The 226,678-nt window shown below is 71.1% G+C and carries 197 protein-coding genes, 1 tRNA gene, 1 rRNA gene, 6 pseudogenes and 1 riboswitch; of the genes and pseudogenes, 105 read left to right on the forward strand and 100 right to left on the reverse strand.

The window, feature by feature from the left end; translation table 11 throughout:
• Together rrf and ACZ7LS_RS24480 are read left to right on the forward strand one after the other, a co-directional pair.
• A 5S ribosomal RNA gene (rrf, locus tag ACZ7LS_RS24475) occupies positions 1–92 on the forward strand; the annotation flags it as partial.
• 124 nt (positions 93–216) lie between these two features.
• Complete coding sequence (locus ACZ7LS_RS24480) at positions 217–783, forward strand: GNAT family N-acetyltransferase (RefSeq protein ID WP_385136816.1); 567 nt, start codon at positions 217–219, stop codon at positions 781–783.
• 32 nt (positions 784–815) lie between these two features.
• Here ACZ7LS_RS24480 and ACZ7LS_RS24485 read toward each other — a convergent pair whose 3' ends face one another.
• Entirely contained in the window at positions 816–1,427 is a 612-nt protein-coding gene (locus ACZ7LS_RS24485; protein WP_382881852.1) for an NADPH-dependent FMN reductase, read from the reverse strand.
• 144 nt (positions 1,428–1,571) lie between these two features.
• Between ACZ7LS_RS24485 and ACZ7LS_RS24490 the strand changes: the two genes are divergently transcribed.
• The gene (locus ACZ7LS_RS24490; protein WP_385136818.1) at positions 1,572–2,210 is read left to right on the forward strand and encodes a TetR/AcrR family transcriptional regulator; all 639 of its coding nucleotides are present in this window, start codon (positions 1,572–1,574) and stop codon (positions 2,208–2,210) included.
• Between the two features lie 108 nt (positions 2,211–2,318).
• Here ACZ7LS_RS24490 and ACZ7LS_RS24495 read toward each other — a convergent pair whose 3' ends face one another.
• The 6 genes from ACZ7LS_RS24495 to ACZ7LS_RS24520 form a co-directional block, all read right to left on the reverse strand.
• Positions 2,319–4,028: a type IV secretory system conjugative DNA transfer family protein gene (locus tag ACZ7LS_RS24495; RefSeq protein WP_385136819.1), complete on the reverse strand. Its 1,710-nt coding sequence runs from the start codon at positions 4,026–4,028 to the stop codon at positions 2,319–2,321.
• A gap of 2 nt (positions 4,029–4,030) precedes the next feature.
• Positions 4,031–5,479, reverse strand: coding sequence for an ATP-binding protein (locus ACZ7LS_RS24500; protein WP_382523733.1), 1,449 nt, complete (start codon positions 5,477–5,479; stop codon positions 4,031–4,033).
• 187 nt (positions 5,480–5,666) lie between these two features.
• A complete protein-coding gene (locus ACZ7LS_RS24505; protein WP_382523735.1) occupies positions 5,667–7,220 on the reverse strand; it encodes an SCO6880 family protein in 1,554 nt (517 codons plus the stop codon).
• A complete protein-coding gene (locus ACZ7LS_RS24510) occupies positions 7,217–8,581 on the reverse strand; it encodes a hypothetical protein (RefSeq protein WP_385136821.1) in 1,365 nt (454 codons plus the stop codon). The genes ACZ7LS_RS24505 and ACZ7LS_RS24510 overlap by 4 nt, the downstream gene beginning before the upstream one ends.
• Complete coding sequence (locus tag ACZ7LS_RS24515; protein WP_382872275.1) at positions 8,571–9,425, reverse strand: hypothetical protein; 855 nt, start codon at positions 9,423–9,425, stop codon at positions 8,571–8,573. Before ACZ7LS_RS24515 ends, ACZ7LS_RS24510 begins: the two co-directional genes overlap by 11 nt.
• A 287-nt stretch (positions 9,426–9,712) precedes the next feature.
• On the reverse strand, positions 9,713–10,021 hold the full coding sequence (locus tag ACZ7LS_RS24520; protein WP_030353484.1) for a hypothetical protein: 309 nt from the start codon (positions 10,019–10,021) through the stop codon (positions 9,713–9,715).
• Between the two features lie 664 nt (positions 10,022–10,685).
• Between ACZ7LS_RS24520 and ACZ7LS_RS24525 the strand changes: the two genes are divergently transcribed.
• The 5 genes from ACZ7LS_RS24525 (at position 10,686) to ACZ7LS_RS24545 (ending at position 15,613) form a co-directional block, all read left to right on the forward strand.
• A complete protein-coding gene (locus ACZ7LS_RS24525; protein WP_382667165.1) occupies positions 10,686–10,991 on the forward strand; it encodes a hypothetical protein in 306 nt (101 codons plus the stop codon).
• A gap of 38 nt (positions 10,992–11,029) precedes the next feature.
• The gene (locus tag ACZ7LS_RS24530; protein WP_385136823.1) at positions 11,030–12,907 is read left to right on the forward strand and encodes an alpha/beta hydrolase; all 1,878 of its coding nucleotides are present in this window, start codon (positions 11,030–11,032) and stop codon (positions 12,905–12,907) included.
• A 104-nt stretch (positions 12,908–13,011) separates the two neighbouring features.
• The gene (locus ACZ7LS_RS24535; protein WP_385136825.1) at positions 13,012–13,491 is read left to right on the forward strand and encodes a hypothetical protein; all 480 of its coding nucleotides are present in this window, start codon (positions 13,012–13,014) and stop codon (positions 13,489–13,491) included.
• Positions 13,492–13,553: 62 nt separating this feature from the next.
• Positions 13,554–14,582, forward strand: a complete 1,029-nt coding sequence (locus ACZ7LS_RS24540) for a C40 family peptidase (protein ID WP_382523749.1) — start codon at positions 13,554–13,556, stop codon at positions 14,580–14,582.
• Between the two features lie 296 nt (positions 14,583–14,878).
• Positions 14,879–15,613: a phosphatase PAP2 family protein gene (locus ACZ7LS_RS24545; RefSeq protein WP_382523752.1), complete on the forward strand. Its 735-nt coding sequence runs from the start codon at positions 14,879–14,881 to the stop codon at positions 15,611–15,613.
• A gap of 111 nt (positions 15,614–15,724) precedes the next feature.
• On the opposite strand, the gene ACZ7LS_RS24550 is transcribed toward ACZ7LS_RS24545, so the two are convergent.
• The 3 genes from ACZ7LS_RS24550 to ACZ7LS_RS24560 all read right to left on the reverse strand — a co-directional run bounded on the left by ACZ7LS_RS24550 (position 15,725) and on the right by ACZ7LS_RS24560 (position 19,349).
• Positions 15,725–16,363, reverse strand: coding sequence for a sortase domain-containing protein (locus ACZ7LS_RS24550; protein WP_382523755.1), 639 nt, complete (start codon positions 16,361–16,363; stop codon positions 15,725–15,727).
• A 128-nt stretch (positions 16,364–16,491) separates the two neighbouring features.
• Entirely contained in the window at positions 16,492–17,520 is a 1,029-nt protein-coding gene (locus ACZ7LS_RS24555) for a COG4315 family predicted lipoprotein (RefSeq protein ID WP_385136828.1), read from the reverse strand.
• A 236-nt stretch (positions 17,521–17,756) separates the two neighbouring features.
• Positions 17,757–19,349, reverse strand: a complete 1,593-nt coding sequence (locus tag ACZ7LS_RS24560; protein ID WP_385136830.1) for an FAD-binding oxidoreductase — start codon at positions 19,347–19,349, stop codon at positions 17,757–17,759.
• 410 nt (positions 19,350–19,759) lie between these two features.
• On the opposite strand from ACZ7LS_RS24560, the gene ACZ7LS_RS24565 reads away from it, so the two are divergent.
• Positions 19,760–20,587 carry an SCO4651 family lipoprotein gene (locus ACZ7LS_RS24565; RefSeq protein ID WP_382523763.1) on the forward strand — a complete coding sequence of 276 codons (828 nt, stop codon included), beginning with the start codon at positions 19,760–19,762 and terminating at the stop codon, positions 20,585–20,587.
• Positions 20,588–20,774: 187 nt separating this feature from the next.
• Positions 20,775–20,999 carry a hypothetical protein gene (locus tag ACZ7LS_RS24570; protein WP_249954244.1) on the forward strand — a complete coding sequence of 75 codons (225 nt, stop codon included), beginning with the start codon at positions 20,775–20,777 and terminating at the stop codon, positions 20,997–20,999.
• Between the two features lie 135 nt (positions 21,000–21,134).
• On the opposite strand, the gene ACZ7LS_RS24575 is transcribed toward ACZ7LS_RS24570, so the two are convergent.
• A complete protein-coding gene (locus tag ACZ7LS_RS24575; RefSeq protein WP_382523766.1) occupies positions 21,135–21,500 on the reverse strand; it encodes a metal-sensitive transcriptional regulator in 366 nt (121 codons plus the stop codon).
• 269 nt (positions 21,501–21,769) lie between these two features.
• Between ACZ7LS_RS24575 and ACZ7LS_RS24580 the strand changes: the two genes are divergently transcribed.
• Together ACZ7LS_RS24580 and ACZ7LS_RS24585 are read left to right on the forward strand one after the other, a co-directional pair.
• Positions 21,770–22,390: a DUF47 domain-containing protein gene (locus ACZ7LS_RS24580; RefSeq protein ID WP_030353473.1), complete on the forward strand. Its 621-nt coding sequence runs from the start codon at positions 21,770–21,772 to the stop codon at positions 22,388–22,390.
• A 5-nt stretch (positions 22,391–22,395) separates the two neighbouring features.
• On the forward strand, positions 22,396–23,394 hold the full coding sequence (locus ACZ7LS_RS24585; protein WP_129767945.1) for an inorganic phosphate transporter: 999 nt from the start codon (positions 22,396–22,398) through the stop codon (positions 23,392–23,394).
• Between the two features lie 99 nt (positions 23,395–23,493).
• On the opposite strand, the gene pstB is transcribed toward ACZ7LS_RS24585, so the two are convergent.
• The 4 genes from pstB to pstS form a co-directional block, all read right to left on the reverse strand.
• The gene (pstB, locus tag ACZ7LS_RS24590) at positions 23,494–24,270 is read right to left on the reverse strand and encodes a phosphate ABC transporter ATP-binding protein PstB (RefSeq protein WP_382523771.1); all 777 of its coding nucleotides are present in this window, start codon (positions 24,268–24,270) and stop codon (positions 23,494–23,496) included.
• A gap of 53 nt (positions 24,271–24,323) precedes the next feature.
• Positions 24,324–25,403 (reverse strand): phosphate ABC transporter permease PstA, encoded by a 1,080-nt coding sequence (pstA, locus tag ACZ7LS_RS24595; protein WP_382523774.1) that lies wholly within the window; start codon positions 25,401–25,403, stop codon positions 24,324–24,326.
• Positions 25,400–26,404 (reverse strand): phosphate ABC transporter permease subunit PstC, encoded by a 1,005-nt coding sequence (gene pstC / locus ACZ7LS_RS24600; RefSeq protein ID WP_382523777.1) that lies wholly within the window; start codon positions 26,402–26,404, stop codon positions 25,400–25,402. Before pstC ends, pstA begins: the two co-directional genes overlap by 4 nt.
• Before the next feature lie 121 nt (positions 26,405–26,525).
• A complete protein-coding gene (gene pstS, locus ACZ7LS_RS24605) occupies positions 26,526–27,653 on the reverse strand; it encodes a phosphate ABC transporter substrate-binding protein PstS (RefSeq protein WP_385136832.1) in 1,128 nt (375 codons plus the stop codon).
• Between the two features lie 619 nt (positions 27,654–28,272).
• On the opposite strand from pstS, the gene ACZ7LS_RS24610 reads away from it, so the two are divergent.
• The 3 genes and pseudogenes from ACZ7LS_RS24610 to ACZ7LS_RS24620 all read left to right on the forward strand — a co-directional run bounded on the left by ACZ7LS_RS24610 (position 28,273) and on the right by ACZ7LS_RS24620 (position 30,311).
• Entirely contained in the window at positions 28,273–29,001 is a 729-nt protein-coding gene (locus ACZ7LS_RS24610; RefSeq protein WP_385136834.1) for a dienelactone hydrolase family protein, read from the forward strand.
• A 313-nt stretch (positions 29,002–29,314) separates the two neighbouring features.
• Positions 29,315–29,725: pseudogene (locus ACZ7LS_RS24615) on the forward strand (DUF6879 family protein); the annotation flags it as partial.
• Between the two features lie 172 nt (positions 29,726–29,897).
• A complete protein-coding gene (locus ACZ7LS_RS24620) occupies positions 29,898–30,311 on the forward strand; it encodes a hypothetical protein (RefSeq protein WP_385136836.1) in 414 nt (137 codons plus the stop codon).
• Positions 30,312–30,367: 56 nt separating this feature from the next.
• Here ACZ7LS_RS24620 and ACZ7LS_RS24625 read toward each other — a convergent pair whose 3' ends face one another.
• From ACZ7LS_RS24625 to mshD, 7 genes are all read right to left on the reverse strand, one after another.
• Positions 30,368–30,772 (reverse strand): NUDIX hydrolase, encoded by a 405-nt coding sequence (locus tag ACZ7LS_RS24625; protein ID WP_382524085.1) that lies wholly within the window; start codon positions 30,770–30,772, stop codon positions 30,368–30,370.
• A 140-nt stretch (positions 30,773–30,912) separates the two neighbouring features.
• Entirely contained in the window at positions 30,913–31,986 is a 1,074-nt protein-coding gene (locus ACZ7LS_RS24630) for a CHAD domain-containing protein (protein ID WP_382667141.1), read from the reverse strand.
• Positions 31,973–34,201 (reverse strand): RNA degradosome polyphosphate kinase, encoded by a 2,229-nt coding sequence (locus ACZ7LS_RS24635; protein ID WP_382523790.1) that lies wholly within the window; start codon positions 34,199–34,201, stop codon positions 31,973–31,975. The genes ACZ7LS_RS24630 and ACZ7LS_RS24635 overlap by 14 nt, the downstream gene beginning before the upstream one ends.
• Positions 34,202–34,559: 358 nt before the next feature.
• Complete coding sequence (locus tag ACZ7LS_RS24640; RefSeq protein WP_382523793.1) at positions 34,560–35,525, reverse strand: ABC transporter permease; 966 nt, start codon at positions 35,523–35,525, stop codon at positions 34,560–34,562.
• The gene (locus ACZ7LS_RS24645) at positions 35,522–36,487 is read right to left on the reverse strand and encodes an ABC transporter ATP-binding protein (RefSeq protein ID WP_385136838.1); all 966 of its coding nucleotides are present in this window, start codon (positions 36,485–36,487) and stop codon (positions 35,522–35,524) included. Before ACZ7LS_RS24645 ends, ACZ7LS_RS24640 begins: the two co-directional genes overlap by 4 nt.
• The gene (locus ACZ7LS_RS24650; RefSeq protein WP_382874942.1) at positions 36,484–36,945 is read right to left on the reverse strand and encodes a GntR family transcriptional regulator; all 462 of its coding nucleotides are present in this window, start codon (positions 36,943–36,945) and stop codon (positions 36,484–36,486) included. The genes ACZ7LS_RS24645 and ACZ7LS_RS24650 overlap by 4 nt, the downstream gene beginning before the upstream one ends.
• Before the next feature lie 97 nt (positions 36,946–37,042).
• A complete protein-coding gene (mshD, locus tag ACZ7LS_RS24655; RefSeq protein ID WP_385136839.1) occupies positions 37,043–37,963 on the reverse strand; it encodes a mycothiol synthase in 921 nt (306 codons plus the stop codon).
• A gap of 323 nt (positions 37,964–38,286) precedes the next feature.
• On the opposite strand from mshD, the gene ACZ7LS_RS24660 reads away from it, so the two are divergent.
• On the forward strand, positions 38,287–40,116 hold the full coding sequence (locus ACZ7LS_RS24660) for a bifunctional metallophosphatase/5'-nucleotidase (protein ID WP_382523804.1): 1,830 nt from the start codon (positions 38,287–38,289) through the stop codon (positions 40,114–40,116).
• A gap of 1,780 nt (positions 40,117–41,896) precedes the next feature.
• On the opposite strand, the gene ACZ7LS_RS24665 is transcribed toward ACZ7LS_RS24660, so the two are convergent.
• On the reverse strand, positions 41,897–42,583 hold the full coding sequence (locus ACZ7LS_RS24665; protein ID WP_385135261.1) for a TetR/AcrR family transcriptional regulator: 687 nt from the start codon (positions 42,581–42,583) through the stop codon (positions 41,897–41,899).
• Between the two features lie 103 nt (positions 42,584–42,686).
• Here ACZ7LS_RS24665 and ACZ7LS_RS24670 point away from each other — a divergent pair, with 103 nt between their 5' ends.
• Positions 42,687–43,532 carry an oxidoreductase gene (locus ACZ7LS_RS24670; protein WP_382523809.1) on the forward strand — a complete coding sequence of 282 codons (846 nt, stop codon included), beginning with the start codon at positions 42,687–42,689 and terminating at the stop codon, positions 43,530–43,532.
• Between the two features lie 187 nt (positions 43,533–43,719).
• Here ACZ7LS_RS24670 and ACZ7LS_RS24675 read toward each other — a convergent pair whose 3' ends face one another.
• Complete coding sequence (locus ACZ7LS_RS24675; RefSeq protein WP_382667105.1) at positions 43,720–44,421, reverse strand: hypothetical protein; 702 nt, start codon at positions 44,419–44,421, stop codon at positions 43,720–43,722.
• 279 nt (positions 44,422–44,700) lie between these two features.
• Here ACZ7LS_RS24675 and ACZ7LS_RS24680 point away from each other — a divergent pair, with 279 nt between their 5' ends.
• Positions 44,701–45,600: a phosphatidylinositol-specific phospholipase C gene (locus ACZ7LS_RS24680; RefSeq protein WP_385135313.1), complete on the forward strand. Its 900-nt coding sequence runs from the start codon at positions 44,701–44,703 to the stop codon at positions 45,598–45,600.
• A gap of 67 nt (positions 45,601–45,667) precedes the next feature.
• On the opposite strand, the gene ACZ7LS_RS24685 is transcribed toward ACZ7LS_RS24680, so the two are convergent.
• From ACZ7LS_RS24685 to ACZ7LS_RS24695, 3 genes and pseudogenes are all read right to left on the reverse strand, one after another.
• Positions 45,668–47,104 carry a sensor histidine kinase gene (locus tag ACZ7LS_RS24685; protein ID WP_385135264.1) on the reverse strand — a complete coding sequence of 479 codons (1,437 nt, stop codon included), beginning with the start codon at positions 47,102–47,104 and terminating at the stop codon, positions 45,668–45,670.
• 161 nt (positions 47,105–47,265) lie between these two features.
• A pseudogene (locus tag ACZ7LS_RS24690) lies at positions 47,266–47,985 on the reverse strand (response regulator transcription factor); the annotation flags it as partial.
• 133 nt (positions 47,986–48,118) lie between these two features.
• Positions 48,119–49,171 carry a S1C family serine protease gene (locus tag ACZ7LS_RS24695; RefSeq protein WP_385135266.1) on the reverse strand — a complete coding sequence of 351 codons (1,053 nt, stop codon included), beginning with the start codon at positions 49,169–49,171 and terminating at the stop codon, positions 48,119–48,121.
• Positions 49,172–49,560: 389 nt separating this feature from the next.
• Between ACZ7LS_RS24695 and ACZ7LS_RS24700 the strand changes: the two genes are divergently transcribed.
• Together ACZ7LS_RS24700 and ACZ7LS_RS24705 are read left to right on the forward strand one after the other, a co-directional pair.
• Positions 49,561–50,103, forward strand: coding sequence for a GntR family transcriptional regulator (locus ACZ7LS_RS24700; protein ID WP_385135315.1), 543 nt, complete (start codon positions 49,561–49,563; stop codon positions 50,101–50,103).
• Entirely contained in the window at positions 50,100–50,894 is a 795-nt protein-coding gene (locus ACZ7LS_RS24705) for a GntR family transcriptional regulator (RefSeq protein WP_385135267.1), read from the forward strand. Before ACZ7LS_RS24700 ends, ACZ7LS_RS24705 begins: the two co-directional genes overlap by 4 nt.
• Before the next feature lie 36 nt (positions 50,895–50,930).
• Here ACZ7LS_RS24705 and ACZ7LS_RS24710 read toward each other — a convergent pair whose 3' ends face one another.
• Positions 50,931–51,953, reverse strand: a complete 1,023-nt coding sequence (locus tag ACZ7LS_RS24710) for a LacI family DNA-binding transcriptional regulator (RefSeq protein ID WP_382523827.1) — start codon at positions 51,951–51,953, stop codon at positions 50,931–50,933.
• 23 nt (positions 51,954–51,976) lie between these two features.
• Positions 51,977–52,858 carry a response regulator transcription factor gene (locus ACZ7LS_RS24715; RefSeq protein WP_385135269.1) on the reverse strand — a complete coding sequence of 294 codons (882 nt, stop codon included), beginning with the start codon at positions 52,856–52,858 and terminating at the stop codon, positions 51,977–51,979.
• 259 nt (positions 52,859–53,117) lie between these two features.
• Here ACZ7LS_RS24715 and ACZ7LS_RS24720 point away from each other — a divergent pair.
• From ACZ7LS_RS24720 to ACZ7LS_RS24750, 7 genes and pseudogenes are all read left to right on the forward strand, one after another.
• Positions 53,118–53,951 (forward strand): annotated as a pseudogene (locus ACZ7LS_RS24720) (alpha/beta hydrolase); the annotation flags it as partial.
• 45 nt (positions 53,952–53,996) lie between these two features.
• Positions 53,997–54,251, forward strand: a complete 255-nt coding sequence (locus tag ACZ7LS_RS24725; protein ID WP_165840681.1) for a MoaD/ThiS family protein — start codon at positions 53,997–53,999, stop codon at positions 54,249–54,251.
• Between the two features lie 10 nt (positions 54,252–54,261).
• On the forward strand, positions 54,262–55,719 hold the full coding sequence (locus ACZ7LS_RS24730) for a hypothetical protein (RefSeq protein ID WP_385135271.1): 1,458 nt from the start codon (positions 54,262–54,264) through the stop codon (positions 55,717–55,719).
• 213 nt (positions 55,720–55,932) lie between these two features.
• A complete protein-coding gene (locus ACZ7LS_RS24735) occupies positions 55,933–56,682 on the forward strand; it encodes an LmeA family phospholipid-binding protein (RefSeq protein WP_382667086.1) in 750 nt (249 codons plus the stop codon).
• A 572-nt stretch (positions 56,683–57,254) separates the two neighbouring features.
• Positions 57,255–58,094, forward strand: a complete 840-nt coding sequence (locus ACZ7LS_RS24740) for a sulfurtransferase (RefSeq protein ID WP_129767972.1) — start codon at positions 57,255–57,257, stop codon at positions 58,092–58,094.
• Positions 58,095–58,123: 29 nt separating this feature from the next.
• On the forward strand, positions 58,124–58,411 hold the full coding sequence (locus ACZ7LS_RS24745; protein WP_093594878.1) for a DUF1416 domain-containing protein: 288 nt from the start codon (positions 58,124–58,126) through the stop codon (positions 58,409–58,411).
• A 126-nt stretch (positions 58,412–58,537) separates the two neighbouring features.
• Positions 58,538–58,921 carry a DUF3099 domain-containing protein gene (locus ACZ7LS_RS24750; protein WP_382523839.1) on the forward strand — a complete coding sequence of 128 codons (384 nt, stop codon included), beginning with the start codon at positions 58,538–58,540 and terminating at the stop codon, positions 58,919–58,921.
• On the opposite strand, the gene ACZ7LS_RS24755 is transcribed toward ACZ7LS_RS24750, so the two are convergent.
• Positions 58,915–59,283 (reverse strand): DsrE family protein, encoded by a 369-nt coding sequence (locus ACZ7LS_RS24755; protein ID WP_030353446.1) that lies wholly within the window; start codon positions 59,281–59,283, stop codon positions 58,915–58,917. The genes ACZ7LS_RS24750 and ACZ7LS_RS24755 overlap by 7 nt on opposite strands.
• Positions 59,284–59,624: 341 nt before the next feature.
• Between ACZ7LS_RS24755 and ACZ7LS_RS24760 the strand changes: the two genes are divergently transcribed.
• From ACZ7LS_RS24760 to ygfZ, 3 genes are all read left to right on the forward strand, one after another.
• Entirely contained in the window at positions 59,625–60,197 is a 573-nt protein-coding gene (locus ACZ7LS_RS24760; RefSeq protein WP_382523859.1) for a heme-binding beta-barrel domain-containing protein, read from the forward strand.
• Between the two features lie 80 nt (positions 60,198–60,277).
• Positions 60,278–60,715 (forward strand): Fur family transcriptional regulator, encoded by a 438-nt coding sequence (locus tag ACZ7LS_RS24765; protein ID WP_382523861.1) that lies wholly within the window; start codon positions 60,278–60,280, stop codon positions 60,713–60,715.
• A gap of 10 nt (positions 60,716–60,725) precedes the next feature.
• Positions 60,726–61,691, forward strand: coding sequence for a CAF17-like 4Fe-4S cluster assembly/insertion protein YgfZ (ygfZ, locus tag ACZ7LS_RS24770; protein ID WP_382667079.1), 966 nt, complete (start codon positions 60,726–60,728; stop codon positions 61,689–61,691).
• Positions 61,692–61,830: 139 nt separating this feature from the next.
• On the opposite strand, the gene dtd is transcribed toward ygfZ, so the two are convergent.
• Positions 61,831–62,268, reverse strand: coding sequence for a D-aminoacyl-tRNA deacylase (dtd, locus tag ACZ7LS_RS24775; RefSeq protein ID WP_129767978.1), 438 nt, complete (start codon positions 62,266–62,268; stop codon positions 61,831–61,833).
• A gap of 167 nt (positions 62,269–62,435) precedes the next feature.
• Here dtd and ACZ7LS_RS24780 point away from each other — a divergent pair, with 167 nt between their 5' ends.
• The 3 genes from ACZ7LS_RS24780 (at position 62,436) to ACZ7LS_RS24790 (ending at position 65,567) form a co-directional block, all read left to right on the forward strand.
• Positions 62,436–63,113 (forward strand): RsiG family protein, encoded by a 678-nt coding sequence (locus tag ACZ7LS_RS24780; RefSeq protein WP_382523867.1) that lies wholly within the window; start codon positions 62,436–62,438, stop codon positions 63,111–63,113.
• Between the two features lie 166 nt (positions 63,114–63,279).
• Positions 63,280–64,254 carry an asparaginase gene (locus ACZ7LS_RS24785; protein WP_385135275.1) on the forward strand — a complete coding sequence of 325 codons (975 nt, stop codon included), beginning with the start codon at positions 63,280–63,282 and terminating at the stop codon, positions 64,252–64,254.
• A gap of 71 nt (positions 64,255–64,325) precedes the next feature.
• Positions 64,326–65,567: a GNAT family N-acetyltransferase gene (locus tag ACZ7LS_RS24790; RefSeq protein WP_385135277.1), complete on the forward strand. Its 1,242-nt coding sequence runs from the start codon at positions 64,326–64,328 to the stop codon at positions 65,565–65,567.
• Positions 65,568–65,725: 158 nt separating this feature from the next.
• Here ACZ7LS_RS24790 and ACZ7LS_RS24795 read toward each other — a convergent pair whose 3' ends face one another.
• On the reverse strand, positions 65,726–65,917 hold the full coding sequence (locus ACZ7LS_RS24795) for a hypothetical protein (RefSeq protein ID WP_382523876.1): 192 nt from the start codon (positions 65,915–65,917) through the stop codon (positions 65,726–65,728).
• Positions 65,918–66,130: 213 nt separating this feature from the next.
• On the opposite strand from ACZ7LS_RS24795, the gene ACZ7LS_RS24800 reads away from it, so the two are divergent.
• The 3 genes from ACZ7LS_RS24800 to ACZ7LS_RS24810 all read left to right on the forward strand — a co-directional run bounded on the left by ACZ7LS_RS24800 (position 66,131) and on the right by ACZ7LS_RS24810 (position 69,439).
• A complete protein-coding gene (locus ACZ7LS_RS24800; RefSeq protein ID WP_382523878.1) occupies positions 66,131–67,075 on the forward strand; it encodes a winged helix-turn-helix domain-containing protein in 945 nt (314 codons plus the stop codon).
• Positions 67,076–67,172: 97 nt separating this feature from the next.
• The gene (locus ACZ7LS_RS24805; RefSeq protein WP_385135279.1) at positions 67,173–68,015 is read left to right on the forward strand and encodes an HAD family hydrolase; all 843 of its coding nucleotides are present in this window, start codon (positions 67,173–67,175) and stop codon (positions 68,013–68,015) included.
• Positions 68,016–68,200: 185 nt separating this feature from the next.
• The gene (locus tag ACZ7LS_RS24810; protein ID WP_385341624.1) at positions 68,201–69,439 is read left to right on the forward strand and encodes a phosphotransferase; all 1,239 of its coding nucleotides are present in this window, start codon (positions 68,201–68,203) and stop codon (positions 69,437–69,439) included.
• On the opposite strand, the gene ACZ7LS_RS24815 is transcribed toward ACZ7LS_RS24810, so the two are convergent.
• Positions 69,420–70,187, reverse strand: coding sequence for an ABC transporter permease (locus ACZ7LS_RS24815; protein WP_385135282.1), 768 nt, complete (start codon positions 70,185–70,187; stop codon positions 69,420–69,422). The two genes, ACZ7LS_RS24810 and ACZ7LS_RS24815, sit on opposite strands and share 20 nt — an antisense overlap.
• Positions 70,180–71,196, reverse strand: coding sequence for an ATP-binding cassette domain-containing protein (locus ACZ7LS_RS24820; RefSeq protein ID WP_385135317.1), 1,017 nt, complete (start codon positions 71,194–71,196; stop codon positions 70,180–70,182). Before ACZ7LS_RS24820 ends, ACZ7LS_RS24815 begins: the two co-directional genes overlap by 8 nt.
• A 120-nt stretch (positions 71,197–71,316) precedes the next feature.
• On the opposite strand from ACZ7LS_RS24820, the gene ACZ7LS_RS24825 reads away from it, so the two are divergent.
• Positions 71,317–72,111 (forward strand): TetR/AcrR family transcriptional regulator, encoded by a 795-nt coding sequence (locus ACZ7LS_RS24825; protein WP_382523890.1) that lies wholly within the window; start codon positions 71,317–71,319, stop codon positions 72,109–72,111.
• A 122-nt stretch (positions 72,112–72,233) separates the two neighbouring features.
• On the opposite strand, the gene ACZ7LS_RS24830 is transcribed toward ACZ7LS_RS24825, so the two are convergent.
• Complete coding sequence (locus tag ACZ7LS_RS24830; RefSeq protein ID WP_382523893.1) at positions 72,234–72,827, reverse strand: TetR/AcrR family transcriptional regulator; 594 nt, start codon at positions 72,825–72,827, stop codon at positions 72,234–72,236.
• Positions 72,828–72,969: 142 nt separating this feature from the next.
• Between ACZ7LS_RS24830 and ACZ7LS_RS24835 the strand changes: the two genes are divergently transcribed.
• The 4 genes from ACZ7LS_RS24835 (at position 72,970) to ACZ7LS_RS24850 (ending at position 77,370) form a co-directional block, all read left to right on the forward strand.
• Positions 72,970–74,421: an amidase gene (locus ACZ7LS_RS24835; RefSeq protein WP_385135284.1), complete on the forward strand. Its 1,452-nt coding sequence runs from the start codon at positions 72,970–72,972 to the stop codon at positions 74,419–74,421.
• Between the two features lie 117 nt (positions 74,422–74,538).
• Entirely contained in the window at positions 74,539–75,123 is a 585-nt protein-coding gene (locus tag ACZ7LS_RS24840; protein WP_385135285.1) for a TetR/AcrR family transcriptional regulator, read from the forward strand.
• A gap of 77 nt (positions 75,124–75,200) precedes the next feature.
• Positions 75,201–76,586: an MFS transporter gene (locus ACZ7LS_RS24845; RefSeq protein WP_385135286.1), complete on the forward strand. Its 1,386-nt coding sequence runs from the start codon at positions 75,201–75,203 to the stop codon at positions 76,584–76,586.
• Positions 76,587–76,611: 25 nt separating this feature from the next.
• A complete protein-coding gene (locus ACZ7LS_RS24850; RefSeq protein ID WP_382523903.1) occupies positions 76,612–77,370 on the forward strand; it encodes an SDR family NAD(P)-dependent oxidoreductase in 759 nt (252 codons plus the stop codon).
• A gap of 83 nt (positions 77,371–77,453) precedes the next feature.
• Here the strand turns inward: ACZ7LS_RS24850 and ACZ7LS_RS24855 are convergent, their stop codons facing one another.
• From ACZ7LS_RS24855 to ACZ7LS_RS24865, 3 genes are all read right to left on the reverse strand, one after another.
• Positions 77,454–77,837 carry a peptidase inhibitor family I36 protein gene (locus ACZ7LS_RS24855; RefSeq protein ID WP_382523906.1) on the reverse strand — a complete coding sequence of 128 codons (384 nt, stop codon included), beginning with the start codon at positions 77,835–77,837 and terminating at the stop codon, positions 77,454–77,456.
• A gap of 305 nt (positions 77,838–78,142) precedes the next feature.
• Positions 78,143–79,021: a sigma-70 family RNA polymerase sigma factor gene (locus ACZ7LS_RS24860; protein WP_385135288.1), complete on the reverse strand. Its 879-nt coding sequence runs from the start codon at positions 79,019–79,021 to the stop codon at positions 78,143–78,145.
• Between the two features lie 157 nt (positions 79,022–79,178).
• The gene (locus tag ACZ7LS_RS24865) at positions 79,179–80,444 is read right to left on the reverse strand and encodes an MFS transporter (RefSeq protein WP_385135290.1); all 1,266 of its coding nucleotides are present in this window, start codon (positions 80,442–80,444) and stop codon (positions 79,179–79,181) included.
• A 76-nt stretch (positions 80,445–80,520) separates the two neighbouring features.
• Here ACZ7LS_RS24865 and ACZ7LS_RS24870 point away from each other — a divergent pair, with 76 nt between their 5' ends.
• Entirely contained in the window at positions 80,521–80,925 is a 405-nt protein-coding gene (locus ACZ7LS_RS24870; RefSeq protein ID WP_382523914.1) for a MerR family transcriptional regulator, read from the forward strand.
• Between the two features lie 34 nt (positions 80,926–80,959).
• On the opposite strand, the gene ACZ7LS_RS24875 is transcribed toward ACZ7LS_RS24870, so the two are convergent.
• Positions 80,960–82,111: an alkene reductase gene (locus ACZ7LS_RS24875; protein ID WP_382667047.1), complete on the reverse strand. Its 1,152-nt coding sequence runs from the start codon at positions 82,109–82,111 to the stop codon at positions 80,960–80,962.
• 76 nt (positions 82,112–82,187) lie between these two features.
• On the opposite strand from ACZ7LS_RS24875, the gene ACZ7LS_RS24880 reads away from it, so the two are divergent.
• Both ACZ7LS_RS24880 and ACZ7LS_RS24885 read left to right on the forward strand, forming a co-directional pair.
• Positions 82,188–83,162, forward strand: a complete 975-nt coding sequence (locus tag ACZ7LS_RS24880) for a sigma-70 family RNA polymerase sigma factor (RefSeq protein ID WP_385135291.1) — start codon at positions 82,188–82,190, stop codon at positions 83,160–83,162.
• Between the two features lie 151 nt (positions 83,163–83,313).
• A complete protein-coding gene (locus ACZ7LS_RS24885) occupies positions 83,314–84,159 on the forward strand; it encodes a class I SAM-dependent methyltransferase (RefSeq protein WP_382872754.1) in 846 nt (281 codons plus the stop codon).
• An 82-nt stretch (positions 84,160–84,241) separates the two neighbouring features.
• Here ACZ7LS_RS24885 and ACZ7LS_RS24890 read toward each other — a convergent pair whose 3' ends face one another.
• Positions 84,242–85,006 carry a TetR/AcrR family transcriptional regulator gene (locus ACZ7LS_RS24890; RefSeq protein ID WP_385135293.1) on the reverse strand — a complete coding sequence of 255 codons (765 nt, stop codon included), beginning with the start codon at positions 85,004–85,006 and terminating at the stop codon, positions 84,242–84,244.
• Between the two features lie 97 nt (positions 85,007–85,103).
• Positions 85,104–86,585 (reverse strand): putative glycoside hydrolase, encoded by a 1,482-nt coding sequence (locus ACZ7LS_RS24895; RefSeq protein ID WP_382969993.1) that lies wholly within the window; start codon positions 86,583–86,585, stop codon positions 85,104–85,106.
• A 354-nt stretch (positions 86,586–86,939) separates the two neighbouring features.
• On the opposite strand from ACZ7LS_RS24895, the gene ACZ7LS_RS24900 reads away from it, so the two are divergent.
• The gene (locus tag ACZ7LS_RS24900; protein ID WP_382523932.1) at positions 86,940–87,947 is read left to right on the forward strand and encodes a polysaccharide deacetylase family protein; all 1,008 of its coding nucleotides are present in this window, start codon (positions 86,940–86,942) and stop codon (positions 87,945–87,947) included.
• Positions 87,948–87,965: 18 nt separating this feature from the next.
• Here ACZ7LS_RS24900 and ACZ7LS_RS24905 read toward each other — a convergent pair whose 3' ends face one another.
• Positions 87,966–88,427, reverse strand: coding sequence for a VOC family protein (locus ACZ7LS_RS24905; RefSeq protein ID WP_382523935.1), 462 nt, complete (start codon positions 88,425–88,427; stop codon positions 87,966–87,968).
• A gap of 175 nt (positions 88,428–88,602) precedes the next feature.
• On the opposite strand from ACZ7LS_RS24905, the gene ACZ7LS_RS24910 reads away from it, so the two are divergent.
• Positions 88,603–89,619 carry a helix-turn-helix transcriptional regulator gene (locus tag ACZ7LS_RS24910; RefSeq protein WP_385135295.1) on the forward strand — a complete coding sequence of 339 codons (1,017 nt, stop codon included), beginning with the start codon at positions 88,603–88,605 and terminating at the stop codon, positions 89,617–89,619.
• Between the two features lie 172 nt (positions 89,620–89,791).
• On the opposite strand, the gene ACZ7LS_RS24915 is transcribed toward ACZ7LS_RS24910, so the two are convergent.
• Entirely contained in the window at positions 89,792–90,394 is a 603-nt protein-coding gene (locus ACZ7LS_RS24915) for a response regulator transcription factor (protein ID WP_382523940.1), read from the reverse strand.
• Positions 90,391–91,557 carry a sensor histidine kinase gene (locus ACZ7LS_RS24920; RefSeq protein ID WP_385135298.1) on the reverse strand — a complete coding sequence of 389 codons (1,167 nt, stop codon included), beginning with the start codon at positions 91,555–91,557 and terminating at the stop codon, positions 90,391–90,393. Before ACZ7LS_RS24920 ends, ACZ7LS_RS24915 begins: the two co-directional genes overlap by 4 nt.
• Positions 91,558–91,836: 279 nt before the next feature.
• Here ACZ7LS_RS24920 and ACZ7LS_RS24925 point away from each other — a divergent pair, with 279 nt between their 5' ends.
• Positions 91,837–92,721 carry an ABC transporter ATP-binding protein gene (locus tag ACZ7LS_RS24925; RefSeq protein WP_385135300.1) on the forward strand — a complete coding sequence of 295 codons (885 nt, stop codon included), beginning with the start codon at positions 91,837–91,839 and terminating at the stop codon, positions 92,719–92,721.
• A gap of 45 nt (positions 92,722–92,766) precedes the next feature.
• On the forward strand, positions 92,767–93,486 hold the full coding sequence (locus tag ACZ7LS_RS24930) for an ABC transporter permease (protein ID WP_382523950.1): 720 nt from the start codon (positions 92,767–92,769) through the stop codon (positions 93,484–93,486).
• Positions 93,487–93,524: 38 nt separating this feature from the next.
• On the opposite strand, the gene ACZ7LS_RS24935 is transcribed toward ACZ7LS_RS24930, so the two are convergent.
• The gene (locus ACZ7LS_RS24935) at positions 93,525–94,418 is read right to left on the reverse strand and encodes an NADP-dependent oxidoreductase (protein WP_385135301.1); all 894 of its coding nucleotides are present in this window, start codon (positions 94,416–94,418) and stop codon (positions 93,525–93,527) included.
• A gap of 70 nt (positions 94,419–94,488) precedes the next feature.
• Here ACZ7LS_RS24935 and ACZ7LS_RS24940 point away from each other — a divergent pair, with 70 nt between their 5' ends.
• The 5 genes from ACZ7LS_RS24940 to ACZ7LS_RS24960 all read left to right on the forward strand — a co-directional run bounded on the left by ACZ7LS_RS24940 (position 94,489) and on the right by ACZ7LS_RS24960 (position 97,364).
• The gene (locus tag ACZ7LS_RS24940) at positions 94,489–95,094 is read left to right on the forward strand and encodes a TetR/AcrR family transcriptional regulator (RefSeq protein ID WP_382523952.1); all 606 of its coding nucleotides are present in this window, start codon (positions 94,489–94,491) and stop codon (positions 95,092–95,094) included.
• A gap of 223 nt (positions 95,095–95,317) precedes the next feature.
• Entirely contained in the window at positions 95,318–95,452 is a 135-nt protein-coding gene (locus ACZ7LS_RS24945; RefSeq protein WP_383253071.1) for a hypothetical protein, read from the forward strand.
• Between the two features lie 253 nt (positions 95,453–95,705).
• Positions 95,706–96,227, forward strand: a complete 522-nt coding sequence (locus tag ACZ7LS_RS24950; RefSeq protein WP_382523957.1) for a helix-turn-helix domain-containing protein — start codon at positions 95,706–95,708, stop codon at positions 96,225–96,227.
• Positions 96,228–96,245: 18 nt separating this feature from the next.
• Positions 96,246–96,902 carry a hypothetical protein gene (locus ACZ7LS_RS24955; RefSeq protein WP_385135304.1) on the forward strand — a complete coding sequence of 219 codons (657 nt, stop codon included), beginning with the start codon at positions 96,246–96,248 and terminating at the stop codon, positions 96,900–96,902.
• A gap of 126 nt (positions 96,903–97,028) precedes the next feature.
• Positions 97,029–97,364: a DUF2516 family protein gene (locus tag ACZ7LS_RS24960; RefSeq protein WP_129767151.1), complete on the forward strand. Its 336-nt coding sequence runs from the start codon at positions 97,029–97,031 to the stop codon at positions 97,362–97,364.
• A 105-nt stretch (positions 97,365–97,469) separates the two neighbouring features.
• Here ACZ7LS_RS24960 and ACZ7LS_RS24965 read toward each other — a convergent pair whose 3' ends face one another.
• The 3 genes from ACZ7LS_RS24965 to ACZ7LS_RS24975 all read right to left on the reverse strand — a co-directional run bounded on the left by ACZ7LS_RS24965 (position 97,470) and on the right by ACZ7LS_RS24975 (position 101,178).
• Complete coding sequence (locus ACZ7LS_RS24965) at positions 97,470–98,744, reverse strand: PP2C family protein-serine/threonine phosphatase (RefSeq protein ID WP_382667009.1); 1,275 nt, start codon at positions 98,742–98,744, stop codon at positions 97,470–97,472.
• Positions 98,745–99,041: 297 nt separating this feature from the next.
• Positions 99,042–100,181 (reverse strand): C40 family peptidase, encoded by a 1,140-nt coding sequence (locus ACZ7LS_RS24970; protein ID WP_382667006.1) that lies wholly within the window; start codon positions 100,179–100,181, stop codon positions 99,042–99,044.
• Positions 100,182–100,359: 178 nt separating this feature from the next.
• Complete coding sequence (locus tag ACZ7LS_RS24975) at positions 100,360–101,178, reverse strand: class I SAM-dependent methyltransferase (protein ID WP_382523966.1); 819 nt, start codon at positions 101,176–101,178, stop codon at positions 100,360–100,362.
• Between the two features lie 187 nt (positions 101,179–101,365).
• Between ACZ7LS_RS24975 and mshA the strand changes: the two genes are divergently transcribed.
• From mshA to ACZ7LS_RS24990, 3 genes are all read left to right on the forward strand, one after another.
• Complete coding sequence (gene mshA, locus ACZ7LS_RS24980) at positions 101,366–102,709, forward strand: D-inositol-3-phosphate glycosyltransferase (RefSeq protein ID WP_382523969.1); 1,344 nt, start codon at positions 101,366–101,368, stop codon at positions 102,707–102,709.
• Between the two features lie 111 nt (positions 102,710–102,820).
• Positions 102,821–103,360 carry a type III secretion system chaperone family protein gene (locus ACZ7LS_RS24985; RefSeq protein WP_385135307.1) on the forward strand — a complete coding sequence of 180 codons (540 nt, stop codon included), beginning with the start codon at positions 102,821–102,823 and terminating at the stop codon, positions 103,358–103,360.
• A gap of 244 nt (positions 103,361–103,604) precedes the next feature.
• On the forward strand, positions 103,605–105,299 hold the full coding sequence (locus ACZ7LS_RS24990; protein ID WP_385135308.1) for a glycosyl hydrolase family 28-related protein: 1,695 nt from the start codon (positions 103,605–103,607) through the stop codon (positions 105,297–105,299).
• A gap of 25 nt (positions 105,300–105,324) precedes the next feature.
• On the opposite strand, the gene ACZ7LS_RS24995 is transcribed toward ACZ7LS_RS24990, so the two are convergent.
• Entirely contained in the window at positions 105,325–105,837 is a 513-nt protein-coding gene (locus tag ACZ7LS_RS24995; protein WP_382666992.1) for a GNAT family N-acetyltransferase, read from the reverse strand.
• Between the two features lie 130 nt (positions 105,838–105,967).
• The gene (locus tag ACZ7LS_RS25000; RefSeq protein ID WP_382523980.1) at positions 105,968–107,461 is read right to left on the reverse strand and encodes an MDR family MFS transporter; all 1,494 of its coding nucleotides are present in this window, start codon (positions 107,459–107,461) and stop codon (positions 105,968–105,970) included.
• A gap of 155 nt (positions 107,462–107,616) precedes the next feature.
• On the opposite strand from ACZ7LS_RS25000, the gene ACZ7LS_RS25005 reads away from it, so the two are divergent.
• Positions 107,617–108,378: a phosphoglyceromutase gene (locus ACZ7LS_RS25005; protein ID WP_030353391.1), complete on the forward strand. Its 762-nt coding sequence runs from the start codon at positions 107,617–107,619 to the stop codon at positions 108,376–108,378.
• A gap of 482 nt (positions 108,379–108,860) precedes the next feature.
• Here the strand turns inward: ACZ7LS_RS25005 and phoU are convergent, their stop codons facing one another.
• Entirely contained in the window at positions 108,861–109,541 is a 681-nt protein-coding gene (gene phoU, locus ACZ7LS_RS25010; protein ID WP_030353390.1) for a phosphate signaling complex protein PhoU, read from the reverse strand.
• A 206-nt stretch (positions 109,542–109,747) separates the two neighbouring features.
• On the opposite strand from phoU, the gene phoR reads away from it, so the two are divergent.
• Both phoR and phoP read left to right on the forward strand, forming a co-directional pair.
• On the forward strand, positions 109,748–111,010 hold the full coding sequence (phoR, locus tag ACZ7LS_RS25015) for a two-component system sensor histidine kinase PhoR (RefSeq protein ID WP_382523982.1): 1,263 nt from the start codon (positions 109,748–109,750) through the stop codon (positions 111,008–111,010).
• Between the two features lie 5 nt (positions 111,011–111,015).
• Positions 111,016–111,687, forward strand: a complete 672-nt coding sequence (gene phoP / locus ACZ7LS_RS25020; protein WP_023540733.1) for a two-component system response regulator PhoP — start codon at positions 111,016–111,018, stop codon at positions 111,685–111,687.
• Positions 111,688–111,882: 195 nt separating this feature from the next.
• Here the strand turns inward: phoP and ACZ7LS_RS25025 are convergent, their stop codons facing one another.
• Positions 111,883–112,578: a copper chaperone PCu(A)C domain-containing protein gene (locus ACZ7LS_RS25025; RefSeq protein WP_382523986.1), complete on the reverse strand. Its 696-nt coding sequence runs from the start codon at positions 112,576–112,578 to the stop codon at positions 111,883–111,885.
• 679 nt (positions 112,579–113,257) lie between these two features.
• Here ACZ7LS_RS25025 and ACZ7LS_RS25030 point away from each other — a divergent pair.
• The 7 genes from ACZ7LS_RS25030 (at position 113,258) to ACZ7LS_RS25060 (ending at position 120,489) form a co-directional block, all read left to right on the forward strand.
• Positions 113,258–113,740, forward strand: coding sequence for a CarD family transcriptional regulator (locus ACZ7LS_RS25030; RefSeq protein WP_003953493.1), 483 nt, complete (start codon positions 113,258–113,260; stop codon positions 113,738–113,740).
• 310 nt (positions 113,741–114,050) lie between these two features.
• Positions 114,051–114,797: a 2-C-methyl-D-erythritol 4-phosphate cytidylyltransferase gene (gene ispD / locus ACZ7LS_RS25035; protein ID WP_382523989.1), complete on the forward strand. Its 747-nt coding sequence runs from the start codon at positions 114,051–114,053 to the stop codon at positions 114,795–114,797.
• Entirely contained in the window at positions 114,787–115,296 is a 510-nt protein-coding gene (gene ispF, locus ACZ7LS_RS25040) for a 2-C-methyl-D-erythritol 2,4-cyclodiphosphate synthase (protein ID WP_382523992.1), read from the forward strand. Before ispD ends, ispF begins: the two co-directional genes overlap by 11 nt.
• 155 nt (positions 115,297–115,451) lie before the next feature.
• Positions 115,452–115,856, forward strand: a complete 405-nt coding sequence (locus tag ACZ7LS_RS25045; RefSeq protein ID WP_382523994.1) for a PPOX class F420-dependent oxidoreductase — start codon at positions 115,452–115,454, stop codon at positions 115,854–115,856.
• A 183-nt stretch (positions 115,857–116,039) separates the two neighbouring features.
• The gene (cysS, locus tag ACZ7LS_RS25050) at positions 116,040–117,440 is read left to right on the forward strand and encodes a cysteine--tRNA ligase (protein WP_382523997.1); all 1,401 of its coding nucleotides are present in this window, start codon (positions 116,040–116,042) and stop codon (positions 117,438–117,440) included.
• Positions 117,441–117,591: 151 nt separating this feature from the next.
• The gene (gene rlmB / locus ACZ7LS_RS25055; protein ID WP_382523998.1) at positions 117,592–118,542 is read left to right on the forward strand and encodes a 23S rRNA (guanosine(2251)-2'-O)-methyltransferase RlmB; all 951 of its coding nucleotides are present in this window, start codon (positions 117,592–117,594) and stop codon (positions 118,540–118,542) included.
• Between the two features lie 138 nt (positions 118,543–118,680).
• Entirely contained in the window at positions 118,681–120,489 is a 1,809-nt protein-coding gene (locus tag ACZ7LS_RS25060; protein ID WP_382666979.1) for a DoxX family protein, read from the forward strand.
• Positions 120,490–120,680: 191 nt separating this feature from the next.
• On the opposite strand, the gene ACZ7LS_RS25065 is transcribed toward ACZ7LS_RS25060, so the two are convergent.
• The 3 genes from ACZ7LS_RS25065 to ACZ7LS_RS25075 form a co-directional block, all read right to left on the reverse strand.
• Positions 120,681–121,487, reverse strand: coding sequence for a nucleotidyltransferase family protein (locus ACZ7LS_RS25065; RefSeq protein WP_385135010.1), 807 nt, complete (start codon positions 121,485–121,487; stop codon positions 120,681–120,683).
• A 38-nt stretch (positions 121,488–121,525) separates the two neighbouring features.
• Positions 121,526–121,948, reverse strand: coding sequence for a hypothetical protein (locus ACZ7LS_RS25070; protein WP_382524005.1), 423 nt, complete (start codon positions 121,946–121,948; stop codon positions 121,526–121,528).
• A 266-nt stretch (positions 121,949–122,214) separates the two neighbouring features.
• A complete protein-coding gene (locus ACZ7LS_RS25075) occupies positions 122,215–123,339 on the reverse strand; it encodes an ABC transporter ATP-binding protein (protein WP_382524007.1) in 1,125 nt (374 codons plus the stop codon).
• Positions 123,340–123,543: 204 nt separating this feature from the next.
• Between ACZ7LS_RS25075 and ACZ7LS_RS25080 the strand changes: the two genes are divergently transcribed.
• Both ACZ7LS_RS25080 and ACZ7LS_RS25085 read left to right on the forward strand, forming a co-directional pair.
• Positions 123,544–123,617: transfer RNA gene (locus ACZ7LS_RS25080), tRNA-Thr, on the forward strand.
• 139 nt (positions 123,618–123,756) lie between these two features.
• Entirely contained in the window at positions 123,757–124,386 is a 630-nt protein-coding gene (locus tag ACZ7LS_RS25085; protein WP_382524009.1) for a hypothetical protein, read from the forward strand.
• A 79-nt stretch (positions 124,387–124,465) separates the two neighbouring features.
• On the opposite strand, the gene ACZ7LS_RS25090 is transcribed toward ACZ7LS_RS25085, so the two are convergent.
• From ACZ7LS_RS25090 to ACZ7LS_RS25125, 8 genes are all read right to left on the reverse strand, one after another.
• Positions 124,466–125,728: an MFS transporter gene (locus tag ACZ7LS_RS25090; protein WP_382524011.1), complete on the reverse strand. Its 1,263-nt coding sequence runs from the start codon at positions 125,726–125,728 to the stop codon at positions 124,466–124,468.
• Between the two features lie 46 nt (positions 125,729–125,774).
• Positions 125,775–126,584 carry a pyrroline-5-carboxylate reductase family protein gene (locus ACZ7LS_RS25095; RefSeq protein ID WP_385135012.1) on the reverse strand — a complete coding sequence of 270 codons (810 nt, stop codon included), beginning with the start codon at positions 126,582–126,584 and terminating at the stop codon, positions 125,775–125,777.
• Positions 126,581–127,741, reverse strand: a complete 1,161-nt coding sequence (locus tag ACZ7LS_RS25100; protein WP_382524015.1) for a pyridoxal phosphate-dependent aminotransferase — start codon at positions 127,739–127,741, stop codon at positions 126,581–126,583. The genes ACZ7LS_RS25095 and ACZ7LS_RS25100 overlap by 4 nt, the downstream gene beginning before the upstream one ends.
• Positions 127,742–127,805: 64 nt before the next feature.
• Complete coding sequence (locus ACZ7LS_RS25105; protein ID WP_385135014.1) at positions 127,806–129,098, reverse strand: glutamate-5-semialdehyde dehydrogenase; 1,293 nt, start codon at positions 129,096–129,098, stop codon at positions 127,806–127,808.
• A gap of 1 nt (position 129,099) precedes the next feature.
• Entirely contained in the window at positions 129,100–130,179 is a 1,080-nt protein-coding gene (gene proB, locus ACZ7LS_RS25110) for a glutamate 5-kinase (RefSeq protein WP_385135016.1), read from the reverse strand.
• 63 nt (positions 130,180–130,242) lie between these two features.
• On the reverse strand, positions 130,243–145,473 hold the full coding sequence (locus ACZ7LS_RS25115) for a non-ribosomal peptide synthetase (RefSeq protein ID WP_385135061.1): 15,231 nt from the start codon (positions 145,471–145,473) through the stop codon (positions 130,243–130,245).
• Positions 145,474–145,531: 58 nt separating this feature from the next.
• A complete protein-coding gene (locus ACZ7LS_RS25120; RefSeq protein WP_382524021.1) occupies positions 145,532–145,747 on the reverse strand; it encodes an MbtH family protein in 216 nt (71 codons plus the stop codon).
• Between the two features lie 53 nt (positions 145,748–145,800).
• Entirely contained in the window at positions 145,801–146,838 is a 1,038-nt protein-coding gene (locus tag ACZ7LS_RS25125; protein ID WP_382524023.1) for a methyltransferase, read from the reverse strand.
• A gap of 203 nt (positions 146,839–147,041) precedes the next feature.
• Between ACZ7LS_RS25125 and ACZ7LS_RS25130 the strand changes: the two genes are divergently transcribed.
• Positions 147,042–148,202 carry a glycine amidinotransferase gene (locus tag ACZ7LS_RS25130; protein WP_382666897.1) on the forward strand — a complete coding sequence of 387 codons (1,161 nt, stop codon included), beginning with the start codon at positions 147,042–147,044 and terminating at the stop codon, positions 148,200–148,202.
• A gap of 13 nt (positions 148,203–148,215) precedes the next feature.
• On the opposite strand, the gene dpgD is transcribed toward ACZ7LS_RS25130, so the two are convergent.
• Positions 148,216–149,019, reverse strand: a complete 804-nt coding sequence (dpgD, locus tag ACZ7LS_RS25135) for an enoyl-CoA-hydratase DpgD (RefSeq protein ID WP_385135018.1) — start codon at positions 149,017–149,019, stop codon at positions 148,216–148,218.
• A gap of 45 nt (positions 149,020–149,064) precedes the next feature.
• On the opposite strand from dpgD, the gene dpgA reads away from it, so the two are divergent.
• Genes dpgA through ACZ7LS_RS25175 form a run of 8 tightly spaced genes read left to right on the forward strand, consistent with a single transcriptional unit; the run spans position 149,065 to position 157,207 of the window.
• Positions 149,065–150,186: a 3,5-dihydroxyphenylacetyl-CoA synthase DpgA gene (dpgA, locus tag ACZ7LS_RS25140; RefSeq protein ID WP_382524091.1), complete on the forward strand. Its 1,122-nt coding sequence runs from the start codon at positions 149,065–149,067 to the stop codon at positions 150,184–150,186.
• Between the two features lie 20 nt (positions 150,187–150,206).
• A complete protein-coding gene (gene dpgB / locus ACZ7LS_RS25145; protein WP_382524029.1) occupies positions 150,207–150,896 on the forward strand; it encodes an enoyl-CoA-hydratase DpgB in 690 nt (229 codons plus the stop codon).
• Positions 150,893–152,290 carry a (3,5-dihydroxyphenyl)acetyl-CoA 1,2-dioxygenase DpgC gene (gene dpgC, locus ACZ7LS_RS25150; RefSeq protein ID WP_385135020.1) on the forward strand — a complete coding sequence of 466 codons (1,398 nt, stop codon included), beginning with the start codon at positions 150,893–150,895 and terminating at the stop codon, positions 152,288–152,290. The genes dpgB and dpgC overlap by 4 nt, the downstream gene beginning before the upstream one ends.
• A 6-nt stretch (positions 152,291–152,296) precedes the next feature.
• Positions 152,297–153,607: an aminotransferase-like domain-containing protein gene (locus ACZ7LS_RS25155; RefSeq protein WP_385135022.1), complete on the forward strand. Its 1,311-nt coding sequence runs from the start codon at positions 152,297–152,299 to the stop codon at positions 153,605–153,607.
• Complete coding sequence (locus ACZ7LS_RS25160; RefSeq protein ID WP_382524035.1) at positions 153,604–154,788, forward strand: cytochrome P450; 1,185 nt, start codon at positions 153,604–153,606, stop codon at positions 154,786–154,788. Before ACZ7LS_RS25155 ends, ACZ7LS_RS25160 begins: the two co-directional genes overlap by 4 nt.
• 11 nt (positions 154,789–154,799) lie before the next feature.
• Positions 154,800–155,009 (forward strand): ferredoxin, encoded by a 210-nt coding sequence (locus ACZ7LS_RS25165; RefSeq protein ID WP_382524037.1) that lies wholly within the window; start codon positions 154,800–154,802, stop codon positions 155,007–155,009.
• Between the two features lie 35 nt (positions 155,010–155,044).
• Positions 155,045–156,184, forward strand: a complete 1,140-nt coding sequence (locus tag ACZ7LS_RS25170; RefSeq protein ID WP_382524039.1) for a glycine amidinotransferase — start codon at positions 155,045–155,047, stop codon at positions 156,182–156,184.
• Between the two features lie 42 nt (positions 156,185–156,226).
• Positions 156,227–157,207: a TauD/TfdA family dioxygenase gene (locus ACZ7LS_RS25175; RefSeq protein ID WP_382524041.1), complete on the forward strand. Its 981-nt coding sequence runs from the start codon at positions 156,227–156,229 to the stop codon at positions 157,205–157,207.
• 39 nt (positions 157,208–157,246) lie between these two features.
• On the opposite strand, the gene ACZ7LS_RS25180 is transcribed toward ACZ7LS_RS25175, so the two are convergent.
• A complete protein-coding gene (locus tag ACZ7LS_RS25180) occupies positions 157,247–158,485 on the reverse strand; it encodes a helix-turn-helix domain-containing protein (protein WP_385135024.1) in 1,239 nt (412 codons plus the stop codon).
• Between the two features lie 567 nt (positions 158,486–159,052).
• Here ACZ7LS_RS25180 and ACZ7LS_RS25185 point away from each other — a divergent pair.
• From ACZ7LS_RS25185 to ACZ7LS_RS25195, 3 genes are all read left to right on the forward strand, one after another.
• Positions 159,053–160,399 (forward strand): MFS transporter, encoded by a 1,347-nt coding sequence (locus tag ACZ7LS_RS25185; RefSeq protein WP_382871949.1) that lies wholly within the window; start codon positions 159,053–159,055, stop codon positions 160,397–160,399.
• A gap of 276 nt (positions 160,400–160,675) precedes the next feature.
• Complete coding sequence (locus ACZ7LS_RS25190; RefSeq protein ID WP_385135025.1) at positions 160,676–161,884, forward strand: LuxE/PaaK family acyltransferase; 1,209 nt, start codon at positions 160,676–160,678, stop codon at positions 161,882–161,884.
• The gene (locus ACZ7LS_RS25195) at positions 161,881–163,272 is read left to right on the forward strand and encodes an acyl-CoA reductase (RefSeq protein WP_385135027.1); all 1,392 of its coding nucleotides are present in this window, start codon (positions 161,881–161,883) and stop codon (positions 163,270–163,272) included. The genes ACZ7LS_RS25190 and ACZ7LS_RS25195 overlap by 4 nt, the downstream gene beginning before the upstream one ends.
• Before the next feature lie 28 nt (positions 163,273–163,300).
• Here the strand turns inward: ACZ7LS_RS25195 and ACZ7LS_RS25200 are convergent, their stop codons facing one another.
• Both ACZ7LS_RS25200 and ACZ7LS_RS25205 read right to left on the reverse strand, forming a co-directional pair.
• Positions 163,301–164,746, reverse strand: a complete 1,446-nt coding sequence (locus ACZ7LS_RS25200; protein ID WP_382524051.1) for an NAD(P)/FAD-dependent oxidoreductase — start codon at positions 164,744–164,746, stop codon at positions 163,301–163,303.
• On the reverse strand, positions 164,743–165,489 hold the full coding sequence (locus ACZ7LS_RS25205) for a rhomboid-like protein (RefSeq protein WP_382524053.1): 747 nt from the start codon (positions 165,487–165,489) through the stop codon (positions 164,743–164,745). Before ACZ7LS_RS25205 ends, ACZ7LS_RS25200 begins: the two co-directional genes overlap by 4 nt.
• Between ACZ7LS_RS25205 and ACZ7LS_RS25210 the strand changes: the two genes are divergently transcribed.
• Both ACZ7LS_RS25210 and ACZ7LS_RS25215 read left to right on the forward strand, forming a co-directional pair.
• On the forward strand, positions 165,488–166,414 hold the full coding sequence (locus ACZ7LS_RS25210; RefSeq protein ID WP_382871961.1) for an aminoglycoside phosphotransferase family protein: 927 nt from the start codon (positions 165,488–165,490) through the stop codon (positions 166,412–166,414). The genes ACZ7LS_RS25205 and ACZ7LS_RS25210 overlap by 2 nt on opposite strands.
• A 70-nt stretch (positions 166,415–166,484) precedes the next feature.
• Positions 166,485–166,967 (forward strand): GNAT family N-acetyltransferase, encoded by a 483-nt coding sequence (locus ACZ7LS_RS25215; RefSeq protein WP_382524055.1) that lies wholly within the window; start codon positions 166,485–166,487, stop codon positions 166,965–166,967.
• A 70-nt stretch (positions 166,968–167,037) separates the two neighbouring features.
• Here the strand turns inward: ACZ7LS_RS25215 and ACZ7LS_RS25220 are convergent, their stop codons facing one another.
• From ACZ7LS_RS25220 to ACZ7LS_RS25230, 3 genes are all read right to left on the reverse strand, one after another.
• A complete protein-coding gene (locus ACZ7LS_RS25220) occupies positions 167,038–168,633 on the reverse strand; it encodes an MFS transporter (RefSeq protein WP_385135030.1) in 1,596 nt (531 codons plus the stop codon).
• Positions 168,634–168,875: 242 nt separating this feature from the next.
• Positions 168,876–169,886 (reverse strand): zinc-binding dehydrogenase, encoded by a 1,011-nt coding sequence (locus ACZ7LS_RS25225; RefSeq protein ID WP_382877213.1) that lies wholly within the window; start codon positions 169,884–169,886, stop codon positions 168,876–168,878.
• A 167-nt stretch (positions 169,887–170,053) separates the two neighbouring features.
• Complete coding sequence (locus ACZ7LS_RS25230; protein WP_385135032.1) at positions 170,054–171,241, reverse strand: FAD-dependent oxidoreductase; 1,188 nt, start codon at positions 171,239–171,241, stop codon at positions 170,054–170,056.
• Positions 171,242–171,342: 101 nt separating this feature from the next.
• Here ACZ7LS_RS25230 and ACZ7LS_RS25235 point away from each other — a divergent pair, with 101 nt between their 5' ends.
• Positions 171,343–172,023: a pentapeptide repeat-containing protein gene (locus ACZ7LS_RS25235; protein WP_385135034.1), complete on the forward strand. Its 681-nt coding sequence runs from the start codon at positions 171,343–171,345 to the stop codon at positions 172,021–172,023.
• Between the two features lie 307 nt (positions 172,024–172,330).
• Here the strand turns inward: ACZ7LS_RS25235 and ACZ7LS_RS25240 are convergent, their stop codons facing one another.
• Positions 172,331–172,828, reverse strand: coding sequence for a hypothetical protein (locus tag ACZ7LS_RS25240; RefSeq protein WP_129767122.1), 498 nt, complete (start codon positions 172,826–172,828; stop codon positions 172,331–172,333).
• A 440-nt stretch (positions 172,829–173,268) separates the two neighbouring features.
• Between ACZ7LS_RS25240 and ACZ7LS_RS25245 the strand changes: the two genes are divergently transcribed.
• A complete protein-coding gene (locus ACZ7LS_RS25245) occupies positions 173,269–174,573 on the forward strand; it encodes a M1 family metallopeptidase (RefSeq protein WP_382666849.1) in 1,305 nt (434 codons plus the stop codon).
• Between the two features lie 1,478 nt (positions 174,574–176,051).
• Here ACZ7LS_RS25245 and ACZ7LS_RS25250 read toward each other — a convergent pair.
• Positions 176,052–176,627 (reverse strand): TerD family protein, encoded by a 576-nt coding sequence (locus ACZ7LS_RS25250; RefSeq protein WP_365977698.1) that lies wholly within the window; start codon positions 176,625–176,627, stop codon positions 176,052–176,054.
• A gap of 177 nt (positions 176,628–176,804) precedes the next feature.
• Between ACZ7LS_RS25250 and arfB the strand changes: the two genes are divergently transcribed.
• Positions 176,805–177,236 (forward strand): alternative ribosome rescue aminoacyl-tRNA hydrolase ArfB, encoded by a 432-nt coding sequence (gene arfB, locus ACZ7LS_RS25255; protein WP_129767119.1) that lies wholly within the window; start codon positions 176,805–176,807, stop codon positions 177,234–177,236.
• 39 nt (positions 177,237–177,275) lie between these two features.
• On the opposite strand, the pseudogene ACZ7LS_RS25260 reads toward arfB, so the two are convergent.
• Both ACZ7LS_RS25260 and ACZ7LS_RS25265 read right to left on the reverse strand, forming a co-directional pair.
• Positions 177,276–177,657, reverse strand: a pseudogene (locus ACZ7LS_RS25260) (hypothetical protein).
• A gap of 10 nt (positions 177,658–177,667) precedes the next feature.
• Positions 177,668–178,243, reverse strand: coding sequence for a flavin reductase family protein (locus tag ACZ7LS_RS25265; RefSeq protein ID WP_382530419.1), 576 nt, complete (start codon positions 178,241–178,243; stop codon positions 177,668–177,670).
• Between the two features lie 455 nt (positions 178,244–178,698).
• Here ACZ7LS_RS25265 and cdgB point away from each other — a divergent pair, with 455 nt between their 5' ends.
• The gene (gene cdgB / locus ACZ7LS_RS25270) at positions 178,699–180,420 is read left to right on the forward strand and encodes a diguanylate cyclase CdgB (RefSeq protein WP_385135037.1); all 1,722 of its coding nucleotides are present in this window, start codon (positions 178,699–178,701) and stop codon (positions 180,418–180,420) included.
• Between the two features lie 221 nt (positions 180,421–180,641).
• Entirely contained in the window at positions 180,642–181,682 is a 1,041-nt protein-coding gene (locus ACZ7LS_RS25275) for a CBM35 domain-containing protein (protein WP_382877326.1), read from the forward strand.
• Positions 181,683–181,685: 3 nt separating this feature from the next.
• On the opposite strand, the gene ACZ7LS_RS25280 is transcribed toward ACZ7LS_RS25275, so the two are convergent.
• The 4 genes from ACZ7LS_RS25280 to ACZ7LS_RS25295 form a co-directional block, all read right to left on the reverse strand.
• A complete protein-coding gene (locus ACZ7LS_RS25280) occupies positions 181,686–182,546 on the reverse strand; it encodes a class II fructose-bisphosphate aldolase (RefSeq protein WP_385135039.1) in 861 nt (286 codons plus the stop codon).
• 87 nt (positions 182,547–182,633) lie between these two features.
• Positions 182,634–183,578 (reverse strand): 1-phosphofructokinase family hexose kinase, encoded by a 945-nt coding sequence (locus tag ACZ7LS_RS25285; protein ID WP_382969963.1) that lies wholly within the window; start codon positions 183,576–183,578, stop codon positions 182,634–182,636.
• A 166-nt stretch (positions 183,579–183,744) separates the two neighbouring features.
• Positions 183,745–184,929 (reverse strand): N-acetylglucosamine-6-phosphate deacetylase, encoded by a 1,185-nt coding sequence (gene nagA, locus ACZ7LS_RS25290; protein ID WP_382530409.1) that lies wholly within the window; start codon positions 184,927–184,929, stop codon positions 183,745–183,747.
• Positions 184,929–185,957, reverse strand: a complete 1,029-nt coding sequence (locus tag ACZ7LS_RS25295; RefSeq protein ID WP_385135041.1) for an ROK family protein — start codon at positions 185,955–185,957, stop codon at positions 184,929–184,931. The genes nagA and ACZ7LS_RS25295 overlap by 1 nt, the downstream gene beginning before the upstream one ends.
• Before the next feature lie 237 nt (positions 185,958–186,194).
• On the opposite strand from ACZ7LS_RS25295, the gene ACZ7LS_RS25300 reads away from it, so the two are divergent.
• The 3 genes from ACZ7LS_RS25300 to otsB all read left to right on the forward strand — a co-directional run bounded on the left by ACZ7LS_RS25300 (position 186,195) and on the right by otsB (position 188,746).
• A complete protein-coding gene (locus ACZ7LS_RS25300; protein ID WP_469449389.1) occupies positions 186,195–187,466 on the forward strand; it encodes an extracellular solute-binding protein in 1,272 nt (423 codons plus the stop codon).
• A gap of 11 nt (positions 187,467–187,477) precedes the next feature.
• Positions 187,478–187,828 (forward strand): DUF3263 domain-containing protein, encoded by a 351-nt coding sequence (locus ACZ7LS_RS25305; protein WP_382969959.1) that lies wholly within the window; start codon positions 187,478–187,480, stop codon positions 187,826–187,828.
• A gap of 75 nt (positions 187,829–187,903) precedes the next feature.
• Complete coding sequence (otsB, locus tag ACZ7LS_RS25310) at positions 187,904–188,746, forward strand: trehalose-phosphatase (RefSeq protein WP_382530403.1); 843 nt, start codon at positions 187,904–187,906, stop codon at positions 188,744–188,746.
• A 127-nt stretch (positions 188,747–188,873) separates the two neighbouring features.
• Here otsB and ACZ7LS_RS25315 read toward each other — a convergent pair whose 3' ends face one another.
• From ACZ7LS_RS25315 to ACZ7LS_RS25325, 3 genes are all read right to left on the reverse strand, one after another.
• Positions 188,874–190,304, reverse strand: coding sequence for an alpha,alpha-trehalose-phosphate synthase (UDP-forming) (locus tag ACZ7LS_RS25315; RefSeq protein ID WP_382530401.1), 1,431 nt, complete (start codon positions 190,302–190,304; stop codon positions 188,874–188,876).
• Between the two features lie 127 nt (positions 190,305–190,431).
• Positions 190,432–190,611 carry a hypothetical protein gene (locus ACZ7LS_RS25320; protein ID WP_382530400.1) on the reverse strand — a complete coding sequence of 60 codons (180 nt, stop codon included), beginning with the start codon at positions 190,609–190,611 and terminating at the stop codon, positions 190,432–190,434.
• A gap of 38 nt (positions 190,612–190,649) precedes the next feature.
• Positions 190,650–191,762: a glucosyl-3-phosphoglycerate synthase gene (locus ACZ7LS_RS25325; protein WP_385135063.1), complete on the reverse strand. Its 1,113-nt coding sequence runs from the start codon at positions 191,760–191,762 to the stop codon at positions 190,650–190,652.
• Between the two features lie 168 nt (positions 191,763–191,930).
• A riboswitch (SAM riboswitch) is annotated at positions 191,931–192,060 on the forward strand.
• Between the two features lie 17 nt (positions 192,061–192,077).
• On the opposite strand from ACZ7LS_RS25325, the gene thrC reads away from it, so the two are divergent.
• The 4 genes from thrC to groL all read left to right on the forward strand — a co-directional run bounded on the left by thrC (position 192,078) and on the right by groL (position 196,281).
• Positions 192,078–193,379 (forward strand): threonine synthase, encoded by a 1,302-nt coding sequence (gene thrC, locus ACZ7LS_RS25330; RefSeq protein WP_382666819.1) that lies wholly within the window; start codon positions 192,078–192,080, stop codon positions 193,377–193,379.
• Between the two features lie 52 nt (positions 193,380–193,431).
• Positions 193,432–193,707 carry a ubiquitin-like small modifier protein 1 gene (locus tag ACZ7LS_RS25335; protein WP_129767106.1) on the forward strand — a complete coding sequence of 92 codons (276 nt, stop codon included), beginning with the start codon at positions 193,432–193,434 and terminating at the stop codon, positions 193,705–193,707.
• A gap of 381 nt (positions 193,708–194,088) precedes the next feature.
• Positions 194,089–194,292 (forward strand): cold-shock protein, encoded by a 204-nt coding sequence (locus tag ACZ7LS_RS25340; protein WP_005315736.1) that lies wholly within the window; start codon positions 194,089–194,091, stop codon positions 194,290–194,292.
• A gap of 363 nt (positions 194,293–194,655) precedes the next feature.
• Positions 194,656–196,281: a chaperonin GroEL gene (gene groL / locus ACZ7LS_RS25345; RefSeq protein ID WP_129767105.1), complete on the forward strand. Its 1,626-nt coding sequence runs from the start codon at positions 194,656–194,658 to the stop codon at positions 196,279–196,281.
• 94 nt (positions 196,282–196,375) lie between these two features.
• Here groL and ACZ7LS_RS25350 read toward each other — a convergent pair whose 3' ends face one another.
• Positions 196,376–196,975 (reverse strand): Uma2 family endonuclease, encoded by a 600-nt coding sequence (locus ACZ7LS_RS25350; RefSeq protein ID WP_382667203.1) that lies wholly within the window; start codon positions 196,973–196,975, stop codon positions 196,376–196,378.
• A gap of 646 nt (positions 196,976–197,621) precedes the next feature.
• Here ACZ7LS_RS25350 and ACZ7LS_RS25355 point away from each other — a divergent pair.
• The 4 genes from ACZ7LS_RS25355 to ACZ7LS_RS25370 all read left to right on the forward strand — a co-directional run bounded on the left by ACZ7LS_RS25355 (position 197,622) and on the right by ACZ7LS_RS25370 (position 200,810).
• Positions 197,622–198,056, forward strand: a complete 435-nt coding sequence (locus ACZ7LS_RS25355; RefSeq protein WP_385135044.1) for a hypothetical protein — start codon at positions 197,622–197,624, stop codon at positions 198,054–198,056.
• A gap of 75 nt (positions 198,057–198,131) precedes the next feature.
• Complete coding sequence (locus ACZ7LS_RS25360) at positions 198,132–198,746, forward strand: RNA polymerase sigma factor (RefSeq protein ID WP_382666811.1); 615 nt, start codon at positions 198,132–198,134, stop codon at positions 198,744–198,746.
• Entirely contained in the window at positions 198,743–199,192 is a 450-nt protein-coding gene (locus ACZ7LS_RS25365; RefSeq protein WP_385135045.1) for a hypothetical protein, read from the forward strand. Before ACZ7LS_RS25360 ends, ACZ7LS_RS25365 begins: the two co-directional genes overlap by 4 nt.
• Positions 199,193–199,433: 241 nt before the next feature.
• Positions 199,434–200,810, forward strand: coding sequence for an FG-GAP repeat protein (locus ACZ7LS_RS25370; RefSeq protein ID WP_385135047.1), 1,377 nt, complete (start codon positions 199,434–199,436; stop codon positions 200,808–200,810).
• Here the strand turns inward: ACZ7LS_RS25370 and ACZ7LS_RS25375 are convergent.
• The 6 genes and pseudogenes from ACZ7LS_RS25375 to ACZ7LS_RS25400 form a co-directional block, all read right to left on the reverse strand.
• On the reverse strand, positions 200,792–201,640 hold the full coding sequence (locus ACZ7LS_RS25375) for a hypothetical protein (RefSeq protein WP_385135048.1): 849 nt from the start codon (positions 201,638–201,640) through the stop codon (positions 200,792–200,794). The genes ACZ7LS_RS25370 and ACZ7LS_RS25375 overlap by 19 nt on opposite strands.
• A gap of 10 nt (positions 201,641–201,650) precedes the next feature.
• A complete protein-coding gene (locus tag ACZ7LS_RS25380) occupies positions 201,651–202,016 on the reverse strand; it encodes an iron chaperone (RefSeq protein WP_382666800.1) in 366 nt (121 codons plus the stop codon).
• 37 nt (positions 202,017–202,053) lie between these two features.
• Positions 202,054–202,746 carry an alpha/beta fold hydrolase gene (locus ACZ7LS_RS25385; protein WP_385135050.1) on the reverse strand — a complete coding sequence of 231 codons (693 nt, stop codon included), beginning with the start codon at positions 202,744–202,746 and terminating at the stop codon, positions 202,054–202,056.
• 53 nt (positions 202,747–202,799) lie between these two features.
• Positions 202,800–203,057: a DUF397 domain-containing protein gene (locus ACZ7LS_RS25390; RefSeq protein ID WP_385135065.1), complete on the reverse strand. Its 258-nt coding sequence runs from the start codon at positions 203,055–203,057 to the stop codon at positions 202,800–202,802.
• Positions 203,040–203,258 (reverse strand): annotated as a pseudogene (locus ACZ7LS_RS25395) (DUF397 domain-containing protein); the annotation flags it as partial. The pseudogene ACZ7LS_RS25395 and the gene ACZ7LS_RS25390, both read right to left, overlap by 18 nt.
• A gap of 80 nt (positions 203,259–203,338) precedes the next feature.
• Positions 203,339–203,710, reverse strand: a pseudogene (locus ACZ7LS_RS25400) (helix-turn-helix domain-containing protein); the annotation flags it as partial.
• Positions 203,711–203,820: 110 nt separating this feature from the next.
• Here ACZ7LS_RS25400 and ACZ7LS_RS25405 point away from each other — a divergent pair.
• Entirely contained in the window at positions 203,821–204,237 is a 417-nt protein-coding gene (locus tag ACZ7LS_RS25405; protein WP_385135052.1) for an amidase, read from the forward strand.
• A 22-nt stretch (positions 204,238–204,259) separates the two neighbouring features.
• Here ACZ7LS_RS25405 and ACZ7LS_RS25410 read toward each other — a convergent pair whose 3' ends face one another.
• Entirely contained in the window at positions 204,260–204,727 is a 468-nt protein-coding gene (locus ACZ7LS_RS25410) for a hypothetical protein (RefSeq protein WP_382530379.1), read from the reverse strand.
• The gene (locus ACZ7LS_RS25415; RefSeq protein WP_469449398.1) at positions 204,724–205,620 is read right to left on the reverse strand and encodes a nitroreductase; all 897 of its coding nucleotides are present in this window, start codon (positions 205,618–205,620) and stop codon (positions 204,724–204,726) included. Before ACZ7LS_RS25415 ends, ACZ7LS_RS25410 begins: the two co-directional genes overlap by 4 nt.
• A 102-nt stretch (positions 205,621–205,722) precedes the next feature.
• Between ACZ7LS_RS25415 and ACZ7LS_RS25420 the strand changes: the two genes are divergently transcribed.
• On the forward strand, positions 205,723–206,343 hold the full coding sequence (locus ACZ7LS_RS25420) for a TetR/AcrR family transcriptional regulator (RefSeq protein ID WP_382530377.1): 621 nt from the start codon (positions 205,723–205,725) through the stop codon (positions 206,341–206,343).
• A gap of 9 nt (positions 206,344–206,352) precedes the next feature.
• Positions 206,353–207,303: a GlxA family transcriptional regulator gene (locus ACZ7LS_RS25425; RefSeq protein ID WP_385135054.1), complete on the forward strand. Its 951-nt coding sequence runs from the start codon at positions 206,353–206,355 to the stop codon at positions 207,301–207,303.
• Here ACZ7LS_RS25425 and ACZ7LS_RS25430 read toward each other — a convergent pair.
• The 3 genes from ACZ7LS_RS25430 to ACZ7LS_RS25440 form a co-directional block, all read right to left on the reverse strand.
• On the reverse strand, positions 207,220–208,812 hold the full coding sequence (locus ACZ7LS_RS25430) for a PTS transporter subunit EIIC (protein ID WP_385135055.1): 1,593 nt from the start codon (positions 208,810–208,812) through the stop codon (positions 207,220–207,222). The two genes, ACZ7LS_RS25425 and ACZ7LS_RS25430, sit on opposite strands and share 84 nt — an antisense overlap.
• A gap of 13 nt (positions 208,813–208,825) precedes the next feature.
• Entirely contained in the window at positions 208,826–209,758 is a 933-nt protein-coding gene (gene murQ / locus ACZ7LS_RS25435) for an N-acetylmuramic acid 6-phosphate etherase (protein ID WP_382530372.1), read from the reverse strand.
• A 101-nt stretch (positions 209,759–209,859) separates the two neighbouring features.
• Positions 209,860–210,780 (reverse strand): MurR/RpiR family transcriptional regulator, encoded by a 921-nt coding sequence (locus ACZ7LS_RS25440; RefSeq protein WP_385135057.1) that lies wholly within the window; start codon positions 210,778–210,780, stop codon positions 209,860–209,862.
• A 63-nt stretch (positions 210,781–210,843) separates the two neighbouring features.
• On the opposite strand from ACZ7LS_RS25440, the gene ACZ7LS_RS25445 reads away from it, so the two are divergent.
• Together ACZ7LS_RS25445 and ACZ7LS_RS25450 are read left to right on the forward strand one after the other, a co-directional pair.
• A complete protein-coding gene (locus ACZ7LS_RS25445; RefSeq protein WP_385135059.1) occupies positions 210,844–211,278 on the forward strand; it encodes a hypothetical protein in 435 nt (144 codons plus the stop codon).
• On the forward strand, positions 211,275–211,544 hold the full coding sequence (locus tag ACZ7LS_RS25450) for a DUF4031 domain-containing protein (RefSeq protein ID WP_382530366.1): 270 nt from the start codon (positions 211,275–211,277) through the stop codon (positions 211,542–211,544). Before ACZ7LS_RS25445 ends, ACZ7LS_RS25450 begins: the two co-directional genes overlap by 4 nt.
• A gap of 133 nt (positions 211,545–211,677) precedes the next feature.
• On the opposite strand, the gene ACZ7LS_RS25455 is transcribed toward ACZ7LS_RS25450, so the two are convergent.
• From ACZ7LS_RS25455 to ACZ7LS_RS25480, 6 genes are all read right to left on the reverse strand, one after another.
• Positions 211,678–212,604 carry a trypsin-like serine peptidase gene (locus ACZ7LS_RS25455; RefSeq protein ID WP_382527380.1) on the reverse strand — a complete coding sequence of 309 codons (927 nt, stop codon included), beginning with the start codon at positions 212,602–212,604 and terminating at the stop codon, positions 211,678–211,680.
• A 215-nt stretch (positions 212,605–212,819) separates the two neighbouring features.
• Complete coding sequence (locus ACZ7LS_RS25460) at positions 212,820–217,532, reverse strand: wHTH domain-containing protein (protein ID WP_385136376.1); 4,713 nt, start codon at positions 217,530–217,532, stop codon at positions 212,820–212,822.
• Positions 217,533–217,537: 5 nt separating this feature from the next.
• Positions 217,538–217,885 (reverse strand): Pepco domain-containing protein, encoded by a 348-nt coding sequence (locus ACZ7LS_RS25465; protein WP_382527374.1) that lies wholly within the window; start codon positions 217,883–217,885, stop codon positions 217,538–217,540.
• A 162-nt stretch (positions 217,886–218,047) separates the two neighbouring features.
• Positions 218,048–219,283, reverse strand: coding sequence for a Cmx/CmrA family chloramphenicol efflux MFS transporter (locus tag ACZ7LS_RS25470; RefSeq protein ID WP_382527402.1), 1,236 nt, complete (start codon positions 219,281–219,283; stop codon positions 218,048–218,050).
• A gap of 88 nt (positions 219,284–219,371) precedes the next feature.
• On the reverse strand, positions 219,372–220,040 hold the full coding sequence (locus ACZ7LS_RS25475) for an HD domain-containing protein (protein WP_382527371.1): 669 nt from the start codon (positions 220,038–220,040) through the stop codon (positions 219,372–219,374).
• Positions 220,041–220,111: 71 nt separating this feature from the next.
• Complete coding sequence (locus ACZ7LS_RS25480) at positions 220,112–222,397, reverse strand: heavy metal translocating P-type ATPase (RefSeq protein ID WP_385136380.1); 2,286 nt, start codon at positions 222,395–222,397, stop codon at positions 220,112–220,114.
• A gap of 221 nt (positions 222,398–222,618) precedes the next feature.
• Here ACZ7LS_RS25480 and ACZ7LS_RS25485 point away from each other — a divergent pair, with 221 nt between their 5' ends.
• A complete protein-coding gene (locus tag ACZ7LS_RS25485; protein WP_382527365.1) occupies positions 222,619–223,323 on the forward strand; it encodes a copper homeostasis protein CutC in 705 nt (234 codons plus the stop codon).
• Positions 223,324–223,852: 529 nt separating this feature from the next.
• Here the strand turns inward: ACZ7LS_RS25485 and ACZ7LS_RS25490 are convergent.
• The gene (locus tag ACZ7LS_RS25490; protein WP_385136382.1) at positions 223,853–224,626 is read right to left on the reverse strand and encodes a VanZ family protein; all 774 of its coding nucleotides are present in this window, start codon (positions 224,624–224,626) and stop codon (positions 223,853–223,855) included.
• A gap of 218 nt (positions 224,627–224,844) precedes the next feature.
• Here ACZ7LS_RS25490 and ACZ7LS_RS25495 point away from each other — a divergent pair, with 218 nt between their 5' ends.
• On the forward strand, positions 224,845–226,488 hold the full coding sequence (locus ACZ7LS_RS25495) for a DNA repair helicase XPB (RefSeq protein WP_382527359.1): 1,644 nt from the start codon (positions 224,845–224,847) through the stop codon (positions 226,486–226,488).
• Positions 226,489–226,678 lie beyond the last annotated feature (190 nt).

Genomic DNA, 226,678 nt, shown 5'->3' on the forward strand with positions numbered 1-226,678 from the left:
CGCCCGGTTACATTCCGAACCCGGAAGCTAAGCCTCACAGCGCCGATGGTACTGCAGGGGGGACCCTGTGGGAGAGTAGGACGCCGCCGAACAATTTTTAGGGGAATGCCCCGCGCCTTTCGGCGCGGGGCATTTCTGCGTTCTACGGAAGTTTCGTGGGGTGCCACGGGTGATATCTCGTTGCGTGAGAGGGCGCGTGGCGCGGAGGATCGGTGGATGAACCATGTGATTCGTGCCGTACGGCCCGACGAATGGGCCAAGGCCAAGGACATCCGTCTCGCCGCGCTCCAGGACCCCGCCGCGCCGGTCGCTTTCCTGGAGACGTACGAGGGAGCCCTCGCACAGCCCGATTCCTTCTGGCAGGCGCGGGTGGCCGGGGCAGCGCCAGGCCATGGGGGCAGGACGGTGCAGTTCATCGCAGAGGCGCCGGACGGGACATGGTCGGGCACGGTGACGCTACTGATCGAGGAGGCCGGCAGCACGGTCTTCATGGGGGCCACGTCCGAGCGGGCGCAGGGGCATCTCGTCGGGGTGTTCGTACGCCCCGAGCAGCGCGGTATCGGACTGCTCGGGGCGCTGGTCGATGCCACGCTCGACTGGGCCTGGTCGCTGGAGGAGCCGTGGCTCGCGCGGGTCCGGCTCCATGTCCACGAGGGCAATCCGCGGGCGCGGGCCGCCTACCGCAAGCTGGGATTCGTACCGACCGGCGTTTCCCTGCCGCTGGAGGGCAGTCCTTCCGTCACCGCCGGGAACGAACTGGAGCTGGCGATCGACCGCCCCTGAGGCTGCTCCTCCTGGAGAGGGCGGGTGCGTCGTCAAGCGCTGTACGGGTGCTCCGTCCGCGCCGTTCGCAGAGCGCGGGCCCACCAGTCGAGTTGGTCGAGCATCGCCTTGGCTGCGCCGGCCGCGCCCTCCGGGTCATGGGCCATGCCGTCAGGGGCGAAGACATCGCTCGTGACCTTGTGGAAGCTGACGGTCTCGCGCACGGTCGTGCTGTGCAGCTCGGCGAAGACAAGCCGCAGTTGTTCGACGCTGCGCAGCCCGCCACCCACGCCCCCGTACGAGACGAAGCCGACCGGCTTGGCCCGCCACTCCTTGCGGTGGAGGTCGATGAAGTGCTTCAGGACCGCCGGGAAGCTGTGGTTGTACTCGGGTGTCACGACGACGAACGCGTCGGCCGCGCCGAGGCGGGCGGACAGTTCGGCCAGGGCCGGGGTGGGTTCCGTACCCCAGTTGGGGTGGACGGCGGGGAGTTCGGTGTCGGCGAGGTCGATGAGGTCGACCTCGGTGCTGCCGTGGCCGGCGGCCAGGGTGGTGAACCAATGGCCGACGGTAGGGCCGAGACGGCCCTCGCGGGTGCTGCCGATGATGACGACGAGCCGTATCGGGTCGGCCGGCTGGATGGACATGGTGGACAGAGTGGACATGGCGTTGCTCCTCAACGGGCGCTGTGGTCGAGGCAGGGCGACCGAAGGTAAAGTACAACGTGTATGGCAAACACTGCAACGATCGTTGTAACTTCTGAGGAGGGCGTACCCACCGTGGCGAGCGGAGATCGAGAGCGGAAGCCGGTGGTAAAGCCGCCGCGCAAGGGGCTGTTGGAGAAGCGGCAGGCCATCGAGCGTGGCGCGCGTACGGTCTTCGGGCGCGAGGGGTACACGCGGGCGAGCGTCGACGCGATCGCCGCCGAGGCGGGTGTCTCCACGCGCACCATCTACAACCACTTCACCGACAAGGAAGAGCTCTTCCGCGCGGTCTTCCTGGAGAGCGCCGCTTCCGTGACGGCCGCCTCCACGGACCTCTTCGAGCGGCACTTCCGGCACTTCGGGAGATCCGCCGACATCGAGGCGGACCTGCTGGCCCTCGGGCGCGAATGGGTCTGCCAGAACTCCAAGCACCCCGAACACTTCGCGCTCGTACGCCAGATCATCACCGAGGGGCCGCGGATGCCGGCCGATGTGATCGAGGAGTGGCAGCGCGTCGGGCCGCGGGCGGTACGCGCCGATCTCGCGGATCGGCTGCGCGTGCTCGCCGCTCAGGGGGTGTTCGACATCGACGACGCCGATGCCGCGGCACGACATCTGAGCCTGCTCATCGGCGGCATCACGTTGGAGTCGTTCTTCGGCGCCGTGCGGCTGGGCGCGGCCGAGGTGGAGACGTTCGTGGCGAGCGGGGTGTGGGCTTTCCTGAAGGTGTACGGGCCTTCCTGAGCGTGTGCGGGGGCCGGTGGAGGCCCCACGGCGTCCTGTGTGCCTCTGTGCGGTCCTGCGCCGTGCCTGCGCCGTGCCTGTGTGCGGGCCGGTGGGCTTTCCGTACCCTCAGGCGCTGTTGGCGCTGTCGGGAACCGGCAGCTCACAGCGCGGCCAGCGGTCCAGGCCCTGCTGCCGCGACCGGAGCAGGGCCAGAGTCGGCAGCCCGCGGTCATGGCCGGTGGAGAGCAGCTCCGGAAGCTGGGGCAGCGGGGCCACGGCGGCGACATCGTCCAGGACACAGGTCATTGGTGGGTCGAGCCGACCGTCAGATGACCGTGCGGCCATGCGGCGGCCGTGCTCGACCACGTTCGAGGCGAGTGCGGTGAGCAGAGGCATCGCACCCGGGCGGGAGCGCGGATCTTCGATCGGCTCGCCCACCACATACAGAGTGCCCCCCTCGTTCACAAAAGAATCCAGCGCGAGGGAATCGGTTCGGTTCGGTGTGCAGGAGTCGCGGATATGGATCGAGGAGAGCGACGACAGCGCACGGGCCGTCAACTGCTGGGAGACCTCGCGGCGTTCGGGATGCGCGGTGAGCGCGGACTCCAGCAGACCCGCGAGACCGGAGGCGGCCTTGGGGTGGGTACGGAGGATCCGCACGGCCTCATGGGCGCTCCCGCCCTGCGCCCAGCGGTGCACCTGTTTGAACGGCCTCGACTCCACCGCGGCGGCGTGCAGCCAGCAGCGCAGGAGCGTCTCCGCCGTGTCTGCCATGGCGGCGTCGAGCAGGGCGTGCGGGCGTACGGGGGAGAGCAGCGCGGTGGCGCGGGCGGCGGCGGTGGTGGCGTCGTCGCATCCCGCGGTGGGGGACCAATGGAGCCGGGCCGGGGTGTCGCAGAGATGGCCGGGGTCGTAGACGAGGACGGGGCCGAGCTTGGCCCGCGCGTCCTTGGTCTCGGCCCACACGGTCGGGTCGGAGGTGATGACGAGGGCGGGGCCCGCGGCCTCCAGGACGGCCTGGACGGCGGCCGGGCGGCGGGTGAGAGGGGCGCCGTATCGCACGCGAGGGGCCGGCACGGCAGCGGCGTGTGCGGGAGCGGGCGGGGCGATGGGCGTGGGTGCCGGCGTAGGTGCCGGCGTGGGTGTCGGTGCGGGGGTGGGCACGGCGGTTTCTACGGGGGCAGGTGCCGCGGCGGCGGTCGGTGCCTGAGCCTGAGCCTGCGCCGGAACCGGTACGTGCGCAGGTGCAGGTGCAGGTGCAGGTGCAGGCGCTGGTGACGGCTGGGGAACTGCGGGTGCGGCTGTCGTCGCGGCGTCCGGCGGGTACGGGTCCTTGCTCAGCGCCGGTGTCCGGCTCGGTGCCTGGCTCTGTGCCTGGCTCTGTGCCTGGTTCGGCGCCGGGGGCGGCGTCGGTACGGTCGCCCGTCGGCGCGCTCGCACCATGCGGTAGCGGGCCATCACGCCCAGCACGAACACCGTGAGCACGACCAGCACCATCATCTGACTGATCAGCAGGCCCCAGAACAGGCCGTACCCGGACAGTTCGCCGGGCGGGGTGTCCGGCCAGGCGCCCGCGATGTCGTGTGGCGCCTGGGCGAGTTGACGTATCGCCAGCGGCGTACGCGTAAAGGTCACCCCCTGGGGCCAGGCGCCGTGGGTGAACAGACCCGCGAGTCCGGTCGCCGTCCAGGTCAGCAGCGCCAGCCCGAGCAGGAAACCGAGCAGGCCCACCAGCAGTCCGTCGGGGATCCCGCCCCGGGCGCCGCCCTGGTAGTGCTGACCGCCCTGGTAGTGCTGGCCGTCGTGGTGGCGCTGGCCGTCGTGGTGGCGCGGCATGGTCACGCCACCGTCGACTCGGAGGACTCGTTCAACCGCCGTTGCCTCTCCAGGAGGGCCGCCCGCTGTTCCGCCTCCCACTCCGCGGCCCGCATGTCGTCCGGCAGTCTGCCTTCCAGTTCCAGGGCGTCAGCGGCGTCCGATTCCTGGGAGTTCTCGGTCATGGCCCGGTCGGTGAAGACCAGGGGCCGTTCCGCTTCCGTCACCAGATGCTTGACGACCTGGACGTTGCCGTTGACGTCCCAGACCGCGATACCGGGGGTGAGGGTCGGAATGATCTCCACCGCCCACCGGGGCAGGCCCAGCACCCGGCCCGTCGCTCTCGCCTCGTCCGCCTTCTGGGCGTAGATCGTCCGGGTCGACGCCATCTTGAGGATGGCCGCGGCCTCCCGGGCCGCCGCGCCGTCGACCACGTCGGAGAGATGGTGGACCACCGCCACGAACGACAGACCGAGCCGTCGGCCGAACTTCAGCAGCCGCTGGAAGAGCTGGGCGACGAACGGGGAGTTGATGATGTGCCAGGCCTCTTCGACCAGGAAGATGCGCTTCCTGCGGTCGGGGCGGATCCAGGTGTGCTCCAGCCAGACGCCCACGATCGCCATCAGGATCGGCATCGCGATCGAGTTGCGGTCGATGTGCGAGAGGTCGAAGACGATCAGCGGGGCGTCCAGATCGATCCCGACGGTCGTCGGTCCGTCGAACATGCCTCGCAGGTCGCCGTCGACCAGCCGGTCGAGGACCAGCGCGACGTCCAGGCCCCAGGCCCGTACGTCGTCCAGGTCGACGTTCATGGCCTCGGCCGACTCGGGCTCCGGGTGGCGCAGTTGCTCGACGATGTCCATCAGCACGGGCTGGCGGTTGGTGATCGTCTCGTTCACATAGGCGTGCGCGACCTTGAGCGCGAAGCCGGAGCGCTCGTCCAGGCCGTGGCCCATGGCGACTTCGATGATCGTACGGAGCAGGGCGAGCTGCCCGGTGGTGGTGATCGCCGGGTCGAGGGGGTTGAGCCGGATGCCGTCGTCCAGGGCCGCCATCGCGTCGAGCCGGATGGGGGTTATACCCAGCTCCTGGGCGATGAGGTTCCACTCGCCCGCGCCGTCCTCGCCCTGGGCGTCCAGGACGACGACCTGGCGGTCGCGGAAGCGCAGTTGGCGCAGGACGTACGTCTTCTCCAGCGCCGACTTGCCGTTGCCGGACTCGCCGAGGACGAGCCAGTGCGGGGCGGGGAGCTGCTGCCCGTACAGCTGGAAGGGGTCGTAGATGTATCCCTTGCCGCTGTAGACCTCGCGGCCGATGATCACGCCGGAGTCACCGAGGCCGGGGGCGGCGGTGGGCAGATAGACGGCCTGGGCCTGGCCCGTTGACGTACGGACGGGCAGCCGGGTCGTCTCCACCTTCCCGAAGAGGAAGCTGGTGAAGGCATCCGTGAGGACGGACAGCGGATCGCGCACCACAGGCCCCTTTCGGCTCGTCGGCTATCGGCGGTATCGGTTGTCGGCGGTATCGGTATCGGTATCGGTATCGGTGTCAGAGTCGGTGATCGTGATCGTGATCGTGATGGTGATCTTGACGGTGACGGTGACGGTGACGGTGAACGTGACGGTGACGGTATCGCTCGGTCGGTGGCGTTGAGCCGGGCTAACGGCGGATGCCGGTCGCGAACGGCAGGGTGTTCACAAAAGCGCGGTGGTGCTCGCGGTCGCACCATTCCAGTTTCAGATACGACTTGCCGGCGGACGCCCTGATCGTCCGCTTGTCCCTGGCCAGGGCCTCGGGCGACCTGGACGACACTGTGATGTACCCGACGAGGTTGACCCCCGCCGCGCCGCTGGCGAGATCTTCACCCCGCTGGTCCAGCCGGCCGTGCGCGGCGATGTCGCGCGGGTCGACGGTGCGGTTCATCTTCGCGGCGCGGCTCGCCTCCGCGTCGTCGTTCGTCTTCTCCGTCAGCATCCGCTCGATGGCGATCTCGGTCGGTTCGAGGTCCATGGTGACCGAGACCGTACGGATCACATCGGGGGTGTGGACGAGCAGCGGGGCCAGGAAGTTCACGCCGACCGGGGTCATCGGCCACTCCTTGACCCAGGCGGTGGAGTGGCACCAGGGCGCGCGGGTGGACGACTCGCGCGTCTTGGCCTGGAGGTACGTCGGCTCCATCGCGTCCAGCTCGGCGGGCCAGGCGTTTCGTTTCGTCATGGCCTGGATGTGGTCGATGGGGTGGTCGGGGTCGTACATCGAGTGCACGAGGGAGGACAGCCGGCCCTGGCCGAGCGGCTGGCGTACGCGGATGTCCGCCTCGGCGAGCCGGGCGCAGATGTCGGTCAGCTCACGGGCCATGACGACGGCGAGGCCCGCGTCCCGGTCGAGCTTCTTCGTACCGCCGGCCTGGCGGGCGGCGCGGGCCATGGCCTGGCCCTCGGCGGCCAGTTCGCGGGTGTAGTGCATGCACGCGACGAGATACGCGCGGTGCTGCTCGCTGGAGGTGGAGACCATCGACTGGAGCTGGTCGTACGAATCCCGGAGCCAGCCGGGGGAGGAGGAGTCGCCGCGCTGGGCCACGTCCTTCTCGTGCGCGTCGGGGTCGGCGGGCAGCGTACGGGCGAGCATCTGGAGCCGGGTGACGAAGCCGTCGCCGTTGGCGACATGCTTGAGGAGCGTGCCGAAGCGGTCGACGAGGGCCTCCTGGTCCTCGCTGTCGCGCAGCCCGACGCCGGGGCCCTCGATCTCGATGGCGGCGGTGACGGTCCGGCGGTCGGCGTGCAGCAGGACGGCGATCTCGTCCGGGCCGAAGGGCGCCGCCAGCCAGTTGATACGGCCGATGCCGGGGGGCGGGCCGACCTCGACCTCGCGGCCGTCCAGGCTCGTACCGGCTTCCATGGCGGCGGAGCGGTAGGCCGTGCCGCGGCGCAGGCTGCGCTTGTAGCTGCGGTTGATCTCGAACCACTTGTAGAACGTGCGGTGCTTGTACGGCACGTACACGGCGGCGAGCGCGAGGAGCGGGAACCCCGTCAGCGTCGCGATCCGTACGGACAGGACGGGGACCAGCAGGCCGCACATCATGCCGACGAAGGCCCCGGCGATGATCAGGGCGATCTCGCCGGTCTCGCGGTTCTTGCCGACGATCGCGTTCGGCCTGGCACGGCCGATGAGATACGTACGACGGGGCGCGATCGGTGGTGACTGGGTCGTCAACGCCCTCTACCTCCTGTGCTGTTGTTGCCGTTACCGGTGCCGCGTGAGCCGTGCGGGGTGCCGCTGGTCGGGCCGCCTCCGCCGCGGGGCGGGGGCGCGGGGGACGGGACGGCCCCGCCGCCACCGCCGCCGGACGAGGAGCCGCGCGAACTGTGCGCGGCGACGCCGCCGGAGATGCCGCTGGAGGGACGGCCGCCTCCGCCGCCGCCTCCGCTTCCGTCGCCCTGCTGGTGGCTGCGGCTGCTGTGGGTCTTGATGCCCTGCGAGACGAGAGCGGCGGGGGAGCTGATGAGGGCGGCGGCCTGGGAGCCGTCCGTGGCCTGCTTCCGGTTGGAACGGGAAGAGGCGATCTCGTCGCCGAAGCCGGGCACGAAGCGGTAGATCATCGCGGAGGCGAAGATCGCCAGCAGGATGATGGCGAGACCGGACACGACGGCGGAGACCGCGTCGGGTCCGCTGTCGGCGGAGAGCGCCCCGGCGAGACCGAGGACGATCACGATGACGGGCTTGACCATGATGACGGCGATCATGATCCCGGCCCAGCGGCGGACATGCCCCCACATGTTCTTGTCGACGAGCCCGGCGTAGACGACGGTGCCGAGGAGCGCCCCCACGTACAGGAGCGCTGCCCTGATCACCAGCTCCAGCCAGAGCACACCGGCGGCGAGGATCGACACGAGCGAGACGACGATCAGCATGATCGGGCCGCCGCCGATGTCGTCGCCCTTCTTGAGGGCCTCGGCGAAGCCGCCGAAGAAGACGTCGGTCTGGCCGCCGGTGGAACTGGAGACGACCTGGGTGACGCCGTCGGTCGCGGAGACGATCGTGAAGAGGATGAGCGGGGTGAAGGCGGAGGCCAGGACCGTCAGCCAGAGGAAGCCGATGGCCTCGGAGATCGCGGTGGCGAGGGGCACGCCGCGGATGGCGCGCTTGGCGACGGCGAGGAGCCAGAGGACGAGGGTGAGGACGGTGGAGGCGGCGAAGACGACGGCGTACTGGCGGAGGAAGGACGGGTTGGTGAAGTCGACGTTGGCGGTCTCTTTGACGGCGTCGCTGAGCTTCCCGACGATCCAGGCGGCGGCGTCGGCGCAGCCGCGGGCGAGGGAGGAGAGGGGGTCGAGGGCGCCGGCTGGGTCGGAGGTGCCACTGCGCGGGGCGCCGGCTGCCCTCTCGCCGTCTTCGCAGTAGTCCTTGGCCAGCCCGACGATGAGGTCGCACGGGTTGTCGCTGGAGCTGGGCGACGGGGCGGGGGAAGGGGTCGGCGCGGCGGACGCGCGTGTGGCGAGAGCGACGAGGAGCGTGAACGCACCGGCCACGGACGCTGCGAGCGAGGAAGCGCTGAGACGGCGGCTACCGGGCATAGGTGAAGCCTCCATATCCCTGAACGGCCTTGGCGATCTCGTCGGCGCTGGAGGCTCTGTTGTCGCCGTTGACCGGTGTGGGACCTTCGGTCTGGCTGGAGGAGGTGATCTTCCAGTCACCGTCGATCCACTTGAGCTTCTCTGTGATCGTGAACCAGGTTTGGGTCACGGGCTTGGTCGAGCCCTCGCCGGCGAGCCCCACGAGCCCGGTGGACCACACTTCGACGGTCGCTGCGGCTGAACTCACCTCAGTGACCTTGGTACCGACCGGCATGGACCTTGATACGAAGGTGAGACCCGCGGGTGTGGAGCCGTCCTCATTGAGGCCGATGTTCGCGAGGAAGGCAGCTGAGTAGGCTCTGTCGAGATCGCTCAGAAGACCCTCGGCCGTGGCGGGGTCGTGCGTGGCGCGGATGATGTCCTGCCGGGAGGCAGCGTGGAACATGCCGTCGGAACCGAGCGCCACCGCGTAGTTCGCCGCCGCGCTCGCCGCCCCCTGCTCGTTCCGCGCGAAACCCGAGGGGATCTCCCCGTTCTTCCCCGTCACCGGCTCCACCCCCGTCGCCGTCGTCGGGTCCGCGCCCGGTCCGGCCGCGCCCTTGCCGCCGGCGGAGGTACCACCCCCGCCGTCGCGGTTCGCGAACGCGATAGCGGCGATGAGCAGGACCACGACGCCCACCACGGTGATGAGCGAGCGCGAGCTGCGCGCCGGGCGGCGTGGGCCGCCGTACATGTCGCCGCTTCTGCCGTCGGGCAGGCGGGTACGGGTCTGGCCCGTACCGCCGAAGCCGTCGTCCGTACGGCCCGAGTCGCCGCCGTAGCCGTGCTCGTCGCCGAAGCTCATGCCGCGTGCGCCCCCTCAGACGTTTGCGGTTCCGCGGTGCCCGCGGTGTCCGCGTAGTACGACGGTAGCCGTGCTGGTTCCCGCGCGGGCGCGGTGTGGTGACTCGACATCAGGGAGACGCAACCTCAGCCGGTGGGTGCGACGGACGGGTGGTGTTGAGGGTGAACCCGGGCACGCCCGGTGCGGACCGGCGGGACGGGAGAGAAGAGGGAGAGACGAGGGAGGGACGAGGGCGAAGGGAGAGAAGGGACAGGGCGGACGGAGGGCTGGGGAGAGGTGGACGCGGGTCAGACGGCCATCCCGTACACGATCGTGAAGAGTGTGCCCAGTGAGCCGATGATGAAGACGCCGGTGAGTCCGGCGACGATCAGGCCCTTGCCCTGTTCAGCGCTGAACGTGTCCCGTAGCGCTGTCGCTCCGATCCGCTGCTTGGCCGCGCCCCAGATCGCGATGCCGAGGCAGAGCAGGATGGCCACCGCCATCACGACCTCGATCATGATCCGGGCCTCGTTCCCAAGTGTCCCGAAAGGGCCCCAGTTCGGGGCGATGCCACCGATGATGGTGGTGATGTCGCCCTTTTCGGCCGCCAGGTACATGTAACTCACCGCCCCTGTTGGGTCGTTCACGCCCGAGCCCCCATGGCACGGGTCACGCTCTATCTTCGCTGATGGAACCGCCCTCGTAAGCCGCTTGGCGGCTCTCTTTACCCGATCCCCGCACATATGACCGACGACGGTGCCCCGATCAGTCACGGATCGGGTATGCGAAGACGCGTATGGTTACTCTGTGTATCACGGAGCGTGACTCCGGGCAATGACTGTCGTTGTTACACCCTTGTGGTTCACGGCACGTCCGGGACGCCTCGAACCGCTGGGCCCGGACTCGGTCCGGCTCCCGCTCCTCGCCCACCGTACGAGTGAACTTGGCGCCGCCGCCGCGCTGTCCGGCCGGCCGCCGGATGCCCTGGGCCGCAGGCGTCCGCGCCGTACGTACCCCTCGTACGCCCTGTGGAGCCGCGCTCCCGTGCGGGATCCCTTTGTGTCCGGCTTTGGGAAAGTGCCGTCGAGATCCCGGGCTGAGGAACGGACAGGGGTGTGCGGCATGACGGGACATGAGGAGTTCGGGGAGTTCTCGGAGAGATCGACGTATTCGGACAGCTGGCAGCGGCTGATCGATATGACCGGGGGCGTCCCGGCTCCGCGCGTTGGCGGCGGTGGCAGTGGCGGAGATGGCGGTGGCGGAGATGGCGATCGTCCGGGCTTGAGGCACAGCGGAGGGCCCTGGATCCGGGCGGCGGGGGCCGCCGAGGCGCTGCGTACGCACATGGGCCCGGTGCGAGCCGAGTTCGCCGCCGCGCACGAGGGGCTGGCCGCCGGTACGGAGGGCCTGGGCGTCGCGGCGGTGCTGCGCACGGTGCGCGGGTCGTGGGAGCGGCGCATCGAGGCGGCGATGGGGGAGTGCGGGAGCCTGGCGGGGCAGCTGCGCGCGGTCGCGAGGGACTTGGGTGAGACCGACGAGGTGATCGCCGCGACCTTGGCGAAGGCGGCCGGTGGTGGTGGACGGTGAGCGGGGGCGTTGAGGGGGCCGGGGGCGGGGCCGGGGCCGTGGGTGGGTTGCTGACCTGGAGTCAGTTGGGCGAGGTGAGGTGCTCGGCGCTGGAGGGGGCCGCCGACGGCTGGGGTACGGCGAGCAACCGGGCGGACGCGGCACGCGACCGGATCGACAAACAGCTCGTCGCGAGTCTCGCCGCCACGCAGGAGGGCGAGGCGGCGGACGCGGCGGTGGCACGGCTGCGCGGACTGAGCCACAACTTCCAGTTCGTCTACACCGAGTGCGGACTGGTCCGTACGACCCTGAACAGCCTGGCCGCCGAGCTGAGGGCGCCTCAGCGGAGGCTGCGGGAGGCGCTGGAGGACGCGCGTGGTCTGAAGTTCACGGTCCATGAGGACGGTTCGGTGAGCTATCCGGCGGCGGGCGAGAACACGCTGACGAAGGAGAAGCTCCCGGGAGGGACGGCCGCCGGCAGCGCGGCACCGCCGCTGCTGGCCCCGCCGCAGGCACTGAGGAGCCCGAACCCCCATGCGGCGAGGGCCCAGGAGATCGCCGACGCCATCGCGCGAGCGGTCGCCGAGGCGAGAGAGATCGACGCGCGGTACGCACGCGCACTGCGGAAGCTGACGGCGCCCGACGGTCTGCGCGTGACCGACGCCATGTGGGCGGACGTGAGCGGTGACGCGACCGCGGTACGCGGGCTGGCGGACGAGTACCTGCGGGAGGCCATCCCGGCGGACAGGTCCCCCGCGGAGCGGAGGGCGTGGTGGGACGGGCTGACGCGGGAGCGGCGCGAGGAGTACCTGGCGGTTTTCCCGGCGGAGATCGGGAACTTGGACGGGATCCCGGCGGAGGTGCGGGACGCGGCCAACAGGGACAACCTGCGGTTGTTGATCGGGCGGTTGGAAGGATTGGAAGGGGCCGAGGGGCGGGGCGGTGACGACGAGCGGGTGCGGACGCGGTTGGCGGGGCTGAGAGCGATCGACGAGCAGTTACGGGCCGGGGGAAATCCGCCGATGTATCTGCTGGGGATCGGGGACGAGGGGAATGGGCGGGCCATTGTCTCGTACGGGAATCCGGATACGGCGCGGAATGTTTCGGCGTATGTGCCGGGGCTGGGGACGGCGTTGGACGAGGATTTCGTGAAGAACGACATGAAGAGGGCGCGGGATACGGCGATCGGGGCGCAGGAATATGACCGTTCGAGTGCCTCGATCGTTTGGCTCGGGTACGACGCCCCTCAGTTGTCCGCCGCGGACATCATCGGAAATACGGATGTGATGTTCGCTGATCAGGCACAGGTCGGGGCGGTCGCGTACAACGAGTTCATGTCGGGCATCTCGGCGACGAACGAGAACGATGATCCGCATGTGACGGCGGTCGGCCACTCCTACGGATCGCTCACGGTCGGCCAGGCGGCGCAGCGGCCGGGGGGTGTGCCGGGGGCGGACGACATCATTCTGCTCGGCAGTCCGGGGACCGGCGCGAAGTCCGCGGATGAGTTGGGTGTGGGCAGAGAGCATGTGTATGTGGGCGCGGCGGAGAACGATCCCGTGACGTTGACTCCGGCGAGGAGCGAGGTGCGTGGCATGGCAACCGGAGCCGTCAGCGGGGCCGTGGTGGGGAGCGCTGTGGCCGGCCCGGTCGGGGCAGTTGTCGGTGGCTTGGGCGGAGGAGCAGCCGGCTACATCGCGCAAGATGCGCAGACACGCGACGGAGAGGTCTGGTTCGGAACGGATCCGGCACACAGGGACTTCGGCGCTCAGCGCTTCAAGGTCGGTGAGGGCCCCGCTCCTGTTGTGGGTGGCGAAGGGCTCACGCCCGCACACTCGAATTACTTCAGCCCGAAGAAGGACCCGGTGTCGGCTGACAACATCGCGAAAATTGTTTCTGGTAAGTCCAGGGGGATCCAAGTCGAGGAATGGAGATGAGCAGAGTTTTGCGAAACGCGCTGGGGGTTGCTGCCGCGTGTCTGCTGCTGGCTTCTTGTGGCGTTTTCGGGAGTTCTCCCACGGAGCGGGAAGGCGGGCTAGGTATGAATATGCGGGAAGCTGCCGAACGGGCGGATTCCATCCTTGACGGAACATTCGTGGCCATCAGGCCCGAAGTTCGCTGGACTCACGGAGAGACCACGGTCGGAAGTTGCGATCTTTCGCGTCGTCGCGCCGTGATGACCATTATTTCCGAGCAGAGGCGCGGTGGATTCCTGGGGGTGGTTGAGCGCTTCTGGCAGAAGAGCGGGTACGCGATCACCTCCGTGAACAGCAGTCAGGAGTTCCCCGCTATTTATGCCAAGTCTCCCGACGGCTTTGGGCTTCGGCTGAGCATCGCCGGAAAGGGGCAGGCGTTCTTCGAGGTCGCCACCCCCTGCGTGCAGGAGTCCCCCGTCGCTGCCCCCGCCTCGCGGCCCAACGGCCCCGATTACTCAGGCGGTCCCATCCCACGTCCTGACGTCCACGACGAATTCTGGTCATCCAACGCGCCTCTTCCGACGTCCTCGTCGTCCGCCTCCTGATCCGTCCCCTCCGCGCCTACACTGGCCCACGACAGTGGCCCTGACGCGGAGGGTGTGTGACGGTGCGTAAGACATGGCTCCTCGTGGCCGCTGTCGGGGGGCTGGGGTTGAGTTTTGTCGCTCTCCTCGTCGTTGGGACCTACTCCGCCGCCGCCGGGCTCGTCGGGGGCGTGGGTGGGGGCGGGCGGGCTGTGGGGTTGGCGAAGGGGGCCGTGCCCGCCGCCTATCAGCCGCTTGTGCAGCAGTGGGGCAATCTCTGTCCCGCCATCAACCCCGCGCTGCTCGCCGCGCAGTTGTACCAGGAGAGCGGCTGGAATCCCAGCGCCCAGAGTCCCGCCAACGCCAAGGGCATCGGGCAGTTCATCCCCGGTACCTGGGAGGCCCATGGGATCGACGGGAACAAGGACGGGAAGCGGGACATCTGGGATCCGCGTGACGCGATTCCCTCGGCCGCCTCGTACGACTGCGAACTGGCCGGATACGTCAAGGACGTGCCCGGTGACAAGACCAGCAACATGCTCGCGGCGTACAACGCAGGGGCGTACGCCGTCATCAAGTACGGCGGTGTGCCGCCGTACCGGGAGACGCAGAACTACGTCAAGATCATCCGGACTCTGGAGAAGAGCTTCGCCAGGCCCATCGGGCGGGTCGAGCCCTCGAAGCAGGCCGCCGCGGCCATCTACTTCGCTCAGCAGAAGCTGGGCACGCCCTACCTCTGGGGTGGGAACGGGACCCCCGAGCAGGGTGGCCGGTTCGACTGTTCCGGGCTGACGCAGGCCGCGTACCGGACCGTGGGGATCGAGCTGCCGCGAGTGGCCAATGATCAGTACAACGCCGGCGAGCATCCCTCGCGGGACGAGCTGCTCCCCGGTGACCTCGTGTTCTTCTCGGACGATCTCACCAATTCGCGGGCGATCCGGCATGTGGGGCTGTACGTGGGCGGCGGCTACATGATCAACGCGCCGTATACGGGCGCCGTCATCCGGTTCGACAAGATCGACACCCCCGACTACTTCGGGGCCACCCGCGTCACCGAGGACGGCGCGAAATCGCTGCCCACCGACCTGCCCCCGAGCCGGCCGGCCGCCTGACTCCGGCCGGCCGACCGGCTCCGGAGGGCCGGTGGGACGGCGGGTCCGACAGCGGCCGTGGCCGGAACTCTCCGTCCGGTCGCCGCCCTGAGCTGCGACTATGTGTCACTCTTCGATAACGTCATGGTGATCGTTCGGTGGAGAGAGGAACGTACGCGGCGCGCAGGCCGTTCCCTGGACGACAGCCGCGGTACTGATCACGCGGCATGTTCCGTACTGACCACGGGGGTTGGTAGAGGCGTCGCGCACGAAGGTGTGGCGCGGCAGGGCGACAAGTAGGCAAGGGGCCGCGGCAGATGGCTGGACTCGTACTGGATGGGTCGAACCCCGACGTCAGCCTGCTCTACGACATCAACGGACTCGCCAAGGACGCCCCGACGTGGTTCGACCGCGTGATGGAGTTCGTCGGTGAGTACGGGATCATGTTCGGGCTCGTGCTCATCGGGCTCTGGGGCTGGTGGAGCGTGCGTCGGCGCGGGTCCGCGGAGGATTCGGTCACGGCCGTCGCCGGGCTGGTCTGGGCGCCGCTCGCCGCCGGGATCGCGCTGTTGATCAATATCCCGATCCGGGGCTTCGTCGAACGGCCGCGACCGTTCCTGGACCACAAGGGCCTGGAGGTCCTGGTGGCGGGGAAGACGGACTACTCGTTCGTCAGCGACCACTCCACGATGGCGATGGCCCTCGCCGTCGGTATCTTCATCGCCCACCGCAAGCTCGGGCTCGTCGCGATCGGCCTGGCCCTCTTCGCGGGCTTCTCCCGTGTCTATATGGGGGTCCACTACCCGACCGATGTCATCGGCGGCTTCGCCCTCGGTACGGCGGTCGCGCTGCTGCTCACCCCGCTCGCCCTCGCCCTGCTCACCCCGCTGGTGTCGGCGATCTCCCGGTCGCCGCGCGTCGGGTGGTTCGTACGGGCGCGGGCCGCCCGCGACGCGGATCTCGCCGCCGCCACGGGCGCCGGGGCCGTCGGCGGGACGCGGTCGCTCGGTATCCCCGAGCCGCGCCCCGACGACAACAACCTCGCGGCCTGAGCCGGTCATGAGCCCTCGGCCGCTCAGCCGCCCGGCCGCTCAGTCGCCCGGCCGCTCAGCCGCCCGGCTACTCAGCGGCTCAGCCGATTCATGTCATATACCGGACGTGGCCTAGAAGTCGGCCACCGCGCTGACCACCACGTTCGAGTCCCAGTGGCCATTGGCGTCGATGACTCCCCCGCAGGTGATCAGCCGTAGCTCCGGGGTCGGCACCGGACCGTAGACCCGTTCCGTGGGGAACCGTTTCGTACGGTACGTATCGACAGCCGTCACCCGGAACGTCAGCCGCCGCCCGTCGCCCAGCTCCGTCTCGATCGCGTCGCCGGGGCGCAGTCGGCCCAGCTTCGCGAAGACGGCGTTCTTGATGTTGTCGCGTCCGTTGCGGACCGGGACGGACCCGGGGTTCGCCGGGGCGTCCCGGTGGCCGATCAGGACCGCCGGGCCGCGTTCTCCGGGGCGCGGTCCCAGTGCGAACCAGCCGACCTTCATCGCGTTCCGGAAGCCCGGTGCGTCCAGCGTGCCCTCGTCGTCGAGTGCCAGCGGCAGGACCTCCGCCCGCACCCCGAGCGCCGGGATGCGCAGTCGTACGGGGGCCGACGGCGGGTCCGTGACCTGGACGGTACGCGGTTCGCGAAGGGCCGGTGTCCGTGGCGCGGGCCGGAGCGGGAACACATGCAGCAGGACGGCGGCCGTCGCGCACAGGGCCGCTATGACGAAGAGGACCTTGATCGTCCTGGCCGGCCGCTTCACCGGTCCGGTCGGCCCGTTCGGTCCGTTCGGTCCGTTCAGTCCGTTCAGTCCGTTCAGTCCGTTCGGACCGGCCGGCCGGCCGGTGCCGCCGTCGCTGCTGGATATGCCCGCCCGGCCCGCCGTGCCGGTCAGTGCTGTCCCCCCGTCGAACGGCGCTGGAACCGGCGCACCACGAGGACCGTGCCGGCCGAGGCCGCGGCGGTGGCACCGATGGCGAGGGAGAGTTCGGCCGCGCCGTAGCTGCCCGACGGGTTGGCGGCGGTCGGGTGGTCCGCGCCTCCGCGCGCCGCGCCGGACGGCGTGATCGTCAGCCCCCCGACCGAGGGGGTGGTGGAGGTGCCGGTGGTCGTACGGGGGACCGCCGGGGCGGCCGTACGAGCCGGGGTCACGCGGGCGGCGGGCGTGGGCACCCTGGTCGCCGGTGCTGCCGGCGCCTTCGTAGCGGCTCGCGTAGGCGCTTTTGTCGCCGCCCGTGTCGCCGCCCTTGTGGGCGCCTTCGTGGGCGCTTTCGTGGGTGTCCTCGGCGCCGCTCTCGTGGGCGCTTTCGTGGGTGCCCTGGTGGCGGCACGTGTCGGAGCACGTGTGGGGGTGCGTGGGGGAGTGGGGGCCGCTCTGGTGCGCGTCGGCGTCGCCGGGGGCTTCGCCCTGGACGTGGACGACGTCGTCCCCGACACCGCCGGGTCCGGGTCCGGATCGGGGCCCGCACTCAGCGGCAGCACCATCGCGCTGCCGTTCGGGGAGACGAGCGTGAAGCCGTCCACGTGCTGCCCGCGCGGCAGGTGCGGCTTGTCCTTCGAGTAGTAGTAGAGCGGGTGCGTGTTGTAGATGACCTGTGGCTGATCGCTGTTCTCCGCGTTCAGCACGGTCTGCGCGGTGTCGTTGGTGACACCCCGTCCCTTCGTCGGATAGCCGGTCGCGGCCGGCCAGACGTCGGCGCACTCGCCCGTGCAGTCCGGGTTGTCCGGTTCATCAGCCGTCCGCATATAGAGCGGATTGCCGATTTTGTCCGCGATCACCCGGCCGACTGCGGTGTTGATGAGGGTCAGCTGACCCGGTTCGGTGGGCCTGTCCACAGCTGTGGCGGCGCCGCCGCCGAGCGCGAGAAGGAGAACGGTGGCCGCGGCCAGCGCGGCTATCCGGGATCCGTGTCCGTGCATGGGTCCGTGCATGGGTACGCCCTTGCGAGTCGGGATGAGCCCCCCGCTTGCCGGCCCCCCGCCTGCTAGATACAGGCCATCGTCAACTGGCCCTCACGGCCACCTCGGTGAGCCGTACGGGCTACGAGCGGCAGCCGATGACCCCGGGCAGCAAGGACCCCGGGCAGCAAGAACCCGGGCAGCAAGAACCCGGGGCCGCAAGGATCCGGGGCCGCAAGGATCCGGGGCCCCAAGGCTCACAGCGCCTGCGGGAAATCGAAGAGGCGGTCGGGGTCGTACCGCGTCTTCAGCCGGGCCAGCCGGTCCGCGGCCGCGCCGTAGTACGACGCACGCCAGTCGGTCAGCATCGGGTCGGTGTAGTTCTGGTACGCCGCGCCCGAGGCGTGCCGGCGCATCGCTCCATGAGTGTTTTTCAGCCAGGCGCGCTGGGCGGATCCGGAGGTGCCCGGCTCCCACCCCGCGATGTACTGCGCCAGCACCCGCGAACCCCGGTGGACGAAGGCCGTCGCGAGCGGGTCCACCCGGTTGACGGCGCCGCCGAGCGCGGTGAGGGTGAGGGAGCCGCTGCCGCCCCCGGACGCCGGGAGCCGGGTGAAGCTCTCGGAGGCGGAGATGAGGGCGCCCCGGCCGGCGGGGGAGAGCGGGCGGACGTAGAAGTCGGAGGCGGCGGAGTAGGTCTCGCGCCGGAGCGCGCCCTGTTCGCCGCGGCCGGGGGTCGTACCGGGCAGCCGGCACTGCTCCTCCGTGAGGCCGGCACAGCCCGCGTAGATCAGCATCGCCTCCTGGTAGTCGCGCTGCCGCACGGAGATGAACCGCGCCGGGCCGGGGCCGCCCGGTCCGTCGGCGAGCCGGTCGAGCGCGTTCTTCAGCTCGTCCTCGCCACCGAGGGAGAAGGCGGAGAGGGACAGGGTCGGGTCGACGCCGCCAGGACCGGCGTTGAGATGAAGTGCGGACCAGATCTCGTCCGGCTGGTCGGGGCCCCACTCCTGCCAGGCGCCGAGCAGTGCGTCGGCCTTCGACCACGGCCAGCTCGCGGAGGCGGCGACGGCCGGGGGCGCCGGGTGCGTACGGAAGCGCAGCTCGGTGACGACCCCGAAGTTGCCGTTGCCCGCGCCGCGCAGCGCCCAGAACAGGTCCGTGTGCTGCTCGGAGTCCGCGGTCAGCCGTGTGCCGTCGGCCGTGATGAGGGTCGCGGAGGCGAGGCTGTCGCAGGTGAGGCCGTAGGCGCGGGCGACCACGCCGTGTCCGCCGCCGAGGGTGAGCCCGGCGATGCCGACGGTGGGACAGGAACCGGCGGGGATCGTACGGCCGGCGTCCGCGAGGGCCCGGTGGACATCGGCGAGCCGGGCTCCGGCTCCGACCGTGCCGTCCGTGGCCGCGCCCCGCAGCGAGTCGAGCCGTGTCACATCGATGACGAGCCGGCCGTTGCCGCTGGACCAGCCCGCGTACGAGTGGCCGCCGCCGCGGATGGAGACGGGCGTGCCGTGGGTCCTGGCGAAGGCGAGGCACTCCGTGATGTCGTCCTCGCCCCGGGCGTAGGCGATGGCCGCGGGCCTCAGGGTGTCGAAGCGGGTGTTGTAGAGCTGCCGGGCGGTCTCGTACGCGGCGTCGTCCGGCCGTACGAGATCACCGTCGAGCCCCCGCGCCAGCGCGTCCCAACTCGGGGCACCACCGGGGGGTGTTCTCGCGGGGCTCTTGGCGGGCGTGCTGGTCGTACGGCCGCCCGCGCCGTGCTTGCCGTCCGGGACGCCGTCGCCGGTGCACGCGGTCGCCGTGGCGGCGGTGACCAGGAGACCGGCCGCCGCGGTGAGCAGTGAGCGTCGTTCCATCCGCCTCAGCTCTTCGCCGTCCGGGCCGGTGGCTGGGCCGTCGCGTGGGCCGCGTGGGCCGCGTGCGTCGCGGCGTCGGTACGGGCGAGGTCGCGCGATCTGCGGGCATGGCCCGACCAGCCGCAGGCGCAGCGGGCCGTGCAGAAGGAGCCACGCTCGACGGTCGTGGTCTCGTGGTGCGCCGGGACGGAACGGGAAGAGGCTCCGGGGGATCTGGACGAAGAGGGAGAAGAGGGGGGCTTCGAGGCGGCGGTGGGGGGATCAGAGGTGTCTTGCTCGCACACATCTCCACGGTACCGGGGCGTAGGCGTCCCGTGACCGGCCCGGCGTGACGAGGAACGCCGGGCGTCGTTATCCGGAGCGGGTGGGCTTCGGACAAGCGGCGGTCAGGCGTTGGGGGTTGGCAGGCGATGGTGGTGCAGCAGCACAGACGCAGGGGCGTGGCGTTCGCCGTCGTGACCATGGCGGGGGTCGTGGCCACGACCGCCGGCTGCTCCGGGACTGGTGGAGCCGTGGCCGACGACCGGCCCGGCAGTGATCCCGCGGCCGTGCTGAGGGCGGCCGACGCGCTGCTCGCGTCGGGCAGTTCGAAGGCCAGTACGTCCATGGAGATGGCGGCCGGCGGGACGCGCGTGACCATCCGCGGCGAGGGCGGCTATGACTTCGGGGAGCGCATGGGGCGGCTCCGGGTCGTCCTGCCCAAGGAGCCCGCGGGCGCGAGCGAGCACCGGCCGATCACCGAACTGCTCTCGCCCGGCGCGCTGTACATGAAGAACCGCGGCGCCGGAGTGCCCGCCGACAAGTGGGTCAGGGTCGACTCGACCACGCTGGAGGACGGGAATCTGGTCACGGGCGGGGCCACGGATCCGCTGACCGCGGCCGAACTGCTGCGTGCCGCCAGGAATGTGACCTTTGTCGGCGAGCAGGATCTCGCCGGCACCCGCGTCTGGCACTACAAGGGCGTCACCGACATCGGGCGGGCCGCGAAGGCCGCGTCGCCGTACGCGCGCGGGGCGCTGGGCGCGGCGGCGAAGGGGTTCGGCGAGGACGCGGTGCCGTTCGACGCGTATCTGGACGAGGCCGGGCGGCTGCGCAAGGTCAGGCACCGGTTCAGCTATGTCAACCAGGGGCGTACGGTCGCGGTCGCCTCGACGACGCTGCTGTACGCGTTCGGGGAGCGGGTCGCCGTCACACTGCCCCCGCAGGACGACATCTTCGCCGGAGAGATCAAGTCCTGAGCCGAGCCGCGCCGCGCCGCGGGGTGTGATGCTCGGTGTGTGGAACGCGAAGACCTCATGGCGCGATCGGCAAGATCAAATCAAGCCGTAACCACAGAGGACCAAGGCGGAAATGGTCCGGACGTGCCATGCGCGGTGTGTATCACGCTCCCTACGCTAGGAAGTCGACACCGGCAGGAAGAGGTGAATGCACGTGGCTCTGTTGCGCACGCCGAACGTCCAGGACCACGTGGCCCTCGCCGAGATCGAGTGGTGCGGGGAGTTGATGATCGCGGCGTCGGCCGCGGACGGGGAACGGCTCAGCCCGGACCGTATCGACGAGGTGCTGAACGTGAGGGCGGAACGGCCCGCCGCCCCTCGCCATCCAGGGGCGTCACGGGGGCCCAGGCGAAGAGACTCCTGCGGGGAGTGACCGCCGGGGCCGCCCCGGTGGTCATGGGGCGGCCGGCGGGTTGGCGGGTTGGCGGTCGGCGTCGCGAACGTCATGTGCGTCACGTACGTCAGGTACGTCACGTCCGTCTGACGTGTCGGGTGCGTCACAGGCGCGTCAGGTGCGGAGCAGCCGGGCGATCGCTTTCGTCGCCTCCTCCACCTTCGCGTCGATCTCCTCGCCGCCCTTGACCGCGGCGTCGGCCACGCAGTGGCGCAGGTGCTCTTCGAGGAGCTGGAGCGCGAAGGACTGGAGCGCCTTCGTCGAGGCGGAGACCTGGGTCAGTATGTCGATGCAGTAGACGTCCTCGTCGACCAGCCGCTGGAGGCCGCGGATCTGGCCCTCGATCCGGCGCAGCCGCTTGAGGTGTTCGTCCTTCTGCTTGTGGTAGCCGTGCACCCCGCGGTCGTGATCGGTGGTGACGGCGGCGGTGGTGACGGCGTCGGCGGTGCCCGTCACGCCGGCCGCCTCAGTGGTCGTCATCGCGTCCTCCCGTTGTGCTGTCAGCTGATACCGATGGATGCCGGTGGATGCCGGTGGATGGTGATGATGGTGGTGCTGTGATGGTGCTGTCCGAAAAGGGGTGTATACCCTACCTGGGTATATGTTACCCGTCTCTGGGGCCCGGGGCAGGGGCCTGTGCTTTCCGCCTTGCCGGCATGAGTGACACTGGGAACTTGCCGGTTAGCCGTGGCCGGATGTTGCGCCTAGCATCACCCCTGACCGAATCCCATGTAACCCGAGGACCCCACGTGCGATTTCGTCTGACCCCCAGGGAGACGAGCTTCTATGACATGTTCGCCGCGTCCGCGGACAACATCGTCACGGGCTCCAAGCTCCTGATGGAACTCCTCGGGGCGGATTCCTCCGCCCGGGCCGAGATCGCGGAGCGGATGAGGGCAGCGGAGCACGCGGGCGATGACGCCACTCACGCGATCTTCCATCAGCTCAACTCCTCCTTCATCACGCCGTTCGACCGTGAGGACATCTACAGCCTCGCGTCCCAGCTCGACGACATCATGGACTTCATGGAGGAGGCCGTCGATCTCGTCGTCCTCTACAACATCGAAGAGCTTCCCAAGGGTGTCGAGCAGCAGATCGAGGTGCTCGCCCGCGCCGCCGAGCTGACCGCCGAGGCCATGCCGCATCTGCGGACGATGAACAACCTCACCGAGTACTGGATCGAGGTCAACCGGCTGGAGAACCAGGCGGACCAGATCCACCGCAAGCTGCTGGCCCATCTCTTCAACGGCAAGTACGACGCCATGGAGGTGCTCAAGCTCAAGCAGGTCGTCGACGTGCTCGAAGAGGCCGCCGACGCGTTCGAGCACGTCGCGAACACGGTGGAGACCATCGCGGTCAAGGAGTCCTGAACCACGTGGACACCTTCGCGCTGATCGTGACCGTCGCCGTCGCGCTCGGTTTCACCTACACCAACGGCTTTCACGACTCCGCCAACGCCATCGCCACCTCGGTCTCGACCCGGGCACTGACCCCGCGTGCGGCGCTGGCGATGGCCGCGGTGATGAACCTCGCGGGCGCGTTCCTCGGCCAGGGGGTCGCCAAGACCGTCAGCGAGGGCCTGATCGCCACGCCGCACGGATCGCGGGGGATGGGCATCCTCTTCGCCGCGCTGGTCGGCGCGATCGTCTGGAACCTGGTCACCTGGTACTTCGGGCTTCCGTCCTCGTCCTCCCACGCGCTGTTCGGCGGCATGGTGGGCGCGGCGCTGGCCGGCGGGACCGATGTCATCTGGGGCGGGGTGCTGGAGAAGATCGTCATCCCGATGTTCGTCTCCCCGGTGGTCGGCCTGGTCGTCGGATATCTGGTGATGGTCGCGATCATGTGGCTGTTCCGCAGGACCAACCCGCACAAGGCCAAGCGCGGTTTCCGGATAGCCCAGACCGTCTCGGCGGCGGGTATGGCGCTCGGGCACGGTCTGCAGGACGCGCAGAAGACGATGGGCATTGTGGTGATGGCGCTGGTCATCGCCGATGTGGAGGACTCCGGAGACGCCATCCCGGTCTGGGTGAAGATCGTCTGCGCGCTGATGCTGTCGCTCGGTACGTACGCGGGCGGCTGGCGCATCATGCGGACGCTCGGCCGGAAGATCATCGAGCTGGACCCGCCGCAGGGGTTCGCGGCGGAGACGACCGGCGCGTCCATCATGTTCGGCTCGGCGTTCCTGTTCCACGCGCCGATCTCCACGACGCATGTCATCACCTCGGCGATCATGGGCGCGGGGGCGACGAAGCGGGTCAACGCGGTCCGCTGGGGGGTCGCCAAGAACATCATCCTCGGCTGGTTCATCACGATGCCGGCGGCGGCACTCGTCGCGGCGGTGAGCTTCTGGCTGGTGAACCTCGCCTTCGGCTGAGTCACCCGTACAAAGAAGTGGGCCCGCCCCCCTGGGAGAGGGGGCGGGCCCTTCGCCGTGCGGTGGCACCGCCATGCAGCACCGCAGGACGGCTGCCGCCTATCCGAAGCGTCCGGAGATGTAGTCCTCCGTCGCCTGTACGGACGGATTGGCGAAGATCCGCTCGGTCTCGTCTATCTCGATGAGCTTGCCGGGCTGGCCGACGGCGGCCAGGTTGAAGAACGCCGTACGGTCCGACACACGCGCCGCCTGCTGCATGTTGTGCGTCACGATGACGATCGTGAAGCGCTCCTTCAGCTCCCCGATCAGGTCCTCGATGGCGAGGGTGGAGATCGGGTCGAGGGCGGAGCAGGGCTCGTCCATCAGCAGGACGTCCGGCTCGACCGCGATCGCGCGGGCGATGCACAGCCGCTGCTGCTGGCCGCCGGAGAGGCCGGAACCGGGCTTGTTCAGGCGGTCCTTGACCTCGTTCCAGAGGTTGGCGCCCTTGAGGGACTTCTCCACGACCTCGGCAAGCTCGTTCTTGCGGACCTTGCCGTTCAGCCGCAGGCCCGCCGCGACGTTGTCGAAGATCGACATCGTCGGGAACGGGTTCGGACGCTGGAAGACCATGCCGACGGTACGGCGCACCGCGACCGGGTCGACGTTCGGTCCGTACAGGTTCTCGTCGTCCAGCAGGACCTTGCCCTCGACCCGGCCGCCGGGGGTGACCTCGTGCATGCGGTTGAGGGTGCGCAGGAAGGTGGACTTGCCGCAGCCGGACGGGCCGATGAAGGCCGTCACGGAGCGGGGCTCCACGGTCATCGAGATGTCGTCGATGGCCCGGTGGGAGCCGTAGTAGGCGGTCAGACCGCTGACGTCGATTCGCTTGGCCATGTCAATCACTGCTTCTTTCGTGGCCCCGCGCGGCGGAGCCGGATATCGAGGCCTCAGCGGCCGGTCTTCGGGGCCTTCCAGCGGGCGATGCCGCGCGCCACCAGGTTGAGGATCATGACGAACGCGATCAGCACCAGGGCCGCTGCCCAGGCACGGTCGATCGAGGCCACCTCGCCGGCCTTGTACTGCTCGTAGATGTAGAAGGGCAGCGAGGACTGCGCACCCTCGAAGGGGTTCGGGTTGATCAGCTGGCTGCCGAAGACGAGGAGGATGATCGGCGCGGTCTCACCGGCGATACGCGCGATCGCGAGCATCACACCGGTGGTGATACCGCCGATCGCGGTCGGCAGGACGACCTTGAGGATCGTGCGCCACTTCGGTACGCCGAGGGCGAGCGACGCCTCGCGCAGCTCGTTCGGTACGAGCTTGAGCATCTCCTCGGTGGAGCGGACCACGACCGGGATCATCAGGATCGCCAGCGCGAGCGCGCCCAGCAGACCGGACGGCTCGATCTTGAACATCAGCACGATCGACAGGATGAAGAGACCCGCGACGATGGACGGGATGCCGGTCATGACGTCCACGAAGAACGTGACGGCCTTGGCCAGCGCGCCCTTGCCGTACTCGACCAGATACACGGCGGTCAGCAGGCCGATCGGCGCCGAGATGACGGTGGCGATACCGACCTGCTCCAGCGTGCCGAGGAGCGCGTGGTAGACACCGCCGCCCACCTCGGCGCTGGGCACACCGGCCATGGAGTGCGACAGGAAGTACCCGTCGAGGATCTCGATGCCGCGGCTGATCGTCGTCCAGAGCAGCGAGAACAGCGGGATGACGGCGAGGACGAAGCAGACCCAGACGATGCTGGTGGCGAGCCGGTCCCTGGCCTGGCGCTGGTTCTCGACGGCCGTCGTGGCGACGTACGAGATGACGACGAAGGCGACGACCGCGATCAGGCCCCACTGGACCTTGCTGTCGAGACCGGCGGCGGCGCCGATGCCCGCGCCCACGAGGACGCCGAGGAGGGCGAAGCCGGCCGGTGCCCAGCGGGGGAGGCTGCGCTGGCTGAGGCTGCCAGGGCCGCCCGGGGGCGGCACCTGGGTCGGTGCGTCCTTGACAGCTGCGTGGCTCATGCGTTGGCCCCCGAGTACTCCTTGCGGCGCGCGATGATCAGACGGGCCGCGCCGTTCACCAGCAGGGTGAGGACGAAGAGGACCAGACCGGACGCGATCAGGGCGTCGCGCCCGAATTCATCGGCCTCGTCGAACTTCGCCGCGATGTTCTGGGCGAACGTGCCGCCGCCCGGGTCGAGCAGATGGAGCGAGATCAGATAGTTCGGCGAGAGGACCGTGGCGACGGCCATCGTCTCGCCGAGCGCGCGGCCGAGTCCCAGCATCGACGCGGAGATGACACCGGAGCGTCCGAACGGCAGGACCGAGAGCCGGATGACCTCCCAGCGGGTCGCGCCCAGGGCGAGCGCCGCCTCCTCGTTCATGCGCGGGACCTGGAGGAAGACCTCCCGGCTGACGCTGGTCACGATCGGCAGGATCATGATCGCCAGCAGGATGCCGACGGTGAGCATGTTGCGGGCCACGCCGGGCTGCGTCTGGTCGAAGATGTACGTCCAGGCGAAGTACTGGTCGAGCCAGGAGTTGAGGCCGCCGAGGTACGGCACGAGGACGAGGGCGCCCCAGATGCCGTAGATGATGCTCGGCACGGCGGCCAGCAGGTCCACGACGTAGGCGAGGGGCGCGGCCACCTTGCGCGGCGCGTAGTGCGAGATGAACAGCGCGATGCCGACAGCGATCGGAACCGCGATGACCATCGCGATGATCGAGCTGACGACCGTGCCGAAGAGCAGGACCGCGATGCCGAAGACCGGCGGGGACGCGGAGGGGTTCCAGTCGAACGTGGTGAGGAAGTTGCCCTCGTCCTTGGAGATGGCGATGGAGGCGCGGTAGGCGAGGAACCCCGCGATCGACGCCATGATGACGAGCAGCAGAATGCCCGAGCCTCTGGAGAGGCCCGAGAAGATCTTGTCGCCCGCACGCCCGGTGGAGGTGGTCGCCGACGGCGGGCCGGCACGCGGGGGCCGCGGGGGTGGTGGGGTGTCTATCGATGTGGTGGAAGCCATGGTCTTTCCGGTCTGTGTGGGGGAGGGCTGGCTCCCCTGGCGGCGGTGCACCGGATGAGGTGGCGGCCGCCGGTCCTGAGGGATCCCGCTGGACCGGCGGCCGTTACCTGTCGCTCTGTGGTTAGGAGAGGGAGTCGACCGTCTCGCGGACCTTGGCGTTGATCTCGGCGGGGATCGGCGCGTAGCCGGCCTCGGAGAGCAGCGCCTGACCGTCGGCGCCGGCCGTGTAGGTCAGGAAGGACTTGACCGTGGCCAGGGTCTCGGGCTTGTTGCCCTTGTCGCAGGCGATCTCGTACGTCACCAGGACGATCGGGTAGGCGCCGTCGGCCTTGGTGGTGTAGTCGAGGTCCAGGGCCAGGTCCTTGCCGGTGCCCTTGATCTTGGCGGCGGCGATGGCCTTGGAGGCGTTCTCGGAGGTCGCCTCGACCGGGGCGCTGGCGCCCGTGTCGATCTTGACCGTCGAGATCTGCTGCGAGGTGGCGTAGGAGAGCTCGAAGTAACCGATCGCGCCGTCGACCTGCTTCACCTGGGTGGCGACACCGGAGGAGCCGGAAGCCGCCTGGCCGCCGGGGGCGGGCCACTTCTTCTCGGCCTCGTACTTCCAGTCGGACGCGGCCGTGGCGCCCAGGTACTTGCCGAGGTTCTGCGTGGTGCCGGAGTCCTCGGAGCGGTGGAAGGCCTGGATCGGCTTCTTGGGGAGCTTGGCGTCGGGGTTGAGCGCCTTGATCGCCGCGTCGTCCCAGCTCTTGATCTTGCTGTCGAAGATCTTGGCGAGCGTGGGGGCGTCGAGGACGAGGCTGTCCACGCCCTCCAGGCGGTAACCGATCGCGATCGGTCCGCCGACCATCGGCAGATTGATGCCCTGGCCGCCGGTGCAGATCTTCTTCGAGTCGGCGACCTCTTCGGGCTTCAGCGCCGAGTCGGAGCCGGCGAAGCCGACCGTGCCCTGGTTGAAGGCGACGATGCCCTCGCCGGACGACGAGGACTTGTAGTTGACCTCCACGCCGGTGCAGGTGGCCATGTAGTTCTTGATCCAGAGGTCCATGGCGTTCTTCTGCGCGCTGGAACCGGACGCCAGCAGCTGGCCCTTGGCGTCCTTGCACACCGCGCTCGTGGCGGCGGAGGACTTCGTCGCCGTGCCCTCGGGGGCGTTGTCGTCCGAACCGCACGCCGTGAGAACCAGGGCGCCGGAGACGGCGAGGGCACCGAGCGCGGTGGCGCGCAGCCCGTTCTTGCGCTGAAGCTTCACTTCGGGTGTTTCCTTCCAGGAGCCGCCGGTCTGAGCCTTTGTACGGCGGCGTGCGTCGGGGTGGCCGGTGCGGCGCTATGACCGTCACCGTGTAAGGCCGAAATTAGGCAGATCAGGTGAAGCCGCCAACGGGGGCGAGTGAACGGAAGGTGAACCTCGCGGGGCGGTGTGGTTTTGGCGCGCGTGGCGTACACCCGGCCGGGTGTACAGAGGGCGCACTCGCGATCACGAAAGCGCCACATGTTGAGCGGCGGGGCGCCGCGTTGGGCGCGCTACGTGGCCTCGTGTCGGGTACGGACCGATATGCCGCGTATGACTGCTACGTCGTGTTCGATGTTCAGGAGGAACGGCAGCGCCGGCGCGAAGCCGCGACGCGACCCCGAGCGGCTCCGTGTGCAGCTCCGTGTGGTGTCGCCGTGGCATCCGGCCTGGAGACTCCGGGAAAACCCGTTGGGGACGAGCGCGGCCACTGCTACATTCCCGGAGGCCGTGCGAGAGACCGAGGAGGTGGTACCCGTGAACGCAGTATCGACATGGGTGCTCCCCTCCGGGGTCACGGTCGGGCGATAGGCGGGTCGTCCGGGAGCGCCGTTCCAGCGCACTCCCGAAAGGCACGACCATGCGTTTCATTTCCGAGCGGCGCCTCGACGACGACGTCCTCGAACGTGAATTCACCCTCGGCGAGATCCCCGGCATCCTGTGGACACCCGCGTCGGCACCGGCGCCGCTGATCCTGCTCGGCCACCCTCCCCTCGGGCTGCGCACGATGTACCCCCGACTGGTGTCCCGGGCCCGGCAGTGTGCGGCGGAGGGCTTCGCGACGGCCACCATCGAGCTCCCCGGAAGCGGCGACCGGCCCCGTTGGCCCGCCGTCGAGCAGGCCCGCGCCGACCTGCGCCGGGCGATGGAGGCAGGCGAGCCGGTCAGCGACGAGATCGTCGACGCCCTCATCCTCCCGCTGGTCGACAAGGCGGTCCCGGAGTGGCAGGCCGCCCTGGACGCCCTCCTTCCGCTGCCCGGGATCGGCGGCCAGGCCGGGTACTCGGGGGGAGTGATCTCCATCGGCATCCGGCTGGCGGTGGTCGAGCCCCGCGTCTCGGCCGCCGTTCTGTTCGCCGGGAGTTTCGTGCCTCGCGCCGTGTTCGAGGAGGCCCGGCAGGTCACCATCCCCCTGCACGTCCTGCTGCAGTGGGACGACGAGGGGAACGACCGGCAGGCGGCCCTGGACCTGTTCGACGCCTTCGGCTCCAAGGAGAAGTCCCTGCACGCCAATATGGGCGGGCACACCGGTGTCCCGAGTTTCGCGGGGGACACCGCGGCCCAGTTCTTCACCCGGCATCTGAAGTGAGGCCGGGCCGCCGGACCGGCAGCGGACGGTAGCTGATGCGGGCCGGCACAGCCGCTCATCAAGGACAGGCCCCGGCCCTTCGCGGCTCTCCGCACCGTGGGCCCCTGCTGAACTCCTGGCAGGGGCCCGTGCTGCCTCGCGGGCGGCGCGTTCAGGGGCGCGTCCACCAGCGGCCGGTCGCGGGGCTGTGTCGGCCGGTCGCGGGCCGCCGACCGGTGAATCTGTGCAAGTTCATGCAAGTTCCTGTCTCCTCAGGTGATTTCGCCGCAAGCTGAGGTACAGACATCGTTGGCCGCGAAGCCGGAGGCCGTCATGGCTCTGCACATGCTCCGCCGACAGCGACCCGGATCAGCGTCCCTGGATGGAGCTGATGCGTGAGATCACCGGCCGCGGAGTAGCGGTTCGCCGGGCTCGGATCGTCTCCGAGCCGATCAGCGACTACATCCGGTTCGAGCACCACCTGACGGCTGGCAACGCCGCCGGCGGCGAGCAGGTCCGTTGGCTTCCGCGCCGTCAGGCGTCGGATCTGGCACTCCCCGGCAACGACTTCTGGCTGTTTGACGACAGCTTGGTCGTATTTCTCCATTTCACTGGGGAAGGGGAGCTGTCCCCGGAAGGGGACGAGGAGCGCACGACTGATCCCGCCGTCGCACAGCTCTGCTCGGCGGCCTTCGAGGCGGTGTGGCAACGGGCAGTGCCGCACGAGGAGTACAGGCCGTCCTGAGCCACAAGTGAAACAGGCGCACTTCTCCTGTGGCCCCGTCGTCGCCGTCGTCGAGCGTCCAGCAAGCCAAGGAAGCCCTCGGATCGCGCCTCCGTGAGATGCGGAAGGACTCCGGCATGACGGCAGGCGCTTTGGCGGCGGCTGCGGGTGGCGCCCGCCCGTGGAAGCGCCGATGAGGGAGTTCAGCGAATCCTGGCGGGTGTGGCGCGAGAACTACATCCCGGACTGGGAGGCCGCCGGCCCGGACGCCGAGTTCGATCTCCACGCAGGGCAATCGCCGCTGTTGCCGAGGGGCTGGGTCCACAATCCGTACGTGGCGGACACTGGCGAGGACAGCGTCCGCCTGACATTCGCCATCCGGGAGCGCACCCCGGTGTGGCTGGCCGAGAAGCTGATCGCGGGTGCGATAGAGGAGCCTGCGTTCCGTCGGATCATTCTGCCCGGCGAAATCAGCGGTGCGGCGCTGGCCGAGCGCGTGCACGAGACGCGCGACGCGCTCGTGCGGTTCCTCGCGGCCTTGGACGTGGCCGAACTCGCCCTGCTCGTAAGGCAGGCCGCCGTGACTGAGCTGGAGTACACGACGTGATCCGCGGGACCCCGACGCCTGGGCCCGTGACCCAGCCCGCTTTCTGCCGGCAGGCGCTACGTCGCGGGTGGCGCGTTCAGGAGCGCGTCCACCAGCAGTCGGTCGCGGGGCTGGGTCAGCCGGTCGCGGGCCGCCGGTGGGGACAGCCACGCTATGCGGTCGACCTCGTCGTTCGGGACGAACGTGCCGTCCGTCGCCTCGGCCGCCCAGTACGTGACCTCTTTGGGGCGGCCCTGTGCCAGATAGCGCACGGTGCCGAGCCGGGTGCCCGGCACGCAGTGGTGGCCCGTCTCCTCCAGGACCTCGCGCAGGGCCCCGGCCAGCGGGTCCTCCGCGCGCTTGAGCTTGCCCTTGGGGTGGGACCAGTCGTCGTACTTGGGCCGGTGCACCAGACAGATCTCCGTGCCGCCGCCCCCGTACGGCGAGCGGCGCCAGAGCACGCACCCGCCCGCGCGGACGATGCCCTGCCCGCGCCCCTCGGGCCCCGGCGATTCCGCTGGTCCCGAGTGCCCCGAGTGCCCCGAGTGCCCCGAGTGCCCCGAGTACCCCGAGTATCCCGGGTGCCCCGTGGGCCGCTCCGGCTCCGCGCCCGGCGTCGCGGTCACCGTGCCACCGCCGCCTTCTGCCAGACCTGCTGGAACGCGAAGCGCGCCGCCTCCACCTCGTGGCGCTGGTCCGCGTGCAGCACGCCCAGGGCGTACGCCGTCGTCGGCGCGATCCGCGGGGTGCGGGCCGCGTTGGCCGCCGCTGCCGCCGCCTCGGCCGCGTCGCGGTGCCGGTCCAGCGCCTGGCCCGCGCCGAGCAGCACCGGGTCGGGGGCGCCGCCCGGACACCAGACCTCCTGGGCGTACCGGTGCAGCCGCAACAGCTGCCGTACGTGATGCCAGGGGGCGTCCTGCGCCTCGCCCTCCGAGGACGTCGCCAGGCCGTGGACCAGCGCGTCCGCGTTGTACGGATGGGCGGCCCGCGCCAGCGGCAGCGCGGCGACGGCGTCCAGCAGCTGCCGTTCGGTGGCCTCGCCGGGACCGGCGAGCACCTCGACGGCCGGCGCGCCCGCGAGCGGTGCCAGCGGTACTTCCGAGGCCAGTACGGCCACCGCGTCCGCCACCGCGTGGAAGCGGGACGAGCCGAGCGCCTGGAGCGCGGCCGAGTGCGAGCGTGTCCGGGCGAGGGTCAGCTGCCGTTCCAGCAGCGCGCCCGCGCGGGACGCGCCGACGGTGAGCGTCCCGGGCCGCGGCCCGCCGGGCTCCGCCCCCGCACGCGCGCCGGGTGCCGGACCGAGCGCCGTGGCCGGTACGGCGACGGGCACGGGCGCCGCGCCCGAGAGCCTGGCCAGCGCCCCCACCAGCCGGTGCAGCCGCGCCGTACAGGCGTGCTCCTGCGCGAGCGTGCCGGACAGCCAGCCCAGTTCCGTACGGAGCTGGTCGGCCCAGCCGGGGTCGAGCAGTGGCCGGAACGTATGCAGGCCGCCCCCGATCCTGCGGGCCGCGCCGCGCAGTGCCAGGGCGGCCGACTCCGCCGCCGCCGTGTCCGCGCCGCTCTCCCCGTACAGCCGCAGGCCGCGCAGGAAGTCAGCGGCGTGGGAGTGCAGGTAGCCGGCCAGGACCTCGCCCGCGGTCAGCCCGCCGGGGCCGGACGAGGTAAGCCGGTCGGTGTCCACTTCATGGTGCTGCACGCCGGCGCCTCCGGGCGTCTATGAGCATTTCCTGGATGTTCCGTAGCGGCTGGCCGTCGGCGTCCGTCGAGTGCCGGGTCCAGTTGCCGTCCGGGCCGAGGTGCCAGGAGGACGTGGTGTCGGACATCCCGGTCTCCATCAGCCGGGTTATCGAGGCGCGGTGGGCCGGGTCGGTGATCCGGACCAGGGCTTCGATACGTCGGTCGAGATTGCGGTGCATCATGTCGGCGCTGCCCATCCAGACCTCGGGTTCCCCGCCGTTGCCGAAGGCGAAGATCCGGGAGTGCTCCAGGAAGCGGCCCAGGATCGAGCGGACCCGTATGTTCTCGGAGAGGCCGGCGACCCCGGGGCGTACGGCGCAGATCCCGCGGACCCAGATGTCCACCGGCACCCCGGCCTGCGAGGCCCGGTAGCAGGCGTCGATGACCGCTTCGTCGACCATCGAGTTGACCTTGATACGGACGGAGGCGGGACGGCCGGCCTGGTGGTGCGCGACTTCCTTGTTGATCCGGGAGACGAGCCCGTCGCGCAGGGACTTCGGGGCGACCAGCAGCCGCCGGTAGGTCTCCCGGCGCGAGTAGCCGGACAGCCGGTTGAACAGGTCGGACAGATCCGCGCCGACCTGCGGGTCCGCGGTGAGCAGGCCGAGGTCCTCGTACAGCCGGGCCGTCTTCGGGTGGTAGTTGCCGGTGCCGACGTGGCTGTAGCGACGCAGGGACTCGCCCTCCTGCCGTACGACCAGCGAGAGCTTGCAGTGCGTCTTCAGCCCGACCAGGCCGTAGACCACATGGCAGCCGGCCTCTTCCAGCTTGCGCGCCCACTTGATGTTGGCCTGCTCGTCGAAGCGGGCCTTGATCTCGACGAGGACGAGGACCTGCTTGCCCGACTCGGCGGCGTCTATCAGCGCGTCCACGATCGGGGAGTCGCCGGACGTCCGGTACAGCGTCTGCTTGATGGCCAGCACGTCCGGGTCGGCCGCAGCCTGCTCCAGGAACGCCTGGACGGAGGTCGAGAACGAGTCGTACGGGTGGTGCAGCAGCACATCGCGGTTGCGCAGCGCCCCGAAGATGTCGGGCGCGGACGCGGACTCCACCTCGGCGAGCTGCCGGTTCGTACCCGCGATGAACTTCGGGAACTTCAGCTCGGGCCGGTCGAGCGACGAGATCCCGAAGAGCGCGGTGAGATCCAGCGGCCCCGGCAGCGGATAGACCTCCGCGTCGGTCACCTTCAGCTCGCGCACCAGCCGGTCGAGGACCTCGGGAGCGATGTCCTCCTCGACCTCCAGCCGGACGGGCGGGCCGAAGCGGCGCCGCATGAGCTCCTTCTCCAGCGCCTTGAGGAGGTTCTCGGCGTCGTCCTCCTCCACCTCCAGGTCCTCGTTGCGCGTGACCCGGAACATGTGGTGCGCCAGCACCTCCATCCCCGGGAACAGCTCTTCGAGGTGGGCGGCGATCACGTCCTCCAGCGGCACGTACCGCGAGGGGGACGCCTCCAGGAAGCGCGAGAGCAGCGGCGGCACCTTGACCCGCGCGAAGTGACGGTGGCCGCTCACCGGGTTGCGTACGGTCACGGCCAGGTTGAGCGAGAGGCCGGAGATGTACGGGAACGGGTGCGCCGGATCCACGGCGAGGGGGGTGAGGACCGGGAAGATCTGCTGGCGGAAGAGCGTGAAGAGGCGCGCCTGCTCCTTCTCGGTCAGCTCGGGCCAGCGGATGATGTGGATGCCTTCGTCGGCCAGGGCCGGGGCGACGTCCTGCTGGTAGCAGGCGGCGTGCCGGGCCATGAGCTCGCGTGAGCGGGTCCAGATCAGATCCAGCACCTCGCGCGGCTGGAGGCCGGACGCGGAGCGGGTGGCGACACCGGTCGCGATGCGGCGCTTCAGACCGGCCACCCTGACCATGAAGAACTCGTCCAGGTTGGACGCGAAGATGGCGAGGAAATTAGCCCGTTCGAGGAGCGGCGTGGTGGGGTCCTCGGCCAGCTCCAGGACCCGTTCGTTGAAGGCGAGCCAGCTGCGCTCGCGGTCGAGGAACCTGCCCTGCGGCAGATCGGTGCCGTCCGGGCCGCTCTCCTCCTCGTACGCGTCCAGGTCGGCGTCGAGATCGGGTTCGAGGTCGGAGCTGGTGGCGGCCACGGTGTGGGGCCGGTGGGCGGCTATGAATCCGACGGACGGCTGGGGATGCTGGACCGGTACCTCGGCGGGCTGCTGGTTCATGTCCCTATTGTTCCGCGCTGAGGGCACGACGGGCGCGTCGGAGAGAGCGGGGGCGAGGTGGATCCTGCCGTTGGTCCTGCCGTTAGGCGTGGGGGGCACAGCGGGCTGCATTCACAGAGACTCGCAAGAGCGTCTGAATGGCCGGTAACGGCGACATGACGTGAAGGGAAGCGGGGTGGGGCTCCCCGGGGGCGGTGTACCGCCTCCGGGGAGCCCCACCGTAGCCGTGGGTGAGCCGGTGGCCACGGGTGGGGGCCGTAACCGGCGCCCGGCCCTCAGCCCCGGCGCCCGGCCCTCAGCCCCGGCGCCGGGCCCTCAGCTCCGGCGCCCGGCCGCCGGTTCCGTCTCCCGCCCGGCGTCAGGCGTGGCTGCGGCGCAGCACCCGGAAGGCCGCGAAGACGACCACGGCGGCCACGACCAGCACGATCCCGGTCTCCATGAGCTGGAGCGGCCAGAAATGGGAGGCGGGGTGGTAGTCGGTGAAGTGCTTACTGCCTTCGTGCAGGCTCTGGCACGGGGACGACGACCAGCCCGTCGTCACGCATTCCTCACGGGTCATCCGCGCGCCCGAGGCCAGGATGACGCCGTCCTGGAGCGTCCAGGCCAGGTCGGGGAGGCGCCCGTCGCCCGTGACGGTCTCGATGGGCCACAGATACGGGCGCACATACGTGATCATGGCGATCATGGCCCCGCCCACGGCGAGCGCGGTGGCAGACATCGCCAGGACCGTACGGCGCACCAGCAGCCCGGCGAGCGCGCCGAGCGCGATGCCGAGGAGGCCGTACGCGACGGGCAGCGGGCCGATCCCGGCGAAGCCGAGCCTGTCGTACCAGTAGACGGTGTACACGCCCTCGGGCCCCTGGAACCTGGACCAGCGGTAGAGGATCACCAGCGCCGTACCGCCGACGACCGTCCACACCACGGGAGCCGCCAGCTTCGCCACGAGCCAGCGGGCGGGGGAGACGGACTGGGTCCAGGCGAGCTTGTACGTCCCGGACTCCAGCTCCCTGCCGATCACCGGACCCGCGACGAAGGCGCCGACTATCCCGGGGAGCGCGAACAGCAGGGCGCCCGTGTTGCTGAGCCACTGGTGGAACGCGTACTGGGTGTCGAAGAAGCCCCGTACGGTGTCCCCGCAGTCGGCCGTGGTGACCTGGATGGAACAGCCCGTTCCGGCGAAATCACCCACCGCGCTCGTCGCGAGGTACCGCTGGTAGAGCAGGATCACGGCGGTCAGTACGAGGAGGGCGGTCCCCGCCCACAGCACGCGGCGGTGCTGGCGTACGGCGACCCAGACCGGGCCGCGCAGGGTCGGCGCGCTCATGCCGCCACCGCCGTACGGCCGAGCTCGCCGTTGCCGTTTCCGTCGCCGTCGCCGTGGGGCGGTTCGGCGCTCGGGGTGAGCAGGACGGGCGCGTCCGGGGAGCGCAGATGTGCCAACAGCAGCTCCTCCAGGGAGGGTTCGGTGATCTGCCAGCTGCTGTCCAGCGGTCCGTCCGGCCGGATCAGCGCCGTACGTCCGCGCCCCGCCGTACGGGACTCGACGACCGTGTGCGGCGCCAGGTCGTCCAGATCCCGTGCCGCTCCGCTCACCAGCAGGTGCGCGGTGAGGATGTCCTCCACCTCGCCCCCGAGCCGCACCCGGCCGCCGTCCACCAGCAGCAGATAGTCGCAGGCGTCGGCCAGTTCCGTGAGGATGTGCGAGGAGATCACGACGGTGGTGCCGTGTTCCTCCGCGGTGGCCATCAGAGCGCCCATCAGCTGATGGCGCGCCAGCGGGTCGAGATCCGCCATCGGCTCGTCCAGCAGCAGCAGCGCGGGGCGTTTGCCGAGCGCGAGGGCGAGCGCGACGCGAGTGCGCTGGCCGCCGGAGAGCGAACGGACCCGCAGGCCGTGATCGAGCGCGCCCACCTGCCCGCCGCCCTCGATGATCCGCTCGGCCGCCGCCGCGTCCCAGCGCTCCGGGTTCAGCTCGCGGCCCATGCGCAGCGTCTCGCCGACCGTCAGCTGCGGGTACAGCGGCTTGTCCTGGGCGACGTACGCGAGGTGCGCGCGGGCGTCGGACGGTGCCGCGCCCAGGACTCGTACGTTCCCCTCGGTGGGGGCGAGCAGCCCGGCCGCGTGGGCGAGCAGCGTCGATTTGCCGGCGCCGTTGGGGCCGACGAGGGCGCAGACGCGCCCTGCGGGTACGCGGAAGGAGCAGCCGCGCAGCGCCCAGTGCTCGCGTCGTCCCACCCCCGCGAAGCGTTTGCCGAGGCCGGTCGCCTCGATCGCCGCGACAGTCATGCGTGGTCCCCCTTGATGCGCTCGGTGCGTGTGATGTCTTCGGTGCCGTTGGTGCCGTTGGTGCCCTTGGCGTGCTTGGGGCGTTCCTCGAAGCGCTCCTCGACCACGGAGGTGAAGAGCGCGGTCACGTCGTCCTTGTCGAGCCCGCCGGCGTGGGCGCGGTCCGCCCAGGCGGCCAGCTCGGCGCGCAGCGCGCTGTCGGCGGAGCCCCGGCCGAGGGTGCCCCGTACGAACGTGCCGAGGCCGCGCCGCCCTTCGGCCAGCCCCTCGCGCTCCAGCTCGCGGTACGCCTTGAGGACGGTGTTGGGGTTGATGGCGGTGGCCGCCACCACCTCGCGTGCGGTGGGCAGCTTGTCGCCGGGCTCCAGCAGGCCGAGGCGCAGGGCCTGTTTGGTCTGCTGGACGATCTGGAGGTAGGTGGCCACCCCGCTGCGCCGGTCGATGCGGTATTCGATCACCCGCAACCACCCTTTCACTAGGCAAGTAGTGAAAGGGTGGCGTAAGAGAAGGGGCGGCGTCAAGCGCGCCGCCCCTCGACTCCCCTTGTCCGTCGGTTCAGGACTCCGTGCGGTACATCAGGTCGACCTCGTGCGTGCTGAAGCCGAGCCGCTCGTACACCGTCACCGCCGCCGTGTTGTCCGCGTCCACGTAGAGCATCGCGGTCGGCAGACCCTGCGCCGCCAGATGCCGCAGCCCGATCGCGGTAAGCGCCTTGCCGAGGCCGCCGCCCTGCGCGTCGGGCCTGATGCCGAGGACATACACCTCACCGAGCTGCTCCCCGGCGTGCACCTTGGTCCAGTGGAAACCGATCAGTTCGCCGTCGCGCTCGGCCAGGAAGAAGCCCTTCGGATCGAACCACGGCTCGGCGAAACGGTCGTCCAGGTCCCGCTGGGTCAGCGCGCCCTGCTCGGGGTGGTGGGCGAAGGCGGCGGCGTTGACCGCGAGCCACGCCGCGTCGTCCTGACCGGGGACGAACGTACGGACGGTGACCCCGGCGGGCAGCACCGGCTCCGGGATCGCGGGCGGGACCAGCGGCCTCCGCAGCTGGCGCAGTTCACGGAACAGGGTCAGCCCGAGCACCTGGGCCAGATGCCGCGCGGCCGACCTGCCGCCGTGCGCCCACACCCGCAGCCGCTTCCCGGACGCGCCGAGCAGCGCCGCGCCCAGCGCCCGCCCGTGGCCACACCCCCGGCATCCGGGGCGCACGACCAGCTCGGCGGCCGGGGCCTCGATGGGATCGGTGTCCTCCAGCTGCGCGTACCCGACGAGTTCACCGTCCACGGTCAGCAGGAAGTGCCGTACGCCCTCCCGGTGCCCGCCGCGCAACTGGAGCCGGCCCTGCTCGGAGACGGCCTGCACCTCGTCCGAGGCTGCGGCCTCCGCCAACAGGGCGAGTACGTCTTCGGCTTGCTCGGGGGTGAGCGCGTCGAGGGTCTGGATCTGCCGGCCGGGCTCGCGGGCTACTGCGTCAGTCATGGGTCGAGGGTACGGCGGGGGCGCGGCGGGGGGCGTATGGTCCGGGCGGTACGGCGCAGGGTCCGCGCGGGTACGGCGCAGGGTCCGCGCGGGTACGGCGTACGGTCCGCGCGGGCGTGCGGTGGGCGCGGGGACGGCGTATGGTCCGGGTCGCGACAGCTGCCGCACCCGCAACGGCAACCAGCTCGTAACCCGGTACCCCCTGTCGTGCTACGCGCGTTGACTCTAGGCTGCGGCTCGCGGGGCTTCCTTACACTCCGCGCCTTTTCACCCCCCTCACGCTTCACCTCTCATATCGCACGCTGAATTCACCAAGGGGATCGATGTCAGCGACACCGCAGAAGAACCGCGCGGCACGGCGGGTGCTCGCCGCTGCCGCAGGTCTGGCCACCGTCGGCGCACTCTTCGCCGCGATGCCGACCGCCACCGCCACCGAGGCCGGTAACGGCAAGGGGCACGGCCAAGGCCACGGCTCGCACAAGCCGAGCACCGTTGACGTACAGCTTCTTTCCTTCAACGACCTGCACGGCAACCTGGAGGCGCCCGCGGGCTCCGCCGGGACGGTCACCGAGAAGCAGGCCGACGGTACGACCAAGGCGATCCCCGCCGGTGGTATCGAGTACCTCGCGACCTCGCTGCGCAACGCCCGCAAGGGCAACGCGTACTCCGTCACCGCGGCGGGCGGCGACATGGTGGGCGCGAGCCCGCTGCTGTCCGGCCTCTTCCACGACGAGCCCACCATCGAGGCGCTCAACAAGATCGACCTCGATGTCACGACCGTCGGCAACCACGAGTTCGACGAGGGCGCCGTCGAGCTGGCCCGCCTGCAGAACGGCGGCTGCCACCCGACCGAGGGCTGCTACGAGAAGGGGAAGAAGTTCAAGGGAGCCGACTTCCCGTACCTCGCGGCCAATGTGACGTCGGAGAAGACCGGCAAGCCGGTCCTCAAGCCGTACACGGTCTGGAAGAAGAACGGCGTCAAGATCGGCTTCATCGGAGTGACCCTGGAGGGCACGCCGAACATCGTGACCGCCGAGGGCGTCAAGGGACTCAAGTTCCACGACGAGATAGAGACGGTCAACAAGTACGCCAAGGAACTGGACCGGCAGGGCGTCAAGTCGATCGTCGCGCTGATCCACGAGGGCGGATCGCCCGCGTCCACCGCGTACAACTACGACTGCGACAGCCCGGGGGCCGGTGACGGCATCTCGGGTCCGATCACCGAGATCGCCAAGGGCATCACGCCGCAGGTCGACGCGCTGGTCACCGGCCACACGCACCAGGCGTACGTCTGCACGATCCCGGACCCGTCCGGGAAGCCGCGACTGGTCACGTCGGCCTCGTCGTTCGGCAAGCTCTACACGGACACCACGCTCACCTACGACCGTCGCACCAACGACATCGTGCGTACGAGCGTGGAGTCGGCGAACCACATCGTCAGCCGCGAGCAGCCGAAGGCGGCGGACATGACGTCGCTGATCGGGCGCTGGAACAAGCTGGCCGCGCCGATCGCCAACGCCCCGCAGGGCTTCATCTCCGCGGACATCAACGGCCGCGGCGCGACGAGCCCGGAGTCGCCGCTCGGCGATGTGATCGCGGACGCGCAGCTCGCGGGCACGGCACCGGCGGACAAGGGCGGCGCGCAGCTCGCCTTCATGAACCCGGGCGGGATCAGGTCGGACCTGGTCTACAAGGCGTCGGGCAGTGAGGGCGACGGCGTGGTGACCTACGGCGAGGCGTTCACGGTCCAGCCGTTCACCAACATGATGAACGTGGTGGACCTGACCGGCGCCCAGCTGATCACGGCGCTCCAGCAGCAGGTCAGCGGTGTGAACGAGGCGTCCCCGAAGATCCTTCAGGTCTCGAAGGGCTTCACCTACACCCTGGACATGACGAAGACGGGCGCGGCCCGGATCGTCACGGACTCGGTGAAGCTGAACGGCGCGGCGATCGACCCGGCGAAGACGTACCGCGTCGCGATGAACGAGTTCCTCGGCGGCGGCGGCGACGGCTTCCCGGCCCTGGGCCAGGGCAAGAACAAGCTGGTCGGCCCGTCGGACCTGGACCTCTTCAACGCCTACCTGGCGGCGAACTCCACGGCCCAGGCGCCGCTGGCCCCGCCGGCCGCGAACAGGATCACGATCCTGAAGTAGCGGTACGGGCAGGGATATAAGGGTTACAGGGGTTACAGGGGTAACGTCGGCGGACTTACCCGTTCAGAGGGCGGTGGGCGACAGGCTCACCGCCCTTTGGCGTGCGGGGGGGGGAGTGGGGCGGCGGGGCTCCGGCTTGGCGGGCTGGTGTGGGTGGGTGGGTGGTTGGGATGCATGCCCCGCTGGTCCGGGAGGGTTCTTTGTCTGCGGGTCAGGACCGAGAGGTAACCGTGGTGACCCGGGGGGTGTGGTGTCGGGTGGGGGCCGCCCCTTGGGTTTCAGTGTCGCGGCTCCGGGCCGGGCGTCAAGGGCGCTCCTAACGTCGCGTCGGCTGCGCCGATTCCGCTTCGCTCCACCCTTGACCCCCGCCCCTCCACCGCAAGTGCAGCTTTGAGGGGGGCGGCCCGGGGGAGGGGTCCCCGGGGAAGCACCCATGTTCCCGGGCTCCGGTTGCCGACCGCAGGTCGGTGGGCCCTGCGGGGCTGCGCAGCAGTGGAGTGGGGCGGCCCGGCACCGGCTCAGCGGGCTGATGTGAGTGGGTAGTTGGGGCGCATGCCCCGCTGGTGAGGGCCCATTGTTGGCTGCTTCTGTAGGCCGGGGCGGATGGAAGCGGCCACCCGCCCCTAATGTCCCAGTTTGGCGGGCCTTTTGGGGGGTCCTGCGACTGGTCATGCGTCCTGGTGCCAGCTAACCGGGCCCCCTGGCGTTCCATGGCTCTCTGGCCGGCGCACTGCCGTCTGCTGGCGCGCGGAGTGGAGTGGGGTGGCCTGGCACCGGCTTGGCGAGCCTGCGTGGGTGGATAGTTGGGGCGCATGCCCTGCTGGTGAGGGCCCATTGTCGGCTGCACCTGTAGCCCAAGGCGGACGAGACCCGCAGCTTGCCCCTCTATGCCCCAGTTTGGCGGGCCCCTTGGGGGGTCCTCGGACCGGTGATGCGTCCTGCGACTACTTCACCTGGCACCACGACACATCACGGCCCCCCAGAGGCCCACTCGGGGCCTCCCCAGTCACACCCGCCCCACCACCCACACATCGTCACCAACGGGGCATGAATCCCCGCCACCCACCGGGGTCAGCCCGCTAAGCCGGGGCCGGGCCGCCCCACTCCACTGCTGCGCCCCGGCAGGCGGCGGTGTGCTGGTCAGAGGGCCGTGGAATGCCAGGGGCCCGGTTAGTCGGCATCAGGACGCATGACCAGTCGCAGCACTTCCCGAGAGGCCCGCCGAACTGGGGCATAGGGGGCAAGCTGTGGGTCTCGTCCGCCTTGGGCGACAGGAGCAGCCGACAATGGGCCCTCACCAGCGGGGCATGCGCCCCAACTACCCACTCACATCAGCCCGCTGAGCCGGTGCCGGGCCGCCCCACTCCACTTCTGCGCAGACCACCCACCGGGCGGCGGTCGGCAATGGACCGGGCCCCACCCACGGATCCCCTCCGGGGACCCCTCCCCCCGGGCCGCCCCCCTCGAAGCTGCACTTGCGGTGCAGGGTTGGGTGTCAAGGGTGGAGCGAAGCGGAATCGGCGCAGCCGACGCGACGGAGGAGCGCCCTTGACGCCCGGCCCGGAGCCGCGAAACTGAAACCTCAGGGGCGGCCCCCACCCGCCATGATCAATTCCGGGTCACCACGGTTACCTCTTGGTCCTGACCGGTCGTCGAAGAACCCTCCCGGACCAGCGGGGCATGCATCCCAACCACCCACCCACACCAGCCCGCCGAGCCGGAGCCCCGCCGCCCCACTCCACCCCCGCGCAGCCCCGCGCAGCCCCGCAGGGCCCACCCACTACCCCCCGGTCTTGGTTCCTGGCTCGATCGCCGTCAGTCCCACCACCGCCGCATGCAGCAGGCGTGTCAGGCGTGGTGTGAAATCCATGGCCGCGTGGGCCAGGCGGGCGTCCTCTCGGTAGAGCTTGGCCAGGGTTTCCGGTGGGTGCGAGATCTGCCAGAGAGACTGCGCCAGCGCCATGGACGTCGTCACGAGGTCGAGCGCGGCCTCCCTGCTGAGGTCCGGGAGCGCGGTGGCCAGCGTTTCCGCGATGTCCTGCGCCGCCGTCACGGCGCTGAGCTTGAAGGCGTGCACCACGTCGGCGGAGACCGCCCGTTCCAGACTGAGTGGAGCGTGGGCCAGCAGGTCGCAGAAGAGCGGCCGCTCGCCGAGCGTGTCCGCCAGTGTCGTCGCCAGGCCGGACGGGGTGACCGCCGCGCCGGTACCGAGCCGGTTCCGTAGAGCCTCGGCCCACTCCCGCCAGCCCTCCTCGGCGAGCCGCAGGAAGATCTCCTCGCGCGATTCGAAGTACCTGCGTACGGCGGACACGTGCACGCCGGCGCTGGTGGCGATCTCGGTCAGGGTCACCGCTCGCACGCCCTCGTCGCGCGCCAGCCGGCGGGCGGCGTCAAGGAGATCGTCGGCGCGCTGTCGCTTTCGCTCCGGGGTGCGGGCCCGCTGGAAGCCGGGCTCAATGGTTTCCATGCCCTCACCCTACGGGGGTCGCGTAACGCAAGCGGAATGCGTTATGGTTTTAACGCAAGCGTCATGCGTTATTGCGGAAGACTTGACGATGAAGGAGAGCGGCATGTCCGAGCAGGAGCAGCAGCAGGTCTGGTTCATCACCGGCGCTTCCCGGGGGCTGGGACTCGCCCTCGCGGAAGAGGCCCTGGCGGCCGGCAAGCGCGTCGTCGCGACCGCGCGCCGTACCGAGACGCTTTCCGGGCTGGTCGACACGTACGGGGACCGCGTTCTGCCCGTGGCCCTGGACGTCACCGACCAGGCGGGGGCCGAGAGCGCCGTACGCCGTGCCGTCGAGCGCTTCGGGCGGATCGATGTCGTCGTGAACAACGCCGGTTACGCCAATATGGCGCCCATCGAAGAGGTCACCATGGATGACTTCCGCGCGCAGGTGGAGGCCGTGTTCTTCGGTACGGTCCTCGTCACCAAGGCCGCCCTGCCGGTCCTGCGCCGCCAGGGCAGCGGTCACGTCATCCAGATCGCCTCCATCGGCGGCCGGATCACCGCGCCGGGTCTGGGCGCCTACCAGAGCGCCAAATTCGCCGTCGAGGGCTTCTCCGGCGTACTCCGGCAGGAAGTCGCGCCGCTGGGTATCAAGGTGACCGTGGCCGAGCCCGGCGGCATGCGTACCGACTGGGCCGGTTCGTCCATGGAGGTGCCGGCCTTCGACGACGCCTATCGGCCGACCGTCGGCGCCATGACCGAGCGCCTGCGCGCAGGCAGCGGCAAGGAGCCCATCGACCCCGTCAAGGCCGCCCGCGCCCTGATCGACATCGCCGACGAGGACGAGCCGCCGCTGCATCTGCTCCTGGGGCGCGACGCCCTCCAGTACGGCACCGCCGAGCTGGAGCGGACCAGCGCCGAGGACAAGCGCTGGGCCCATGTCGCCACTTCAGTCGACTTCGAGGACTGAACAAGAGGACTGAACAAGAGGACTGAACAAAGAGGGCTGAGCGAGAGGGCTGACGGAGCGCCGCTGACAGGAGGGGGCACTGACAGGAGGGGGCACTGACAGGAGCGCCGCCGGGGGGTACGAAGGGCTGACAGCGGAACCGCCCCCGCTGCCCCCGCCGCCCCGACGCCCCGCCGCCCCGCCCCCCTCAGCTCCAGTCGAACGTCAGCAGCGCCAGCCGGTCGACCGGCTCGAAGAACAGCAGGATCCAGTCGGCGCCGCTGCGCCGGTAGTGCCAGCCCGGCACCGCCGCCACGAACCGGAACGGGTTTCCGGCCTGGCTCACCGGCCACGCGCGGTCCTCGTCGAATTCGAGCCGGAACAGGTCGGGATCCGCCCAGTTGCCCTGGTCGGCGTAGCCGCCGAGCTGGTCGAGCAGCGCCACCCCGTCGGTCGCCCCGTACAGCGGTGCCCCGTCGTCGTCCCGCATGAACAGCCGGCCCTCGCGCCGGAACGCGTCCCGGTGGGTCCGGTAGCTGCGCTCCTGGGTCTCGCAGTGCTCGTCGAGCGCGGCGCGGAACCCCGGCCAGGGCTCCGGCACCTCCTCGGGGGTGGTCGCCCGCGCGAAGTACCGTACGTCGCCGAGCAGCCGGTACCGGTCGTCCTCCAGCGCGAACCCGAGCCAGTTGGGTGTCTGCAGTGCGGAGTGGAAGTCCCGGGTGTGGTCGCCGAGATAGCCCTCAGCCGGTTCCAGCGGGCTGACCAGATGGATCCACCCGTGCCAGGCCGGGTCGACCTGCGCGAGGTCGATCGAGATCAAGGGGTGCAGATGCCGGGCCAGTCCGACCTGGTCGGCGACGAACACGTCCGCGGGTTCCGGGTAGACCCGTAGGCTCGGGCCGGCCGTCACGACGCCCTCCCGCATCCGGGACCCTCCGCCGTCCGCCCCGGCCGGTAACTCTTCCACGGATATTCGACGCCCCTCCCGCGATCACCGATCAAATGATGATCAACCTTAGCGTCCGGCCGCGCACTGTTCCTTGCGTGTCGTGTACCGGTCATAATCCGAGGGCTGACCCCCCACGCCCGACGGAGGCACCCTCGTATGAGCACGTCCATAAACACGCCCCTAGGCACGCCCAAGAGCCCGCGTACGAGCCCGCGTACGAGCGCGGGTACGAGCGCGGGTATGAGCCCGCGCACGGGCGTGAGCGCCGGTACGCGCCGGGGCTTTCTGGCCGGCGCGTTCGCTGTTTCCGCCGCTGCCCTGATCGGTGCGGCCCCGGCCGTGGCCGCACCGCGGCGCGCGTTCGCCACGTACGACTGGATGGGCGGCTTCGCCGACTCCACCCCCGTACAGCGGCTGACCATCCCCGGCACGCACAACGCCGGCGCGCGCGTCGGCGGTCTCTACGTGGCCTGTCAGGACACCAGCATCGCCCAGCAGCTGAACAGCGGCGTCCGTTTCCTCGATGTCCGCTGCCGGGCGTTCGAGAACGCGTTCACCATCCACCACGCCGCGTTCTACCAGAACCTGAACTTCGACGATGTGCTGAACGCGTGCCGGGACTTCCTCCGGGCCAACCCCTCCGAGACCGTCCTGATGCGCGTCAAGCAGGAGTACTCCGGCGAGAGCGACGCGGAGTTCCGGCGGATCTTCGACACCTATCTCGACGGCAAGGGCTGGCGCTCCCTCTTCCGGCTCGACGGCAATCTCCCGACCCTCGGCGAGGCGCGCGGGCGAGTCGTCCTGCTCGCGGACAACGGGGGACTGCCCGGTGTGCGGTACGGGGACTCCGGGCTCTTCGACATCCAGGACGACTACCAGGCGGAGCCCGGCGCCAAGTACCCCAAGATCGAGGCGCACTTCCGCAAGGCGGCCCAGCAGCCCGGGAAGATGTACATCAACTACGTCAGCACGGCGGCCCTGCTGCCGCCCCGCTGGAACTCCGACCGGCTGAACCCGCAGGTCCACACCTTCCTCGACGGAGCCGAGGCGAGTGGCTGGCGCGGGCTCGGGATCGTGCCGCTGGACTTCCCCGCCACCCGGCCGGGACTGGTCGAATCGCTCATCCGGCACAACGGCTGAGAACGAACGGCTGAGAACGAACGGGTGAGAACCAACGCCTGACGGCGCCCCCCCCGGGACCGGCCGCTCAGAAATCCCGGCTGCCGGTTCCGGGGGTCTCCGGCGGTGGCGTCGGCGCCCCCGGGATACGGATCGCCGCCACCGTCCCGCCCCCCGCCGCCTGGCGCAGCGCGATGTCGCCGCCCGTCTGCTGGACCGTACGCGCCACGATCGAGAGACCCAGCCCCGAGCCCGGCAGCGCGCGGGCCGACGGCGAGCGCCAGAACCGTTCGAAGACATGGGGCAGTTCGTCGGCCGGGATTCCCGGCCCGTGGTCCCGTACGGTCAGCTCGCCGTCCGCGCTCAGCAACACCTCCACCGAACCGCCGGACGGGCTGAACTTCACCGCGTTGTCGAGGACGTTGACCAGCGCCCGTTCGAGGGCGGCCGGCTCGGCCCGTACGTACCAGGGGTTCAGCTCCGCGCCGATGGCCAGATCGGGCCCGCGCAGCCGTGCCCGCTCCAGCGCGCTCTCCACGACGTCGTGCAGCGCGACGACCTGGAGGGGTCCCGGATCCGCGGCGTCCGGGCGCGACAGCTCCTGGAGGTCACCGATGAGCGCGGCCAGCTCGGTCATCTGCGCCTTGACGGACGCCATGAGTGCCTTGCGGTCGTCGGGCGGGATCGCCCGGCCCGTCTCCTCGCTGCGTGCGAGCAGCTCGATGTTCGTACGGAGCGAGGTGAGCGGGGTCCGCAGCTCGTGCCCGGCGTCGGCGATCAGCTGGGACTGCCGGTCCCGGGAGGACGCCAGGGCGGCGGTCATCGAGTTGAAGGAGCGGGACAGCCGCGCGATCTCGTCCTCGCCCTCGACGGGGATACGGACGGCGAGATCCTCGGTCCGCGCCACATGCTCGACGGCCCGGGTCAGCCCGTCGACGGGCCGCAGCCCGGACCTGGCGACCCAGAGCCCGGCCGCGCCCGCGCCGAGCACGCCGACACCGGCGACGGCGGTGAGCAGCAGGGCGAGCCGGTTCAGGGAGGCGTCGATCTCGGCGAGGGGACGGGACACGGTGACGGCGACCTGGGTGCCGGGCCGGTAGAGGGTGGCCCTGGTGAAGACGCGGACTTTGGCCCCACTGTCGGTGACGCTGTTGTGAAGCGAGTCACGCAGGGTGCCGGTGGCGACCGCCACATCCTGCGGCTGGACCTTCACAGGCTCCGAGTACGAGGCCACACAGCGGGTGCCGTCGCTCAGGACCACCTGGACATAGGCGAAGCCGGTCGTGTTCTCGGGGGTGGTCGGGGCGCCGCAGTTGTTGAGCGCGTCCTGCACCGCGGGCTGTTCGGCTCTGGTGTTCCTGAGCGAGTTGTCCAGCTCGCTCTCCAACTGCGTGCGTGTCAGCAGCCAGCACGCCACCGCCGCGACGGCGACCGCCACCGCGACCGCCGTGGCGACCAGCAGCGCGAGCCGGGAGCGGAGTGGCAGCGTACGGAGCCGGTGGAGCGGGCCCGTCGGACCGGTCACGCCGGGCCGCCCGACCGGGAGCCCGTTCCGGTGCCTGTCCCGAAGCCCGACCCGGAGCCTGTCCCCGTGCCCGTACCGAAGCCCGGAACCGCCCCGCCGCCCGCGCCGCCGCCCGTGCCGCCGCCCGACCCGGAGCCCGCCCCGCCGCCCGCGCCGCTTCCGCCGTCGGCGCGCAGCGCGTACCCCACGCCCCGCACTGTGTGGACCAGCCGGGGTTCGCCGCCGCTCTCCGTCTTCCTGCGCAGATACATCACATACACGTCCAGGGAGTTGGAGCTCGGCTCGAAATCGAAGCCCCACACCGCCTTGAGGATCTGCTCGCGGGTCAGTACCTGCCGCGGGTGCGCGAGGAACATCTCCAGCAGCGTGAATTCGGTACGGGTCAGCTCCACCCGCCGGTTCCCGCGCATCACTTCGCGTGTCGTCAGGTCCATCCGCAGATCCGCGAAGGCCAGCACGTCGTCCTCGGGCACCTCGCCGGCCGTGGCCGCCGCGTACGAGCTGCGCCGCAGCAGGGCGCGGATCCGGGCGAACAGTTCGTCCAGCTCGAAGGGTTTGACCAGGTAGTCGTCGGCGCCCGCGTCCAGCCCCGTGACCCGGTCACCGACCGTGTCGCGGGCCGTCAGCATCAGGATCGGCACCTTCGAACCGCTTCCCCGGAGCCTGCGGGCCGCCGTCAGACCGTCCATCCGCGGCATCTGGATGTCGAGGACGATCAGATCCGGATCGTAGGCGGCGGCCTTGCCGAGCGCGTCGATGCCGTCGACGGCGACCTCGGTCCCGTATCCGTCGAAGGCGAGGCTCCGCTGGAGGGCCTCGCGTACGGCGGGCTCGTCGTCGACGATCAGGATCCGCTGGGGATCGCCTTCGGCGGGACTCATGTCGCTGCTACCTCGTCAGTCGGCTCGGCGGAACGGTCGGGCATGGTCAACGGTCGCACGATGAGGGGGTGCGACCCGTGCTATCAGCGTCGCACGCCTCCCTCACGGTGGCTCGTGCCATGTTCCCGGGGGATCAGTCGGTGCCGCCGGAGCGCAGCGCCGCGAGGTCCGACTTGACGGTGTTGACCGGGATGGCGAAGCCCAGCCCCACGCTCCCGGCGTCGGAACCGCCGGCCGCGGAGGACGAACTCGGCGCGTACATAGCGGAGTTGATCCCGATGATCTCACCGTTCATATTGATCAGCGCGCCACCGGAGTTGCCCGGGTTGAGCGAGGCGTCCGTCTGGAGCGCCTTGTACGTGGTCTTCGAGGAGCCGGTGTCCCCGTTGAACTGCTGCCCGCCGAACTCGAACGGCCAGTTGCCGCCGCCGCGCTGCGGTTGCTGCTGCCCCTGCCCCTGCCCCTGACCCTGGTCCTGCTCCTTGGCCACGGTCACATCGCGGTTGAGCGCCGAGATGATGCCGCTGGTGACGGTGCCGGTCAGGCCCTCGGGCGAGCCGATCGCCACGACCTGATCGCCGACCTTCACCTGGTCGGAGTTGCCGAGCGTGGCCGTCTTGAGGCCGCTCGCGCCCTCCAGCTTGATCAGCGCGAGGTCCTTGTCCGCGTCGGTGCCCACGACCTGGGCGGTGTAGGTCTTCCCCGTGCTGAGCTGGACCTTTATCGAGGTGGCGCCGGCGATCACATGGTTGTTCGTGACGATCTCGCCGTCGGACGTGATGATCACGCCGGAGCCGGTGGCCTCACCGCCCGTGGAGGTCGCGTTGATCTCGACGATGGCGGGGGACACCGCCTGGGCGACGCCCGCCACGGTGCCCGCGCTGCTCTGCGAGACCGTCGTCCCGCTGACCGTCGTGCCGATGCTGTCCGTGCCGCCGCCGGTGTAGTTCCCGACCAGGGCCGCCGTACCGCCGCCGACGACCGCCGCGGCGAGCGCCACGGCGGCGAGCAGCGCCACGGGCCGCTTGGCGCGCCGGTGAGGGGTGGCGGTGACGGCAGCGGTGCCGTCACCGGGAACGGTGGGACCGTACGCGGGCGGCGGCGGGTACGCCGAGCCCTGGGACCCCTGGGTGGGGTGCTGCTGCGTGCTGTCTGTGTCGCCGCTGCCGCGGTAGTAGTCGGTCATGGGAACGACTGTCCGCGCCGCAGATGAGAACGAGCTGAGGACGTTCTGAGAAGGGCAACAAAAGCGCGTATGCCCCATATAAAGGCCGTGCGCCGGGCGAGTCGAGGCGGCTGCTTCTCGTGTCCCGCGACTCCGGCCACCGGTTCGACCGGGACCGATTCGGTCGGGACGGGGCGGGCCGGTGACCGGTCAACCTTCACAGACCAGCGCTTCCGCTCAGGAGCCATACCAATCTCCGCCGTCCGCCTCACCGGAACGCCACTGCGCCCACACCATCGGACGAAGACGCAGTGCGTCGCCGTCTGGTCGTGAGCTGTACGATCCCAGGCATACTGCTATTCGCGAAAAGCGGTAAGGTCGAGGTCGTGTCAGCAGCACAGGAGGACGTCATGAGCGCCGGCGAATGGGTCAGTACCTCGCTGCCGTATCTGACACCGCCAGGTAAGGGACAGCCCGACGCGTGGAGCGCGGAGCTGGCGGCTCGGGGCCGGCGGGGCGGTCAGCGGATCGTCGGTGCGGGCGAGGTGGCGGCGTCGGACGAGGTGGCCGGATTGCTCGGGGTCGCCGTAGGCGAACCGGTCGTTGTGCGGAGGCGGGTGATGCTCCTGGAAGACCTGCCCTGCGAGCTGACCGACACGTATTACCCCGCCTCCATCGCGCGCGGCACGCGTCTCGCAGGGACAGCGAAGATCCCCGGCGGAGCCGTCACCCTCCTCGCCGAGCTGGGGTACGTCGGTGTACGCGTCCGGGAGGACGTGACCGCCCGGATGCCCGCAGAGGAAGAGTGCGAAGCCCTGCGCGTCGAGCCGGGCGAGCCGGTGCTGCGCCTGACCCGGGTCACGCTCGACAAGGAGGACCGCCCCGTCCAGCTCGACAGAATGACCATGCCCGCACACCGGCAGCGACTGCGTTACGAGATGAGGATCGGATGACCGCCGTGACCGGGCCCGGAGAAGAAGCGGAAGAGAATGTGTACGATCGCCGGTCGCTCCATGAGCGGATCGCCGCCGATCTGCGTGATGAGATCATGACCGGCGATCTCGCTCCCGGGGCCAGGCTGCCGTCCACCGTGCGGCTCAAGGAGAGATTCGGCGCCTCGAACGCCACGGTGCAGAAGGCGCTGGGACTCCTCAAGGACGAGCGGCTGGTCGTCGGCCGTGCGGGTGCCGCCGTGACCGTACGGGAACACCGACAGCTGACCGTGCGCCCCGCCTCGACCATGGCCCCGGCCGATACCGGTGAACCGTATCGCTGGCTCGCCGAGACCGCGAAGTGTGGCGGAAAGGCCCGGAGCAAGCTCCTCGCCGTCGCCGAGATCACTCCGCCCGCGGATGTCTCGGCAGCCCTGCGCCTGCCCGACGGAGGTACGGCGCTGCTCCGCCACCAAGTGCTCATGCTCGATGACGAGCCGGTGGAACTGGTGCATGCCTACTACCCGTTGGGCATCGCCCGGGGTACCGCGCTGATGGAACACCGTCGGATCAAGGGCGGAACGCCCACTCTCCTGGCCGGACTGGGCTACGTGCCCCGGCTCAGCGTCGACCACGTCTCCGCCCGCATACCTACGCGTGCGCAGTACGAAGCACTCCGGTTGCCCGGCGATCTGCCGGTGCTGCGGACGCTGCGCGTGGTGTACGCCGACGACGAGCAGCCCATCGAGGCCACGGTGATGGTCAAGGCGGGGCACCTGTACGAGCTGCGGTACGAGTTCACGCCCGAGTGACCGCCGGCGGCTGGCTGGTGGCCGGGCCCCGACCGCTTACGCGCAGCCGCAGGAGCGTCGCACGATCAGCGCCGACGGGAACTGCTTCACCCGTTCCCGTCGCGACCCCGCCACCCGCAGCCCGTCGTCCAGTACGAGATCCACCGCGGCCCGCGCCATCGCGGGCCGGTCCGAGGAGATCGTCGTCAGCGGCGGGTCCGTGAGCCCGGCTTCCTTGACGTCGTCGAAGCCCGCCACCGCCAGCTCGCCGGGGACGTCGATGCGCAGTTCACGGGCGGCTCGCAGCACGCCGATCGCCTGGTCGTCCGTGGAGCAGAAGATCGCCGGCGGGCGGTCCGGGCCCGACAGCAGCTCCAGCGCGACCTGGTACGCGTCGTACCGGTTGTAGAGCGCCCGGAAGAGGCGGCCCTCCACCGGCCGCCCGGCCTCCAGCATCGCCCGTCGCCAGCCCTCGACGTGGTCGGTCACCGGGTCGCCGACGACCGGGGTGGACTCGACCCCGCCGAGGCAGGCCACGTACGGATGGCCGTGCTCCAGCAGATGGCGGGTGGCGAGCTGGGCGCCGCCGATGTCATCCGTGACGACCGCCACGTCGTCGATGCCCTCGGGCCGCTCGTGCAGCAGCACGACCCGGGCGTCCCAGGCCTCTATCTCGGCCGCCGCGCGCTCGCTCGGGCCCTGGCTGACCAGGATCAGCCCCGACACCCGCATGCCCAGGAAGGCCCGCAGATAGTGGACCTCCCGCTCATTGCGGTAGTCGGAGTTGCCGACGAGCACCATTTTCCCGCGCTCGGCCGCGGCCTGTTCGACCGCGTGCGCCATCTCCGCGAAGAAGGGCTGTCTCGCGTCCGGCACGACGACCCCTATGAGGTCGGTACGCCGCGAGGCCATCGCCTGGGCGACCCGGTCGGGCCGGTACCCCAGCTCCTTGATCGCGGCGACCACCCGCTCGCGCGTGGCCGGGGCGACCGGCCTCGGTCCGTTGTTGATGACATAGCTGACGACGGCGGTGGACGTACCCGCCAGTCGTGCCACATCGTCCCGCGTCACCTTGGCCACGCGCGGAGTCTACGCGTGGTGACCTACCGCTTGGCAGGTCGCACGGCACTTTCTTGTGTGGCGTCCAGTTGGGCGGCCCTGTCGTCGCCCCGGTGCGCCTCGGCTTTCTCGTGCCGCGGCTCGGGGTGGGCACCGTTGCGGGACCCGTTGCGGGAAGGCTCCTCGGCGGCGTTCGCCCGGGTCGTCTCCTCGGCGGCGTTCGCCCGGTCGGCCTTGTCCGAACCGCGCTCGCCCTTCTCCGGGGTGACGAAGCGGTAGCCGACGTTCCGTACGGTCCCGATCAGCGACTCGTGCTCGGGGCCGAGCTTCGCGCGCAGCCGCCGTACGTGGACGTCGACCGTCCGCGTACCGCCGAAGTAGTCGTAGCCCCAGACCTCCTGGAGCAGCTGGGCCCGGGTGAAGACCCGGCCGGGGTGCTGCGCGAGGTACTTGAGCAGCTCGAACTCCTTGAAGGTCAGGTCCAGGACCCGCCCCTTGAGCTTCGCGCTGTACGTCGCCTCGTCGACCGACAGATCGCCGTTGCGGATCTCCATCGGGGAGTCGTCGGTCGAGATCTGCTGCCGGCCCATCGCGAGCCGCAGCCGGGCCTCGACCTCGGCGGGCCCCGCCGTGTCGAGCAGTACGTCGTCGATGCCCCAGTCCGCGGTGACGGCGGCGAGGCCGCCCTCCGTCACGACGAGGATCAGCGGGCAGCCCGGTCCGGTGGACCGGAGCAGCTGGCAGAGCGACCGCACCTGCGGAAGGTCGCGCCGGCCGTCGATGAGAATGACATCGGCACCAGGGGTGTCGACGAGAGCGGGCCCTTCGGCGGGAGCCACCCGCACGTTGTGGAGCAGCAGTCCAAGAGCCGGCAGCACCTCCGTCGAGGGCTGGAGTGCGTTGGTCAGAAGCAGCAGAGAACTCATCGCCGCCCACCTGCCTCGGCCGGACTGTTGTCATACACGGTTCGCTTGCCCATTACGTCGGTTCCTCCTCGGTCCCTGCGAGGACGTATGCGGCACTGCTTGGTCCTGCGTGGTGCCGGTCGCGGATCCCTCGCCCTGAGGCCGCGGCCGTGATGTCCGTGTCTTCCGTCTGTGTCATCTGTCTGTAACAACGGACGGGAAACACAAAAGGACCCGGGGGCTACATTGCCCGGATCCTCTTCGCAGCAGAATAACCCACATGTGCTCGGCGACAGAGGGTCAATCCCGCAGATCACCAGATTCCCCGGGTGCCCGGGGCACCCGGCGCACGGTCCTCAGGACCGCGGACGGGGTCCCCATCGAGGCGGTGTACGAGCCGTGTACGGCGGGTTTCGGGCAGGATTTCCGGGCGGGCGGCGGGACCGCGATCGTGCTCGCACATGGGTTCACCGGATCAGTCGACGGGCCGGCCGTACGACGGGCGGCGCGGGCGTTCGCGCAGCGTGCGGCCGTCGTCACCTTCTCGTTCCGCGGGCACGGCCGTTCGGGCGGGCGCTCGACGGTCGGCGACCGCGAGATCCTCGATCTGGCGGCGGCCGTGGAATGGGCCCGCGCGCTGGGCCATGCGCGTGTCGCGACCGTCGGCTTCTCCATGGGCGGCTCCGTGGTGCTGCGCCATGCCGCGTCGCACAGGGGGCGCACAGGTGCGCGGACCGACGCCGTGGCCGCCGTGAGTGCCCCCGCGCGCTGGTACTACCGGGGAACGGCCCCGATGCGGCGCCTGCACTGGGTGGTGACGCGGCCCCTGGGGCGGCTGGTGGGCCGCTACGGATTGCATACACGTATCCATGACCGGCAGTGGGACCCGGTGCCGCTCTCCCCGGTCGAGTCCGTCCCGCTGATCGCGCCGGTGCCGCTGCTCGTCGTCCACGGCGACCGCGACCCGTACTTCCCGCTGGACCACCCCCGCGCGCTGGCCGGAGCCGCGGCGCCGGGCGCGGCCGAACTATGGCTGGAGCCGGGCATGGGGCACGCCGAGAACGCCGCCGACGACGCGCTGCTGGCCCGTCTCGGGGAGTGGCTGACGGAGGCGCGCGGGCCGTCGGCCATCATGGGAGCCGACGAAAGGAGCGCCGCCATGGCATCGGGCACGATCCGCTACTGGGCCGCGGCCAAGGCCGCCGCGGGCACCGCGGAGGAGCCGTACGCGGCGGACAACCTGGCGGACGCGCTGGCCGCCGCGCGGGTGAGGCACCCGGGCGAGCTGGTCCGCGTACTCCAGAGGTGTTCCTTCATCGTCGACGGTGACCCCGTGGGGACCCGCGGGCATGAGACCGTACGGCTTGCCGAGGGCGGCACGGTCGAGGTGCTCCCGCCGTTCGCAGGAGGGTGAACCGCAGCATATGAGCGACGACGATCAGCAGTATCGGTACGGTCAGGGCGGGTACGGGGACCGGGGCCAGGGGCACGGCCAGGGCCAGGGGCGTAGCGAGGGCCAGGGCCAGGGGGCGTACGGGGACCAGATCGGGAACCAGGCCCCGTACGACCAGTACGGGCGCCCGCGGCAGCCGTCCTACGGCGCGGACGGGGCGTACCAGGATCCGGGCGCCTCGCAGGGCTGGGCCGAGCCCCAGTACCGGCCGGAGGCCCACCAGGAGCCCGCCGCGCAGACGTGGGAAGGCCAGACCTGGGACACCCAGTACCAGCCGCACGTCCAGTCGCAGGGCCAGCCCGTTCAGCCACAGCCCGTTCAGCCACAGCACGTCCAGTCGCAGGGCCAGTACGTGCAGCCGCAGGGCCAGTACCACCCTTCGCAGCAGGGCCAGGCCCACGGCCACGGGTATCAGCAGCAGCAGCACCAGCACCAGCACCAGCAGGCCGCTGCCGCCGACACCGCGTATCTGCCGCCGCAGGGCGCCTATCCGCTTCCTCCGGAGGTGCCGTCGGGGTCGTCGCCGGGGATGCCGTCGCCCGCCGCCTCGGCGCCGTACGCGCCCCAGGCTCCCGCCCCGGCCGCCGCGGCTCCCGTCACCCCGGCTCCCGGGACCACCCCTCCCGGCTCCGCCGACGGCTACAGCGCGCCCACCACCATGGGCAACGCCCGCATCACCGACGCCCAGCGCGCCCGTGCCGAGGGCCGCTCGCCGATCATCCCGCCGGGCATCCAGCCCGCCGGGCTGACCGCTCTGCTCGGCCTGCTGCTGGCCGGCGGCGCGGCGATCGGGCCGTACGCGCTGCTCGTCCCGCTCGTCCTGCTCCAGGCCGTCACGGCGGCCGGCTGGTTCCGGCTGAACGGGATGTGGCCGGCCAGGCAGGGCATCGCGCTCGCCTTCCTCGGCGGGATCACCGCCGATGTCGTTCTGCTCGCGGCGGGCAAGGAGCACGCCCCCGCCGCGATCATCGGCACGCTCGGTGTGTGGGTGCTGCTGGTCGTCGTCCTGCAACTGCGCAGCCGCGCGAGCTCCGACGAGCGGATGACGGGCCTGATGGCCACCGTCGCCTCGGCCGCGCTCGCCATCCTCGCCACCGGCCATCTCGCGGCCCAGCCGGACGCGGTGGCGGTCGGTGGGGTCGCGGTCGCCGCGGCCACCGTGGCCCGTGCCCTTCCGCTGCCGGGGTTCGTCTCCGTCGTGGTGGCCCTGCTGGCCGGCGCGGGCGCCGGGATCGTGGCGGGCGGGATGACGGACCTGGGCAGCCAGGGCGCGCTGCTGGGGCTCGGCGCGGGGGTCTGCGCGCTGGTCGGGCTGCGCGCGGCGAGCTACGACTATCCGTCCCGTTTCGTGCACATGACCGCCGGAGTGGCGCTGCCGCTCACGGCGGCCGCCCCCGCCGTCTATCTGCTGGGCCGCGTGCTGGCCTGAGCCGGAGCCTGCCCCTGGGCCCGGCCGCCCAGGGGCATGACCGCTCGGGCCCGATGGGGTCCGAGCCGCGCGTGACGCACGGCCGGGCGGGGCGCGGCGGGGAACCGTACGGGCGCGCCGGACGTCGATCAGTCCGAGAAGCGGCCCACCCGACTGGCGTTACGCTCACGGTCGTCAGGGGGCAGAACCGATCAAGGTGGGGGTCACGGAACCATGCGCGCACTGCGAATACTGCTGATATTCGTCGTGATCTTCGGCGGACTGTTCGTCGCCGCGGACCGGGCGGCGGTGTACTTCGCCGAGAGCGAGGTCGCCGACCGCGTCAGGTCGAGCGCTGGACTGAGCTCCCAGCCCGACGTCTCCATCAAGGGCTTCCCCTTCCTGACCCAGGTCCTCGGCACCTCGATCGACGAGGTGGAGATCGGCCTCGACGGCGTCAACGCCACGGCCGACGGCCACGCGGTCCGGGTGACCCAGGTGAAGGCGGAGCTGAAGGACGTCAAGATCGACAGCAGTTTCTCGTCCGCCGTCGCGGGACAGGCCACCGGCTCGGCGCGCATCTCGTACGCGGACCTCGCCAAGTCGGCGCCGAAGGGCGCGACCGTCGGTTACGCCGGGGCCGAGCGGGCGGCGAAGGGGCAGGTCAAGCTCTCGGGGTCGCTGACGGACGTGCTGGAGGGCGCGGGCATCGAGATCCCGGACACCGTCAAGGCCCTGCTGGGCACCCGGAGCGTCACGGCGTACAGCACGGTGACGCTGGACGGCGGTGACACGGTCCGGCTGAAGGCCGCGTCCCTTCCCGAACTGCCCGTGCCCGGCATGGACGAGCAGGTGCGTGAGGTGATCGATTACGACCTCAAGATCGACGGACTGCCGTCGACCGTCAAGCTCGACCAGGTCACGGCGGCCGAGGACGGTCTGCACTTCTCCGGCGCCGGGACGGACATCTCCCTCACCGGCTGACCGCGGGCCGGCCGCGAGCGCGCCGGCCACGACCACGACCACGACCGCGACTGCGAGCGTGCCGGTCGCGACTGCGAGCGCGCCGGCCCGAGCGCCCCGCCGCCCCGGGCCTGAAACGGCTGACCGTGAGCTGCGGGTTAGCGGGCTCCGGACGGCGGGTAACCGGATGGTGAGACGTCGGCGTCCGTCCCTCAGATGACAGCGGGACGCCGACCCCCGGCCGGTCGGCGGACACCGCCCCGACCATAGGATCGTCTCGCTTTCTGGACGATCGAGTCTCAGCATGTGACACACCGGTGACATGTCCGCCGGGACGTCCCTACGATCGGACGTATGAAGCAACAGGCGGACTTCACGAAGCGGCGGGCAGTTGACCTGTGCCGCGTCGCCGCCATGCTCTGTCGCACCGTCTGAGCGGGACATTCGCGTCCCGTTTCCCCGCCGGGCCCTTCGAGTCTCTCAGGGCCACTCGCGCGCCGTACGCAGGCCGGGCCCCGTGCCAGGAAGCCGTGGCGGCGGCCGCGCCCCCACCTCGCAGCACCCCGCCGCACACTGCCCCGGAGGAGAACAGCATGAGCCGCAGCGACGTCCTGGTAGACGCCGACTGGGTCGAGGCCCACATCGACGACCCGAAGGTGGTCATCGTCGAGGTCGACGAGGACACCTCGGCCTACGACAAGAACCACATCAAGAACGCTGTCAGGATCGACTGGAAGAAGGACCTCCAGGACCCGGTCCGCCGTGACTTCGTCGACCAGGAGGGCTTCGAGAAGCTCCTGTCGGCCAAGGGCATCGCCAACGACGACACCGTCATCCTCTACGGCGGCAACAACAACTGGTTCGCGTCCTACGCCTACTGGTACTTCAAGCTGTACGGGCACGACTCCGTGAAGCTTCTCGACGGCGGCCGCAAGAAGTGGGAGCTGGACTCCCGCGACCTGGTCGACGCCGTCCCGACGCGCGCCGCCACCACGTACAAGGCCAAGGCCCAGAACACCTCGATCCGCGCCTTCCGTGACGACGCGGTCGCCGCGATCGGCACGCAGAACCTGGTCGACGTGCGCTCGCCCGACGAGTTCAGCGGCAAGCTGCTCGCTCCGGCGCACCTCCCGCAGGAGCAGTCGCAGCGTCCGGGCCACATCCCGACCGCGCGCAACATCCCGTGGTCCAAGAACGCCAACGACGACGGCACCTTCAAGTCGGACGACGAGCTGAAGGAGCTGTACGCCGAGGAGCAGGTCGACCTGACCAAGGACACCGTCGCGTACTGCCGTATCGGCGAGCGCTCCGCGCTCACCTGGTTCGTGCTGCACGAGCTGCTCGGTGTCGAGAACGTCAAGAACTACGACGGCTCGTGGACCGAGTACGGCTCGCTCGTCGGTGTGCCGATCGAGCTCGGCGCCAACAAGTAATCACGCCCCGACCCGGAGGACTGAACAGTATGTGTGGAGCACAGGCCGGCGGCCCCGACGCTTCGACGATCAAGCCCGGCGAGACCACCATCCAGGGTTCCGTGACCCGTGACGGCGAGCCCGTCACCGGTTACGTACGCCTGCTGGACTCGACCGGAGAGTTCACCGCGGAGGTCCCGACGTCGGCGACCGGCCAGTTCCGCTTCTACGCTGCCGAGGGCACCTGGACGGTGCGCGCCCTCGTGCCGGGCGCGACGGCGGACCGTACGGTCGTCGCGCAGACCGGGGGCCTCTCCGAGGTCGCGATCGCGGTCTGAGCTCCGCTCTTCCGACGGGGAGGGCCGCACCTCACGGGTGCGGCCCTCCCCGCGGTGCGTGCCGTACGGCGGGGAGAGCCGGCGGATCCGGGCATCTCCGGGCATTCCCGGTCGTACACTGAGCACATGTACGCGCGACGCCGTCGTCGGTACTTTCTGCTCATGGGCGGATGCCTGGTCCTCTTCGTCTCCGCCTGGACCTTCGTGCGCGACTGGTCGGTACCGGCCGCCGTCGGTCTCTGCCTCGTCGCGATGCTCATCCCGCCGATGGCCGCGATCGTGGGCAACACCAAGGACAAGACCGACCACTGGTGGGACGATCCGCCCGAGGGCGAGCCGTCCGAGTCCGAGAAGTGGCTGGACGAGCTGGACCACAGAACGCGCCACGGGAAGCACCATGAGCGCCCGGGTGAGCAGCAGCGCGGAGCAGAGCAGGGGGAGGGGCAGGGCGGCAGACCGGACGGGAAGCCGCCGCCGGGTACCCGTGCCCCCGGAGCACGCCGTCAGTAGACGAGCGCCTGCACGCCGTCCGCCATGATCTCGCTGACGAAGACCTGCGCCCCGGCGATCCGTACCCCGTCGAGCACGTCCTTCTCCGTGATGTCCCGCCGGGCGGCGCACTGCGTGCACAGCGTGATCAGGCCCGCCGCCTGGATCGACTCGATGAGTTCGGGAAGCGGCGCGGAGTGCGGCAGCTCGAACTCCGCCGCCCGGCCGGGCAACGCGAACCAGGCGGACTCGCCGGTCAGCCACAACGAGACCTCCACGCCACTGGCCACGGCGACCGCCGCCACCGTGAAGGCCTGGGAGCAGCGCTCGGGGGCGTCGGCCCCGGCGGTCACCTTGATCACGAGCTTCTTCGCGGAGTGCATACGCGGCACTCTAATCCGCGCGGATACGACCACTTGCTCGTCACCCCGGGCGTTCCCGGGCGTCCCGGAGCGTCCCCGGGTGCCTCGGAGTACCTCGCCGAGAGGGCCCGGCCCCCACCCATTAGGCTGGGCCCGGCCCTTACCGCTCATTCCGCTCATCCGAGGAGCACTCCGTGCTTGAGGCTTTCTTCACTTCCCTGCTGGTCCTCGTCTGCGTCGGCGTGCTCGCCTTCACCGTTCTGGCCGTGAAGAAGCTGTACCAGGGTCAGCGCTGACGCCTCGCGCCGGTCGCCGCACGCCGCTCACCCCGTACTCACCCCTACAGATCGCCTGAGCCGCTCATGATCGAGATCCCGTCCGACCTGCACCCGGACCTTGTTCCCCTCGCCTTCCTCCTCGGCAACTGGGAGGGCGTCGGTGTCTTCGACTTCCCCGGTGACGAGAAGGCCAACTTCGGCCAGGAGGTCACCTTCAGCCACGACGGCCGGGACTTCGTCGAGTACGTCTCGCACACCTGGGCGCTCGACGACGAGGGCAGGAAGATCAGGCCGATCGAGTCCGAGGCCGGCTACTGGCGGATCGACAAGGACCGCAAGGTCGAGGTCGTGATGGTCAGGGACCAGGGTGTGGTGGAGGTCTGGTACGGCGAGCTGGCCGACCAGAAGCCGCAGATCGACCTGGTGACCGACGCGGTGGCCCGTACGGCGGCCTCCGGGCCCTACAGCGGTGGCAAGCGGCTGTACGGCTATGTGAAGGGCGACCTGATGTGGGTGGGCGAGAAGTCCACCCCCGAGGTGCCGCTGCGCCCGTACATGTCGGCGCATCTGAAGAAGGTCGTGTCCCCGGACCAGGTCGAGGCATGGGCCAAGGACCTCGGCGACCTCCCGGACGACGGCATCGCCTTCTTCAAGTGACGACGGCATCGCCCTCTTCGAGTAGAGCCGCCTCCGCCAAGTAGAGCCGCCTCCCCGCCGCGCCTGCCTACACTGGGGGCGTGGTGAGCACCGACTGGAAGAGTGACCTGCGGCAGCGTGGGTACCGGCTGACCCCTCAGCGACAGCTTGTGCTCGAAGCTGTCGACTCCCTGGAGCACGCGACACCCGACGACATCCTGTGCGAGGTGCGCAGGACCGCCTCCGGTGTGAACATCTCCACCGTCTACCGGACGCTGGAGCTGCTGGAGGAGCTGGGCCTCGTCTCGCACGCCCATCTCGGGCACGGCGCTCCCACGTACCACCTCGCCGACCGGCACCACCACATCCACCTGGTCTGCCGGGACTGCACGCATGTCATCGAGGCGGATGTCGAGGTGGCCGCGGAGTTCACCGCCAAGCTGCGCGAGGACTTCGGGTTCACGACGGACATGAAGCACTTCGCGATCTTCGGCCGGTGCCGGAACTGCGCCGCTCGCGCCGCGAACGGCGAGTCGTAGGCTGATCAGTATGAAGAGCCCTCTGCTGTCCCTGCCCGGAGCCGTCGCCGCCGAAGGACCGGACGAAGGTGTCGCCGCACACTACGGTGACCTGTTCCGTGAGCAACGGGCCCTCGCCGACGGCACGGGGCTGGTGGATCTCTCGCATCGCGGAGTCGTCACCGTCACCGGGGACGACCGGCTGAGCTGGCTGCATCTGCTGCTCACCCAGCACGTCAGCGAACTGCCCGTCGGCCGGGCCACCGAGGCGTTGATCCTCTCCCCGAACGGCCATATCGAGCACGCGCTGTATCTCGTGGACGACGGCGAGACGGTCTGGGCGCATGTCGAGCCCGGCACGCGGGAGGCGCTGATCGCCTACCTGGAGTCGATGAAGTTCTTCTACCGGGTCGAGGTCGCGGACCGTACGGATGACATCGCCGTCGTCCATCTGCCGGCGGGCTCCATCGCCGAGGCGCCCGAGGGCGTGGCCGTACGGGAGACCCCGTACGGCCGGGATCTGTTCCTGCCCCGCGCCGACCTGGAGTCGTACGCCGCCGCGCACGGCCCCGTCGCCGGCGTCCTCGCGTACGAGGCGCTGCGCGTCGAGGGCCACCGGCCGCGCCTCGGCTTCGAGACCGACCACCGCACCATCCCGCACGAGGTGGGGCTGATCGGTACGGCCGTGCATCTCGACAAGGGCTGCTACCGGGGCCAGGAGACGGTGGCCCGCGTCCAGAACCTGGGAAAGCCGCCGCGCCGGCTGGTCTTCCTGCACCTGGACGGCAGCGATGTCCATCTGCCGGGGCACGGTACGCCGGTCCGGCTCGCCGCGGACGGTGCCGAGGGGCGCCAGCTGGGCTTCATCACCACCTCGGCCCGCCATCACGAGCTGGGGCCGATCGCGCTGGCCCTGATCAAGCGCAATGTGCCGCTGGACGCGGAACTGCTGGCCGGGGACACGGCTGCGGCGCAGGAGACGGTGGTCGAGGCGTAGCGGATCCCTGCCGCCCGGCCCGTGGTCGTTTCTCTCCGCCGGGCCCGTAGCGGGTTCCTTCTGGCGAGCCCGTAGTGGATTCCTTCCGCTACGGGCTCGCGCCTCGTCGCCGGTCTCCGCGGCGCCGCACCCCCGCGCCTCACATGTCCAGCAGCACCGTGAACGGGCCGTGATTCGTGAGCGAGACGCGCATCTCCGCTCCGAACCGGCCCGTCTCCACCGTCGCGCCCAGCGCGCGCAGCTGTGCCACCACCTCGTCCACCAGCGGTTCGGCCACCGGGCCGGGTGCCGCCGCGTTCCAGGTGGGGCGGCGGCCCTTCCGGGCGTCCCCGTAGAGAGTGAACTGCGAGATCACCAGGAGCGGCGCGTTCACCTCTGAACAGGACTTCTCGCCCTCCAGCATCCGTATCGACCAGAGCTTGCGGGCCAGCCGTTCCGCCTGCTCCACGGTGTCCTCGTGGGTCACTCCCACCAGCACACACAAGCCCTCACCGATGATCTCGCCGACGGTTTCCGGTCCGGACTCCGTGACGGCCACGACGCTCGCGCCGTCGACTCTCTGCACCACTGCACGCATACGGACCAACCTATCGGGGGCCGAACGGGTGCAGAGTGCCCGCACGCGTGGCCGTGGGAGTGGCACGATGCACGGAGGCGGTGCGTTCTGCGTACCTGTCGAGGGATGGGGGTTCCCAGCGGATCGGGGCAGGGGTCTCTCCAGCGGAGTGAGGGGAAGTACGCGCGATGAGCACATCTGGCGCCGGGCAGCCGCCCGGTCCCGTACCGACGACCCGTACGACCACCGGGACAGGCAGCGGACCGGCCGCCGGTCCTGGTGCGGACCACGGGCCGGGAGCGGTGGGGCCGGCAGCGGGCCCGGGGGGCGGGGGGCCCCGGCCGCCCGTGCAGCGGACCGGCGGTGAGGGCACGCTGCCCGCGCCCCGGCCGTACGACTTCGGTGTGCTGCGGCTGCCCGAACTGCGCGCGCTGCGCCGTGACTCGCAGCGGGACGAGGCCGATCTGAGCTATCTGCGGCGGCTGCTCCAGGGCCGGATCGACATCCTGCGGGCCGAACTGGCCCGCCGTACCGCCCCGGAGACGCCGGTGGTCGACCGGCTGTCGGAGATCCTGGCCGACTCGCCCTCGCGGCACCGCTCGTCCGCCCGCCATGTCACGCTCTCCACACCGCGCAGCGAGGAGTACCGCCTGCTGGCCGCCGAGACGCTCGCCGAGGTGGAGCTGTCGGATCTGGCGGCGCGTACGGACGAGGAGTTGCACACGGCGATGGGGCGGCTGGTCCGCAACGAGCAGCAGCTCTCGCGCCGCCGCCATCAGCTGCAGCGGACGGCGGACGACTGCAGCGCGGAGATCGCCCGCAGGTACCGTGAGGGTGAAGCCCAGGTGGACGACCTGCTGACGTAGTGATTCCGTGTGGGCCCGCCTGATTCTGTGTGGATCCGTACCGTTCCGCACCGTCCGAACCGCCCGCTGATCACTGTTGATCCAGGCGGATCCAGGCGGATCCAGGCGGATCCGCGCGGATCCGTGCCGGACCGCGCGAGCGGGTACCCCAGCCCCCGGAAGGCCGATGATGTCCTCCAGTCCCCACGTCATATCCCCGGTCGTGCCGCCGGTTCTCGCCGAGGTCGTACGCTCCGGCTTTGTCGAGGGCAGTCACCGGGGAACGCTGGTGCTGCTGGCGGCGGACGGCACCGTCGAGCTGGAGCTCGGTGACCCCGAGGCGCCGGTCTTCCCCCGTTCCAGCAACAAGCCGATGCAGGCCGCGGCCGTGCTGCGGGCCGGGGTGGAGCTGTCCGGGGAGCGGCTGGCGCTGGCGGCGGCGAGCCACTCGGGCGAGGAGTTCCATCTCGCCCTCGTCCGTACGATGCTCGCCGAGCACGGGCTGACGGCCGACGATCTGCGGACGCCGCCGGATCTGCCGGTCGACCGCGTCGAGGCGGAGGCGTATCTCGCCGGAGGCGGGGTGCGGGACCGGATCGTCATGAACTGTTCGGGCAAGCACACGGCGATGCTGGCGGCCTGCGTACGCAACGGCTGGCCGACGGAGAGCTATCTCGACCCGGAGCATCCGCTGCAGAAGCTCGTCCGGGCGGTGATCGAGGAGACGGCGGCCGAGCGGGTTTCCACGATCGGCAGGGACGGCTGCGGCGCCCCGCTGATGGCGATCAGCCTCACCGGTCTCGCCCGTGCCTTCCGTCACTTCGTGCTCGCCGCTCCGGGGTCCGCCGAGTGCCGGGTGGCGGACGCGATGCGCGCCCACCCCGAGTACGTCGGGGGGACGCGCAGGTCCGACACGTGGCTGATGGCGGAGGTACCGGGCACGCTCGCCAAGACGGGCGCGGAGGCGGTCCAGGCGGTGGCGCTGCCGGACGGCCGTGCGCTGGCCTTCAAGATCGAGGACGGCGGGGTCAGGGCGCTGGGGCCCGTCCTGGCGCGGGCGCTCCAACTGCTGGGCGTGGAGGCCGAGGTGCTGGGCCGGATCGGACGGGCGCCGCTGCTCGGCGGCGGTGTGGAGGTCGGCGCGGTGCGCGCCGCGTTCTGAGCCGGCGGGTGCCGGGGACCCGGTGAAAATCGGGGTGCGGCGGGCCACCGGGACCGCCTAGCGTGACGGCCATGAGCCTTGACGTCCGTACGGTCACCGAATCCGAGCTTCCCGACTGGTTGCGGGCCGTTGACACCGGGTTCCTCCGGTCGCCGCACGTCCCGGACGAGTATGTGGCGGACAAGCTCGGCCACTTCGATCTGGCCCGTACGCGAGGGGTCTTCGACGACGGGCGCTGTGTCGCCACCTTCCGGACCTTCGAGCAGCAGCTCACGGCCGTCGGCGGCGCGGTGCTTCCCGCCGACGCGGTGACCAACGTGACCGTGTCGCCCACCCACCGCCGGCGCGGCCTGCTCGGCCGGATGATGGCCGCGGACCTGGCGGCGGCGAAGGAGCGCGGGGACGCCGTCGCCACGCTGATCGCCGCCGAGTACCCGATCTACGGACGGTACGGGTTCGGCCACGCCACCTCGGTCACGGAGTGGGCGATCGAGTTGGCGCGTACGGGGCTTGACCCGCGGTGGCCGGGGCCGGGCGACGGCGGCAGGATCGATCTGATCGACCTCGCGGACGTACGGAAGACCGGCCCGGAGCTCCATGAGGGCTTCCGGGTGCGCCAGCCAGGCGCGGTCAGCCGTGACGGCCAGTGGTGGCGCGCCAACACCGGCCAGGCGGTGAGCAACCAGCCGTGGACGGAGCCCTTCAACGCGGTGTACCGCTCGGCGGCCGGTGAGGTCGAGGGCCTGGTCACCTACGCCAGTGACGAGCGCTGGGATGACACCAAGCAGCCGCTGAACACCGTGTCGGTGCGGAAGCTGATCGCGCTGACCCCGGCGGCGGAGAGCGCGCTGTGGCGCTTCGTCTGCTCGATCGACTGGGTCACCACGGTCAGGACGGGGCACCGTGCCGCGGACGATCTGCTGACCCGGTTCCTCCCGGACCCGCGCGCCGCGCGCATCGTGACGCAGGCGGACTTCCTGTGGGTGCGGATCCTCGACACCGTACGGGCCCTGGAGGCGCGTACGTACGCCGTGCCGGCCACGCTGACGCTGGAGATCCACGACAAGGACGGTCTGGCGGGCGGGCGCTTCCGGCTGGAGGGGACGCCGGAGGGCGGGGTCTGTACGCCGACCACGGAGTCGCCGGACATCGCGCTGGACGTGCGGGAGCTGGGCGCGCTGTACCTGGGGGGCGAGTCGGCGGTGACGCTCGCGGCGCTCGGTCTGCTGACCGAGGAGCGGCCGGGGGCGGCGGCGGTCGCGGAGACGCTGTTCCGTACGGCGCGGCGCCCCTGGTGCCCGGACATCTTCTGACGCCGGACGGCTTCTGACGCCGGATGCCTTCCGGACCCCGGACCCCGGACCCCGGACCCCGGACTCGGGGTTCGGACTCGGGGTTCGGACTCGGAGTTCGGACTCGGAGTTCGGACTCGGGGTTCGGACGCGCCGCGGGATCTCGCCGGGCCCGGACATCATCCCGGGCCCGGACGCATGACCAGCAGGACCAGGACCACCGCGCCGATCCCCGCGCACGTGCTGTTCCTGGACTTGATCCCGATACTGAGCAGGACGAGTGCGACGATGCCCATGGGGCCGAAGCGCCACTGGACCAATTGCTCAAGTCCGAGGCCGAAGGTTGCGATGACGAGTGCGAGCAGAGGCATGGCGGCGGCTCCTTCGAAGGCGGAGAACTCGCAGCGGACTTGGCCCTAGTTGGTCGCCAACTATTAGCCAACCAAGGGAGTTGTCCCGCTGTGGCGCGATCCATAAACAACTGCGTTGACAACTTCCCCGACAACTCCCCTTGGATGGCAGGAAGTTGTAACGTGGAGGGATGACAGGGTGACGAGGTGACCTCAGAGAGTGGGAGCGCCGCTGTGAACGGCATCGGGAAGCCCACGTCGGAGGAGGTGGCCGGGGCTCTGCGCGCCCGTATCGAGTCGGGCGAGCTGGCCGCGGGTCAGCCCATACCGACACAGAAGAGCCTGGTCGAGACGTTCGGGGTGCAGCGCGGGGTGATCCGCCGCGCCCTGCGCAGCCTTCAGGAGGACGGGCTGCTGACCGAGGTCACCAGGGGTGCTCCGCCGCGTATCGCCGACCGTTCCGCCGTCCCGCGCGCGGCGGGCGGGGCGGGTGGGACGGGCGTGGCAGGCGTGGCGGGGGCGGTGGGCACCGTCGGCGTCGGCGCCGATGAGGCGCCCCAGGAGACCATGGTGGCGCTGCGGCCCCGGATCACGGAGGCGTTCCGGGCCGACCACGTACGGGTCGACGCCCTCTGCCTGACCGCCGAGTCCCTGAGCGCGGCTCTCGGGGAGCAGCGGCTGCGGATCCAGGACCGTTCCGTGGCGCCGAGCAGTGTCACCGTCCGGGTGCTGCTGCCCAACCGGGACATCGAGCTGGCCTTCCCGCGCTCGGTCAGCACCGCGGACACCCACCCCGACGAGGGCGATCTCGTCCATCAGCGCTGGCTCCAGCAGCGCAACTCGCACGGCACGGTACTGAGCGACCATCTGGTGGGGATGCGCTCGGCGGGCATCGATGTGGACGTACGGTTCAAGGCGCTGCCGTTCACCCCGTCCGTCAAGCTGTATGTGCTCAACGGCACGGAGGCGCTGCTCGCGTACTACAAGGTCACGGTGCGCGAGGCCGAGATCGGGCGGACGTCCGTGGAGATGTATGACGCGCTGGGGGACAAGTCGCCGCTGTTCTCCTTCGTGTCGGGGGAGACGCGACTGCGACGGGACGAGGCGTTCGTGGCGGAGTCGCAGGCGTGGTTCGACGCCCTCTGGGACACGATCGCCACGGATCTCGCGCTGGGCTGACGCCGGGCGCCGACTGCCCGCTTCGGGGGAGCGGTTGGGGGAAGATGGGGTCCGGAGGTGCTGCCCGCCCGCCCTCCGCCCCGACGGACGGAGCGACGTGACCGACCCGCTCGACCCGCTCGACGCGCTGGCGCCGCTCGACGCGCTGGCGCCGCTCGACCCGATGGCGCCGCTCGACGCGATGGCGCCGCTCGGCGCGCTGGCACCGCCCGATTCGATCGCCGCGCCGGATTCGGTCAGGTGCGTGCTCTTCGACTTCGACGGACCTGTCTGCGCGCTCTTCCGCAACCACCCGGCGCCCGGGGTGGCCGGCCGGCTGCTCGACTGGCTGCCCGCCGGGGTGCGCCGCCTCGTACGGGCCGAGGACGGCGGTCCCGTGACCGATCCGCAGGTCATCCTGCGGGCGGTGGGGGAGCTGGATCCGGGCAGCGCGCTGGTGTCCGGGCTGGAGGCGCGGCTCACCGAGGAAGAGGTCCTGGCGACGGAGTCCGCCGTACCGTCCCCGGGAGCGGCGGAGCTGATACGGGCGCTCGGCGACGCGGGCGTCGTCCTGGCGGTGACGACCAACAACTCACCGCGTGCGGTGCGGCGTTATCTCGAACGGACCGGTCTCGCCGACTGCTTCGGCCCGCACATCCACGGCCGTACGCACGACCCGCACGATCCCCGCAGGCTCAAGCCGCACCCCGACTGCCTGGCGCGGGCCCTCGCGTCGACCGGCGCGGCGGCCGGGGAGTCGGTGATGATCGGGGACGCGGTGGCCGACTTCCTCGCGGCGAAGCAGCTCGGCATCCGGTTCCTCGGATACGCGACGCGTGAGAGCAAGAGCGAGGTGCTGTACGAGGTGGGGGCGCGCGTGGTGGCCGACGAACTTCCCCGGAGCGCGCAGGAGTTGGCCGCACTGGCCGACCAACTCAGCAGAGATGGCCGACTGCCGTAGCGCGGCATCGTCGAATTCCTGTCCGGTACGGTGTGTCAGCTGCCACGACGCGCTGGTCCGAGTTGGTGAAGATGGCATAACTTCCCACCGCCACGCCCCTCGGAGAGGTACGTTCCGCGTCTGGGGCCGCCTGTGGGACGGGCCCCGGCGGCCCGGTGAGCGGGACCGCCGACGGCATCATGATCATGAGCACCGAGGGCATACGCGCGATGACAGCCGATGCGGCACCGGCATCCGAGGTCCGTCTGCGAGCGGGCGAGCTGAGCCGCGACAGCCGGCGGGTCATCGGCCCGCTCAACGGCTATCACCATGAGACCTACGCCTTTCCGCTGCCGGAGGAGAGCGAGCTGAGCGCACGGTTCGCGCGCGCCAAACTGCGCGCGCCCAGGCCGGGGCTGCTCTGGTTCGACCGGCGGTGCTTCGCCTCGGAGGATCTGCTGCTCACCGCGCTCCAGGGGCGCGTCACCCGGATTCCGGAGATCATCGAGGTCGGCGGGGGCGTCCATCTCCAGGGCTTCATCGAGGGCGTGACACTGGACGCCGGCGCCCGCCGCCTGCCGGGCCGCGATCTGCCGGGCCGGTGCCTGCCGGGCCGCGGGCTGTCCCGCCGTCACCACGACCAACTGGAGCGGTTCTTCCACGAGCTGGTGTCCATCGATCCGAAGGCGCTGGAAGAGCGCGAGGTGAAGCGGGTCTGCGCGCCGGGCGACCGTACGGACGACGGGGATTCGGCCGCCTTCCTCGACCGGCTGATCGGATTCACCGAGGACCAGGTCTACCGGCGCCACGGCGAGCCGTATCAGCGGCTCTTCGAGGAGCTGGGCGTCGGTGCCGAAGCGCTCGTCCGGCTGCGGAAGCGGGCCGTCGGGCTGCGTCGCCGCCCCTTCTCGCTCCTCCACTGCGATCTGCACAGGAAGAACCTGATCGTCGACCGGCACGGCGATCTGTGGATCATCGACTGGGAACTCGCCATGATCGGCGACCCGCTCTACGACCTCGCCACCCATCTCCATCTGATGCGCTATCCGCGGCGGGAGGAGGCCGGGGTCGTGCGCCGGTGGCAGCGGGCGGTGGAGCGGGCCAGGGAGGGGAGTTCGTACGGCTGGGAGGACGATCTCCCGCTGCTCCTCGCGTACAAACGCGTCCAGTCCGTCTATACGGACGTGATTCGCACGGCGCTGCTGCTCGGCGAGGCGCGGGGCCGGGCACGGGGGGCGCTGCCCCGGGCCGCCTGGCGGATCCAGCGCGTGCTGGCGGCGGCCCGGGACACGTCAGGCGGCGCGGATCAGGAGCCGGAGCCGGCCGGGGCCGCCGGGTCGGCCGGGGCGGCCGGGGTGCCTTCGTACCGGCAGGTGGTGGCCGCGTACCGGAACTGGTTCCGTACGGCCCGGCCGCCCGGGGCCCTCACGCCGTCCGCACCCTGAACAGCACCCTCGACAGCCCGAGCGCCAGCACCAGGAACCCGGCGCACCACGCCAGCGCCACCCAGGGGGCCGAGCCGACCGGCAGCCCCAGCAGCAGTCCGCGCAGGGACTCGATGACCGGTGTGACCGGCTGGTGGTCGGCGAAGCCGTGGAGCCAGTCCGGCATCGTGTCGATCGGGACGAAGGCGCTGCTCGGGTAGGGCAGGAACATCATGAAGAAGGTGAACCCACTCGCTGCCTCGGGGGACTTGGCGAGCAGGCCGATCGCCGCAGAGAGCCAGGAGATGGCCACGATGAAGGCGAACAGGATGCCGGCGGCGGCGAGCGCGGCGGCGGGGGTGGCCGACGGGCGGAAGCCGATCAGGAGGGCGACGCCGAGCACGAGGGCCGTCGAGACGACGTTACGGGCGACGCTCGCCGTGACATGCCCGGCGAGGATCGAGGTACCGCCGATGTCGAGGGAGCGGAAGCGGTCGATGATCCCGCCCTTCATGTCCTCGCTGACGCTCACGGCCGTGCCGGCCGAGCCGAAACCGGCGCACAGGAGCAGGACGCCGGGGACGACGTACGTGACGTACCGCGTACCGGTGTCGATGGCGCCGCCGAAGAGGTAGACGAAGATCAGCATCAGCATGATCGGCAGCATCATCGCGGTGATGACGGCGTCGATATTGCGTCTGCTGAGACGGATGCCGCGGCCGGCCATGGTGAGGGCGTGCGTACGGGACGACGCGAGCGCGTCAGACATGGGTGGGCTCCTGCTCCGTGTGGTGACCGGTCGCCGGGTCCGGGTCCCGGTCCGGGCCCGGGTCCGGGGCCGGGGCCGCGCCCGTCAGCGCGAGGAAGACGTCGTCGAGGGTGGCGCCGCGGAGCGCGAAGCGCGCCACCTCCGTACCGTCCGGATCGATCTCGTCCAGCAGGGCGCGCACCCGCGCCGCGGTGCCGTCGGTCGGCAGCCCGAGCGTGAGGCTCTCCGGCGCGTGGTGGACGGCCCGGGACGCCAGGCGGAGATAGGCCTCGCGGCTGGTCAGCACGAGGTCGAGGCGGTGGCCCGCGACGCGGTTCTTCAGCTCCTCCGCCGTACCCTCGGCGACCACCCGGCCGTGGTCGACCACGGCGATACGGCCCGCCAACTGGTCGGCCTCCTCCAGGTATTGGGTGGTGAGGAAGACGGTGGCGCCCCGCGCGGAGAGATCCCGTACGACCTGCCACAGCTCCTGGCGGCTGCGCGGGTCCAGGCCGGTGGTCGGCTCGTCCAGGAAGACCACCTGGGGGTCGCCGACCAGGCCGGCGGCCAGATCGAGCCGGCGCCGCATGCCGCCGGAGTAGGTGACGGCGAGCCTGCCGCCCGCGTCGGCGAGACCGAACCGGTCGAGGAGCGCGGCGGCGCGGCGGCGGGCGCCGGCCCTGGAGAGCCCGCTGAGGCGGGCCATCATGCGGAGGTTCTCCTCGCCGGTCTGCTTCTCGTCCACGGCGGCGAACTGCCCGGTCAGGCTGATGGCGCCGCGTACCCGGCGCCGGTCGGCGACGACGTCGTACCCGGCGACCCTGGCGGTGCCGCGGTCGGCGGTGGTGAGGGTGGAGAGGATCCGTACGGCTGTTGTCTTGCCCGCGCCGTTGGGGCCGAGGAGCGCGAAGACCGTGCCGCGTTCGACCCGGAGATCAATGCCGCGCAGGACTCTCACCCGCGCGTTTCCGGTTCCGTACGACTTTTCGAGGCCGAGGGCCTCGATGGCTGGTTGTGACGTCATGGACATCCCCCTGGTGCTGCTGACCTGTCCCAGATCTATTGCGTATGACATACGCGTTACTGTGTAAGAGTTACGCATTACTAGGATGGACGTCAAGCGGGGAGTGGGCGGAGAAGGGCGGAGACGATGACGGACCGCGGTGACGGCGCCGGTGGCGGCGCCGGCGACGACGGTGATGGGGCCGGGACGGGGCTGCCCGCCAGCATCGAGGCCGCCTGGGGGCTGCGCGAGCGCCCGTCCAAAGGACCCAAGCCCGGCATCGGCCTGACGCGGATCGTCGACGCGGCGGTCGGCATCGCGCGGGCGGAAGGGCTCGGCGCGGTCTCCATGGGGCGGGTCGCCAAGGAACTGGGCGCCTCCACGATGTCGCTGTACCGCTATGTCGCGGCCAAGGACGAGCTGTACGTCCTGATGCAGGAGGCGGCCATCGGCGAGCCCCCTGCCCCGCCGCCCCCCGGCACCGGCTGGCGCGAGGCGCTGTCCCAATGGGCCTGGGCGCAGCGCGAGGCGTACCACCGGAACCTCTGGGCGCTGCGCATCCCGATCTCGGGTCCGCCCGCCACCCCCAACTCGGTGGCGTGGTGGGAGCTGGGCCTCGGTGCCCTGGCCGGCACGGATCTGGACGACGGCACGAAACTGTCGGTGATCCTGCTGGTCAACGGCTTCGTACGGAACGAGGCGACGCTGATGTCCGAACTGGACACGGCCATCAAGGCGAGCGGCTTCTCGTCCCGGCAGGTCATGGCCGGCTACGAACGCACCCTCCGCAGACTGGCCGACCCGGCCCGCTACCCGGCGGTCGCGGAACTGCTGGCGTCCGGTGGCCTGAGCGGCGAGGACGACCCGGACGTGGACTTCACCTTCGGCCTCAACTGCGTGCTGGACGGGGTCGAGGCGCTGATGCGGAGGCAGGAGCGGTAACGCGGGGACGGGGACCGGGGCAGTGACGCGGGGACGGGGCGGTGACGCGGGGACGGGGCGGCCGGCCGGTGGTCGCCCGCGACGCTCCCCCGGGATTCTGAGGACAGCGCCTGGCGATACGCCTAGCGGTGCTGATCCACGATCGCCTGGACGATCCTCATCAGCCGGTCCCCCGTCTGGTCGATGCTTCCGTTCTGCGTGCTGACCTGCGCGCCTTCGAGGATGAAGGTGATCTCGGCCGCGGCCTGCTCGGGGTCGGGCAGCCCGGCCCCCGCGCACATGCCGACCAGTCTGCGGGTCTGGCGGGCCTTGTGCTCCTCGATCACCTGCCGTGCGGGATGGGAGCGGTCGGGCAGTTCGGCGATGGAGTTGATGAACGGGCAGCCCCGGTGCGAGATCGCCGGCAGTCCCTCGGCGATGAAGCGGGCCATGCCGAGGATCTGCTCCCCCGGCCGGCCGGGGTATGCGGCCTCGACCCGGTCGAAGGCCGCCTGGTATTCGGCGGCGACGATCCGCAGCCACTCCGCGACCAGCGCGTCCTTGGTTCCGAAGTGCCGGTAGATCGCCATTTTGGTGGTCTCGGCCCTCTCGGCGATCGCCTGGACGCCCACCCGCCGGATCCCCTCGCTCTGGAAGAGCTCCTCCGCCGCGTCGAGGATGCGCTCGCGAGGCGGCAGTTTCGCCACTCTGCTCGGCCTTCCGGCGGTCGATGCCATGCCTGCTCCGTGACGTCCGGTCCGATACGGGCCCTCCACCGCTGGGCCCTCCACTCCCTGTTACGGTACCAGTCCGTTCCATGAGATACCGTTGGGTATCGTCAGGTACTCAACGGTATCGTTCGTTGCGCTGGGAGTGACAGTGAGAATTACCGAGTACGTGCGCTTCGACGCGGTCGGGCTCGCGGAGCTGGTGGCCAAGGGCGAGGTGACCCCCGCCGAACTGGAAGCGGTGGCGCGCGAGGCCGCGCGGGCGGTCAATCCGCGGATCAACGCCATCGTGGAGACATGGCCGGCCGACGACGAGCCCGACCCCGGCAGCACACCCCTGGCCGGGGTCCCTTTCCTGATCAAGGACATCGGAGTCGCCATGGCCGGGCGGCGGATGGAGCTGGGCAGCCGTCTCGCGGCCGGCCATGTCGCCGGCGCCGACTCCTTCCTGATGCGGCGCTTCCGCCGTGCCGGGCTCGTGACGTTCGGACGTACCGCGACACCGGAGATGGCCTTCAGCAACACGACGGAACCGGTGCTGTACGGCGCGACCCGCAACCCGTGGGATCCGGAGCGGAGCGCGGGCGGATCCAGCGGGGGCGCGGGCGCGGCCGTCGCCGCCGGGGTGGTCCCGGTCGCACACGCCACCGACGCCGCCGGCTCGATCCGCGTCCCCGCCGCCTGCAACGGCCTCTTCGGGCTGAAGCCGACCCGTGGCCGGGTCTCCATGGGCCCCCAGTCCGACGAGGTCTTCAACGGTCTGGCCGTGCACGGCAGCGTCAGCCGTACCGTCCGCGACAGTGCGGCACTGCTCGACCGGATCCGCGGCCCGGAGCCGGGTGACCCCTACTTCGCCCCGGAGCCGTCGCGGCCGTACGCGGAGGAGGTCACCCGCCCCCCGGGCTCGCTGCGGATCGGTGTCCTCACCCACGCGTGGGGCGGACGCCGTACCACCGCACCGGTGGCCGACGCGCTCTCCCGCACGGTGCGGCTGCTCGAATCTCTCGGCCATCGGGTGGCGGAGGCCGAGGTCGGCCTCGGGGCCGACTGGGAGGAGTTCGTCCTGGCCAGTGCCCGTCAGTGGACGGCGAATCTCACGGCCTCGGTCGACGAGCTGGCCGCCGCCTTCGGCAGGCCCGTCGACTCCTCGACCCTTGAGCCGCCCGTCCTCGCCTCCTACCACTACGGGCAGCGGGTCAGTGGCGCGCAGTTCGTCACGGCTCTGGAGATCCGGAACCGGGTCGCCCGGAGCCTGGCCCGGTACTTCGACGCCTACGACCTGCTGCTCACCCCGACCGTGCCGGAGCTTCCCGTACTCCTGGGCACCCACGCCGAGGGCGCGGAGGAGCTGGACGGCCTCGGCTGGCTGCGCCGCCTCTTCGACCTCTCGCCGTTCACCGCGGCGTTCAATGTGGCGGGCACGCCCGCCATGTCCGTACCCGTGACGGCCGACGCCGGTACGGGGCTCCCGGTCGGTATGCAGTTCGCCGCCGGCTACGGGCTCGAAGGCCTTCTCTTCCGCCTCGCCGGACAACTCGAACAGGCGAGCCCGTGGTCCGGCCGAACTCCCCAGGTGTGGGCGGGGAACCACCCGGCCCGCTGAGGAACGGGCGCGGACTCAGGGGCAGATGGTGATGTGCTGCCGTACCAACGGGGGGAGGGCTGGGCTCACGGCAAGCAATATTGACCGATCGTTCCAGACGCGTCTATGGTCGTCGACGTGGCCAGGACCAAGGAATTCGATCCGGACGCCGCGCTGCAGGCGGCTCTTGAGCTGTTCTGGCGGCGCGGCTACGAGGCGACGTCGATGGCGGACCTCGTCGAGCACCTCGGCATCGGCCGCGCCAGCATCTACGCGACCTTCGGCAGCAAGCACGAGCTGTATCTGAAGGCCATGGACCGGTACACCGAGACGCGCGATCCGTTCCTCCTCGCCGAGCTGTCCCAGCCGGGCCCCGCACTGCCCGCGGTACGGGAGGTGGTGCGGCGCTTCGCCGCGGAGGCGGCCTCCCCGGAGGGCCGGCTGACGGGCTGCTTCGTCACCAACGCCGCGGCTGAACTGGCCCCGCACGACCCCGTGGTGGCCCGCCGGGTCGAGATCAGCTGGGAGCATGTCGAGACCCCGCTGCACTCCGCGCTCGTACGGGCCCAGGCCCAGGGCGAGCTGCCCGAGGGCCGCGATCCGCGCGCCCTCGCCCGCATGCTGTTCGTCCTGCTCCAGGGTGTGCGGATCGTCGGCAAGGCGTCGGACGACCCCGCGCGGGTGCGGGGCGCGGCCGAGCAGGCGCTGGCCCTGCTGGACTGAATCACTCTCACCGCGGCCACCGGGCCGCGGTGAGGCATGCCCGAATAATGGACCGATCAGTCAAAAAAAGGGGGGACATGACCGCCACGGACACCGCCCTCGCCGCCACCATGCGGCGGCGAGGGGTCTTCGTCCTTCTCGGCAGCGTCCAGGCCACGCTGATCTTCACGCTTGCCGCGATCGCCGTACCGCTGCCTCTCATCGGGCGCGAATTCGCCCTGGGGCGGGCCGACTTGATCCTGCTCAACGCCGCCTACGGACTGACGTTCGCCGGGCTGCTGCTCTTCGGCGGACGCCTCGCCGACCGTTACGGCGGGCGGCGCGCCCTCACCGCGGGCCTGGTTCTCTTCGCCGCCGCCTCGGCCGCCGCCCCGTCGGCCCCCGGCATCGGGGCACTGCTCGCGGCACGCTTCGCGCAGGGCGCGGGCGCGGCCCTCATCGCGCCGGCCGCCATGGCCGTGCTGCGCGCCGTCCTCCCCGCACCCACCGCGTACGGCAGGGCGATGGCCACCTGGGGCGGGCTCTCGGTGCTCGGCGCGACCACGGGCAATCTGCTCTCCGGCGTCATCGCGGAGCTGCTTTCGTGGCGTTGGACCTTCGCCGTACCCCTCGCGGTGGCGGGCGCGGCACTCGCCCTCACGCCCCGGCTGCTGCCGGACACCGCGCCGAACCGGGGCAGGGCTCTCGACCTGCCGGGTGCTCTGCTCGCCACCGCCGGGACCACCCTCGCCAGTTACGGGCTGGTCGTCGTCACCGGCGCCCCGCTCCGGTCGTCGGCCGGTGTGCTCGTGCCGCTGCTGGGCGGGACCGCGCTGCTCGGGGCGTTCTGGTACGCCGAGCGCCGCGCCCGCGACCCGCTGCTGCCGCCGCGCTTCCTGCTCGACCGGCGACGGGGCCTCGCCCTCATGGCCATCGCGCTGAGCGCCTGCGGGACCGCGATGACCTTCGTGATCCTCTCGCTCCATCTCCAGCAGGCGCGCGACTGGTCGCCCATGCGGACCTCGGCCGCCTTCGTACCGTTCGCCGTCGCGCTGATCGCCTCGGGCCGGGCGGCAGGACCGCTCATCGGCCGGTACGGGGCCGGCACCGTCACGGCCGCCGGACTCGGCACCGGCGCGGCCGGGCTCGCCTTGCTCGCACTCACCGGGCTCGACGCGGACACCGCGTACGCGTACGGACTGCTGCCGGGCCTTGTCCTGCTGCCGGCCGGCGCCGCGGCCTCTTTCGCGGGGGCCGCCGTGCTCGCCACCGACGGTGTGCCGCCGGCGCGGACCGGGCTCGCGGCCGGGGTGCTGAACACCGCGATGGAGTTCGGCCCGACCGTCCTGCTGGCCGTTCTGCTCACGCTCGGCAGCGACGCCTGGTCCCTGGCCGTGACGGCGGCGGCCCTCGCCGCCGTCGCCCTCCTGAACCACCGTGCCGAGCGACCCGTCCGCGCCGAGCGATCCGTCCGCGTCAAGTAATCCGTCTCTCAGGGGAGTTACCGAAATGAACCGCTTTACCGGCAAGACCGTCCTCGTCACCGGCGCGGGCTCCGGACTCGGCCGCGCGATCGCGCTCGCCTTCGCCGCCGAGGGCGCCTCCGTGGTCGCCGCGGGACGCACCGCGGCCTCCCTGGACGAGACGGTCGCCCTCATCGAGGCCGCCCACGGTACGGCCGCCGCCGTCACCACCGACGTCACCGACTCCGGCCGGCTCCAGGACCTCGTGCGTGAGACCGTCACCCGCTTCGGCGGACTGGACATCGCGGTCAACAACGCCGGGATACTCCGTGGCGCCGTACCCGTCGGCGAGGTGAGCGAGGCGGACTGGGAGGCGGTGCTGCGGACCAATGTCACCGGCGTCTGGCTGGCCATGAAGCACGAGATCGCGCACATGAAGGAGAACGGCGGGGGCGTCATCGTCAATATCTCCTCCAACCTGGGCGCACACCTGCGGATCCCGAACCTCGGCGCGTACCTCACCTCGAAGGCCGCGGTCGCCGCGCTGACCCGCGCCGCCGCTCTCGACCACATCCACCAGGGCATCCGCGTCAACGCGGTCAGCCCCGGTGCCTCCGCCGCTCCCATGTCGCTGCGGCCCGGCGAGACGGAAGCCGGCCGCGCCGAGCGGATGAAGGCGGAGAACCCGCTCGGCCGGGTCGCGGAGGCGGAGGAAGTAGCGGCCGCGGTGCTCTACCTCGCCTCGCCCGACGCCGGCGCGGTGGTCGGCACCGACCTGGTCATCGACAGTGGGTCGGCGGCCTGACGGTCCGCACGAGCGAGCGCGCCAGGCCCGAGGGCGGCGCCCCCCCGTGGGGCGCCGCCCTCTTGTGTCCGACGGGCCGCGGCTCAACCGCAGTTGACCCAGGTGTTGGACTTCATGTAGTGGGACACGGTGTCGGACGTCTTGTAGCCCTTCGGGATGATTCCGCTGGACCCGCCGTGGTTCGTCGCCGAGAACCACTTGAAGTCACAGGAAGCGCCGCGGTTGTACCAGGACTTGAAGGACTGGAAGACCGGGTACTGGGTCAGGTTCGTGTTGGTCCCCGCGACCTGCTGCCGGTGGCCGGTGTAGTTCTGCCCGGACCAGACGCAGAAGTAGCCGGACGGGCAGTCGGCGGCCGCCTGCGGAGCGGTCTGTGCCGCACCGGCGACACCCGCGCTTCCGGTCAGCAGTCCACCGGTCAGTGCGATGCCGCCGGCCACGGCCGCGAACTTCTTGGTCATGCGCATGCTGTTGTCCCCTCCGGGATGTGGGTGGGCCGACCGCACCGGCCGGCTCGCCAATGACACTGCGGGCCGGGGGGCGGGGGCCGCCACAGGCGCCGCCGAAATGACGCTTTTGCGGGACGTCCCACGCGCTGACCTGATGAGACGCCGTCCCGTATGACCGGCCCGGGGGACGGTGGGAAGCGACGCGACCGGGGGTGCGCCAGGGCGAGTTGGCGTCACACCGAGCGCCCCCCGGTCGGAGGCGCTCTTCCCACCCGTCGGGAGGAAGAGCGTCGCGCCGCCGTTCGCCGCCGCCCCCGAGCGGCTCAGTCGTCGAGGATCGTCACATCGAGACCGCCGAGCCACGCCGGGTCCGTGAGCAGGTCGATTCCGGTGATCCGCCCGCCCGTGATCGTGAAGCCGAACACGACGCGCAGGTGTCCGTCCCGCACCGATACGGCTCCGGCCGTTCCGTTCACGAGTGCCGGCCGCAGGGCCTTGGCGCGCCCCAGGATGGTGCGGGCCACGGCCGCCGCGCCCCGCATCTCGCCCGCCGCGCCGGCCTTCATGGCCGCCCGGTCGGCCCGGATCACGACATCCGGGTCGAGCAGCACGAGGAGCGCGTCGAAGTCGCCGTCGCGCGTGGCGGCGAGGAAGGCGGCGACGATCTCCCGGCGGCGGGCGGGATCGACGTCGGTGGCGGTGGACGCGCCCCGCACCCGCAGTCTGGCCCGGACGGCGAGCTGCCGCGCCGCCGCCGGGGTGCGGTCCACGATGGGGGCGACCTCGGTGAAGGGCACGGCGAACAGGTCGTGCAGGACGAACACCAGCCGCTCCGCGGGCGTCAGCGTGTCCAGCACCACCAGCAGCGCGCTGCTCACCGCATCGGCGAGCAGCGCTTCGTGCTCGGGACCGAGCGCGTCCGGGCGGCTGTCCGCCGGCCCGGGTACGTACGTGTCCAGCGGCTCTTCGCGCCGCGACGCGCGCGAGCGCAGGATGTCCAGACAGATCCGGCCGATGACCGTCGTCAGCCATCCGCCGAGATTCTCGACCCCGGCCGCGCCCGAGCGGCTGAGCCGTAGCCAGGTCTCCTGAACGGCGTCGTCCGCCTCGCTCAGCGAGCCGAGGATCCGGAACGCCACCGCTCTGAGGTGGTTCCGGTTCTCCTCGAACCGCGCCGTCAGCAATTCGTTCTCGTCGTCCATGGTCACATTCCTCCGTCGGCATCCGTCAGCACGGTGACGGATGGGATCCCGGCGGACGTGACATGGACGTGGCCCCAGTCGTGCCACGAGACGTGGCCCGAGTCGTGCCCTGAGACGTGGCCCCAGTCGTGCCACGAGACGTGGCCCGAGTCGTGGCCTATTCGCGCCCGGCGCGCCGGGCGGGGAAACCGTGCGCACGAGCACCGGTCACCACGATCAGCACCGGCAGCAGGAGTGCCAGGACGCTCCAGGGGAGGGAGCCGGAGCCGAGCAGACCGAGGAGTATTCCGCCGACGACCCCGCCACCGGCCATGGCCGCGTTCCACAAGGTGACGAGTACGGCCTGCGCGGCGTCCTCCGCTTCGCCGCCCGCGTCGCCCACGGCGGTCTGGAGGAGTGTGGGTGCGCCTCCCCACCCGAGCCCCCACAGCGTCACCGCGGCGTAGACGAGAACGGGACTGCCCGACGCCACCGCCAGGAGAGCGGAGGCGGCGGCGACCAGGACGACGCCCGCGAGGGTGAGGGCGCGCAGCCGGCGGTTGATGTGGATGCCCACGATCCAGATGCTCACCATGGAGGCGGCGCCGAAGACCAGCAGTACGAGGCCGGTGGAGCCGCCCATGCCGAGCCGGTCCAGGAACGCGGCGATATAGGTGTAGAGGATGGTGTGGGCCAGGACGAACACCAACGTGACGAACAGGACCGGTGCCACGCCGGGGATCGTGAGCGTGCGCGGAGTCGTCGCCGTCCGGCCGTCCCGCCGCTGCCCCGGATAGTCCGGCACCGTCGCGACGATCCATCCGATGACGGCGAGCGTCACCGCGGTGATCAGGGAGAAGGTCACCCGCCAGCCCAGCGCCTCGCCGAGGAACGTCCCCGCGGGCACACCCAGCGCCAGCGCGACCGGGATCCCGGTCATCGCGATCGCGATCGCCCTGCCCTGGAGAGCGACGGGCGCCATACGGCGGGCGTACCCGGCCAGCAGCGCCCAGGCCAGGCCCGCGGCCACCCCGGCGACGAACCGGGCCGCCATGGTGAGGGGGAAGTTCCCGGAGACCGCCGTGACCGTATGGGCGAGGGCGAATCCGGCCATGGCCGTCAGCAGGAGCCGCTTGCGCCGCCACCCCGCCGTGGCGGCGGACAGCGGGATCGCCGTGAGGGCGGTCCCGATCGCGTAGATCGTCACCGACTGCCCCATCGTGGACTCGCCGACATCGAGGTCCCTGCTCATGGCGGGCAGCACACCCGCGGGCAGGGTCTCGGTCAGGCTGGTGATGAAGGCGGCGGTGGCGAGGGCCAGCAGCGGGGCGAGGGGGAGTCCCCGGTCCTCGGCCCCGTGTGCTCCCGCTCCGGCCCCGGCTCCTGCGGCCCTTGCGCGGGCGTCAGTTGACTGTTCGGTGGACTGCTCGGTGTGGTTTCGCATGCCGCGTATGCTCGAACCATCACATTGATGTGAAGGTCAAGCGGCCAGGCCGGGCGACGGCGCGAAGGGCGGTCATATGCGCATCGGAGAGCTGTCGGAACGCACCGGCACATCCCGGCGGTTGCTGCGCTACTACGAGGAGCAGGGCCTGATCGTCGCCGAGCGCTGCGCGAACGGCTACCGCGCGTACGACGAGTACAACGTCGACCGGGTCGTACAGATCAGGGGGCTGCTCGACGCCGGACTGCCGACCCGGATCATCAAGCAGATCCTTCCGTGCCTGGACAAGCCCCGCGTCATCTACTTCTCCGACGCGACGCCGGAGATGCTCGCCACGCTGGAGCGCGAACGGGACCGGATGACCGAACGCATCAGATGCCTCGTCCGCAACAGGGACGCCATCGCCGACTACCTCGACACGGTACGGGGCGACGACAACCGCCCGGAGGCCGCCGCCCGCGAGGCGTCCCTGACCTCATGAGGCCCGTGGCTCCCGGAGGCCCTTCGGCCCCGGGCTACCGCGCGTCGTCCCGCCAGGCGCTCGCGGGGTAGTCGACGTACCCCTCGGCCCCGGCGGTGTAGTACGTACCGGGGTCACCGGCCGCCAGTTCGCGGCCCAGCGCGAACCGCGTGACGAGGTCCGGGTTGGCGATGAAGTGCGCGCCGAAGGAGACGGCGTCGGCGATTCCCGCCTCGATCACGGCGTTCCCCGACTCGCGGCCGAATCCGAGGTTCGCGATCAGGGGACCGCTGAACAGCCGCCGGTAGCGCGCGAACGCGTCGAAGTCGGGGCCGTCACCCGGCGCGGCGGGGGCCGGTCCGCGCAGATGCAGATACGCCACCGGGCGGGCGCTCAGCTCCGCCACGAGTGCGTCGTAGTCGGCGAGCGTTGCCTCGTCGGCGGTGAAGTGGTCACCGGCGTCCCAGTGGGGCGACAGCCGCACCCCGACCCGCCGCTCGTCCCAGGGTGCGGCGACCGCGTCGATGATCTCGCACAGCAGACGCCGCCGGTCGGCGCGGTCGGCGCCGTACCCGTCGGAGCGGCGGTTCAGCCGCGGGTTGAGGAACTGCGGTATCAGGAACGGACCGATGGCATGGACCTCCACCCCGTCGAACCCGGCGCGCCGGGCGTTCGCCGCGGCGGCGCCGTACTCCGCGATCGTGGTCCCGATGCCGGCGGTGGTCATCTCCCGGGGGGTGACGGTGGCCTTGAAGCCGCTCGGGGTGTACGACCGCTCGTGCGGATTGACCGCCGAGGGTCCGGCCGGCAGGTCTCCCCCGAGGTGATCGGGGTGCGAGGCGGCGCCGGTGTGCCAGAGCTGGAGGACGATACGGCCGCCGAGGGCGTGTACGACATCGGTCACCCGGCGCCACGCGGCGACCTGCTCCTCGCTGTAGACGCCGGGAACGCGGGCGAAGCCGATCGCGCGCTCGCTCACCCAGGTCCCCTCGGTGATGATCAGCCCGGCGGAGGCCCGCTGGCCGTAGTAGGCGGCGTGCATCTCGGTCGGCAGCAGCTCCGGGCCGGCCGCGCGGGCGCGGGTGAGAGGGGCCATCACCACGCGGTTGGGGAGCCGGAGGTCCCCGAGGCGGGCGGGCCGCAGCAGCGGCTGGTCGAGAGCGGCAGCCGGTGTCGTACTGGTCGTGTGATCCGTCGTCGTGGTCATCGGTCACCTTTTCTTGTCTCTCCCCGTCAACAGGGGTGTGCTGAAGTTGACGGAGCGCGACGAGAAAAGGTGACCGATGGGCGGGCAACGAGACCAGGACCGGCTGGCGGAACGCTTCGAGACGCACCGCACCCGGCTGCGGGCGGTCGCCTACCGGATGCTCGGCTCGGTCGGCGAGGCGGACGACGCGGTCCAGGAATCGTGGCTGCGGCTCAGCCGCGTCGACGCCGACGGTGTCGGCAACCTGGCCGGCTGGCTGACGACGGTCGTCTCGCGCGTCTGCCTCGACATGCTGCGCTCCCGTACGGCACGACGTGAGGACCCGGTGGGGGAGCGGCTGCCGGACCGGATCGAGGCCGCCCGTGACGGCGGCGGCGGCGGTGCCGGTGCCGGGGGCGGGGGCGGGGGCGGGGGCGGTGCCGGGGGCGACCCAGAAGAGGAGGCGCTGCAGGCCGATTCGGTCGGCCGGGCGCTGCTCGTGGTGCTGGACACGCTGGGTCCGGTCGAGCGGATCGTCTTCGTACTGCACGACCTGTTCGCCGTTCCGTTCGACCGGATCGCGCCGATCGTGGAGCGCTCACCGGTCACCACGAAGAAGCTGGCCAGTCGCGCGCGCCACAAGGTACAGGGCACCCCCGCGGTGCCCGCGGCCGATCTCGGCCGGTACCGGCACGTCGTCGAAGCCTTCCTCGCCGCCTCGCGCGGCGGCGACCTGAACGCGCTTCTCGCGGTGCTGGCCCCGGACGTCGTACGCCGGGCCGACCCCGCCGCCCTGCCACCGGGCGTGGCGACGGAGGTCCGCGGGGCGCGCGTCGTGGCCGAGGAGACCAGGGTCCTGGGCCGCAGGGCACGGTTCGCGGAAGCGGCGCTCGTGAACGGAACGGTGGGAGTCGTCGTCGCCCCGCGCGGCCGGCTGCTCCTCGCCCTCACCTTCACGATCGAGGGCGAGAGGATCACCGGCTACGAGGTGATCGCCGCCCCGGCCCGCCTTCAGCGGCTCGAACTGGCCGTGCTCGACGTGGCCGCGCGTCCGGGGGCGGTGCGAGGCTGATGCCCTGACGGTGGCCGGGCGGTACGTCAGTCCGTCAGTCCGTCAGTCCGTCAGTCCGGGACTCCGCGAGTCGTCGAGTCCGTGAGTCAACGAGTCCGTGGGTCAACGAGTGTGTGGGTCAACGAGTGTCGAGAAGGGCGGTAGGGGCGGTATGCCTGAGGGCTGGGAGTGGGACGACACGCTGTTCTCGGGGTCGGCTCCCTACTACTGGCGCGGGCGGCTCCCGTACGCGCCCGGACTCGCGGAGCTGCTCGGCGAGGTCCTGGCGCTCGACGGCCGGGGGCGTCTGCTCGATGTGGGCTGCGGGCCCGGCACGCTCGCGCTGAGCTTCGCGGATCTGTTCGCCGAGGTGGTCGGCGTGGACCCGGACGGCGGGATGGTCGCCGAAGCCGCGCGGCGGGCCGGCACGGCGGGCGTGGCCCGTAAGGCGAGGTGGGTGCGGGCGCGGGCCGAGGAACTGCCCGCGGGGCTCGGGGCGTTCGCCGTCGCGACCTTCGGCCAGTCCTTCCACTGGATGGACCGTGATCTGGTGGCGGCGACGGTCAGGGACATGCTCCGGCCGGCCGGTGCCCTGGTGCATATCGCGGACCTGAAGACGGAGACGCGAGGCGTCGACGGTCTCCCGTATCCCGCCGTCCCCTACGCGGCCATCGACGAGCTGGTCGCGCGGTACCTGGGCCCGGTCCGGCGCGCCGGCCGCGGGGTACTGCGGTACGGGACGCCCGGCGACGAGGCCGCCGTGCTCCGCCGGGCGGGCTTCGCGGGACCTGAGCGGTATGTCGTGCCCGGAGGGCAGGCGCTGGAGCGCTCCAGCGGTGACGTCCTGGCGTGGGCGTTCTCGATGTCCTCTTCCGCGCCGCACCTTTTCGGCACGCGACGCGGCGAGTTCGAGGCGGATCTCGGACGGCTGCTGCGGGAGACCTCGCCGTCCGGCCGGTTCTCCGAACGTCAGCCGAGCACCGAGGTCTTCGTCTGGCGCGAGCCCTCCGCGCCGTAGCCCTCCGCGCCGTAGCCCTCCGTGCCGTAGCCCTCCGCCCGGTGGCCCCGCTCCCGTAGCCCTCCGTCCGGTGGCCCCGCGCTCACCGCGCGGGGCGCGGGGTGGTCGCGGTGCCGTTGATCACCATGCGGAAGGTCCAGGCGAGACGTTGCTCCGGGGCGCCGGAGGTGAGGTCGCCGCCGAGCGCGGCGATACGCGGATGCGTGCCGGGGGACGCGTCGCGCAACGCCGCGACGAGAGCGTGGTGTTCGGCCTCGGCCCCGGCGGTCCGGTCGCGGGTGGAGTGTTCCGCCGCGTTGGCGGTGGCTACCTGGAGCAGTACGTCGACGCCCCAGGCGGCCTGCGCGTCCGGTACCCCGCCCTCGTGCAGGAGGGCGAGCACGGCCTCGACCAGGGCCAGGTAGTTGGGGCCCGAGGGACGGGCGATCAGCGCGGAGTGGGCGAGGCTGGGGTGTGCGAACAGGACGTGCGTGTACGAGCCGAGCAGCCGCGCCAGCCGCTCGCGCCAGTCGCCCTCGCGCTTGTCGCCCTCGCCCTCGCCCTCGCGCTTGCTCCCGCTCTCGCTCCCGCCCTCGCCCGCGGCACCCTTGCCCGCGGCCGGGGACAGATCGACGGCACCGAGCAGCTCCTCCAGGATCGCCGCGTGCAGCTCGGCGGTGTTCGCCACGTACACGTACAGCGAGGCCGGGCCTGTGTCGAGTTCCTGGGCCAGCCGCCGCATGGTGACGCGCTGAAGGCCCTCGCTCTCCATCAGGCGGACCGCGGTGGCGACGATGCCCTCATAGGTGAGCGCGGGCTTGGCGGGCCGTTCGCGGCGGCTGCGGGGCGCCGGGGTTCTGGGAGTCACGAACCCACCTTAACGAACATGTTCGTACCGGTGGGGCGCGCTTCCGGGTTCGCAGGCGGGCGTGCCGGGCAGGCACGCTCGCCGCGTCAGCACCTTGTCAGTGTGCGGAGATCTGCTTGAGCGCCGCCCCCTGGTAGCGGGCCCCCGCGTTCCAGAGGATGAAGGAGTTCATCTTGTTGGCCTCCGCGGCCTTGATCTGTTCGGCGACCTGGGTCGGCCCGTAGTGGCTGCCCATCGAGAAGTCCTGGAGCCACGGGACGATCTCGGTCTGGGTGCCCTTCGCCAGGCGGGCGAAGTCGGCGAGCGAGCGCTGCACGATCGCGTACGGCGCGGTGTCGGGGTTGGAGACGCCGTACTCCCCGGGTCCCCAGTGGGACGGGTAGACCATCGGTGCGATGTAGTCGCTGACCTTGACCAGGGCGGCGATGTCCTGGGCGATCTCCTTGGGCCGGGTGGCGGCTATGCCGAAGACCGAGACGCCCAGGTACTTGGCGTGCGGGCGCATCGCGATCCGGGTGTCGCCGACGAACGAGGTGATGGCCTGCTCGGGCGTGGCGGACCCGATGCCCGGGAAGCGCATCTTCGACAGCGGGCCGTCGGGACGGCGCACGTAGTCGTAGAGGATGTCGTCGAAGCCGAGCTGAGCCGCCTCGACGGCGAGGTCCTGGTTGTACTTGCGGACCGTGGGGTCGGCGAAGTTGGTGAAGGCCAGCTTGCCGTAGTGGCCGCCGCCGGCGTACGCCTCTCCCTCGGGGGTCTGCACGACCTGGTCGCGCTTGCCGCCCTTCCAGGCCGCCGTGGCGAGCAGGGGGTCGCGGAAGGCGACGATACGGCCGATGACCTGGGCGCCTGCGGCGTGGATCTCGGCTATCGCCTTGCGGGCGTCGTAGTAGCCCTTGGCCGAGCCGATCTGACGGGCCAGCGGCACCTGGGAGGCGTACCCGACCTCGCCGTCCTCGTCCTTGACGTCCAGCTCGACGGCGTTGAGCTTGCCGCTGCGGACCAGCGCGAGGACGTTGGTGCGCAGGGTCTTGTCGGCCCAGCCGATGGCCGTGATGTGCGCGGCACGGATCATGGGGCGACGGCCCCGGGTCGACACGGCCTTGGCGGTGAGGTTTCCCGCGCGGTCCACGGCGGTGATGTTCACGACGGGCGTGCCCTTGGGCACCGTGATCTTGAAGGCCCCCTCCTTGTCGACGGGAATCTCCTTGCCGTCGACGCTGACCTTGGCGTCGGTGGAGGCTTTGCCGGTGACGGTCACGGGGTCGGCGACGTTCTTGATCACGGGGTCGGCCACGTTCAGATCGGGAGCGTGGGTGTCCACGGTGAAGCCCACGACCTCCCGGTACGAGGCGAAGGGGAGACTGCTGTCGCCCTCCACCACCAGGACGTGCTTTCCCTCGGTCAGCCGCGGGATGGCGAGCTTCAGCCGGGTTCCCTCGGCCTTGATGGGGACCACCGCGCCGTCCAGGGTGGCGCGCACCTTGTCCTTGCCACCGGCCGCTTCGGCATCGATGTAGGCGCTGACCTGCGCGGCCTTGCGCCCGTCGAGGACCGCGCCGTCGGTGAGACCGTGCACTCCCGGGCCCGGCGCGAGGAAGGTCCAGGCTCCGACGCCCGCTCCCGTCAGTGCGAGCGCAACGGCTGTCGCAATGAGGGCGCGACGGCGGCCCGGACGAGGGGGACGGTAGGGGGAGGAGGAGGCATACGATATGTGCTTCGTGGTCATCAGGATGTCCTTCGTGCAGTGGGCCGGGGTGGTTCCTCCATTGATTGCCACACCGGCGTGTCGCACCTCCTGTTCTGACCGGATGTCACACGAACGGCCGCTTTCGGCCCCGGCGTGGTGACTGCGCCATCCAGGCGACGATGCGATACAGGGGCTCTCCCGGCCGGTAGGGATGGCGCGACACTTTCGCCTTGGAGGACCCTCATGCGCCACCCTCTCGCCCCGCTCTGCGCCCTGGCGGGCGCCGCCCTGCTCGCCTCGGGCTGTTCCCCAGGGTCGTCACCGGCCGCCGGGGAACAGCGGGGGGCCTCGGCCGCGGCGGCCAGCGCCGTCGCCCTCAAGGCCCCGGCGGAGGTCGGCGCCGATGAACTCGGCCAGGTGCCGGTGCTGATGTACCACCAGCTCACCGCGAAACCGGCCAGCGTCTACGACCGCACCCCGGCCGACTTCCGGGCCGAACTGGAGCGCCTCGCCCGGGAGAAGTACGTACCGGTCACCGCCCGGGACTTCCAGACGGGCCATATCGACATCCCGGCCGGCACGCACCCCGTGGTCCTCACGTTCGACGACTCGACCAACAGCCAGGTGAACCTCGACGCGAGCGGCAACCCGGCGAAGGACTCGGCCATCGCCATCCTGGCGGAGACGGCGAAGAAGCACCCCGGGTTCAAGCCGGTGGCGACCTTCTTCGTCAACGCGGACGCCTTCTCGGCCACCGGTTCCGCCAAGGCGCTGAAATGGCTGAAGGAGCACGGGCACGAGATCGGCAACCACACCGACCGCCACCCGAACCTGGGCTCCCTGGACCAGGCGGGCGCCGCGAAGGCCATCGTCGGCGGACAGCAGGCGATCGTGAAGGCCGCGCCCGGGACCAAGGTCACCTCCCTCGCCCTGCCCTTCGGGTCCATGCCCAAGCCGCCCGAGGTCGCCGCGCGGGGTACGGGCTACCGCAACGACGGGGTGTATCTCGTGGGCGCCAACCCCTCGGTCTCGCCGTTCGCCAAGACCTTCACACCCGGCGCGATCCCGCGGATCCGCTCGGCGGGCCCGAAGGACGCGGACGCCGAGTTCGGTTCGTCGCGGTGGCTGGACAAGCTCGCCGACGGCAAGAACTGGTACGTGTCGGACGGCGACCCGAACACGGTCTCCTTCCCGCGCGCCTCGCAGGACAACGTGGCCCCGGCCTTCGCGAAGCGGGCCCGGCCGTACTAGAACCTGCCCGGACGGACGTCAGTCCAGGCAGAACTCGTTGCCCTCGGGATCCGTCAGCACGAGGAATCCGGCGTTCAGCGGGGGAGCGGGCTCGTGGCGGCGTACCCGCGTCGCTCCCAGCGCGACGAGCCGGTCGCACTCGGCCTCCAGCGCCGCCATCCGCTCCTCTCCCCGCAGTCCGGGAGCCGCGCGCACATCGAGGTGGACGCGGTTCTTGGTGACCTTGTCCTCCGGCACCTGCTGGAAGAACAGCCGTGGGCCGTGCCCGTCGGGGTCCTCCACGGCGGACCGTGAGTTGCGCTCCTCCTCCGGTACGCCGGCCCGCTCAAGGAAGTCGTCCCACGCGGCCAGCGGGTCGGCGTCCTCGGGCAGGTCGACTCCGGGCGGGCCGGGATGGACGTAGCCCAGGGCGTCGCGCCAGAAGGACGACAGCGCACGCGGGTCGTGGGCGTCGAAGGTGATCTGGATTTGACGGCTCATCGAGTCGCTCCGTTCGTAGCGGATGTCGTGTGCGTGCGGTGGTCGCGCGGCAGGCGGACCTCGGACAGGTGCGCGCGCGGTGTCCGGTTCCCGTCGAGTTCGTCCGGGTCCATGGGGCCACCCTGGCACCGAGAGCGGACAGGATCGGTCCGCTATCTCTGGCAGGGTTCGCGCCATGGGCGCGGCGAGCGGTGACGGACGGGGCACGACGGAGCGGGTGCTGACCCTGCTCGGGCTGCTTCAGCAGCGTCAGCTCTGGACCGGCCCCGAGCTGGCCGGCCGGCTCGGGGTCACCCCGCGCACGGTACGGCGTGATGTCGAGCGGCTGCGCGCGCTCGGCTATCCGGTGCGGGCCGGCCAGGGCGTCGGCGGCGGCTACCAGCTCGGTCCCGGGCAGGACCTGCCGCCGCTGCTCCTCGACGACGAGGAGGCGATCGCCACCGCGGTCTCGCTGCTCGTCGGCGCGGGTGGCGCGGGTGGCGCGGGTGGCGCGGTCGTGGGCGCCGGCGACGCGGCGCTCCGGGCGCTGACCAAGCTCGACCGGGTGCTGCCCATCCGGCTGCGGCACGAGGTGCGCGCGCTCTCCGGCTCGGTGGAGTTCTTCGGCGGAGGCCGCGCGCCGGTCGACCCCGAGGTGCTCATGACACTGGCCAGAGCCTGCCGCGACGAGGTCGAGGCCGGTTTCGGCTACCCGTCGGGGGACGAGGTACGACGGCGGCGGGTCGAGCCCCACCGCCTGGTCGCCTCCGACCGGCGCTGGTACCTCCTCGCCTACGACCTCGATCGCGACGACTGGCGCAGCTTCCGTGTCGACCGGATGACCGAGGTGTCCGCACGGACCTGGCGCTTCCGCCCGCGCGAGGCACCCGACGCGGCGGCGTACGTACAGGAGGGCGTGGCGAGCCGGGTCTACCGGCACCAGGCGCGCTTCCTCGTGCACGCGCCGGCCGACACGGTGCGCGCGCGGATTCCGGCGTCGGCGGCCGTCGTGCGAGGGCGGGGGAGTGAGCGGTGCGAGGTGCTCAGCGGCGCCGGAGACCTCGACTACGTACTCACGCGGGTGCTCCTGCTGGGGCACGACTTCGAGGTGCTCGATCCGCCGGAGCTCGGTGACCGCTGCCGCGCGCTGGCGGAGAGGCTGCTGTCCGCCGGTGCGACGACGTCGCCGGTGCCGGACACGGGGGAGTCATGAGCCGCGACTGACGCGTCCCACTGGAGGGGAGGCCGCCCGGCGGGGCACCACTCCGTGCGCTGAGAGGCCGTCCCTGACGAAGGCCGTTTCTGACGAAGGGCCGCCGTCCCCGCCGCCGTCCCCGCCGCCGTCCCCGCCGCCGGTCCCGACTGCCGGTCCCTACCGTCCGTCTCTACAGCCAGTCGTGTTCCCGCGCGTAGCGCGCCGCTTCGTGCCGGGTCCGCGTCTGCGTCTTCTGCATGGCGTGCGACAGGTAGTTGCGTACGGTGCCTTCCGCCAGATGGAGGCGGGCGGCGATGTCGGCGACGGAGTACCCGTCGCGGGTCACTCGCAGGACGTCGATCTCCCGGTCGGTGAGGGGGCAGTCGTCGACGACGGCGAGCGCGGAGACATCCGGGTCGATCCACCGCTTGCCCTCGTGCAGGGTGTTGATGACCGACGTGATGTGCGCGGGTTCCGCCGACTTGCTGACGAAGCCCTGGACTCCGAGTTTCAGGGCTTTGCGGAGCACGCCGGGTCTGGCGTGGCGGGTCAGCAGGAGAATCACCTGGTCCGGCCGCTCGCGGCGGATCCGCGCGACGGCGCCGAGTCCGTCCACGCCGGGCATCTCCAGGTCGATGACGAGCACGTCGGGCCGGTGCCGCAGGGTGGCCTGGACGGCCGTTTCGCCGTCCTGCGCCTCGGCGAGCACGGTGATCTCGCCTTCGAGCGTCAGCAACGACGCCAGCGCCTTGCGGAGAAGAGCCTCGTCGTCGGCGAGTACCACGGTGGTCATCGGTCGTCCTTCCGTGCCGCGGAGGGCGGCGTCGCTGGGTGCGGGCCTTCGGCCGTCGCCGGGCGATGGCCGGGGAACGCAGCGGCCGTGACGAAGCGCCCGCCCTCCTGCTCCACCGTCAGCTCGCCTCCGTCGTCGCCCACGCGTTCCCTGAGGGCGGCCAGCCCGCTGAGCACCGGAAGGGGGCCCTCCCCCGCGCCGTCGTTGACGATGGTGATGCCCGACTCCGAGAGGGTGATCCGCACCCGCGTGGCCTGCGCGTGGCGCAGGATGTTGGTCGTCGTCTCGCGGAGGACCTGGCCGAGCAGCCCGTTGACCGTCTCGTCGGCCTCATCGATGTCGGCCTCACGGTTGACGCGTACGCGGATGCCCGCGGCCTCGAAGAGGTTCTTCGCGTTCTCCAGCTCCACGGACAGGTTGAGCCGCCGCTGTGCGTAGGCCAGCTCCTTGGTCTGGGTGATGGTGTCGCTGACCAGGGCACGCACCTCCCGCAGTTCCTCCTCCGCGCGCTCGATGTCGTCGCGTACCAGCTTCTGGGCCAGCGTGATCTTCAGTTTCACCACATGCAGGGTGTGGCCCTGGATGTCGTGCAGATCACTGGCGAAACGTATCCGTTCCCGGATGACGGCCAGCTCCGCCTCGCGCTCCCGTGATTGCTCGATGACCTTGTAGAAGCGGCGGTTGGCGAAGTGGAGGCCGATCACCGCGACGATGATGCCCGTGGGGACGAGGACGTAGTCGATCAGCACGCCGCGGACGTCGCCCGGTGATTCCGTCAGCTTCGTCGCCCCTGCCGCGGCGACATAGGCGGTGAGCCCCAGGGCCGCCGCGACGCGGTGACGCGGCAGCCGGGGGATGAGGTAGGGGCCCACGATCGTCAGCCCGTAGAACGCCGTGCGACTGTCGGCCACCAGCGCGCCGAACGGCCACACGGCCGCGGCGACGACCAGGCAGGGCAGGGTGACACGGGAGGTGTCGTCCTCCGTCCACCGCGCCATGACCACCAGGCCCGCCATCGCGCCGAGGCTCAGGACGACGGCGTCCCACCAGGTCCGGGCGTCGGTCGCCACCAGCAACGCCCCCACGGCGGCCAGCGGCGGGACGAACGTGACGCGGTTCCACCGGTGCAGCGGTCCCTGCGCCGTCCCGGTGTGCTCGGGCATCGTGTGCGCCGCTCGCGGGGCCGGCCTCACCGGTCGTCACCGGGTCGCGGAGCGGGCAGGCCGGGGACGGCCGTACCGGCCGTCGGCGAAAGGCGCGGGGGCCTGGCGTCCATGTGCGGTTCTCCGGGATCGGACAGCGGGGTCTGCCCCGCAGTATTCTTCCGGCTCCCTGGCCGGCACCAGTGACGCCGTGTCATGTCTTCGCCCCCAGGAATGTCACGGCGGGGTGATGACACCACGCCACTGCCGGACGAGCGCGCCGGCGGCTGAGATCGGGGCATGACCTCGACACCAGTCATCGACGTTGACCATCTGAACCTCAGCTACGGCGATTTCCACGCCGTGAAAGACCTGTCCTTCCAGGTGAGGAAGGGGGAGCTGTACGCGCTGCTCGGCACGAACGGGGCCGGCAAGACCTCGACCCTGGAGACCATCGAAGGCCACCGTACGGCCACCTCGGGCACCGTGCGGGTCTTCGGGCACAGCCCGCGCGACCGGCGCGCCGTGCGGCCCCGGATGGGGATCATGCTCCAGGAGAGCGGCTTCTCGCCGGATCTGACGGTACGGGAATCGGTCCGGCTGATCGGAAAGCTCTCCGAGCGTACGGACAGGGTCGAACGCGTGCTCGGCGTCGTCGACCTCACCCACAAGGCCGGCACCCAGGTGTCCCAGCTCTCCGGCGGTGAGAAGCGACGTCTGGACTTCGCCACCGCCGTGTACGGGAACCCCGAGCTGATCTTCCTGGACGAGCCCACCACCGGCCTGGACATCCAGTCCCGTGACGCGCTGTGGGACGCCGTGGACAAGCTGCGCGAAGACGGATCCACCATCGTGCTCACCACGCACTACCTGGAAGAGGCCCAGCAGCGCGCCGATCGCATCGGGCTCATGCACAAGGGCACCTTCCACCAGGAAGGGACCGTCGCCGAGCTGACGCGGACCCTGCCCGCCGCCATCCGCTTCTCCCTCCCGGCCTCCGTACCGGCGCTGCCGCTGCGGGCCACGCGCGAGGGCGACGGGAAGTTCCTCATCAAGACCTTCCAGCTGCAGAAGGACCTGCACATCCTGCTCGTCTGGGCGCACGACAACGCGGTGGAGCTGGGGGAACTCCAGTCAGGACCGACGCGGCTCGACGACGTCTTCCGCGCCATCGGCAACGCGTAGACCCCGACCCCGCTCCCGCCACTTCCCGAGAAGAGGACTCCCACCATGCTCTCCATCGCTCGCAGCGAGCTGATCCAGATCTTCCGGAACCGGCTGGTTCTGCTCAACAGCTTCCTCATTCCCATCGCGGCCTGCGCGTTCTTCGTCTACCGGCACGAGACCTTCGCGGAGCTGCGCAGCCTCGGATACATCGCGGCGGTGGTGGTGTTCACCGTGGCCGCGTTCGGGCTCTACGCCACCACCGTGACCACGCTGGCCTCGCGCCGGCAGACCCTCTTCCTCAAGCGGCTGCGCTCCACCCCGGCGAGCGACGCCGGCATCCTCTCCGGGCTGGTGCTCCCGGTCACCGTCCTCGCCCTGATCCAGGTGGCCGCGATCCTCGCCGTGCTGGCCGCGGTCGCCGGCGAGCCGGCCAATGGCTTCCTCCTGGCGGCGGCGGTCGTCTCGACGGTGATCATGATGCTCGGCCTGGGACTGGCCACGGCGGGACTGACGAACTCCCCCGAGCACGCCCAGGTGACCACGCTGCCCATCAGCCTCGGCGCCATCGCGGTCACCAACTGGGTGGGCATCACCGGCACCGAGGAACTCACCCTGCTCAAGCGGCTGCTCCCCGGCGGCTCGGCCACCGAACTGGCCATCAACGCCTGGAACGGCGGCGTTCCCGTGGCGGAGTCCCTGCCACTGCTGCTGCCCACCCTGGCCTGGGTCGTCGTCGCCGTCGCGCTGGCCTCCCGCCTCTTCCGCTGGGAGCCGCGCCGCTAAGAGCGCTCCGCGTATGAGATGGCGGGCGGGGCCGGCTTTCAGATGATCAGGACCCGGCGCCCTCGCGTGTGGCCGGCCTGGCTGTCGATGTGCGCCGCCGCGGCCTCGGCCAGCGTGTACGACTTCTCGACCGGGATCCGGAGCTTTCCCCGGGAGATGAGGTCGACGGCCTCGGCGAGCGCTTCCGGTACGCTCCCGGCCACGCCGGAGAACCGGACACCGAGCGCCGGCGCACCGAGATCGGCGATGGAGATCACCTTCCGCGGATCCCCGGTCAGCTCGACGAGCTCGCGGATCACACCCGAGCCGGCCAGGTCGAGAGCAGCGTCGACATGGCCGAGTCGCCGCACTCGCTCGACCCATCCCTCGCCGTATGTCGTGGCGAGGGCGCCCAGGCCGCGCAGATAGCCCTGGTTCGCGGCCCCAGCTGTGCCGATCACCGTGATGCCGCGGTCGTGGGCGATCTGCAGAACCGCCGATCCGACTCCCCCGGACGCTCCGCTGACCAACAGCGTCTGCCCGGACCGCACGCCGACCTCGCGGATGACGCGCAGCGCCGTCTCCACCACGGAGGGGTACCCGGCCGCCTCTTCGAACGTCAGCCCCTCGGGCATACGGGCCCAGGCCGACAGCACGGCGGACTCGGCGTAGGTGCTTGAGCCTTCGCCGAACACATGGTCGCCGGCCTCGGCCCCCTCGACGCCCTCGCCGACCTCGTCCACCACCCCGGAGGCGTCCAGCCCGACTCCGGAGGGCAACTCGATCGGATGCGCCCCCAGGATCTGGCCTTCGCGGATTCTCCAGTCGACGGGATTCACGCCCACCGCCCGCACGGCGATGCGTATCTGACCGGGGCCCGCGTGGGGCTCCTCGGCGTCCACGAGGCGCAGTACGTCCGGGCCGCCGAACTCGGCGAAGCTCACTTTCTTCATACGGCAGACAGTAACACTAACGGTTAGGGTTTATTATTCGTTTTGTTTTTGCATCTGGTAGTGTCAGATCATGACCGAGCCGTCCGGACGCCGTGAGCGCAAGAAGGCCGCGACCCGTCAGAAGATCGCCGACACCGCCCTGCGGCTCTTCCTGGAACGCGGCTTCGACGCCGTGGGAATCCGTGACGTGGCCGCTGAGGCCGACGTGGCCGTCACCACGGTCTTCTCCCACTTCGCCTCGAAAGAGGCCCTGGTGTTCGAGCAGGACGAGGACTTCGAGCTACGCCTCGCGCGCGCGGTCACCGGCCGGGCGGCGGACGAGCCGCTCATCCCCGCGCTGCGCCGCGAGGTCGAGGCCCTGGTGCGACATTGCACGGCGGACAGTGCCACCCCGATCTGGCGCATGATCGAGGCGTCACCCGCCCTGCGGGAGTACGAGGAGTCGATGAGGCTGCGCCATGCGGAGGCGCTGGCAACGGCCATCGCCGCCGATCCCGTCCTGTCGCAGACCACCACGGCGTGCCGGACCATCGCCAGGTTCGTGATCGATGCCTATTCACTGGCCCGTGAGGCGGCCGATCCGCAGGCCGCGCTCGACGAGATCTTCCAGATGGTCGAGGCGGCTTGGGCCGTCACCCGCCCCTCCGGAAACTCCGCCGGCGTAGCCGGATCCTAGGCCGGCTGCCGGCGCCGAGTTGTCACCAGGTGCGGAGTGCGTCCTGCTCGCGTCCGCAAGTTGCTCTCTCACTCTGGCGACGACTTCGGGCTCACCCGATGCACCTCGTTCGAAGAATGCTTTCGTACGGGCGAGTGCACCCCTCGCGCGGATGCGTGTCCGCTTGACATGAAGGGGCATGATGCGGGGCATGCCTGAGCCTCAACGCCTACGACTTGGTGTGTTGATAGCGGATATAGCGGATATCGCGGGTACCGAGGCGCATGGCGAGAGCGCGCTCCAGGATGCCGCCGACGAGGCGGTCGGCCTGGGCGCGGACCCGGTGGAGTGCTCCAAGGCGTCGAAGATGACCAGGTGAAGCGGTGCCGTACTGCTGTTGCCTCCCGGTCGGCCTGCTCCACGGTGACCCGCACTTCTTCGTTCAGGGGACAGCGGAGTGGGAACCGGCAGGACAGTCTTCTTGGCACCTGCGGCGAGTTGCCACGCTTGTCGGAGCCAGTCGCGGATCGTGCCACAGGGGCTATGGCGGTCACAGAAGCCGCAGCATGCTGTGAGTCACTTTTGCAAGCATGCGCTTGCAATAGTTAGCAAGGCGACGCAGTATGGGGCGTATGGCATCACTCAACGTCGGCAATCTCGGTGAGTATCTGCGCGAGCAGCGGCGCAACGCGCAGCTGTCGCTGCGGCAGCTCGCCGATGCCGCCGGGGTGTCCAATCCGTATCTGAGCCAGATCGAGCGCGGGCTGCGCAAGCCGAGCGCGGACATTCTGCAGCAGCTGGCCAAGGCGCTGCGGATCTCCGCCGAGACGCTGTACGTGCAGGCCGGGATGCTTGACGAGCGGGAGCGGGAGGAGCTGGAGACGCGTGCCGTCATCCTCGCCGACCCCTCGATAAACGAGCGGCAGAAGCAGGTGCTTCTGCAGATCTACGAGTCGTTCCGCAAGGAGAACGCGCTCGACTCGGAGAGCCCGGAGGACACGGCAGCCTCGGAAACCGCGGTGACCGCGGGGACCGGGGACACCGCCGAACAGGACGCGGATACCGGTGGCACCGGTGGTTCCGGACGTCCCCGGGGCTCCTCCGGCGGCTCCAGTACGACAGACGGCAGTGCTGCCACCCCACCCTCACACTGATCCGGGAGGACCACAGTCATGGCCATCACCGATGACCTGCGCAAGACCCTCACCGACCCGACGCCCCTCTACTTCGCGGCCGGCACCGCCGACATCGCCGTCGAGCAGGCCAAGAAGGTGCCCGGTCTGATCGAGCAGCTGCGGGCCGAGGCCCCCGGGCGGTTCGAGGCCGTGCGGAACTCCGACCCCAAGGCCGTCCAGGAGAAGGTCACCGTCCAGGCCAAGGAGGCCCAGGCGACGGTGCAGGCCAAGGTCACCGAAGTCATCGGCTCGTTCGACACCGACCTGAAGAAGCTGGGCGAGACCGCTCAGGACCTGGCGCTGCGGAGCGTGGGCGTGGCCGCGGAGTACGCGGTCAGGGCCCGCGAGACGTACGAGAAGGTCGCCGAGCGCGGCGAGCAGACCGTACGCGCCTGGCGTGGTGAGGCCGCCGACGAGATCACCGAGATCGCCGTCGCCGTCGAGCCCGAGCCGGCGCCGAAGGCCACCCCCCGGCCGGCTCCGAGGACGGAGACGAGGACGGAGCCGAAGGCGCAGACCAAGGGCGCTGTGAAGCCCGCCGTCAAGCCCGCCGCGAAGCCCGCGCCGAAGGCCGAGCCCAGGACCGCCGCCGCGAAGAAGTCCACCCCGCGCAAGACGACGGCGAAGAAGGCCACGCCGCCGGCCGGGAAGTAGCCGCGACCGCGAACAGCACACCCGCGTCGGAGGCGGGCCGGGCACCTCGGGGGTGCCCGGCCCGTTATCCAGGTACCTTGGCGTACGGGCCGCGACGTCTCCTCCACCCCTTAGGCGGTGCTCCGCATGTTGCTCGAAGGATTCGGCACTCTTCTCTGGCTGCTCAATCTGGCCATGCTCGTCCTGGCCGTCATCGCGCTGTTCCTCTCCGCCACGGCTCGTGAGGACGCCTATCGCGCGGCGGACAAGCAGACGAAGAAGTTCTGGCTGATCATTCTCGGTGTCACGGTCGCCGTGAACCTCTTCGTACCGATGCTGTTCCTCCAGATCGCCGGGCTCGTCGCCACGATCGTCTTCATGGTCGACGTACGGCCGGCCGTCCACGCGATCTCCGGCGGCGGAAACCGCGGCGGCGGCTCCAGCAGCGACGGTCCCTACGGGCCCTACAACGGCGGCCGCTGAGGACTCTCGTCCGGGCCGGGCACACGAACGCCGGGCACGCGAACGCCGGGCACGCCAGGGCCAGACGCGCGAGGGCCGGGCACGCGGGGGTCAGGCACGCGCGGGTCAGGTGCGCGCGGCGCGCGCCGGTGGCTGAGCGCCGTCCCGCCCCAGCAGCAGCACCGCCACATCGTCGGTCAGCTCCCCGCCGTTCAGCTCGCGCGCGCGGGCGACCGCCGCCTCCAGCAGGTCGTCCCCGCTCAGGCCGTCGGCCAGCTGGCCGTTGATCACCTCGACCATGCCCTCCTGGCCGAGCCGCTGCTTCGCGCCGGGCCCGATCCGGCCCTCGATCAGGCCGTCGGTGTACATCATCAGGCTCCACGAGCCGCCCAGCTCGACCTGGCGGCGCGGCCAGCGTGCGCGCGGCAGCAGCCCCAGCGCCGGGCCGCCCTCCTCGTACGGGAGCAGCTGCGCCGCCCGCCCCCGGCGGGTGACCAGCGGGGACGGATGGCCCGCCAGACAGAGGCCCGCCCGCCGCCCGTCCGGCGTGATGTCGACCGTGCAGAGCGTCGCGAAGATCTCCTCGCTCTCCCGTTCGTGCTCCAGGACCTGCTGGAGCGTGGAGAGCAGCTGGTCGCCGCAGAGCCCCGCCAGCGTCAGTGCCCGCCAGGCGATCCGCAGCTCCACACCGAGCGCCGCCTCGTCGGGGCCATGGCCGCAGACGTCGCCGATCATCGCGTGCACCGTGCCGTCCGGCGTACGGACCGTGTCGTAGAAGTCCCCGCCCAGCAGGGCCCTGGAGCGGCCGGGCCGGTAGTGGGCCGCGAAGCTCAGGTCCGAGCCCTGGAGCAGGGGAGTGGGCAGCAGTCCGCGCTCCAGCCGGGCGTTCTCCTGCGCGCGCAGCCGGGACTCGGTCAGCTGGCGGTGCGCGATGTCCGCCCGCTTGCGCTCGACGGCGTACCGGATGGCGCGGCTCAGCAGCCGGCCGTCCAGTTCGTCGCGGAAGAGATAGTCCTGCGCGCCGACCCGTACCGCCGCGGCGGCGCGCTCGGCGTCGCCCTCGGCCGCCAGCGCGAGCACGGCATGGCGCGGTGCGAGCCGCAGGACGTCCTTCAGCGGGGCCAGCTCGTCGCCGTCGTCCGTGCCAGGCAGGGCCAGGTCCACCAGGATGCAGTGGATGTCGTCGGTGAGCAGCCGCTCGGCCTCGGTGAGGTTGCGGGCGGTGCGGATGCGCAGGCGTGTGCCGGTCCCCTCCGGCAGCTCCGGCGCGGTGAAGATGCCCGTCGGGTCGTCCTCGATGACGAGGAGGACGAGGTCGCCGCCCTTGGAGGTCTCCGCGGCGGGCTGTCTCTCCACTGCTGCACCTGTGCGCTGCCGCGGAACGGGTACGGGTACGGGCATCGGTCCGGGATTCCTTTCCCTCCCCCCGAGGGCGCGGGCGGGGCGACGATCGACGCCTCACCAGACGGGGACCATAGCGTTAGCCGCCGCCCCAGCGGAATGGCGTACCGGTGAAGAGCCACCGTCATATGCCGCTTCCCGCCACGCATCTGGCGGGATCGGGCGTCCGGCGGGCATGACAAACATCACGTACGGCTCTCCGGTCACACCGTCCCGGCAGGCGAATCGGTATAAGTCGCAATGCGTCAGCGAGGGTACCGGTCCGCCCGTATCGAGGCGTTCGGTGGGGAGCTATGCCTACTTATCCGGGCGTACGACTCCGAGAATCCGCATCGAGCCCGCCCCCGCCAGCGTCACATTCCGGCCAGGACGGGGCGCGTGCACGATCGCGCCGTCCCCGATGTACATCCCCACATGGCTCGCGTCCTGGTGGTAGATGATCAGGTCGCCGGGGCGCATGTCCTTGATGTCGATCCTGGGCAGCAGCCGCCACTGCTCCTGCGAGGTGCGCGGTATGGGCCGCCCCGCCGCCGCCCACGCCTGGGAGGTGAGCCCGGAGCAGTCGTACGAGTCCGGTCCCTCCGCGCCCCAGACGTACGGCTTGCCGATCTCCCCCGTCGCGAAGGCGATCGCCTTCTTGCCCCGCTCGCTCGACGAGCGGTTGATGTCCTTCAGCGCGCCGGAGCCGAGCCAGGCCGTCTGCGCCTTCAGCGCCGCGTCGCTCTCCAGCCGCGCCAGCCGGGCCCGCTCCTCCTTCTCCAGGCTCGCTTCGAGCTTCTCGGCGGCGGCGATCCGCTTCGTGATCTCCTTCTTCGCCTTCTCCTTCTTGGCCCGGCCCGCTTCGAGCCGCTGCCACTGCGTGGACGCGTCGGCGGTGTACGTCTTGAGGTCTTCCTGCGCCCGGGAGAGCTCGCCGATGAGATCGTGGGTGGCCTTCTGGCCCTGCTGTATTCGCCCCACCGCGTCCAGGAAGAGCCGTGGATCGTCGGTGAGTATCAGCTGCGCCTCGGGCGGCAGCCCGCCGCCCCGGTACTGCGCGCGGGCGGCGGCGCCCGCGCGCTTCTTCAGCTCGTCGATCCGCAGCTGGCCGGTGACGATGTCCTCCGCCAGCTCGATGACCTCGGCCGACTGCTTCTTGGTCTCTTCCTCGGCGAGGTTGTACGCGTCGGTGGCGGACGCGGCCTTCTGGTAGAGGGCCTCGATCTCCTTGCGGATGTCTTCGAGGGACTTCTCGCCCGAGCCGGTGGTGGCGCCGGGGCCGGTCGACGACGCGGCGCCGGGCGGCAGTTCGACCGGTGGCGGGGCGACGGCCGACGTGGACGGTGCGGGTGGCGGGGCGGGGGCCGCGTACGCCCCGTTCATCAGGGCCGGCGACGCCAGTACGGCGAGCGCGCAGACCACGGTGATCGCGGCAGCGACACTGCGACGTCGGTTCACCAAGCTCCCCCTCCGAGCCAACACCACATGGCACGCACGAATCTGACGTATCGTCAGCAATCGCATCCGACGCCGCGATCGTGTCATGCCCTCGGGCAAAGGGACAGAGGGACCGGGCATCTCACAGGAAGCGCCCGCCCCGGTGAGGACGAACGGGCGGGCGCGTGCGTTCCCGCCTTCAGCCCGCGCCGCCCGGACCGGGCGCGAGCGCCGACCAGTTCACCGTCACCTCGCCCTGCCGCCGCCTGCGCGGATCGTCCGCGAGCGGCCAGTCGGCCGCCAGGTCCCGTACGGCCCTGATCCACCGCTGCCGCGCGCCCAGCGAGGCGTACGGGGCCGCCGCCGCCCACGCCCGGTCGAAATCGCGCAGGAACGCGTGGACGGGCTCGCCCGGCACATTGCGGTGGATCAGCGCCTTCGGCAGCCGCTCGGCCAGATCGGAGGGCCGGTCCAGCGAGCCGAGCCGGGTGGCGAAGGTCACCGTCCGCGGCCCCTCGGGCCCGAGCGCCACCCACACATGCCGCCGGCCGATCTCGTCGCACGTCCCCTCGACCAGCAGCCCGCCGGGCGCGAGCCGGTCGCACAGCCGCGCCCAGACCGCGGCGACCTCGTCCTCCTCGTACTGCCGCAGCACATTGGCCGCGCGGATGAGCACCGGCCGTACGCCCCCGGGAAGCGGGACCTCGAAGCCGCCGTGCCGGAACCGGAGCCCGTCCCGCTCGTACGGGAGCGCGGCGGCGACCCGGGCCGGATCGATCTCGACACCGACGACTTCGGTACGCGGCTCCGCCGTACGCAGCCGCCGCAGCAGCTCCACCGCCGTCCAGGGGGCGGCGCCGTACCCGAGATCCACCACGACCGGGTCCGCCGAGCGGCGCAGCGCGGGGCCGTGCGTGGCGGTGATCCAGCGGTCCATGCGGCGCAGCCGGTTCTGGTGGGTGGTGCCACGGGTCACCGTGCCCACCGGGCGGGGGGAACGGGAGGTCGCGGGCGCCATGGGAACGAGCGTAACGACACCGGGTGGCCGGACCTCACGGCGAGGGGCGGCGGGCGGTTGAGCGCTCGCCGGTAATGATTTGGCAAAACGGAAATGCGGGAGGGGATTCCGCTGTTGTCCGCCTTCGGAGGGTGCACCGGCCCTCTTCTGTGTCATGCCCCGATCTCCCCGGGAGAGGACCGTAGACGTGAGCCAGTACGTGTCCCGTATCGCAGGCACGTTCGTGGGACCACCCCGTCTCAGGCTCCCCGGCCAGCACCGCAGGCCGCGCCGGATCGCCATGCTCAGCGTCCACACCTCCCCGCTGCACCAGCCGGGGACGGGCGACGCGGGCGGCATGAACGTCTATATCGTCGAGCTGGCGAAGCGGCTGGCGGCCATCGACATCGAGGTGGAGATCTTCACGCGTGCCACGACCGGCGGCCTCGACCCCGCGGTCGAGCTGGCCCCCGGTGTGCTCGTACGGCATGTGGACGCGGGCCCCTACGAGGGGCTGGCCAAGGAGGAGCTGCCCGCGCAGCTCTGCGCCTTCACCCACGGGGTGATGCAGGCGTGGGCCGGCCAGCGCCCCGGCTACTACGACCTGGTCCACTCCCACTACTGGCTCTCCGGACATGTCGGCTGGCTCGCCTCCGAGCGGTGGGGCGTCCCGCTCGTCCACGCCATGCACACCATGGCGAAGGTCAAGAACGCCGCGCTCGCGGAGGGCGACCGGCCCGAGCCCGCGGCCCGGGTCATCGGCGAGACCCAGATCGTGCGCGCCGCCGACCGGCTGATCGCCAATACGGACGAGGAGGCCGCGGAGCTGGTCCGCTTCTACGACGCCGACCCGGCCAAGGCCGCCGTCGTCCACCCCGGGGTGAACCTGGAGTGTTTCTGTCCCGCCGACGGCCGCGCCGCCGCACGCGCCCGGCTGGGGCTTCCGCGGGACGCCTTCATCCCGGTCTTCGCGGGCCGTATCCAGCCGCTGAAGGCCCCCGACGTACTGCTGCGCGCCGTGGCCGTGCTCCTGGAGCAGGACCCCTCGCTGCGCCGCAAGCTGGTCGTGCCGGTCGTCGGCGGTCCGAGCGGCAGCGGCCTGGCCAAGCCGGAAGGGCTGCAGAAGCTCGCCGCGCGGCTCGGGATCGCCGATGTCGTACGGTTCCGGCCGCCGGTGGGCCAGGCCCGGCTGGCGGACTGGTTCCGGGCCGCGTCCGTGCTGGTCATGCCCTCGTACAGCGAGTCCTTCGGCCTGGTCGCCATAGAGGCGCAGGCGGCGGGCACCCCGGTGGTGGCCGCGGCCGTGGGCGGGCTGCCGGTGGCGGTACGGGACGGGTCGACCGGGTTTCTGGTCAGGGGCCACGAGCCGGCGGCCTACGCGCGGGCGCTGCGCGAGTTCCTCGACCACCCGGAGCTGGTGGACCGGATGGGCGCGGCGGCCTCGCGCCACGCCCAGTCCTTCGGCTGGGACACGGCGGCGTCGGCGACGGCGGACGTCTACACGGCCGCGGTGCACGACCACCGGTGGCGCGCCCGCGCGCATCACGGCTGACGCGGGCGCACGGGCTGACCGGACGCACGTACACGCGGCACGCGGGCACCGCACACCTCCACCGCCGTCGCGCGGCCCACGCGCCGGCACCCGCTGACGTACGCTCGCCCCATGGCCGACGGACAGCAGACCTCCCGGGACTCCTCGCACGCGGCGAGCGCCGCGCGGGTCATCGAGCAGACGCTGAAGGACGCCGGGCTGGGGTGGGAGAGCCCGGAGCCCGGCTCGTACGTCGTCACCCTCCCCGGCACCCGCAAGCTGTCCACGACCTGCTCCCTGCGCGTCGGCCGGCACGCGCTGTCCCTCAACGCCTTTGTCATCCGGCACCCCGACGAGAACGCCGAGGGTGTCCACCGCTGGCTGCTGGAGCGCAACCTCAGGCTGTACGGGGTGAGTTACGCCGTCGACGGGCTCGGGGACATCTATCTGACGGGCAAACTCCCGCTGGCGTCCGTCACCGAGGACGAGATCGACCGGCTGCTCGGCTCGGTGCTCGAAGCGGCGGACGGTTCGTTCAACACCCTGCTGGAGCTGGGGTTCGCGAGTGCGATCCGCAAGGAGTACGCGTGGCGGGTGTCCCGCGGGGAGTCCACCCGGAACCTGGACGCGTTCGCCCATCTGACCCAGGGCCCGTCCGCTCCTTCCGCCTGACCCGCCCTGACCCGCCTGACTCGCCTGACCCGCCTGACCTGCCCTGGCTTGCCCTGACCGGCCTTGACTTGACCTCGCTCGACCCCGCTCGACCTCGCTAGAAGTGATCCGGCCCGACTGTCCGTCCAGGCCGACATTCCCCTGAAGCACCCGGCGTTCGACATCTTCCCGGGCGCCCCAGGGCATGGCATGCTCACCATCAGACGCGCACCTGAACATCGTTCATATACATGGAGGCGAGACCATGTCGATGGAGCCCCGACGTCAACGTGCCGTCGGCAGACGGACGGTGCTCGGCACCGCGATCGCCGTCGCCGCCGCGGCCGGAGCGATGGCCACCGGACTCCCCGGAACCGCCGCCGCCGGTGAGCGCAGGCCGCCGAGGACGTCCGCGCTCTGGCGCGAGTTCGCCGCGTCGCCCTACACCCATCCGCAGATCCCGTACGTGGGGCGCGCGGGACGGGGCGCCGGTGCGCGCGGCCTGCCGCGGTACCCGGTCGTGGCCGACGTCCGCGCTTACGGCGCCAAGGGCGACGGCTCCGTGGACGACGCCCCCGCCATCAACCGTGCCCTCGCCGCTGCCGCCGAGCGTGGCGGGGGCACGGTCTCCATCCCGCCCGGCACCTACCGGATCGACGACGTGATCCGGATCGCGCACAGCGGCGTCGTCCTGCGCGGCGCGGGCAGCGACCGTACGAAGCTGTACGCGACCCGCAGCCTCACCGAGGTGATCGGCCCCTACGGCAGCCGTTACGGCGGCGACAAGTCCAGCTGGTCCTGGTCCGGTGGCCTCATCTGGCTCTGTCCGCAGGAGCGCTGGGACACGCTCACCACCGCCATCAAGGCGCGCGACTGGCCCTTCGAGGGCTGGACGGGCAACGCGCGCGACGAGTGGCGCACCCTCACCGCCGTCGCCCGCGGCAGCCGGGGCGACCGGACCGTGACCGTCCGGGACGCTTCGAAACTCAGGCGCGGACAGTTCGTCCTGCTCCAGCTCGCCGACGACGCGGACCACACCCTCCTGAAGCACATCGCGGGCGGCGGCCCCGGCACCGAGGCGTACGACTGGGCCGCCATGACCAAGCTGACGTCGTACGTACCGTACGAGTGGCCCGTACGCGTCACCGCCGTACGCGGTCGCGAGGTCACCCTGGAACGTCCGCTCCCGTTGGACGTGCGCCCGGAATGGGACCCGAGGTTCACCACCTCGGTCACCCCGCTCACCGGGTCCGGAGTCGAGGGGCTGACCCTGGAGGCCGTCGAGACCCCGCAGTCCCCGCACCTCCTCGACAAGGGCTACAACGGGGTCGCGTTCCAGTGCGCGTACGACTGCTGGGCCGAGGATGTCGTCGTACGCCATGTCGACAACGGCTTCGGCCTGGTCGGCGCCTCCGCCTGCACGCTGCGCCGTACCCGGGTCGCGGGCCGCGGCTCGCACCACCCCTACTACTGCCGCGAGGGCTCGCACGACAATCTGATCGAGGACTTCGTGATCGAGCGGCGTACGGTCCCGACGCCGGCGGGCACGCAGCTGCACGGCATCAATGTCGAGGGGCTGTCCAGCTACAACGTCTGGTCGCGCGGGCGCATGGAGATGGGCACGTTCGACACGCACCGGGGCATGCCCTTCGCCAACGTACGGACCGAGATCACGGTCAGCAACGACGGCCGGCACGGCGGCGACGCGATCGCGGGGCCGCTGTACGGGGCGCGGTTCGCGCACTGGAACGTCACCGTCACCAACGAGCGCGCCGGACTGATCAAGATCGACGAGATCGCTCCGTACAGCGTGACGGCCGGGATCAGTGCGGTGCGGGAGTTCGACCAGGTCGATGTGCCGGACTTCCAGGGTGAGTTGCACACGCGGCTGGAGGCGTACGGCAGCCCGGCGGACATCCGGCCGCGCAATCTGTACGAGGCGCAGCGCGAGCTGCGCTGACGCGCGCCCCGTACAGCAGGGCGGGTCAGATGCCGAACGGCGCGGCGTAGCGGACGGTTCCGCCGGGCAGCGGGTGGCCGGCGTCCAGGGTGAGGGCCATCAGGGCCTCGTCGGGGACGTCGATGCTCAGGCCGATGCCGTGGGCGGAGGCGCGGGTGAAGCCGAACCGGGGGTAGTAGGCCGGGTGGCCCAGGACGACGACGTAGTGCTCGCCCATGTCCTGGGCCGCCTTCAGGGCGGCGGCGACGGCCGCGGAGCCGGCGCCGCTCCTCTGCGACTCGGGCCGGACGGCGCACGGCGCCAGGCACAGGGCGGGGATGTCGCCGATGTGGCAGCGCGTCAGCAGGGCGTGGCCGACGGGGCGGCCGTTCCCGTCCGTGGAGACGACGGAGAGGCCCTCGATCCACGCGTCGGCGTCGGCACGCAGGGCGTCGACGAGGTCGGCCTCCGCCTCCGTACCGAAGGCGGCGAGGTTGATCTCACGGATGGCGGGGATGTCGGCGCGGGTCTCGGCACGCGTGATCCAGGTGGTGCTCATGATGGATGAAGGTCCGTTTCGGAGTGGTGATCGTGTGGACGCCCCGCCAGCTCACGCTCCCGGCGAGGGCGGACACAAGGAGATCAGCGGGGACCGGAGTACGGGGCGTTGAACCGGGGCGCGTCAGCGCCTAGGCGCCCCCCGCCTCCGGAGCGGCCGCCTTGACCGGTGCTTCGGCCGGCGTCCTGACCGGGGCTTCGGCCGGTGCCCTGACCGGGGCTTCGGGTGGCGCCTCCGCCGACGGCGCGGCCAGTGTCGTCGACGGGACCCCGCCCGTCTCCTCCTTGTCCTCCCTCAGGTCGGACAAGCCTCGCATCAGCAGCCAGTACCCCGCCCCGGCCACCGTCCCGAGGGCCGCGCACGCGCCCCAGAGCCACGCCGCGCCGAAGCGGTCGATCACGAGGCCCGACATCAGCGGCGCGACCAGGGCCGCCACCGACCAGGACATGGTGTACATGCCCTGGTAGCGCCCCCGGCCATGGACCGGCGAGAGCCGTACCACCAGCCCGGTCTGGACGGGGGCGTTGACTATCTCGGCCAGGCTCCACACGCAGACCGTCAGCGCGTAGACGGCGATCGATCCGGCGAACGCCGTCAGACCGAAGCCGTACCCCGCGAGCAACGACGAGACGATCAGCAGGCGGCGCGGGTCGCGGTGCTGGATGAAGCGGGTGACCGGGATCTGCATGACCACGATCAGGACGCCGTTGACGGCGATGGCGAAACCGTAGTCGGCGCTGGTGAACCCGTCCGCCCCCATCGCCACCGGCAGTCCGACGAAACCCTGCTGGAAGATCAGCGACACGACGAAGGACAGCGAGACGACGCTCATGAAGCGGCCGTCCCGCAGGACCGTCCCCAGCCCGATCTTCGCTTCGGGCGGCGCTGCCGTTCCGGCTTCCCTTCCGATTTCCGTTCGCGTTCCCGTTCCCGTTCGCGTTCCGGCTCCCGCCCCGGCGTTCTTTCCCGCGGCGGTGCGCGCCGGAGCCCCGCCCGGCCCCCGTTCCGGTCGGGACTCCGGCAGTTTCAGGAAGACCAGCACGGCGCAGGCGAGGGTCATCGTGGCCTCGCCCAGGAACCCCGCGAGATAGCTGTACTGCGCGACGAACCCCGCGCCGGCCGACGAGATCGCGAAGCCCAGGTTGATCGCCCAGTAGTTCAGGGAGAACGCCCGCACCCGGTCCTCGGGCTTCACGATGTCCGCCATCATCGCCTGCACGGCGGGGCGCGACGCGTTCGAGGCCATGCCGACCAGGAACGCCACGGCCGCGATCTCGGCCGGCTCCCGCGTGAAGCCGAGCAGCGCGACGGACGCGGCCGTGGACGACTGCGCGATCAGCAGCGTGGGCCGCCGGCCGAACCGGTCGGTCATCACCCCGGCGACCAGCGACGAGATGACCCCGCCGAGCCCGTGCAGCGAGGCCACCAGACCCGCGTACGAGGCGGAGTAGCCCCGGTCCAGGGTGAGATAGAGCGCCATGAACGTGGCGACGAAGGCGCCCAGCCGGTTGACCAGCGTGCTGGTCCACAGCCACCAGAACTCCCGGGGCAGCCCCGAGACGCTCTCCCTCACGGCGCGTCTCAGACCGGCGGCCGACGCGGCGGCCGATGTGGCGACGGACATGCGGAATTCCCCCGGAGACAGCGGTAGCGGCCGGACGGCCTGGTAAGTGGCCGAATGGCCAGGGGCAACTTACGTACCGTGGCCTCAAGACCGCTACTCAATTGACGGCAGACGTCAATCGAAGCCCGTCCCGCGGGTCCATTAGGCTTTGGCCCATGGCCGACGCACCGTACAAGCTGATCCTCCTCCGCCACGGCGAGAGCGAGTGGAACGCCAAGAACCTGTTCACCGGCTGGGTGGACGTCAACCTCACCGACAAGGGCGAGAAGGAAGCGGTCCGCGGCGGTGAGCTGCTCAAGGACGCCGGCCTGCTGCCGGACGTACTGCACACCTCCCTCCAGAAGCGCGCCATCCGCACCGCCCAGCTCGCGCTGGAGGCCGCCGACCGCCACTGGATCCCGGTCCAGCGCTCCTGGCGGCTGAACGAGCGCCACTACGGTGCGCTCCAGGGCAAGGACAAGGCCCAGACGCTCGCCGAGTTCGGCGAGGAGCAGTTCATGCTGTGGCGCCGTTCGTACGACACCCCGCCGCCGGCCCTGGAGGACGGCACGGAGTTCTCGCAGAGCGACGACCCGCGCTACGCCACGATCCCGAGCGAGCTGCGTCCGCGCACCGAGTGCCTCAAGGACGTCGTCGAGCGGATGCTGCCGTACTGGTACGACGCGATCGTCCCGGACCTGCTGACCGGCCGTACGGTCCTGATCGCCGCCCACGGCAACAGCCTGCGCGCGCTGGTCAAGCACCTGGACGGGGTCTCGGACGCCGACATCGCGGGCCTGAACATCCCGACCGGTATCCCGCTCGTCTACGAGCTGGACGCGGACTTCCACCCGGTCACACCGGGCGGCACGTACCTGGACGCGGACGCGGCGGCCGCCGCGATCGAGGCCGTGAAGAACCAGGGCAAGAAGAAGTAGGCCCGACGCACGCGCCGACGCGCCGACGCGCGAAAGGGCCCCGTCCGCAGTGCGACGCACTGGTGGACGGGGCCCTTCGCGTCAACCGCAGCCGCCGCCGCACTGGCATGAGCCGCCCGACTGGCAGCCGCAGCCGCAGCCCGAGCCGCAGCCGCACGCGCCGAGGACGGGCAGACGGGTCACTGGGACGGGGGCCGCGGGGGCTTCCTGTCCGGGGATGTGGGTAGGGGAATCGGCCATGGGATCCTCCTCGAAGGCGTACGTGGATGGCGCCTGAGCCCATTGCATGCCCAGGAGGGCGGGCGCATCAACGGCGCATGTGCGCAGGCGCTGCCGCGCGCTCCTTCGCGCCGTCCCGCTGTCCCGCGCGCCGCTCAGCGCTTCACGTCGCGATTTCCGCGCTCTCCCCGCGCGGTGCCCACGTTCTCCGGGCGCGGGTTTCCGCGTCCTCCCCGCGCCAGGGAGGATCCCCCGGCCCGGCCCTACGCCCCTTCGACCGGCGTGTCCACCGGCTGGATCTCGTCCGCGTGCTCACCCGTCACCAGGAAGACGACGCGCTTGGCGACCGCCACCGCGTGGTCCGCGAACCGCTCGTAGTAGCGGCCCAGCAGCGTCACGTCCACCGCCGTCTCGATGCCGTGCTTCCAGCGGTCGTCCATCAGGTGCTGGAAGAGCGTGCGGTGCAGCAGGTCCATCTCGTCGTCGTCCTGCTCCAGCTGGAGCGCCAGCTCGACGTCCTTGGTGATGATCACCTCGGCGGCCTTCGCCATCAGGCGCTGCGCCAGCTGACCCATCTCCAGGATCGTCGCGTGCAGATCGTGCGGCACCGGCGAGACCGGGAAGCGGAGCCTGGCCAGCTTGGCGACATGCTGCGCGAGGTCGCCGGAGCGCTCCAGGTCGGCGCTCATCCGCAGCGAGGTCACCACGATCCGCAGATCGGTCGCGACCGGCTGCTGCCGTGCCAGCAGCGCGATGGCCCTGGCCTCCAGGTCGTGCTGGAGGTCGTCGACCCGCTGGTCGGCGGCGATCACGCTCTCGGCGAGTTTGAGATCCGCGTCCAGCATGGCCGTGGTGGCCCGCCCGATGGCGGAACCGACCAGCCGGGCCATTTCGACCAGATCCTCGCCTATCGAGTCCAGTTCCTCGTGGTACGCGTCCCGCATGGGGTTGTCCCTCTCTTCACGTTCCTGCCCGGGGCCGGAGGCCGGGGGCTGTGCCCCCACGCTCCCACGTTCCGGCCACTACGCGTCCGGCTCCTCCCTCACAAATGAACCGGTACTTTCCCCTCGGTGAACTCTGGGCGACGAGTGTCGCAGGAGACACTCGTAGGGCTGGGAGAGCGTCCGTGACCGCGCATAACCTGGGATACATGGACGTGAACGCGGCGGTCGCCGCATTGGCAGCGATCGCCGGGGTGTGCACCGGCGTGATCGCCATGCTGGCGTTTCGCTGGAGCGAACGCGACCAGGCAAGACCCACCCGCACCTCCCTGCACACGGATGCCGTACTGCCCCCTGGCGTCGACACCGTACTGTCCGTGCTCCGTTCCTCCGCGGTCGTTCTCGACGAGAGCGACTCCGTGGTCAAGGCCAGCTCCGCGGCGTACGCGCTGGGACTGGTCAGGGGCGGCAAACTCGCTGTCGAGCCGATGCTGCACATGGCGCGCGACACCCGGCGCGACGGCGAGATAAGGCAGGTGGAGCTGGATCTCCCCCGGCGCGGTACGGGCCGGGGGGAGGCCCTGGCCGTCTCCGCCCGGGTCGCCCCGCTCGGCTCCCGCCTCGTCCTCCTTCTGGTCGAGGACCTCACGGAAGCCCGCCGTATCGAAGCGGTACGGCGCGACTTCGTGGCGAATGTCAGCCACGAACTCAAGACTCCCACCGGCGCGCTCTCCCTGCTCTCCGAGGCCGTGATGGACGCCTCGGACGACCCCGAGGCGGTCACCCGCTTCGCCGGCCGCATGCAGATCGAGGCGACCCGGCTCACCAATCTCGTACAGGAACTCATCGACCTCTCCCGGGTGCAGAACGACGACCCGCTGGATGACTCGGAGTCCGTACGGGTGGACGAACTGGTCGCCGAGGCCATCGACAGGTCCCGGCAGCCCGCGTCCACCAAACAGATCACCATGGCCTCGGGCGGTACGGCCGATCTGTATGTATGGGGTAACCGCGGCCAGCTCGCCGCCGCTCTCGGCAATCTCGTCGAGAACGCCGTCAACTACTCCCCGGCCCGCACGCGCGTCGGTATCGCCGCGCACCGCGTCTCCGCCACCGGCGGGGACCTGATCGAGATAGCCGTGACCGATCAGGGCATAGGTATCTCGGAGAAGGACCGCGAGCGGATCTTCGAACGCTTCTACCGCGTGGACCCGGCCCGCTCCCGGGCCACCGGCGGTACGGGGCTCGGCCTCGCCATCGTCAAACACGTGGCCGCCTCGCACGGCGGGGAGGTCACCGTATGGAGCTCGGAAGGCCAGGGCTCCACCTTCACCCTGAGGCTGCCCGAGGCGGGCGCCGGACGGGACCGCACACCCACCGGCCCGGACGAAGTCGACCGGAGCTATGACACTGACCCCAGCATCGAGCTGGATACCCCGACCGTGATTCCTGCCCCGGAGGTCCTTCCGTGACCCGAGTGCTCGTCGTCGAGGATGAGGAATCCTTCAGCGACGCCCTTTCCTACATGCTCCGCAAGGAAGGCTTCGAGGTCGCGATCGCGACCACCGGGCCCGCGGGGCTCGATGAGTTCGAACGCAACGGCGCCGATCTCGTCCTGCTCGACCTCATGCTGCCCGGCCTGCCGGGCACCGAGGTCTGTCGCCAGCTGCGTGGCAAGTCCAATGTCCCGGTGATCATGGTGACCGCCAAGGACAGCGAGATCGACAAGGTCGTCGGCCTGGAGATAGGGGCGGATGACTATGTCACCAAGCCCTTCTCCTCGCGGGAGCTGGTCGCCCGTATCCGCGCGGTCCTGCGCCGTCGCGGCGAGCCGGAAGAGGTGACCCCGGCCGCCCTGGAGGCGGGCCCGGTCAGGATGGACGTGGACCGTCACGTGGTGACGGTCTCCGGCGGCAAGGTCGACCTGCCGCTGAAGGAGTTCGACCTGCTGGAGATGCTGCTCCGCAACGCGGGCCGGGTGCTGACCCGGATGCAGCTGATCGACCGGGTGTGGGGCGCGGACTACGTCGGCGACACCAAGACCCTGGACGTGCACGTCAAGCGGCTCCGCGCCAAGATCGAGCCCGATCCGGGTGCCCCGCGGTATCTGGTGACGGTCCGCGGCCTCGGCTACAAGTTCGAGCCGTAAACCGGACTCCCCGGCGCCTGTGGTTCCGCGCGCGACGCGTGCGGCGCGTGACGTGTGACGCGCGTCATCCGTGGCGTGTGACGCGCGTCATCCGTGGCGTGTGACGCGCGTCATGTGCGGCGTGTGGCTGTGGTGTGGCGCCCTGCCCGGAATCCCGGGCGGGGCGCCACAGCTATGTCATGGCGTGCCCGTACCTCAGCCCGCGGCGTCGTGCGAGGCGGACGAGGAGTCCGACGGCGTGTCCGTGAGGCCGTCCTGCTGGCCGGTCCCGCCCTCGGTGCTCTCGCCTCCGGCGTTCTCGCTCCCGGCGCTCTCGCCCTCGGCACCCGCGGCGGGCGTTCCCGACGGCGAGACCGAGCTTCCCGGCGGGGTCGGCAGCGCGCTCGGGCCGACATCCTTGAAGAAGCTGTCCGCCGGCCAGACGAAGGCACGCAGCCCCACGTCGCCGGTCTTGCTGAACGTGAAGACGACCTGCTGCGCGTCGCCGTTCTTCGCGGCCTCGCGGCCGTTCTCGATCACGGCGGAGGCGTTGCCCGCGCCACCGAGCTGGACGGAGCCGTGGGCCGGCACGGTGACCGGGCCGGAGCCCTTGGCCGGCGACAGCTTCACCGTCGCGCTGGTACCGGGCAGCGTGACCGAGTCGAGGGTCTGCGCGCTCTTGCCGTTGTTGAAGACCGTGCCGGTGACGACGGCCAGGCCCTCCGCGTCGGCCTCGGGCTGGGTGACGACCGTCGCGTTCTGGATGGTGATGACGTCGACGGAGGTGGCGGCGTTGTCCGGCCTGACGCCGAGGGTCTGCGCGTTGTTGCCGGCCCCGCACGCGGAGAGCGTGGCGAGTGAGAACACGAGGGCGGTAGCGGCGAGGGCGCCGCGTCGAAGGCTGCGGCTCACGGCGGCGGCAACTCCTAGGACGTACGGACGGAGGGGCTCAGGACGAGCTGACCAACCTGGGATCGGGCTAAAGAAGCGTCAGCGGCCCTCAGGTTACCGAGCCGTTGTGGCGGCCCCGCACCCGACCCGCCCCCGACGGGTTCCGGCCGGTCCCGGCCGCGCGGGGCGCACCGGTCACCCCGTTGATCCCGCCCCCGACTCAGGCTCCGATCGCACCTCTGATCACATCTGCGATCAGCTACGTGATCTCGGTCTTTCGCACGCCGTTCACATAATGCCGGTGATCAATTCCTCCGGGCGTCGCGCATTCCTTACGAATACCGCGCGGGAGGCCATGGTGATCAAATTCAGAATCCCTCCTACTTCCGTTGTACTTCCGTAGCACTTCCCGTCGTACGAGTGACCGACATCCGAACGGAGTACGGGAAGATCGGCCCCTTGAATCCGGCAAATCGGGACGTTCAGCCTCTTCGGGTGGGGTTCCATGGTGAGTGACGCGCGTGTTTCCGTGTGCCCGCGCAGCCGCTCCGACCTGCGAATACCCCCTTCCGGAAGCCGCTCGCAGCACGTTCCTGGCGCTGTTGTCAAGCCCCGAGATGCGCCCTGACCTGCGAAAACGCCATTCAGAAGATGCCATTCTCGTGTTACCCTGGATAGCCACGGAAGGGGTACCTGTCACATGACGTTCAAGGTTGGCGACACCGTGGTCTATCCCCATCACGGGGCCGCGCTGATCGAGGCCATCGAAACGCGCCAGATCAAAGGCGTGGACAAGACCTACTTGGTGCTCAAGGTCGCCCAGGGCGACTTGACGGTGCGTGTACCGGCGGACAATGCGGAGTTCGTCGGCGTGCGCGATGTGGTCGGTCAGGACGGGCTGGACCGGGTCTTCGAGGTGCTCAGGGCACCGTACGCAGAGGAGCCGACGAACTGGTCCCGTCGCTACAAGGCAAATCTCGAGAAGCTCGCCTCCGGCGACGTCATCAAGGTCGCCGAAGTCGTGCGTGACCTGTGGCGCCGGGAGCGTGAGCGTGGACTCTCCGCAGGTGAGAAGCGCATGCTCGCCAAAGCGCGGCAGATTCTTGTCAGCGAGCTGGCTCTCGCGGAGAACACGAATGAAGACAAGGCCGAGGCTCTGCTCGACGAGGTCCTCGCGTCCTGAATATCTTGACGCAGTGAAGCACTGAATGCCGTGGTGCCCGCTGACCAGCTATAAGGAAAAGGCTGCGTCGCCGGGCGCTGCGGCATGTCCGTATACCCGCATCCCGTCCGACATTCCGTATGCATCCCCCGTACGCATTGACTTGTCGTGATGCTCGCGACACCACACAACTGTCACGAGCATGTCGCTCGCGGCCGGCGCGGTGCGTCTCGACCCGGTGTCACGGAAGGGTCCGGTCAAGGCGTCGCGCCCGGCACGCTGTGGCCATACCCATGTCGGCCGAGGAAACAAACCTGCCGGAGTGCAACCGATGTCAGAGGAAGCCAAGCCCCACCGCACCGCCGCGGTGATCCCCGCCGCAGGCCGGGGCGTACGGCTCGGTCCCGGCGCCCCCAAGGCGCTCCGCACCCTGGGCGGCACACCGATGCTGATCCACGCCGTCCGCGCGATGGCCGCGTCCCGCGCCGTCTCGCTCGTCGTCGTGGTCGCGCCGCCCGAGGGCGCCCCCGAAGTGAAGAACCTCCTCGACGACCACGCGCTGCCCGCGCGCACGGACTATCTCGTCGTACCCGGCGGCGAGACCCGCCAGGAGTCGGTACGCCTCGGCATCGAGGCCCTGCCCGACGGCATCACCACGGTCCTGGTCCATGACGCGGCCCGCCCGCTCGTGCCCGTCGATACCGTGGACGCCGTGGTCGAGGCCGTACGCGACGGAGCGCCGGCCGTCGTGCCCGCGCTGCCGCTCGCGGACACCGTCAAGCAGGTCGAGCCCCGGGCGAAGGGCGAGCCCGAGCCGGTCGTCGCCACGCCCGAGCGCGCGCTGCTGCGCGCCGTACAGACCCCGCAGGGCTTCGACCGCGAGACGCTCCAGCGCGCCCACCGGAGCGAGACGGCGGTCGGCGAGGGCGCGACGGACTGCGCCGGTATGGTCGAGCGGCTCGGCGCGCCCGTGGTGGTCGTGCCGGGACACGAGGAGGCGTTCAAGGTGACCCGGCCGCTGGATCTGGTGCTGGCCGAGGCGGTACTCGCCCGGAGGAGGGCCAACGATGGCTTCTGACAGCCGGCCGCCGATGGCCGTGGCGCTGCCGCAGGTCGGGATCGGCACCGACATCCACGCCTTCGAGGAGGGCCGCGAGCTGTGGTGCGCGGGCCTGCTCTGGGAGGGCGAGGGCCCCGGGCTCGCGGGCCACTCCGACGCGGACGTCGTCGCGCACGCGGCCTGCAACGCGCTGTTCTCCGCCGCCGGGCTCGGTGACCTGGGCGCCCACTTCGGCACCGGCCGCCCCGAGTGGTCCGGCGCGTCCGGGATCACGCTCCTCACCGAGGCCGCGAGGATCGTCCGCGCCGGGGGCTTCACGATCGGCAATGTCGCCGTACAGGTCGTGGGCGTGCGGCCGAAGATCGGCAAGCGGAGGGAAGAGGCGCAGAAGGTCCTCTCCGCGGCGGTCGGCGCGCCGGTCGCGGTCTCCGCCGCCACCTCCGACGGGCTCGGCTTCACGGGCCGGGGCGAGGGGCTGGCGGCGATCGCCACCGCGCTGGTGGTACGGAACGACTGAGCGGTACGCGGCAGACGCCCGCCGACCGACCGGCCTGAAATGCCGGTCGGCGGGCGTGGGTTGAGGGAGCATCAACGGGTACGCGAACCGGCGTCCGTCCCTCCGGATTCACCTCGTGTGCCAGGCATCAGGATTCAGGCATCAGGAAGGCAGTCATGTCAGCCGAACTCTCCGAAGAGCTCAAGCACCTCCTCGACGAGCCGATCTTCGTCAACATCGCCACCATCCAGCCCGACGGCAGCCCGCAGGTGTCGCCGGTCTGGGTGAAGCGCGACGGGAACGACGTGCTCATCTCGACGACGATCGGCCGCCGCAAGGAGAGGAACCTGCGCCGCGACCCCCGGGTGACGGTCGTCGCGCAGCCCACCGACGCCCCGTACACGTACGCGGAGATCCGCGGCACCGCGGAACTCACCACCGAGGGCGGCCAGGAGCTGATCGACGAACTGTCGCTCAAGTACACCGGCAAGCCGTACGCCGAGTTCAATCCGGCCTCCGGCGAGGACGCCGAGCGCGTGGTCGTCCGCATCACCCCGCGCAAGGTCGTCGGCCGTATCTGAGCCGGCCGTATCCGAGCCGGCCGTATCCGGCCGGTCCCGGCCGGTCCCGGCCGGTCCCGGCCGGGACCGGCCTGGGCTGGGCCGGGCGTGTCTGCGCCGGTCGAGGTCACAATTGTCACGCTTGGGTGTCCCCGTGGCCCAAAGGGTCGCGGGGCACTACCCCAGGCGCACTACCCTTGTCGCGTGACTATTCGGCTGTACGACACCGGCGCCCGGCAGATCCGTGATTTCACCCCGCTCACGCCGGGCTGTGTCTCGATCTACCTGTGTGGCGCCACCGTGCAGGCCGCCCCGCACATCGGGCACATCAGGTCGGGACTGAACTTCGACATCATGCGCCGCTGGTTCGAGTACCGCGGCTACGACGTGACGTTCATCCGCAACGTCACGGACATCGACGACAAGATCATCACCAAGTCGGCCGCCCAGGGCCGGCCGTGGTGGGCGATCGGCTACGAGAACGAGCGCGCCTTCAACGCGGGCTACGACATCCTCGGCTGCCTGCCCCCCACCTACGAACCGCGCGCCACCGGCCACATCACCGAGATGATCGAGATGATGCGGGGCCTGATCGAGCGCGGTCACGCGTACGAGGCCGACGGCAACGTCTACTTCGACGTCCGCTCCTTCCCGGGCTACCTGGAGCTGTCCAACCAGGACCTGGACGATCTGCGCCAGCCCTCCGGCGAGGGCGAGACCGGCAAGCGCGACCAGCGGGATTTCGCCATGTGGAAGGCCGCCAAGCCCGGCGAGCCCTCCTGGGAGACCCCCTGGGGACGCGGCCGGCCCGGCTGGCATCTGGAGTGCTCGGCGATGGCCCACAAGTACCTGGGCACCGTCTTCGACATCCACGGCGGTGGCATCGACCTGATCTTCCCGCACCACGAGAACGAGATCGCGCAGGCCAAGGGGTACGGCGACGAGTTCGCCAAGTACTGGGTGCACAACGCCTGGGTCACCATGAGCGGCGAGAAGATGTCCAAGTCGCTCGGCAACTCGGTGCTGGTCTCCGAGATGGTCAAGCACTGGCGTCCGATCGTGCTGCGCTACTACCTCGGCACCCCGCACTACCGCTCGATGATCGAGTACAGCGAGGAGGCCCTGCGCGAGGCGGAGTCCGCCTTCGCGCGGATCGAGGGCTTCGTCCAGCGCGTGGTGGAGAAGGCCGGGGGGATCGTGGACGCGGCGGACGAGGTGCCGCCCGCCTTCGCCGAGGCCATGGACGACGACCTCGGCGTCCCGCAGGCGCTGGCGGTCGTCCACACCACCGTCCGGCAGGGCAACTCCGCGCTGGCCGCCGACGACAAGGAAGCGGCCGTCGCCCGGCTCGCCGAGGTACGGGCCATGCTCGGCGTCCTCGGTCTGGACCCGCTCGACCCGCACTGGGCCGGCGAGACGGACCGGGGTGACGATCTGCACGGCGTCGTGGACACGCTCGTACGGCTCGTGCTGGAACAGCGCGAGGCGGCGCGCGGCCGCAAGGACTGGGCCTCCGCCGACGCCATCCGGGACCAGCTCCAGCAGACCGGACTCGTCATCGAGGACGGCCCTTCGGGCCCGCGCTGGACGCTCGGACCGCGCTGACCTGGGCATCTGTGCCGCCCGGTCCGCCGGGCGGCACACTTGCGTACGCTGACGCGTGGAACTTGACGTGGCGCACGCACGTCCGACATACGTCCAGGCGCCCTCCGAAGCATTTCCAGAAGCACTTCTGAAGCAACGAAACAGGTAGGTCATGGCCGGGAACAGCCAGCGCAGGAACCGCCGCACGTCCAACAAGAAGGGCGCGCAGGTCGGCAGCGGTGGCAAGCGACGCCGCGGGCTTGAGGGCAAGGGCCCGACCCCGCCCGCGTCCGCGCGCAAGGGCCATGTCCAGAACCGCGCCGCCAACTCCAAGGCCAAGCAGGCCGCCCGCCGCCAGGTGGCGCGCCGAGGCGGCAAGGGCACCAGCGAGATGGTCGTCGGCCGCAACCCCGTCTTCGAGGCGCTGCGCGACGGCGTGCCCGCCTCGATGCTCTACGTACAGCAGTTCATCGACAACGACGAGCGCGTCCGCGAGGCGCTCCAGCTCGCGGCCGACCGCGGCGGCATCCATCTGATGGAGGCGCCCAAGCCCGAGCTGGACCGGATGACGAACGGCCTGAACCACCAGGGCCTCGTCCTCCAGGTCCCGCCGTACGAGTACGCCCACCCCGACGACCTCGCCGCGGCGGCCTTCGACGACGGCGAGGACCCGCTGATCGTCGCGCTCGACGGGGTCACCGACCCGCGCAACCTCGGCGCGGTCGTCCGTTCCGTCTCCGCTTTCGGCGGACACGGCGTCGTCGTACCGGAGCGGCGCGCCGCCGGGATGACGGCCGGTGCCTGGAAGTCGTCGGCCGGTACGGCGGCCCGTACGCCGGTCGCCCGCTGCACCAACCTCACCCGCACGCTGGAGGCGTACCAGAAGGCGGGCCTGACCGTCGTCGGCCTCGCGGCGGACGGCGAGGCGGAGGTCGGTGACCTCGCGGCCCTCGGCGGGCCCGTCGTGATCGTCGTCGGCAGCGAGGGCAAGGGGCTGTCCCGGCTGGTCGGCGAGACCTGCGACTTCCGGGTCAGGATCCCGATGCCCGGCGGCGCCGAGTCGCTGAACGCCGGTGTCGCCGCGGGAGTGGTGCTGTACGAGGCGTCGCGCCGCAGGTCCTGAGGGGTGCCGGGGGTGTGTGACCGGACACCCTTCAGGAGTGCCCGGGGGCCTGTGACCGGGCCTCCGTGGTGATCTTGACGGGTCTCGGACATTTCCCGCGCGTCAAGGCAGTGTCCTAAACACAAGTCACTCGGTTAGATGAGTGTGGACACCAGAACGCCCCGGCCCGGGTTCGACGATCAGCCCCCGCTGAGCATGCTCAAAGTGGACTGCGACCCCGCGCAGGTCATCGTGAACCACGCCAGCTTCCGGGTGAAGCTCGCATCGCCCCAGCGCCCCGGCGCCGCGCGCGCCGCGGCCGCGGACTCCGCGCGTATGCCCGCCATGAGCGGCGGGGGCGGCGGGGGCGGTGGAGGAGGAGCGCGCCGCAGGGCGCCCGTCGTCTGGAGCGGAAAGTCCGAGCCGGGGGACCCCGGAGCCAGCGGACTCCTCCAGGCGGTACGGAACTCCTCCGCGCTGCCGGCCCGCGGCGGGTACCGCGACACGCCCGGTCTGCCCGACGTACCCGGAAGGGGGTACGACAGCGGCGCCACGCAGGTCATCCCACGGATCGGCGTCGACGGCGAGTCGACGGTACCGACACCCGTCGTCGGTGCCCCGCGCGTCGGCGTACCGGCGCCGTCCGGTCCTCGCACCGCCGCCACACCGCTGCTGCCGCCCATGCGGCAGGCGGTCGGCGCGTACGACACGGCCTACGACGCCGATTCCCGCCGCGACTCGCGCTACGGCTCCCGGTACGACTCCGGCTACGACGCCGGATACGACGCGCCCGACGAGGAGCCGTACGAGCTCGGCCCCGACGCCGACGACCGGGACCGCTTCCCGCGGCACGGCGCGGAGGGGGCACGCGCCGCCGACGCGGGCGTACGGCACGCGTACTACCCCGGCCGCCGGATGAACCTCGGCGTGGTGCTGCTCCCGCTCCGCGTCTTCCTCGGCTTCATCTCGATCTACGCCGGCATGGGCAAGCTCTGCGACCCCGTCTACTTCGACGGCGGCGAGCGCGGCTCGATGGTGAAGTGGCTCAACTCCCTGCACCCCTGGGCCCTCGCGGAGCCGCTGCGGGACTTCGCGCTCTCGCACCCCGTCGGCGCGGGCCTCAGCGTCGCCTTCCTCCAGATCGTGGTCGGCGTACTGACGGTCCTCGGCCTCTGGCAGCGGGTCGCCGCCTCTGTCGGGGCGCTGCTCTCGGCGGCGCTGCTGCTCACCGTCAGCTGGCGGACCGTCCCGGCGTACGACGCGCCCGACATCATCTACCTCGCGGCCTGGTCCCCGCTGATCATCGCGGGCGCCCCGGTCTACTCCGTGGACGGCAGGCTCGCGGGCGAGGCGTGGCGCAGGCTCGGACCGCGCTCCGAGATCTGGGATCTGCGGCGCCGGGTGCTGCGCCGGGGCGCGGTCGTGGCGACCGTCGTCATCGGCCTCACGCTGCTGGTCGGTTCGGTCCTGGGCGGAGCCGTACGGTCCTCCGAGATGGTGACCGTGCCCGGACCCAACGTGGACCCGGTCAACCAGCTGCCGGGCGTCCCGCTGCCGCAGAAGCGCGGCGGAGGGACGAGCAGCGCGTCCGGCTCGCCCGACAGCGGGGGCGCCAAGGGCGGCGCCTCGTCCGAACCGTCGGCCACCCGCTCGGGCAGCCCCACAGCCCCGCAGACCGCGCCGGGCAGCGACGGGCAGGTCCGCGAGAGCGGCGGTGCCACGACGGGTACGGGACGGACGCGGCAACAGCAGCCCAGCCAGACGCAGGGGACGGTTCAGCAGGCCCCGCGGACGGCGGAGCAGGCCCCGCCGCCGTCCAGCAGCCAGGGACCGTCCTCCACGGGCGGCGCGGGCGACGGGAGCGGCGGAGGAAGCGGCAGCGGCAGCGGCGGCGACGGGGGATCCGGCACCGGAGGCTCGTCCTCGGGCGGCGGCAACCGCAACCCGATCGGCGGCCTGCTCGGCTGACGCCGTACGGGGACGCCCGGTACCGGGGCTGGGACCTGTACCGGGACGAGTGAGCCCCGTACGGAGACGACCGAGACCAGAAGTGAGGGGCGGCCACCCCGGTCGGGTGGCCGCCCCTCTGACGTGCTCGTGCTCGTGCCGTGCTCGTGCCGTGCTTGTGGTGTGCGCGTGAGGCGTCTCAGGAGCCGCCGTCAGCGTCCTACCGGGCTCCCGGGGCTCCCGGGGCTGCCGAGGCTCCCGGGGCCGCCAGGGCTGCCAAGGGGCCCGGGACGCCCGGGGCCGCCCGGACCGCCGGAAGCCAGCTCCTTGGCCGCCTCCGTGAGGTCCTTCGCGGTGTCGATGGCCCGCCAGTACGCCCCGTTCGGCAGCGGATAGCCCGCCAGCCGGCGCTGCCGCGCCAGCCGGGGGAAAGTGGTCCGCTCGTGGTCGCCGCGGTCGGGCAGCAACTCGACGAAGCCCGAGGAGAACACGTACACGCCCGCGTTGATCAGATACGGCGACGGGGGCGACTCGATGAAGTCGAGGACATGGCCGAACTCGTCCGTCTCGACGGCCCCCCACGGAATGCGCGGCCGGGCGAGGGCGAGCGTCGCGGTCGCGTCGCGCTCGGAGTGGAACGCGGCCATCTCGCGCAGCGAGAAACGTGTCCAGATATCGCCATTGGTGGCGTACCAGGGCTGATCGGGGGCGGGCAGGCGCGCGGCGGCGTACTTGAGGCCGCCGCCGCGCCCCAGGGGCTCGGACTCCACCACGGTGGTGACACGCAGCGGAAGATCCGCCGAGTCCAGCCATTCCTGGAGGACTTCGGCGAGATGGCCGCACGAGATGACGACATCGGTCACGCCCTCGGCGGCGAGCCAGGACAGCTGATGGCCGATGATCGGGGTCCCTGTTCCGGGGATCTCGACCATCGGCTTGGGCCGGTCATCGGTGTACGGGCGCAGCCGCGACCCCTGGCCGCCCGCGAGAACCACGGCCTGCGTCGGATACGTATGCATGCCGTGAACGATAGGCGGGGCGGGCAGGGAGCAGGCGGTCAGCTCCCCGCGGACTGCTGGGAGACGCCGTACGCGAACGATGTGTCGCACACGGGACGCGAGAAGGACTGCGCGCGCGTGGGGCCGTAGGAGGCCACGGCGGCGCGGCCGAGGGCCCGCGCGATCGACATGCAGTGCTTGGCGAGCGAGGGACGCTCCTCGACCTGCCGCTGAAGGTGCGTCAGGGCGATGCCGGGATCCTTCTCCTGCAACTCCACGAGGAGCTGGTCGCGGAGGATGTCCTGGGGCGTACGGGACTTGGCCCGGACCGAGGCGGTGTCCGAAGAGGCGGTCAGGACCTGCGACTCGGAGGTGCTGGCCGCCCACGGGACACGGGCGACCGCGAGGGTCCCGGAGAGCACCAGGACGACGGGCAGTACGAGAGCGAGAGTTCGGCCGATACGGCGGGCTGTGTGGGTCACGCAGGCGAGCGTAGCGGGCAGTAATGATTTGGCGACATTTAGTCACTCGTGTGAGGGATGGTTCGACCGGGCTTTTCGAATCGGGCGTTGACACCCCCTGTCCGAAATGGCCTGTCTGCCGGGGTATTTGTTGTCACACGCGGACGGCCCCGCACCGGAGTGCGGGGCCGTGCGGACGGATTCGGGCCGGGAGGCGCTGCGGGCGCGTCAGCCGTCCGGCCTGAGCGCCGGGGTCGGCGCTCGGCCGGCTCGCTCGGTCAGCTCGTTCAGTCGGTCAGGCGCTCGCCGGTCGAGGTCGAGAAGACGTGCGTCTCACCGGCGCGCGGGACGACGTGCAGCTTGGCGCCCTTCTCCGGTACGGCGCGGCCGTTCACGCGGACCACGAGGTCCTTCTTCTCGCTGCCCAGGTCGGCGGTGCCGTAGACGTAACCGTCGGCGCCCAGCTCCTCGACGACGTTGACGGTCACGGCCAGACCGGCCGGAGCGTCCTTGGAGAGCGCGTTGCCGGCGCCGCTCTCCTCGGCGAGGTCGAAGTGCTCGGGGCGGACACCGACCGTGACGGTCTTGTCACCCTTGTCCGCGGCCGCGGCGAGCGCGTCACGGGAGACCGGGACGACGCTGTTGCCGAACTTCACACCACCATCGGTGATCGGCACCTCGACCAGGTTCATGGCCGGGGAGCCGATGAAGCCGGCGACGAAGAGGTTGTTGGGGCGGTCGTACATGTTGCGCGGCGAGTCGACCTGCTGGAGCAGACCGTCCTTGAGGACCGCCACGCGGTCGCCCATGGTCATGGCCTCGACCTGGTCGTGGGTCACGTAGACGGTGGTGATGCCGAGGCGGCGCTGGAGCGACGCGATCTGCGTACGGGTGGAGACACGGAGCTTGGCGTCGAGGTTCGACAGCGGCTCGTCCATGAGGAACACCTGCGGCTCACGCACGATGGCGCGCCCCATCGCGACACGCTGCCGCTGACCACCGGAGAGCGCCTTCGGCTTGCGGTCGAGGTACTCGCTGAGGTCGAGGATCTTCGCGGCCTCCTCGACCTTCTTGCGGATCTCCGCCTTGTTCACGCCGGCGATCTTGAGCGCGAAGCCCATGTTGTCGGCGACGGACATGTGCGGGTACAGCGCGTAGTTCTGGAACACCATGGCGATGTCCCGGTCCTTCGGCGGCAGATGCGTGACATCGCGGTCACCGATCCGGATGGCGCCGCCGTTGACGTCCTCAAGACCCGCGAGCATGCGCAGGGAGGTCGACTTGCCGCAGCCGGACGGACCGACGAGGACGAGGAACTCGCCATCCTCGATCTCGATCTCCAGCTGGTCGACAGCGGGCTTGGTGGAACCCGGGTAGACGCGGGTTGCCTTGTCGAACGAGACAGTTGCCATGGCGATGTGTCCCCTCACCGGCAGGAACGTGCCGGACGATCCGAGTAAAGGAGTGGGTCCTCCGCCGGGAGGCGGGGGATGGGTCTAGTCCACCTGGGTGAACTTGAGGTGACGGTACCTGGCCGTCAGTGATCTGTCAGTAGTCCTGCGCGAACGAAATTTCTGGCGGGGCGGTGATCGAAGCCGGTTACACTGCTCGGGCACGCCTCCTTAGCTCAGTTGGCCAGAGCAACGCACTTGTAATGCGTAGGTCGTCGGTTCGAATCCGACAGGGGGCTCCGCGAGGAAGGCCAGGCCGGAAGTTTCCGGCCTGGCCTTCTTTTTTTGTGGCCCTGCGTCGTCCGCGCGCTTGGCAAGAAGTTGACAAGCCTTGGCAAGTAATCTTACTGTTCTGTGTCAAAGGTCAAGGGGGATGTCATGCAGATGAACTACGCGGGGGCGGCGGAAGTGCGCCGTGTTATTCACGACGCACGGCGGGAGGTCATCCTGTCGATGCCCTCCACCGGTCCCGTCCAGGGGCAGGTGGACATCGCCGCCGTCCACAGCGTCAGCGGCAACGCGGGCGTGAGCGTGAAGATCTACGTTCCGGCGGGCTCGGCGGGGCGGGGCGGGGGGCTGGATCGTGGTTTCGCGGAGTTGCTCAGGCAGGGGGTGCAGGTCCACACGGCGGCCGGGGGGAATCCGCGCATGGCGATCATCGACCGGTCCGTCGTCGTTCTGGCCCGCAACGAGGAGGACTACAGCGACGGCGCCCTCATCGGGCGCAGTGTGCCCTTCACGCTCCTGCTCGCACGTTCCCTGACGATGCGTCCGCCGGCCGACGAACAGGGGGAGGCGTTCCCGGCGGACGACGACGGGCTGCCTCCCGTTTCCCGTGGGGTGCTGCGTCAGCTGGCGCTCGGCGCCAAGGACGAGACGGCCGCCCGTGAGATGGGGATGGCCCTGCGTACGTATCGGAGGGGTGTGGCCCAGCTGATGGAGACGCTCGACGCGCGCAGCCGCTTCCAGGCGGGGTTCGTGGCCGGCCAGCGCGGACTGCTTCAGTAGCCGGCCGCTTCGGTGGCCTCGGCCCCTTCCGGTCCCGGATGGCTGCTTCGTCCGTCCTCGTACCGCCGCCGCGCGAACCTCACTTCGCCGTCTCCGTCACCGCCGCCCCGTCCTCCTCGGCAGCCGCCGCCAGGGCTGCCTCCACCTTGCGGTTCGAGGTCATCGTCAGGCTGATCAGCGTGCTCGCCGCGAGGAAGACCGCGCCGACGAGGTACGGGGTGCGCAGGCCGCTGACCGTCGCGAGCCAGCCGCCGAGCAGCGCCCCCAGCGGGGCCACACCCAGGGCCAGCAGACGTCCGGCCGCGGCGACCCGGCCCATCAGCTCGTCCGGCACGATCGCCTGCCGGACCGAGCCTGACAGCACGATCGTTCCGCTCAGGGCCGCCGCCCGCACGGCCAGCGCGACGCCCACCAGGACCGCGCTGTCGGTCAGGCCGATGGAGGTCTGGGCGACGGTGAGCAGCACCGCCGTCAGGATGAGCGCGCCGCCCGTGCCCAGCCGGTCGCTGATCCATCCCGAAAGCATGCTGCCGAGGAAGCCGCCCACGGCCTCGCAGGAGAGCAGGATGCCGAATCCGGTGGCTCCCAGGTGCAGTTCCTCCTGCGCGAACAGGACGAAGACCGCCGCGCCCGCGCTGAAGGCGAAGTTGCCGAACGCGGGGCGCAGGGACAGGCCGAGCAGGAGGGGGTTGCGCAGCAGGTACCCGGCGCCGGCCGCGGCCTCCTTGAGCAGCGAGCCGCGCGCGGGGCGGGGCCGGGGCGCCGTGGCGGGCAGGGAGCGGATGACGAGCGAGCTGAAGGCGAACGTCACGGCGTCCACGAGCAGCGGAACGGTCCGCCCCAGGGTGAACAGCAACGAGCCGGCGGGCGGTCCGACGAACCCGTCCAGGACGTCGACCGACCCGCGCAGCCGCGCGTTGGCCCGCTTCAGCATCCCGGGGTCGCGGTCCAGCAGTTCCGGGATGTACGCGGTCGCCGCCGTGTCGAACAGGATCTGCCCGATGCCCAGCAGGAAGGCCAGGGCGATCAGCAGCGGGACGCTGAGCCAGCCGGCCGCGGCGCCGGCCACCGCGGCGACCAGCAGCAGCGCGCGGGCCGCGTCGGTCAGCCACATCGTGTTCCGCCGGTCCCACCGGTCCACGAGCGCGCCGCCCACCAGTCCGAACAGCAGCCACGGCAGCAGGGCCGCCGCGGAGATCACGGACAGCAGCATCGGGTCCCGGGTCAGGCTCGCGGCGAGCAGGGGCAGGGCGGTCAGGTAGACGCCGTCGCCGAACGACGAGGCGGACGCGGCCGCCCAGACTCGCCGGAAGGCCTTTGGCAGGGGCGGGTTGCTGCCCATCTTCTCTCCAGGTCCGTGGTGCGGTCGGTAGGTGGTGCGGTACGGCTCAGGCCGTGGCGAGCCGCCCGAAGGAAAGCCGGACCGCCGCGTCCACCCCCTGCCGTACGGACTCGGGCAGCGCGCCCTCGTCGAGCCGGCGCAGCGCCGCTTCGGTCATGCCTCCCGGCGAGGCGACGGAGTCGATGACGGCCGCGGGAGTCGCTCCTCCCGCCAGCAGGGCGCCCGTGCCGCGTACCGCTCGCGCGGCGAGCAGGTCGGCCGTTTCGGCCGGCACCCCCTGGGCCCGGCCGGCCGAGGCGAGCGCCTCGGCGAAGCGGGCGACCAGCGCGGGGCCCGCCCCGGACAGCGCGCTGACCGCCTCCAGCAGGTCCTCGTCCAGGACCAGCGTCGGGCCGAGCCCGGCGAACAGGCCGCGCGCACTGTCCAGGGCGGCGCCGTCGGGGGTGCCGGCGAGCACGGTCACGCCGTCGCGCTCGGCGATCGCCACATTGGGGACCGCGCGCACCACGGGCACCCCGGGCAGCCGCGCGGCGATGGCCTCCGTACGCCAGGAGGCGACGAGCGACAGCAGCAGGTGCCGCGGGGTCGCGCTTTCGGCCAGCTCCGCGAGCGCGTCCGCCGTCTCGTCCGGGTGGACGGCCAGGACGACGGTGGTCGCGTCCCGTACGGCCTCGGCCGGGGTACCGGCCGGACGGATGCCGTACTCGTCGGCCAGGGCACGGGCCCCGCGGCCGGTCCGTGACACCCCGGTCAGCCGCTCCGGTGCGTGCCCGGCGGCGATCAGACCGCGCACCAGGGCGCGGGCCATCCGACCGCAGCCGATGAGCGCGACGGTGCCGTCGCCGGACGCCGTCATCGGGTCGCCTCGACGAGGTCGGCGATCGCGGTCATGCCGCGCACCAGCCGGTCCTCGCTCTCCGCGCCCACCGCGATCCGGATGAACCGGTCGCAGGAGGCGCCGTATCCGGTGCCCGGGACCACGGCGGTGCCGTACCGGGTGAGCAACTGCTCGGCGAACTCCGTGGAGTCCAGCCGGGATTCGCCCAGCGACGCGAAGAGATAGAAGGTGGCGTCGCCCGGGAGGCACTGCACACCGCGGTCGGCGAGCAGGCCGGCCATCCGGTTGCGGGTGGACACCACGCGCTGGATCTGCGGGCGGGTGTGGTCGAGGATCGTCTCGAAGTGCTCGGCCAGATAGCAGCTGAGGATGGTCGGGGCGCACGTCACCATGTGCTGCTGGAGCTTGAGCACCTGACGGGTGAAGTGCTCGTCGGCGATGAGGTATCCGATGCGCCAGCCCGAGATGCCGTAGTTCTTCGACATGGAGTTGCAGACGATGGTGTGGCGCTTCTCCGGGTCGTGCTCCAGGGCGGAGACGAAGACCTCGCCCTCCGGCACGAACTCGTGGTACGCCTCGTCGGAGATGAGGAACAGGCCGTACTTCTCGGCCATCTCGTGCAGCGCCAGCAGTTCGGCCGCGCCCAGCCGGCGGCCGCTGGGGTTGTGCGGGTTGTTGACGATGATCGCCCGTGTGCGGGGCGTGATGTACGACTCCAGGTCGCCGACCGACTCGTACCACGGGGTCGTCACGGGCACGCCCCGGGCGAGCCGGACCTGGTCGGGGTAGCTGACCCACAGCGGCTCCGGGATGATCACCTCGTCGCCGGGTTCGAGCAGGGCGGTCAGCGTCATGAAGATGGCGGCCTTGGAACCGGCCGTGACCATGATCTCCGTCTCGGGGTCGACCGGCGCGCCGGAGCAGGACTCGTGGTACTTGGCGAGCTTCTGGCGCAGCAGCGGGACGCCGCGGGAGTGCGAGTAGTGGTGGATCTGCGAGCCGGGCATGCCCTCGAAGGAGGGGGTGGGAAGGTCGAAGAACGCCTCGCCCAGCGACAGCGTGATGATGTCGACGCCGGCCGCGCGCAGGTCGTAGATCCGGTTGTTCGTCCTGATCGACGAGGCCTCCGACACGGAGTCCATGAGGCTGGAGTGCCGCAGTGTCTGCACGGTCATGGTCGTTTCGTCCTTCGCTGTGAGCAGGCCGGTGGCAGGGGCCGTGTGCGGGGCATGAGGGGCGTCACAGAACACGGATCTGCCCGCTTCCCCAGACGACGTTCTTGACGCAGGTGAGCGATTCGAGCCCCATGGGGCCGCGCGCGTGCAGCTTCTGGGTGGAGACGCCGATCTCGACGCCGTAGCCGAACTCCCCGCCGTCCGAGAAGCGGGTGGAGGTGTTGACGAACACGCTGCCGGAGTCGATGGCGCGGGCGAACCGGCGGGCCACCGCGATGTCCTGGGCCACGATCGCCTCGGCGTTGCGGGTGCCGTACTGGTTGATGTGGCGCAGCGCGGCATCGAAGTCGTCGACGACCTTCACGGCCAGGATCAGGTCCAGGTACTCCGTCTCCCAGTCGCTGTCCTGCACGGGGGCGGCGTCGGGCCACACCGTGCGGGTGCGCTCGTCGCCGCGCACCTCCACGCCGAGCCCCTTCAGCTCGTCGAGGACTCCGGGCAGCCAGCTCTCGGCGAGGTCCTGGTGGACGAGCAGCGTCTCGACGGCGTTGCAGACGCTGGGCCGGGAGGTCTTGCCGTTGATCACGATGTCGGTGGCCATGGACCGGTCGGCGGTGGTGTCGACGTAGACATGGCAGTTGCCGTCGCCGTCGATGACGGTGGGGACGACGGCGTTGTCCTTGACGGTCTGGATGAGGCCGGGGCCGCCGCGCGGCACGAGCAGGTCGACGTACTCCTCCGCCTTGAGCAGTTCGAGGGCGGCCTCGCGGGAGCAGTCGCGGATCAGCTGGACGGCGTCGGTGGGTACGTCCTCCTGCCGGGCGAGCACCTCGGTCAGCACGTCGGCGATGGCCGCGTTGGTGTGCTTGGCGATCGAGGAGCCGCGCAGCACGGCGGTGTTGCCCGACTTCAGGCAGAGGGCGGCGACGTCGGCGGTGACGCCGGGCCGGGCCTCGTAGATGACGGCGACGACGCCGAGGGGCTCGCGGACCTGATCGATCTGGATGCCGTTGGGGCGCGTGCGGCCCTCGACGACCTGGCCGACCGGGTCCGGCAGGTCGATGATCGTGCGCATCGCCCGGGTCATGCCCGAGATGCGCTTGTCGGTGAGGGTGAGGCGGTCGACGAGCGTGGTGGAGGCGCCGTTCTCCCTGGCGGCGGCCAGGTCGAGGGCGTTGGCCTCCTTCAACCGCTCGCCGACGGCGTCGATGGCGTCCGCCATCTCCGCGATCACGCGGTTCTTGACCTCGGTGGTCAGCTCGCGGACCGCGTGCGAGGCCTCGCGGGCGCGGCGGCAGACGTCGATGACCGACGGGGCGGTGGCGGTCGGGACAGTGGCAGTCTGAACGGTGGTCATGTCAGGCCTCCGGAAGGGTGACGTAATCGGTGGGATGGAGCACGGTCGGGCCTTCGCCCGGCCCTGCGAGAGCGCTGAGTTCGGCGGACCCCAGCCGGGTCCGGCCGCGGACGATGATCCGCCGGTCGCCGCCGACCGCGTCGACGATCGCGCCGGGCCGGAAGTCGCCTTCGTGGCCCGTGATATGACGGAGTGTCAGTGGGCCGCCGTCGCCGAGGACGGCGGCCCCGTCGGGGGCGCAGAGCAGCCGGCCCGACGGCGGTGCGGACAGGGACCGCCACAACCGCCCGAGGTCGAGGTCCTTCTCGGGGACCCGTGGGTGGACGAGCGTGCCGATGTTCTCTCCGGCCATCGCCCGCGTGACCCCGTCCTCGGTGTCGGCGCCCGCGATGACCACGGGGACCCCGGCGAGGGTGGCGATCCACGCCGCGCACAGCTTGGCGGCCATGCCGCCGGTGCCGAGCCCCCTGGCCGCGGCGCCGGCCAGCCGCTCGACCTCGGGCGTCATGACGGCGATCTCCGGTACCCGGCGGGCGTGCCGGTCATGGCGGGGGTTGCTCTCGTACAAGCCGGGCACGTCGGTCAGGAGCAGGAGCCGCCCGGCCCTCAGGGCGCCGGCGAGCAGAGCGGCCAGCACGTCGTTGTTGCGCACCATGACCGCGTCGTTCTCGTTCACGACGGGTACGAGACCGGCGTCGAGGGCTCCTTCGAGGACGGCCAGAGCGCTGTCGCGGTGGTCGGGTCCGGTGAGGTCGGGCGGGGTGAGCAGGATCTGGGCCGCCACCAGGCCGCGGGCCGCCAGGGCCTCGCGGAACGCGCCGAAGAGCAGCCCCTGACCGACGGCCGCCGCGACCTGGCGGGCGGCCGTGCCCGGCACGGCGGTGTCCTGCGCGGTCAGCCGGGCGTTGCCGGCCGCGATGGCACCGGAGCCGATGATGACCGGCTGGACGCCCTCGCCGCGCAGCCGTACGACCGCGTCGGCCAGAGTGGCGAGCTTGCCGGGGTCGGGCCGCCCGTCCGAGACGAGCGATGAGGTTCCGATCTTGATGACGACGCGTTCCTGGTGAGCGCCGGATGACATGGGACTGCCTCGGTTCCTGTGAGGGGGTCGTGGTGGTCGTACGGGGGCGGTACGGGCACGCCGTCAGGCGCCTGGGCCGGCCTGGGCGTCGAGGTGCCCCGCGACGACGCGGCCGATGGCCGCCAGCGGACCGGGCGCGGTCATCTCGCCGTGGGCGCAGTCGACGGGATGGACCTCGATCCGCCCGGTGACGTACGGCGCCCACACCCGGTCCGGTTCGCTCACCGTCGCGCCCTCGGTGGCGGTGAAGAGGACGAGGTCCCCGTCGAACACCCCCGAGTCGAACGTGCCGCGCAGATTGGTGACGTCCACGAACACCCGGGCCAGGGCGTCGAGTCCGGCCGGCCCCAGCTCGGCCAGCGGGCTGTCGGGGTGGGCGGGGTCGTGTCCCACCGAGTCCCTGATCGCCGGCCACACGTCCGGGTCGTCGTACTCGACCGGCCGGGCCGCCGAGTCGGCGTGCCCGGGGAACCCGTCGAGCACACCGAGGAACGCGACCTCCTCGCCGAGTTCCCGCAGCCGCACCGCCAGCGCGTGCGCCGCGGCACCGCCGAAGGACCAGCCGAGCAGCGAGTAGGGCCCCGCGGGCTGCACGGAACGGATCTCCGCCACGTACCGGTCGAGCATCGCCTCGAACGTCACCGGGGCGCCGTCCGGCTCGCCGAAGCCCGGGGCCTGCAGCCCGTAGACCGGCTGATGCCGGCTCAGGCGGCTCGGCAGTCCGCTGTAGCACCAGCTCAGCCCGATGGCCGGGTGGACGCAGAACAGCGGGCGGCGGGTGCCCTCCGCGCGCAGGGGCAGCAGCACCCCGAGCCCGTCGCCTGCCATGTCCTGACCGAGCCGGCCGAGCCGGTCGGCCAGCAGCGCCACCGTCGGCGCCTCGAACAGGGCGCGCACCGACAGCTCGCGGCCCAGTCGGACGCGGATGCGGCTGATCAGACGGGTGGCGAGCAGCGAGTGGCCGCCGAGAGCGAAGAAGTTGTCGTCGATGCCGATGCCGTCCGCGCCGAGGACGTCCGCGAACAGATCGCGGAGCACGGCCTCGGTACGGGTGCCCGGCGGAAGTCCGCCGCGCGGCGACAGCGCAGGGGCCGGCAGCGCGCGGTAGTCGACCTTGTTGTTCGGGGTCAGCGGCAGCCGCTCCAGGACGAGGACGGCGCTCGGCACCATGTACTCGGGCAGCGACCGGCGGGCGTGCCGGTCCAGCGCGTCGAGGTCGATCGCCGTGTCTCCGACCACGTAGGCGACGAGCCGCTTGTCGCCCGGCTGGTCCTCGCGGGCGAGGACCGCGACCTGGCGGACGCCCGGGAAGGCGGCGAGGACGGATTCGATCTCCGGCAGCTCGATACGGAAGCCGCGGATCTTCACCTGGTTGTCGGCCCGGCCGACGAAGTCGATCAGCCCGTCCGCCGTCCAGCGCACCCGGTCACCCGTGCGGTACATCCTCGAACCGGCCGGATCGAAGGGGTTGGCCACGAAGCGCTCGGCCGTCAGGTCCGGGCGGTTCAGATAGCCCCGGGCCAGGCCGGTGCCCGCCAGATACAGCTCGCCGGTCACCCCGGCCGGGACCGGGGTCAGCGAGTCGTCGAGGACATGGGCGGCCATACCGTCCAGCGGGCGCCCGATGGGCACGGGCGTCGGCACGTCCGAGGCCTTGCGCCACGGCGCCGAGGTCGCGAACAACGTGGTCTCCGTCGGCCCGTAGTTGCTGCGGACCAGCAGACCCGGGCAGTGCTCCAGGACCCTGCGGACCGCCACAGGCGACACGATGTCGCCACCGGTGATGACCACCCGGACCCCCGCGAAGCACTCGGGGCGCTCCTCGGCCATGACCCGGAAGAGACCCGCGGTCACGTCAACACCCGTGATCCGCTCGGCCTGGATCAGCCGTGCCAGCCGCTCGACCGTGAGGTCCTCCTCCGGGGCGATGACGCTCGTGCCGCCGTGCAGCAGCGGATACCAGAAGGAGTACGTGGACGGGTCGAACTCGTACGGGGTCAGGAGCAGCACCCGGTCGTGGTCGCCGGGGACGAGGATCGAGTCGTTGACCAGCTCGAACACGTCCTGGTGGGTGACGGCCACGCCCTTGGGCTTGCCGGTCGAACCGGAGGTGTACATCACATACGCCAGCTGCTGCCGGTGTCCGGTCACGGCCGGGTCGGCCGACGGCACGGACGCGTCCGCGCCGTCCTCCTCGACCATGACGACCGCGGCCGCCTCCGGCAGTCCGCGCTCCCGCATCTCCCCGTCGGTGAGCAGGACCTCCGCACCGCACTCCGCGAGCACCACCCGCATGCGGTCGAGCGGCGAGGCGTGATGCAACGGCACATAGAAGGAACCGGACTTGAGGATCGCCGTCAGCGCGACCACGAGCTCGACCGTGCGGCTCATCAGGATGGCGACCGGCCGCTCGGGGCCCGCTCCGGCGGCGATGAGCCGGTGCGCCAGCCGGTTGGCGCGGGTGTCGAGCTCGGCGTACGTCAGGCTGCGGCCGGCACAGCGCACCGCCACGGCGTCCGGGGTACGGAGCGCCTGACGCCGGAACGCTTCCTGGAGCGAATCCTCGGGGAAGCGGTCGACCGGGTCGGGACCGGCGGCCAGCACGGCCAGCTCACCGCGCTCGTCGGTGCCGAGGATGTCGATGGCGCCGATGTGGACGGCGGGGTCGGTGCTGACGGTGTTCAGGACGCGGACGAGGCGGGCGAAGAGCTGTCGTGCGGTGTTCTCGTCGAAGAGGTCGGTGGCGTAGCCGATGGTGGCGCGCAGGGGGCCGGGCCGTCCGTCGGCGTCCGTGAGCGCCAGGAAGTTGATGTTGAGGTCGAACTTCGCCTGGTCGAGGACGCCTTCGACATCCGTCACCTCGGCGCCGGGCAGATCGAGCACGGGACCGGACCCGGCGGCCACCTCCAGCATGATCTGGAAGAGGGGGTGGCGGTTGGTGGAGCGGGGTGGGTTGAGGGTTTCGACGACGCGTTCGAAGGGGGTGTCCTGGTGGGTGTAGGCGGCGAGGCTGTTGGTGCGGACCTGGGTGAGGAGGTGGTGGAAGGTGGGGTTGTCGGCGGTGTTGGTGCGGATGACGAGGGTGTTGATGAAGAAGCCGATGAGGTGGTCGAGGGTTTCGTCGTTGCGGCCGGCGACGGGTGTGCCGAGGGGGATGTCGGTTCCTGCGCCGAGTCGGGTGAGGAGGGTGGCGAGTGCGGCGTGGGCGACCATGGTGAGGGTGGTGCCTGTCGAACGTGCCAGCTCGGCGAGCCGCGCGTGGAGTTCGGGGGCGAGTTCGGTCTCGAAGGTTTCGCCTTGGTGGGTGGGGTGAGTGGGGCGTGGGCGGTCGGTGGGGAGGTCGAGTTCGACGGGGAGGCCGGCGAGGGTCTCGCGCCAGTAGTCCAGTTGGGGGCTGTCGGCTGTGGTGAGGAGTTGCTGTTGCCAGAGGGTGTAGTCGGCGTACTGGACGGCCAGGGGTGTCCAGGCGGGCGGCTGTCCGGTGAGGCGGGCTCGGTAGGCGGTGGAGAGGTCGGTGCCGAGGGGGCCCATGGAGGCGCCGTCGCTGGCGATGTGGTGGAAGAGCAGGTTGAGGACGTGGTCGTTCTCGCCGAGGCGGACGAGGGTCGCGCGCAGCGGGAGATCGGTGCTCAGGTCGAAGATGTGGCTGCCGAGGTCGTCGAGGACCGTGTCGAGGTCGTGTTCGGCGCAGGAGATCTGGTGGAGGGTGATGTCCGCCTGGTCGAGGATGACCTGTATGACCTGGTCGGTGTCTTCGCGGAGGATGGTGCGCAGGCTTTCGTGGCGGGTGACGACGTCGCCGAGGGCCTGTTCGAGTGCGGACGCGTCGAGCGCTCCTCGTATGCGGTAGTTGGTGGGTGCGTTGTAGGTGGTTCCGGGGCCTTCCAGTTGGTCGAGGAACCACAGGCGTTGCTGGGCGGCCGAGGCGGGCAGGGGATCGGGGCGTTCCACAGCGGTCGGTACGGGGCGCGCCGCAGCGGCTCCGGGTGTGGTGAGGCGGGTGGCGAGGCCGCTGGGTGTGGGGGCTTCGAAGATGGCGCGGACCGGGACTTCGGAGCCGAATTCGGCGCGGATGCGGCTGATGAGGCGGGTGGCGAGCAGGGAGTGGCCGCCGAGGGCGAAGAAGTCGTCGTCCACGCCGACGGTGTCGGCGCCGAGGACGTCGGCGAACAGCTCGCACAGGAGGCGCTCCTCGGCGGTGGCCGGGAGGCGGCCGGAGGTGCCGGTGTAGACGGGTGCGGGCAGTGCCTTGGGGTCCAATTTGCCGTTCGCGGTCAGCGGCAGCGTCTCCAGGACGACGAACGCGGAGGGGACCATGTAATCCGGCAGCTGCCCTGACATGGACTCCCTTACGGAGGAGGGCAGCGCGTCGGTGTCCGCCCCCTCGGCAGGGACGACGTAGGCCACGAGCCGCCGGTCGCCGGGGACGTCCTCCCGCGCGACGACCGCGGCCTGGTGCACGTCGGGGTGGGCCGTGACGATCGCACGGACCTCGCCGGGCTCGATCCGGTAGCCGTGGATCTTCACCTGGTCGTCGGAGCGGCCGATGAACCAGAGCAGACCGTCCGCGGACCACTTGACGCGGTCGCCCGAGCGGTACATCCGCGAGCCGTCCGCCGCGAACGGATCCGCGACGAACCGCTCGGCGGTCAGATCGGGGCGTGACACATAGCCGCGGGCCACCACGGTCCCGGCGATGTACAGCTCGCCGGGCACACCGGGCGCCACCGGCTGGAGGTGCTCGTCCAGCACGTACAACCGGGTGTTGACGATCGGCTTTCCGATGGGCACCGACTCACCGAGCCGCTCATCGGCGGTGATGTCGAAGACGCAGCAGCCGACGACCGTCTCGGTCGGCCCGTACTCGTTGGTCACCTTGGTCCCGGGGGCGCGCCGCAGCCACGCCCGTACGTCGGCGACGGCCAGGGTCTCGCCGCCGACGACCAGGCGCCGCGTGGCGCGCGCGGCGTCCTCGTCCGCCAGCAGCTCGTTGAGCAGCGGGACATGCGCGGGCACCACCTTGATCACCTCGAAGCCGCCGGTGGCACGGACCGAGTCCGCGAGACCCTCCGCCCCGCCCTCGACGCTCACGACGACAGGGGAGCCCGAGATCAGCGGCACCATCAGGCTGGTGACCGTCAGGTCGAAGGCCAGCGAGGAGTGCAGGGCGGCACCGGCGCCGCCGGCCACGCCGTACGCCCGTGCCGACCAGACCACGTAGTTGACCAGGCCGCCGTGGTGCACGGCGACGCCCTTGGGGCGGCCGGTGGAACCCGAGGTGTAGATGACATAGGCCAGTGCGTCGGAGCCGACGCGCACGCCCGGTGCCTCGGCCGGCTGGGCGGCGAGCCGGGCCCGCAGACCGGGGTCGTCGAGGCTCAGGACCGGGACACCGCACTCCGGCAGATCCGCCCGGAGCAGCTCCTCCGTCAGCAGCAGCCCGGCCTTGGCGTTGTCCATCATGAACGTGGCCCGGTCGGCCGGGTACTCCGGGTCGAGCGGCAGATAGGCGGCGCCGGCCTTCCAGACGGCGAGGATGGCGACGACGGCCTTCGCGCCGCGTGGCAGCCGCAGTCCGACCATGGACTCGGGCCCGACTCCGTGGCCGCGCAGCAGGTGCGCCAGGCGGTTCGCCCGGCGGTCGAGCTCCGCGTACGTGATGCTCTCGGCGCCGTCCACGACCGCGACCGCGTCGCCGGCGCGAGCGGTCTGGGCCTCGAACAGTTCGAGCACGGTGGCGTCGGGCATGGGGGCGGAGGTGTCGTTCCAGTCCTCCAGCATGCGGCGACGTTCCTCGGTGCCGAGGATGTCGATGGCGCCGATGTGGACGGCGGGGTCGGTGCTGACGGTGTTCAGGACGCGGACGAGGCGGGCGAAGAGCTGTCGTGCGGTGTTCTCGTCGAAGAGGTCGGTGGCGTAGCCGATGGTGGCCCGCAGGGGGCCGGGCCGCCCGTCGGCGTCCTTCAGCGCCCGGAAGTTGACGTTCAGGTCGAACTTCGCCTGGTCGAGGATGCTTTCGACGCCGGTCACCTCAGTACCCGGCAGGTCGAGGACCGGGCCGTTGTCCATGTCGACCTGAAGCATGATCTGGAAGAGGGGGTGGCGGTTGGTGGAGCGGGGAGGGTTGAGGGCTTCCACGACCCGTTCGAAGGGGATGTCCTGGTGGCTGTAGGCGGCGAGGCTGTTGGCGCGGACCTGGGCGAGGAGGTGGTGGAAGGCGGGATTGCCCGAGGTATCGGTGCGGATGACGAGGGTGTTGATGAAGAAGCCGATGAGGTGGTCGAGGGTTTCGTCGTTGCGGCCGGCGACGGGTGTGCCGAGGGGGATGTCGGTTCCTGCGCCGAGTCGGGTGAGGAGGGTGGCGAGTGCGGCGTGGGCGACCATGGTGAGCGTGGTCCCCGTTGAACGTGCCAGCTCGGCCAGCCGCGCGTGGAGTTCGGGGGCGAGTTCGGTCTCGAAGGTCTCACCCCGGTAGGAGGAGAGCGCGGGGCGTGGGCGGTCGGTGGGGAGGTCGAGTTCGACGGGGAGGTTGGCGAGGGTTTCGCGCCAGTAGTCCAGTTGGGGGCTGTCGGCTGTGGTGAGGAGTTGTCGCTGCCAGAGGGTGTAGTCGGCGTACTGGACGGCCAGGGGTGTCCAGGCGGGCGGCTGTCCGGTGAGGCGGGCCCGGTAGGCGGTGGAGAGGTCGGTGCCGAGGGGGCGCATGGAGGCGCCGTCGCTGGCGATGTGGTGGAAGAGCAGGTTGAGGACGTGGTCGTTCTCGCCGAGGCGGACGAGGGTCGCGCGCAGCGGGAGATCGGTGCTCAGGTCGAAGATGTGGCTGCCGAGGTCGTCGAGGACCGTGTCGAGGTCGTGTTCGGCGCAGGAGGTCCGATGCAGGACCACTTCTGGTTGACCGAGGATGACCTGTATGACCTGGTCGGTGTCTTCGCGGAAGATGGTGCGCAGGCTTTCGTGGCGGGTGACGACGTCGCCGAGGGCCTGTTCGAGTGCGGACGCGTCGAGTGCTCCTCGTATGCGGTAGTTGGTGGGTGCGTTGTAGGTGGTTCCGGGTCCTTCCAGTTGGTCGAGGAACCACAGGCGTTGCTGGGCGGCCGAGGCGGGCAGGGGGTCGGGGCGCTCTGCGGCGGTCGGTACGGGGCGCGCCGCAGCGGCTCCGGGTGTGGTGAGGCGGGTGGCGAGGCCGCTGGGTGTGGGTGCTTCGAAGATGGCGCGGACCGGGACTTCGGAGCCGAATTCGGCGCGGATGCGGCTGATGAGGCGGGTGGCGAGCAGGGAGTGGCCGCCGAGGGTGAAGAAGTCGTCGTCCACGCCGACGGTGTCGGCGCCGAGGACGTCGGCGAACAGCTCGCACAGGACCCGCTCCTCGGCGGTGGCCGGAAGACGGCCGGAGGTCCCCGCGTAGACGGGTGCGGGCAGCGCCTTGCGGTCCAGTTTGCCGTTGGCGGTCAGCGGCAGCGTCTCCAGGACGACGAACGCGGAGGGGACCATGTGCGAGAGAAGGGTGTCGGCGAGGTGGGCGCGCAGCGCGGCCGTGTCGATCTCCTCGCCGGCCCCGGGCACCACATAGCCCACGAGCCGCTTGTCGCCCGGCTGGTCCTCGCGGACCACGACCGCGGACTGCGCGACGGGCGGGTAGGTACGGACCGCGGACTCGATCTCGCCGGGCTCGATCCGGTAGCCGCGGATCTTCACCTGGTCGTCGGCGCGGCCGAGGTACTCCAGGCGGGAGGCCGAGGTCCACCGCACGACGTCTCCCGTGCGGTACATCCGGTCGCCCGGCTCCCCGAAGGGGCAGGCGACGAAGCGGCCCGCGGTCAGGTCGGGCCGGCCCAGATAGCCGCGCGCGAGGCCGTCGCCGGAGACGTACAGCTCTCCCGGCACCCCGGCGGGTACCGGGCGCAGCAGATCGTCCAGGACGTACAGGCCGAGGTCGGGGATGGCCTCGCCGATGACGCTGCCCGGCAGCGTGGCCGCCTTCCCGCGGTCGAGGGCCTGGTACGTGACGTGCACCGTGGTCTCGGTGATCCCGTACATGTTCACCAGGACGGGGGCGTCGTCGGCGTGGCGCGCGTACCAGTCGTCGAGTCGGCGCAGGTCGAGTGCCTCGCCGCCGAACACGACGGTCCGCAGCGCGAGCCGGTCCCCGGTGGCGGGGTTCTCGGCGTCGGCCTGGACCAGTTGGTAGAAGGCGGACGGTGTCTGGTTGAGCACGGTGACGCGCTCGTCGGCGAGCAGCCGGAGGAAGTCTCCCGGCGTGCGGCTGACGGAGTGCGGGACGACCACGAGCCGGCCGCCGTGCAGCAGCGGGCCCCACAGCTCCCAGACGGAGAAGTCGAAGGCGTACGAGTGGAAGAGCGTCCACACGTCGTCGGCGTCGAAGCCGAACCAGTGGCGGGTGGCCGCGAACAGGCGGGTGACGTTCCGGTGCGGGACGACGACGCCCTTGGGGCGGCCGGTGGAGCCCGAGGTGTAGATGACATAGGCCGGATGTCCGGGCAGGGGCGTGCCGGTGTCGGGGGCGGTCGTCCCCGCGCCGGCCAGGCGTCGGGCCGTGTCCGGCGTGTCGAGCGGCAGGACGGGCGTGTCGCCCGGGAGCCGCGTAGGGAGGTCGCCGGCGGTCACCAGCAGGACGGGGGCGGCGTCCTCCAGCATGTACGCGATCCGGTCCGCCGGGTAGTCGGGATCGACCGGCAGATAGGCGGCGCCCGCCTTGAGTACGGCGAGCAGGGCCACGACGAGGTCGGTGGAGCGGGGCAGGGCGACCGCGACGAGGTGGTCGGGGCCGGCGCCCTGTTCGGCCAGGACACGCGCCAGCCGGTTGGCGCGGGCGTCGAGTTCGGCGTACGTGGTGTGCGCGCCGTCGAATGTCACCGCGACGGCGTCCGGGGTACGGGCGGCCTGTGCGGCGAACAGCTCGGGCAGGGTCCCCGACGGTCCGGCGACCGGGACGGGGGCGGTCAGCAGGGCCGCGCGCTCGCCGGCGCCGAGGATGTCGAGGGAGCTGATACGGGCGTGGGGGTCGTCGGCCGCCGCCTCCAGGACGCGCGTGAAGCGCTGGACGAGGCCGGCCACGGTGTTCTCGTCGAACAGGTCGGCGGAGTAGCCGACGGCGACCCGCAGCGGGCCGGGGGCGCCGTCCGTGTCCGTGGTGGTCCGCAGGTTCAGCGACAGGTCGAACTTGGCGCCGTCGCGGTTGACCGCCTGCCCCTCCACGGGGGTGCCGCACAGGTCCAGAGCGGCCCCGGTCCCGTCGATGACCTGGAGCATGATCTGGAAGAGGGGGTGGCGGTTGGTGGAGCGGGGTGGGTTGAGGGTTTCGACGACGCGTTCGAAGGGGGTGTCCTGGTGGGTGTAGGCGGCGAGGCTGTTGGTGCGGACCTGGGTGAGGAGGTGGTGGAAGGTGGGGTTGTCGGCGGTGTTGGTGCGGATGACGAGGGTGTTGATGAAGAAGCCGATGAGGTGGTCGAGGGTTTCGTCGTTGCGGCCGGCGACGGGTGTGCCGAGGGGGATGTCGGTTCCGGCGCCGAGTCGGGTGAGGAGGGTGGCGAGTGCGGCGTGGGCGACCATGGTGAGCGTGGTGCCCGTTGAACGTGCCAGCTCGGCCAGCCGCGCGTGGAGTTCGGGGGCGAGTTCGGTCTCGAAAGCCTCTCCCCGGTAGGAGGGATGAGCGGGACGGGCCCGGTCGGTGGGGAGGTCGAGTTCGACGGGGAGGCCGGCGAGGGTCTCGCGCCAGTAGTCCAGTTGGGGGCTGTCGGCTGTGGTGAGGAGTTGCCGCTGCCAGAGGGTGTAGTCGGCGTACTGGACGGCCAGGGGTTCCCAGGCGGGCGGCTGTCCGGCCAGGCGGGCCCGGTAGGCGGTGGACAGATCGGTGCCCAGCGGCGCCATCGACGCGGCGTCGGCGGCGATGTGGTGCAGCAGAAGCATCAGGACGTGGTCGTCCTCGCCGAGGCGGACCAGGGTCGCGCGCAGCGGGAGATCCGCGCTCAGGTCGAAGACATGGCCGCCGAGGTCGTCGAGGACCGCGTCAAGGTCGTGCTCGGTGCAGGAGATCCGGTGCAGGGTGACATCCGGTTGGGCCAGGACCACCTGCGCGACCTGGTCGGTGTCCTCGCGGAAGACGGTGCGCAGGCTTTCGTGCCGGGCGACGACGTCACCGAGGGCCCGTTCCAGCGCGGACGCGTCCAGCGCACCCCGTATCCGGTAGCTGGTGGGCAGGTTGTACGTGGTGCTCCGCCCCTCCAACCGGTCGAGGAACCACAGGCGTTGCTGGGCGGCCGAGGCGGGCAGGGGGTCGGGGCGCTTCGCGGCGGCCAGTACGGGCCGCGCGGGACCCGCCGCCGTCAGCAGCGCGGCCAGCCCGCCGGGGGTGGGCGCCTCGAAGACGGCGCGCACGGGCAGTTCACGGGCGAGCGCGCCGCGCACCCGGTTGACCAGCCGGGTCACGAGCAGGGAGTGGCCGCCGAGGGCGAAGAAGTCGTCGTCCACGCCGACGGTGTCGGCGCCGAGGACCTCGGCGAACAGCTCGCACAGGACCCGCTCCTCGGCGGTGGCCGGAAGACGGCCGGAGGTCCCCGCGTAGACGGGCGCGGGCAGCGCCCTGCGGTCCAGTTTGCCGTTGGCGGTCAGCGGCAGCGTCTCCAGGACGACGAACGCGGACGGCACGGCGGCCGGCGGCACGGCCACGGCGACCGCGCGGCGCAGCGCGTCCGCCGACGGCGCGGCGTCGCCGGGCTCGGGGACGACGTAGGACACCAGGCGTTTGTCACCCGGGCTGTCCTCGCGCAGTACGGTGGCGGCGTGTGCCACCCCTGGCACCGCGCCGACCAGCGCGTTCAGCTCGCCGAGTTCCACGCGCACACCGCGGATCTTGACCTGGTCGTCGGCCCGGCCGAGGAAGGCCAGGCTGCCGTCGGCGCGTCGGCGCACCAGGTCGCCGCTGCGGTACATGCGCTCGCCGGGCGCGCCGAAGGGGCTGGCCACGAAGCGCTCGGCGGTCAGGCCGGCCCGGCCCAGGTAGCCGTGGGCGAGGCCGTCGCCCGTGAGGTACAGCTCGCCGGGGACGCCGGTGGGCACGGGCCTCAGCCGCTCGTCGAGAATATGGAGCCAGGTGTTCCAGATGCCCTCGCCGAGGGGCGCCGTGAGCGGCCACTCGGCCACGTCGGCGGGCAGGGTGTCGCTGGTGACGAGATGTGTCTCGGAAGGGCCGTAGTGGTTGTGCAGACGCACGCCGGGGCGGGTCGAGTGGAAGGAGCGGACCGGGCCGGCCAGCTGGAGCGCCTCGCCCGCCTGGGCGACGTGCCGCAGCGCGTCGAGTCGTAGGCCCCGCTCGGCGGCGGCCTCGTACACGGCCGCGATCACCAGGTTGGGGGCGAAGAACTCGGTGATGCGCTCCTCGTCCAGCCAGGCGGCGAGCCGGGCCGCGTCGAGGCGGGTCTCCTCATCGGGCACGCACAGCGTCTTGCCGTGGAGCAGCGCCATCAGGATCTCGTGCTCGGAGACGTCGAAGCCGACCGCCGAGAACTGCGAGACGCGGGCGCCCGGTGCGTACGGGAAGACGGTGGCGTTCCAGGCCAGCAGGTTGAGCAGGACCCGCGCGGGCAGGACGACGCCCTTGGGGCGGCCGGTGGACCCCGAGGTGTAGACGACGTAGCCGGGGGTCTCGGGGGTCAGCGGGGCCGGCCGGTCCGCGTCGGTGGGCACGGCCGCGCTCAGAGCCACGAGCTCCGCGGCGACGTCGGTGTCGTCGAGGTCGAGCAGCGGGCCGGACAGCCTGTCCGCGCCTGCCCGGTCGGTCAGGCAGAGCGCGGGCCGGGCGTCGTCGAGGACGAACTCCGTACGCTCCTGCGGATACTGCGGGTCGAGGGGCAGATAGGCCGCACCCGCCTTGAGGACGGCGACGAAGGCGACAGTCAGCCGGACGCCGCGCGGCAGCAGCACGCCGACGTACGAGCCGGGGCCGGCGCCGCGGGCCAGCAGCAGCCGGGCCAGCCGGCTGGAGCGTTCGTCCAGCTCCGCGTAGGTCAGTTCGCCGTCGGGGGCGCTGATCGCGAGCGCGCCGGGCGTGCGGGCGGCCTGCGCGTGCAGCAGGTCGGACAGGGAGGCGGCGGGCAGCCCGACGCGGTTCTCCTGGGCGGCGGCCGGCTCCCGCTCGCCGTCGAGGAACAGGTCGAGGTCGCCGAGCGTCCGCTCGGGGGCGGCCAGGGCCTGGGTCAGCAGGGCGGCGAAGCGCCGGGCGAGCAGCTCGGCCGTGACGGGCGCGAACAGGTCGGCCGCGTACTCAAGACGCCCGGCGAGCCCGGCGGGTGTGCCGTCGTCCTCGTACCGCTCGGTGAAGCCGAAGAGGAGGTCGAACTTCGCGGTGGTGGCGGGTATCTCCTCCGCCCGCGCGGTGAGCCCGGGGAGCGTGAAGCTGTAGCCGCCCGCGTTCTCCATGGTCAGCATGGTCTGGAACAGGGGGTGGCGGGAGAGCGAGCGGTCCGGGTTGATCGCCTCCACGACCTGGTCGAACGGCACGTCCTGATGCTCGTAGGCGGCCAGGGCGCCGTCGCGCACCCGCTCCAGGAGGGTGCGGAAGGCGGGGTTGCCCGAGGTGTCCGTGCGGAGCACCAGCGTGTTGACGAAGAATCCGATCAGCCCGTCGAGGGCCGCGTCGGTGCGCCCGGCGACCGTGGTGCCCAGCGGGATGTCCGTGCCCGCGCCGACCCGGGTGAGCAAGGTGGCCACGGCGGCCTGCAGCACCATCGGCACGCTGGTGCGGGTGGCGCGGGCCAGCCGCACCAGGGACGAATGCACCTCGGGGCGCAGATCGAGCGGGACCACTCCGCCCCGGGTCCCGGCCACCGGCGGCCGGGGGAAGTCGGTGGGCAGCTCCAGCTCGGCGGGGGCGCCGTCGAGTGCCCGGCGCCAGAAGTCCAGTTGACGGGCGGCGAGGCCGGCCGGGTCCTGGGCGTCGCCCAGCAGCTCGCGCTGCCACAGCGTGTAGTCCGCGTACTGCGCCGGCAGAGGCTCGAAGCGCGGTGCCTCGCCCGCCAGGCGCGCGGTGTAGGCCAGTTCGAGTTCGCGGGTCAGCGGCTGCATCGACCAGCCGTCGGTGCCGATGTGGTTGAGCGTGAGGAGCAGGACGTGCCCGTCGGGTCCGTCCGCGAACAGGCGGGCGCGCAGCGGCACGTCGGTGGTCGGGTCGAACGGGACGTACGCCGCCGCGCGGAGTTCCGCCGCCAGGTCCGGTACGTGTTCCAGGGGCGGTTCGGGGCGTACCCGGCCGGCGGGCAGGATGACCTGGTGGGGCTCGCCGTTCCGCTCGGGGAAGACGGTGCGCAGCGCCTCGTGCCGGTCGATGAGATCGCCGAGCGCCATCCGGAGCGCGGCCGGGTCGAGGACGCCGGTGAGGCGTACGGCGACGGGCAGTACGTAGGCCGCGGATCCGCCGTCCAGGCGGCTCTGGAACCACATGCGGTACTGGGCGGGGGAGAGCGGGATCACGTCGGGGCGGACCACCGGCACGAGAGCGGGCCGGGCGGCGGGGGCGGTCTCCGTCGCCCCGGCCAGGCCGGCGACCGTCGGATGGTCGAAGACGGCGCTGACGGAGAGGTCGACGTCGAGCGCGCCGCGGATCCGGCTGACCAGACGGATGGCGTGCAGCGAGTCGCCGCCGAGGGCGAAGAAGTCGTCGTCGACACCGGTCCCGGTCACGCCGAGGGTGTCGTCGAAGAGCCGGCACAGCAGGCTCTCACGGTCGGTGCGCGGGGTGTGGCCGGTGCCGCCACCGACGGTGGGGGCGGGCAGGGCGCGGTAGTCGACCTTGTGGTTCGCGGTGAGCGGCAGGCGGTCGAGCACGACATAGGCCGAGGGCAGCGCGTACGCCGGTATGCGGCGTTCGAGATGCGCGCGGGCGGCGGCGGTCGCGCCGGCGCCGTCCGACGGGGTCCCGGCCACGAGGTAGGCGACGAGCCGCTTGACGCCCGGCTGGTCCTCGCGGGCCGTGACGACGGCCTGGCGCACCGCGTCGCAGTCGGCGAGCGCGGCCTCGACCTCGGCCGGCTCGATCCGGTAGCCGCGGATCTTGACCTGGCTGTCGGAGCGGCCGGCGAACCGGAGCAGCCCGTCGGCGGTGCGGTACGCCAGGTCGCCGGAGCGGTACATCCGCGACCCGTCCGCCGCGAACGGGTCCGCGACGAAGCGCTCCGCCGTCAGGTCGGGGCGGTGGGCGTAGCCGCGGGCGAGGCCCGCGCCGGCGAGGTACAGCTCGCCGGTTCCGCCGTCGGCGACGGGGCGCAGGGCGGCGTCGAGGACGTAGGCGCGCATGCCGTCGAGCGGGGCGCCGAGAGGGACCTGGTCCGGGACGTCGGCCGCCCGGGTCCAGCGGTGCTGGGCGGCGTAGAGGGTGGTCTCGGTGGGGCCGTAGGTGCCGCGCACGACGACGCCGGGGCAGTGGTCGAGTACGGCGCGCACCGCGGCGGCCGGGATCACATCGCCGCCGGTGAGGACCTCCCGCATGGCCGCGAAGCACTCCGGGTGCTCCTCGGCCATCACCCGGAACAGGCCGGCCGGGATCTCCGCGGCGGTGATCCGCTCCCGGCCGACCAGCTCCGCGAGCCGGTCCACGGTGAGTTCGGCCTCGGTGGCGAGCACGACCGTGCCGCCGTGCAGCAGCGGGTACCAGATCGAGTACGTGGCCGGGTCGAAGGCGTACGACGCGACGAGCAGGACGCGTTCGTGGGCGCCGGGCGTGGCGAACATGGAGTCGCCCACCAGGTCCAGGATGTCGCGGTGGGTGACGGCCACGCCCTTGGGCGTGCCCGTGGAACCCGAGGTGTGCATCACGTAGGCCAGCTGCTCGGGCAGCACGCGCACGGCCGGACGCCCGGCGCCCGGCCGCGCCGGGGCGCGGTCCGTGCCGGCCGCGCGGGCCTCCGGCAGATCGGCCAGGACGGTGGCCGGGACCCGCGGGGCGCGGGCGGCCATGACGGAGTCGGTCAGCAGGACGGGAGCCCCGCTGCCGGCCGCGGCCCGCTCCCTCCGCTCGCGCGGCAGGGCCGGGTGCAGCGGGAGGTAGTGCGCCCCCGTCTTGAGCACCGCGAGGAGCGCGACGACCAGGTCGACCGTGCGGTCCATCAGTACCAGGACGGGGCGCTCCGCGCCGGCGCCCTCGGCGGCCAGCAGCCCGGCCAGCCGCTCCGACCGGTCGTCCAACTGCCGGTAGGTGAGGCTGCGCCCGGCGCACCGTACCGCCACGGCTTCCGGTGTACGAGCTGCCTGCTCGCCGAAGGCGTCCGGCACCGAACCCACGAACATCGTCACTCGCTCCTCGTGATGGTTGCCGCCGCTCGGGCGACGGGCGTACTCAGGGTTGTCAGGAGGCCTGGTCCAGCTGCGCGGCCAGGCTGAGCGGCCGCATGTCGGTCCAGTTCTCGTTGATGTGGGCGACACAGGACGCGCGGTCGGCGGGACCGAGGGTCCGGGTCCAGCCCGCGGGGACCGCGGCGAAATCGGGCCACAGGGAATGCTGGCCCTCATCGTTGACCAGTACGAGAAAACGGCCTTCGGGGTCGTCGAAAGGATTGGCCATCGTTGTCTCCTCAACGGTGGATGCCGCTTGGCGGATGGGAATTCCGGATACGGTTACTTCACGCCGAGCGTGAGACCGTGCTCATAGGGGAGGCCGGTGACGGTTTTCACGTCGCTGAATCCGGCCTGGCGCAGCCAGTTTTCGTAGTCGCGGGCCGGATAAGCCATTCCCTGGCCGCTGGCGAGGACATTGAAATACAGGCCGAGCCGGGCACCGAATATTCCGGTGGTCTCGTCGTCGGAGACGTTGTAGCCGTAGACGAAGACCTTTCCGCCCTCGGGCAGGCTGTCGTACGCCTTCTTCATCAGGCCGAGAATCTGGTCCTCGGAGAAGATCTCCAGGACGTGGCTGAAGAGGACGGCGTCGGCGCCGACCGGGAAGACGTCGTTGAAGATGTCGCCGGGGTGCAGTTCCACCCGGTCCGGGTAGTCCGCCGCGGCCTTGTCCTCGCCCAGCTTGGAGACGCTCGGCATGTCGAAGACGGTGGAGACCAGCTCCGGGTGACGGGCCACCAGGCGGGCCGAGGTGGTGCCGTCGCCGCCGCCGACGTCGAGGAGCCGGCGCACGGACGTGAACTCCTCGCGCTCCACCAGCGCGTCGACGGACTGCAGGGTGAAGGCGCTCATCGCGCGGTGGAAGACCGCTTCCAGCTCCGGATTGCGGGAAAGACGCTGGTAGAGGGTGGGTTCATCGCCCGGGTAGGTGTCCAGGGCGAGGTTCGTGCCGGCCTTGAGCGCCTTGGTCATGTGCGCGAACGCGGGGTAGTAGACCTCCTTCCAGCCCACGATGACGTGGCCCCAGCTGTCCTCGGCGTCCGAGGCGAGCAGGTCGGCCGCGACATCGGAGTTGAGGTAGAGACCGTCCTCGCGCCGCAGCAGGCCGGTGGTGCACACCGCCTGCAGCAGCACACGCAGCTGGTGCGCCGGCAGGTCGGTGAACGCGCGGATCTCCTCGAACCCGGCGCGCGGGTTCTCCGAGAGGAAGTGGAAGATGCGCAGTTCGACCGCCGTGGCGACCGCGTTGAAGAGCGCGGGCGCGTTCACCAGGAAATGAAAACGCTCAAGTACCGGATCGCCGTGGTGCCTGTCCATGTTGCGTGTCACTCTCCGTAGGTCTGGGGTCCACGGGGGCTGCGTCCCGAGGCGGGAGTCAACGTATCCGCCGCCGCGGCGCCCGAGGCGGCTCTGGCAATTAGTTGCCAGCGGGGCGAAATTGGTGACGGCGAGGCCTTAGCGTTTTGGGTAGAGCAGATGTGCGAGCACGGGACGGAACACGGGACGGAAAACGAGGAGCCATGCAACTGAACAGCTTTGACGAGTGGTCACCGCTGAGGGAGGTGGTGGTCGGCTCTGCGGAGAACTACGTGTCCCATGAGCGTGAGCTCTCGTTCGATCTCTTCTTCCACGACAACATCGCCCACGACAATTCCCCGCGGTCCGAGTGGTATTACCCGCGGCTGTCGTCGCGCCAGGATGGCGGGGAGGATCCCGGCGGCACGCGTGTGCTCATCAAGAAGCGCTACGTCGAGGAACTGAACGAGGACATCGAGGAGATCGTCGCGACGCTGCGGTCCCTGTCGGTCAAGGTGCTGCGCCCGCTGGACGTGGCCGCCGAGACCGGTGACGTCCGTACGCCGGCCTGGTCCGCCTCGGTGGTACCGCCGCTGAACGTCCGTGACAACACGCTGATCCTCGGCGACGAGATCATCGAGACCCCGCCGATGATCCGCTCCCGCTACTTCGAGACGCAGTTGCTGAAGCCGGTCTTCCAGCACTACTTCCGCCAGGGGGCGCGCTGGACGGTGATGCCGCGGCCGGTGATGACGGACGCGTCCTTCGACCTGTCGTACGTGCGCTCCAGCACGGCGGGCGGCCCCACCGAACCGATCGGGGACCCGCGCCGCTCCCGCTTCGACATGGGGCTGGAGATGATGTTCGACGGGGCACAGTGCCTGCGGCTGGGCCGGGACCTCGTGGTCAACATCTCGACCGCCAACCACGCGCTGGCGGTCGACTGGCTGGAGCGGCATCTGGAGGGCCGGTTCCGTATCCACCGGGTGCACGGGATCAGCGACAGCCATATCGACAGCATGGTGCTCGCCCTGCGCCCCGGAACGCTGCTCGTGCGCTCGGAGCAGGTGGCGGCGCAGCTGCCGGAGCCGCTGCGCCGCTGGGACCTGATCGTCCCGCCGCGGCCGGAGAGTGACAACTTCCCGCGCTACGGCGACGACGACCTCGTTCTCACCAGCCCCTTCATCGACCTGAACGTCCTGTCGGTGAGCCCCGACACGGTGCTGGTGAACGAGGCGTGCCCGGAGCTGATGCGCACGCTGGAGAAGCACGGATTCACCGTGGTGCCGGTCCGGCACCGGCACCGGCGGCTGTTCGGCGGCGGCTTCCACTGCTTCACGCTCGACACGGTCCGCGACGGCGGACTTGAGGACTACTTCGGCTGAGGCCGGCCCCGCCTCAGCACCCCTGCCACCTGGGGTCGCGTTTCTCGGCGAAGGCCACCGGGCCCTCGACGGCGTCCTTGCTGTGCATCCGCCGCTCCTCGGCGGGGTAGTGCGCGGCGAACGCCTCGTCGAGCGGCAGCGTCGAGGCTTTGACCGCCGCCTCCTTGATCGCCCGTACCGACAGGGGCGCGCAGCGCACGATGTCCGCCACCCATCCCTCGACGCACGCGTCGAGGTCGGCGGCCGGAACGACCTCGTTGACCAGGCCGAGTTCATAGCCTCGGCGGGCCGTCATCCGACGGCCCGTCAGCAGGTGGCCCATCGCGGTCTTCCACGGCACCTGCCGGGTCAGCCGGAACACTCCGCCGGCCCCGGCCATCAGGCCCAGCCTGGCCTCGGGCAGGGCGAAGCTCGCGTCCTCGGAGGCGACGACGATGTCACACGCCAGAGCCAGTTCGAACCCGCCGCCCAGGGCGTATCCCTGGACCCGCGCCACCACCGGCTTCATCATGTCGAACCGTTCGGTCAGCCGCGGCCAGCCCGGCTTGCCCCGGCTGCCGAACGAGGACGGGGCCGCGGTGCCCGCCCGCTCCCGGCCGGCCAGCTCCTTGAGGTCCTGGCCGACCGAGAAGGACCGGTCGCCCGCGCCCGAGAGCACCGCCACCCACATGTCGTCGTCCGCCTCGAAATCGTCCCAGACGTCGGCGAGTTCCGCGTGCATGCGCAGATTCATCGCGTTGAGGACCTCGGGCCGGTCGAGGGTAATTCTCGCCACATGCCCGCTCTTCTCGTAACGCACCATTGACAGTTGATTCATGGAAATGATTGTAACGTAAGGAAGACACTCGTGACAGTGGTCGAAATTCCGCATGAAAGCGGTACTCAAAGGCTTTTCTCGCAGCAGAATTCGGCGCCGCCCCGCATCATCGGAATCGGCGCGGCGGTGCCGAAGACCTCCTATACGCAGCAGGAAATGCTGGACGAGTTCGGAATCACCGATCCCCGCATCCGTTCCGTATTCCTGAACAGTGCGATCGAGCGCCGGGGGCTGACTCTGCCGCCGCTGCTCCCGGACGGCACGAGAGCCGTGGAAACCCAGGGTGAGCTTCTTCAGAAACACGCCACCACCGGCGTGGCCATGGCCAAGGAGGCCATCAACGCCTGTCTGAAGGACGGCGGTCTCGACCTGGCGGACGTCCGCTACCTGTGCTGCGTCACCACCACAGGACTGCTGACGCCCGGCTTCTCCGCGCTCCTCATCAAGGAGCTGGACATCGATGTGCACTGCTCGCGCCTCGATGTCGTCGGCATGGGGTGCAACGCCGGCCTCAACGCCCTGACGGCCGTGGCGGGATGGGCCAAGGCCCACCCCGGCGAGCTGGCGCTGATGGTCTGCGTCGAGGCCTGCTCCGCCGCCTACGTCTTCGACGGGACGATGCGCTCGTCGGTGGTGAACAGCCTCTTCGGCGACGGCTCCGCCGCCATCGCGGTGACCTCCGACACCGGCGCCGCCGATGTCGCGGAAGCCGGCGGGGCGGCCCCGGGCCCGGCCCTGCTGAAGTTCTCCAGCTGCATCATCCCCGACGCCGTCGACGCGATGCGCTACGACTGGGACGACTCCCACGGGAAGTTCAGCTTCTATCTCGACCCGGAAGTCCCCTATGTGGTCGGCGCACACGCGGAAAAGGCGCTCGACCGGCTTCTCGACGGAACCGGACTGCGGCTCTCCGACATTTCCCACTGGGTTATCCACTCGGGCGGGAAGAAGGTGATCGACTCGGTCCGCGCGAATCTCGGACTCAGCCGCCACGACGTACGGCACACCACCGGGGTCCTACGGGACCACGGAAACATCTCCAGCGGTTCGTTCCTGTTCTCCTACGAACGGCTGCGCGCCGAGGGAATCGCCGCCCCCGGGGAATTCGGCGTCTTCATGACCATGGGGCCGGGATCCACCATCGAAATGGCCCTGGTCGCCTGGTGACGAAAGAAAAGGAAAGTTCCGTGAACAGCACCCCTACCGAGCTCGACGCGACCCGTCCGCCCGCCGAGCTGACCGCCGCACTCAACTCCCTGTGCGACGAGGCCGAGAGCGAGCGGCACGCCACGACGCTCGTCCTGCGGCTGTCCGCCGCCGCGCCCGCCGCGCCGGCGGAGTGGCCGGGCGACGTCGGTGTCTCAGCGGTCAACCGCTGGGAGCGGGCCGTACGCCGCCTGGAGAAGCTCGACGCCACCACCGTCGTCATCGCCGAAGGCCACTGCGGGGGCCCGGCCCTGGAACTGCTCCTGGCCGCGGACGTCCGCATCGGCGTCTCGGGCCTGTCGATGGCCCTGCCCGTCAACGACGGCCATGTCTGGCCGGGCATGGCCCTCTACCGCCTGGTGCGCCACCTCGGCGCGCACCGGACGCGCCAACTGCTGCTGTGGGACACGGACATATCCCTGGCGCGCGCCCTGGAGCTCGGCCTGATCGACCGCGGCGCGGACGACATCGAGCAGGCCAGGACCGCAGCCGCCGCCCTCGGCACCCATCTCGCCGACCGCGAGACCGCGCTGCGCCGCCAGCTCATCGCCGAGGCGGCGACCGCCGAGTACGACGAGGCCCTCGGCATCCACCTGGCGGCCTGTGACCGCGAACTGCGCAGGCTGTCCGCCGCCGGCCGGCACGGCGGCACCACAGGGCGGGCCGCATGAGCCGCACCGCGGTGGCCGGGACCGACCAGCCGGTCGACGATCCTCCGCCACCCGCCCCCGCCCCCGTCCCCGTCCCCGCCCCCGTCCCTGCCTTCTCCGGTGCGCTGGAGCCGGACCGCGCCGCCCTGGCCACCCACAGCGCGGAGACCGAGCGGCTGCTCGCCGCGCTCCCGCCCCGGCCGCTGCGTACCCCGCCGCAACAGGACGCCGCCGGGCGCCTGTTCGGTACGGCGCGGCAGACCCGGCGCGCCTTCCTCGCCCTGCACACCGACGCCGTGTACGACGAGCTGACCGAGCGGCGCACCCGGTATCCGCGGCTGCCGGAGCTGATCCGGGCCGCGGCGGCGTACTTCCCCGGCCTCGTTCCCACCACCGACCAGATGGCGGCGGAGAACACCCTGATCCAGGCGGAGAAGGACGGCCGGGAGGTCGACCAGGCGATCTTCTGCGCCGCGGTCCTGCGCTCGGCCACCGCCGGCCGGCACCTCATCGAAGCGATGCTCCGGCCCACTCCCCGAGCGCTGGAACTGCTGCCCGGCTACCGCGCCGAGGGCCGGGTGGAACTCGCCAGCGTGCTCGTCGAGCGCCGTGGCCGTGCCACGCACGTGACCTTCCGCAACGCGCACTGCCTCAACGCCGAGGACAACCGGCTGATCGCCGACCTGGAGACCGCCGTCGACCTCGCGCTCCTGGACGACGCCACCGCGGTCGGCGTGCTGCGCGGCGGCGAGGTGGACCACCCCCGCTACCAGGGGCGCCGGGTGTTCAGCGCCGGCATCAACCTCAAGGACCTGCGCAACGGCGATGTCTCTTTCGTCGACTTCCTGCTCGGCCGCGAGCTGGGCTACATCAACAAGATGTACCGGGGCCTGCTCACGGAGCCCGGGGCCGATTCCTGGGCGGAGCGCACCGTCCAGAAGCCCTGGGTGGGCGCCGTCGACTCCTTCGCCATCGGCGGCGGCACGCAACTGCTGCTCGTACTCGACCGGGTCATCGCGGAGGAGGGGGCCTACTTCAGTCTCCCGGCCGCCGAGGAGGGCATCGTGCCCGGACTCGCCAACCTCCGGCTCTCCCGGCTCACCGGGGCCAGGGCCGCGCGCCAGGTGATACTGGGCGGGCGCCGGATCGGCACCGACGACCCGGAATTCCGGCTCCTGTGCGACGAGGTGGTCGAGGCGCACGGCATGGCCGAAGCCGTCGAACGCGCGGTCACCGAACTCGCCGCGCCCGCCGTCGCCGCCAACCGCCACATGCTCGGCCTCGTCGAGGAGCCGCTCGACCTCTACCGGACGTACCTCGCGGAGTTCGCGGTCGTGCAGGTGGCCCGCTCCTACAGCGAGGACGTGCTCGCCAAAGTGGAGCGCCGCTGGCAGCGGTCGCGGGACCGGAGCTGAGCGGCCATGGTCCATCTGAACATCGACCGGCTGCACGGGGCCGTGCGGGCGCCCGTGCTGGGCTCGATCAGCTTCCTCAACGAGGTGATGAGCCGTCATCCCGGGGCCATCTCCTTCGCGCCGGGGGCCCCGCACCCGGACACCCTGCCCGGCGTGGAGATCCAGCGCTACACCGACCGGTTCCTCGATCACGTCGTGGCCCGGGGGGCAAGCCCGGCACAAGCGCGCCGACTGCTGTTCGAGTACGGCCCGAGCCGCGGCCTGATCAACGACATCGTGGCCGAGGCGCTCCGCCGGGACCACGGCATCGACGCCCCGCCGGAGTCGTACGTGATCACCGTGGGGGCCCAGGAGGCGATGCTGCTGGTGCTGCGCGCCCTGTTCCGTTCCCCCGGCGACGTACTGGCACTGGCCAACCCCTGCTTCGTCGGCATCACCGGCGCCGCCCGCCTGCTCGACATCGACGTCGTCGCGGTCGACGAGACGGCGGACGGCATCGACCTCGAAGGGCTCGAACGGGCCTGCGAGCAGGCCCGCGCGGCCGGGGGCGCCCTGCGCGCGCTGTACGTGGCACCCGACTACTCCAACCCCGGCGGCGGCCGGATGACACTCGACTGCCGCCGCAGGCTGCTCGCCCTCGCCGCCGAACAGGACCTGCTGATCCTGGAGGACAACGCCTACGCCTTCACCGCGGCGACCGGCGCCGAACTGCCCTCGCTGAAGGCGCTCGACACCGAACGCCGTGTGATCCACATCGGCACCTTCGCCAAGACCGCGTTCCCCGGCGCCCGGGTCGGCTTCGTCATCGCCGACCAGAGCGTGGGCGACGCGAGCGTCACCACAGCGGACTCCGATGCCACCCAGACGCTCGCCGACGTCCTGGCCACGCTCAAGTCGATGGTCACGGTGAACACCTCACCGCTCTCGCAGGCGGTGATCGGCGGGCTGCTGCTCGAACACGGCGGGTCGCTCGACGCGCTGGGCCACGCCAAGTCCGAGCTGTACCAGCGCAATCTGCGCCTCCTGCTGGCGGCGCTCGACTGGCACCTGGGAGCCACGGCCCCGGCGGGGATCTCATGGAACCGCCCCGACGGCGGCTTCTTCGTCCGCGTCCATCTGCCGGTCCCCGCGGACGCCGAACTGCTGGAGCTGTCCGCGGCCGAGTACGGCGTCCTGTGGACCCCCATGCGGCAGTTCTACCTCGACGGCGCCGGCGACACGCAGATCCGGCTCTCGTGCAGCTACCTCGATCCCGACGAGATCGAGGAGGGCGTACGCCGGCTGACCGCGTTCCTGACCAAGGAGACGGGACAATGAACCTGATCGATCCGCACCCCACGACACGGCTGAACACCTTCGACCCGCCGCCGGAACTGGCCAAGTACCGCCAGGACGAGCCCGTCCGGCGGATGCGCTACCCCGACGGCCATATCGGCTGGCTGGTGACCAGCCACGCCCTGGCCCGCAAGCTGCTCACCGACACGCGCTTCAGCGCACGGTCCGAGTACAAGCGGGCCCCCGTCGCCCGGCCGGGCGCGGACCCCTTCTACGGCGCGCCGGCCCTGCCGGGCTGGCTCGTCGACATGGACGCACCCGAACACACCCGGCTGCGCCAGCAGTTGGCGGGCAAGTTCACCGCCCGCCGGATGCGGGAGATGCGCCCCCGGATCGACGCCATCGTGGAGGACCTGCTCTCCGCCATGGCCGAGCAGGGCGGCCCCGTCGATCTGGTGCAGTCCTTCGCCCTGCCCGTACCCTCGCTGGTCATCTGCGAACTGCTCGGCGTCCCCTACGAGGACCGCGCCGAGTTCCAGCGCAACAGCGAGATCCTCTTCAGCCTCAAGGCGACGGCCGCCGAGGCGTCCGAGGCGATGGACCGGCTCTACGCCTTCCTGCGCCATCTCTCCCACCGGGGCGGCCTCGGCGACGGCCTGCTGAGCCTGCTCGCCGCCGACGGCACCCTCGACGCCGAGGAGATCGCCGGCGTCGGGGTCCTGCTGCTGACCGCGGGACACGAGTCGACATCGAGCTCGCTCGCCCTGAGCACGCTGGCCCTGCTCGCCCACCCCGAGCAGCTCGCGGCCTTCCGCGACGACCCGTCGATCACGGACAACGCCGTCGAGGAACTCCTGCGCTACCTCTCCGTCTTTCACTTCGGCGTGCCCCGCACCCCGCTGGAGGACGTGGAGTTCGAGGGGCACGCGATGAAGGCCGGAGAGTCCGTGACCGTCTCCATCCCCTCGGCCAACCGGGATCCCGGCTGGTTCACCGACCCCGACCGCCTCGACTTCACCCGGAAGACCTCCGGGCATCTGGCCTTCGGCTACGGGATCCACCAGTGCCTCGGCCAGAACCTGGTCCGCATGGAGATGCGGACCGCCCTGCCCGCGCTCCTGCGCCGCTTCCCCTCGCTCGCCCTCGCCGTGCCGCCGGAGGAGATCCCCCTCGCCTCCGACATGAGCGTCTACGGCGTCCACCGTCTGCCCGTCACCTGGTAGGGACCCCGCCCATGCACCTCACGATCCGGCCGGACACCTGTGTCGGCTCCGGGCAGTGCGCCCTCGCCGTACCAGGGATCTTCGACCAGCACGAGGAGGACGGCACGGTCGTCCTCCTCGACGATCGCCCCGAATCCGACCTGCACGCCGCCGTACGGGAGGCCGCCGGGCTCTGCCCCGTCCAGGCGATCCTCACCGGCTCCGTGGCCGACGCCCACTGACGTGCCCACGGCACGACCCTGAAGGAACCCCACTCATGCGCCTGAACAGCTACGACGAATGGTCCTCGCTCAAGGAGGTCATCGTCGGCTCCGCCACCAACTACGCCGCCCGCGTCCGTGATCTGTCCTTCGACATGTTCATCAGCGACAACCTCACCGGTGCCCGCGGCTACTACCCGTCCATCCGCACCTCCCGCGACGACGCGAGCACCGAGTCGCCGGAGCGCGTCTCCTTCCGCCAGCGGCTGGCCGACGAACTGGTCGAGGACGTCGAGGGCATGGCGGCCGCCCTGACATCGCTCGGCATCAAGGTGCTGCGCCCGCTGGAGCCGGAGGCCGTGGACCGCGGGGTGACCACCCCGGCCTGGTCCGCGCCGGTCACACCGCCGCTGAACGTCCGCGACAACACCCTGATCCTCGGCGACGAGATCATCGAGACCCCGCCGATGCTGCGGGCCCGGTACTTCGAGACCAAGTTCCTCGCGCCGGTCTTCCAGGAGTACTTCCTCCAGGGCGCCCGCTGGACGACGATGCCGCGCCCGATGCTGACGGACCACTCCTTCGACCCGGGCAATGTCGTCAACGCGGCGCCCAACATCGAGGTCCCCCTCGCTCCGCGGCCGTCACCGTACGACGTCGGTCTCGAAATGCTCATCGACGGCGCGAACGCCCTGCGCTTCGGCCGCGACCTGATCGTCAACGTCTCCAACGCCAACCACGCGCTCGCCGTGGACTGGCTGGAGCGCCACCTGGAGGGACGCTTCCGGGTCCACCGTATGGACCGGCTCACCCAGAGCCACATCGACAGCGTCATCGTCGCGCTGCGTCCTGGGCTGCTCCTGCTGCGCTCGGAGGGGGTCCGGGACTACCTCCCCGAGGCGCTGCGGAGCTGGGACGTGATCGTCGCGCCCACCCCGGCGCTGGAGGACTACCCGCAGTACGAGAACGGCGACCCGATCCCGCCCAGCCCGTACATCGACCTGAACCTGCTGTCGATCGACGAGGAGACGGTCATGGTCAACGACGCCTGCAAGACGCTGATCAGGACGCTGGAGGACCACAAGCTGACGGTCGTCCCGGTCCGTCACCGGCACCGCAGGCTCTTCGGCGGCGGTTTCCACTGCTTCACCCTCGACACGGTGCGCGCCGGCGGCGCCGAGGACTACCTGGGCTGACGGGACTTTTCCGGGCCGAAACGACACGAGAGGAATCCACGTATGAGTACCGCCCTACCCGCGCCCGTCGCCGCCACGGTGGGACTGACCCTGACCGATGCCGAGCGCCGCGAGGTCGAGGAGCTGGCCCTCGACCTGTCCGGGACCTCCCCCCGCCTCGTCGACGAGCACCGCTGGCGGGAAGCCGCCCGCACGCTGGCGTGCAGACTTCCCCTCCGGATACGGGAGGAGATCCGCCGCTATCGTCACGACCCCGGCCCCGACGGCCTGCTCGTCCTGCGCAACCTGCCCATGGACGAGTCCTGGCTTCCCCGTACCCCGACGGTGGCGGGATCGGTCGAACGACAGGCCACGCTGCCCGCCTCCGTCGTGAGCCTGGTCAGCCACGAACTCGGAGAGGTGGTGGCCTACCGGGCCGAGAAGTCCGGGGCTCTCGTGCAGAACGTGGTGCCGATCCCGGGGATGGAGGAGTCCCAGAGCAACGCCGGCTCCACCTTGCTTGAGCTGCATGTGGAGAACGCCTTCCACCCCCATCGCCCGGACTACGTGGGCCTGTTCTGCCTGCGCGGCGACGACACGGGGATGGCCGGGACGTTCGTCTCCTCGATCCGCCGCGCCCTGGCTCTGCTGCCGGAGGATGTCCGCGAGGTGCTGGCGGCGCCCCGCTTCGTCACCGAGGCGCCGCCCTCCTTCCAGTCCGGTCAGGCCCCGTGCCATCCGGTCCTGGACGGCGCGCAGGGCGACCCGGACATCAGGGTGGACTTCCACGCGACGAAGCCCCTGGACGCGGAGGCGGCGGAGGCTCTGGACTCCCTGCGTCTGGCGCTCCTGGAGGTCGCGGCGCTGCTGGTGCTCCGACCCGGTGAACTGGCCTATGTGGACAACCGCGTGGCCGTGCACGGCCGGACGTCGTTCCAGCCCCGCTACGACGGCAGGGACCGGTGGCTGCACCGTACCTTCGTGCACCTGGACAACCGGCGCAGCGCCGGTCACCGGCCGGGCGGCGGCGCGGTCCTGGTCTGACCGCGCGGGCCCCGGCGGCACCACCGCCGGGGCCGCCTCTCAGTCCTCGGCCAGCTTCAGGGCCTCGGCGAGCGCGCGCCACACCTCCGCGGACAGTTCGACGTTGACGGACCTCTGCGCTTCCTTCGCGATGCGTTCCAGGTTGGTCACGGCGCTGGCGTGGTCGCCCTCGACGATCTCGATCTGGTTGCGCAGGACGTCCAGGCGCAGCTGGTCCCGGACGCCGAGGCCGTCGGGGCGTTCGCCGAGCCGGTCGCTCATCGCGCGCGCGTCGTCGAACCTGCCCTCGTAGAAAGCGAGCTGGCACTGAAGGAGGAGCAACTCCCGCTGGTGGACGGCCATTCCGACGAGGCCGGCGACGGCCTCCGCCTCATCGAGGCGCAGGCGCGACTCTCGCGTGTTGCGCGGATCCAAGCGCAGGTACATGGACGCGGCGGCCAGCCTCAGCCGCATCCACAGCACGGGATCCTCATTGCCGGGCAGGGCCTCCAGCGCGCGCGCCATCATCTCGGCGGCCGCCTGGTGGTCACCCTGGCGTGCGCACACGCTCGCGGCCGTCCACAGCACCTCGACCTGGAGCCGCAGCGGCAGTTCGTCGGTGAGCGAGTCGACCATGCGGTCGGCGTCCGTCCGTGCCTGGGTGATCTGCCCGCTCTCCGTCTCGATGGAGATCAGGGTCAGGAGCGCTTCGACGATGTCGCGGTGCGGCAGGCCGTTCGCCTCGGCGAGGGCGAGCCCTTCCGCCACGTGCTCGTGTGCGCGGGCGACATCGCCCGAGGCGCGCAGCCGCCGCGCGAGTCTGACCCGGGAGCGGGCGCGCAGTTCCGGCAGCCCTGTCCGGTCGCTCAGCTCGGTCATCTCGTGCAGGACGCCGAGTTCCTCCGCGACCTTTCCCCGCATCTGGTAGCAGCGGGCGAGCGCCCACTGGGCCTGCCAGCGCAGTACGGCGTCGGCGTCCTGCTCCTGGAGGAGGGCTTCCTCCAGCGCGGCGGCCATGGCGGGCGACTCGCCGACGGTCATGACGGTCGCCAGCGCCCGTGCCAGTGAACTGCTCGCGGTGGCGTGGAACGACGCGGGCTCGACCTTGAGTTTCTCGCAGAGGTAGGACAGCACTCTCTCGGTGGGCGGGCGGGCGCCCGATTCCAGCCGCGAGAGGTATGCCGGAGAGATTTCCGTTCCGGCCAGTTGTACCTGTGAGAAACCTTGAGCGATGCGTAGTGCTCGGAGTCGACGTCCGAACAAGGGCTGCTGCAGGATCTGGTCGACTCCACTGGACATGGCAGGAAGCTTGACCTAGGAGGCAGCGAATTGTCAACGCGGCCGCCACCTTGTCAAGCGGTTTTCCTGGCGGGTGGGATCGGGGGTTAAGGCCACTCGATCTCGTCGGCCCGTGCGGCCGGCTCGACCGGCCGTCTGTCCTGTGCGGAAACCTCATGTATGAGCGGGCAGGCTGGCCGGGACGTTATCGCAGTCATCTTTCCCCCAAAATGACGGTGACGAGAAGCGGTGCAGGCATCTCGCGGCGCATCAAAGATACATACCATCCGGTTTATTTTCTAGAGTTTCCTCGTGCCGATGGCAGGAAAACCGGCAGGTCCGATTCCGCTTGTGTCGTCACTCGCGCCCACTTCACTCCCGCCCACTTCTCCCCGCTGATGCGAACGGGGCAGGTTGGGCGTGCTCGACGCTCCAGAAGGAGGCCGCCGACCCCCAGTCAAAAAACCGCAAGGATGGTTTATTAATCTGGGTCGCGTGCGTCGCTGGTGAGCAGCCTCGCCCGTGAGGATCGGATCATGACAAGCCTTGTCAATTAATTGACAGATGCTGCCGGGATCTTTAGCCTCCTTGTCAGAGATCGCTCCACGCACCTCCACGGACACGCCGCGCGACGAACGGGACGGGATGGGCACAGGCAAGAAGCCCGGCATGAAAGCCGCCGGCCAGGAGACCGATGGACCAGGGGAGCCTGGCCCCGAGCAGACCTGGCCGGTGGCTCGCGGGCTGGTCCCCGAGCGGGGCCCGCGGCGCACCCTGGCGTTCGCCTTCTTCGTCAACATGGTCGGCAGCGGCCTGTACATGACGGGAGCCGCGCTCTTCTTCACCCGCTCGGTCGGCCTGTCCGTGGCCCAAGTCGGCGTCGGCATGGGCGCCGCGGCCCTGGTCGGACTGCTCGCGGGAATCCCGGTCGGGCGGATCGCCGATCTGCGGGGCGCGCGGGAGACCTATCTCGTGACGCTGGCCGCGCAAGCCGCCGGGATGACGGCGCTGCTGTTCGTCCACACCTTCTGGCTGTTCGTGGCGGTCATCTGCGTGACCCAGCTCGCGACCTCGGCCGGCGTGGCGGCACGCGGTCCGCTGATCCGGGGCTTCGCCGGGCAGCACTCCACCGCGTACCGCTCGTATCTGCGCGCGGCCGGCAACCTCGCCGGAAGCTGCGGCGCCCTGGCCGCCGGCGTCGCGGTGCAGCTGGACACCCGGGCCGCCTACGCCGCCCTCATCCTCGGCAACGCCCTCACCTTTGTCGCGTCCGCGGTCGTGATCAGCCGGCTGCCGCATCTCGCCCCGGTGCCCGCGCCCCCGCTGACCGGACGCTGGATCGCGCTGAAGGACCGGCCCTTCATGGCGGTCACCCTCCTCGACGGCATCATGTCGATCCAGGGACACGTGCTGGTCTTCGCGTTACCGCTGTGGATCGTCGGTCACAGTGACGCGCCGCGCTGGCTCGTGGGTGTGAGCGCGGTCCTCAACACCCTGATGGTGGTGGCACTCCAGGTCAGGGCCGGCCGGGGCGTCGACTCCAGTTCCGCGGCGATCCGGGCCGTACGCCGCTCCGGCCCGGCCTTCCTGCTGGGCATGGCCGCCATCGCAGTCACGGGAGACCTGCCCGCGGTGCCCGCCGCCGCACTCATCCTCGTCGGAGTCGCCGCGCACACGATCGGCGAACTCTGGCACGAGGCGGCCTCGCTGGAGCTGAGCTTCGCGCTGACCCCCGGACACGCGCAGGGACAGTACTCCGGACTCTTCGGCATGGGGCACGGCCTGGGGAACGCCCTGGCACCCTCCCTCCTCGGCCTCCTCTGCATCACATGGGGAGCCCCCGGCTGGCTGGTCATGGGCGGGGTCTTCGTGGCCGTGGGACTGCTCATGCCGTACGCCGTCCGATGGGCCGAGCGCACCGGAGGTGCCACATGACAGATCCGCGGGGCCCGGCCGGCCCGGCCGGCGAGCCGACGGAACCGAAGAACCCTCCCGCACCCGGTGACCGGCCGTCACGGCCGGGCGGCCTCCTCTGCTGTCCCGTGTGCGTGGCGCTGCTGGCCAGGGGACACCGCCGGGCGTGCACCCGGGAAACAGCCGCCACCGGGGACGAACCGGGCCCGTCGACGTCACCACGACGGTGGTGGTCGTAGTGCCCGGCGCGCGCATCAGCCCGAGATCCGAGTCCACCATCATTCAGCTAGGAGTGTCATGACATCCGCCTCGGTTTCCGACGCCGACCTCACCCGGCGGCTCGACTCCCTCGCGAAGTACTTCCGCCCGCTGGAGGTGCCGGATCCAGCGGAACTGCCCCGGGTACAGGAGCTGTGCGACATCTCCGACCCCTTCCGCTCCGACGCTTCCGCCGACGCCCTGTTCGTCGCGGCCATGCGGGAGATCATCGCCTGGCACGCCGCTCGCAACCCGCTGTACGGGGCCATGTGGAGGGGAGCGGGTTCGCCGGACATCAGCGGCATCGGGCAGGTCGCCGACCTGCCCTACATTCACGTCAACCTGTTCAAGCGGCACGCGCTGACCTCCGTCGCGGACGACACCGTGGCTCTCCGCCTGACGTCGTCGGGCACCGGGGGCGAGAAGACCGAGATCGGTTTCGACGCCTGGTCCATCGGCGCCGCGCAGCGCATGGACGCCTGGACCATCAAGGCACTGGGGCTGATCGACGTCGAGCGCCCCGCCAACTACCTGGTGCTGGGCCACGAACCGGATCCGCGTCTCACGGTCGGTGCCGCTCACGGCCTCAACGAACTCTGCGACTTCGCCCCCGTGGCCTCCGCCGTCCACGCGCTGCGGAACACCGGCGACGGACACGAGTTCAACCCCATGGGCTCCGTCGACGCCCTGCTCGATTTCGCCGAGCGCGCCGAGCCGGTGCGGATCGTCGGATTCCCGGCGCTGCTGCACGCGGTCCTCGAACGGATGGAGGCGATGGGCGTTCCTCCCCTGCGCCTCCCCGCGGGATCCCTCGTGCTGACCGGCGGAGGCTGGAAGGGCCAGGCCGACCGCGCCATCAGCCGTACGGACTTCCGCGAGGCGATCCAGCGGCAGCTCGGCGTTCCGGAGGAGAGGGTCCGGGACTGCTACGGCTCGGTCGAGCACTGCCTGCCGTACATCGAGTGCGCCGCGCACCACTTCCACGTACCCGTCTGGTCCCGCTGTGTCGTCCGGGACGTGCGCACCCTGGAACCGGTGGACCACGGCACCCCCGGCTACCTGCAGTTCGTCTCACCGTTCATCACGTCACTGCCGGCCCACACCATTCTGATGGCCGATCTCGGCACGCTGCATCCGCCGGGTGACTGCTCGATCGGCACCCCGTGGTTCGAGGTCCACGGACGGGCGGGCGTACGCCGAAACCGCAACTGCGCCGTCGCCGCGGCGGAACTTCTGGAGGTTCGATGAAGACCACCCCGCACACCACGCCCTACTACTGGCGGGGAGAGTGGATCGACGAGTCGGAGGCCGGCGGCCGGCTGGGCGAACTGGGCGGCATCCTGCCCGCCCTCTCCGGGCCGCTCGACGTCCAGCACGTCCTGGCGGCGTGCGAGCGGCTCTCCGCGCGCCTCACCGACCGGTCCGGTGCCGAATACCGTCAGCTGTTCGCCGAACTGACCGACCCCGGCACGACCGCTCTGCCCGCCGCCGACGCGGAACTCTCCCTCGCCGGGCTGGCCGCGGCCCTCGCCCCCGAGCTGTTGACCGCCCAGCTGACCGCCGAGCTCGGCGGCACGTCCCCGCACCGGCCCGTCCCGGCCCTCTTCGCGGAAGGCGCGACGGAGCTGTGGCAGCCGGTCGGCACGCTGGTCCACATCGCGCCGCGGAACGTGGCCGTGGGCGGTGTGCTCAGCGTCGTCGAGGGACTGCTCGCCGGAAACGTCAACCTCGTCAAGACCAGCGGTAAGGAAAGCCTGTTCACCCAGCACGCGCTGGCCGCCCTGGCCGACGCCGATCCGTCCGGGCAGGTGCGCGGCCGGCTGGTGGTACTGCGCTTCTCCTCCAGCAGGACCGCGTGGCTGCGTGAGCTGTGCCGCCCGGCCGACGCGGTCGCGGTCTGGGGAACGGAGGAAGCGGTCGAGGGCGTCGCACGGTTCCTTCCGCCCGGGTGCCGGCTGGTCGCCTGGGGCCCCAAGATCTCCCTTGCCTATCTCGACCGTACGGGCGCCCGCCAGGACGCTCGGACGCTGCGGGCCCTGGCGCGGGACATCCTGCGCAACGGTCAGCGCACCTGCACCAGTCCGCAGGTCGTCTATGTCGACACAGCCGACAAGGACGTGCTGTTCGCCGAGGCGCGGGCCATCGCGGACGCGCTCGCGGCCGAGGCGGGCAACTTCCCCGCGCTCCCCAGGGACACGGCCGAGCAGGCCGAGATCACCAATGTGGTCACCGTCGCGCACTTGGAGGAGCACCTGGGTCTCACCCGTACGTTCAACGCGCCCGACGGCGGCTGGCATGTCCTCGCGGACACGCGTCCCGGTCTCTCCGCTTCTCCCTTGTTCGGGACCGTCTGGATCAAACCCCTGCCACGGGAGGACATCGTGCGGGTCCTCCACCCGATGCGCCGCTACTTGCAGACCGTGGGCCTCCACGCCGCGGGGGACAGCGTCGTACCGCTGGCCGCCGAGTTCTTCCGCGCCGGTGTCCTGCGCGTCGTGCCGCTCGGGGCGATGCTGGAGAGCTACGCGGGAGAGCCGCACGACGGACTGCTGGCCCTCCAGCGGTACAGCCGCCGGGTCAGTGTCGCCACGGCGGGCGGGGCCGGAGGCCCGCTGCTGTCCGGGGCGGCGGCCTGAGGAGGAGCCTGCGCCCCGGAGGCTGTCGTCAGCGGCCCGCGATGCGGTCGGCCGCGCGGGCCAGGGGGTGGGTGCCGGGGGTGACGGCCGTGGCCTCCGCGCGGTCCGCCGTGCGGTAGGCCGCGTACATGCCGTGGACGCCCAGCCAGCGGAAAGGTTCCGGCTCCCATCTGCGGACCTTGTGGTTGACCCAGGGGAGCGTGGTCAGGTCCGTGGGGCCCGACTGGCCGGAGTCCTGCTGGATCAGGTCGCGGAGGGTGCGGGCCGCGAGATTGGTGGTGGCCACGCCGGACCCCACGTAACCGCCGGCCCAGCCCAGGCCGGTGGTGCGGTCGAGCGTGACCGTGGCGCACCAGTCGCGCGGGACGCCGAGGACGCCGGACCAGGCGTGGTCGATACGGACGCCCGCGGTGGTGGGGAAGAAGTCGGTCAGGATGTCGCGGAGGGCCTCGATGGTGGCGGGCTCGGTGCCGGAAGGGTGGCCCAGGCGGGCCGCCTTCGAACCGTAGCGGTACGGGTGGCCGCGGCCACCGAGCGCGATGCGGTCGTCGGCGGTGCGCTGCGCGTACATGTAGGCGTGCGCCATGTCGCCGAGGGTCTCGCGGCCGTCCCAGCCGATGGTGTCCCAGATCTCGGCGGACAGCGGTTCGGTGGCGATCATCGAGGAGTTCATCGGGAGCCAGGCGCGGCGGGCGCCCTTGAGGGTCGCAGTGAAGCCTTCGGTGCAGCGCAGCACGTAGGGCGCGCGGACCGTGCCGTACGGGGTGATGGCGTGCTTCGGCTTGATCTCGGTGACGGGTGTCGACTCGTGGATCGTGACACCGAGCGCCTCGACGGCCGCGGCGAGGCCCTTGACCAGCTTGGCGGGGTGCAGCCGGGCGCCGTGCGGGGTCCAGCTGGAGCCGACGGCCCCGGCTACCCGGACGCGTTCGGCGGTCTCGCGGGCGCCGTGGAGGGTGCGGTCGCTCTCGCCGAAGGCCAGCTCGGCGGCGTGGAACGCCTTGAGGCGGGCGAGCTGGGCGGGCGTACGGGCGACTTCGAGGACGCCGCCCCGGTGGATGTCGGCGTCGATCCGCTCCTCGTCGGCCACGCGTATGACCTCGGCGACGGTGTCGTTCATGGCCTGCTGGAGCCGGACGGCGGACTCGTGGCCGTGCAGCCGGGCGTAGCGGTCGCGGCCCGCGACGCCGTTGTAGAGCCAGCCGCCGTTGCGCCCCGAGGCTCCGTAGCCGCAGAACTTGCCTTCCAGGACGGTGATGTTGAGGAACGGGACGGCCTTCTTGAGGTAGTACGCCGTCCACAGGCCGGTATAGCCGCCGCCCACGACGCACACATCGGCGGTCGCGTCGCCCGGCAGCGGTTCGCGGGGAGCGGGGATGCCGTCCCGCGCGTACCAGAAGGAGATACCGCCGTTGCTCGTGCCGCTGCGGCCCGTGCCGCCGTCGCCCGTGCCGCCGTTGTTCGCGCTGGTCATGAGGGTGTTCGTACACCGTTGTCCGTATGCCTGTCCAGGTTTCGGCGGCGCCCGCGGCCCCGGGTGAGCGGGTAGCAGGCGAGGCCGATCAGCACGGCGGCGAAGTGGCCGAGGTCGGTGAAGCTGCGCTCGGCGATCAGAGGAGTGCCGAAGAAGATGAGGACGGCGCCGAGGTAGGGCAGATGCCAGGGCTTCGGGACCCGGTACGTCAGGACGGCGATGACGCCGGCGAGCGCGTAGCTGACCCCGATGTCGAGCGTGTTGACGGCGGACTGCGGGGCGTGGCCGTGCCGGATGGCCCAGCTCAGGACGCCCTCGCTGATCAGCGTGGCGCCGACGTGCGCGAGGGCGACGACGGCCAGCCAGCGCGCCGTGCCGAGCCAGTGTTCCGCCGGGGCGTGGAAGACCGTGTAGAGCACGGCGTACGGGACCCACACACCGCCGTCGATCCAGAAGGCGCTCGCGATGAGCACCCGTACCGGGTCGGTGGACAGCTCATGGATGTTGGTGGAGCGCCGGCGCAGGAAGTCCTCCTCGAACCCCGGTGACATGCGGTGGAGCGCGACGGTGGTGACGAAGAGGGCCGCCAGCCAGAGATAGGTGCCGGGGGCGCTCGTGATCCAGACGGTCCCGGCCCGGACCGCGCGGCGGACCGCACGGCGGGCGGCCACCCGGGCCTGGCGGCCCCGGGTGGCCCGGGGTGCCTGGCGGGCCTTGGGTGCCTGGCGGAGAAAACGGCGCATGGGCCGATTCACCCACGTCCGTAGGATCGGTGACGTGATTGACATTCCGGTGGAGTTGGTGGAAACACAGTCGAAGATCCTGGGCGAGGCCGGCCGCGCCTTCATCGCGGCGCTGCCGGGCCGGGCGGCGGATTTCCTGGAGCGGTGGGAGCTGCGCCGTACCGGCCCTTCGATGTACGGCATGTGCGCGCTGGTGCTGCCGGTGGAGCGGGCGGACGGCACGCCCGCCGTGCTGAAGCTCCAGCATCTGGACGAGGAGTCGGCCGGGGAGCCGGTGGCGCTGCGCGTGTGGGGCGGCGACGGTGCCGTACGGCTGCTGGAGTACGACGAGGGAACGGGCACGCTGCTGCTGGAGCGGCTCGCCACCCGGGACCTGGGCGGGATGGACTCGCGCGAGGCGGTCCGGATCATCGCGGAGCTGCTGGCGCGGCTGACGTCGGTGCCGGCCCCGGCCGGGATGCGCGGCCTGGGGGACATCGCCGCGCGCATGCTCGACGACGTACCGGTGGTGTCGCGGTCGCTGCCGGACGAGGGCGAACGGAGGCTGCTGCGCGACTGCGCGGCGGCGGTGCGCGAGGTGGCGGGCGAGCCCGGGGACCGGCTGCTGCACTGGGATCTGCACTACGAGAACGTGCTCGCGTCCCACCCCGCCGACCCCCGGGATCCATGGCTGGCGATCGACCCGAAGCCGTTGGCGGGCGACCCGGGGTTCGAGCTGATGCCGGCCCTCGACAACCGGTTCGACGCGGCGGAGACGCTGTGGCGCTTCGACCTGATGACGGAAGTGCTGGGCCTCGACCGGGACCGGGCGCGGGCCTGGACGCTGGGGCGGGTGCTCCAGAACAGTCTGTGGCACGTGGCGGACGGGGAGCGCTCGCTGCAACCGGACCAGATGTCGGTCGCCCGGTCGCTGCTGGCGCGATAGCGGTCGCGGCGGGCGCGATGGCGGTCGCGGCGATTGGCGCGATGGCCGGGCGGCAGGGGAGTCTGGGGCCATGATTCGTACCGCCACACCCGCTGACGTTCCGGTGATCCACGCGATGATCCGTGAGCTGGCGGAGTATGAGAAGGCCCTGGACGAGGCGCGCGCGACCGAGGAGCAGCTGCGCGAGGCGCTGTTCGGGGAGCGGCCCGCCGCGTACGCGCACATCGCGGAGACGGAGGACGGGGAGCCGGCCGGGTTCGCGCTCTGGTTCCTCAACTTCTCCACGTGGCGCGGCGTCCGGGGGATCTATCTGGAGGACCTGTACGTACGCCCCGACCGCCGCGGCGGCGGGCACGGCAAGGCGCTGCTGACCGAGCTGGCGCGGATCTGTGTGGAGCGCGGGTACGAGCGGCTGGAGTGGTCGGTCCTGGACTGGAACGAGCCGTCGATCGCGTTCTACCGGTCGCTGGGCGCGGCGCCGCAGGACGAGTGGACGGTGTTCCGGCTGACGGACGAGGCGCTCGGCGCGCTGGGGACGTCGTCGTCCCGGTAGCCCGGTAGCTCCGTAGCCCGGTAGCTCCGTAGCCCGGCAGCTCCGTAGTCGGATGAGTACGGGGGCGGCGTCAGGCGGCCGGTGCCGCCTCGGCCGCCGCCTCCCTGCTGCGCGGCGAACCGCCGTTGACGAGCAGCACGGCGATCACCGCCGCCACCACCAGAATGATGGCCGCCCAGCCCATGGCGACGGTGAAGCCGTGCACGGTGCCGGTGTTCACGATGTCGGCCTTCCGCGCGGGCGTGAGCCCTCCCTTCGGCGCCGCCTGCCGCTCCGCCGCCGCGAGATGGCTCGTCAGGTACGTCGCCGTGGCGGTTGTCGCAAGGGTGTTGAGCAGCGCCGTACCGATGGAGCCCCCGATCTGCTGAGCCGTGTTGACGGTGGCGGAGCTGACCCCCGCGTCCTTCGGCGCGACGCCCGTGGTGGCGGTGGAGATGGCGGGCATGAACGTCAGCCCCAGCCCCAGGCCGAGCAGCAGCGTGCCGGGCAGGATGTGGGTGGGATAGCTGGAGTGGGTGTCGATGAAGGTCAGCGTGTACAGCCCGGCGGCGGCGAGCAGCAGCCCCGGGCCCAGCAGCAGCCGCGGCGGTACGCGGGGCAGCAGCCGGGCGGAGATCTGGGTGGAGCCGACGACGATCGCGACGGTCAGCGGCAGGAAGGCGAGACCGGTTCTGAGCGGTGAGTAGCCGAGGATGTTCTGAAAGAAGTACGTCATGAACAGGAACGCCCCGAACAGCCCGATGGTCGTCAGGCACATGGTGAGCACCGAGCCGCCGCGGTTGCGGTCGCGGATGACATGCGGCGGCAGCAGCGGGCCGGGCGAGCGGGTCTGCCACCACGTGAAGACGCCGAGCAGCGCGACGCCGCCGAGCAGCAGACCCAGGACGAGCGGGGCGGTCCAGCCGTCGGCCTCGGCCTCGCTGAGCCCGTAGACCAGGGCGACGAGCCCGCCGCAGCCGAGGACGACGCCGGGGATGTCGAGGTGCGCTCCCCGGGTGCCCGCCCGGTCGCTGAGGAGGGTGAGCGCGCCGACGACGGCGATCACGGCGATCGGGACATTGACATAGAGGCACCAGCGCCAGCTGAGGAACTCGGTGAGCACGCCGCCGACGAGCAGCCCGATGGCGGAGCCCGCGCCCGCGATGGCGCTGAAGATCCCGAACGCCTTGGCCCGCTCGGTGCCGCCGGTGAAGGTGGTGGTGAGCAGGGAGAGCGCGGACGGGGCGAGGAGCGCGGCGAAGACGCCCTGGAGCGCGCGGGCGGCGAAGAGCATCTCGGGGCCGGTGGACGCGCCGCCGATCGCGGAAGCGGCGGCGAAGCCGATCAGCCCGACGATGAAGGTGCGTTTGCGGCCGACGAGGTCGGCGATCCTGCCGCCGAGCAGCATGAGTCCGCCGAAGGCGAGGGTGTAGGCGGTGATCACCCACTGCCGGTTGCCGTTGGTGAGGCCGAGTTCGCGCTGGGCGGAGGGCAGGGCGATGTTCACGATGGTGGCGTCGAGCACGACCATGAGCTGCGCCGTCGCGATGACGGCCAGGGCCCACCAGCGGTGGGGGTCGACCACGGCGCCGGGCGGCGGGCCGGGAGGCCGTGGGGGCGGTTGCGCGGGTGGCTGCGGGGACGACTGTGCGGGTGGCTGTGCGCCGGATGCCGGCGGGTCACTCATCGAGATCGTCCCTCACCGCCCTCACAGCTCTCACCCAGCTCTCACCGCCCTCACCGTGGATCTCTGCCGGATCGCCCCTCGCGTCGCGTCGTCAAACCTCTGCACAGGACACCACGAATCGGTGCTTTTCGCTTCTCCCGCACTCTCAGGTGACATGAGAGGAGTGCGAGGGGGTGCCGTACCGGCGCTGGACCCCCGTCCCGGCGCCGGTACGGGGTCTTCCCCCCATTCCGGACGGCTGCTTACGGCTCCAGGACGACCTTCCCCATCGTTGCGCGGGTCTCCAGCGCGCGGTGCGCCCAGGCCGCGTCCGCCAGCGGGAAGCGCTGTACGGCGGGGCGCAGCCGGCCCGCGGCTGCCTCGGCGAGTGAGCGCTGTTCGAGCGCGCGGACATCGCCGCCCGCCTTGGCGATCATCACCGGCCCGAGGACGGACTCGGAAGTGATGCCGCGCTCCGCCAGTTCCTCATCGGTGAAGGTCAGCGGCTCCCCGTCGCGCAGCCCCTCGCCCGACCAGCCGAAGACGATGTGCTTGCCGCCCTTGCCGAGGAGATCGACGGCGGCGAGCCCGGCCGCCCCGCCCACGGAGTCGAAGACGACGGTCGCGCGCCGGCCGTCCAGCCGGTCGCGCAGGTGGGCGCGGACCCGCTCGGGCCAGTCCGGCAGGGTGTAGTCGACGGCGAGGTCGGCGCCGTTGGCGGTGACCCGGGTGACCTTGGCCGCGCCGCCCGCCAGTCCGATGACGGTGGCACCGGCGTTCTTCGCGTACTGGACGAGGAGCGTACCGATGCCGCCCGCCGCCGCCGGTACGAGGACGATGTCGTCGGGGCCGAGATCCGTGAACTGGACGATGCCCATGGTCGTACGGCCCGTGCCGATCATGGCGACGGCCTCGGCCTCGTCGAGCCCGGCCGGGATCTCGTGGAGCCGTGCCGTGTCGGTGACGGCCAGCTCCGCGTATCCGCCCGGGGCCATCCCGAGGTGGGCGACGACCCGCTTGCCGAGCCAGCCCGTGTCCACGCCCTCGCCGAGCGACTCGACCGTACCGGCCACCTCGCGGCCCGGGATGGTGGGCAGTTCGGTGGGGGCGGGGTACGGGCCCCGCATGCCCTCGCGCAGGGCGGTGTCGAGGAGATGGACCCCGGCCGCGGCGACGGCGATCCGGACCTGGCCCGCGCCGGGTACGGGGTCGTCGGTGCGCTCGTGGACGAGGTTCTCGGCGGGGCCGAAGGAATGGAGGCGGATGGCGTGCATGGCGGGCTCCCAGGGGTTGTCCGGCGTACGGGGAACAGCCAATGACCTCAAGCGTGGTTGAGGTCAAGCGGTCCGGTGGTCGAGCGGTCCGGCGGGTACGTGGTCGAGCGGTCCGGTGGTCGAGCGGTCCGGCGGGTACGTGGTCGAGCGGTCCGGTGGCCGAGCGGTCAAGCGGCGTCGGCGTCGGTGCTGCGCCGGTTGAGGGCCGACAGCCGCTGGACGGCCAGCGCCGCCGCGCCGATCCCGCTGTTGAACGAGACCTCCGTGAGCACCCCGGGCGCCGCGACCTCGTCACCCGCGAGGAAGACGCCCTGGCCCCGGTCGATACGGGGCCGGTCCCGCCAGGTGGTGCCGGGCGGGTCGACGGCACCGGTACGGCCCGTCGCGAGGGAATCGCGCCGCCAGGCGGTACGGTCGCGCCAGCCGGGAAACCCCAGGTCGAGCAGGTTCTCGGCGCGGGCGACGCCGTCGGCCCTGGACTCGTCGGGGCCGACGGGGAAGTGGCCCTGGAGCAGTTGCTCACCGGCCGGGGCGAGGGACGGATCCTGCGCCGTGAACCGTTCGAGCCAGCCCGGCGCGTCGAGGTCCGAGACGATGAACGGGTCGCCCTTGCGCGTACGCAGCGCGAGATCGAGCAGCGCCGTACGGCCGCCGGTCCAGCGCAGGCTGTCGTCCTTGAGGAGGCGGCGGGCCGCTTCCAGGGAGGTCGCGACGATCACGGGGGCGTGCTCGGGGAGGCTGTCGATCCGTACGCCGGTCTCGATCCGTACGCCCAGATTCCGGGCGTGCGCGGCCATCCGGTCGGTCAACCGGCCCCAGCCGCCGACCGGGTAGCGGGCCTCGGGTGGCATGGCGGTGGCGCGCCGCAGCCGCTCCTGGACGAAGGCGGCGGAGAGCGCGCCGGGGTCGTGGTGGAAGACGGCGACGGCGGCGAAGCGCGCGGCGGCGCGTGCGGTGCCGGCGTCGGCCAGTTCCGTGGCCCAGGTCATGAAGTCGGTGTCCACCGGGGCGGTTTCGGCCTTGCGGCGGGCGAGGGTGAACACCCCGAGGGGCGGGGTCCTGCGCAGTACCCCGCCTCGGTGGAAGCGGAAGCGGTGGCTCTCGCGCAGGGGCGCGGACGCCATCGGACCGAGCAGGCCGCGCCGGCGCAGCCAGGCCCAGTGCGGCCCGCGGCTGTAGAGGGCGTGCGGCCCGTCGTTGGCCGCGTACGGGCCCTGAGCGGTGCGGCCCCGGCCGCCGAGGGTGCGGTGGGCCTCGTACAGGGTGACGGCGGCGCCCGACTCGGCGGCGCTGATGGCGGCGGTGAGCCCGGCGAAGCCACCGCCGATGACGGTGACGCGATGGCTGGGATTCATGGTCTGTCTCTCTCCTTCGCTCGCTCTCACCCCTGTGACGGGAACTGGACAGCCGGATGTGACATCGGCGCGTTGTCAGTGGTGTACGTCACCATGGGGGCATGGCACGGAAGACAACGAGGAGCGGCGCGGGCGGCGTCCCGGCGGCCCGGCGGGCAGAGGTACGGCTGCCACCGCTGAGTCCGTACGGCGGCGGGCTCGACCCGGACGGCGATTACGACGGGCTGGAGTTCAAGGACCTCGACCTGTCGGGGCAGGAGGGGCCCGGCTCGCGGTTCATCGACTGCGCGCTGCGGGACTGCGGACTGGACGAGACGGCGCTGGGGCGGGCGCGGTTCATCGACTCCGTACTGAACGGTGTCCGGGGGGTGGGCACGGATCTGGCCGGGGCGTCGCTGCGCGACGTGGAGGTCGTGGACGCACGGCTGGGCGGGACGCAGCTGCACGGCGCCGTGCTGGAGCGGGTGCTGATCCGGGGCGGGAAGATCGACTATCTGAACCTCCGGAAGGCCCGGCTCAAGGACGTGGTGTTCGAGGGCGTCGTCCTGTCCGAACCGGACTTCGGGGGAGCGGAGTTGGTACGGGTCGAGTTCCGGGACTGTGTGCTCAGACGGGCCGATCTGAGCGGTGCCCGGATGAAGGATGTCGATCTGCGGACGGTCGCCGAGCTGGATATCGCGCGTGGCCTGGACCGGCTGGCGGGCGCGGTCATCAACTCGGCCCAACTGCTGCAGCTGGCACCGGCGTTCGCGGCGCAGATCGGGGTGCGGGTGGAGGACTGACCGCTCAGGACCCGCCCCGTCCTTCGAAGGCCCCGACCTGGGGGGATGGGGTCGGGGCCTTCGTGGTGCTCCAGAGGCACGGCCTTTTGTGGGGGGAGGAAGCGGTCGCCCGCTTCCCGGCAGTGCCCCGGCAGGACCTCGTCTGCCCGGTGCCGAGGGATGTACGCCTGCCGATTCACCATTCGATGGGTGGGGTGTGTGACCGTCATGTGGGGGTGATGCGGTCCGGGTCTCCGGTGGGCCCTCCGCCGGGGTCTCTCCGCCGGGGTCTCCGACTGGCTCCGCGGGGTCTCCGCCTGTGGGTCGGTCAGCTGCGGGGGAAGCGGGACTGGAGGTCCCAGACGATCGGGTTGTCGGCCAGGCCCTCGTGCATGTCGGCGAGATCCGCGATCAGATCGTGCAGGAAGTCGCGTGCCTCACGACGCAGCAGACGGTGGCTGAAGGTGAGCGGCGGCTCGTCGCCGGGCATCCAGTCGGCCTCCACATCGACCCAGCCGAAGCGTCGCTGGAAGAGCATGCGGTCGGCGGACTCGGTGAAGTCCAGCTCGGCGTACTGCGGCTTGGCCGCGCGGCTGCCGCGCGGATCCCGGTCGAGCTGCTCCACGATGTCGCACAGCGCCCAGGCGAAGTCGAGCACCGGTACCCACCCCCAGGCGGTGGACACCTCGCGGTCCGCGTGGGTGTCCGCGAGATAGACGTCCCCGCAGAACAGGTCGTGCCGCAGCGCCCGGACGTCCGCGAGGCGGTAGTCGGTCTGCGGGGGATCGGGAAAGCGCCGGGAGAGGGAGTAGCCGATGTCGAGCACGGGCCCGATGGTGTCACGACGGGCCGGGCGCCCTCGTGGGGGTGGGGTCGAGCACGGGGCGGGGGGCTCGGGGTGGTGGTGACCTGGTGCTCTCGGCGGCTGGGCGGCCGGGCGGCCGGGCGGCCGGGCGGCTGGGCGGCCGGGCGGCTGGGTGACGTGGTGCCCCGACGCTGGGTGGCCAGGTGGCCAGGTGGCTTGAGGCCCGGCGGCTCGGCGACCCGGTGATGGTGTTCCGGTGTTCCGGCGTCTGGCGACCTGGTGCCCCGGCGAGTCCTCGCCGACCGGCGAGTCAACGCCACCCGGCCTACGATCACCGGGTGTACCCGCGCCCGGCACTCCGCCCCGCCTCCATCTCCGTCCCTGCCCCCGCGCTCCCTGTCGCTCTCTCACTCACCACTGCCCTTGCCCTCGTTCTCGGGGGCTGTGTGCCGGGCGGCGGCGTGCACGGCAAGCCGGGCGCCGCGAGCCTGCGCGATCCCTACTTCCCACGGATCGGCAACGGCGGGTACGACGTCCAGCACTACGGCCTGACCCTCGACTACGCGCCGGACGCCGGCCGGCTCAAGGGCACCGCCGAGATCACCGCCCGCGCCACACAGGACCTCAGCGCCTTCAACCTCGATCTCGACGGGCTGAGGGTGGACTCCGTGACCGTCGACGGCGAGAAGGCAGCGTTCCACCACGCGGGTACGGAACTGACGCTGCGCCCCGGCGACGACCTCCGCCGGGGTGCCACCTTCCGTACGGTCGTCCGCTACTCCGGCGTACCCCGGCGCATCACCGACCCCGACACCTCGGAGGAGGGCTGGCTGCGGTCGGGGGAGCGCGCGGTCGGGCTGGGGGAGCCGACCGGATCGATGGCGTGGTTCCCGGGCAACCACCACCCGAGCGACAAGGCGTCGTACGACATCCGGATCACCGTGCCCGAGGGACTGAAGGCCGTCTCCAACGGGGAACTGCGCGACGAGCGCACGGCGGACGGGCACACGTCGTTCGACTGGCATTCGGCGGAGCCGATGGCGAGCTATGTGGCCATGGTCGCCATCGGCCCGTACAAAACGCGTCAGACCGAGGGGACGAAGGGGGCCGTGCCCGTCTTCACGGCGGTCGACCCGACCGCCGCCCGCAGCGGCGCGCGGCTCCTCAAGGAGCTGCCCGCGATCGTGAAATGGCAGGAGAAGACCTTTGGGCCGTACCCCTTCTCCTCGACCGGGGTGGTGATCGGGCGGCCGGGCGACTCCGGGTACGCCCTGGAGACCCAGAACAGGCCGTTCCTCCCCGGCCCCACCAGCGTCGCGACGCTGGTCCATGAGATGGCCCACCAGTGGTTCGGCAACTCCGTGACCCCCAAGTCGTGGCAGGACATGTGGCTCAGTGAGGGCTTCGCGGAGTACACGGAGTGGCTCTGGACGGAACACACCGAGCGGGTGCCGGTCCGCCAGAGCTTCACCGACGCGTACGACGCCGACGCGAACTGGTCCTTCCCGCCGGCACGCCCGCCCGCCGCGGTGAACATCTCCGACCCGCCGGTGTACGGACGCGGCGCCATGGTGCTCCAGCGCGTACGGGAGACCGTGGGCGACGCCGCCTTCTTCCGTCTCGTGCGCGGCTGGGCCCGGACGCACCGTCACGGCAACGCCGACACCCACGACTTCACGACGTACGTGGAGCGGGAGTCGGGCCGCGACCTCGGGGACCTGTGGGACACCTGGCTGTACGGGGAGGAGAAGCCGCCGCTGGAGTAGTGGAGTAGTGGAGTAGTGGAGTAGCGGTGGGTGGGCCCTGCGGGGCTGCGTGGGAGGGCAGGGGCGTGCGCGGGGGTGGAGTGGGGCGGCGGGGCACCGGCTAAGCGGGCTGATGTGGGTGGGTGGTTGGGGCGCATGCCCCGCTGGTCCGGGAGGGTTCTTTGTCTGCGGGTGAGGACCAAGAGGTAACCGGGGTGGGCCGGAATGGATCATGGCGGGTGGGGGCCGCCCCTTGGGTTTCAGTGTCGCGGCTCCGGGTCGGGCGTCAAGGGCGCTCCTTCGTCGCGTCGGCAAGCCGATGGGCTGCGCCCACCCTTGACCCCCGCCCCTCCACCGCAAGTGCTGCTTTGAGGGGGGGCGGCCCGGGGGGAGGGGTCCCCGGGGAAGCTCCCTTGTTGCGGGGGTCCGGTTGCCGACCGCCGCCCGGTGGGTGGTCTGCGCAGCAGTGGAGTGGGGCGGCCCGGCACCGGCTCAGCGAGCAGGGGTGAGTGGGTAGTTGGGGCGCATGCCCCGCTGGTGAGGGCCCGTTGTCGGTTGCACCTGTAGCCCAAGGCGGACGATGGGGCCACCCGCCCCCTATGTCCCAGTTTGGCGGGCCTTTTGGAGGGTCCTCGGACCAGTGATGCGCCCTACGGCCACTTAACCTGGCACCACGGCACATCACGGCCTCTCACGGGCCCACTCACCGCCCCCTGAGTCACAGCCACCCCACCACCCACACACCCTCACCAGCGGGGCATGCATCCCTGCCACCTGCCGGGGTCAACCCGCCGAGCCGGTGCCGGGCCACCCCACACCACTCCCGCGCCCCAGCAGACGACAGTGGGCCAGTCGGAGGCCGTGGGGCGCCATGAGGCCCGGTTAGCTGGCACCAGGACGCATGACCAGCCCGAGGACTCCCCAAAAGGCCCGCCAAACTGGGACATAGGGAGCAAGCTGCGGGTCTCGTCCGCCCCGGGCTACAGGTGCAGCCGACAACGGGCCCTCACCAGCGGGGCATGCGCCCCAACTACCCACTCACCCCTGCTCGCCGAGCCGGTGCCGAGCCGCCCCACTCCACTCCTGCGCCCCCACCCACCGAGCGGCAGTCGGCAACCGGAGCCCGGGAACATGGGTGCTTCCCCGGGGACCCCTCCCCCCGGGCCGCCCCCCCTCAAAGCTGCACTTGCGGTGGAGGGGCGGGGGTCAAGGGTGGAGCGCAGCGGAATCGGCGCAGCCGACGCGACGGAGGAGCGCCCTTGACGCCCGGCCCGGAGCCGCGAAACTGAAACCCAAGGGGCGGCCCCAACCCGCCATGATCAATTCCGGGTCACCACGGTTACCCCTCGGTCCTGACCCCCAGCCGAAGAGCCCACCCCCACCCCCACTCACCCCCACCCCCCACCAGCGCCCCCCGTGCCTCCGCGCGGGCAGACCAGTGGGCCCCGGCCGGAGCCGGGGCCCACTCGTTTCGCGCTGTTAGACGCGCGGCGTTCGTGTCAGAGGTTGACGCCGAAGTCCGTGGCGATGCCCACGAGGCCCGAGGCGTAGCCCTGGCCGACCGCGCGGAACTTCCACTCCGCGCCGTTGCGGTACAGCTCGCCGAAGACCATCGCGGTCTCGGTGGCGGCGTCCTCGCTCAGGTCGTAGCGGGCGATCTCCGTGCCGCCGGCCTGGTTGACGATGCGGATGTACGCGTTCCGCACCTGGCCGAAGTTCTGGCTGCGGGACTCGGCGTCGTAGATCGAGACCGGGAAGACGATCTTGTCGACGTCGGCCGGCAGGCCCGCCAGGTTGACGTTGATCGCCTCGTCGTCGCCCTCGCCCTCGCCCGTGCGGTTGTCACCCGTGTGGACGATCGTCTGGTCCGGCGTCGACTTGTTGTTGAAGAAGACGAAGTGGCCGTCGGAGACGACCTTTCCGCCTCCGTTCACCGCGATCGCCGAGGCGTCGAGGTCGAAGTCGGTGCCGGTGGTGGTACGGACGTCCCAGCCGAGGCCGACCGTGACGGCTGTCAGGCCCGGTGCCTCCTTGGTGAGCGAGACGTTGCCGCCCTTGGACAGGCTTACAGCCATGGGGATGTCCCTTTCGTTGTCGTGTGCGGGCTTCGAGTGGTCCCGAAGCTACCGTCACCCGACATAACGCAGGCGGAGGCCCGGGAGGTTCCTCACCTCTTTGCTTTCTTTACCCGGGCCGTCGGCGCCCGGGAAAAGAGGGTGACGGAATCGGCCCGGACACGGGACCATGGGGGCATGTCCGGACCCGCTCATGTCATCCGTGGTTCGGTCTCCCTGCCGGAGGCCGAACTGATGTGGCGTTTCTCAAGGTCGTCCGGGCCCGGCGGACAGCACGTCAACACGAGTGACTCGAAGGCGGAACTGCGCTTCGATCTCGCGAAGACGGAAGCGCTGCCGCCGGTCTGGAAGGAACGCGCGCTGGAGCGGCTCGCGGACCGGCTCGTGGACGGCGTGATCACCGTACGCGCGTCGGAGCACCGCTCTCAGTGGCGCAACCGCGAGACCGCGGCCGTACGGCTCGCCTCCCTGCTGGCGGAGGCGACCGCTCCGCCCCCGCGCCCGCGCCGTAAGACGAAGATCCCGCGCGGGATCAACGAGCGTCGGCTGCGCGAGAAGAAACAGCGCGCGGAGACGAAGCGTGGCCGTACCGGCCGGGGCTGGACCTGACGCCGCTACGCGTCAATACACCTAGGCCCTGTCCGGCCGTTAGCGGTAGAGGTCCCGTATCAGGGCGATCTCGGCCCCGTGGTGCAGCAGTTCCTGGTTGACCCACCACACCGATGGTGGTGAACGGCGGCGGCGCGGGGTGCGGGGCGGTCGCGTAGTCGTGCCCCCACTCGCCCGTGCCGATGAGCAGCGTCGCCCCGGACCCCGGGCCGTCCGTACGGCGGCGGACCGGCCAGCAGCCGGCCACCGGCTCCCAGAGGTACTCCTCGTCGGTCAGCGGAACGACCTCGACGTCCGTGCCGTTGCCGCTGTCCACGACAGGGCCCGCCAGACGGTCGGCGAGCCGCGTCCGCGCGAAATTGAACTGATCGAGCAGGGGGAGCAGCCGTGGGGGCGGCGGAGGCGGGTTCAGCGGTGGCATCCGCCGATTACTACGAACCCAGCTGCCGGTAGCGCCCCTTGAAATACATCAGCGGCCCGCCCTCCGCGCTCGGCAGTTCCGCCGTCAGCACCCGACCGACGACCAGGGTGTGGTCACCCGCCTCGATCCGCTGTTCCGTACGGCACTCCAGCAGCGCCAGCGACCCCCCGATCAGCAGCGCGCCGCTCACCTCTCCCCGGCGGTACGGGATGTCCTCGAACAGCAGCCGGTCGCTGATCCGGCCCTTCATCGCGAACCGGCCCGCGACATGCCGCTGGCTCTCGGAGAGCAAGGAGGCCGCCCACAGCGGCTGTTCGGCGAGCAGGTCGTCCATGCGGGAGCCGTTGCGCACGCTGACCAGGACCAGCGGCGGGTCCAGCGAGACCGACATGAAGGCGGTCGCCGTCATCCCGGCGTCCTCGCCGCGCGGTCCGGTGGCGCTCAAAGGGGGTTCGTGCGCTGTCACCAGCACCACACCCGCGGCCAGCCGGGCGAGGGCGGCGCGGAACTCGTCGTTGCTCACCCCCTCAGGATGGGGGATGGCGTCGACGGCGTCGGTACGGGTGTCAGGGGGCGTCTGGGGCACGGAGGAGACGCTAGCCCCGGCCGCCCACGCCCGCATCGGGCCAGGGGACCAGCCCGGTCCTAGGACCAGCGGCGCCACGGGAGCGCTTCGGGTGCGCTTCGGGGGAGCGCCAGGGATCGGCCCGCGGTCCGGCGGCCGCCGGAAACCGCCCGCCGCCGCCATCAGAAACCGCCCCCGCAACCGCCCCCGCAACCGCCCCTCTCGCCCACCGTCAACGCCGCCCGCCCCCGTCCCCCGAGGGCCGTCGTAAAATTTGCGTTCACGAAAGGTGTGGAGCGCTCCCATCAGGGTTTTCCCTTCTTGGTCGGATCATGTGACTTGACTCACAGAGTGCGCTAATTGTTGACCCTGTGTACCGAGCGCGCAGCTCCCTGTGATTCAGTGGCGATGCCAGTGCAAGACGAGAGCCGATGAGAATCCTGGAGTTGCTGTCGAGGTCTCGGGGAGAGCGAGCAATGGAGACCGAGTCGGAGCCGTATGTCCGTCTTGCGACCCTGCGGCAGTTGCATGAGGCCGTCGCCGGCCTCAACACCGCCCGCAGCTTGGCGGACACCCTGCAGACCGTGGCCGACGGGGTCGTCTCCGGGCTCGGGTACGAACTGGCCTGCGTCAATGTCGTCCAGGCCGACGGCGACCTCGTCGTCGCCGCCTTCGCCGGGAGCGCCGCCGCGGAAGCCCTGATCACCGGCCGGGTCGGCTCCCGGGCCTCCTGGGAGCGGCGGCTGCTGATGGGCGAGAGCTGGGGTGAGCTGCGCTTCATACCGCACACCGAGGGCTGGGTGCTGCTGGAGGACGACGTTCCGCAGTGGTACACCGAGGGTCCCGATCCCCGTTTCGAGGACGAGTGGCATCCGCAGGACCGGCTCTACGCCCCGATGTACGCCTCCGGTGGCGGGAGCGAGCTGCTCGGTGTCATCTCCGTCGACCGGCCGCGCGGCGGGCGCCGTCCGGGCCCCTGGGGGCAGGAAGCGCTCCAGATGTACGCGTCCCAGGCCGCCATTGCGATCAGTAACGCTCGCCTCCGAGCAAATATGCAGCGGGCCCTGGTGCGCCTGGAGCGGGAGCAGCAGGCGCTGCGGGCCAGTGAGGAATCCTTCCGTCAGGCGTTCGAGTACGCGCCCAGCGGGATGGCCATCGCGGAGATGGGTGGCGACCAGCACGGCCGGCTGCTGCGGACCAATGACGCGCTCTGCCGGCTGCTGGGCCGCCCGGCCTCCGCGATGCGCCGCCACTCGTTCTCCGATCTGGTCCACCCCGAGGACATCGGGACCCTTCTGCGCACCTCCGCCGAGGGCGGTCGCGCCGAACTGCGGCTGCTGCGGCGCGACGGCACGTACGTCTGGGTCTCGCTGCGCAACTCCGTGGTCGCCGACACCGCCGACGGCCCGCGCTTCCTGCTCACCCACGTCGAGGACATCGAGGAGCGCAAGAGCCGCGAGCTCCAGCTCGCGCACCGCGCCTCGCACGACTCGCTCACCGGCCTGCCGAACAGCGCCGAGCTGCGCTCCCGCCTCAGCGCCCGGCTCTGTTCACGGCCCCACGCGATGCGCGAGACCGCGGTCGAGGCGCTGGACGCGGCGTACGGGGGGTACGAGGGCACCGTCCTGTACGAGCCCGGGTACGACGCGTACGACGGCTATGACGGCTACGACCAGTACGAGGAGCGCGGGGGCCGGCCGGTCGGCGGACGCTCCGTCGTCCCCGCGGTCGGCGGCGTGCCCCTCGACCACCATGTGCACATGGTCGCGCCCGGCGACGACCCCGAGACCGACGACGGCACGAAGGGCCTCGCGGTCCTCTTCTGCGACCTCGACGGCTTCAAGTCCATCAACGACCGGTTCGGCCACAACACCGGCGACGCGGTGCTGATCGAGGTCGCGCGCCGGCTGACCACGGGCGTACGGGACGGGGACACCGTCGCGCGCCTCGGGGGTGACGAATTCGTCGTTCTCGCGGACGGGCTCGGTTCGGCGGACGCCGCCGATCTCGCCGTACGGCTGCGGAACGCGATCATTCCGCCGATCAGGGTCGACGGCCGGGCGGTCCGGGTCGGGGCGAGTTTCGGCATCAGCTGGGCGAGCTGCGGGATGTCGGTGGAGGAAGTACTGCAATCCGCTGACCAGCGGATGTATATCGAGAAGCGATCGCGGAGCAAGGTTCACCGGCGTGCGGGGTAGGCGCTCTCGGAAGGGCCCACGGAACGGGACGGGCCCTCGGGACGGATCGGGGAGCCGTGTTCCGGAGCGTTCGGGACAGGGCTGCGACATGTCCGCGATCCGTTGTTCATCCACGAGGCGCAGACTGGCTGACACCCCTCAAGGCCCGTCCGTGGCCTTGCCCATTCGAGGTAGGCTCGGCCGGTCGGCGACGCTGGCGAGATGGTAAGGAGTGACCAGGGATGACGGCCGGGAACAACGGCGCTAGCACGCCCGAGGACGACGATCCGTTCGGCTATCTGTACGAGGACGGACAGGCGGCGGGCGCCAATCAGCGACGCCAAGGCGGCTACGGCTACCCCGGTCCGGCCGCGCAGCCTGGCGTGCCCAGGACGTCGTACAACCAGGTCAGGACGGTCGGCGAGCGCCAGTACGGCCAGCAGCAGGCGGCCCCGCCGCAGCAGCCGCAGTACGGTCAGCAGCCGCAGTACGGCCAGGCCGGGCAGGCTCCCTACGGCCAGCAGCAGGCGCCCTATGGCCAGGCGCCGTACGGCCAGCAGCAGAACCCGCACTACGCGGCCCCCGAGACCCACCCCGGCGGTGCCACCACCCGTCAGGTGCCGGCCCAGCGCGGCGGCGGACGCGGCAGCGGCCCCAACACCAAGGGCCTGCTGATCGGCGCGATCGCCGTCGTCGCGGTGGTCGTGATCGGTATCACGGTGGCGCTGCTCAACAACGGTGACGACAAGAACGCCAACGCCGACGCGACCCCGTCCGGCGGCCCGGCCCCCTCGGCCGGGCAGTCGCAGCAGCCCACCGACGGGGCGAGCGGCAAGGACGAGACGTCGCCCGACGGGATCGGCCTCCCCAAGCAGGACGCGGCGACCCTCCAGCTGGGCCCGCCCGCCGCCCTCGCGACGGACATCGAGGGCGCCCAGGGCACCAACGGTTCGTATGTGACCGGCTTCAACGCCGTCGGCGCCTCGGTGACCTGGACCGCCGACATCGAGAAGGCCGGCTCGTACGCGCTGTCCGTGCGCTACGCCATACCCGCCAAGGACGCCAACGCCACCCTGACCGTCAACGGCAAGGCGAACAACTCCCCGCTCGGGCTGAAGAACTTCATCAGCTCCGACGACCCCGACTGGTCGAAGAACTGGCAGACCACATGGGCGCCGGTGGAGCTCAAGAAGGGCAAGAACACCCTCAAGATCTCCTGCGAGCAGGGCAACCAGTGCGACGCCATCCTCGACTGGCTGGAGGTCACGCCCCCCAAGGGGTAGTGATCACGTCGTCGCGGAGCCGACCGCCCGCAGGAAGTCCGCCACCGTCCCGGCCATCGCCTCGCGAGCCGGGACGAGGTATTTCCGGGGGTCCACCGTCGTCGGGTGCGCCGCGAGGTAGTCGCGTACGGCGCCGGTGAAGGCCGTGTTGAGGGCGGTACCCACGTTGATCTTGACCATGCCGGAGGCGACCGCCCGGCGGATCTCCTCGTCCGGGACACCGGACGAGCCGTGCAGGACCAGCGGTACGGGGACGGCGTCGCGCAGCGTGGCGATCAGGGTGTGGTCCAGGGCGGCCGTGCGGTGCGTCATCGCGTGGGACGAGCCGACCGCGACGGCCAGCGCGTCCACCCCGGTCTCGGCCACGTAGACGACCGCCTCCGCCGGATCCGTCCGTACCCCCGGGGCGTGCGCGTCGAGGGACGGCTCGCCGTCCTTGCCGCCCACCGCGCCCAGCTCCGCCTCGATCCAGATGCCGTGGTCGTGGCCCCAGCGCACGGCCTCGGCGGTGGCCGCGAGGTTCTCCGCGTACGGCAGTTTCGACGCGTCGAACATCACCGAGCTGAAGCCGGCCCCGGGAGCGGCCCGCAGCAGTGCGGGCGATTCGACATGGTCGAGGTGGAGGGAGAGCGGCGCGGAGGAGGCGCGGGCGACGGCCGCCGCGGCGGCGGTGACCGCGCCGGGGTCGCCGCCGTGGAACGCCACCGCGTTCTGCGATATCTGGAGGATCGCGGGCGCCCCGGCCCGCTCGGCGCCGGCGGCGATCGCCTCGGCGTGCTCCAGGGTGATGACGTTGAACGCGGCGATCCCGTGGTTCCCGGCCCTGGCGGCCGTGACGAGTTCACCGGTGCTGACGAGTGGCATATGTCCCTCAGTTCTTCCAGCTCGCGGACCGGTCCCGGCCAGTTCTTCCGGCTCGCGCGATCGGTCCCGGCGCCATCGGTCCCGGCGCTACGGTCCGGGGTGTTCCGTCACCGCCACGCGCGGCAGCAGCTGCTCGTACGCCTCCGCGTCGAACTCGCCCGCCGTCGGTGCCAGGACCGTCGCCGTGGCCAGCGCGACCGCGCGGGCCAGCCTGGCCGGCCAGGGCAGCCGCTCGACGAGGCCCGAGAGGAGCCCGGCCACCGCCGAGTCGCCCGCGCCCGTCGGGTTGCCCTTCACGGGCGCGGGCGGGGTCGCCTGCCAGACACCGTCCGGGGTGGCCGCGAGGATGCCGTCGGGGCCGAGCGAGGCGATGACGGCGTGCGCGCCGCGGCGGCGGGCGTCGCGCGCGGCGCGCAGCGGCTCGCGAGAGCCGGTGAGCCGGGCGAGTTCCTCGGCGTTCGGCTTGACCAGATCGGGGCGGGCGGCGACGCCGCGGCGCAGCGGTTCGCCGCTGGTGTCGAGGAGCGTCGGTACGCCCGCCGCACGGGCCCGGCGGATCAGTTCGGCGTACGCGCCGACATGGATGCCGGGCGGCAGGCTGCCGCACAGGGCCACGGCGTCGGCGCCGGTGAGCAGCCGCTCGTACGCGCCGAGGAAGGCGGACCACTCGCCGGAGGAGACGGCCGGGCCCGGCTCGTTGAGCTGGGTGGTGTCGCCGCTGGCCTCGTCGACGACGGCGAGGGTGCGGCGGGTGGCCCCGGAGATCGGTACGAGCGCGTCGACCGGCCGGCCCCTGGAGCCCTCCGGGCCGCAGCCGGCGAGCAGCTCCCGCAGCACGTCGCCCGTCCGGCCGCCCGCGAACCCCGTCACCACCGACTCGTGGCCCAGCGCCGACAGCACCCGCGCGACGTTCAGGCCCTTGCCGCCGGGGCGCTCGATGACATCGGTGACGCGGTGCGTGGTGTGCGGGACCAGCTCGGGGGTGCGGTACGTGATGTCCAGCGCGGCATTGAGCGTGACCGTCACGATCATCCGTCGCACCCCCGGGAAACGCGCTGACGTGGCCGGTACTCGCGCGGCCGGTTACCGGAGCGATCATGCCAAACAGAAGGCGGTAGGCCCAGACCCCGAGCCGACCGCCTTCGTATGGCTTTCTTCGGTCTTGCGGTCGAATCAGCTGACTTGTTGCTGAATCGACCTACTTGGGGTCAATTACCCATTCGCCCTTGTGCAGAACACCCTTGACCGAGAACTCCTCGTCCAGGACCACCAGGTCCGCGTCCTTGCCCGGCTCCAGCGAGCCGACCTTGTCGTACACGCCCAGCAGCCGCGCCGGATTGGCGGAGATCGCCTGGACGATGTCCTCCACCGGCAGCCGGTCCACCGTCGCCGCCCGCTTGAAGGCGGTGTCCTGGGTCAGCGTGGAGCCGGCGATCGAGCCGCCCTCCACCAGCCGCGCGACGCCGTCCTTGACCTCGACGGCGAGCGGGCCGAGCTGGTAGCGCCCGTCGCCGAACCCGGCCGCGTCCATCGCGTCCGTGACGAAGGCCACCCGGTCCGCGCCCGCGCGGTGGAAGGCCAGCTCCAGGGCCGCGGGGTGCAGGTGCGTGCCGTCGTTGATCAGCTCGACCGTGACCCGCTCGTCCTCCAGCAGCGCGGCGATCGGCCCCGGGGCGCGGTGTCCGAGCGGCGGCATCGCGTTGAAGAGATGCGTCGCGACGGTCGCGCCCGCGTCGATGGCCTCCGCGGTCTGCTCGTACGTCGCGTCCGTGTGGCCGACGGCGGCGATCACGCCGTGCTCCACGAGAAGCCGTACGGACTCGATGCCGCCCGGCAGTTCGGTGGCGAGCGTGACCATCCTGGCCGTGCCGCGCGCCGCGTCGAGCAGCTTGCGGATCTCGGCCGGGTCGGGGTCGCGCAGCAGCGCCTCGCTGTGGGCGCCCTTGCGGCAGGGGGAGATGAACGGGCCCTCGAAGTGGATCCCGGCCAGCTCGCCCTGCTCGACCAGCTCGGAGAGGAAGCCGGCGCGGTGGGCGAGGAAGTCCATCTCGCCGGTGACGGTGGAGGCGACGAGGGTGGTGGTGCCGTGCTCGCGGTGCGTACGGATGCCCTTGAGCACGTCGTCCACCGAGCCGGAGGTGAACGAGGCGCCGCCGCCGCCGTGGTTGTGCATGTCCACGAAGCCGGGGACGATCCAGTGGCCGGACAGATCCAGCGAGGCGGCGTCGTCGCGCGCGGCGCCCGCGATCCGGCCGTCCTCGATGATCACCCGCCCGCCGTCCACGGTTCCGGTGGGCAGCACCACCCGGGCGCCGGTGAGGACGGTGCTTTCGGCGCGTGGGGTGCGTGCGGCGTGCGCGGCGCGTGGGGCGCTAGCGGCCATCAGGCGGATACCTCCGTGGCGAGTGGATCGTCGGCGGGCGGGTCGTTGTCGTCGGCGGGTCGGGCTTGCGCGGGCCGGGCTTCGGTGGGGGGCTCGGTGGGGGGCTGGGCGGCGGCGAGCAGATCCCAGGCGAGCAGCCCCGCGCCCAGACAGCCGGCGGTGTCACCGAGGGCCGCCGGGACGATCTCGGGCAGTTTCTGGAACGTCACCCGCTGCTCGACCGCTGCGCGCAGTGGTGTGAACAAGGTTTCCCCGGCTTCGGCGAGACCGCCACCGATGATCAGCGTCCGGGGGTCGAGCAGGGTGAGCGCGGTGACCAGTCCCGCGGCGAGGGCGTCCACCGCGTCGAGCCAGACCCGCACGGCCGCGGGGTCGCCGGACTCCACGGCCTTCGCGCAGTCGGCGGCGTCCGCCTCCGGGGCGCCGCTCGCCGCCGCCCAGGCGCGGGTCACGGCCGCGGCGGAGGCCAGGGTCTCCAGACAGCCGCGCTGTCCGCAGCCGCACTCGGGCCCGTCGGGGCGGACCACGACATGGCCGATCTCGCCCGCGGAGCCGTGCGCGCCGGCCTCGATGGTGCCCGCGATGCCGATGGCCCCGGCGATCCCGGTGCCCAGCGGCACGAACAGGAACCGGTCGGCGCCCCGGCCCGCGCCGAGCCGCCCCTCGGCGAGCCCGCCGGTGCGTACGTCGTGCCCGAGCGCGACGGGTACGCCGCCGAGCCGGGCGCCGAGGAGATCGCGCAGCGGTACGTCGCGCCAGCCGAGGTTGGCGGCGTACAGCGCGATACCGCGCTCGGCGTCGATGATGCCGGGCACGGCGACCCCGGCCGCGACGGCGCTCTCGCCGAAGTGCTCGATGCCGTACGCGCGCAGGTCCGCGGCGAAGCCGAGGATGGTCTCCACGACGGCCTCGGGCCCGCGCTCCCTGCCGGTCGCCCGGCGCGCCTGATACAGCAGCGCGCCGTCCGCCCCCACCAGGGCGGCTTTCATGCCGGTGCCGCCCACATCCAGGGCGATGACGTGTCTCACGGGAACAGTCTCGCGCGTAGACCCTTGAAAGGTCTAGTCCACTGTCCAGGATTGTTGAGTCTCCATACAAACGCGCGGCCCGGATGAGCGATGGGATGGCGTTGCCCAAGTGAGATCAACCTCAGGTGGACCCCAAACCTCCGGATGAGGGAAAATCACGTGCTTCCATAACAGTGCGTCACGGGGGACCGACCGGGGCCTTACGCGCAATCGAAGAACAAGGGCGGGAACACAGCTGTGCGACAGCGCTATCTGGGAATGACCGCGGCGATAGCCGCATGGGGCATGACAATGGCGCTGGCGGGCTGCGGCAGTTCGGGAGAGGCCGGGGACGACGTCACCCTCAAGGTCGTCGCCGCGGACTACGGCACCAACTCGGAGAACTCCTCCGAGAAGTACTGGTCCGCGCTCGCCTCGGCGTTCGAGTCCAAGAACCCCGGCATCAAGGTCGACGTCGACGTCCGCCCCTGGAAGACCGTCGACAGCGATGTCGCCACGATGGTCGAGGAGGGCGAGGCGCCCGATATCGCGCAGGTCGGCTCGTACGCCAACTACGTGAAGCAGGACAAGCTTTACGCCGCCGACGAAGTGCTCTCCGTCCCCACGCAGGCGAATTTCCTCTCCCAGCTCTCCGACGCGGGCAAGGTCAACCGCATCCAGTACGGACTGCCGTTCGTCGCCTCCACCCGGCTGCTCTTCTACAACAAGAAGCTCTTCGACCAGGCCGGGCTCGACGCCCCGAAGAACTGGGACGACATCCAGGCCGACGCCGAGGCGCTCAAGTCCACCGGCGTGACCACGCCGTTCGCGCTGCCGCTCGGCTCCGAGGAGGCCCAGGGCGAGACCCTGATGTGGCTGCTGAGCGGCGGGGGCGGCTACACGGACACCGCCGACGGCTCGTACAACATCGACTCGCAGCAGAACATCAAGACGTTCGAGTGGCTCCAGAAGCAGCTCGTCGGCAAGGGGCTGACCGGCCCTGTCGCCCCCGGGAAGCTGGACCGCGCCATCGCGTTCAAGGCGTTCACCAGCGGTCAGGTCGGCATGCTCAACGGGCATCCCTCCCTGATGGAGGAGGCCGCCAAGCAGGGCGTCAAGGTCGGGATGGTGCCGCTGCCCGGCATCAACGGCAAGGCCAAGGCGTCCATGGGCGTCGCCGACTGGATGATGGCCTTCAAGCAGAACGGCCACCGTACGGCGATCGGCAAGTTCCTGGACTTCGCGTACGACGACAGGAACGTGATGTCCTTCGCCGCGCAGTACGACCTGCTGCCGGTCACCTACAGCGCGAACGAGGCGATGGCGGCGGACCCGCAGTACGGGGACCTGCGCGAGTTCCTGGACGCGCTGCCCACCTCCGAGCTGCTCCCGTACGGCAAGAACTCCTGGGCGAGCGTGAGCGAGAGCTTCAAGAAGAACATCGGCAAGGCCGTCGAGCCCGGCGCCAGTCCGTCGAACGTCCTCGGAGGGATCGCCAGAGACGCGGCGGCCGCCGAGGCCGCCGAGTAGCGTGTGGTCATATGACCGCGTCTGAGCCCACCGAGCCCCGCGGTCCCGCCGAGCCCGCCGTCTCCCCGGAGCCGGCCGCTTCCGCGGAGCCCGCCGAGCCCCCGGAGCCGGCCGCTTCCTCGGAGCCGGCCGAGCCCGCGGGGCTGTCCGAGCGGGACCGCGCCGTGCTCGCCATGGAGCGGCGCGGCTGGCCGGGGCCCGGCGCCAAGGAGCGGGCGATCAGGGAGGGGCTCGGCCTCTCGCCGACCCGCTACTACCAGCTGCTGGGCGCGCTGCTGGACGATCCGCTGGCCCTGGAGCACGACCCGGTGACGGTGAACAGGCTGCGCCGGGTCAGGGCCGAGAAGCGCCGCCGGCGATAGGGCAGAGGCCCCAGGGGAAAGCCCCATTGGCCGGACAGGCCCCCCGTGGCGCCGGGCGCCGATAGGGTCGGGGGCATGGGCAGCAACCCGTACCCCCTGCCGAAACCGGCCACCCCCGCAGGCGCCGACGCTCTGGCCGCGCTCCTCGCGCGGCCCGGTGAGGCCGTCGTCGCGCTCGACTTCGACGGCACCCTCGCCGAGATCGTCCCCGACCCCGAACAGGCCCGCGCGCACCCGCGCGCCGTCCCCGCCCTGGCCGCGCTCGCGCCGCACGTCGCGTCGGTCGCGGTCGTCACCGGCCGCCCGGCCGGGGTCGCCGTGCGCTACGGCGGCTTCGCCGGAGTGCCGGGCCTGGACCATCTCGTGGTCCTCGGCCACTACGGCGCCGAGCGCTGGGACGCCGTCTCCGGGGCCGTCCGCACCCCCACCCCGCACGAGGGCGTCGCGGCGGCCCGCGCCGAACTCCCCGGTGTCCTCGACCGGTTCGGTGCCTGGCGCGGCACCTGGATCGAGGAGAAGGGCCAGGCGGTCGCGGTCCACACCCGCCGCGCCTCCGACCCGCAGGCCGCCTTCGACGCCCTGCGCGACCCGCTCACCGAACTGGCGGCCCGCCACGGCCTGATCGTCGAACCGGGCCGCATGGTCCTGGAGCTGCGCCCGCCCGGCATGGACAAGGGCGTGGCGCTGCTGGAGTACGTACGCGAGGTCGGCGCCAGGACGGTCCTGTACGCGGGCGACGACCTGGGCGACCTCCCGGCCTTCGCGGCGGTGGAGAAGCTCCGCTCGGACGGCCACCCGGGCCTGCTGGTCTGCATCGGCACGGAAGTACCCGAACTGGCCGACCGCGCCGACCTGCTGCTGCCGGGCCCGGCGGCGCTGGCGGACTTCCTGGCCGCGCTGGCGCAGGAGATGGCCTGAGGGACTCGCCGGCGCGCCCGCCCCGCCCGGAGCCTTCCCGGGCACGCCGGGCGCGCCGGGCGCGCCGGGCCTGTCGGGCTTCTCGGGCTTCTCGGGCTTCTCGGGCTTCTCGGGCTTCTCGGGTGTGTCAGGCGCGCAGCGCCGTCAGCTGGTCGAGGAACCACTGCTTCGGCGGCAGCGCCGTCGCCGCCGCGGCCAGCCGCTTGGCGCGTTCCGCGCGCTCGGCGGCCGGCATGGTCAGCGCCTCGTGGAGGGCCGTCGCCGTGGCGCTGATGTCGTACGGGTTCACCACCAGCGCGTCCTCGCCCAGCTCCTCGTACGCACCCGCCTCCCGCGACAGCACCAGCGCGCAGCCGCGCTCGGAGACGAGGGGGATCTCCTTCGCGACCAGGTTCATGCCGTCGCGGATCGGGTTGACCAGCGCCACGTCCGCCAGCCGGTAGGCGCCCAGCGAGCGGGCGAAGTCGTCCTCGACATGGAGGACGACCGGGACCCAGCCCTCCGTGCCGAACTCGGCGTTGATCTCGTCGGCCACCCGCTGGACCTCGGCGGTGTACTCGCGGTACACCGCCAGGTCCTGCCGGGACGGGTAGGCGAAGGCGACATGGACGACGCGTTCGCGCCATTCGGGACGGTCGGTCAGCAGCAGCCGGTAGGCGAGCAGCCCGCGCACGATGTTCTTCGACAGTTCCGTACGGTCCACCCGGACGATGGTCTTCCGCTCCTCGCCCGCGCTCGTCCGGCCGATCTGCCCGCGCAGGGTGACGATCCGCTCGTCCACGTCGGGGCGGTGCGCGCGCTCGCGCAGGAAGTCGCCGTCCGCGCCCAGGCCGTGCACCCCGATCGCGGTGTTGCCCGTCCCGCCCAGCAGCTCCGTGCAGCACGCCGTGAAGGCGCCCGCCCACCGGTGCGTCAGGAAAGCCGCGCGGTCCGCGCCGAGGATGCCGCGCAGGAGCTGGCGCGCGATGTCGTCGGGCAGCAGCCGGAAGTAGTCCACCGGCGCCCAGGGCGTGTGCGAGAAGTGCCCGATCCTCAGGTCGGGGCGCAGGGCGCGCAGCATCCCGGGCACCAGCGCCAGGTGGTAGTCCTGCACCAGCACGGCCGCGCCGTCGGCCGCCTCGTCGGCCAGCGCCTCCGCGAAGGCACGGTTGTACGTCTCGTACGACGCCCATCGCGCGCGGAACTCCGGGCCGAAGGACGGCTCCAGCGGGGTCTGGTAGAGCAGGTGGTGGACGAACCAGAGCGCGCTGTTGGCGACGCCGTTGTACGCGTCCGCGTACACCTCGGGCGCGATGCCCAGCATCCGCACCCGCTGGCCGCCCGTGTCGCCGGTGTCGAGCCGGCCGTCCGTGCGCCGTACCGCCTCGCGGTCGCCGTCCCCGAGCGCCGCGCACACCCACACCGCGTCCGCGTCCTGCCCGATGGCCGACAGGCCGGACACCAGCCCGCCGCCGCCCCGCTTGGCCTCCAGCGCGCCGTCGTCGCGCAGGGTGTACGAGACGGGGCCGCGGTTGGACGCGACGAGGACCTTGGCCCGGGAGGCCGGCTCGGTAACCATGTGCCGAAACCTAGCCCGTCGCGGAAACGCTCAAACGTACGGGCGCGGCCATGTCGGCGGCTGTGTCGACCGTCACGGGGGCGCCACTGCCGTCAGTCCCGCCACCGTCACGGGGGCGGCACCGCCGTCAGTCCCGCCGGCCGCGCAGCGCGGCCAGCGCGACGACCCCGGCGCCGCCCAGCGCGACCACCACCCCGCCCAGCAGCCACAGTCGCTCGATGGCGCTTCCCGCCCCGGCCAGCCGCGCGTGCGCGGCGGCGGCCAGCGGTCCGGCCAGCGCTCCGGCCCACACATGATTCATGCCCATAACCGGGCAATCTAGATAATTCACATGATCGCATCGCGTTACGCCGCGCGTCCGGCCGTGTACTCCGCGATCTCCCGCACCGGCGGCCGTTCCTCCGTGTCCACCGCGTGCGTACGCGGCACGAAACCGTTCTCGCCGCGCTCGAACTGCGTCAGCTCCGGCCGTACCAAGTGCGCCCGGGACAACCGCAGCTGCGCCGTACGGTAGATCGCCGCGGCCATCCGCCCCAGCGCCCGCTCGTCCTGATGACGGTGGATCCGCACCCCGACATCGACCTGCCCCAGCGCATCGAGCCCCGCCGTGTGCAGCGCGTCCACGAGCAGGCCCAGCTCCACGCCGTACCCGACGGGGAACGGCAGCCGCTCCAGCAGCGAGCGCCGCGCCGCGTACTCACCGCCCAGCGGCTGTACGAAACCGGCCAGCCGCGGCCAGTGCAGATTGAGCAGCGGCCTGGCCACCAGCTCGGTCACGCGCCCGCCCTGACCGCCCAGGCTCCCCTGCCCGCCCCGGTCGCCCCGGTCGCCCCGGTCGCCCCGGTCGCCCCGGTCGCCCCGGTCGCCCCGGTCGCCCCGGTCGCCCCGGTCGCCCCGGGCGCTCCGGTCGCTCCCGTCGTCCCGGTCGTCCCGGGCGCTCCGGTCGTCCGGGTGTCCCGCCGCGGGCTGGAGCAGCGGACGGTCGTACATCGCCTTCACGAACTGCATGTCCTGATCGGTCAGCAGCGGCCCCACGATCCCCGACACGAAATCGGCCGAGAACCGACGCAGATCGGCGTCCACGAAGCACACGACATCGCCGCTCGTCACCAGCAGCGACCGCCACAGCACCTCGCCCTTACCGGGCAGGGCCGGCAGCCGCGGCAGTATCGCGTCCCGGTCCTCCACGCGCGCGCCCGCCGCCGCCGCGACCGCGGCCGTCCGGTCGGTGGAACCGGAGTCGACCACCACCAGTTCATCGACGAGCCGCACCCGCTCCATCAGTTCGCGCCGGATCACGGACACGATCTCGCCGACCGTCTCCTCCTCGTTCAGCGCGGGAAGGACCACACTCACCGTCGTCCCGCGCGCGGCCTTCGCCACCATCAGCCGGTCGAGCGGGCGGTCGGCCACGGACCAGGAACGCCTGGTCAGCCAGTGCTCCACCTCTTCCAGCACGGTCGGTACTCCCTGTGCGTGTGCCATGAACGTGATCCATCTCGCGGTGCGGACGACTATCTCAACCGTGCGCTCCTTCGGTTACAGTCTTGAACAACACGAATGACCCACGCATGCCGGGGGTCGTTACGTGGAAAAACGCATCGGACCCCGGGTCCGGCGCCATAGCGCTCATCCAGAGGGACTGAGGGAACGGCCCGTTGAAGTCCCGGCAACCCTCCCGCCGACCATTCGAGGTCACGGTGGGGAAGGTGCCAATTCCGTCTCGTGGCGAAGTGCGTCGCGAGGAAGATGAGGAGAAAGGGCCTCGCCTCCATGGCTGTGCAGACCGCCGAACAGAACACCGACTCCGACACCGGGGCCGTTGATCTCGGACCCGCCGCCGCACTCTCGTGCCGCGAATGCGGAGAGCGCTTCGACCTCGGCCCGATCTTCGCCTGCGCGAGCTGTTTCGGGCCACTCGAAGTGGCGTACGACCTGCCGAGCGGCAGCCCCGAAGAGCTGAAGAAGCGCATCGCCGAGGGCCCCGACAACATCTGGCGCTACGCGCCGCTGCTGCCCGTCCCCGCCGACGTGGCCACGAAGCCCAATATCAACCCCGGCTTCACCAAGCTCGTCAAGGCCGACAACCTCGCCCGCGAACTGGGCGTCACCGGCTCCCTCCACATCAAGGACGACTCCGGCAACCCGACGCACTCCTTCAAGGACCGCGTCGTGGCCATCGCCGTCGAGGCCGCCCGCGCCTTCGGATTCACCACGCTCTCCTGCTCCTCCACGGGCAATCTGGCCGGGGCCGTCGGCGCCGCCGCCGCCCGCGCCGGCTTCCGCTCCTGCGTCTTCATCCCGCACGACCTGGAGCAGGGCAAGGTCGTCATGGCGGCGGTGTACGGCGGTGAACTCGTCGGCATCGAGGGCAACTACGACGACGTCAACCGCTTCTGTTCCGAGCTGATCGGCGACCCGCTCGGCGAGGGCTGGGGCTTCGTCAACGTCAACCTGCGCCCGTACTACGGCGAGGGCTCCAAGACGCTCGCGTACGAGATCTGCGAGCAGCTCGGCTGGCGGCTGCCCGACCAGATCGTCGTCCCGATCGCCTCGGGCTCACAGCTCACCAAGATCGACAAGGGTCTCCAGGAGCTGATCAAGCTCGGCCTCGTCGAGGACAAGCCGTACAAGATCTTCGGCGCCCAGGCCGAGGGCTGCTCGCCGGTGTCCACCGCCTTCAAGGCCGGACACGACGTCGTACGGCCGCAGAAGCCGGACACCATCGCCAAGTCCCTGGCGATCGGCAACCCGGCCGACGGCCCCTACGTCCTGGACATCGCGCGCCGCACCGGCGGCGCCGTCGAGGACGTCACCGACGAGCAGATCGTCGACGCGATCAAGCTGCTGGCGCGCACCGAGGGCATCTTCGCGGAGACGGCCGGGGGTGTGACCGTCGGCGTGACGAAGAAGCTGATCGAGGCCGGTGTCCTCGACCCGGCGCTCACCACCGTCGTCCTGAACACCGGCGACGGCCTCAAGACGCTCGACGCCGTCGCCCCGACGACCGGCCCGACCGCGACCATCCGCCCGAGCCTGGACGCGTTCCGCGACGCCGGCCTGGCCGGCAGCTGACGACCACCACGACGTTTCCGACGTTTCGGAAGACGGAAGGCAGAACACCACCATGAGCGTCAACGTCCGCATCCCCACCATTCTCCGTACGTACACCGGCGGCAAGGCCGAGGTCGCCGCCGAGGGGGCGACCCTCTCCGAGGTCATCCAGTCCCTGGAGGCCAACCACCCGGGCATCGCCGGCCGCGTCCTGGACGACCAGGGCAAGCTGCGCCGCTTCGTGAACGTGTACGTGAACGACGACGACGTCCGCTTCGAGCAGGGCCTGGAGACCGCCACCCCGGCGGGCGCCGGCGTCTCGATCATCCCCGCCGTCGCCGGAGGCTGACGCCAGGTCACCGCCGCGCGTCTTTTCTCCGCTCTGTGACTGGAACGGCCCCCTCCGTAAGAGAAGCGGAGGGGGCCGTTCTACATGGTTGAGCGCGGTAGAGTAGGGGAACGCCCCGCTGTCGCCGCTGCCGAAGGCATGCGAGAACGCGACAACATGAGGCCGATGTCGGAGTGCCGTATGCGCCGTAGGTGCGCTTTGCCCGGCCCGACTTGCCCTGGAACGCTGGGAATTCATCTCTATGTGTGTTCGGCCATGCCCAGAATTCTCGTCCGATTGACCTGTTGCAGAGGGCAGTTGGGCAGATACATTCAGCCGCGGTCGACGCGTTCCGGCGCGAAGTGTGGCCCCGTGCAAGGGCCAGTAATAGGGGAGTTAGGCATGGCTCAGGGCACCGTCAAGTGGTTCAACGCGGAGAAGGGCTACGGCTTCATCGCGGTAGACGGTGGTGCGGATGTATTCGTCCACTACAGCGCGATCCAGATGGACGGTTACCGCACCCTTGAAGAAGGTCAGCGAGTGGAGTTCGAGATCTCGCAGGGCCAGAAGGGTCCGCAGGCGGACATGGTCAAGCTCGCCGTCTGATCCCGGCGCGATCGGCCACCGACGCACTGACGTACACGTACTCACGCCGAAGGGTCCGCATCCCGAACAGGGGATGCGGACCCTTCGGGCGTTCCCGGTGTCCCCGCTCCTCCGGGGCGGCTTCCCATGTCCTGGAGCGGCGCGGGCACCGGGTGGCGGAGACCATGGGAGCTTGCACTCTCGGGGGTCGAGTGCTAATCATTGGCGTTAGCACTCTGCAAGTGAGAGTGACAACTTAAGGACCGGGTCGGTGAGGCCCGAAGAGCCGGTGGGGCAAGGAACCGCACGGCTCTCAGGCCGTCCGTCGCGGGCGCCAGCCACGGTCCGGAGCAATCCACCCCATGTCCGGGAGGACCACTTCACATGGCCAAGATCATCGCGTTCGACGAGGAGGCACGGCGCGGTCTCGAGCGCGGGATGAACCAGCTCGCCGACGCCGTCAAGGTCACCCTTGGCCCCAAGGGCCGGAACGTCGTCCTCGAGAAGAAGTGGGGCGCCCCCACGATCACCAACGATGGTGTGTCCATCGCCAAGGAGATCGAGCTCGAGGACCCGTACGAGAAGATCGGCGCCGAGCTGGTCAAGGAAGTCGCCAAGAAGACGGACGACGTCGCCGGTGACGGTACGACCACCGCCACGGTGCTCGCCCAGGCGCTGGTCCGCGAGGGCCTGCGCAACGTGGCCGCCGGCGCCAACCCGATGGCCCTCAAGCGCGGTATCGAGAAGGCCGTCGAGGCCGTCTCCGGTGCCCTGCTGGAGCAGGCCAAGGACGTGGAGACCAAGGAGCAGATCGCTTCGACCGCCTCCATCTCCGCCGCTGACACCCAGATCGGCGAGCTGATCGCCGAGGCCATGGACAAGGTCGGCAAGGAAGGCGTCATCACCGTCGAGGAGTCGCAGACCTTCGGTCTTGAGCTTGAGCTCACCGAGGGCATGCGCTTCGACAAGGGCTACATCTCGGCGTACTTCGCCACCGACATGGAGCGTATGGAGGCGTCCCTGGACGACCCGTACCTCCTGATCGTCAACTCCAAGATCGGCAACGTGAAGGACCTCCTTCCGCTGCTGGAGAAGGTCATGCAGTCGGGCAAGCCCCTGCTGATCATCGCGGAGGACGTCGAGGGCGAGGCGCTGTCGACCCTGGTCGTCAACAAGATCCGTGGCACCTTCAAGTCCGTCGCCGTCAAGGCCCCGGGCTTCGGTGACCGCCGCAAGGCCATGCTCAACGACATCGCCATCCTCACCGGCGGCACGGTCATCTCCGAGGAGGTCGGCCTCAAGCTGGAGAACGCCGGCCTGGACCTGCTGGGCCGCGCCCGCAAGGTCGTCATCACCAAGGACGAGACCACCATCGTCGACGGTGCCGGTGACAGCGACCAGGTCGCCGGCCGGGTCAACCAGATCCGTGCCGAGATCGAGAACAGCGACTCGGACTACGACCGCGAGAAGCTCCAGGAGCGCCTCGCGAAGCTGGCCGGCGGCGTGGCCGTCATCAAGGCCGGCGCCGCGACCGAGGTCGAGCTCAAGGAGCGCAAGCACCGCATCGAGGACGCGGTGCGCAACGCCAAGGCCGCCGTCGAGGAGGGCATCGTCGCCGGTGGTGGCGTGGCTCTGCTCCAGGCTTCCTCGGTCTTCGAGAAGCTTGAGCTGACGGGCGACGAGGCGACCGGCGCGCAGGCCGTCAAGCTCGCGCTGGAGGCCCCGCTCAAGCAGATCGCCGTCAACGGTGGTCTTGAGGGCGGCGTCGTTGTGGAGAAGGTCCGCAACCTCCCGATCGGTCACGGCCTGAACGCCGCGACCGGCGAGTACGTCGACATGATCGCCGAGGGCATCATCGACCCCGCGAAGGTGACGCGCTCTGCCCTGCAGAACGCCGCCTCCATCGCGGCGCTGTTCCTCACCACCGAGGCTGTCATCGCCGACAAGCCGGAGAAGGCCGGCGCGGCCCCGGCCGGCGGCGGTATGCCGGGCGGTGACATGGACTTCTGAGCCTGACGGCTCGGACCTGGTCCATGGTCTGAAGTGACCGAGGGCGGTACCCCTTCGCGGGGGTGCCGCCCTCGGGCGTTTCCGTGAGGCTTCGTCAGCGGGTGTAGTCCTTGAGCTTCTCGGTTTCCAGGGTGATGCCGACGGGGGCGGGGAGTTTGACCGTGGAGCCGTAAGAGTGTGAGGTGCGCGTCTGGTATTTGCCCTTCCGCGGATCGGCGTAAAGGACCAGTTCTTCCGCGTCGCGGTCGATGAGGAGATAGACGGGGATGTCCGCCGCCGCGTAGCCGTCGCGCTTCTCGATGCGGTCGCGGCGGTCCGTGTCGTGGTCGTGCGACGTCACTTCGACTGTCATCAGTACGCCGTCGGGGTCGGCCCACTCACCATCCTGGCCCACGAAGTGGTCGAGCGGTGCGAGGGCGCCGTCCGCGCGGGCGCGGCCGTTGCGGTAGGTCTCGACCTTGAGACCTTGCTCCGGGTACAGCGCGAGTTCGGGACGTTGCTGCATGCACTGCCTCAGCAACCACATGGCAATGGCCCCGTGAAGCTGGTCCGGCAACGGTTTGACCTCTAGCTTTCCGTTGATGAATTCGAGCAGCACCGTCTCGGGAGCCTTGCGAGCAAGCTCCTCGAAGTCCTCGACGGACATCTGCGGCCGCACCTCGGCGCAGGGGCTGGAACTGGGGCTGGGGGTCATGGTGTCGCCTCCTCCCCTCCATGGTGCCCCGGTTTTATGGCGGCGGATCGACTGGATGGTCATGTACGGGTCCTTTCGGGTGGGCGGGTCGCCGCCGCGCGGGCCTGGGCCGCCAGGGCGTGGACCGTGGTGGGCGGGAGCGGGCCGGGAGGGCGTACGGGGACGGGCTCGCCCCGGGAGCACCTTGGCGAGGGCCTTCACCGAGATGTCCGTGCCCTCGGGCAGCCGGTCGATGAACGCGGCGACGGCGGCCTCGCGCGGCGGCAGGTGCGCGAAGGCGTCGGCGCCGCGGGCCTGTTGAGATCGCTTTTCTTTGGGTGTCGATCTTGTTGGTTAGGCCCTCGCCAGATGTCGCAAGCATCGGCGGGGGCCCGTTTTGTGCTCTGCGCGGCACGCTAAAGCGTCGCGACCCTGCGTGGCAAGCCGGTCACGAAAAGTCAACCCCCCAGGCGGGGAGGGTGGGTGGGGAGAGACCCGCCTTCCATTCCTTGGAAAGAGGGCTCGGATCCTGAGGCTTGAGCCCCGGGCCGTGAGGAAGTTTTTCGGAGGCGGGCGCAACCTCGGGGGGTGTCGCACGTCTGGTGGGTTGAAGGCGCCCTTCAGCTGATGTTCCAGACCGTGTAGTCGTACAGTTCGGGAGAAACTCATGTCTTCGCACGCCAAGCCGAACCGCCGTTCCCTTCGCCGGGGCATGGGCGCCGCCATCGGTGCCGCGCTGCTGCTGGGTGCCGGTTTCGCCACGCAGGCCGTCGCCGACTCCGCCGAGAAGAAGCCGTCCCCGGTCGCGCCGGACGTCGTCGACGGCGGCACGTCGGCCGGTGAGGCCAAGGCGCCGAAGTCCGTCGCGCCGGAGGCTGCCCCCAAGGGTGAGCCGGCGGGTGAGGTCAAGGCGCCGAAGGCCGTCGCGCCGGAGGTTGTCGCCGAGGGCAAGCCGGGTGGTGAGGCCAGGGCGCCGAAGTCCGTGGCGCCCAAGGCCGTCGCCGAGGGCGTGGCGCCGGAGGCTGCCGCCGAGAGCGTGCCCGCCGCTGAGGGCAAGGCGCCGAAGGTCGTCTCCGAGGGCCGGCCTGCTTCCGTGAAGTAAGCCGCGGGGGCAGCGCCAAAGGGCGGGCCGGCCAACCCCCGGGCCGCCCGCCCCTCCCGCAACGGAACGAGGTCCATGCAGTACGCCATCCCCGCACCGCCGCCCTGGTGGTCCCGCCTGCTCGCCCGCATGTCCCCGACGGAGGACATGCCGACGCGGGGGCGTCACCCGCGGGCTCTCGGTACACCGCACCACGACGAGCCACGGCCCACCCTGGCCGAGCTGTACCGGGCGCGGCGACTCGACATGGTGCGGCTCGCGCTCTTCCTGGTGGACGATCTGCACACCGCCGAGGACGTCGTCCAGGACGCCTTCGCCGCGGTCTGCCGTCACCACGGCACCTCGCTCGACGGGCTCCAGGACCCGGCGGCCTATCTGCACACCGCCGTGGTCAACGCGGCCCGCTCCGTACTGCGCAGACGTCGCACCGCCCGCGGCCACACCCCGCCCCATGCGGGCTACGGACCGCCCGTGGACGAGGGGCTGCTGCTCGCCGAGGAACACCGTCAAGTCCTCGACGCACTCGCCCAGTTGACCCGGCGGCAGCGCGAGGTGCTGGTGCTGCGCTACTGGTCGGAGCTGACCGAAGCGCAGATCGCGAAGACGCTCGGCCTGTCGCGTGGCACCGTGAAGTCCACCGCGAGCCGCGCCCTGGACGCGCTGGAGAAGAAGCTGAAGGTGGTCCGATGAAGCAGGACGCCGACGACCGCCGACTCGCGACCGAGGACCGGCTGCGCGCCGCGCTGGCCGCGCGCGCCGCGCTCGTCACACACCGCGACCTGCGTCCCGAGGCACCCCCGCAGGGCCGCGGCTGGAGCGTACGCCAGGTGCGCGGGGTCGCTCTCGCCGGGCTCGGTGTGGCCGCCGCCGTGGTGGCCATCTACCTGACGGCGCTGCTGCCCGGCGGCCCGAGCGAACCGGCTCCGGTGCCGCCCGCCCGCACCCCGGGCATCACCGAACCATCGGCGGCCACACCGGAGGTCGAGGTCCGGCCGGGCGAACAGGGCTCCGCACCGGGCGGGCAGGGGGCCCCACCGGACGAGCGCGGATCCGCACCGGACGAGCAGGGATCCGTACCGAGCGAAGAGGGGCCGATACCGGGCGGGCAAGGTGTTCCGCCGACGGGCCGGCCGTGAGCGCGGGCGCCCTGAGCGCAGACGGCAAAAAGGGCAGAGCCATTGTCAGAGGCGGCCCGTAGGATCACACGCGTATTCGATCTTTTGGGGCGGCCGTTCGGGCCGCCCGCAGGAACCTTGGGGGGTTCTGATGCGCGAAAGAGCGCTCACCGTGGCTGCCGTCTGCGCAGCCGCCGTGCTCGGTGTCACCGCCGTGGCGCCGGTCGCCGGCGCCGCGCCGGTGGCTGTGAAGGAAAAGGCTGTGGGGGAAAAGGTTGTGGGGGGAAAGACCGCGGGGCAGAAAGCCGCGGGCGGAAAGGACGCCGACTTCAACGGCGACGGGTATCCGGACTTCGCCACCGGGGCCCACACCGCGACGGTGGGGGCCGTCAAGCGGGCCGGAGTGGTCACCGTCGCCTACGGGTCGGCAGCGGGGCTGAAGCTCAGCAGCGCCTCGATCATCAGCCAGGCCACGCCCGGAGTTCCCGGGGACCCGGTGGACGACGGGAAGTGGCGGGAAGTCGGTTCGTTCGGGGATCTGGACGGTGACGGGTACGACGACCTGGTGCTCAACTGGGCCGAGCGGTTCATGGTGCTGTGGGGGAGCGCGGACGGCATCACCGGCGCGGGCACGACCATTCCGGTCGGAAAGACCTCCGCCGCGCCTACGGCGCTGCTCGGCGGCACCGTCGGCGTGGGGGACGTCAACGGTGACGGGGTGGACGACTTCGTCACCCGCGGACACGACGGCCTGACCTACGGCCTTTCCGTCCGGCTGGGCCCGATCGACCGGACCACGGGCACGTCGGCCGGGGCCTGGTTCCGCAACACCGGGAAGCTCGACAAGCAGTCGACCTCCGCCGTCTACGTGGGGGACCTGACGGGTGACGGCGTCGACGATGTCGTCGTGGGCGGCGGTGTCGTGCTCGGGAACGGCAAGCCGGGCGCCATGGTGCTCAAGGGCACGGCCACCGGGCTGGTCAAGGGCGGCACGTTCAGCGGGCTTCACTGGTACGACACCTCCTACCCGTCGGCCTTCGGCGATCTGAACAAGGACGGCTACCAGGACCTGGTCACCGGTCACGCGGACCAGAACAAGGTCTATGTGATCTACGGCGGTCCGAACGGTCTGAGCGACACCGTGAAGCACCGCTCCTACAGCCAGGCCAGCACGGGCGTGCCGGGGACCGAAGAGGCGGGCGACAAGTTCGGGTCGGCGGTGGCCATGGGGGACACCGACCAGGACGGCTACGACGACGTGATCATCGGCGCCTCCTACGAGACCGCCTCCGACCCGGCGACCACCTCGCAGTCGGGTGCGTTCACCGTGCTGCGCGGCAGCGCCACGGGCATCACCACCACGGGCGCCGTGACGTTCACCCAGAACTCCAAGAGCGTCCCGAGCACGTCCGAGAACAACGACCACTTCGGCGCGGCGGCGGCCGTGCTCGACTCCGACAAGGACGGCAGCCCCGAGGTCTACGTCGGCGGCAACGGCGAGGACGGCTACAAGGGCCGGGTCTGGAGGTTCCCGACCGGCTCCACCGGCGTCACGGGCACCGGTTCCACCAGCTTCCACCTGGGCACCCTCGGGGGCCCGACCAGTGGCGGCAACTTCGGCTACCGCATAGCCGGCTGAGTGGGTTCTTCCTGTTGAGTGCGTTCCCGGGCCGACACCGTGATCAGTGCCGGGGCGGTCGTTCCCGTGGACCTCAGGGCGTCCACGAAGATCTCCGTCGTCCATGAGGCCACGTCGAGTGACCACTCACGGACGCGGCAGCGGAACGCCGGTCCGGGGCGCATTCCGTCCGTCTGGACCTCTCCCGCCAGGGGGAGGGCCAGACCCTCCCTCGCGGTGGTCATGGCGTCCTCGGGGGGTGCGGGCCGGATCGTCATCGCGTCGTACGTACGCTGCCGGGCCGCGGCGAGGAGGTCGGCCGCGCGGGCGGGCAGAGCGGCTGTTCCGGCGGCCCATACGGACACGGTGAGGTCGACCGACGCGCCCGGGGCCAGGGCCGGGTCCGTGAGGGCGAACCAGGCCGCCGCGTCGGCGAGATCGGCCCGGCCGTCGGGGGCCAGATGGAGCGGCGCCAGGGTGTGCAGGCCCGTCAGGCGGAAGCGGCCGAGGCGGGTCAGGACGTCGCGGAGGACCGTCGCCGCGGGCTGGACCGGCAGCCGCTGTCCGGGAAGCTCCTCGCTGACGGCGACCTGGAGCCAGGCCAGTTGACGGATCTCTCCGTCCTGGGTCCAGTCCCCGCCCGCGTCGTTGTGCCCCCACCGCTCGCCCTCCGGCCCGCCCGCATGGAACGAACTCAGCCCGTAGGCGACCGTGCGCTTCACGACGAGGCTGTACATGTCCTCTCCGAAGCTGTGGTCCTGATGGGCCCGGCGGATCCATGGCTTCAGGTCGAGGACGCCATGGACGCCCAGAATCATGGTCGGTGCCAGGTAGTCCGCGCGAGTGCTCAAGGCCGCCGGCTCAGCAGACCTTGCCCGGCCCGGCCGCCGTGGCCCGCAGCAGATCCCGGAGAAGCTCGAAGTCGATCTTCTCCGGCTTTCGGAAGCGCAGGCAGCCCTTGCCCATGTCATGGCCCGCCAGCCGGTCCGCGAAGGAATCGCGGACGTCGCCGCGCAGCACATAGACGGAGATGTACCGCTTCTGGCTCGCGAAGGCGATCTCCCCCGTGCCGTTCCGCTCGTAGGCGGGCATCCCGTACGCCATCACCTCGGTGAATCCCCGCAGCTCCGCACGGCACAGCTCACGCAGCCGGGTCAGAGCCTCCTTGCGTTCCTCGGGAACCTCGGCAAGGTAGCCGTCCACATCTTCCGCCTGGCTCTGCACCATGGTCCGAGCGTAAGTGACACGGGCAGTGGCCGGGACCTCACATACGTCCGAGAAGGATGCGGGCCAGTTCGCGGGGCGCGGAGAACATCGGCCAGTGACCGGTGTCCAGCTCGACCAGCCGCCAGCGGTCGCTGGTCAGCAGCTCCGCAACGCGGGGGCTCGGCTCGGCGCCGTCGAGCAGGCACTTGACGTACGTCGCCGGAAGCTCGCCGAGCGGGCGGCGCAGCTTGGCGGGCTCGGTCAGGGAGGCGCCCGGGTGGGGCGTCGAGCCGGTGACGATCCGGGTGATCTGCGCGTCGGTCAGGCCCTGACCGGCGTAGTCGGGCGCGGGCAGCGGGGGCCAGAAACCACCGGTCTCGGCGATCGCCGCCTCCACCGCCGCCCGGCCGTCCGGCCAGTCGGAGACGAATGACTCGCCGTCCGCCGGAACGCTGGAGTCCACGAAGACGACGCGCGTCAGCCGCTCACCGATCAACTCGGCGGCCTGGCCGACCGGGATGCCCGAATAGCTGTGCCCGACGAGGACGACATCCCGCAGATCGTTCCGCTCGACCGCGTTGACGATGTCCCGGACGTGCGTCTGCTGTCCGGCCGGTACGCCCTGCTTCTCGGCGAGACCGGACAGCGTCAACGCATGGGCGCCGTGGCCCGCCGCGCGCAGCTCCGGCACCACCTCGTCCCATGCCCAGGAACCGAGCCATGCGCCTGCCACCAGTACGAAGTCAGTCATGGGCGGCAACTTAGTGGAGTGGTCCGACAGCCCGCGTCAGGCCACTCCGCCGGTCAGCCGGCGTTGCTGTCGGCCTTGATGTCGGAGAGGAAGGTGGACCAGGACGCCGTACGGAAGACGAGCGCCGGGCGGTCGGGGAACTTGGAGTCGCGGACGGGGACGATGTCGGGGTGACCGTCGGCCACCTCGACACAGCTTCCGCCGCTGCCTCCACTGTGCGTTGACTTGCGCCAGATCCCGCCTACTTCGACGCAGTCGCCGCCGCTGCCGTCGCTGTGGGTGGACGTGCGCCAGACACTGCCTACTTCCACGCAGTCGCCGCCGTCGCCTCCGCTGTGGGTCGACTTGCGCCAGGAGGTGCCGATCTCCAGGCAGTTGCCGCCGCTGCCGTCGCTGTACGTCGACTTCTGCCAGGTGCCCACTTCGAGGCAGTTTCCGCCGTCGCCACCGCTGTAGCTGGACTTGTGCCAGGACACACCGCTCAGGTCGTACTCATGGCTGCTGCTCTGCATGTTCGTAATCCTCCGCCGCCGATTCGATCAGGGCCAAGGACTTTTCCGGTGAGAGTGCGCTGGCCCCACCAGATCGTAGACACCGCCCGCGCGTACGCCTCCGTCTGCAATAGCCCAGGGATCAGCTGCGGCGCGTACTCCTTGATCATCGTCGCGATCGCCTCGGCCTCCGCCGCTTCCGCGAAGTGATCCGGATACTTCGACTTCTTCAGCGCCTCGCAATTCCGCAGGAAGAAGCCGTCCGTCTTGAAGACCTCATCGAAGTGAATCGCGTATTCCGGCTGCATTCGGCGCGTACCCGCCTCGATCTGGCCGATGAGCGATCCGCTGACGAAGATCGGCCTGCCCAGCTCTTCCTGGGACATGTCCGCTTCGTCGCGCTGATGTCGTAGCTCGGCGCCGAGCATGGCGCGGGGTGATGACGACGGGTCAAGTGGCTTGGGTCCAGGCACAGGTGCTCCCGGTGAGACAGATGTCGGTGTTGTGCTGCTTCCTCTGTTCACGCTAGCGACTGTCGGCCACTCTGTGTAGCCCGATCAGTCACACACAGTGGAGAGTTGCGTTGCTTCGTGCCCAGGACACAAGAGATGCCGTCACGCACCGGTTCAGCCTCGTGCACTGCTCAGCCGACAGTTCCCCGGACTTCGACGACCCCCGTTACGACGGGCTCAAGGCCCGCCCACCGGAGGGATGCACGGTGGTGCGATTCGAGGCGTACTTCAGTCTGCGCTGCGTGCGCCGGGGTGCGACCCTGCTCGACGCGGTGGCGCCGCTGTGCGCGGAGATCAGGGCCGAACACGGCCTGCTCATGACCGATCTCGGGATCGAGGAGCTCTGGGAGTGGGCCTCCGACGGGACCGACGGCCGGGGCGCGGAGGTGGTGGGGCAGTTGCTGCTGATGGCCGCCGAGCGCGGGCCGCTGCTCGGGTACAGCGTGGACGACCTGGTGCGGTTCCTGCGTATGGCGGCGGTGGGTTGAACGACCATGACCTGCTGGACGTTCACGCGCCCGTCGTGGAGCCGGGGCGGATGATCATCAGGACCGTGACCGTCGCCCACAGGAGGTTGAAGATCCCCGTGTGCATGCCCAGACGCGCGGTCATCCTGGTGGTCGACGTTCCCGTGGTCTCTTCGAGGTCCGTCACTATCGCCTCCTGGCGCGGCAGTACCAGCACCATGAGCGTGACGGCCGCGAGTCCGGTCAGGATGATCGAGACGATCAGCCAGGCGTCTCCGAGGACGCCCATCGCGCTGCCCGTGGCGAAGCCGAAGACCGGCACGGCGAGGCCCACCACCGCGTAGACGCGGCAGATGCGGTGCAGCAGCTGTACCGACGACAGCGCCCGGGGATCCTCGGGCGCTGCCATCGCCCGCCTCGCGTACGGGGGGAACATGCTGGCGGCGACGGTGACCGGCCCGATCGCGACGATCGCGGCGAGGACATGAACGGCGAGCAGGAACTTCGTCACGGCGGGGATTCGCTCTCTGGGCTTCGGCTTCGGCTTCGGCGGGGCATGGTGGTGCTCACGCAGACGCTAAGGCGCTGCTCACGGCCGTAGTAGTGGCTCGATTGCCAGGTGCCACCGGATTCTCGCCATCGCCAGCCCCGTGACCGTGCGGCCGTGCGGGGTCCCTGGTCGTGGAACGTCGTGGTCGACTCAAGCGGAGCCCGCTCGGTCGTGAGCCGGTTCACCGGCGCGGTCTCGTCGGCGTAGCCGAAGGAGATGCCCACGAGCAGTCTTCCGCCAGTGACGCCGAGTTCGGAGCGGACGGTGTCGGCGTAGAAGCCCAGCAGCCCCTGCGGGCAGCTGCCCACGCCGTACCCGGTCATGGCCAGGAGCAGCGTCTGCATGTAGGAGCCGACATCCGCGGCCAGCCGTGCCCCGCCGTCGCCATCACCGTCACCGTCGACGAACAGGAACGCGGCGTGTGGCGCACCGTAGAAGCCCAGGCTCTCCGCGTCGTAGGCCGTGCGTGCCGCGTGATCGTCATGGCCGATGCCGAGCGCTCCGTACAGCTCGGCGCCGAACGCCGCCCGGCGTGCCCGGTGCGCCTGCGAGTACATCTCCTCGGAATACGGGACGTCCACCGAGGTTCGCCTCTCGGCGTGGGACGTCCGCAAGGCATCCACCAGACGGTCGCGCGCCGCGCCGCTCACCACCTCCACCCGCCACGGCTGGGTATTGGAGCTGGACGGCGCGGCGCCGGCCAGCGAGAAGATCGCGCGCATCGTGTCCTCGGGAACGGCCTCCGGACGGAACGCGCGGGTCGCGTGGCGGCCGCGTATCAGCTTCTCCGCGAGGCCGCTCAGCTCAGTGGGAATCGCTCGAATCGACCTGTCCACTCGAATCGACCTGTCCATGGGACTCCTTCGTGACAGCTCATGTAAACGGGATCGTTTACTTGCGTGGGTGACCTTAACAGGGCTCTCCGCTCGAAGTAAACGCGTGCGTATACTTCCCGTATGAGTACGACGACGGCTACGGCATCTCAGCGACGAGGGCGTGGCGGCCGGGAGCGCGTTCTGGCCGCCGCCGCTCAGCTGTTCGCGACCCAGGGGATCAACGCGACCGGCATGGAACAGGTCGCGGAGGAAGCGCCGGTGTCCAAGCGGACGCTGTACGCGCATTTCCGGACCAAGAACGATCTGGTCATCGCCCACTTGCAGAGCCTCGTCACGTCGGGCGCCACCCTGGAAAGCGTGCTGACCCGCGAGGACATCCCGCCGCGAGATCGGATCCTCCAGCTGTTCGACCCGTCGCCGCAGGCGGACACGGCTCCGGTGCGCGGGTGTCCGTTCATCGATGCCGCCGTGGAGTTCCCCGACCCGGACAGCGCGGTGCATTCCTACGCCCGCGAACAGAAACTGCGCATGGTGGAACTGATCGCCGCCTCGCTGACAGAGCTGGGCTGCCGCGAACCGGTCGCGCTCGCCGAACAGCTGGCCATCCTCGCGGACGGGGCGGCCAGCCGCGCCATGGTGCTGTGCGACGCGGACTACGGACGGCACGCGCGGGCGGCGGCGGAGGTCCTCCTCGGACAGGCCCTGCCGGGTACGGACCGACGCGGCGGGGCAGCCCCTTAGCCTGTGGGCATGCACACCGTGGCCGTACTGGCGCTCGACCGGGTCATCCCCTTCGACCTGTCCTCACCGATCGAGGTCCTCTCCCGTACCCGGCTCCCCGGCGGCGGCGCGGCCTACCGGGTCGTGGTCTGCGCGGCGGCGGCCGGGACCGAGATCGACGCGGGGCCGTTCACGATCCGGGCGCCGTACGGTCTCGACGTGCTCGCCGAGGCCCACACGATCATCCTGCCCGGTACGGACGACCCGGCCGCCCCGGTGCCCCCGGCCGTACTCGACGCGCTGCGGGCCGCCGCCGCCCGCGGCATCCGTATCGCGTCCGTGTGCAGCGGCGCCTTCATCCTCGCCGCCACCGGGCTGCTCGACGGGCTGCGCGCCACCACCCACTGGGCGGCCGCCCCGCTGCTGGCCGCGAACCATCCGGCCGTCACCGTCGACCCGGACGTGCTGTACGTCGACAACGGCCAGTTCCTCACCTCGGCCGGGGCCGCCGCCGCGCTCGATCTGTGCCTGCACATGATCCGTAAGGACTACGGCTCGGCTGTCGCCGCCGACGCGGCGCGGCTGTCGGTCATGCCGCTGGAACGGGAGGGCGGTCAGGCGCAGTTCATCGTCCTTGAGCAGCCTCCGGTGCCCGCCGGGGCCATGATGGAGCCCCTTCTGCGGTGGATGGAGGAGAACGCGGGGCGCGAGCTGACCCTCAAGGACATCGCCGCGCGGGCGGCGACCAGTACGCGCACCCTCAACCGGCGGTTCCGGGAGCAGACGGGGACGACTCCGTTGCAGTGGCTGCACCGGGCCCGTATCCGGCAGGCCCAGTACCTGCTGGAGGCGACCACGCACCCGGTCGACCGCATCGCGACCCAGGTGGGCTTCGGGTCACCCACGGCCTTCCGCGACCGGTTCAAGCGTGTCGTCGGCACCAGTCCGCATGGGTACCGGGCCGCTTTCCGGCACGGCTGAGGGCACGGCTGAGGGCTCCGTCGACAAAGCCGTCTCCGCTTGTGCGTTGAGGTCTGTCAGCATCGTCTTCGTGAAGCCGAAGTAGTACGTGGCGACAAAGCCCACGGCATAGCCGACCAGCAGCCCGCCCCCGTACACCACGACCATCTCGCCCAGGCCCTCGTTGCCGTCCAGCAGCGGGAACAGAGCCCAGCCGGACGGGCCGATCGCCGTCGAACCGACCGCCGCGCCGAGCTGGTTGAAGAGGCCCACGAAGCCGCCGCCGAAGGCGCCGCCGACGCAGGCCGTGATGAAGGGGCGGCCGAGGGGGAGGGAGACGCCGTAGATGAGCGGTTCGCCGACGCCCAGGAAACCGGCCGGGAGGGCGGACCTGATGGTGCGGCGGATCGAGCCGTTGCGGGGGAGCCGGACGTAGACCGCCGCCGCCGCTCCGACCTGGCCCGCGCCCGCCATGGCGAGGATGGGGAGGAGGACGGTGTAGCCCTGCTGTTCGATCAGGGTGGTGTGGATCGGGATCAGGGCCTGGTGCAGCCCCAGCATGACCAGGGGGAGGAAGAGGCCGCCGAGGACGAAGCCGGCGCCCGCCCCGCCGTTCGCCAGCAGCCAGTTGGCGAAGTCGCCGATGGCCGTGGAGACCGCGCCGGCGACGTACATCAGGCCGTACAGCGTGACCAGACCGGAGACGAGGACGGTCAGGGTCGGGGTGACGAGGACGTCGAGCGCCGCCGGGACCACCCGCCTGCACCACTTCTCGACGTACACCGCGAGCACCGCCGCGCCCAGCGCGCCGAGCACGCCGCCCTGGCCCGGGGCGAGCTGCCGGCCGAACGCGTCGACGGAGGCGACGCCGGGGAAGACGATGATCGCGGCGACCGCGCCGCCCAGAATGGGCGTACCGCCGAACTCCTTCGCCGTGTTGTAGCCGACGAAGACCGCGATCAGCGACATGAAGCCCGACGCGAGGGCGGCGAGCGCGGGGACGAGGGCGGGGAGCCAGTGGAGGTTCGTGAGAAGGCCGTTGAGGCCCGCGATGATGCCGCAGCCGATGAGCGCCGGGATGAGCGGGACGAAGATGTTGGCGATGCGGCGGAGGAAGAGCTTGACGGGCGTGGCGTTCCTGGCTTTCCGCGCCGCCTTGATGGCCGCTCCGCGTTCGGCCAGCCCGGCCGCGGTGGGGGGCGCCGCCCGAGGCGCGGGGCCGGCTTCCACCAGGCGCTCGAACTCCGGCGTCACGCGCGCCACTGTCCCCGGGCCCAGGACGATCTGGTACGTCTCGTCGTCGACCACGCCCAGCACGACGGGGAGCGCCTTGAGCGCTTCGTCCTGGACGAGGGAACGGTCATGCAGGCCGAGGCGGAGCCGGGTCATGCAGTGGGCGACGGACGCGACGTTCGCGGCGCCTCCGACGAGCGGGAGGATCGCCTCGGCCGTGGCGCGGTTCCGGTCGGTTCCGGAGGCTCCGGAGGTTCCGGAGGGCTCGGAGGGTTCGGGCGTGTCTGCTGGTGCCATGGTGCGTGGTCTTTCAGTGGGTGCGGGCGGCCTTCAGCGCGGCGCGCAAGTGGCCGTCGGAATCGGTGAGGAGCGAGGCGGCGGTGGGTCCGTCGACGGCGCCGAGGATGGTGAGGATGGCGTTCTTGACCTCGCCGTCGGTGGCGGCGAGCGCGGCCTCGATCTCGTCGTCCGACGCGCCCGTGGCGAGCGAGACGATCCGCCGGGAGCGGGCGCGCAGCTTCTCGTTGGAAGCGCGGACGTCGACCATCAGGTTTCCGTACGTCTTGCCGCGCCGGATCATGGTGATCGTCGAGAGCATGTTGAGGACGAGCTTCTGAGCCGTACCGGCCTTGAGGCGGGTGGAGCCGGTGAGCAGTTCGGGGCCGACGACGATCTCGATGCCGTGCTCGGCGGCGGCGGCCAGCGCGCTGTCCGCGTTGCAGGAGAGCCCGATGGTGAGCGCGCCCAGGCTGCGGGCGTGCTCGACGGCGCCGATCGCGTACGGGGTACGGCCGGAGGCGGAGATACCGACGACCGTGTCCTCCGCGCAGAGCTTCATGGCGGTCAGATCGGCGGCCGCCAGCTCCTTGGAGTCCTCGGCCCCTTCGACGGCCGTCACCATCGCGCCGGGACCGCCCGCTATCAGGCCGACGACCTCCTCGGGGTCGGTGTTGAAGGTGGGCGGGCACTCGCTGGCGTCCAGCACGCCGAGGCGGCCCGCCGTACCGGCGCCCGCGTAGATCAGCCGGCCGCCACGGGCCGCGCGCTCGGCGGTGGCGTCGATGGCGGCGGCGATCCGGGGGAGCTGGGCGGCGACCGCGGTGGGGACGGTGCTGTCCTCGCCGTTCATGATCCGGGCGATTTCGAGGGTCGGCAGCTGGTCGATCTCGGCGAGCTCGGGGCGGAACGCCTCGGTGGTGAGGGTTTCGAGCTGCGCGCGGAGTTCGCCGTACTGAGAGGTCATGAAGAAGCGCTCTTTCTGCTGAGTGCGCGGTATGCGGGTGCGGGTGCGGATATGGCTGCGGATATGGGTGCGGGTGCCGTCGCGTACGGGAAAGGAAGGGGTCAGCGGGTGCTGCGCGGGCTGTGGCGGTGCGCGAGGGCCTCGTACGAGTCGGAGAGCGCGGGCGCGGCCGTCTCGTACGTACGCTGCGCCACGCCTATGAACAGGCAGTCGACGACGAGGAGCTGGCTCGTACGGCTCGACATGGCGGCCGGGCGCAGCTCGCTCTCGCGGGCGGTGGAGGTGGTCAGTACGTGGTCGGCGTACTGCGATACGGGGGCGTCGGGGCGGCCGGTGATCGCGACCGTCGTCGCGCCCCGGTCGAAGGCGACGCGGAGCGGCTCGATGACATCGCCGGTGGAGCCGGAGTGGGTGATGGCGATGGCGACATCGCCGGTGCGGAGCTGCACGGCGTTGGTGACGGCGAGATGCGGGTCGGAGTGGGCGTGCGCGATCAGGCCGATGCGCAGCAGCTTCTGGGCGAGGTCCATACCGACCAGACAGGAGGCGCCGACGCCGTAGATGTCGATGCGGCGGGCGACGGCGGCAGCGGCGACTGCCGCGCCCAGCTGGACGGTGTCGAGTCCGGCGGCTGTGTCGGCGAGCGTCTGCTGTTCGTCGTAGGCGAGCTTGGCGACAACGTCCGCGATGGGGTCGTCGACGGCTATGTCGGCCGTGACGGAGGGGGCGCGGCCGGACTGCTGCTGGGCGGCGAGACCGGCGAGCGCGAGGCGCAGATCGCGGTAGCCGGGGTAGCCGAGGAGGCGTGCGGTACGGACCACGGTGGCCTCGCTCGTGCCGGTCAGCTCGGCGAGTCCGGTGACGGTGAGGGCGGCGCAGCCGGCGGGGTCACCGGCGACGGCCTCCGCGACGAGCTGCATGGAGCGGGTCATGGTCGGCGCGAGGGTCCGCACCTTGGCGGCCAGGGCGGCGGGGGCGGGTGGGGGCTCCCCGCTGAAACTTTCCTTCACGTCTTGGGTCACTTATGAAAGATATTTTCGGAATTCGGCGGTCGTCAACCCCCCGCCGTCACCGACAATGGCTGAATGGACGACCCAAGACCTGATCCGAGACCCGATGTGGATGCGCTTGAGCAGGCGCTGCACGCCGCCCGCGCTCTGGTGCTCGCCGACCTGGCGGCGGGCGACGTCGCGCGCGCCGAGGTCGTGTCGCTGGTGGAGGACGCGGTGTCGCACCGGCGCTGGTGGGTCGAGCAGTGGCCGCAGGGCGTCGCGTACGTGGCCGGGCTGGTGGCGCAGGACGTACAGGACGCGTTGTTGGAACGGTACGGGCGGTGGCCGCTGTGCCCGGTGTGCGCCGAGTCCGGATCGGACGGGCCGCACCAGGGGCCACACGCGCTGGAGGTGGAACCGGAGCTGGGGCCCGATCCGCACTGGGTGTGCGGGAAGGCGGGGGTGGTGGTCGCGGCGGTGGGCGCGCTGGGCTCGCGGGGGGACCGGGGCGGGCTGGGGGCTTCGTGACGGTCTATATCGATCCGCCGACCTGGCCGGGACACGGGCGGATGTGGTCACACCTGGTCAGCGACGACTCGTTCGGCGAACTGCACGCCTTCGCCGCGTCCATCGGCTGCCCGGCGCGCGCCTTCGAGCGCGACCACTACGACGTACCGGCGGACCGTTACGGGGACGCGGTGCGGGCGGGCGCGGTGGAGATCGGCTCCAAGGAGCTGGTGCGCAGGATCACGGAGGCGGGGCTGCGGCGGCCGAAGGGGCGGCCGGCGGCGTAGCGGGTTCCCGCGGGTTGGCGGGTCGCGGGGCGCGTTTCTGCGGTTCGCGGGTTCGCGGGGCGCGTTTTCGCGGGTTCGCGGCGTCACCCTCACCGGGGGACGCCGCGAACCCGCTGCCGCTCGTGCTCCCGCGTCAGCTCTGCTGGGCCTTGTCGTACACCTTCTTGGCCGTGGACCTCAGCACCTCTCCGTACATCTTGGTCGGCTCCAGGCTGTCAAGCGAGGCGTTGACCGAGACCAGGACGCCCTTGCCCTTGCCGGTGGTGGCGTCGAAGTCGGCCAGCCACGGGCCGCCGCTGGCCCCGCCGGTCAGGTCGCAGGGGATCATCTGCGTGCCGTGTTCCCGCTTCGTCCTGCCGACGCAGCGGAGGAGTTCCTCACCGAGCTGCGGGCGGGTGGCGGAGTAGCCGAGGGCCGTGACCGTGCCGCCGACGGCGCGGTCGAAGGAGATGGGCTGGCCGCCCACCACGTCGGTGAGTTCGCGGCCCTTCTTGTCTGCGTCGACGACCAGCGCGGACATGTCGTTGACGGAGTCGTTCTCCCATGTGCGCGGGGTCGCGGCGGAGCGGACCGCGAACGCGCCGTACGGCTGCTTGCCCTTGTTGTAGGCGGGGACGAACACCATCGCGGTGTTGGTGTTGCCGGGGGAGGAGCCCATACGCACGCAGTGGGCGGCGGTCATCACGGCGGAACGGTTGGCGCTCTTGACGGCGGTGGCCGTGCACCAGGTGTCGGCGCCCCGCGCGTTGACGAAGAAGAGCCGGCCCACGGTCTTCAGTGTGGCGCCCTTGTACGGCTTGGCCCTGGGGCCCGTCGGACCGAGGTCCACGGACTTCCCGACGGCCTTGATACGGGCGGCCGTCCAGTAGGCGAGGGCCTCCCGCCGTTCCTTGGCCGTGTACTTCAGGACGGAGACCGGGTCGGCCGCGGCGGCACCGGCCTGGGCGGTCAGGGCCGTCGCCGGGACCGGGGCGAGGAGCGCGAGGGCCGCACCGGCCACGGCGAGTCCCGTGACCCGGCCACGAAGGCGCCGGAACAGGGGAGTTGAGGTCTCGGGCATGGCGGGTGTCTCCTCGGGTGGCGCGCTGGGGCGGGCGGCGGGCGGTGTGTCCCCCGTCCGTCCCAGAAGAGAGGACAACCGGTGTGATCGGTTCGCGCTGTCGATGATCTGTGACACAGGGGATCAGCGATCCGCGGCACAGGGGATCGGCGATCCGCGGCACACGGCATCCGCGGTCTGTGACACACGTGCTCAGCGACCTGCGACACACGTGCTCAGTCGGCGGCGAACCAGCTCTCGGCCTCGTGGCGCATGCCGAGAGCGGTGGCCTTGAGGGCGACCGTCCTAAAGGGCAGCCCCAGCCGCATGGCCACGGCGGCGAGCGTGGGAAGCGACAGCTCGGCCTCGTAGTCGATGATCGGTTCTCCCGCGCTGGAGAGGACGCCGGTCAGGGCCGCTTCCGCGTTCCGCTCCTGGAGCCGGGTGCCGGGGATCTCGGCGACGTCGTAGCCGAAGTCCGTGAGCGACTGCGCGACATCCTCCGCGGCGCGCCCCAGGTGTTCGGCCACCGCGTACAACTGCGGGGGAGAGATCACGGTCTGATGGTCGTCGTCGGGCAGGGTCCACCGGAGCGCTTCGACGTCGTGTTCCTGGAACCGGTCGAGCAGCCACTGAGCCGGGGCGCAGCGATACCCCAGGGCGTTCAGTCTGGCGGCCGTTTCCGTCATGGAGAGGGTGGAGCGGCCCGCCCGCTCCGCGATCGCGCCGAGCCCCATCGGGCGATCCGGCCGGGGCCATGCCTTGCTGGACGACGATTCGTAGCGCGCGTAGAGGAAGTTGATGTCCTGTTTGCTCGGCAGCTGCCCGTCGGCGGGGAGTTCGGGGACCTCGAAGCCCAGCGCGCGCAACCGTACGGCGACCGCCTCCGGTGACTGCCCGGTGCGGTGCGCCACCCCCACCACATGGGGCAGCGGGACCGGGCGGTCCACATCGAGGGAGATGCCGTTGTAGACGAGCAGCGCCCATTCGTCGTCCCGGATCGTCAGCCCGGGAGTGCCGGGGGAGGACACGGAGAAGCCGGTGTCCCCCAGCAGGCCGACGACCGCCTGTGTGGTCGCACCGGAGGCGCGTGCCACGCTGATCAGCTGGGCGTAGCTGATCTCCCGGGCCCGGTCCTGTGGCACCGGATCCGCGTGCAGATCCCAGAGTCCCCGCAGCACCTCGCGGTCTTCCGCGGTCCAGGCGTCGGAGTTCGGATACCCGGCGGGGACGGCGAATCCCAGGTCCCGGAGCCGGTCGGCCGCCTCACGAGTGGAACACTCGGCCATCGCCGCGCTGAGGCAGAGCTGAGCCACTGACAGGTCGCTGCCAGGCTCCAGCCAGCCGTCGGTCACCGAGCCCAGCGGGCGGAGCAGAGGGAGATCCTCCCGCCTGACTCTCTCGCAGCCCGTGGGAGGAACGACCGAGTACCCCAGAGCCGTCAGACGCTCGGCGACGGCCTCGGCGGTGAGTTCGGTCAGGTCCACCAGGCCGAAGATCTCGTCGAGGGTGACCACCTGCTCGGGATCGCGCCACACCTCGACGCTGTGGGCGCTCAGGATCCCGGAGTCCACCAGGGTGCGGGACGGACTCTTGAGCAGATAGAAAGTGCTGTTCTCCGGTCCGGTGAGCCAGTCCTTGTACCGCTGGGTCCAGTTGAGCGTGGTGTACGAGCTACGGGCACTGAGCAGCTGATGGTCCGAGGGGCGTGCGCAGGGCAGCGGAGGAGACGCCTGCGCGGCCTCGGTCAGCGGATCCCCCAGGCCGGCCCGGTAGAGCGTGAGCAGTCGCCACCGCAGTACGGGCGTGGGTACCAGCCGGAGATAGGACGGTCCGTGCTCTTCCCGTACCGCCGGGTAGCGGCCGGTCACGAGCGGCAGAAGCGTCTGGTCGGGGCGGAAGAACCCCAGCGCGTCGAAGGGGCGTTCGGTGTCCCCGGCGGGCCAGGGCACCCCACTCGTACGCGCGCGTTCGGCGACCTCGTCCCCGAAACTCACGGAGGACCGGCTGGCCTCGACCAGCCAGTCGGGCATCAGAAGCGGTCGCGCGGTCGAGAACAGGCTCGGCAGCGCTTCGCTCAGCACCGCGTCGACATGGTCCTCGTCGTTCGAACGGATCGTCTTGCGGTCGACGCTCAGCTCCGGCTGATGCTGTTCGCGGAGATTGACCACGGCGCCATAGCGCTCCCGGGCGCTGCTGCCGGTGGTCACCGAGTTGGTACTCGCGAGCAGGCCGTCCGAGAGGAAGCGGCCCGTGCCGTCCACCCACCAGACGTCCGGGTTCCCCGACGGGTAACAGGCGCCGGTGCGCCGGAACATCTCCGAGTCCTCCGCCCAGACCAGCTCGGGACCGCTGAGCGAGAGCTGTCCCGGTGCCCACTCGTGCCGCCGCGAGCCGTGCTCGGCGCTCGTACGGTACGGAGCCAGCCACAGCACGCGCTGCAAGGTGTCCACGCAGGACACGCGCTCCTTGTGGTCGGTCAGCAGCAGCCGCACCGTCGTACCGGCGTCCGTGCCCGGCCCCAGGTCGTCGACGCGGAACAGGTTCCCGGGGCCCGCGATCTTCACCTGGTACTTGTTGCCGGGGCGGCCGTCGCGGCCCATGCGGCACGTCGTCACCTCGATCTCGTCCGCGAGCATGAAGTAGCTCAGCACACCGATGCCGAAACGGCTGTTGGGGTGCAGCTCGATGCGGGGTTCCCCCAGCTCGGCCCAGGCCGTCTGTTCCTCGATGTACTCCGGCAGATCGACGAAGCGGGCGCCGCCCTGGGAGAAGACATCGCGCAGCTCGTCGAGGCCCATGCCGACGCCGTTGTCCCGGCACTCCAGGTACGGGCGGCCCTGGGCGTCGGTCTTCTGGACGAACTCGATGAGGCCGTCCCACCGCGCGGGTGTTTCGCCGGTCCTGCGCAGGTATTCCGTACGGCGGTCCCGGTAGCGGACCGCGTCCAGCGCGTTCTGGTACAACTCCCGGATCGCCAGCTCGCGTTCGCCGTACAGCTCCTCGCCCATCAGCAGCTCCTGCACCCGGTCCTCGGCGAGCTGGAAGCGGATGCCGTCGGCCAGATGCGTGGGGGTGCTGCCGCCGAGCCTGACGCGGTCGGCGTCGGCGTACGGGGGCAGGGAGCGGAGCGGGGCGAGCGCCGATGTCCGGTTGATGTCGCGCAGCAGTCCGTCCACCCGGCGGGCGTGCTCGCGCAGGGCGATCTGGACGGCCGGATGCCCGCAGACCGCGTTCAGGGAGCGGCCGAGGCCGGAGGTGCGCCAGTCGGAGCCGCGGATCGTCGTCAGCAGAGCGCCGAGGTCCACGCTGTCGGAGATCCCGATGTGCTCGACGAGGATCTCCGGCAGATCCACCGGGTCCACGGCGAACGCCTGGGCCGCCTTGGCGAGGGACGCGACGAGGGATTCGCGTACCTCGTGCTCGTCCCTCGTACTGGCGGCGATGACGTCGTAGTCGCCGTCGCGCTGGTCGCCCGGCCGGCCGGGGGTGTGGCGGGGTACGGCGAACGGCGCGGCGCGCAGCTCCTGGAGGAAGCGCATGAACCGCTCCCCGGACAGGGCTTCCGTCACCCACTCCGGGCACTCCGTGCCGCCGGGCGGCGGGCCGAGCAGCGTCTTCAGGGTCTGGGACGCGTACAGCTCGGGCTGCCGGACGAGCCAGCGGTGGAACAGCCACCAGCGGATGCGTTCGGCCGATCCGTCCGAGACGCCGCGCTGCTCCAGGGTGCGCAGCCGGCGCTGGAGGCGGGGGAACCCCTGGGCGAACTTGCCGAAGCGGTCGCGCTCGGGGGTGGACTGGTCGGCCGGTCCCGCGGTGACGACCGGCGCCCGCTGGGCCGCCTCGTGCGTCCAGAACGCCTGGCCGAGCAGCGGCAGCAGGACCGTCAACGCGCCCTCGGTCGGGGAGAGTTCCGTACCGGCCGCCAGCCGGCCGGTGAGGAAGCCCAGCCGGTCCTGGGCGCGCTTGGCCAGCTCGGCGTCGTGCCAGGGGTCGTCCCGCAGTGTGGCCGCCGCCGTCTCGTACCCCTCGGCGAGCCGGGCGGCGAGCGTGGCGCAGACGTCCTTGAGCGCCTCGCGGGCGGCGCCGGGGGTGGTCCGCTCCCACGCGGGGTGGGTGGCGGTGCCGCGTACCCAGGGATGCTCGGCGGCGTCCCGGGCGGGGCCCGGCAGGACCGTGAACTCCTGCCAGGGGATGTCGGTCTCGGCCCTGACCCGCTGGACCGGCTGTGTCTTGCCGTACGCGGTGTGCAGGGCGGTCACCCGGCGCTGCACCTCGTCCAGGAACTCGCCCATGTGCAGGCTGTGCGGCACCGCCGAGACGACGTCGGAGACGGCGCGGGAGAAGAGACTGAACGAGTCCTTCGGCTGGGTGCCGGCGGCGTCGGCGTGCTGGGGGAGTACGGTCTCGGACTCGTCCACGTACAGCGCGTACTGGGCCTTGGAGCACGCGTACACGTACGCGACCTTGCGGCGCAGCGTCGCGGCGATCTTTGGGCGTTCCCAACCGGGCATCCTGGTGGGGGCCTTGGTCCGGCGGGCCGACCCCTCGCGGCAGGCGTCGATGAGGAAGACCACCTGGCCGGCGGGGGAGTCCTCCAGCTCCTTCTGCCAGCCGATCTCGACGCAGCTCTCGGCGAACGGTTCGCTCTCGTAGTAGGCGTCCTCCGGGACGAGATAGTCCCGGCCGTCGAAGTGCACCCCGTGGCCGCTGAGCATGACGAACAGGGTGTCGCCGCGGCCGGCCTCGCGCAGGAAGCGCAGGACGTGGCGGTTGACGGCGTTCGGGGTGATGCCGCGCTGGGACTCGGCGATCTCCACCGGCCGGAATCCGCGGTCGGAGAGCGCGCCCTCCAGCCGCTGGAGGTCGTCGCGGACGAAGGGCAGCGAGCGGATCGTCTCGTCGTCGTACTCGCTGGCTCCGATGAGGAGAGCCTTGTGGCGTGGCATGGAGCCTACGACGGGCGCTTGAACGTCAGAGTCAGACCGCGGGTCCCCTGTATCTGGCCACTGCCGATGAGCTGGATGCCGCCGGTGGCGGTGACCTGGAAGGAGAGCTGGGCCTCGGCGAGCGGGAGCGCGCCGCCGCGGTCGGCGACCTCCTCGAAGACCTTCTGGAGGGCGTCGACCGTATCGGCCAGATTCTTGCGGAGGGGGCCGAGGGGGACCGAGCGCAGGACGGCCTCGCCGTCGTGCCGGAAGAGGCCGCCCATGGCGTTGCCTTCGTCGCCCTCCTCCTCCACGACGTCGACCCAGAACGGCAGCGTCTGTCCTTCGGTCCCGTCCGGTGCGTGCTGCGACATCCCGGTTTCTCCGCCCCCTGAAGCTGATGGTGCCTCAACTCTAGATTGCCGAGGGGGGCGTGGGGAGTGTTACGTAACAGACGGCGGCGGTGTGATCTCGTCCGTCGGCGGTGTGGCCGTCGCCGGCCGTCCGTCAGCGGTTGTCCGTCACCGCTCGTCCTGTCAGCGGTCGGCGGGGGCGGCGGACTCGGCCGCCCCGGCGGGCTCGGCCGACGAGGCGACGAGCGAGCCCGCGACCACCCGGCTGCCCGCCGTCGCGCGGTGGTAGCGCAGCGAGAGCGCCGCCAGGCCGATCGCGACGACCGTCATCGCCGCGCCCGCCCAGGCCGTCGAGGCGAAGCCGAAGTCCGCGTCGATGACCGTGCCGCCGAGCCAGGGGCCGCCGGTGTTGCCGAGGTTGAAGGCGGCGGTGGTGGTGGCGCCCGCGAGAGTGGGGGCCGCGGCGGCGATGTTGAACATCCGGGCGTTGAGGGCCGGGGCCGTGAAGAACGCCGAGAGGCCGAGCAGGAACGCCAGCGTGATGACGGCGACCGGGTGCGAGGCGGTGAGCGCCAGCAGGGCGAGCAGGACCGTCGACGCGGTGACACCGCTGATCATGACGCCGAAGAGGTGCGCGTCCGCGAACCGGCCGCCGAGCGCCGTACCGATCAGCGCGCCAACACCGAAGAGCGCGAGCACGGTCGGCACCCAGCCGCTGTCCAGCCCGGCCACGTCCGTGAGCAGCGGGGCGAGATACGAGAACGCGCAGAAGACACCGCCCGCCGCGAGCGCGGTCACGGCGATCGAGAGCCAGACCTGACGGTCGCGGTAGATGGCCAACTCCCGCTTGAGCCGCGGCTTCTCGTCGGGGAGCGGGATACGGGGGATGAGTGTGACGACACCGACGAGCGCCACCGCGGAGGCCGCGCCGACCGCCCAGAACGCCGAGCGCCAGCCGAGGTGTTCGCCGAGGAACGCGCCCGCCGGGACGCCGAGGACGTTCGCGATGGAGAGCCCGCCGATCATGACGGCCATGGCGCGGGCGCGCGCGGTGTGCGGGACCATCGCGATGGCGACGGCCGCGCCGACCGCCCAGAACCCGGCGCAGGCGAACGCGCTGATCACCCGGGACGCGAAGAGGATCTCGTACGTCGGGGCGAGCGCGCCCGCGACCTGGCCGAGGCCGAAGACCGAGATCAGGGCGATGAGTGTGGTGCGGCGGGGGAGGCGCAGGGTGGCGACGGCGAGCAGGGGCGCGCCCACCACCATGCCGATCGCGAAGGCGGATATCAGGAGCCCGGCCGTGGGGATGGAGACGTTCATGTCGTCGGCGAGGGGCGGCAGCAGGCCCGAGAGCATGAACTCGCTCGTACCGAGCGCGAAGACGGAGAGGCCGAGGATGTAGACGGCGAGCGGCATACGGGCGGAGGCGGGAGCGGGGACGGAGTCGGGCATGACAGGTGCCAACGGTCGTAGCGGCCGTTACATTCCGGCGGACCGTCGGCTCTCAGCTGGTGAGACGGGTGAGGCCGCGCAGCTCGTCGGTCAGGTTCGCGCGGGCGCGCGCCTCCCACTCGCGTGCGCCATAGGGCGTACGGAACAGCGCGGGCAGGGCGAGCAGTTGCTCCAGCACGGCGGCTCTGCCGGTGCGGAACGCGTCGTCGGGGACGAAGCCGTACTCCTCCCGTACCGCCGCCGTGTAGGCCGCGTACGCTTCCGGGCCGCCCGCCAGGACGGCGAGGTCCGCGTCGCACAGGACGGCGCCGTCGCGGTCGCCGGGCGCGGCGGCGTGGGTGGTGGTGAGGCGGACGAGCCGGGCGACCTCGCGCGTACGGTCGTCGCTCAGCCCGGCCTCGGGAAGGGCGCGTTCGGCGAGACGGGCGGAGCGCTCCTCGTTCTCGGAGCGGTCGGGCTGGTAGACGGCGTCGTGGAACCAGGCGGCGAGCCGTACGACGTCGGGGTCGTCGGCGTACTCGGCGAGCGTGTCGATGTGGTCCAGGACGGCGAGCAGATGATCGGTGGTGTGGTAGCGGCGCTGGGGCTCGGCCCAGCGGGCGAGGAGGCGGTCGGCGTACGCGTACGGGTCGGGGGCCTCGGCCCTTCCGGCTTCCCCGGTTTCCTCCCGGAGCGCGAGGAGCGTGGTCGCGAACCGGCTGCGCAGATCAGGTGCGGGCATGGCACGACGATAGAGCCGGGCCGCGGAACGGGGGTTCCGGGGCCCGGCTCGGTGCGGTCGTCGCGCGCGGGTCACACGGCCTTGAATCCGCGGAGCCGGAGGCTGTTGCCGACGACGAAGACGGAGGAGAAGGCCATGGCGGCACCGGCGATCATGGGGTTGAGGAGTCCGGCGGCGGCGAGCGGGAGCGCGGCGACGTTGTAGGCGAAGGCCCAGAAGAGGTTGACGCGGATGGTGGTGAGCGTGCGGCGGGCGAGCCGGATGGCGTCGGCCGCGACGCGCAGATCGCCGCGGACGAGGGTCAGGTCGCCCGCTTCGATGGCGGCGTCGGTGCCGGTGCCCATGGCGAGTCCGAGGTCGGCCTGGGCGAGGGCGGCGGCGTCGTTGACCCCGTCCCCGACCATCGCGACGGACCGGCCCTCCGCCTGGAGCCGCTTGACGACGTCGACCTTGTCCTCGGGCATGACGTCGGCGATGACCTGCTCGGGGTCGATGCCGACTTCCTTCGCGACGGCGTGGGCGACGGCCTTGTTGTCGCCGGTGAGGAGCAGCGGGGTGAGGCCGAGGGCGCGCAGCCGGCGGATGGCCTCGGGGCTGGTGTCCTTGACGGCGTCGGCGACTTCGAGAACGGCGCGCGCCTCGCCGTCCCAGGCGACGGTGATGGCCGTGCGTCCGGCGGCCTCGGCCGCCTCCTTCGCGCGCTCCAGGTCCTCGGGGAGACGGATCTCCCACTCGGCGAGAAGCTTCGCGCGGCCGACGAGGACGGCGTGGCCCTCGATGACGCCCTGGACGCCGAGGCCCGGGACGTTGGCGAAGTCCTCGGGCGTGGGGAGCGTACCGGCCTTCTCGGCCGCACCGGTGGCGACGGCCCGGGCGATGGGGTGTTCGGAGGCATGCTCCAGCGCGCCCGCCAGCCGCAGCACCTCGGTCTCGGTGGTGCCGGTGGTGGTGTGGGTGGCGAGGAGGGCCATGTGGCCGGTGGTGACGGTGCCCGTCTTGTCCAGAACGATGGTGTCGGCGCGGCGGGTGGATTCGAGGACCTCGGGGCCCTTGATGAGGATGCCGAGCTGGGCGCCGCGGCCGGTGCCGACCATGAGGGCGGTGGGCGTGGCCAGGCCGAGGGCGCAGGGGCAGGCGATGATCAGGACGGCGACGGCGGCGGTGAAGGCGGCGGTGAGTCCGCCGCCGGTGAGCAGCCAGAAGCCGAGGGTGGCCAGGGCCAGCAGGATGACGAGGGGGACGAAGACGGCGGAGATCCGGTCGGCGAGGCGCTGGGCGGCGGCCTTGCCGTTCTGGGCGTCCTCGACCATGCGGGCCATGCGGGCGAGCTGGGTGTCGGCGCCGACGCGGGTGGCTTCGACGACGAGCCGGCCGCCGGCGTTGAGGGTGGCACCGGTGACGGGGTCCCCGGCGGTGACCTCCACGGGGACGGACTCGCCGGTGAGCATGGAGGCGTCGATGGCGGACGAGCCGTCGACGACCGTGCCGTCGGTGGCGATCTTCTCGCCGGGCCGGACGAGGAAGTGGTCGCCGGTCCGCAGCCGCGCGGTGGGGATGGTCAGCTCGGCGCCGTCGCGCAGGACGGTGACTTCCTTGGCGCCGAGTTCGAGCAGGGCGCGCAGGGCGGCGCCCGCTTTGCGCTTCGAGCGTGCTTCGAAGTAGCGGCCGGCCAGGATGAAGGCGGTGACGCCCGCGGCGGCTTCGAGATAGATGTTGCTCGCGCCGTCGGTGCGGGCGACGGTCAGCTCGAAGGGGTGGGTCATGCCGGGCATGCCCGCATGACCGAAGAACAGGGCCCACAGGGACCAGAGGAACGCGGCCGAGACACCGGCCGAGATCAGGGTGTCCATGGTGGCGGCGCCGTGGCGGGCGTTGGCCCAGGCGGCGCGGTGGAAGGGCCAGGCGGCGTATATGACGACCGGGGCCGCGAGGGTGAGCGAGAGCCACTGCCAGTACTCGAACTGGAGGGCGGGGATCATCGCCATCGCGATCACGGGGACGGACAGGATGACGGCGGTGGTCAGCCGCTGCCGCAGTGTCACGTCCGTGGGGTCCCTGTCGGGGTCCGTCGCGTCCGGTGTGCCGACGGTGTCGGCGTCCGTCCGGACGGGTGCGGGTGCGGGCCGGGTGGCGGTGTAGCCGGTGGCTTCGACGGTGGCGATCAGGTCCTCGACCGCGACGTCCTGGCCCTGGTAGCTGACCTTGGCCTTCTCGGTGGCGTAGTTGACGGTGGCCTCGACGCCGTCCATCCGGTTCAGCTTCTTCTCGATCCGCGCCGCGCAGGAGGCGCAGGTCATACCGCCGATCATGAGCTCGACTTCGGCGGCTGTGCCGGCGGTGGTCCGTGTGGGGCTCATGGCTGACGGCTCCTTCTCCTCGACGATGTCCATCCTACCCCCTAGGGGTATCTCACACCTCCATCTATACCCCCATGGGGTATGTAACGCAAGGGGTTGCCGTGGACGCGCTGATGCGCGCGGGCGGGAGGGCCCCGTAGGCTGGGATATTGGACTAGACCTATATTCGGTCGCGTCCAGTCATGTCCTTGACCCGCCGGCATACGTATGAATGAGGTCGCATGAGTAAGCGTGCACTCCTGGAGGTGATCGCTCTCGACGCGGAGGACGCGGTCGCCGCCAGGAACGGAGGCGCGGACCGCCTTGAACTCGTCACCGACATGGCGGCGGACGGGCTGACCCCACCCCGCGAGACCTTCGCCAAGATCCGGGCCGCAGTCGACATCCCGCTGCGGGTGATGCTGCGGCTGGCCGACGGATTCACGGCGGGCGGGCCGGGAGGCGCGGACGCCCTGGCCGAGGTGGCGCGCGGGCTGCGGGCGGAGGGGGCGGACGAGTTCGTCCTCGGGTTCCTCGACGCGGACGGGACACCGGACCTGGTCACGGTGGAACGCCTGATCGCGGAACTGGACGGCTGCCGGTGGACCTTCCACCGGGCGATCGACCGCGCGGCCGACCGGGACGCGCTCCGAAAGCAACTGGCGGATCTGCCGGGCCTGGACACGTACCTCACGGCGGGCTCGGCGGCGGGCGTGGACGACGGACTGCCGACACTGCTGGCGGAGTCGGAGGCCGGGGCGCGGGGAGAGCCGGGGTACGGGGCGCGGCTGATGGTGGGCGGCGGACTGCGGCTGGACCACGTGGAGGCGCTGCTCGCGGCGGGGGTGGACGCGTTCCACATCGGGGGCGCGGCGAGGCCGGGGGGCTGGGCGGGATCGGTGTCGCCGGACGCGGTGGGGGAGTGGCGCGAGGCCATCGACGCGTAGCGCCTTCCGGCGGGGGGTCGTGAATGGCGGTGCGTTCCGGCTGGGGCGGGTGGTCCGGTGCGGGTTGTCGCCGGGCGGCGCTCCGGGGCGCGCGCCCGGGACGGCATGCTGTGCTTTCCGGGGGGACACCCCCGGACCCCGTACGGCACGCAGCCGGCCACAGTCAGGAAACGGGCGGTCGCACGCCACACATCACGCTTCAGCGTCCCGGACACGCCCCCTGCACGCCCCCTTCGCCGCCCGCACAAGCCACGCGTTCGTGCGCGGCGGCGGCGCCTTCCCGCACCCGGCCCACTCACCTCTGCCAGGACGGCGAATGGCGCGACCACCGGGGGGAGGGGGTCGGGGGTGCAGGAGGTGCGTGTTCGGACACTGAAGCGTGATGTGTGGCGCGCGGACGCCCGAACCAACGACAGGGCAGAACGCGCCGTAAATCATGCCGTCCGGACATGTGCCTCCGGAGGCCCCGGCCCCCGGCCACGACAACGCACCCGCACCCCGCCGCACCGCACCGCACCGCGCCCCAGCCTCAGCGCCGTCCAAGCCTCCCAAGCCGCGCAAGCCGCTCGCGCCAACCCGCCGCAGGTACCGAGCCGGACCGCTGCGTCTTGGCCCCGGTCTTCGCACCCGCCTTCGCGCCCGCCTTCGCACCCGCCTTCGCCACGGCCGCCCCCGGCTTGCCCTTCGCCTTCGTCACCCCGGGCTTGCCCTTCGGCTTCGGCTTCGGCTTCGCCTGAGGCCGCCGCCCAAGCTCCGCCTTCCGCCCGGCGGACGCACCCGCACCCGCACCCCGCGCGCTCGGCGCACCCGCCGCACCCGCACCCGCACCCGCACCCGCACCCGCACCCGGCGCGCCCCGCGCGCCCAACGCGCCCAAGGCGTGGAACCGCCGCCCGATCACCCTCCCCACCAGCACATACGCGATCAACGCACCACTCGTGTTCAGAATCACGTCGTCCACGTCGAACGCCCGCCCCCGCACCACGGCACCCTGCGCCAGCTCCACCAGCACCATCACCAACGCCGTCAGCACCACCACCCGCACCATCCGCAGCCTGCGCGGCACAAGCACCGGAAGGAGCAGCCCGAACGGCGCCCCCATCAGCAGATTGCCGCCGATCTGCTTGCACGCGGCGAGGAACGTGTAGTCCTGCGCGTACTGCATCAGGGAGCGCCCCGGCCTGAGGTTGGCGCCCGCGATGTCCTCGGACGCGGGGGACGGCGTCAGAGTCAGTTCGGCCAGCACCGCGGCGAACCCCGTCAGCGCGACCAGCGCCACCGTCATGATGAGAATCCGCAGCACAGCATGCCCCCACGGGATACCCCCTGGGACAGCCTTCGCCGGGTTGGGCCTTTCCGTCTCTGCGGTCATAGACCCCGGGTGCCCCGGCCCGTCACGGATACGCGCCCCCGGACCCCCGATCCGCGCCCCCGTCCCCGATCCGCCGAAGATGCGCGACACTGGTCATTTGGCCACTGGTCATTCGGCCGTGCAGAGCCATCCCCGAAAGGCAGCCGCGCGTGAACGGACCCCTCATCGTCCAGAGCGACAAGACCCTGTTGCTCGAAGTCGACCACGAGCAGGCCGACGCCTGCCGCCGCGCCATCGCGCCCTTCGCCGAGCTGGAGCGCGCCCCCGAGCACATCCATACCTACCGGCTGACCCCGCTCGGGCTGTGGAACGCCCGCGCCGCCGGCCATGACGCCGAGCAGGTGGTCGACGCGCTCGTGGAGTACTCCCGGTATCCCGTGCCGCACGCGCTGCTCGTCGATGTCGCCGAGACGATGGCCCGCTACGGCCGGCTCACCCTCTCCAAGCACCCGTCCCACGGGCTGGTCCTGACCTCCACCGACCGTCCCGTGCTGGAGGAGATCCTCCGTTCCAAGAAGGTCCAGCCGCTGGTCGGCAACCGCATCGACCCGGACACCGTCGCCGTCCACCCCTCGGAGCGCGGCCAGATCAAGCAGACGCTCCTCAAGCTGGGCTGGCCGGCCGAGGATCTCGCCGGGTACGTCGACGGTGAGGCGCACGCCATCGAGCTGGACGAGTCGGGCTGGGCGCTGCGCCCGTATCAGAAGCAGGCCGTCGAGGGGTTCTGGCACGGCGGCTCGGGTGTGGTCGTGCTGCCCTGTGGCGCGGGAAAGACGCTGGTCGGGGCCGGTGCGATGGCCGAGGCCAAGGCGACGACGCTGATTCTGGTGACCAATACCGTCTCGGCCCGCCAGTGGAAGCACGAGCTGGTGAAGCGCACGTCGCTGACCGAGGACGAGATCGGTGAGTACAGCGGTACGAAGAAGGAGATCCGCCCGGTCACCATCGCCACGTACCAGGTGCTGACCACCCGCCGTAAGGGCGTCTACCCGCACCTGGAGCTGTTCGACTCGCGTGACTGGGGCCTGGTCATCTACGACGAGGTGCATCTGCTGCCCGCGCCCGTCTTCAAGTTCACCGCCGACCTCCAGGCCCGGCGCCGCCTCGGGCTGACGGCCACGCTCGTACGGGAGGACGGCCGCGAGTCGGACGTCTTCTCGCTCATCGGGCCGAAGCGGTTCGACGCTCCGTGGAAGGAGATCGAGGCGCAGGGCTATATCGCTCCGGCGGACTGTGTCGAGGTACGGGTCAATCTGACCGACAGCGAGCGGCTGGCGTACGCGACGGCCGAGACGGAGGAGAAGTACCGCTTCTGCGCGACGACCGCGACGAAGCGGAAGGTGACGGAGGCACTGGTACGCAAGCACCGGGGCGAGCAGACCCTCGTCATCGGGCAGTACATCGACCAGCTCGACGAACTGGGCGAGCATCTGGACGCCCCCGTCATCAAGGGCGAGACCAGCAACGCGCAGCGCGAGAAGCTCTTCGAGGCGTTCCGGCAGGGCGAGATCTCGGTGCTGGTCGTGTCGAAGGTCGCGAACTTCTCGATCGACCTGCCGGAGGCGACGGTCGCGATCCAGGTCTCGGGTACGTTCGGCTCCCGCCAGGAGGAGGCACAGCGCCTGGGGCGTGTGCTGCGCCCGAAGGCGGACGGCCACGAGGCCCGCTTCTACTCGGTGGTCGCGCGCGACACGATCGACCAGGACTTCGCGGCGCACCGTCAGCGGTTCCTGGCGGAGCAGGGCTACGCGTACCGGATCGTGGACGCGGACGAGCTGCTGGCGGGGAACTGACGGCGGAGAGCGGAGAGCCGAGCCGGGCTTCCGGTGCACGGGAAGCCGAGCCGGGTTTCCGGAGAGCGGAGAGCCGAGCCGCGCCCTGCGGGCTTCCGCGCCCTGCGGGCTTCCGCGCCCTGCGGGCTTCCGCGCCCTGCGGGCTTCCGCGCCCTGCGGGCTTCCGCGCCCTGCGGGCTTCCGCGCCCTG

It is taken from the genome of Streptomyces sp. NPDC039430 (assembly GCF_055639435.1).

Coding starts and splice junctions, on each gene's coding strand:
- dtd (WP_129767978.1), bottom strand. CDS start 62,268: ATGCGTGCAGTGGTGCAGAGAGTCGACGGCGCGAGCGTCGTGGCCGTC.
- ACZ7LS_RS25445 (WP_385135059.1), top strand. CDS start 210,844: ATGGACGACCCAAGACCTGATCCGAGACCCGATGTGGATGCGCTTGAG.
- ACZ7LS_RS25085 (WP_382524009.1), top strand. CDS start 123,757: ATGCAGATGAACTACGCGGGGGCGGCGGAAGTGCGCCGTGTTATTCAC.
- ispD (WP_382523989.1), top strand. CDS start 114,051: ATGTCAGAGGAAGCCAAGCCCCACCGCACCGCCGCGGTGATCCCCGCC.
- ACZ7LS_RS24730 (WP_385135271.1), top strand. CDS start 54,262: ATGAGCGACGACGATCAGCAGTATCGGTACGGTCAGGGCGGGTACGGG.
- arfB (WP_129767119.1), top strand. CDS start 176,805: ATGTCCGGACCCGCTCATGTCATCCGTGGTTCGGTCTCCCTGCCGGAG.
- ACZ7LS_RS25340 (WP_005315736.1), top strand. CDS start 194,089: ATGGCTCAGGGCACCGTCAAGTGGTTCAACGCGGAGAAGGGCTACGGC.
- ACZ7LS_RS24870 (WP_382523914.1), top strand. CDS start 80,521: ATGCGCATCGGAGAGCTGTCGGAACGCACCGGCACATCCCGGCGGTTG.
- ACZ7LS_RS24645 (WP_385136838.1), bottom strand. CDS start 36,487: ATGACTGTCGCGGCGATCGAGGCGACCGGCCTCGGCAAACGCTTCGCG.
- ACZ7LS_RS25235 (WP_385135034.1), top strand. CDS start 171,343: ATGGCACGGAAGACAACGAGGAGCGGCGCGGGCGGCGTCCCGGCGGCC.
- ACZ7LS_RS24485 (WP_382881852.1), bottom strand. CDS start 1,427: ATGTCCACTCTGTCCACCATGTCCATCCAGCCGGCCGACCCGATACGG.
- ACZ7LS_RS25230 (WP_385135032.1), bottom strand. CDS start 171,241: ATGAATCCCAGCCATCGCGTCACCGTCATCGGCGGTGGCTTCGCCGGG.
- dpgD (WP_385135018.1), bottom strand. CDS start 149,019: ATGAATCAACTGTCAATGGTGCGTTACGAGAAGAGCGGGCATGTGGCG.
- ACZ7LS_RS25250 (WP_365977698.1), bottom strand. CDS start 176,627: ATGGCTGTAAGCCTGTCCAAGGGCGGCAACGTCTCGCTCACCAAGGAG.
- ACZ7LS_RS24850 (WP_382523903.1), top strand. CDS start 76,612: ATGAACCGCTTTACCGGCAAGACCGTCCTCGTCACCGGCGCGGGCTCC.
- ACZ7LS_RS24790 (WP_385135277.1), top strand. CDS start 64,326: ATGAGCCTTGACGTCCGTACGGTCACCGAATCCGAGCTTCCCGACTGG.
- ACZ7LS_RS24795 (WP_382523876.1), bottom strand. CDS start 65,917: ATGCCTCTGCTCGCACTCGTCATCGCAACCTTCGGCCTCGGACTTGAG.
- ACZ7LS_RS24900 (WP_382523932.1), top strand. CDS start 86,940: ATGCGCCACCCTCTCGCCCCGCTCTGCGCCCTGGCGGGCGCCGCCCTG.
- ACZ7LS_RS24495 (WP_385136819.1), bottom strand. CDS start 4,028: ATGCCGCGCCACCACGACGGCCAGCGCCACCACGACGGCCAGCACTAC.
- ACZ7LS_RS24695 (WP_385135266.1), bottom strand. CDS start 49,171: ATGACCGACTACTACCGCGGCAGCGGCGACACAGACAGCACGCAGCAG.
- ACZ7LS_RS25460 (WP_385136376.1), bottom strand. CDS start 217,532: ATGCCACGCCACAAGGCTCTCCTCATCGGAGCCAGCGAGTACGACGAC.
- ACZ7LS_RS25030 (WP_003953493.1), top strand. CDS start 113,258: ATGACGTTCAAGGTTGGCGACACCGTGGTCTATCCCCATCACGGGGCC.
- proB (WP_385135016.1), bottom strand. CDS start 130,179: ATGTCATCCGGCGCTCACCAGGAACGCGTCGTCATCAAGATCGGAACC.
- ACZ7LS_RS25090 (WP_382524011.1), bottom strand. CDS start 125,728: ATGGGCAGCAACCCGCCCCTGCCAAAGGCCTTCCGGCGAGTCTGGGCG.
- ACZ7LS_RS24515 (WP_382872275.1), bottom strand. CDS start 9,425: ATGAGCTTCGGCGACGAGCACGGCTACGGCGGCGACTCGGGCCGTACG.
- ACZ7LS_RS25280 (WP_385135039.1), bottom strand. CDS start 182,546: ATGCCACTCGTCAGCACCGGTGAACTCGTCACGGCCGCCAGGGCCGGG.
- ACZ7LS_RS24665 (WP_385135261.1), bottom strand. CDS start 42,583: ATGGAAACCATTGAGCCCGGCTTCCAGCGGGCCCGCACCCCGGAGCGA.
- ACZ7LS_RS25120 (WP_382524021.1), bottom strand. CDS start 145,747: ATGGCCAATCCTTTCGACGACCCCGAAGGCCGTTTTCTCGTACTGGTC.
- ACZ7LS_RS25275 (WP_382877326.1), top strand. CDS start 180,642: ATGACGGCCGGGAACAACGGCGCTAGCACGCCCGAGGACGACGATCCG.
- ACZ7LS_RS25380 (WP_382666800.1), bottom strand. CDS start 202,016: ATGGTGCAGAGCCAGGCGGAAGATGTGGACGGCTACCTTGCCGAGGTT.
- ACZ7LS_RS25430 (WP_385135055.1), bottom strand. CDS start 208,812: ATGGCACCAGCAGACACGCCCGAACCCTCCGAGCCCTCCGGAACCTCC.
- ACZ7LS_RS24480 (WP_385136816.1), top strand. CDS start 217: ATGAACCATGTGATTCGTGCCGTACGGCCCGACGAATGGGCCAAGGCC.
- pstA (WP_382523774.1), bottom strand. CDS start 25,403: ATGAGCCACGCAGCTGTCAAGGACGCACCGACCCAGGTGCCGCCCCCG.
- ACZ7LS_RS25205 (WP_382524053.1), bottom strand. CDS start 165,489: ATGCGCCGTTTTCTCCGCCAGGCACCCAAGGCCCGCCAGGCACCCCGG.
- ACZ7LS_RS25420 (WP_382530377.1), top strand. CDS start 205,723: ATGAGTACGACGACGGCTACGGCATCTCAGCGACGAGGGCGTGGCGGC.
- ACZ7LS_RS25415 (WP_469449398.1), bottom strand. CDS start 205,620: ATGGACAGGTCGATTCGAGTGGACAGGTCGATTCGAGCGATTCCCACT.
- ACZ7LS_RS25175 (WP_382524041.1), top strand. CDS start 156,227: ATGAGTACCGCCCTACCCGCGCCCGTCGCCGCCACGGTGGGACTGACC.
- ACZ7LS_RS25480 (WP_385136380.1), bottom strand. CDS start 222,397: ATGAGCCCCACACGGACCACCGCCGGCACAGCCGCCGAAGTCGAGCTC.
- ACZ7LS_RS25475 (WP_382527371.1), bottom strand. CDS start 220,040: ATGCCCGCACCTGATCTGCGCAGCCGGTTCGCGACCACGCTCCTCGCG.
- ACZ7LS_RS25095 (WP_385135012.1), bottom strand. CDS start 126,584: ATGACGGCGTCCGGCGACGGCACCGTCGCGCTCATCGGCTGCGGTCGG.
- ACZ7LS_RS25285 (WP_382969963.1), bottom strand. CDS start 183,578: ATGATCGTGACGGTCACGCTCAATGCCGCGCTGGACATCACGTACCGC.
- ACZ7LS_RS25215 (WP_382524055.1), top strand. CDS start 166,485: ATGATTCGTACCGCCACACCCGCTGACGTTCCGGTGATCCACGCGATG.
- ACZ7LS_RS24785 (WP_385135275.1), top strand. CDS start 63,280: ATGATGTCCTCCAGTCCCCACGTCATATCCCCGGTCGTGCCGCCGGTT.
- ACZ7LS_RS24680 (WP_385135313.1), top strand. CDS start 44,701: ATGAGCCCGCGCACGGGCGTGAGCGCCGGTACGCGCCGGGGCTTTCTG.
- ACZ7LS_RS24915 (WP_382523940.1), bottom strand. CDS start 90,394: ATGACCACCGTGGTACTCGCCGACGACGAGGCTCTTCTCCGCAAGGCG.
- ygfZ (WP_382667079.1), top strand. CDS start 60,726: ATGAAGAGCCCTCTGCTGTCCCTGCCCGGAGCCGTCGCCGCCGAAGGA.
- ACZ7LS_RS24780 (WP_382523867.1), top strand. CDS start 62,436: ATGAGCACATCTGGCGCCGGGCAGCCGCCCGGTCCCGTACCGACGACC.
- ACZ7LS_RS25195 (WP_385135027.1), top strand. CDS start 161,881: ATGAAGACCACCCCGCACACCACGCCCTACTACTGGCGGGGAGAGTGG.
- ACZ7LS_RS24955 (WP_385135304.1), top strand. CDS start 96,246: ATGGCCATCACCGATGACCTGCGCAAGACCCTCACCGACCCGACGCCC.
- ACZ7LS_RS24640 (WP_382523793.1), bottom strand. CDS start 35,525: ATGAGCGCGCCGACCCTGCGCGGCCCGGTCTGGGTCGCCGTACGCCAG.
- ACZ7LS_RS24865 (WP_385135290.1), bottom strand. CDS start 80,444: ATGCGAAACCACACCGAGCAGTCCACCGAACAGTCAACTGACGCCCGC.
- ACZ7LS_RS25470 (WP_382527402.1), bottom strand. CDS start 219,283: ATGCCGCTCGCCGTCTACATCCTCGGCCTCTCCGTCTTCGCGCTCGGT.
- ACZ7LS_RS25180 (WP_385135024.1), bottom strand. CDS start 158,485: ATGTCCAGTGGAGTCGACCAGATCCTGCAGCAGCCCTTGTTCGGACGT.
- ACZ7LS_RS25425 (WP_385135054.1), top strand. CDS start 206,353: ATGCACACCGTGGCCGTACTGGCGCTCGACCGGGTCATCCCCTTCGAC.
- rlmB (WP_382523998.1), top strand. CDS start 117,592: ATGGCCGGGAACAGCCAGCGCAGGAACCGCCGCACGTCCAACAAGAAG.
- ACZ7LS_RS24755 (WP_030353446.1), bottom strand. CDS start 59,283: ATGCACTCCGCGAAGAAGCTCGTGATCAAGGTGACCGCCGGGGCCGAC.
- ACZ7LS_RS24575 (WP_382523766.1), bottom strand. CDS start 21,500: ATGACGACCACTGAGGCGGCCGGCGTGACGGGCACCGCCGACGCCGTC.
- ACZ7LS_RS25045 (WP_382523994.1), top strand. CDS start 115,452: ATGTCAGCCGAACTCTCCGAAGAGCTCAAGCACCTCCTCGACGAGCCG.
- phoR (WP_382523982.1), top strand. CDS start 109,748: ATGGACGTGAACGCGGCGGTCGCCGCATTGGCAGCGATCGCCGGGGTG.
- ACZ7LS_RS25065 (WP_385135010.1), bottom strand. CDS start 121,487: ATGCATACGTATCCGACGCAGGCCGTGGTTCTCGCGGGCGGCCAGGGG.
- ACZ7LS_RS25125 (WP_382524023.1), bottom strand. CDS start 146,838: ATGGACAGGCACCACGGCGATCCGGTACTTGAGCGTTTTCATTTCCTG.
- ACZ7LS_RS24810 (WP_385341624.1), top strand. CDS start 68,201: ATGAGCACCGAGGGCATACGCGCGATGACAGCCGATGCGGCACCGGCA.
- ACZ7LS_RS24905 (WP_382523935.1), bottom strand. CDS start 88,427: ATGAGCCGTCAAATCCAGATCACCTTCGACGCCCACGACCCGCGTGCG.
- murQ (WP_382530372.1), bottom strand. CDS start 209,758: ATGACCTCTCAGTACGGCGAACTCCGCGCGCAGCTCGAAACCCTCACC.
- ACZ7LS_RS25225 (WP_382877213.1), bottom strand. CDS start 169,886: ATGCACGCCATCCGCCTCCATTCCTTCGGCCCCGCCGAGAACCTCGTC.
- ACZ7LS_RS24940 (WP_382523952.1), top strand. CDS start 94,489: ATGACCGAGCCGTCCGGACGCCGTGAGCGCAAGAAGGCCGCGACCCGT.
- ACZ7LS_RS24925 (WP_385135300.1), top strand. CDS start 91,837: ATGACCTCGACACCAGTCATCGACGTTGACCATCTGAACCTCAGCTAC.
- ACZ7LS_RS24560 (WP_385136830.1), bottom strand. CDS start 19,349: ATGGAACGACGCTCACTGCTCACCGCGGCGGCCGGTCTCCTGGTCACC.
- ACZ7LS_RS24985 (WP_385135307.1), top strand. CDS start 102,821: ATGGCCGACGGACAGCAGACCTCCCGGGACTCCTCGCACGCGGCGAGC.
- ACZ7LS_RS24920 (WP_385135298.1), bottom strand. CDS start 91,557: ATGCCCGAGCACACCGGGACGGCGCAGGGACCGCTGCACCGGTGGAAC.
- ACZ7LS_RS24635 (WP_382523790.1), bottom strand. CDS start 34,201: ATGAACCAGCAGCCCGCCGAGGTACCGGTCCAGCATCCCCAGCCGTCC.
- ACZ7LS_RS25305 (WP_382969959.1), top strand. CDS start 187,478: ATGACCGCGTCTGAGCCCACCGAGCCCCGCGGTCCCGCCGAGCCCGCC.
- ACZ7LS_RS25365 (WP_385135045.1), top strand. CDS start 198,743: ATGAAGCAGGACGCCGACGACCGCCGACTCGCGACCGAGGACCGGCTG.
- ACZ7LS_RS25200 (WP_382524051.1), bottom strand. CDS start 164,746: ATGACCAGCGCGAACAACGGCGGCACGGGCGACGGCGGCACGGGCCGC.
- ACZ7LS_RS24830 (WP_382523893.1), bottom strand. CDS start 72,827: ATGGCATCGACCGCCGGAAGGCCGAGCAGAGTGGCGAAACTGCCGCCT.
- ACZ7LS_RS25210 (WP_382871961.1), top strand. CDS start 165,488: ATGGGCCGATTCACCCACGTCCGTAGGATCGGTGACGTGATTGACATT.
- ACZ7LS_RS24715 (WP_385135269.1), bottom strand. CDS start 52,858: ATGAGTTCTCTGCTGCTTCTGACCAACGCACTCCAGCCCTCGACGGAG.
- ACZ7LS_RS25100 (WP_382524015.1), bottom strand. CDS start 127,741: ATGACCGTGCAGACACTGCGGCACTCCAGCCTCATGGACTCCGTGTCG.
- ACZ7LS_RS24950 (WP_382523957.1), top strand. CDS start 95,706: ATGGCATCACTCAACGTCGGCAATCTCGGTGAGTATCTGCGCGAGCAG.
- ACZ7LS_RS25385 (WP_385135050.1), bottom strand. CDS start 202,746: ATGACTGACTTCGTACTGGTGGCAGGCGCATGGCTCGGTTCCTGGGCA.
- phoU (WP_030353390.1), bottom strand. CDS start 109,541: ATGCGGGACGCGTACCACGAGGAACTGGACTCGATAGGCGAGGATCTG.
- ACZ7LS_RS25060 (WP_382666979.1), top strand. CDS start 118,681: ATGAGTGTGGACACCAGAACGCCCCGGCCCGGGTTCGACGATCAGCCC.
- mshD (WP_385136839.1), bottom strand. CDS start 37,963: ATGACTGACGCAGTAGCCCGCGAGCCCGGCCGGCAGATCCAGACCCTC.
- thrC (WP_382666819.1), top strand. CDS start 192,078: ATGGCTGTGCAGACCGCCGAACAGAACACCGACTCCGACACCGGGGCC.
- ACZ7LS_RS24745 (WP_093594878.1), top strand. CDS start 58,124: ATGTGTGGAGCACAGGCCGGCGGCCCCGACGCTTCGACGATCAAGCCC.
- ACZ7LS_RS24855 (WP_382523906.1), bottom strand. CDS start 77,837: ATGCGCATGACCAAGAAGTTCGCGGCCGTGGCCGGCGGCATCGCACTG.
- ACZ7LS_RS25190 (WP_385135025.1), top strand. CDS start 160,676: ATGACATCCGCCTCGGTTTCCGACGCCGACCTCACCCGGCGGCTCGAC.
- groL (WP_129767105.1), top strand. CDS start 194,656: ATGGCCAAGATCATCGCGTTCGACGAGGAGGCACGGCGCGGTCTCGAG.
- ACZ7LS_RS24735 (WP_382667086.1), top strand. CDS start 55,933: ATGCGCGCACTGCGAATACTGCTGATATTCGTCGTGATCTTCGGCGGA.
- ACZ7LS_RS24700 (WP_385135315.1), top strand. CDS start 49,561: ATGAGCGCCGGCGAATGGGTCAGTACCTCGCTGCCGTATCTGACACCG.
- nagA (WP_382530409.1), bottom strand. CDS start 184,929: ATGGCCGCTAGCGCCCCACGCGCCGCGCACGCCGCACGCACCCCACGC.
- ACZ7LS_RS25160 (WP_382524035.1), top strand. CDS start 153,604: ATGAACCTGATCGATCCGCACCCCACGACACGGCTGAACACCTTCGAC.
- ACZ7LS_RS24885 (WP_382872754.1), top strand. CDS start 83,314: ATGCCTGAGGGCTGGGAGTGGGACGACACGCTGTTCTCGGGGTCGGCT.
- ACZ7LS_RS24725 (WP_165840681.1), top strand. CDS start 53,997: ATGGCATCGGGCACGATCCGCTACTGGGCCGCGGCCAAGGCCGCCGCG.
- ACZ7LS_RS25105 (WP_385135014.1), bottom strand. CDS start 129,098: ATGACCACCGTTCAGACTGCCACTGTCCCGACCGCCACCGCCCCGTCG.
- ACZ7LS_RS24545 (WP_382523752.1), top strand. CDS start 14,879: ATGGCTGGACTCGTACTGGATGGGTCGAACCCCGACGTCAGCCTGCTC.
- ACZ7LS_RS24570 (WP_249954244.1), top strand. CDS start 20,775: ATGCACGTGGCTCTGTTGCGCACGCCGAACGTCCAGGACCACGTGGCC.
- ACZ7LS_RS24845 (WP_385135286.1), top strand. CDS start 75,201: ATGACCGCCACGGACACCGCCCTCGCCGCCACCATGCGGCGGCGAGGG.
- ACZ7LS_RS24880 (WP_385135291.1), top strand. CDS start 82,188: ATGGGCGGGCAACGAGACCAGGACCGGCTGGCGGAACGCTTCGAGACG.
- ACZ7LS_RS24825 (WP_382523890.1), top strand. CDS start 71,317: ATGACGGACCGCGGTGACGGCGCCGGTGGCGGCGCCGGCGACGACGGT.
- ACZ7LS_RS24975 (WP_382523966.1), bottom strand. CDS start 101,178: ATGGCGCCCGCGACCTCCCGTTCCCCCCGCCCGGTGGGCACGGTGACC.
- ACZ7LS_RS25350 (WP_382667203.1), bottom strand. CDS start 196,975: ATGACCCCCAGCCCCAGTTCCAGCCCCTGCGCCGAGGTGCGGCCGCAG.
- ACZ7LS_RS25220 (WP_385135030.1), bottom strand. CDS start 168,633: ATGAGTGACCCGCCGGCATCCGGCGCACAGCCACCCGCACAGTCGTCC.
- ACZ7LS_RS24930 (WP_382523950.1), top strand. CDS start 92,767: ATGCTCTCCATCGCTCGCAGCGAGCTGATCCAGATCTTCCGGAACCGG.
- cdgB (WP_385135037.1), top strand. CDS start 178,699: ATGGAGACCGAGTCGGAGCCGTATGTCCGTCTTGCGACCCTGCGGCAG.
- otsB (WP_382530403.1), top strand. CDS start 187,904: ATGGGCAGCAACCCGTACCCCCTGCCGAAACCGGCCACCCCCGCAGGC.
- ACZ7LS_RS25165 (WP_382524037.1), top strand. CDS start 154,800: ATGCACCTCACGATCCGGCCGGACACCTGTGTCGGCTCCGGGCAGTGC.
- ACZ7LS_RS25355 (WP_385135044.1), top strand. CDS start 197,622: ATGTCTTCGCACGCCAAGCCGAACCGCCGTTCCCTTCGCCGGGGCATG.
- ACZ7LS_RS25360 (WP_382666811.1), top strand. CDS start 198,132: ATGCAGTACGCCATCCCCGCACCGCCGCCCTGGTGGTCCCGCCTGCTC.
- ACZ7LS_RS24965 (WP_382667009.1), bottom strand. CDS start 98,744: ATGCCCGTACCCGTACCCGTTCCGCGGCAGCGCACAGGTGCAGCAGTG.
- ACZ7LS_RS24705 (WP_385135267.1), top strand. CDS start 50,100: ATGACCGCCGTGACCGGGCCCGGAGAAGAAGCGGAAGAGAATGTGTAC.
- ACZ7LS_RS25170 (WP_382524039.1), top strand. CDS start 155,045: ATGCGCCTGAACAGCTACGACGAATGGTCCTCGCTCAAGGAGGTCATC.
- ACZ7LS_RS24760 (WP_382523859.1), top strand. CDS start 59,625: ATGATCGAGATCCCGTCCGACCTGCACCCGGACCTTGTTCCCCTCGCC.
- ACZ7LS_RS25155 (WP_385135022.1), top strand. CDS start 152,297: ATGGTCCATCTGAACATCGACCGGCTGCACGGGGCCGTGCGGGCGCCC.
- ACZ7LS_RS25130 (WP_382666897.1), top strand. CDS start 147,042: ATGCAACTGAACAGCTTTGACGAGTGGTCACCGCTGAGGGAGGTGGTG.
- ACZ7LS_RS24740 (WP_129767972.1), top strand. CDS start 57,255: ATGAGCCGCAGCGACGTCCTGGTAGACGCCGACTGGGTCGAGGCCCAC.
- ACZ7LS_RS25335 (WP_129767106.1), top strand. CDS start 193,432: ATGAGCGTCAACGTCCGCATCCCCACCATTCTCCGTACGTACACCGGC.
- ACZ7LS_RS24555 (WP_385136828.1), bottom strand. CDS start 17,520: ATGCACGGACACGGATCCCGGATAGCCGCGCTGGCCGCGGCCACCGTT.
- ACZ7LS_RS25005 (WP_030353391.1), top strand. CDS start 107,617: ATGGCCGACGCACCGTACAAGCTGATCCTCCTCCGCCACGGCGAGAGC.
- ACZ7LS_RS25485 (WP_382527365.1), top strand. CDS start 222,619: ATGAGTAAGCGTGCACTCCTGGAGGTGATCGCTCTCGACGCGGAGGAC.
- ACZ7LS_RS24660 (WP_382523804.1), top strand. CDS start 38,287: ATGTCAGCGACACCGCAGAAGAACCGCGCGGCACGGCGGGTGCTCGCC.
- ACZ7LS_RS24995 (WP_382666992.1), bottom strand. CDS start 105,837: ATGAGCACCACCTGGATCACGCGTGCCGAGACCCGCGCCGACATCCCC.
- ACZ7LS_RS24565 (WP_382523763.1), top strand. CDS start 19,760: ATGGTGGTGCAGCAGCACAGACGCAGGGGCGTGGCGTTCGCCGTCGTG.
- ACZ7LS_RS25115 (WP_385135061.1), bottom strand. CDS start 145,473: ATGTTCGTGGGTTCGGTGCCGGACGCCTTCGGCGAGCAGGCAGCTCGT.
- ACZ7LS_RS25315 (WP_382530401.1), bottom strand. CDS start 190,304: ATGGTTACCGAGCCGGCCTCCCGGGCCAAGGTCCTCGTCGCGTCCAAC.
- ACZ7LS_RS24535 (WP_385136825.1), top strand. CDS start 13,012: ATGAATATGCGGGAAGCTGCCGAACGGGCGGATTCCATCCTTGACGGA.
- ACZ7LS_RS24820 (WP_385135317.1), bottom strand. CDS start 71,196: ATGTCCATGACGTCACAACCAGCCATCGAGGCCCTCGGCCTCGAAAAG.
- ACZ7LS_RS24990 (WP_385135308.1), top strand. CDS start 103,605: ATGTCGATGGAGCCCCGACGTCAACGTGCCGTCGGCAGACGGACGGTG.
- ACZ7LS_RS24815 (WP_385135282.1), bottom strand. CDS start 70,187: ATGTCTGACGCGCTCGCGTCGTCCCGTACGCACGCCCTCACCATGGCC.
- ACZ7LS_RS24875 (WP_382667047.1), bottom strand. CDS start 82,111: ATGACCACGACGACGGATCACACGACCAGTACGACACCGGCTGCCGCT.
- ACZ7LS_RS24935 (WP_385135301.1), bottom strand. CDS start 94,418: ATGAAGAAAGTGAGCTTCGCCGAGTTCGGCGGCCCGGACGTACTGCGC.
- ACZ7LS_RS24620 (WP_385136836.1), top strand. CDS start 29,898: ATGAGGGAGTTCAGCGAATCCTGGCGGGTGTGGCGCGAGAACTACATC.
- pstC (WP_382523777.1), bottom strand. CDS start 26,404: ATGGCTTCCACCACATCGATAGACACCCCACCACCCCCGCGGCCCCCG.
- ACZ7LS_RS25075 (WP_382524007.1), bottom strand. CDS start 123,339: ATGGCAACTGTCTCGTTCGACAAGGCAACCCGCGTCTACCCGGGTTCC.
- ispF (WP_382523992.1), top strand. CDS start 114,787: ATGGCTTCTGACAGCCGGCCGCCGATGGCCGTGGCGCTGCCGCAGGTC.
- dpgC (WP_385135020.1), top strand. CDS start 150,893: ATGAGCCGCACCGCGGTGGCCGGGACCGACCAGCCGGTCGACGATCCT.
- ACZ7LS_RS25000 (WP_382523980.1), bottom strand. CDS start 107,461: ATGTCCGTCGCCACATCGGCCGCCGCGTCGGCCGCCGGTCTGAGACGC.
- ACZ7LS_RS24520 (WP_030353484.1), bottom strand. CDS start 10,021: ATGTACCTGGCGGCCGAAAAGGGCGACATCACCACCATCATCGGTGGC.
- ACZ7LS_RS24670 (WP_382523809.1), top strand. CDS start 42,687: ATGTCCGAGCAGGAGCAGCAGCAGGTCTGGTTCATCACCGGCGCTTCC.
- ACZ7LS_RS24750 (WP_382523839.1), top strand. CDS start 58,538: ATGTACGCGCGACGCCGTCGTCGGTACTTTCTGCTCATGGGCGGATGC.
- pstB (WP_382523771.1), bottom strand. CDS start 24,270: ATGGCCAAGCGAATCGACGTCAGCGGTCTGACCGCCTACTACGGCTCC.
- ACZ7LS_RS24910 (WP_385135295.1), top strand. CDS start 88,603: ATGGGCGCGGCGAGCGGTGACGGACGGGGCACGACGGAGCGGGTGCTG.
- ACZ7LS_RS24860 (WP_385135288.1), bottom strand. CDS start 79,021: ATGGACGACGAGAACGAATTGCTGACGGCGCGGTTCGAGGAGAACCGG.
- ACZ7LS_RS24960 (WP_129767151.1), top strand. CDS start 97,029: ATGTTGCTCGAAGGATTCGGCACTCTTCTCTGGCTGCTCAATCTGGCC.
- ACZ7LS_RS25465 (WP_382527374.1), bottom strand. CDS start 217,885: ATGTCGCAGCACGCACCGGACGGGACCGAAGGACAGACGCTGCCGTTC.
- ACZ7LS_RS24610 (WP_385136834.1), top strand. CDS start 28,273: ATGCGTTTCATTTCCGAGCGGCGCCTCGACGACGACGTCCTCGAACGT.
- ACZ7LS_RS24510 (WP_385136821.1), bottom strand. CDS start 8,581: ATGCCCGGTAGCCGCCGTCTCAGCGCTTCCTCGCTCGCAGCGTCCGTG.
- ACZ7LS_RS25455 (WP_382527380.1), bottom strand. CDS start 212,604: ATGCCCGAGACCTCAACTCCCCTGTTCCGGCGCCTTCGTGGCCGGGTC.
- ACZ7LS_RS25320 (WP_382530400.1), bottom strand. CDS start 190,611: ATGGGCATGAATCATGTGTGGGCCGGAGCGCTGGCCGGACCGCTGGCC.